This is a genomic window from Gemmatimonadetes bacterium SCN 70-22 (assembly GCA_001724275.1).
Classification (GTDB): Bacteria; Gemmatimonadota; Gemmatimonadetes; order Gemmatimonadales; family Gemmatimonadaceae; genus SCN-70-22.
In genome coordinates, this window is record MEDZ01000003.1 from 33,230 (window position 1) to 263,915 (window position 230,686).

Consider the following 230,686-nt stretch of genomic DNA (forward strand, 5'->3'; position numbering starts at 1 on the left):
CCCCTCCCCCCCCTCCGGCCCCCCCCCATAAAACGCCTCCCCCACGCCCCCCGCAATCGCCGCCTGCGTATCCGCATCCCCGCCTAACGACACCGCCAGCCGCACCGCCTCTTCCCACGACGTCGACTCCAGGAACGCGATCAGCGCCTCCGGAACCGACCCCTGGCACGACACGTCGAACCGGTACGACGGGCGGATCTCGGCCACCGTGCGATCGAGGTCGTACCCGAAGCGCCCGCTGATCTCCTCGCGGATCCCCGCCTTCGGCACCCCCGTGCGCGCCAGGTACACCGCCAGCGCCACCGCTTGCGCCCCGCGAATCCCCTCCGGGTGATCGTGCGTGACCATCGCGCTCCTCGCCGCCTCGGCCAGCACCGCGTCGACCGAGTCGAACGCCCACCCCACCGGCGCCACCCGCATCGCCGAACCGTTCCCCCAGCTGTTGTACGGCGCCGGGTTGGGCGACCAGAGCCACTGGATGAACGACCCGCCGTACCCCGCATCGGGGTGTCGCCGACCGAACTCGCGGTACGCATCCTCGTAGGGCACCCCGGTGAGTATCGCGTGCGCGGTCGCGCAGGTGAGCACCGTGTCGTCGGTGTAGCGGCTGTGCGGGTGCCGCATCCGTATGCGCGTCGACTTCTTGGGGTGGTGCTCATACACCGACCCGATGATGTCACCGGCGATCACGCCGATCATGTGGCGCTCCCGGTAAGCCTCACGTTATGCCTGCTCGCACGTACGCCCATCGGGGCTGGCAGTGGCACCTCCGTGCAAGTCTCAACAGCCATAGTGCTTCAGCATCGTCTTCGCGTCCAGAACCTCATCCGTCCAACACAGCGGCTTCCGCCCCTGCCGCCGAAAGGCGATGACGGCGCCAGGACTCCCGGTCTCGGCGAGGTTCTTAGCGACACGGCGGCGGAACGATGCCTCGGCCGCCGCTTCGGTCATGCATCCGACAGTCCATAGCCGGCCATGATACAGGAAGGAGCAAACGAGCTCCGCAACGACGTACGGGCGCTGCTTCGAGGCCTTTCTCCGGCTCCGCATGATCTGACTGGGGTGTGGATTGAAGTCCCTGAGGTGGTAGTGCTTCTCCGTCTGGCGATCGTAACTGGGTGCGTGGTCCTCCCTCGACTTCCTCACAATCGCGCCCTCCCGCTTCGTGGCAGCCCCGCTGCCCCCAGTTCCTGAAGCGCCGCCACGATCGCCGTTGCCGACCCCCCCATACTCCAACTCGCACCCCACTGTATCGGCCACGAATAGCCGCTGCCGTCCAGCGCACGCCGTACGGCGCCGTGCCCAACCAGAAAGCCGCCCGTGCGCCGCGTCACCACTTGTGCGCAGCCGATGCAGATGCCGGACATGTGCCCGATCGACAGCATCCCCCCGAAGCTCACCATCAATGCCATGGCGCCGCACGTGGGGCACGACGAGCGCGCGTCTTCCCACCAGTTCCAGACCAGCAGCAGCGCACCAAGCCGCGTCGGCGCTGGTCTAGCCGGCACCAGGATGCTGGAGAAGTGTTCCGCAAGCGGCCCGCGGTAGCGCGCCATCTCTCGCAGGATGCGCGCACGACTTGGCTGGCGCCGATCGACCGCCTGCCAGGGATGCAGGACGGACGGCGTGAGGTTCGGGAATTCGTCGGTGAGGTCGCTCATGGCCCGTTTCGATGAGGTGAGACCGCCTCATTCGCACATGGCTCCGGATGATGCATCCGGCCGGCTGGGCCACCGTCACAGGCGACGGATTGGCGAACGGGTCATCGAGCCGGGGCTCTCGCCGTTCTCTTCATGCTGGCCACCGAGGCGGAGGCGGCCGAGAACCATTCTAGCGTCGAATGGCGTCTTCGCGCAAGGCGCCGGGGGGTGGGTATCCAACTTTGCCCAGCAGGGAGTACTGTCGGAGGGTATCGCCATCTTCCCTCGCATGGTGGACGGAACGTTCACTGGGCGCATATCGTGTTGTCCTCAGTGCCGGATAGAGTCAGTATGATCGCTTCAAAGCATTAGGTAACCCGCGAGGTCACCAGATGAACCACCTCGTTTCTCGCGCGTCACGAGTATCCACCGTGGCGCGCCCGGTCCTCGATGCGCCCCCGGTGCTCATCACGGAGTTCCGTGTCGAGCTGGATCTCGCGAGTCCCAGTCACCTTCCGGCCGATGCGCTGCCCTCGACGTACACGAGCAAGCCGCTCGTGCTCATCGAAGGCGCGAGCCTCTTCGGCGAACTCGCCATCGTGAGGCTGCTGCAGAAGGATGGATGGGGCGGCGTTTGGGTCGACACGTTCCACAGCAGCGCGCAACACCAGCTGTTCTGGGACGACATGCCGCATCGAGCAGCACCGTTCGGTCTGCAACAGGTGCCTCTGGCACGCGGCATCTACGACCGGATCGTTGCGGCGCGCGGCGGCAGACGGGGCGGGTTCTTCGACGTCCTCGCCTGGCGAGGCGACGAACTCGCCTTCATCGAATACAAGGGGCCGGGCGACAGGCCGAACAGGAACGAGCCCGCGTGGCTTGCGGCCGCTTTGTCATGCGGCGTCGCGCCGGCCCAGCTGTTCTGTGTCTCGGCCACGTTCGCGGGAACCGCGCTGCCGCAAGCTCGCGACAGGCGCAACCGCGTGCCGAAGGCTTCGCCCTCGCGAGGGTCCGCGGATACTGCCGGTACGATCGGAGTCGTACCGACTTTCCCCTCATCCAGGACACCGACGATGAGCCAGAAAAAGGAACCCGTCCACCGTCGCAAGATCAGTAGCGCACTGCAGGCGACCCACGGCTGGTCGGTTCGTACGAACGTCGACGGCTACGTGGAAGTCACGCCGCCACGAGGGGCGCGCGATGATGCCTTCGCCGCACAGGTACGGGCGGCCGTCACGGCGCTCGGATACGAACCGCAGGTCTCGTGGTTCCGGCGATCCGATGGCACGCACTGCGTCCGCGTCCGGACGCCCGAGACCATCGCGCAGATCGACCGGGGACGTCATCGCGTGTGAACCACGGGATTGGGTGTTCCATCACGTGGCATCGAGCGTTTCCACTCCATCAGGCGACCGACTTCCGCTCTGCCCTCTCTCTTGCGACAACCAGATGCCCCACCTCCTGATCGGCTTCGACTCCGCCTGGACACCCACCAACGAAGGCGCCATCGTCGCCGCCCTCCGGCACGACGACGGCACCTTTCCGCACGCCGCCGCCGATTCCGGGCTTCCGTCACCATCAACCGTCTGCAAACAACCGCACGTACGGCTCATACCTGAACCGCCTGTTTCGCGCGAAGCCCGTCACCTCAGTGAGTATCCCGAGCTGCTCGAACCTGGCAATGAGCGTGTTGGCCGCCGCGAACGAGGTGCCGTTCAACGACGCGACGTCGGCCACGGCAACGATCGGCTTGTTGTACAGCATCTCCAGTACACGGTGCCCATTGCCCGCGGCGCGACCCAGGTACTCGGTAATGGCCGTCCGGTGTGCTTCGCGCATGAGCAGGATCTGCCGCGCCGTCGCCGTCGCCTCGGCGCTGACCTCCGCCAAGCCGCGCAGGAAGAATTGCAGCCAGCCCTCCCAATCCCCTGCGTCGCGCACTCGCTGCAGGCGATCGTAGTATTCGCCGCGATAGCGTCGAAACCAGTGCGAAAGGTAGAGCACCGGCTTGTGCAGGATGCCACCCTCCGTCAGGAGGAAGGTGATCAGCAGTCGTCCCACGCGTCCGTTGCCATCGAGAAACGGGTGAATCGTCTCGAACTGCGCATGAGCGAGCCCGATCTTCACCAGCGCCGGCAGCCCGTCGTCTCGATGGAGGAAGGTCTCGAGGGCTCCCATGGCGCCGGGGACCATGTCCGGCGGCGGCGGGACGAACGTGGCGTCGGCCAGCATCGCTCCCATCGGTCCGATCCAATTCTGGGAGCTACGCAGCTCGCCTGACGTCAGGTGCCCGCCTCGCACCCCCTGCATCAGTTGCGCGTGAATTTCGCGGATCAGCCGCACCGACACCGGAAGCTCCGAGAGTCGCTTCAGTCCTCTGTTCATCGCTGTCACGTAGTTCACGACCTCGTCGACATCGCGGGGCCGCTCCCCCGCCCCCACCAGGTTCGCCTCCGCCGCCAGCAGGTCCTGGAGTGAACTCTGTGTCCCTTCGATCTGGCTCGAAAGCACTGCCTCCTTCCGAACGTACATGAAGACGAACAGGTCGGGATTGGGCAGGGTGAGCACGGAGCCATCCAGCCGTCCAAGCGCTCGATCCGCGTCCGACAGGAGTGTCCGCAGATCCCCGGTCAGATCGACCGGCGGAACCGGCGGAAGTGGAGCCGGAACGAAGGCCCGGTAGCCCGCCGGCTGCCGGACGTACACCCCTGCCCGGCTCGATCGCCCGCTCGTCTGGTTCTCCATGTGAAAGGCAGCCCTCAGTACAAGGTCAAGCGGCGCCTGTGTTATTGCCACACGATAATATAAACGCGAGACTCCCCCGTGTCGAACCCTGCCTTGAACAAGACACCAACGGCGGCGACCGACACCTCATCGGCGCCCCGTCACCCCGCAGCCAATCCTTCCGGCCGAGCGGACGCCCGTCTATCGTCTCACCAACGCTGCGTACGCCGCCGCCGTCGAGCCCATGCCTCCCCCTCCCCGCCCCCCTCGCCCCCCAGGCGTCCAATCCATCCTCGACGAGATCGCCCAGCGCCCCGGCGGCTTCGCCTCCCTCGACGCCCTCAACCACCACCTCGCCCGTCGCATGCAGGAGTACAACGCGACGCCGCAGCCCGAGCTGGGCGGGCTCTCCCCAATCCAGGTGCAGCAGCTCCTCACCGGCGACTGGGCCACCACCGGCGCGCTGCGCGTGGCCGACGACGCGTCACTCGAGGAGCTGCACCACGTCCCCTTCCTCGCCGACGCCCGCGCGCTGATGCGCTACGTCGCCCAGCACGCGCCGGTCAAGCTCACCAGCCTCGGCAACCTCTCGCGCGCCGCAGTGGCGGCGCTGGTGCCGCAGTTGCGCATGGTCGCCGACGAGGATGATGAAGCGGACGAAGAGGGGAACGCGCCGCTCCCCCCCTTCCCCATCCGCAACGAGGGCGACGCCCTCTGGCTCGGCATCCTGCGGCACGTCCTCCTCTTCGCCAAGCTGCTCGCCAGGCGCAAGGGACTCGTCCTCACCAAGCGCGGACAGCAGCTGCTCGACGACGGCCAGGCCGGGGCGCTGTACGCCCTCCTCTTCCGGACCTTCTTCCGGCAGTTCGACCTGCGCTTCCTGTGCAACGACGACCGGCACCCGCGGCTGCAGCAGACTCTCGCCTGGTCGTTCTACCAGCTGGGCCGCGCCGGGAACGAGTGGGCCTCCGCCGAGTCGCTGGCGGCGCGCGCCTGGCTCGACAGCGCACGCGACCCGATGGACGCGCGCGACCGCGAGTTCGGCGACATGCGCCACTGGGCCTTCCAGCGGCGCGTGTTGCAGCCGCTGGTGATGTTCGGGTTGCTCGAACGGCGACGCGAACCCGGGACCAAGCGGTGGGAGTATCGCTGGGAGTTCCGTCCGGCGGCACGGTTCGAGCGCGTGCTGCGGTTCGAGTTCCAGGGCGGCGGGAGGGGCGACCTGTTCCTGATGCGGTAGCGGCGACGAGTGGCGGGCATGATTCACCGCATGAACTCGTCGAAGAGCGGCACCGTGAAGATCGTATCCCAGGTGGCGAGTGTAGCGGAAACTGATAATCTCGCTGATCTCGCTATGATTCCGTCTCTTTTCGCCCTCCCCTCGAAGTCGGTCATCAGCGGCACCACGTCGCCAACACCAGGCGGCATGTAGCGATGATCACCTCGTCCTGGTCCTTGAGCACCGTTTCGCCTACACGACAAGCCCGACGTGTATAGGAATCCCGATTTCCTGTACACGTCACCCCCGACGCCTATAGCAGACGGGCATTTGCTCAGGCGACCCCCCGCCCCCTCGGCGCATGCAGCGCCTCCGCCACCACCTGCGGATTCCGCGCCGCCACCTTGAGCAGCGCCAGCGCCGGACCGTCCGGCGTGCGCCGCCCCTGCTCCCAGTTGCGCAGCGTCGCGACGCTCACGCCGATCCTGGGCAGGCGTCAGGTCGCCTTGCTCGCTCTTCTTGGCTCTCGATGGTGCGCAAGGGGAGTGTACGCCAATGGCGTAGTAGGGTCACCTCGAGCGGCCCACCATCATCCGTCTGTTGCTCGTCGTACCACGCGTCTGCGAATGGCGTGAACGCTGCGATGCGACCCCCGCGCCCAACGCGCGTCAGGCTTTCCACCCCCCACCTTCCGCCACTTCGCCGCTGCCCCGTCACGTCCGCGCATCGACATTCGATGCTGGACATGCCCACATGACCACCACTTCCCCCACCCCCGCCGAGCAGCCGCTCCTCCAGCGCCTCTCGACCCTCGACCGCTTCCTCCCCCTCTGGATCTTCGCCGCCATGGGGCTCGGCCTCCTCCTCGGCCGCCTCTACCCCGGCCTCGGCGCCGCCCTCGACCGCGTCCAGCTGGCCGGCGTCTCGGTCCCCATCGCCGTCGGACTCCTGTGGATGATGTACCCCGTCCTCGCCAAGGTCCGCTACGAAGCCATCGGCGAGCACGCCCGCGACACGCGCCTCCTCGGCACCTCGCTGGTGCTCAACTGGGTCGTCGGCCCGCTCGTCATGCTGGCCCTGGCGTGGATCTTCCTCCCCGACCTCCCCGCGTATCGCAACGGCCTCGTCCTCATCGGCCTCGCCCGCTGCATCGCCATGGTCCTCATCTGGAACGCCCTGGCCTGCGGCTCCGGCGAACTCGCCGCCGTCCTCGTCGCCCTCAACTCGGTCTTCCAGATCCTCACCTACTCGGTCCTCGGCTGGCTCTTCCTCACCGTCGTCCCGGGGTGGTTCGGCGCCGAGTCTGCGGTGCTCGACGTGACCATGGGCCAGATCGCCAAAAGCGTCGGGATCTTCCTCGGGATCCCGCTCGTCGCCGGCTACCTCACCCGCAAGCTCCTCGTCGCCCGCAAGGGGGCGGCATGGTATGACGGCGTCTTCATCCGCCGGATCGGCCCCACCGCGCTCCTCGGGCTCCTCTACACCATCGTCCTGATGTTCGCCATGCAGGGGCACCGCATCCTCGAGCTCCCCCTCGACGTGCTGCGCATCGCGCTCCCCCTCCTGGTCTACTTCGTCGTGATGTTCGGCTTCGCCTTCTGGCTCTCGCGCCGCCTCGGCTTCGACTACCAGAGCACCGCCTCGCTCTCCTTCACCGCCGCCGGCAACAACTTCGAGCTGGCCATCGCCGTCGCCGTCGCCACCTTCGGCATCGGCTCGGGCGAAGCGCTCGCCGCCGTCGTCGGCCCCCTCATCGAGGTCCCGGCCCTCATCGGGCTCGTCTACCTCTCGCTCTGGGCGGGGCGGCGATGGTTCGGCTTCGACCCCGCCGCCGCCGCGCCCCGCCGTTCGCCCCCCGACCTGCGCGCCGGGAGAGCCGTCTCGTGAGAGCGCGCGCCGCCAGGCGCCCTGCAACGGATCCCGCTCCGGTCACAGGACGCTCGTTCAGGATCGGACGCCTCGAGGCATGCCCGAACGACCCAATGCCGCGGGCGGCACCGCTGTAGTTTGGACCAAGGCTGCGGTGTCGGTCCATTTTGCCTCGTCCAGTGGACCGCCACAGCCGCGCCCCACCTGTGCCCCACGCGCCGCCCATCAACGCTCCGACCATGACCCAGCCCTCCACCATCATCTGGACCCAAATCGACGAGGCGCCCGCCCTGGCGACCTTCTCGCTCCTCCCCATCGTCCAGGCCTTCACCGCCGGCTCCGGCGTCACGGTCGAGACCCGCGACATTTCGCTCGCCGGGCGCATCCTCGCCAACTTCCCCGACTTCCTCACCCCCGAGCAGCGCATCCCCGACCACCTCGCCGCCCTGGGCGAGCTGGCCACCAGGCCCGACGCCAACATCATCAAGCTCCCCAACATCTCGGCGTCGATCCCGCAGCTCAAGGAAGCCATCGCCGAGCTGCAGGCGCACGGCTACGCGGTCCCCGACTATCCCGAGTCGCCGGCCACCGACGCCGAGAAGGCCATCGCCGCGCGCTACGCCAAGGTCCTCGGCTCCGCCGTGAACCCCGTCCTCCGCGAGGGGAACTCCGACCGCCGCGCCCCGCTCTCGGTCAAGGCGTTCGCCAAGAAGAACCCGCACAAGCTCGGCCCCTGGTCCAGGGACTCCAGGTCGCACGTCGCCCACATGACCGACGGCGACTTCTACGGGAGCGAGACCTCCGTCACCCTCCCCGCGGCCACCAGCGCCCGCATCGAGTTCGTGGCAGCTGACGGCGCCGTGAACGTCCTCAGGAAGGGGATCGCGCTCGAGGCGGGCGAGATCTTCGACACCGCCGTGATGCGCGCCTCGGCGCTCCGCGACTTCTACGCCCGCCAGATCGCCGACGCCAAGGCCAGCGGCCTCCTCCTCTCGCTGCACCTCAAGGCGACGATGATGAAGGTCTCGGACCCCGTCATGTTCGGGCACGCGGTGACGGTCTTCTTCCAGGACGTCTTCGCGAAGCACGCCGGGACCTTCAAGGCGTTGGGCGTGAACCCGCGCAACGGGCTGGGCGACGTGTACGCGAAGATCGCCACCCTCCCCGAGGCGCAGCGCAAGGAGATCGAAGGCGACATCGCCGCCACCTATGCCACCCGCCCGGCGCTGGCGATGGTCGACTCCGACAAGGGGATCACCAACCTCCACGTCCCCAACGACGTCATCATCGACGCCTCCATGCCCGTCGTGATCCGCGACAGCGGCAGGATGTGGGGCCCCGACGGCAAGCTGCACGACACCAAGGCCCTCGTCCCCGACCGCTCCTACGCCGAGCTCTATCAGGCCGTCTTCGACGACTGCCGCGAGCACGGCGCCTACGACCCGCGCACCATGGGCGACGTCCCCAACGTGGGGCTCATGGCGCAGAAGGCCGAGGAGTACGGCTCGCACGACAAGACCTTCATCGCCACTGGGAACGGCGTGATCCGCGTGGTCGACGAGAACTCCGGCGCCACGTTGTTGCAGCAGGCGGTGGAGGAAGGCGACATCTTCCGCGGCTGCCAGACCAAGGACCTCCCCATCCGCGACTGGGTCAAGCTCGCCGTCCGCCGCGCCCGCGCCACCGGCGCCCCGGCCGTCTTCTGGCTCGACCGCAACCGCGCCCACGACCGTGAAGTGATCGCCAAGGTCGAGCGCTACCTGAAGGATCACGACACCACGGGGCTCGACATCCGCATCCTCTCCCCCGTGGAGGCGATGAAGTTCTCCCTCCAGCGCATCCGCGAGGGGAAGGACACCATCTCGGTGACCGGGAACGTCCTCCGCGACTACCTCACCGACCTCTTCCCCATCCTCGAGATCGGGACCTCGGCCAAGATGCTGTCGATCGTCCCGCTCCTCGCCGGCGGCGGCCTCTTCGAAACCGGCGCCGGCGGCTCGGCCCCCAAGCACGTGCAGCAGTTCCAGGAGGAGGGCTACCTGCGCTGGGACTCGCTGGGCGAGTTCTCCGCGTTAGGCGCCTCGCTGGAGCACGTGGCCCTCACCACGGGGAACGCGAAGGCCGGCGTCCTCGCCGACACCCTCGACCAGGCAATCGGGAAGTTCCTCGACACCAACAAGTCGCCGGCGCGCAAGGTGGGCCAGATCGACAACCGCGGCTCGCACTTCTACCTCGCCCTGTACTGGGCCCAGGCCCTCGCGGCTCAGGACAAGGACGCCGAGCTCACGGCACGCTTCACCCCGGTGGCCAAGGCACTCGCCGACAACGAGGCCACCATCAACGCCGAGCTGATCGCCGCGCAGGGGAAGCCCGTCGACATGGGAGGCTATTACCAGCCCGACGTCGCGAAGACGAGCGCCGCCATGCGCCCGAGCTCGACCTTCAACGCCATCATCGACGGATTGCGGAAGTAGTATCCGTCGAGGAAACACCAATGGTCAACGGCCGGGCACCATGCTCCCAGCCGTTGACCATTCGCTTTATCCCGTTGCGCAGGTGCAAGCTGTGGAAGTTGAGCAGCAGCCCCACGCGCCGATGGGAGAGCCGGAGGTACGTCAGCAGCTGCGCCTCGTGCACCGGGTGGAGCTGCGTGACCCCCTTCACCTCCACGATGATCTCGTCGTCCACGAGCAGGTCGAGCCGATACGCCACCTCCAGCTCGATCCCGTCATAGACCAGCGGCACCGGCACCTGCACCCGCACCGCGAGCCCCCGCTTCCGCAGCTCGTGCGCCAAACACGTCTCATACGTCGACTCGAGCAGCCCCGGCCCGAGAACGGAGTGCACCCGCATCGCCGCCTCGATGATGGGCCCCGTCCTCTCCCAAAACTTTCTCTCCATCCCCTCCGTGCCTCCGTGCCCCCCCGTGATAAATCCCCGCGTACAGCCGCCCGCCCCGCAACGAGTCTACCCCACGACCGTCACCCAAACGTCACGTGGCCAGCACCAGCGCGCGGATATTCAACACGGAGGAGACACGGAGGCACGGAGGGACACGGAGGAACTACAGATCCGTCCGCAGCTTCCAGAGCTCCGGAAACAGCACCACATCCAGCATCTTCCGCAGGTACCCCACCCCGCTCGTCCCCCCCGTCCCCCGCTTGAAGCCGATGATCCGCTCCACCGTCGTCACGTGCCGGAAGCGCCATAGGCGGAATGCATCCTCCAGGTCCGTCAGCTCCTCCCCCAGCTGGTACAGGTCCCAGTAGCGTGACGGGTCGCGGTACACCGCCAGCCACGCCTGCTCCACCTCGTCGCTCGCCGGGTACGCCTGCGTCCAGTCGCGCTCCAGGTGGCTGGCCGGCACCGGCAGCCCCCGGCGCGCCAGCAGCCGCAACGCCTCGTCGTACAGCGAGGGCGCCCGCCACGCCGCCTCCACGTGGGCCAGGAGGTCAAGACGGTGGGCATGCGGCTTGAGCATGGCGGCGTTCTTGTTCCCCAGCATGAACTCGATGCACCGGTACTGCCAGCTCTGGAAGCCGCTGCTGTTCGAGAGATAGGGGCGGATCGCCGAGTACTCCGGCGGCGTCATCGTCGCCAGCACGTCCCACGCGTGCACCAGCTGCTCCATGATCTTGCTCACCCGCGCCAGCATCTTGAACGCGCTCCCCAGCTCGTCGCGCGTGATGCAGCTGACGGCCGCCGACAGCTCGTGCAGCATCAGCTTCATCCACAGCTCGCTCGTCTGGTGCTGGATGATGAACAGCATCTCGTTGTGGTCGGGCGACAACGGATGCTGGGCGGTGAGCACGGTGTCGAGCTTGAGGTAGTCCCCGTAGCTCATGTCCCGGCTGAAGTCGAGCTTGGCCCCCTCGTCGGCGACGATCTGCTCGCCGGTGGCGGGATGGGTCGTCCCGGGCGTGCCGCTCTCGGGCTCCTGGCCTGCGCGATGGTGCAATCCGGTCATGTGACTGCTCCCCTCTGGTGGAAGCGCGCCTCCTGCCATTCACCGGTGGCCAGCACCTGGCGCAGGTGCTCCACCGCGTCCCACACATCGACGAAGCGGGTGTACAGCGGGGTGAAGCCGAAGCGCAGGATGTCCGGCGCGCGGAAGTCGCCGATCACCCCGCGCGCGATGAGCGCCTGCATGACGGCATAGGCCCCCTCGGCGCGGGCGAACGACACCTGGCTCCCGCGCCGCGAGTCCTCGCGCGGTGTCACCAGCGCCAGCCCGTGCCCCGCGCAGCGCGACTCCACCAGCGCCATGAAGTGATCCGTCAGCTGCAGCGACTTGGCCCGTAGCGCCACCATCCCCCCCAGCGGCTCGGCGGCCAGCACCGTCTCCACCCCGCACGCCAGCGCCGTCAGGCTCAGCACCGGTGGCGTCCCGCAGGCAAAGCGCCCGACGCCAGCGGCGGGGCGATACTCCGGCGTGAACTCGAACGGCGCCGCGTGCCCGAACCACCCCGACAGCGGCTGCCACACCCCCTCACGCGCCATCCGTTGCAGCTGGCGCGGATGCGCCCACAGGAACGCCGGCGCCCCGGGCCCGCCGTTGAGGTACTTGTAGCCGCACCCTACCGCGAAGTCAGCGTCGGCGCCGGCCAGGTCGACCGGCACCGCCCCCGCCGAGTGGGCCAGGTCCCAGATGGCGAGCGCCCCGCACCCGTGCGCCGCCGCGGTCAGCGCCGGCATGTCGTGCATCCGCCCCGTGCGGTAGTTCACGTGCGTCAGCATCAGGATCGCCAGCCGGTCGTCGAGCCACGCCGCGATCTCGTCCGGCTCCACCAGCTGCAACGTGAAGCCGTGCTGCGCCGCCAGGCTTTGGGCGATGTACAGGTCGGTCGGGAAGTTGCTCCGCTCCGACACGATGGTCCGCCGCCGCGCGTCGCCAGCGGACGTCACCAGCGCCATCGCGCTCGCCAGCACCTTGTACAGGTTCACCGACGTCGAGTCCCCCACCAGCACCTCCCCCGCGCTCGCGCCGATGAGCCGCGCAATCTTGGCCGCGATCCGCTCGGGCAGCGTCACCCACCCCGCCGTGTTCCAGCTCCGGATCAGCCCCGTCCCCCACTCGTCGGCGATCGCCCCCTGCACCCGCCCCGCCGTGGCGACCGGAAGCGCGCCCAGCGAGTTGCCGTCCAGGTAGATGACCCCGTCCGGGAGCGTGAAGAGCGCCCGGAGCGGCGCCAGCGGGTCGCGCGCGTCGAGCGCGAGGGCGTCGGAGCGGTCGAGCATGAAGGGGTGGCGGCCCCGCAGGGGCGATGGGCGGTCAGGGGAACGCGGCCCCTAACATAGCCGTCGGCCGCAGGGGGCGCGATGTCATTGGCCGTTGCGCCACGGCACCTCGCCGGCACCCTGACCTGCGCCGCCCGCGCCGTGCACCTGGGGCGCACGAGGAGGGCGTCCTGCAGGTGGTTGAGGTAGGCGTGGAGCGTGTCCTTCCCGAAGGGACAGATATCTAGGATTTGTCCCTCCACGAATTACGAGACGAACGGGGCGCATGCCGAATCGTCGAACAGGATGGGAAGCGTCCCTTGCACCTCGGATCGCCTCTCCAAGGAGCCCGCAGTACCAGCGGCCCAGGACACCGGCACGAGCGTGGTTTGCGCAGGAAGAGGCGCGAGTGCCAAGCTGACTCGGGGCGGTCGAGGGCGAGGCGGTCACCGTTGCGGCGCTGGCCCACCCCGGGGCCTGCGTCCGGGCAGACGCGCGCCCGCGCCCGTCACAGCCAGCTCCCGAAGCGCCGGATGTACCACCCCTTCGTCAGCTGCACGAGCCCCGCATAGGCCAGCAGGATGAGTGCCAGCCACGCGAAGTAGATCGGAGGGAGCGCCTGCAATCCAAGCCTGGTCCCGAACGGCGTGTACGGGATCAGCACCCCCGTGGCGATGATCGCGCTCGTGAGCGCCAGCACCGGCCACGCGGCACGGCTCTGGACGAACGGGACCTTGGCGGTGCGGATCATGTGGACGATGAGCGTCTGCGTAGCGAGCGACTCCACGAACCATCCCGTCTGGAAGAGTGACTGGTGCGCGCTGGCGTTCGCCCCGAAGACGAACCACATCAGCGCGAAGGTGAGCAGGTCGAAGACGGAGCTCGTGGGGCCGATGTACGCCATGAACCGCCCGATGTCGTCGGCGCGCCATTTCCGGGGGATCGTCAGGTACTCCGGATCCATCGCGTCCCACGGGATCGACGTCTGCGACAGGTCGTAGAGCAGGTTCACCGTCAGCAGCTGGATCGGGAGCATCGGCAGGAACGGGAGGAAGGCGCTCGCCACCAGCACGCTGAGGACGTTCCCGAAGTTCGAACTCGCCGTCATCTTGATGTACTTGATGGTGTTGCCGAAGGTCTTGCGACCCTCGAGCACCCCCTCCTCGAGCACCATCAGGCTCTTCTCGAGCAGGATGATGTCGGCCGACTCCTTGGCGATGTCGACCGCCGAGTCGACGGAGATCCCCACGTCGGCCTCGCGCAGGGCGCCGGCGTCGTTGATCCCGTCGCCCATGAAGCCCACGGTGTGCCCGAGCGCGCGCAGCGCCCGGACGATACGCACCTTGTCGTCAGGCGTGAGCTTGGCGAAGACGATCCCGCGGTCGGCCACCGTGCCTAACGCCTGCTCGTCGAGCCCGGCCAGGTCGGGGCCGAGAACGATGGCGCCGGCATCGAGCCCCACGTCGTGGCAGGTCTTCCGCGTCACCACGTCGTTGTCGCCGGTCAGGATCTTCACCGCGACGCCGTGCTGCGCCAGCGCCCGCAGCGCCGGCGCCGCCGAGTCCTTCGGCGGGTCGAGGAAGCCCATGAAGCCGGCCAGCACCAGCTCGCACTCGTCGCGCACCGCGTAGGGGCCGTGCGTCGGCTCGAAGTCGCGATAGGCGACCGCCACCACGCGGAAGCCGTCGGCGTTCAGCTCCGTCACCAGCTCCCGCGCATCCTCCAGGCGCTCCGCGTCGAGAGCGACGACCTTCTCCTCGTCGTGCACCTGCTGGCACAACGAGAGCACTTCCTCGACCGCCCCCTTGCAGATCAGCTGGTGGTGCCGGCGCTCGTGGTCGACCACCACCGACATGCGCCGGCGCGCGAAGTCGAAGGGGATCTCGTCGATCTTCCCGTATGCCTTGTCGATCGCCAGCTCGCGATGCAGGTCGCCGTGCTCCAGGATCGCGACGTCGAGGAGGTTCTTGAGCCCCGTCTGGTAGAACGAGTTGAGGTAGGCGAGCGCCAGTACCCAGTCGTCCTCCTCGCCGACCACGTTGAGGTGACGCTCGAGGACGATCTTGTCCTGCGTGAGCGTCCCCGTCTTGTCGGTGCAGAGGACGTCCATCGCCCCGAAGTTCTGGATGGAGTGCAGGCGCTTCACGATCGTCTTGTGCCGCGCCATCGCGACGGCGCCCTTGGCGAGGTTGGTCGTGACGATCATCGGAAGCATCTCGGGGGTGAGCCCGACCGCGATGGCGAGGCCGAAGAGGAGCGACTCGAGCCAGTTCCCCTTCGTGATCACGTTCAGGAGGAATACGATCGGGACCATCACCAGGATGAACCGGATGAAGAGCCAGCTCACCTTGTTGACGCCCACGTCGAATGCCGTCGGGGCGCGCTCCCCTTCCAGCCCCTTCGCCAGGCGGCCCACCATCGTCGCGCTCCCCGTGGCGAGGACGACGGCGGTGGCTGTGCCGCTGACGACGCTCGATCCCATGTAGCAGATCGTCGGGAGATCGGTGGCGGCCATCGCACTCGCCGATGGCTCCGCGCGATCGGCCTTCTCCACCGGCACCGCCTCACCGGTCAGCGCGGCCTGGCTGACGAAGACATCCTTGGCCACGAGCAGGCGGACGTCGGCGGGGATCATGTCGCCGGCCGACAGGTACACGATGTCGCCCGGCACCAGCTCGTGCATGGCGATCTCGCGCCGGCGCACCGCCGGCGCGTTCCCCGCGATGTATTCGTCGCCCGCGCGCTCGACGGTGGCATTCGTGCACACCAACGCGCGCAGCGCCTCGGCCGCCGAGTGCGACCGGTACTCCTGCACGAAGCGGAGGATGGTGCTCAGCGTAACCATCAGGGCGATGACGACGACCGCCCGCATGTCCCCGGTGATCCCCGAGACGACGGCCAGCGTCGTCACCAGCAGGTTGAACGGACTGACGAAGGCGCGGCGGAGTTGGACGTACCACGGAGGCGTCTTCTCGTGGGCGACCTCGTTGGCGCCGAACCGGGCACGGCGCGACTCCGCTTCTTCGTCAGTGATCCCCGACCGCGTGGTCTGCAGCTCGGCGAGCACCGCCTCGGCGTCGAGGCAGGCAAGGCGAGCGAGGGGCGAGTGGGCGACGTCGACGTTTGCCATCACGTGGCAATCTCGTCGCGCGACCTTGCCCCTCGATGAAGCGGGTAGGGGCAGGGCGCGGTCTGCCGTGCCCCTCCCGCGTCTGCCGCCCGCGCCGGCGCTGGCCGCTCGCATCGAATCCCGCCTCGTGCTTCGGACACCGCACTCGAGCGCCCCGAGTCTGCAGGAGACTCGGAGCGGCTTGGAGGTGTTTCCACACGGTAGGTGGCTACCCCTTGATCGGCACGCGACGACTACCGCGCTTCGCCGAAGGCGACTCAGGGTGATGGAGACGGCACGCGGACCACCAATCCGCATTCCCTGGATACCGCCCTCGGTTTGCCCCTCGACGAACGAAAAGCGCCACTGGCGTCAAGCCTGTGGCGCTTCTTGTAAGTTGTTATGAACGAAAGACTTATGCCAGCAAATGGCTAGGGACGGAATCGAACCGCCGACACGCGGATTTTCAGTCCGCTGCTCTACCAACTGAGCTACCTAGCCGCACCGCCCGGAGCCCCTTCCAAGGCCCCGAGCTAGCCTCCCAATCTACTCCCCACCGCCGGCAACAGGAACCCCTGCCCCCACCTGACCCAGCTCCCGCTCCTTCCACAACGACCAGACCGCCGGGATCACCACCAGCGTCAGCACCGTGCTCGAGATCATCCCCCCCACCATCGGCGCGGCGATCCGCTTCATCACGCTCGCCCCCGCCCCATCTCCCCACAGGATCGGAACCAGCCCCGCCATGATCGCCGTGACCGTCATCATCTTGGGACGCACACGCTCCACGGCCCCCTCCACCACCACGTCCCACAGCTCCTGGCGCGTCACCACCGCACCGCGCGCGCGCCGGGCAGCCCAGGCGTGGTCCAGGTAGATCAGCATCACCACCCCCGTCTCCGCCGCCACCCCGGCCAGCGCGATGAAGCCGATGGCCACCGCCACCGACCAGTTGTAGCCCAGCGCCCACACGAACCAGATACCGCCCACCACGGCGAACGGGAGCGAGCACATCACGATCAGCGTCTCCCCCACGCTGCGGAAGTTGAAGTACAGCAGGAGGAAGATGATGGCCAGCGTGGCCGGGATCACGACCTGCATCGTGCCCCGCGCGCGCTCCATGTACTCGTACTGCCCGCTCCACACGATGCTGTACCCGGGGGGGAGCGTCACCATGTCGCGCACCATCTGCTGCGCCTCGTGCACGTAGCTCCCGATGTCACGCCCCACCACGTCCACGTACACCCACGCGGTCGGCATCGCCCCTTCCGTGCGCACCACCATCGGCCCCGCCACCTGCTTGATCGTGGCCAGCTGCCCCAACGGCACCTGCGCCGCCGGAGCGGTCATTGCGCCTGGCGGGCTCGCCATCCCCGCTCCCGGCAACGCCCGCCCTCCCGCGCTCGCCGTCATCACCCCGCCCCCCTCCACCCCTCCCCCCGCACCGATCCCCTGGTTCACCGGGACCAGCACCGACGCCAGGCGCTCGGGCGTGTCCCGCAACTCCTGCGGATAGCGCACCCGCACACCATAGCGCTCGCGCCCCTCCACGGTCTGTGTGATCGTCATCCCCCCGATGGCCGTCGCGATGACGGTCTGGATGTCCGCCACGTTGACCCCGTGCCGCGCCGCCGCCTCCCGGTCGATGTCGATGTCGAGGTAGTAGCCCGACACGGCCCGCTCGGCGAACGCACTCCGCGTCCCCGGTATCATCTGCACCCCCTGCTCCACCTCCTTCCCCAACCGCTCCAGCGTTGCCAGGTCGGGGCCGAAGATCTTGACCCCCACCGGCGTGCGAATCCCGGTGGCCAGCATGTCGTTGCGCCCCTTGATGGGCATCGTCCACGCATTCGTCACCCCCGGCAGGCGCACCGCCGAGTCCATCGCCGCAATCAGGCGATCGGACGTCATCCCCGCCCGCCACTCCCGCTCGGGCCTGAGCGTGATCGTCGTCTCGAACATGTCGAGCCCCGCCGGATCGGTCGCCGTGTTCGCCCGCCCCGCCTTCCCCCACACGTGCGCGACCTCGGGGAACGACTTCAGGATCGCATCCTGCTGCCGCAACAGCTCGCGCGCCCGCGCGATCGGGAGCCCCGGGAGCGTCGTCGGCATGAAGAGGATCGTCTCTTCATCCAGCGGCGGCATGAACTCGCTTCCCATCCGCGTCCACGGAATCCACGTGACGATCACGGCGAGCACCCCGGCCAGGATGACGGGGCCGCGGTGTCGCAGCACCACGTCGATCACGGGACGATACAGCCGGATCAGGAGGCGATTGAGCGGGTTGGCACGCTCGCGATAGATCCGCCCGCGAATCAAGAGCCCCATGGCCACGGGGACGAGCGTCACCGACAACAGCGAAGCCGCCGCCATGGCGAACGTCTTGGTGAAGGCGAGCGGCTTGAACAGGCGCCCTTCCTGCCCCTCCAGCGTGAACACCGGGAGGAACGACACGGTGATGATGAGGAGCGAGAAGAAGAGCGCCGGCCCCACCTCCTGCGCGCTCTCCACCACGATGCGCCAGCGCTCGGCGGTGGTGAGGTGGCGCGTCGAGAAGAAGCGGCCGCCCGCCCCGTCGGCGTCCGGCCGCGCCGCATGCTCGAGATGCTTGTGCATGTTCTCGATCATCACGATGGCGGCGTCGATCATGGCGCCGATGGCGATGGCGATCCCGCCCAGCGACATGATGTCCGCCCCCACCCCCACCATGCGCATCGCGAGGAAGGCGATCAGGATCCCGATCGGGAGCGTCAGGATCGCCACCAGCGCCGACTGCGCGTGCAGCAGGAAGATGACGCACACCAGCGCCACGATGAGCGACTCCTCGAGCAGCTTCCACGTCAGGGTGTCGATGGCGTGCTCGATGAGCGCGCTCCGGTCGTAGACCGGTCGCACGACGACGCCGGGCGGCAGCCCCGACTGCACCTCCGCCAGCTTGGCCTTCACCCGCTCGATCGTCGTCAGGGCGTTCTCGCCGAATCGCATCACGACGATGCCGCCCACGGCGTCGCCTCGCCCATCCAGCTCCGCGATCCCGCGACGAATCGCGGGGCCCACCGACACGCGCCCCAGCTCCGCCACGCGAATCGGCGTCCCCGACGCCGTCGCCCCGACCACCACGTTCTCGATGTCGGCGAGCGACTTGAGGTAGCCGAGCCCGCGCACCATGTACTCGCGCTCGGACAGCTCCATCGTCATCGCCCCCACGTCGCTGTTGGCCGCCTGCAGCGCGCTCATCACGCGCGTGACGGGAATGCCGTAGGCCAGGAGCTTGGTCGGGTCGATGTCCACCTGATACTGCTTCTCGAAGCCGCCGATGCTCGCTACTTCGGCCACGCCGGGGACGGCCGTGAGGGCATAGCGGAGGTACCAATCCTGCACGCCGCGCAGCTGCGCCAGGTTCAGGCGGCCGCTGGTGTCCTCCAGGGCATACTGGTACACCCAGCCAAGCCCCGTGGCGTCGGGGCCTAACGACGGCGTGACGCTGGGCGGGAGCTTCCCCTGGATCCCGTTGAGGTACTCCAGCACGCGGCTGCGCGCCCAGTACAGGTCGGTGCCGTCCTCGAAGATGATGTAGACGAAGGAGACGCCGAAGAACGAATAGCCGCGAACCGTCTGCGCCCCGGGAACCTTGAGCATCTCCGCGGCGATGGGATACGTGACCTGGTCCTCGACGATCCGCGGTGCCTGCTCGTTGTAGTCCGCCTGCACGATCACCTGCACGTCGCTCAGGTCGGGGAGCGCCTCCAGCGGCGTGCGACGCAGCGCCTGCACTCCGGCGATGGCCAGGCCGACGGTGAAGATCGTGACGATGAGGACGTTCGCGGTCGACCAGCTGATGATGCGCTTGAGCATGGGTCCCTCCCTACTGCCGGTGCCCGGAGTGATCCATCGCCGGCATCTCGTGGCCCGCATGCGACGTATCGGCGCCCTTCGCCCTTGGCGGCGCCCCGCCCCCCGGCGTCCCCCGCGACGGCGTCTCCCGCATGGGAAGCGGCACGGGCGGCGTCTGCAGCTCCATCCCCGGCATGTTCCCCATGCCGCCCAACGCCTTGCCCAGGTTCGACTCGGCGTCCACCAGGAACGTCGCCGAGGCCACCACCGTGTCGCCGGCCGCGATCCCGCGCAGGATCTCGATGCGCTCGTCGTTGGCGCTCCCGATCGCCACCTCGCGCGGGACCAGCATCCCCGACGCCTCGCGCACGAAGACCACGTGGCGCTCGCCGGTCGAGAGCACGGCATCCCGCGGCACCGTCAGCACCTGGGGGCGCGTCGCCCCCACGATGCGAACCGTCGCGTACATCCCGGGCTTGAGCCGGGCGTCCGCGTTCGCCAGCACCACGCGCACGCGCGCCGTGCGCGTTTCCGGGCTGATGGTCGGATACACGAAGGTGATCCGCCCCATGCGATGCTCCCCGGGAAGGGCGGGGAAGTCGGCGTGCACCGTCAACCCGACGCGAACGTCTGCCAGGTCCTGTTCGAACACCTCCCCCTCCACCCACACCTCGCGAAGGTCGGCCACGCGATACAGGGCATCGCCGGCCATGACCTTCTGCCCCGCCACCACGTTCTTCTCGATCACGTAGCCGCTGGTCGGCGCGTACAGGGTGATCGACTTGCGCACCTGGCCGGACCGCTCGATCTCCCGAATCTCCGCGTCCGGCACGTCCCAGTACGCGAGGCGCCGCCGCGCCGACTCGAGCAGCTCGTCGGCATTGTTGCGCGCCCCCGCCGCGGCATCCGACAGCTTGCCCTGCAGCGACTTCGCCAGCAGCAACTCCTCCTGCGCCTGAACCAGCATCGGAGAGTACAGCGCGAACAACGGCTCCCCTGCGGCAATCGGTTGCCCGGTGGCATTCACCAGGAGGCGCTCGACCCACCCGTCGACCTTGAGGCTGATGGCACTCAGCCGCGTCTCGTCGTACGTCACCTGCCCCACGGTGCGGATGTCGTGCCCGAACGGGCCCACGTCCGCGACGGCGTAGGTCACGCCGATTCGCCGTTCCTGCTCCGGCGTGAGCATGACGGGCTGTGCCGCTCCCCCCGACGCCGCCATGGCACCGTGATCGTGTCCCCCCGCCGCCGGTGTCGGGGCGCTGGTCCCGCGGGTCGCGAAGTAGACGCCCGCGAGCGTCGCCAGCACGATCCCTCCGTAGATCGCCCCCCTGGCCACGGGGCGCGGGCCACTCGAACGCGCCCCCGCCGCATGCAAGGCGCGATTGGTCTCGCCGGTCATCGTGCACCTCCTGGTGCGGGCGCATCGCCGGGGCGACGCACGTTCGGGTTCGGCCCCGTGTCGTCGGGGGCGACGGTGTCGGGATCGAGGAGCTCGCGGGCGCTGAGCATCTCCAGCTCGGCCCACGCCTTCCCCTGCTCGGACTCGAGCGTGACCAGCTCCTGGCGGTAACGGTTCACGCTCATGCGGCTGTCGAGGAGCGTCATGAAGTCCACGCTCCCCACGCGATAGGCAGCGAGCGCCGAGGCCACGGCCGCTTCCGCTTGCGGGAGGATCTCGGTGCGATAGAGCGCGGCGAGACGCCGCGCGCGCTGCAGCGCGGCATGTGCCTCGCCCATGCGCCCCCGCGTCTCCGCGCGCATCGCGGCAAGATCCGCCGCCGCCATCTGGCGCATGGCGGCCGCCTCGCTGCGCATCTCCAGTTGGCGCGAGCGCGCGAAGACCGGGATGGAGGCGCCGATCATGAGGCTCGCCATGTGCTCGCGCCCGCCCCCGCCCATCCCGTCCAGCGCTGAGGCGCGCTGCGTGCCGTACTGGATCCCCACTTGCAGGTCGGGGATGAGCTCGCGCCGGGCCAGCGTCTCGCTCGCCTCGGCCGCGCGCACCTCCTCGACCCCTGCGCGCACCATGGGGCGCTGCCGGGTGGCGATCGAGTCCAGCCAGTCACGCGAGGGGACGGCCTCGGGAAATCGCGGCAGCTCCACACGACCCACCGGCGTCGCGGCGTCACGGTCCAGGAGCGCGTTGAGCCTGGCGGCCATGCTCACGCGCATGGCCAGCATGCGCAGCGTGTCCTCCGCCATTCGCGCAATCTCCACGTGGGCCCGCAGGACATCCGCCTGGCGTCCCTCCCCCACGCGATACATCGCCTCGGCCGTGCTGGCGACATCCTGCAGCAACCGCAGCGTCTCGCGCGCGACGTCCAGGCTCCGGTCGGTGGCCGCCAGGTCGTAGTACGCCATGGCGACCTGGCTCCGGACGTCCCACGCGGCGTCCTCCGACCTCGCGCTGGCGGCCGATGCCTGCGCCGCCGCCGCGCGCCCTGCAAGGGAGAGTTTGCCTCCCGTGGGGATCATCTGCATCAGCTGCAGCTGCGTCATCCCCACCAGGGGCATCGGCGCCAGCCCGGGCAGGGTGCGGTTCATGAAGCCGAGCTGCAGCTCCGGGTCCGGTGGCCGGCGCGCCCCGGCCACGCGCGACGCCGCCGCGCGTGCCAGCGCCTGGGCCGCCGCCACACGCGGGTTCGCCAGGCCGGCGGCGCGATAATAGTCGCCGAGTCGCTCCCCAGTCGGCGTTTGCGCCTACGCGGGGAGCGCGCGAATGGTGGCGACCAGGCAGGCCGCCCAAACATGTCGGTACATGAAATCCTGTCCTCTCGAGATCGTGCAGGGCGGAATGCCGGCACGCGGAACGAATGGCGCGCGCGCCCACGACTCAGCGTGGGCAACGGGCAGACGTTTGCGAGGAGGTCAGGCTCGCGGTGGGGGGAGCTCCGGGGCGCGAATGCTCGTCGGTGGCCGCACGAGGTGCGGCGCGACTATTCCCGGATCGCCCTGGTCGGGAAGCGACACCCACGCCGAGGAGGGGAGCGCGGCGAGTGGGGCGCAGGCAAGCATCGAGGTGCACGACCGCGCCGCGTCCCGGTCGGGACAGTCGTCGCGGTGGCGATCCTGCGGCGCGCCGTGCGCGGCCATGTGCGTCGTCTCCGACATCGGCGCAGCGCCTGCGGCCGCGACGTCCGCCATTCCCATGCACACGACCTCGCTCGCCTGCACCGACTGCAACAGCAGCAGGGCAGCGAACACGCACGCGGCGAGTCGGCGAAGGATCGGCATGGGTTTCATCGGGCGACGCCTGTAACGTAGCAGGTGCGGCGCGGCGGCTCCAGCCGTCACATGACGATGCGTGCGCGGATCGCGAAACGGATGCGGATCGTGGCCAGGCGCTGCAGGAATTTCCCTGACGCACCCACCCTCGTACACTGCCCAGACCGGCGTCGCGACACCATTCTCCAGCGGATGACGATCCTCACCTTCACCCTCCTCCTGGCCCTCGGCTCCGTTGCCGCCGGCATGCTCGGCGCGCTCACCGGCCTCGGCGGAGGCGTCGTCATCGTCCCCCTCCTCACCCTCGCCTTCGGCGTCGACCTCCGCTACGCCATCGGCGCCTCCCTCGTCGCCGTTATCGCGACCTCGTCCGCTTCGGCCGCCGCCTACGTCCGCGATGGCTACGCCAACGTCCGCGTCGGCATGCTCCTCGAGGTCGCCACTACCGTTGGCGCCCTCCTCGGCGCCTTCGTCGCCGGGTGGATCTCCCCCTCCACCATCGCCGTCATCTTCGGCGTCGTCCTCCTCTTCTCCGCCCTCCACTCCACGCACGCCGCGCCCGAGATCCAGGAGGACTGCCCGCCGACGTCGCTGGGCGCTCGCCTCCGCCTCAACTCCACCTACCCCACGGAGCAAGGCGAGCGCCCCTACTGCGTCCAGAACGTCCCTCTCGGCTTCTCCCTCATGCTCGGTGCTGGCGTCCTATCGGGGCTCCTCGGCATCGGCTCCGGCGCCTTCAAGGTCCTCGCCATGGACCGCGCCATGCGCCTCCCGTTCAAGGTCTCCACCACCACCAGCAACTTCATGATCGGGGTCACCGCCGCGGCCAGCGCCGGTGTCTACCTGCAGCGCGGCTACCTCGACCCCGGCATCACCATGCCCGTCATGCTCGGCGTCCTGGTCGGCGCCACCCTCGGTGCCCGCCTCCTCGTGCGCGTCCAGGCCCGCATCCTTCGCAAGGTCTTCAGCCTCGTCATCGTCGCCCTCGCCCTGCAGATGCTCTACAAGGGGATAACCGGAGGCCTCTGAGTGACGACTCCCCCCACACGCCTCAGCGACGAGCGCATCGACCAGTTCATCGGGCGCGTCCTGCAAGCCGGCGTCGTCATCGCCGGCGCGATCGTCGCCGTCGCCGCGCTCTTCTACCTCGCGCGCTACGGCGCCGCCACCCCCGCCTTCGGCACCTTCCGCGGCGAGCCCGCCAACCTGCGCACCGTGGCTGGCATCGTGCGGGGCGCCGCATCGTTGCACCCGCGCGCCTGGATCCAGTTCGGGCTCCTCATCCTCCTCCTCACCCCCATCGCCCGCGTCGTACTTCTCCTCGGCGCCTTCGCCATCCAGCGCGACAGGCTCTACGTGGCCATCGCCTCCGTGGTCGTGCTCCTCCTCATCCTGAGTCTCGCAGGACTCACGCCCTGACTCGGCGTGGCGAGCCAGCCGCACCGGGTGGTTTCGGGACCTGATCTCGGGGGTGAACCCGGCGACGATCCTGCAGCCCATCCCCCTGCAGGCGATCCCCCTGAAGCCGATCCCGTAACCGATCGCTCCCGAGCTCCGGTGCGCAATCTCGACGCGGACCCGCGCCGCCGTCGTTAGGCTCCTGACCCCTCCGCCTCGGGCGCGTCCAGCACCTCCCGAACCTTCTGCGCGAGAGTCGCCGGCACGTACGGCTTCTGCAGGAAGTTGCGCCCCACTTCCAGCACCCCCTGGTGCACGATGGCGTTGCGCGTGTACCCCGAGGCGAACAGCACGCGCGTCCGCGGGCGCTCCTCTGCCAGCCTGGCCGCCAGCTCCTTCCCTCCCATCCGCGGCATCACGACGTCGGTCACCACCACGTGGATCTCCCCCCCGTACCCCCGCGCCACCTCCAGCGCCTGCACACCATCTCCCGCTTCCAGCACGGTGAAGCCGTGCGCACGCAACGCACGCGCGGCAATCGCCCGCACCGACGCATCATCCTCCACCAGCAGCACGGTCTCGTCCCCGCGCACCTGTCCCATCGTCGCTGCCGGTGCCGCCTCGCCGGGGACGCCATGTGCCCGCGGCAGGTACACCTTGAACGTGGCCCCCTGGCCCGGCTCCGAGTACGCCCAGATGTGCCCGCCCGCCTGCCGCACGATCCCGTAGCACGTCGCCAGCCCGAGCCCCGTCCCCATCCCGCTCGGCTTCGTCGTGAAGAACGGCTCGAAGATCATCGGCAACAGCGCCGGGTCGATCCCCGATCCGTTGTCGCTCACCGCCAGCATCACGTAGTCCCCGGGCGCCACGTCGGCATGCGTCGCGGCGTACCCTTCATCCAACGTCACCTTCGCCGTCTCGATCGTCACCGTCCCGCCCCCGGGAAGCGCATCGCGTGCATTCACGGCGAGGTTCACCAGCACCTGCTCCATCTGGGCCGGGTCCACCTTCACGGGCCAGAGCTCCGGCTCCAGCTCGGTCACGAGCTCCACGTGCTCCCCGATCAGCCGGCGCAGCATGCGGTCGGTCTGCGTCGTCAGCGCATTCAGGTCCACCACGCGCGGCTCGATCACCTGCCGCCGCGCAAAGGCCAGCAGCTGGCGGGTCAGTTCCGCCGCCCGCGCCCCGGCCCGCGTCACCGCCGTCAGGTCTTCATCGGCGTGCAACGGGTCCTGGCGCGCGAACGCCGCATGGCTCAGGATCACCGTCAGGAGGTTGTTGAAGTCGTGCGCCACCCCGCCCGCCAGCCGCCCGATGCTCTCCATGCGCTGCGATTGCAGCAGCTGCGCCTCCAGCGTGTGGCGCGTCGTCTCGTCGGTTGCCACTCCCGCGATCCGCACCACCTCCCCCGCCGCGTTGCGCACGGGAAAGCTCCGGTCCGAGATCCAGCGCATCGCGCCATCGGGGCGCACCACGCGGTATTCGGCGCGGAAGGTCGTCCGGTCGCGCTCGAAGGCCTCCACCACCCGCGAGCGGTCGTCGGGATGGATCGCGTCCAGCCAGATGCGGGGGTTGCGGCGCAGCTCATCGGGCGATCGCCCCCAGATCGTCTCGAAGCCTCGGCTCACGAAGTCCACCTGGCTCGATTCGGGGCGCGCGATGTAGAACACGGCGTCGACGTTCTCGGACAGCTCGCGGAACAGATCCTCGCTCTCGTGCAACGCCATCAGCATCCGGCGACGCTCGGTCACGTCGGTCATCAGCGACACGCGTCCCACCGGCCGCTCGCCGTCGAACAAGACCTGCGACACGATCTCGCCCCACACCAGCGTCCCGTCAGCGCGCGTCGCCCGCACGTCGAACATGAATGTCCCCCCCGACGCCCGCCCCTCCTCCACCCGCCGGAACAGCGCCTCCTGATCGTCCACATGCACCACCCGCGTCCATCCATCGCCCTGCAACTCCTCCGCCGAGCGTCCCAGCATTCGCTGCGCCGCCGGGTTGGAGTACACGACGTTCCCGTCGACGTCGGTCAGGAAGATGCCTAACGGCGCCGCCTCGCTCATCCCGCGAAAGCGCAACTCGCTCGCCCGCAGCGCCCGCTCGGCTGCCACCTGCTCCGTCCGCTCCTCCACGAAGAACGCCACCCCCCGCTCTCCCCGCACCTCGATCGGCAGCCAGCTCGCGATCCAGTGCCGCTCCACCCCGGGCTGCGCCCGCGTCTCCCCGCTCACCGGGATGCGATGGATCCCCTCGCTCGACGTCAGCGCCCGGCGCAGGATCGGATCGGCCGTCGGCGCCAGCTCCGGAATGACCTCGCGCATGGTCCGCCCGATATGCTCGGCCGCCGCCACCCCGTTCATCTCCGCGAGCGCACGGTTGATCCGCACGTAGCGCAGCGACGAGTCGAAGACCGCCATCCCGATCGGTGAGGCCTCGAACAGCGCATCCAGGTACGTCTCACCGGCCGGCGAACTCATTGCCCCCCAAATGTCATGGTTTCGCGATCGCCCAAACTCCACCGTGTTTGGGCGCGTACTGGCACTTCCCCCACCCTCCCCCGTTATATCACCATATCATATCGGCGTCCACATGCCGCCGAGCGCCCTCATGCGAACCATGCCTGTGCGACACATCCCGGTTTCGTCCCTCCTCGCCGCGATGGCCCTCGCCGTCCCCCTCGCGGCCCAGGCGCCGTCCTCGCGCCTTCGCGTCCCGGTCACGGTGGACACCCTCCCCAACGGGCTGACCCTCATCGTCCACGAGGACCATTCGGTCCCGACGGTGGCCACCAACGTCTGGTTCCACGTGGGCTCTGGTGACGAAAAGCCGGGCCGCACCGGTTTCGCCCACCTGTTCGAGCACCTGATGTTCATGGGGTCACAGCACGCCCCATACCCCCAGTTCGACCGCCTCCTCGAGTCGGCGGGCGCCAGCAACAACGGCACCACCAACAACGACCGGACCTCGTACTACGAGTGGGGCCCCTCCAACGCCACCCCGCTCATGCTCTGGCTCGAGGCCGATCGCATGGGATGGCTCCTCCCAACGATGGACAGCGCCAAGGTCGACGCCCAGCGCGAGGTCGTGAAGAACGAGCGCCGCCAGGGCGTCGATAACCAGCCCTACGGCATCGCCGAGGACCTCCTCGCCCCCGCCCTCTACCCTGCCGGGCACCCCTACTCCTGGCCGGTCATCGGCTCCATGGCCGACCTCTCGGCCGCGTCGCTGGACGACGTCAAGGACTTCTTCCGCCGCTACTACGCCCCGAACAACGCCGTCATCGTAGTGGCCGGTGCCGTCCGAGCCGACTCGGTCCGCCGCGCCGTCCGCCAGGCCTTCGCCGACATCCCGCGCGGCCCCGCCATCACCCGTCCCGCCCCCCGCGCCTTCGCCCCGCGCGACACGGCCATGGTCGCGGAAGACCAGGTGCAACTGCCGCGCCTCTACCTGGCGTGGCACGCCGTCCCGCAATACCACGCCGACGACGCCGCGCTCAACGTCACCCGTTACCTCCTCACCGGCGCCCGCAACAGCCGCCTCACCAGCGCCCTCGTGTACGACCAGGAGCTGGCCAAGGACGTCTACGCGTCCAACGATTCCAAGAAGCTCGACGGCGACTTCGGCATCATCGCCACCGCCCGCCCGGGCATCGCGCTCGATGCCATCAGGAATGCCATCGACCGGGAGCTCCGGCGCCTCGCGGCCGACGGACCCACCCCCCGCGAGCTGGAGCAGGCGCGCAACGCCATCGAGTCGGGCTTCCTCAATCGCCTGGAATTCGTGAACGCCAAGGCCGAGCAGCTCAACGAGTACTATTACTTCACCGGAACCCCCGACTACTTCCAGCGCGACCTCGACCGTCATCGCGCGGTCACGACCGACGATATCAAGCGCGTCGTGTCGCACTACCTCGTCGCCCCGCGCGTCATGCTCAGCATCGTTCCCAAGGGACGGAAGGAACTCGCCGCTACCCGGGAGGGCGTGCAATGAGCCGCCTCGTCCTCACCCCAGCGGCCGGAGTCGTCGCGGCCCTCCTCGGCATCGCCGTTGCCGCTCGCCCGGCCATCGGCCAGGACTTCGTGCGGGAGCGCCCGCCCACGCTGGGCGCCCCGGCCCCGCTCACCGTCCCGGCGGTCCACGCCAGCCGCCTCGCCAACGGCATCGGCGTCACGGTCGTCGAGCAGCGCGAGCTCCCGCTGGTGCAGGTCATCGCCTCGTTCGACGGCGGCTCGCGCCTCGACGGTGCCACCCCTGGCATCGCCGCCTTCACCGCCAACCTCCTCGACGAGGGTGCCGGCGCGCGCGACGCGGCCACCCTCCAGTCCGAGCTCGCCTACCTGGGGGCCTCGCTCCAGACCGGCGCCGACTGGGACCGTCTCTTCGTCTCGCTCAAGGTTCCGGTACGCTCGTTAGGTCCCGCGCTCGACCTGCTCGCCGACGTCATCCGCCGCCCCACCTTCAGCGCCGCCGAGGTGCGGCGCCAGCGCGACCTCCGGCTCGCCGCCCTCCTCCAGCAGCGCGACCAGCCCAACGCCCTCGCCGACCTCGCCTTCAACGCGATCGTCTTCCCCGCCGGCCACCCCTACCACCACAGTGCCGGCGGCGACTCCGCCTCGGTCGCGGCCTTCGACAGCGCCGCCGCGCGCGCCTTCTACCGCCGCGCCATCGCGCCGGCCAATGCCCGCTTCGTCGTCGTGGGCGACATCGCCGAGGCCGAGCTGCGTGCGCAGCTGCAACCACGCTTCGGCGACTGGCGCGCGGAGGCGCCGGTGGCGACTGCGCCCCCCGTCACCGTTGCCCCCCTCCACCAGGCCAGGACCCGCGTCTTCCTCGTCGACAAGCCCGCCGCCGCGCAGTCGGTCATCCATATCGGCTGGCCCGGCGTCGACCGCCTCTCGCCCGACTACGCGCCGCTCATGGTCATGAACACCCTCCTCGGCGGCTCCTTCACGTCGCGGCTCAACATGAACCTGCGCGAGGACAAGGGCTACACCTACGGCGCCAGCTCGCGCTTCACCTTCCGCCGCGCCCCGGGACCCTTCGTCGCCTCGGCGGCCGTGCGGACCAACGTCACGGATTCCTCGCTGGTCGAGTTCTTCCGGGAGCTGCGCGGCGTCCGCGATCACCTCGTCCCCAACGACGAACTGCAGCGCGCCAAGGCCTACGTCGAGCTCGCACTCCCCGGCTCCCTCGAGAGCACGACGCAGGTGGCCAGCACCGTGTCCCAGCTCGCCCTCTTCGGCCTCCCCCTCTCGGCCCTCGCCGACTACGCCCGCAAGGTGCGCGCGGTCTCGGCCGCCGATGTCCAGCGCGTGGCCCGCCGCTACCTCACGCCTGATCAGGCCACCGTGGTCGTGGTCGGCGACATCACCAGGGTCCGTCCCTCGGTCGAGGCCCTGGCCCTCGGCGAGATCACGGTGCTGGACGTGAAGGACGTCGCGAGATAGCCGCGGCCTTGCCCAGCGGGAACGCCGGGGCGCGACCGCGGCTGGGGCGTGCGCCCGGCGCTACGGCGCCGGCCGCGTCCCGTGGTCCGCGGTGATGATCGACTTCAGCCCGCCCCGCACGTTGAAGTCTCCCACCACCCGCATCCACCGCGGCGACGCCGCGACCACGAGATCGTCGAGGATCCGGTTCACCACCCGCTCGTAGAAGATCCCGTCGTTGCGGAAACTCCAGAGGTAGAGCTTCAGGCTCTTCAGCTCCAGGCAGACCTGGTCCGGGACGTAGCTGATGTTGATCGTCGCGAAGTCCGGCGCTCCGCCCTTGAGGAGCGCGAGTTCCGCCGCATCCGTCTCGATCCCACCGATCGGACAGAGCGACGTGAACTCGGGCGTCGTCATGAAGATCTCGTAGTTCCGTCCCGGATAGGGGTTCGGAAACGTCTCGAGCAATTCAGGCTGCGGCATGAGGCGAAAGCTGGCACCCCGCCGATCTCCGGGGTAGGGCCGGGGTACTACGACGAGTGCATGCCGACACGCCCTGGCGCACACGACGGACGTGACCGGATGTGCGTTCTCTCATCGGTGGTGTATCGACGAGCGTAGGCGTGCGATGTCGTGCCGCCGGCGTCCCCCCGGTTCGTGACCCCGCGCGAATTGCACCCGTCAAGAACTATGGACAGGTCCGGAACCCGACCGTACCTTGGTTTTCAGGTTGGCGCGCTTCGCGCCGGCCGCTGCCGACGCGAGAACGGCGCGACGGCACTCGCCCCCCGGTACAACCGGGGGGCTCTTCTTTTCCATGCCATGAAGGTCTCGTGCGCGCGCGCCGGTCTCGGTGCCCGCTACGCCCCGTCGCGCAACTCCCGCGACATCTCCTCGAGCAACCGCTTCTCGTCGCTCGTCAGGCTCTCCATCCCCTGCTGCGAGATCTTGTCCAGCACCAGGTCGATGTCGCTCATTCGCGTCCCTCCCTTCGGGCTCACCGGGGGGACCTGCGACGCAGGGCGCCGCGAAACGACCGCGTTGCTGCGCGCGATGATCGCGTCGATCTCGTTCCCCTTCTCGCGGGCTCGCGGCATGGAGCGCGGAATGGCACGCGGCGTCTCGTCGGGCAGGTCGGGAAGCTGCGAGACGCGCTGCTTGAAGCGATCCAGCCCCGCACTCCCCGACGCGGTGCGGAGGTACAACCACCCCGCAGCCAGCCCCCCCAGGTGTGCGAGGTAGGCGACCCCGCCGTGGCTCTCGGCCATCCCGCCCATCAGGTTCACCACCACCATCAGCGCCACCATCCACTTCACCTTCAGCGGCAGGACGCCGAACAGGAACACCTCGTCGTCGGGCCACCGCGTCGCGTACGCCAGCGTCACCCCGAGCACGGCGGCCGACGCGCCGATCAGGAGCGACTCGCGCGCGAACAGGAGGTGGAAGAACCACCCCCCCAGCCCGCACAGGAGGTAATAGCGCGTGAACTCCCCCGCGCTCCACGCATGCTCCACGCGCGGCCCGAAGAGGTACAGCGTGTACATGTTCAGGGCCAGGTGCCAGAACCCCCCGTGCACGAACATGTACGTCACGATCGTCCACCACGAGCGCGACACCCCGTCGGCCTGGAAGCCGAGCGCCGGCAGCATGTTGTGCGCGCCAACGACCGTCAACTGCAGGAAGTAGATCGCGACGTTGATCGCGATCAACCACTGCACCGCCCTCGTTAGGCGGGGATACTCGATCTCGTCGGTGTACGGGACGTCCATCGGCTCCGGCGCGGCGAACGGGTGACTCTCCTGCTATATCTATCGCGGAGCCCGGGCAACTGTTCCGCCCGCGTGCTCCCACCGGCGTCTCCGCCGGCCTTCCTTCAGCGAATCGTCGCCGGACCGCTCAGCCTGTACGCCACCCGAACGTCCGGGTGCAGCCCCATGGCGTGCTCGACCAGCACGCTCCAACGCCGGTCCATCATCCCCCGCTCGGTCGCCGGGCCAGGATGCATCACGATGCGCGCCGCAGGGCTCGCCGCGTGCGTCTTCTCGACGATCCGCAAATAATCGGCGTCACTCGCCTCGTCGGTCCCGGCAATGGCCACCGCATGTGCGCTCCCCACACGCGCCGCGGCCCGAATGGTCTCCATGGCCCGCTCCAGCACGGCGTCCGTCAGCGACGCCTCGAGCGACACCTGCACCATCTGTACATACGGATGAAGCCCGGCAATCGCTTCAGGGCGCTGCCCATCGGTGTCCACCATCACCGGCGTCTTCAGCGCCATCACCTCCAGCGCCCCCTCCAGGAACGGTCCGTTCCCCAGGGCATCCCGCCCCGAGATGCACACCGAGTGCACTGGCGACCGGCTCAGTCCCCGTGCCACCTCGCGTGCCAGCACCTCCGCGGTGTACATCGTCGCCGTCTCCGCCGGACCGGCAAAGCGGATGAACAGCTGGCGCCGCCCGGCCCATACCCCTTGGCGCTGGATCGCGATCGGTACCCCCGCGAGCGCGGCGGCCTGAACTCCCCTGGTCCCCATTTACCTCGAATCCCTGGTCGAGTATGCCAACTGCACGATGCGGTCGCACAGCTCGGGAAACGACATCCCGGCCGCCGCCGCCGCCTGCGGAATTAGGCTCGTTTCCGTCATCCCCGGCAAGGTGTTCGCCTCCAGGCAGTAGAAATCGCCCGCGGGCGTCATCCGGAAGTCGATCCGCGCGCACCCCCGCAGCTTGAGCGCCGCGTAGGCGCGCTGCGCCAGGCGCTGCACCTCGGCCGTCTGCTCCGCCGTCAACTCCGCGGGAAAGATCTCCACCGCCATCCCGGGCGTGTACTTGCACTCGTAGTCGTACAGCTCCTTCACCGGGATGATCTCCCCCACCGGCAGCGCGTCCCCCCCGAGAATGCCGACCGTCAACTCCCGCCCCGGAACGAACGCCTCGATCATCACTTCGTCGTCGTGCCGGAACGCTTCGGCAATCGCCTCCTGCAGCAGCTCCGGCGTTCGCACCAGCGTGAGCCCCACCGTCGACCCCTGCTTGCTCGGCTTGACGACCACCGGGAACCCCAGCTCGCGCCCCACCTCATCCGCCGTCGCCGGCGCCATCAGCCACCCAGCAGTCGGGACCCCGGCACGCTCGAACAGGTGCTTCGAGAGATCCTTGTCCATCGCCAGCGCGCTCGCCAGGTGCCCGCTCCCGGTATAGGGAATCCCGGTCAGGTCCAGCAGCGCCTGGATCGTCCCATCCTCCCCGGTCCCCCCATGAAGCGCCAGGACGATCACTTCGGAGTCGCCGAGATGGTCGAGCGTCTTCGGGAGCGCACGATTCATCCGCGCCAGCGCCTGCACGTCGGGCGGGACGGTCTTCACCACCCTCCCTCCTTCCAGCAGCGCCCGCTCGTCCCCCGCCGTCAGCACCCCCCGGGCCGTATCCACCGCGACCACGTCGTATCCGCGCGTGCGCAGCGCCTGCGCGACGCGCAGCCCGGACGCCAGCGACACGTCACGCTCGGACGAAGTCCCCCCCATGAGCACCGTGATTCTCATCGCCCCGACTCCCGTCTCCCGTCTCCCGTCTCCCGTCGCATGCCCCTCATCTCGCCATCAGGAACTGCAGCAGGTCTCCCCGGGTCACGATCGCTTGCACCTGGCCGTGAGACTGCACGAGGACGGCCGGATTGGCCTTCGAGAGGAGCTTGGCCACGTTGTCGGCCGGCGTGTTCACGTCGATGATCGGGAACGGCGCGTCCATCACGTCACCCACGGAGGCATCGAGCAGTTTGGGGTTCTCCAGCGCCTTCGCGGTGAGCGTGTGCTCGGTGACCGACCCCACGCACACGGCGCCGTCCATCACCGGGAGCTGCGACACATCGTGCAGCGTCATCAGCCGCAACGCCTGGCGCACCGGGGCCCCCGGCGCGGTGCTCACCATCACCGGCACCCCGCCCGGCTTCACGTTGATCACCTGGGCGATCGTCGCCTTGTCCGCCTCCAGCAGTTGGTTCTCGCGCATCCACTCGTCGCTGTACAGCTTCGAGAGGTAGCGCTCGCCCGTGTCGCACAGGAACGTCACCACCAGGGCCTCGGGGTCGTTGATCCGGCGCGCCACGTTCAGCGCCACGTGCGCGATCAACCCGGCCGATCCCCCCACGAAGAGCCCCTCCTCGCGCGTGAGCCGGCGCGCCATCGCGAACGCGTCCTTGTCGCCCACCGTCTGGAACTCGTCGATGACCCCCATGTCGAGCGTCCCGGGAACCTTGTCCTGCCCGATCCCCTCCACCTTGTACGGCGCCCCGTCGACCTTGCTGGCCCCGTGGCTCCGCCAGTACTCGGCCAGGATCGACCCCTGTGGGTCGCCGGCAATCACCTGGATCTTCGGGTTCTTCGACTTCAGGTAGCGCCCCACGCCCGTGAGCGTCCCCCCCGTCCCCGCGGCGGCCACGAAGTGCGTGATCCGCCCCTCCGTCTGCTCCCACAGCTCCGGCCCCGTCGTCGCCTCGTGCGCCGCCGGGTTCGCGTCGTTGTAGAACTGGTTGGCCAGTACCGCGTTAGGCGTCTCGGCGGCGATCCGCCGGGCCATCATCACGTAGTTGTCCGGGTGGTCCGCCGGCACCGCGGTCGGCGTGATGATCACCTCGGCTCCGAACGCCTTGAGGAGCCGCACCTTCTCCTGCGACATCTTGTCGGGCATCGTGAAGATGCAGCGGTACCCCTTGAGCGCCGCCGCGATGGCCAGGCCGATCCCCGTGTTCCCGCTCGTCCCCTCCACGATCACCCCGCCCGGCTTGAGCCGCCCGTCGCGCTCCGCCTCCTCGATGATCGGGAGGCCGATGCGATCCTTCACCGATCCGCCGGGATTGAAGAACTCCGCCTTCCCGTAGACCGGCGTGCGGATCCCCCGCGTGACGCGCGTCAGCCGGATGAGCGGCGTCCACCCGACCGTCTCCAGCACCGACTCGAACGGCTGCCGGTTGCGGGGAACGCGGGAGGTGAGCTGGGCAAGGGTCTCGGTCATGTCGCTGGCGCTGAAAAGGTCGTGAGGGGTGCCTAACGCTTCGGAACGATGGCCGGCGCGTCGCCGGGCATGGGAGCCCCGCCCGGCACGCGGAACTTGACCGGGAAGAGGATCGCGAACGGGATCGCCTTCCCATCCTTCATCGCCGGCCGGAAGACGAGCTCCCTCGCCCCGGCCAGGGCCGACGAGTCGAACGCCGCCAATGCCGCGTGCTCCTCGATGCGCGTCGATTCCGGGACGGGGCGCCCGAATTCGTCCAGGTACAGGCGCAGCGTCACGTTGTCCTGGATCCCCTGGAGATACGGGCCAGGCGGATACCGGAACGGCAGCGAGTCGCCGGCGAACACGGGAAGCGAGTCCGGCGTGACCGCCCCCGCTCGCTCCCTCCCCGCTCCCCCCTGGCACCCCGCCACCACCGCGGCCGAAGACCCCAGCGCCACGACCCGCATCCACGCCATGCGGACGGACCCGTTCACGAAGGACATGCCGCGCAATCTACCCGCCCCCGCTACCCCTCGCGCGCCAGGCGCGCCAGTTCGTCCAGCACGCGCAGCGCCTCGAGCGGCGTCATCTGGTTCGCGTCGAGCGCCTTGAGGCGAGTCACGGCAGCATGCGGCTCAGGCGCGAACAGGGACAGCTGTGGCGCCCCCGGCGTCGCGCGCCCCCCGCGTGTCGCCACTCCCGTCTCCCGTCTCCCGTCTCCCGTCTCGCGCATCAGCCCTTCCGCGAGTTGCTCTCCTTCCAGGAGCGCCAACACCTCCCTCGCTCGCCCAATCACTGCCTCCGGCAGCCCCGCCAGGCGCCCCACCTCGATCCCGTACGACCGGTCCGCCCCTCCGGGCTGTAGCCGGTGCAGGAACAGCACCTGCTCCCCCACCTCGCGCACCGCGACGTTAAAGTTGCGTACCGCATCTAATTCGTCGCTCAGCTGGGTCAGCTCGTGGTAGTGCGTCGCGAACACCGTCTTCGCCCCCGTCCGGTCGTGCAGGTGCTCGCTCACCGCCCACGCGATCGACACGCCGTCGTACGTCGACGTCCCGCGCCCGATCTCGTCCAGCAGGACCAGGCTGCGTCGGGTCGCCGTGTGCAGGATGGCGCTCGTCTCCGCCATCTCCACCATGAACGTCGATTGGCCCCGCACCAGGTTGTCGCTCGCCCCGACGCGCGTGAAGATCCGGTCCACGATCCCGATGCGCGCCCGGCTGGCGGGCACGAACGACCCCACCTGCGCAATCAACACGATCAGCCCGATCTGCCGCAGGATCGTCGACTTCCCCGCCATGTTGGGGCCGGTCAGGATGATCATCCGCGCCCCCTCCGTCAGCTGCACATCGTTGGGGATGAACTTGTCGCGCGGCATCATCCGCTCCACCACCGGGTGCCGCCCGCCGACGATCTCCAGGTCGAACTCCTCGGTGATCTCCGGGCGCACGTAGCGCTCCGTCGCCGCCACCTCGGCCAGCGTCCCCAGCACGTCCAGCTGCGCCACCAGCGCGGCCGTGTCTTGCAGCCGGCGGATCGCCCCCCCGACGCGCGCGCGCAATCCCTCGAACAGCTCGCGCTCCCGCGCCTCGATCCGCTCCGTCGCCGTCAGCACCTTCTCCTCGTACTCCTTCAGCGCCGGCGTCACGTATCGCTCGGCGCCGGTGAGCGTCTGCCGCCGCTGGTAGTCGTCGGGAATCAGGTGCCGGTTGGCATTCGTGATCTCGATGTAATAGCCGAACACCCGGTTGTAGCCGACCTTCAGCGAGGCGATCCCCGTCCGCGCCCGCTCCGCCGCCTGGATGTTGGCGATCGCATCGCGCCCCCCGTCCCGCAGCGCCCGCAGCTCGTCCAGCGGCGCATCGACCCCGGCCCGGATCGCATCCTCCTCCCCGATCGCCGTCGGCGGGCGCTCCACCAGCGTCGCGGTGATCGCCTCGGCCAGGTCGGCACACGCATCCCACCGCGCCGCAATGACGCCTAACGCACCGTAGTCGCCCAGGTGTGCGGTCGCCGCGGCAACCCGGGGCAGCTGTGCCAGCGAGCTCCCCAGCGCCCCCAGCTCGCGCGGCGTCGCCCGCGCCGCCGCCACCTTGCTCGCCAGGCGCTCCACGTCGCGCACGCCGTCCAGCGCGTCCCGCAGCGCGCCGCGCGCCACCCCGTCGTGCACCAGCGCTCCCACCGCGTCCAGGCGCGACTCGATCGCCCCCCGGTCCAGCAACGGCGCCAGCAGCCACTGCCGCAACAGCCGCGCCCCCATCGGCGTCTGCGTCCGGTCGAACACCCCCAGCAGCGTCCCCGCCCGCTCCGCCGAGGCCCGCCCGTTGGGATGGTCGCTCTCCCCGCGCAGCGACTCCACCAGCTCCAGGTTGCGGCGGGTCATCTCGTCCAGCGGCATCACGCCGCCGGCCCGCTCGAGCGTGGGGCGCGTGAGGTGCGGAATCCCCGCCGGCTGCAATTCGCGCACGTAGCGCAGCAGCGCCCCGCCTGCCCCCACCGCTGCCCCCGCATCGGTCCCCACCCCCAGCCCCTCCAGCGAGTGCACCCCGAAGTGCCGCGCCAGCTCGTCGCGCGCCACCGCCGGATCGAACTCCCACCCGTCGCGCTCGGTCACCAGCGCGCCGTCCGCGTGCAGCTCCGCCGCCGCCCCCACCAGCGAGGTCCCTCTCGCCACCAGCACCTCGCTCGGCGCGAACCGCGCCAGCGCCGCCCCCGCATCCGCGGCCGGGGCCAGCACCAGGTGGAACGCCCCGGTCGACACGTCCGCCGCCGCGATCCCGAACGTCTCACCCTCCCGGTGCACGGCACACAGGAAGTTGTTCCGCGTCACGTCCAGCAGGTCGTCGGCGAATGCCGCGCCCGGCGTGATCGTCTCCACGACCTCGCGCCGCACGATCCCCTTCGCCAGCTTCGGGTCCTCGACCTGCTCGCAGATCGCCACCCGGAACCCCTGCTGCACCAGGCGGCGCAGGTAGTCGTTCACCGCCTTCACCGGGACCCCCGCCAGCGGCACGTCCGACGCCCCGCCGTTGTTGCGGCTCGTCAGCGTCAACCCCAGCACCCGCGACGCCACCTCGGCGTCCTCGAAGAACATCTCGTAGAAGTCGCCCATCCGGAACAGCAGGATCGCCTCCTGGTGGCGCGCCTTGATGTCCCGGTACTGCTGCATGAGCGGCGTCCCGTCGCGGCTCATTTCTTCTCCGCCTCCACGACGATCCCGTTCACGCGCGACGCCTTCATCCGTCCCTGCGCCGCCACCGCCGCTTCGCGCGTCGCGTATCGCCCCACCCGCACCCGGAACGGCGCCTTCTCCCCCCACACGCGCACGTCGTAGCCGCGCTGCTTGAGCACCGCCGCCAGCGCTTCGGCATCTCGCTGCTTGGGAAACGCCGCCACCTGCACGCTGTACTCCGTGGCCGGCCGTGCGGCACCCGGCGCCACGCCATCGCGTGGAGCGGCACGTCCCGCGTCGCGCCCCTCCACCCCTCCCGCCCCGGGCGCCGACGGCCGCTGCACGTCACGCCCGCCACGCCCGGGCATCGCCACCGCGGTCGATTCCTCCTTCGCGCGCGCCGCCGCCCCAGCCAGCGCGCTCGGCGTGCACCGTTGCAGGTAGTACTCGATCTGGTTCAGCTGCTCCACGTCTTCCGCCGAAACCCGGCTGCGCGCCTCCGCCAGCGAGGCGCACCCCCGGCCAAGGTCACCGTCCTCGACGGCCAGTCGCCCGGCCCAGAATGCCGCCTTTCCCGCCACCCCCCCGGTGGGATGCTCGCGCACCAGGCGCTCGAAATTGCGCCGCGCCCCGATCCGGTCCCCGCGCGCCAGCTTGAGCTGCGCCACCATCATCGTCGCGTCCTCGGCCCGCGCCGATAGCGGGTACTCCACGCTCACGCGCAGGTAGTCGCGCTCCGCCTCCGCGGCGCTGCTGGAGGCATAGGCGCGCGCGAACAGCGCCTCGGCGTATTCGGACGTCCCTTCCGTCGCCGCGGCCAGCAGCGAATCCGCCAGCTGCCGCGCGCCCGACCGGTTCCCCGCGTTCACCAGGCGCTGCACGCGCGCCAGCGTCGAGTCGCCCCCCTGGGCGACGACCGGTTGCGCCGCGCCCGCCATGAGCGCGACACCCACGAGGACGGCAACGGCAAGCAAGCGGAATCGAGGCATCATGGTCGCATTGATCGTTAGGCGGCGTGGTGCCGCGCGGGGACGCACAGGGTGCAGACCAGCGAGGCCAGCATCTGTTCGTCCGAGGAGAGGCGCGTGTCCTTCGCCGCACGGTCCGCCGCCAGCAGCGCCGCGAGCGCCTGGTCGATGCTCGCCGAATCCCAGCGCGAGACGTTGCGCGCCCAGCACTTCGTCGCCTCTCCCCACGGACGCATCGGATATGCCCCCGTCTCCTTCAACAGCCCGAAGAACTCGGCCTCCAGCCGCTGCGCCGGCAGCCCTCGGTCGCGCGCCAGGCGGCCCCACCCGATCGCCATCGTCTGCGCCGTCAGCGCCATGATGATCGGCACCAGGCCGGATTTCGGCAGCAGCAACACGTGCTCCACCAGCGACAGCGCGGCATCCACGTCACGCTCGGCCACCCGGTCCAGGAAATCGCCCAGCGATTCCCCCTGCCGCACACCCACCACCTCGCGGACGGCGACCTCGTCGATCGCCCCGCCCTGCGTGTAGCTGGCCAGCTTGTCCAGCTCGGACGCCAGTTGCGCCGTGTCGGGGCCGACGTGCTCCACGAGGAGCTCGGCCGCGCGCTCGCTCGACGTCACGCCGTGCACCTCGCGGGCTTGCTCCAGCACCCACTCCACTACCTCGCGATCGCGCATCGCCGGGAACGCGAGCGCCACCCCCGCGCGCTCCAGCTCCTTGTCCGCCTTCGCTCCCGCCGTCGCGATCAGCACCAGGACGGTGGTACTCGATGGCCGCGTCAGGTATCGGTCGAGCCCCGCGCGCACGTCCTTCTTGAGCGCACCGACATCGCGCACCACCACGACCCGCCGCTCCGCCATCATCGGTGGCGTGTTCACCGCCGACTCGAGCTGCTCCGCCGAGACGTCGGCCCCCCGCAGCAGGTCGAAGTTGAAGTCGCGCGTCGCGGGATCCACGGCTCCGGCCATCAGCTGCCGCACCGTCCCTTCCTTCCGGTATTCATCGTCCCCGTGGAAGTAGTAGGCGGGCGCGAAGGTCTGGTTGTGGATGGCCTTCCGCAGGTCGCGGAGCGCTTGGGCACTCATGGTGGCCCAATATAGCGCGCCCTCCCCCTCCCTCCCGTTGCCGCCGGCCACGAACCCGGCACGCACGTGTACTCAGCGCGTCGGCGACTCGGGCTGGTAGTTCACCGCGCGCACGGGCGCCGATTCCGCCGCGTCGGCGTAGCGCAGCTGCGCCTCCTCCATCATCAGGAGCGCCGGCCACACCGCCATTCCGGTCGACACGGACGCGACGAACGCCGGAGGCGCCACGGGGAGCGGACCCCGCACCTCCTGCTCGGCCGTGACCGGACGGATGACGACGCCTGGGAGCCGGGCGATCTGCCCCGTGTCCGGACGCTCCATCAGCGCCACGGCCATGAGTCCGATCGCCACCAGTCCGAGCGACATGGAAACGAATCCGCTCATGCCGGGACCGCGGAAGAGAGGGGCCGGGGCCGCGAGCCGCTGGCGCTCCGTCTCGAGGCGCCGCGCGAGCCGCCGCGAAAACTCTTCCGATGGCTGGATGCTGGGCAGGTTGTTCCGAACCAGGAGCAGGCTTCGCCGCACATCCGAATCGAGTCGCGCGCACGCCCGACACTCGCTGCGATGGTGCTCCATCGCCACGACGTCCACCCCCGGAAGGGTGTCGTCCACGAAAGCGAGATGTTTGCGGCGGAACGTCCTGCAGTCCATGACGCGCGGAACCTCGAGGGCTGGAGGCGAAGGAGGGTACCCATCCCTCCCGATCGGGTTCCCATTTTGCACACGGTGGACACCGAATGCCAGAGCCCGCTCCTGGGAGGAGGACGAGAAACCCCCCACGGAGTTTCCGTGGGGGGTCGCTTCCCCGCTGTTCGGCCCGCCGTGGGACGGCTCCGTCCCACTCCCCTGGCTAGAGCAGCCCAGGCGCGATGATGGCCGCGAACGCGTTGCGTGCCCGGTTGAGCCGCGACTTGACCGTCCCGAGGTTGCACTCGGTGATCTCGGCGATCTCCTCGTACGACTTCCCCTCGAGCTCCCGGAGAATGAATACCTGCCGATGATGCTCGGGAAGCTGCTCCACAGACTGTTCGACCAGGTCTCGGAGGTGCCGCTTGCGATACAAGTCGTCCGGACGCGATCCGGGATCCTCGAACTGCAGCGGCCGGTCCTCGTCCTGCCAGTTCTTCCTGATGGCCTGGAACAGCACCAGCGGGTTCCGCGACCGGTTCCGTAGCTCATTCTTTGCCAGGTTGGAGGCGATCGTGTAGATCCAGGTCGAGAACTTCTTCGACCGATCGAAGCGATGGAGGTGACGGTACACGCGGATGAAGACCTCCTGCACCAGGTCCTCGGCTCGTTCGCGGTCACCGATCGTGCGATAGATGAAGTTCAGGAGGCGTGTCTGGTAGCGGTCCACCAGTTCCGGAAATGCCCGCTCCTCGCCCGCCAGGAACGCGCTGACCACCTCGCCGTCGTCCACCTGCCGAAGCCGCTCCCGGACGGAAGCGCCGGCAGGGAGGTGCGCCGATTGAAGTGCCGCGTCAGCCATGGTGGGTGTCCTCGCTGGTCTCGCTGGGTGGATCGTACTACGCCGAAGGTGGCAGCCCCACGCCCGTGTTCCACTGTCCTGCAGGGCAGACCCCGTGCCGCACCATCCCGCCAGGCCGGCATTGGAATAACTACCACAGAATCAACTACTTACCGTGTCCCATGTCACCTTGCCCCTCGGCACGGCATCCCGATCCGTCCACTCCGGGTGACAGGGGACTGTTCCCCAATTCTGGACAGTTTCCGTCTCCCCTCACCCCTACCTCCTCTCAGCGCCCCAGTCGGTAGCCCGCCGCGAACAGGATGGCCACGAGCGTCTTGCCGTCCACGATCTCTCCCCGCTCGATCATGGCCAGCACCTCGGACAGCGGGAAGTTCACCACCTCGATGAACTCGTCGGCCTCCCGCTGGCTCTCACCCATCGAGAGCCCGGTCGCCATGAACAGGTGGATCCGCTCGTCCGTGAACCCTGGGGTCGTATAGATCGTCGTCAGCGGTTCGACACGCTCAGCGGTGCAACCGGTTTCCTCCTTGAGTTCCCGAATCGCGCACTCGAGCGGCGACTCCCCCGCATCCAGGCGCCCCGCCGGGATCTCGTACAGGTAGCGCTCGGCCGCGTATCGGTACTGCCGCACCAGAAGGAGCTGCGGATCGTCCCCGCCCGGGTCGCTGGCGAACGGGATGACTGCCGACGCCCCCGAGTGCCGGATCATTTCCAGCTCCCCTTCCGTGCCATCGGGGAAGCGCACTCGGTCTATCTCGAGGTTCAGCACGCGACCCGAATACACGCGGGCGGACGCCAGCCGCGGTGACGAACTGTCCATAGTTGGTAAGAAACTGGTACTAATTAGCGACCGGCCATCATTCGGAGGTGGGGCGCCCCAGGGCATCGTATTCCCGCACTGCCCCCACTCCCAAGGCGGCCAACGAATCCCGTACTCCCTTCGCGTCGCCCACCGCGACGACCTGCAGTCGCGCCGGTTCCAGGTGCGCTTGCGCGACGCGAAGCACGTCATCGGCCGAGACCGCGGCGATCCGCTCGCGATACGTGTCGTAGTAGTCGTCCGGCAGCCCGAAGCCTTCGCGCATGGCCAGGGCATCGGCAATCGCCGCCGTCGTCTCGAACCGGATCGGGAAGACCCCCGTGAGATAGTCCACCGCCAGCGACAATTCGCTCGCGCTGACGCGCTCGGCGCGTATCCGGTCGATCTCGTCGAGGATCTCGCGCACCGCAGCCGCCGTGACGTCACTCCGCACTGCGGTCGACGCCTCGAACGCGCTCGCGCGCCGGCGCCAGTCGAAGGAGGTGAACGCCCCGTAGGTGTACGCGTTCCGCTCGCGCAGGTTGAGGTTGATGCGCGAGTTGAACAGCCCTCCCAGGATCGCGTTCATGACCGACAGCGCGTGGAAGTCCGGGTGCGTTCGCGGCACCGACAGGTGCCCGATGCGCAGCTCCGACTGCGGCGCGTCGGCCTTGGCCACCAGGTGCACGCCACGCTCCGCATGGGCCGCCCCCACCACGATCTCCGGTGCCGTCCCTCCCTCCACCTGCCACCCCCCGAACGCCTGCTCCGCCAGCTGCACGACCAGCCCGGGGTCCACGTCTCCCGTCACGATGAGCCGGCTCCGCCGGGGCACGATGAACCTCGCGTGGTGGGCCGCCAGTGACGCGCGCGTGAGCCCACCCACCGTTGCCTCGTCTCCTCCCTCCGCGCATGCGTACCGGCTTTCGGGGGCGAACGTGAAGCGCGCGAACATGTCGTCCGCCAGGCCGCGCGGCTCCGTTCGCTGCTGCAGCAGCTCGGCCAGTCGCTCCTGCCGCAGGCGCTCCACCTCGCTCTCGGGAAATGCCGGCTCCGATGCCACCTCGGCCAGCAGCTGCAATGCGTCCCCGAGCCGGGGCGACAGCACCGTGGTACTGCACTCCGCATACGTCCAGGTCACCCCGGTCGCCAGTTCCCCTCCCAGGCGCTCGAACGCATCGGTGAGCGCGACGGCGTCCCGCCGCTTCGTTCCCTCCGCGAGCGCATCCGCCGTCAATGCCGCCGCCCCCGCGCCCCCCACGTCGTCGCACTCCCCCCCGGCGTCGGCCATGAAGAGGGCCGTGGCCACCGGTAGCCGTTCGAGGCGCGCCACGTGCACGGTCAACCCGTTGCCCAGCACGTGCCGCTCGGTATCGGGAAAGCGGTACGGGCGCCGAGCCCCGGCAACCGGTCGCGTTGCTCCTGCCATGCTCACTCCTCCCCCTGCACGGTCGCTGCGACGACGGCGTCGCCCCCCACTGCACCCATCCCACCATCCTGCGGCACGTACAGCAAGGAGGCGCGATTCTCCCGCACCAGTCGCTCTCGCACGAACCGGTTCACGTCATCCACCGTCACCCGCCTGTATCGCTCCATCTGCGTGTTGATGAGCGTGGCGTCGCCGAAATACGTAGTGAATTGAGACAATTTATCGGCCCGTGACTGGGCTGACTGAAGGGATGTCACCAGGTCCGTGCTGATCAAGGCGATGGCCCGCTGCACCTCGTCTTCCCCTACTCCGCCCTCGCACATCGCATCCAGGCACTCGCCGACTGCACGCTCCAGCGCCTCGCCCGAAGCCTCCGGCCGGGCCGTCGCATCGACGATGAGCAGGTCGCTCCCCTTGGCCAGGTCGAAGGTGAACGCCACCGCCTCCGTCGCCAGCTGTCGCTCGCGGACCAGCCGCCGGTACAGGCGGCTCCCACGGCTCATTCCGAGGACAGCGCCGGCCACCGAGCCCGCATAGTACTCGTCGCTGCCGAACACCGGCGCCCGCATCGCCAGGAAGAGGCGCGGAATCATCACGTCGTCCGGCACCACCTCTCGCCGCCACTCGCCGAACGTCGGGGGGAGGGTCATCTCCGGGAGCGGGGGGCGTCCGCTCCCCCGCGGAATGTCGCCAAAGTGCTCCTCGACCAATCGGCGCGCCTCCTCCACCGTCACATCCCCGACGATCGACAGCACCGCGTTGTCGGGAGTGTAGAACGTCCGGAAGAAGTCGGCCACGTCTTCCAGCGTCGCCGCGCTCAGGTGCTCCATCGACCCGATGAGCGAGTGATGGAATGGGTGCTCGGCGGGAAATGCCAGCGCCGGCAGCTTCTCCCACCACGTCCCGTAGGGCTGGTTGTCCACCGACCAGCGGCGCTCGTTCTTCACCACGTCGCGCTGCGTGTCCAGCTTCTCCTGCGTCATCGCCGGCAGCAGCCGCGCCATCCGGTCGGCCTCGAGCCACAGCGCCAGCGAGAGCTGGTTCGAGGGCACGGTCTCGTAGTAGTTGGTGCGCTCCAGCCACGTCGACCCGTTCAACGTCCCGCCGGCTCGCTGGATGAGCTCGAAGTGCTCGTTCGCCGCGACATGCTGCGACCCCTGAAAGAGCATGTGCTCGAACAGGTGCGCGAATCCCGTGCGGTCCGCACGCTCATTCGCGCTCCCCACGTGATACCAGAGGTTCACGGCCACCACCGGAGTGGTGTGATCCTCCGATATCGTCACCCGTAGCCCGTTGTCCAGCGCGAACGATTCGATCGGCAGTTGCATCTGCACTCTCATCTCCAACTGGTCAGTGGTCAGCGCGGCGATCCCCGCCCGCCTATGGGAATCGTCAGTCCGTAGAGCGCCACGGGGTTGAATCGATCCACCTCCCCGGTCGAGAGATCCTCGTTCGGCGTCAGCACCTGGTTGAGCATCACGTAGGCGCGCAGGCGCGAGAACACGGGGCCGAGGTCGCGCAGGACCTTCTCCCCGACGTGCACCTGGAGCGCCGCCTCCCCCACGAAATCACGACCATATAGCGCTCGGTTCCTGGCGCCCCCCCCTCCGTAGGCGTACGTGAGGTAGAGCGGGAACTGAAGGTCCACCCACCCCCCAGTGCGCTCCCTCGCGATTCCGGGAAAGACATTCCCGATGAACAGCACGGGCGTGTTCGCGTTGCGCGGACTTGCCCCCGACGTCCCGTACGGCGTCACGCTTGCCCCGACGATCAGGGTCCACCACTTCGACGACGTCGGGACGATCGTGGCGAAGCGCAGGTTGAATCCGCTCGTGGACGGATACCCGTTCGGCGCCGAGAGGAAATCCGCGCTCATCATCCCCGGCTGCAGCAGGAGCTCCGGGGTCCTGTCCTGGGCTGCCGCAGGCGCCGACGTGAGCACGACCCCGGCGAGCACCGACGCGAGCCCCGACGCGAACCCCGAGGCGAGCATCGTCCGGATCCGCATCGATCGCAGGCTGTCGTGGAAGAACGTCACCCTACAATACCGAAGCGGGAGCGAGGACCAGCAGGGCCGTGAGCGGCACCTTCACCGACTCGGACAGGATGTACGTGATCGACTCCACGCGGTTCGCCGAGATGGGGCTCGTCTTGGTGGGCGACGGTACCGCCCGGAGATCGTACCGCCACGACAGGATCTGCAACCGCAGCATGTGAAAGGGGTCGCTCACCAGGATCACCTCACCGAGGTGCCGGGCCGACACCAGACGTGCAACCCCGCCAAGCGATTCCGCGGTGCTCCGCCCTTCGTTCTCCAACAGGAGCGCGCTGTCGGGAACCCCTCGCCGAAGCATGTAGACCCGTCCGACGGCCGCCTCGCTCGTCGTGTCGCCGGTCCCCATGCCGCCCGTCAGGATCAGGTGCGGCGCCATTCCCCTCTGCCACAGCTCCAGGGCATGGTCGAGTCGAGCCTTCAGGACGGGAGATGGCCGTCCCATGTACTGGGCGGCACCGAGCACGACGATCGCGTCCGCAGGCCTGGCTCCGTCGTGCGTCCCCCACAAGAGCACGCCGCTGAGCGAGACGAGCCACGCCACCGTCAGCAGGCGGAAACCGCCAAGCGCAAGCCGCCGCGCCGACCAGGTAGAGGGAGCCATCATGCGAACAATAAGGCCCCACCAACTTGCGTGCCTAGCCCTCTTCGGCCGCGCTCATCGCCCGCCCTCTCCCCCCCTCTCCCGCCACGTCCCCCGCGCCCTCACACCTCGCCCCCCTTAACGTGCCAAGCTCAGGAGCGAGAGCCAGAACACGTCGAACGCCACGCGTGCATTCCGATTGGGCTGGCGTGCCGCCCATAACACCAGTCCGTCGCGAAAGGCCAATTCGCACGACGCCAGCATGGCGGGAGGGAGTCTTGGGGAGAGGTCGAGGAGCTGGAACACGCGCGCAACCGTCTTCTCCCCCGCAGCCTGCCGATGCAGAGCCGACTCCTCGAGCGCCTGCCGAGCCGCGTCACCCCGTTCCTGCGTGAACTCGATGAGCACGCGCAGCTCTCCGTTCTCGATCTCCCCGCCCAGCCAGCGCCAGTAGTCCTCCATGACGGTCGCCGCCGTGCTCTGCGACAAGGCCTCCCCCTCCCGTCGAAGCACGCGGTCCGTCAGCCAGCGAATGGTCGCGGCCAGCAGCGCTTCCTTGCCGTGGTAGTGATACAACACGAGGGCCTTGGACACCGACGCTTCGGCCGCGATCGACTGAAGCGAGACCGCTCCCCCTCCCTCGTGCTGCGCGCACCGAAGGGTGGCGGCGAGTAGTCGCTCTCGAGCCTCGGTCGCGCGCGCATCACTGCGTCGAGCGCGCGAATTCGAGGGGCCGGAGCGACTGGAAGCGCTATGGGACATGGTTCGTCGCCTATCAAACGACGGCCCGCTCACCCGGCCCCGGGATCCGCACCTGGAACCCGTCTCCGATCAGCGTGTCCGCCAAGGCCTGCTGGGCCTGCGCTTCGCCGTGCACGAGAAACACGCGTTCCGGTCCGGGCCCGGGGCCTCGCACATGATGGAGCCACCCGCGAAGGTCACGCCGGTCGCCGTGCGCACTGTACCCGTTGATTACCTCTACCCGGGCGCGCAGCGGCAACTCGTCGCCAAACACCTTGATGATCGGAGACTTTTCCAGGATGCGCCGCCCCAGCGTGTGCTCCGCCATGAAGCCAACGATCAGGATGGTGTTGCGCGGATCGCTCGCCCCATTCGCGAGATGGTGCAGGATGCGCCCGGACTCGGCCATCCCCGATGCGGCGATGATGACCATCGGGCCTCGCATCGTGTTCAACCGCTTCGACTCTTCCGTGTCGCGGGTGTACCGTACCAGGTCGAACCGGAACAGGTGCGCCACCCCGTTCACCAGGTGTTCCGTGGTATCGAACGAATCCGGGTGCATCTCGAAGACCGACGTGGCGTCGGTCGCCAGCGGCGAGTCGATGAAGATCGGAATGCTCGGAATCTGCTTCTTGCGCGCTAGCGCATGGAGGTCGTAGACCAGTTCCTGGGTGCGCCCCACCGCGAACGCCGGGATCAGGAGCTTTCCTCCGCGCTCCGCCGTGGCGCGCACGATCTCCGCCAGCCGGGCCTGTGCATCCTCGAAGGGCGGATGATCCCGGTTGCCATAGGTGGACTCCATGATCACCACGTCTGCGCCCACCGGCGGGTCCGGGTCGCGAATGATCGGCAGCCCGGAGCGCCCGATGTCTCCCGAGAAGACCAGGCGCCGCGGCTTCCCCTCGTCTTCGTACTCGAGGATGACCGAGGCGGACCCCAGGATGTGCCCGGCCTCCACGAACGTGACGTGGAACCCCGGCAGGACCTCGACGCGCTTCTTGAACGGAACCGAGACCATGTTCTCCACCGTCCGGGCAGCATCCCGCATGGTGTAGAGCGGTTCCGCGTGCTCCTTGTTGCGACGCTGTAGGTAGTCGGCATCCTTCTCCTGGATGTGCGCCGCGTCCGCGAGCATGATCGCACAGAGGTCCCGCGTGGCCGGGGTCGACCAGATCGTGTTGGCGTACCCCTCCTTCGCCAGGAGGGGGAGGCGGCCGGAGTGGTCGATGTGCGCGTGCGACAGGATCACCGCGTCGAGCTCGTCAACCCGGAGTGGGAGGTGGCGGTTCTTGGCGTTGGTCTCTGATCGCCGCCCCTGGAAAAGGCCAAAGTCCAGCGCCAGCGTCCTGCCGGCATGGCGCAGGATGTGGCAAGACCCGGTCACCTCGCGCGCTGCGCCCGCGAACTCGATCTCCACCAGACCGTCCTCGTTCTCAGGTTTGCCGACACCTCGGCCGACGCGTCGCGCGCGAATGCCGGGTATTCTGCCGAGGCCGCGAAATTAGTAGCTTGGCGCGCATGCACACCACCCCTTCCGAGCCTTCGCTGACAGTCGTCAGGCATCCATTGGTGCAGCACAAGCTCACGCTGCTGCGCGATCGACGCACGCCCAAGAAGATCTTCAAGGAGCTGGTCGACGAGATCGCCATGCTGATGGCCTACGAGGTCACCACAGCGCTTCCGCTCGAGGAGATCGTGGTGCAGACACCGCTGGAGCAGGCGACCGGATGGCAGGTCAGCGGCAAGAAGCTCACCCTGGTCCCCATTCTCCGGGCCGGGCTCGGGATGGTCGAGGGAATCTTGCGCCTCGTCCCCTCCGCACGCGTGGGCCACATTGGGTTGTATCGGGATCACGACACGCTCGAACCGGTGGACTACTATTTCAAGGTCCCCGGCGACGCCGCCGAGCGTGACTTCTTCCTCCTCGATCCGATGCTCGCGACTGGTGGGAGTGCCGTCTCCGCCATCGATTCGCTCAAGCGCACGGGGGCCGTTCGCATCCGCTTTCTCTGCTTGGTGGCCGCCCCAGAGGGGGTCTCGCGCGTGCATCGGGCCCACCCCGACGTCCCCATCTATTGCGCGGCGCTCGATCGGGAGCTCAACACCCACGGCTACATCCTCCCGGGACTGGGTGACGCGGGCGATCGCCTGTTCGGCACGCGCTGATCAGCACCACACGGCAACCTCGCGCCCGCACGCTACCGCGTTGCTCGGTTACACAATCTGGCCTCGCGACTGGATAAATCGTCTCTTGTTCGCAATCACGTGCATCACTACATTGCGCCCGATTCCGGGATCCTCCGCGCCGATCACCCGCGACTTGGTCGTTGATGCTCATCAATTTGCTGCCGGACTTCTTCGCAGTCCTGAACAGCACCGATCGAGTCGCCGCTTACCAGCAGTATTTCGAGTCGCACCGCGCGAGGCTCTCTGCCTACTGGCACAACTACGTCTTCGATCCCGACAGCGAGCACTTTCTTGACGTCGTGCGGATGGCGGTCCACGCGGATCGATCCGACCTGCGCGCCATGCTCGAGCGCACCGACGTCGTCTCGCTGGCGCGCGAAACCGAGGCCCGCTGCGCGGACCTGTTAGGCACCGACGTCGACCTCGACGTCGTCCTGATGGTCGGAGTGGGCGGCGCGAACGCGGGCGAGCTGGTCGTTGCAGGTCGCGGCATGGCCTTCGTGTGCCTCGAGCACTTCACCGGCATCGCCAATCCCGATACCCAGGGTCTTGGCCTCGATCCCGAGCTCATTCCCCTGTGGCTCGCGCACGAGATCGCCCATGCGGTACGCTACACCTCGCCGACCAGCCGCAGCGAGATGCGCCAGGTCATCGACGAGGCGGACGGCTACTACTCCTACTGGGAGACCGGGCGCCGTGCCTCGGTGCGTGAGCTCCTCGTCAACGAGGGGCTGGCCATCAACGCCTCGCGCCTGGTCAGCCCAGGGCACGCGGCGTGGGAATATTACGGCTACGGCCGGCGACAGTACGCGCGCATCCGGGAGCTGGAGTCCCACATCTCGCGTGCCGTCGCCCAGGAACTCGACCATCACGCACTCGGCCTCCGCCTGCGCTACCTCATGGGCGGCACCAGCGATGACGCCCGCACGATCGATCGTGTCGTGATCCCCGAGCGTTCCGGCTACTACATCGGCGCCCGAATGGTGGAGGCAGCCATCGAGCAGCGTGGCATCGCGTGGGCAATTCGCGCAAGCGCCGCCGAGCTCCTCGACATCGCACGCGCTACCGCAGCGTCGGCATAGTCCGTCACTTCCCCACGCAGAACGATCGGAACACGCGGTCGAGCACGTCCTCGACGTCCACGCTCCCGATCAGTTCGTCCAGGGCGTGCGTGGCGCCACGCACGTGCACCGCGGCTACCGGGGCCGGGACCTTCCCCCCTTCCCACGCGGACAGGAACCCCTCGAGCTCCTCCAGCGCCTTCGCCAGCGCATCCCGGTGACGCCCGCGGGTCACGATCGGAAGGTCCACGCTCAGGCTCCCCACCGATCGCTCCAGTTCTCCCACGATCGTGCGTACCAGCACATCGAGCCCTTTGCGTGTCATCGCACTCACCGCCACGTAGGGGTCGCTCCGCGTCTCCCCCTCCCCCTCCGTCTCCCCCTCGTCACCCCCCGCAGCACGATCCCCGCCACGGTCTCCCTTCGTCAGTACCGCGATTCGCACCCCTTGCCCGAGGTGCTCCACCCGTCCCATCGCCTCCTCGAGCTCTCCCGGCGACTCCGCGCAGACCAGCAGGACGTGAGCGGCGCCAATGTGACGCTCGCTCACCTCGATCCCCAATCGCTCCACCACGTCCGTCGTCTCTCGCAATCCCGCCGTGTCGATGAGCCGCAGCGGCCATCCCTCCGCCTCGACACGCGCCTCGATGGCATCGCGCGTCGTTCCGGGGACTTCGGTCACGATGGCTCTCGTCTCACCAAGGAGCGCGTTGAACAGCGACGATTTCCCTGCATTCGGCGGCCCCGCGATCACCACCACAGCACCCTCGCGCGCCACCTCGCCCAGGGGGACCGTGGCCAGGAGGCTGCGTAGCGATACCTGCACCTCACGTGCTGCCCGTATCACCTCTGCGCGCGCAATGGGACCGTCATCCTCCTCGGGAAAGTCGATGTCGTAGGCGAGCAATGCCTCGACGTGCAGTACACGATCTCGCAGCTTCGACAATGCCTGCGACAACCCCCCGTCGAGCTGGCGAAGCGCGGCCCGGCGATGCGCATTGGTCCGGGCATCGACCAGGTCTGCCACCGCCTCGGCCTGCACCAGGTCCATCTTCCCATTCAGGACCGCCCGCTGGGTGAACTCGCCAGGCTCGGCTCCGCGTGCCCCCAGGAATCCCAGCACCTCGAGGATCGCGCTCGACACCGCGACGCCACCGTGGCAGGCAATCTCCACCATCGGCTCGCCACTGTACGACTGCGGCGCATCGAAGCGCGTGACGAGCGCGCGATCGATCACGCTCGCATCCCGTGGATCGATGATCGTGCACAGCGAGACCCGACGAGCCTCCTGTGGCCACGGATTCACGACCTGCCGCGCCAACGCATGCGCAGCACCCCCGCTCAGGCGCACGATCGCGATCGCGCCACGCCCGGCGGGGGTGCTGACGGCCGCGATGGTGTCATCGCGAAGCAGCATCGTCGTCTCGCACGGTATCGAGACCCGACACCGGTTGCCTACGTCTTCTTTCCTCCACCGCTCTTGCCTCGCTCATTGGCGATCAGCCATTGCTGTGGAATCGCCGCCACGTTCTGGATGGCGTAGTACAGGTTGAGTCCCGAGGCGAAGTTGGCGAACAGGAACGTCATCATCACCGGGAAGATGTACAGCATCATCTTCGCCTGCGGATTGGGCGGTGCGTTCCGCATCCCCACCCACGAGAGAACGAACATCGAGATCCCCATCAGGAGCGGTACGATGTAGTAGGGATCCTTGATCGAGATATCCGCCAGCCAGAGGAAGGGGACGCCACGGAACTCGATCGTGTTCTGGAATACGAAGAACAGCGCGAACAGAACCGGCATCGGGAGCAGGAGCGGGAGGCACCCGGCAAAGGTGCTGAAGGGGCTCATGTCGTGCTCCTTGTACACCCGCATCATCTCCGCCTGCATCTTCTGCGGATCCGCCTTGTACCGCTTCTGGATGTCGTTCAGCTCCGGCTGGATGCGCTGCATCTTCATGGAGCTGCGCATCGCCCCGTGGTTCAGCGGCCACAGGATGAGGCGCACCGCGACGCCGAAGATCACCAGCAGCCACCCGTAATCCAGCTTCAGCGTCGCCTTCATCCACAACAGGATGCGCATGACGAGCGTCGCGAACGGCTGCACGACCCCCTGGAGCCACCCACCGTAGGGGTTCGAATTCACGAACTCGCGCCCCATCGACTCCAGCCGCGTGTACTGCTGGGGCCCGGTGAACAGGTCGAAACGGAACGTTCCGTTGTTCAATCGCGCAACTATCGTCCCGGTCGCGGTGGTCGCCGTGCGCGTCACGCGCGCCCCGCCCACCGCAACTCCCTCCGCGAAGCTGTCGTCACCCTCCGGCGCGAGGACGCCGACGATGAAGTACTTGGATTTCGCCGCCGCCCAGGTGAGGGGCCCCGGGACGAGCTGTCGCTCTCCCGGATCCAGGCTCTTGAATGGAATCCCCTCGGCATTCCGCGTCCGCGGCTTCATCGCGAACGCGAAGTGATTCTGGTCGTCAGCAGAATCCACCTCGAACGACCGGAACGTGCTCGGCAGATCGATCAACACGAAGCGGGCCGGATTTCCCGCCGCATCGTTCCCCACGACGCCCTCCACCCGCGACACGAACGAGTCCGCAACGATCGTGTACTTGAGCTCGATCGATCGTCCTCCCGCCATTCCCCGATACGCGAGGACTGTCGCGCCATTGGCCGCACTCGACCGCTCGACCTCGAACGCCACCTTGTCGAGCGACAGCGTATCACCCGCTCCCAGCACCCGATAGGAAATCAGTGGCCGCTTTCCAGAGCTGATGCTGACCGACTGATGCACCTTGTCGAGCGCCCTGAATCCCGGAAGGTTCACTTCCAAGGGCGCGGCACCAACGCTGGAAAACACGTACTTGGCCGAGTCGCTGGACACGATCGTGGTCTCTGCGCGCGCTACCCGTGACGTGTCGGCGCCACTCGTCCCGCCAGTCACGGATGGTGCCGCCACCGCTGCCTGAGCACTGTCAGTCGCCCGTGCGGGTGCTCCTGCTGCAGTGGGAGCTGCGCCCGATGCCCCCTTCGCCTTTGCTCCACTGGCCGGGACATCGCGCGGAACGGCCGTCGGGAACAGCTTCGGCGTGATGATGATGACGATGGCGACCAGCGCCAACGCAAGGATCGTTCGTTTGTCCATCGCAGCGAACGGGGTCAGGGCACAGGGTCAAAGCCGCCAGGGTGCAGCGGATGGCAACGAGCAATCCGGCGGGCGGCTAGGTATGAACCACGAACGGCGCCATGGCGTTGCAGCGCCTCGATCGCGTACTGCGAGCAACTCGGGTAGAAGCGACAGACCGCCGGCAAGAGCGGACCAAGGAACATCTGATATGCGCGCACCAGTAGCACGAGGACGTGTCGCATGCGATTTCCTAGGCTCCCGAACCTTCCGCGCGATCGAGCCGCCGGCAGACTCGTTCCACCTCCTGCCGTAGCCCCTCGAACGACAACCCGTAGGCTGCACGCTGCGCCCACACCACCATGTCCAACGGAGGTCGTCCAGGGAGCACCAGTTCGCGTACGAGCTCCCGAAGGCGTCGTTTCAAGCGATTTCGTTCCACTGCGGTTCGACCATACCGTGGCACCACGATCCCGACTCGCATGCGTGCGCGAGGGGAAGTGCTCGTCCGAACCAGTAGGGCGTTCGTTCGGTGAGCCTTCCCCTCTCCTCGAATGCGCTCGAGATCCGCACGCCGCGTGATACGCGCGGCCGGCGGGAACCGATGTCGTTGGCTACGCGGCGGCGTACTTGGACGGCAGCTTGACGGTCAACTGCTTGCGCCCCTTCTTGCGGCGACGGCTCAGGACCTCGCGCCCCCAGCGCGTCTCCATGCGCGCACGAAATCCATGCGTGCGAACGCGGCGCTTGTTGCGCGGACGGTACGTCGGCTTACCCATGACTATTGCTCCGAAAGCCTGCTGAAATTTCTGCTGAAAATCTGTCCGGAAGAAGGCGAAGAATAGAGCCTTACGTATTGCATGTCAACGGGTTAGGTGTTGCTCGCATTCGCGAGGAATTGACTTTTCCACACCCCGTACCTACGTTCGGCCCCCCGCCTTTTTCCACATCGAAATGGACCTGACGGCCCCCGACGCCTGGCAACGCCTCATCGAGCTCGTTCGCCGAGACGTGTCGGAACAAACGTTCCGAACATGGCTCGAACCGGCTGTGCCAATTGAGTTTACCGGCGATCGACTCGTGGTACGCGTCGCAGACCAGTTCGCCGCGGACTGGAATGACTCCAAGTTCTCAACCCTCCTTCGCGCCCTCGCCCCCGTCGCGCTCGGTCATCCTTGCGACGTCGTGTTCCGCCCGGATGAAGAGCGGCAGCAGCGCCCACAAATCGACCTCTTCTCCGAAGCTCGCCCGGCGCAGGGACGAAGCGCTTCGTCCGCTACCGTAGCACCCCCCAAACCAATCCTCAGCGCCCGTTACACCTTCGACCAGTTCGTCATCGGCAAGTCCAACGAGGTGGCGGCCGCTGCTGCTTATGCAGTCTCTCAAGCGCCCGGCAAGGTCTACAACCCGCTTTTCATCTATGGCACCACGGGCGTCGGCAAGACACATCTGATGCAAGCCATCGCCCACGAGCTGCTCGAAAGGACACCAACGCTCCGCGTCTCCAACCTCGGCGCCGAGCAGTTTACCAACGAGTACGTAAACGCCATCCAGACCCGGACGACCAACGACTTCCGCCGACGCTTCCGTGAGACTGATCTCCTCCTGATCGACGACGTTCACTTCCTCAAGGGCAAGGAAGCAACCCAGGAAGAGTTCTTCCACACTTTCAATACCCTCTACGAGAACGGCCGCCAGATCATCATGACCTCGGACAGGCCCCCGTCCGAGATACCCGGCATCGAAGCACGTCTCGTTACCCGCTTTCAATGGGGAATGGTCGCCGACATCGAGCTCCCCGACCTGGAGCTTCGCATAGCGATTCTTCGCAAGAAGGCAGAGGTCGACCAGCTCCAGCGCACGATCCCTGATGAAGTGATTCGATTTCTCGCCGAGCACATTCGCTCCAGCGTTCGTGAGCTCGAAGGCGCTGTGATTCGTCTCTTGGCTTATTCCTCCCTCAAACGGAAGGACATCACGATCGCTCTCGCCCAGGAAGCGCTCCGTGACAAGCTTCGGCGCGATGAAAACGGAACCCTTTCCGAACTCCCCGCCATTACTCCCGAGCGCATTCAGGAAATCGTTGCCTCCGAGTGGGGCGTTACCAGCGAAGGCCTACGGTCCAAGACCCGTACCAAGACGCTCACGATTCCGCGGCAAGCTGCCATGTACCTGTGCCGCGAACTCCTTGGCCTCCAGCTAGTCGAAATCGGTCACCGATTCGGCAACCGCGATCACTCCACGGTTATCCACAGTCTGGAGCGTGCTGACGATCTTCTAACGTCCGATTCCACATTCCAGGACCGCCTTCTTCGCGCCAAACGACGACTTACCTCGTGAATCCCCAAGCCTCCACACCTTTCCACCTCAAAACACCCTCACCCAAAGCACACCATCGTGCGCAATATCAAGTACTTCCACCGACAATCCACATTTCCACGCCTGTACTGATACTGCTGTATTCTTTTACTTTCTAGATATACTACAGACCATCTCCGGTCCCACTTCAACCCACCTATGCGCCTCACAATCAGCCGCGAGAAGCTCCAGGAAGCTCTGACTGCCGTTGCCGCGGCAGTACCGGCAAAGACTACGCTTCCTGTACTTGGGAATCTTCTACTCGAGACCACTGATCGTGGACTGCGGCTTTCTGGGACCGATCTGGATATTGGTGTCAGTACCGAGGTGCTAGCCGACGTGGAATCCCCTGGCGCCATCACGGTTCCGGCGAAGAAGCTCGTAGAAATCGTGCGAGAGTTGCCACCTGCTCCTGTGAAGCTAGGAGCCGCCGGCGAGCAGCGGGTTACACTCGAGTGTGGTCGCGCGCGATTCAAGCTTCTAGGATTGCCACGAGATGAGTTCCCGGCATTTCCTACAGTGGACTTTTCCAAGTCCTGGCGTGTGAAGTCGGGTGACGTACAAGGATTGATAGGTCACACGGTGTTCGCTGTGTCCACAGAGGAAAGCCGTCCGATTCTCAATGGTGTCTTGTGGGAGATTCGGGATGAGCAGATGCGAATGGTGGCCACGAATGGCCATCGCTTGGCGAAGATGGAAGTTCCGTATACAGGAGGACATGGCGGGGATTTCATCATTCCCCCGAAAGCGCTCGAGCAGGTTCGGCGTCTTTTTCCGTCAGATGAGGAGCTCGAGGTTGCACGGGGTGAGAACCATGTGGCATTCCGTTCTCCCTTCACCGCGGTTTTCACGCGTCTGATAGAAGGTCCGTATCCTAACTACGACCAGGTCATTCCTCGGGACAACAACAGGGTTGCCATCATCGACAAGGTGGCTTTGCAGAGTGCCCTGAAGCGAATGGCTGTGGTTGCATCGGACCAGACTCACCGTGTGAAGCTGTCGTTCAACGCGGCATTGCTGAAATTCTCGGTTGCAACACCCGACTTGGGAGAAGGGCAGGACGAACTGCCGATCCGCTACGACGGAGATCCGATCGATATCGGATTCAATGGGATGTATCTGCTCGAAATACTGCGATACATGCCCACGGAGGAGATTCGGTTCACTTTCCGCGAGCCAGAGCGAGCGGCGACTATCGAACCCGAAAACTGGCAACAGCCCGGGAAGTACCTGTGCCTGGTGATGCCCCTGCGTCTCGTAGACTAGGACGTATTCAGGGGTTCGACTGTCGGCGCGTCATGCGGATGTAGCTTTGCTGGCGGAAAAGTTGCGCGCGCTGGTCACTCTGAGCTTCGATCCTCCCCATCAAGTCGAGCTGAAGCTCCAGGGGGAGAGAACTCGTCGACGTCGTATCGATGGACACCGTGGCGTTTCCGCGAAAATCGGTGTGGACACGCATCGGCAGCGTGATTGAGGAATCGGAATCTGCAACACCGCTGATGATGAGGTGACCAACACTGCTGGCACTTGGTGTGATGGCAGTACGGTACGCAGTCAGAACTCCGGCCGTGCAGGTGCGATACTCCAAGGAGTCTGCGGTGGGGCTAGTCGGGAGACCCAAACGTGGACTCGCTGCAAGTTGCCGTAGGTAGATGGCGGCGAGTAAGTCGGAGAGAAGTGTTGGCAGGGCGGTACACGAAGTCTGAAGCGCTCCTGCCAATCGGGTCTCCCCTCGAGAGCTCCAAGTCAGGGTTGCTGCTGCGGTGGCTGGCAACGTGTCGCGAGCAAGCAGTTCTGGCGGAAGCGAACGACCCTGCGGGAGCATGTATCCGGAATCAGACGTCAGCTCGAGGAGGATGACCTGGTCCTGAGGACGTGGTCTGAATCGAGCTCGAACGATCTCGCGAACGGTAAAGGAGTCCGTGACTCCTGACGCCGGCGTATCCTGAGTGGTGACGACAGTGGCGCTGAGGATGTACTCCGTGCTGTCGGGGAGCAGCGATTCACTGCGCTTTTCGGGGAGCGAAATCGGAGCAGGAGGGAGGAGTTCGGGGGGAGCCTTGGTAGGGCGTGGATGTGTGGTGGGAGATGGTGTGCACGCAGTCGCCGTTGTGGCGAAAACGAGGGCCAGAACGGAATTCGATATCCGATGGGATCGGAGCGCTCCGGTTCTCGAGTGGTCGGGACGGTTGAGAGAGGGGTGCGTCAGATACATGCTGGCCTGTAAGCCGGGTTCTGTCGGATCCTGGGATCCGGATGATCATTCCTCTCGGCGTGATGTCACCAGCACGCTCTAGCAGCCAACCCGCGGCGTCTTGGTCGAGAAGGACTGTCTCTCGCCGCCTATTTGGCCTTGCTCCAGCTGGGGTTTACCGTGCCGCCAACGTTACCGCTGGCGCGGTGGGCTCTTACCCCACCTTTTCACCCTTACCGGTTTCGAAAAACCGGCGGTTTGTTTTCTGTGGCACTATCCGTCACAGCCGCGAGGCCGTGCCCAGGAGTTACCTGGCAGCTTGTCCAAGGAGCCCGGACTTTCCTCGGCGAGTAGTACCCTTGACGGCACTCCCGACGCGATCATCCGACCAGCATGTACCTGACTCCCGAAATATAGTGCCTCTGTGTTCGTGACGAATTGCGTGAAATCACGATTTCATGGGGGCCGGGAGAGATGTCCGGGGTGACATCAGGGTGACGGAGCTTCGTAGTATGCGCTCCGATCCCAACGAGGTAGCAGATCGATGAATTCCCGAGACTGCCGAACGCTCGCGATGGTGGCGCAAGCCACTGGTGGTAAGGTGCGTCAAGCTGTGAATGGAGCTGGTGTCACGCACGTGGCCACAGTGCTCACGCCGGATGAACGACTGCGGGTGGATGCGGCTGGACTCGGGCTGATCCAGGCATATCACCGAGAATCGGTCGAGGACGTCTGGCGGGACCTACGGAATCGGCACGTGGCAGCCCTCATCGTCTCGACGGCAATGTGCCGTGGGGTGAGCGTGACCAACATGGCGCGCATGGTACGCGAGTTTCCGCGCGTCCCCACGGTCGCACTCCTCTCGGGCCTCGATCAGAGCACGGTGCGAACGGTGCTATCACTGGGCCACTGCGGGGTACGGACGTTGATCGATGTCCGCGAACCAACGGGGTGGCGTGAGCTCCGGAACGTGCTCCTGAACGAACGAGCGTCAACAGTGCCGCGGATGGCGGAATCGGGCTTGGCACTCGATCTGGAGCAGACGCCTCCGGGCACTCGGCGATTCTTCGAACTGCTCTTTACAGTTGGTCGGGAGACGCCGACCATCCGGGAGTTCGCGGCGAGGATGGGGGTGATTCCGGGGACGCTGATGAGCCGGTTCTTTCGCGCACGCCTACCTGCGCCCAAGCGTCTTCTCGCACATGCCCGGCTTACTTGCGCTGCGCACCTGTTCGAGAACCCTGGAGTGACCATTGCCAGCGTAGCCAATCAACTGGACTACTCGTCACCGCAGAGCTTCAGCCGGCATGTCCGCGCCATGCTGCATCTTTCGGCGACGGACTTTCGCGCGCGGTACGACGGTGCGGGAATGCTGGAATACTTTCGGGAAGAGTTGGTCCTGCCGCATCTGGTGCGGTGGCGCACGTTCGACCCCTTCGGGCAGCCACGCGTGTGGCTGCATGGGGGGGGCGAGCGATAGGATACCCAGCCCGAGCGGAGCGCTGACTTCCGCGCTCGGTTATGGCTGGGGCAGTAGGGGCAGGATCTCACCCGCCGTCGCCAGCGAGATGACCGAGAGTCCTGCCGCTTCTATGGCTTCCCTCCCCCCTTCCTCGCGGTCAACGAGCGCGAGGACGCCGAGTATGTTGGCACCCTGGCCACGGAGGACCTCGACGGCCTTCAGAGCGGACCCCCCGGTCGTGATGACGTCTTCGATGACTACGACACGGTCGGCGGGGCGGAAGGGACCCTCGATTTGCCGCCCTGCGCCGTGCCCCTTGGGCTCCTTCCGGACGGTGAACGCCCTGACCGGGCTGGATGTTTGTGCGCTTGCGTAGGCGATGGCGTAGGAAATAGGGTCCGCGCCGAGCGTAAGGCCACCGACGGCGTCAACCGATCCGAAAGCATCGCGGATGGAAGCAAGACCCAGGGGACCGACGAGCGCGAGCCCTTCTGGGCTCATGGTGGTGAGCCGGGCGTCGATGTATAGCGACGATGTGCGGCCAGAAGAGAGGACAAAGTGCCCTCTGCGCGCGCTACGGTCGGCGAGTAGGGTTACCAGCTTGTGTCGGGTGTCCATGTAGCGCTAGCGCCGGAAGAGCCCTCGAACCTTGGACAGGAGGCCCGCATCCTCGGTTGGCGCCGTGACCACGAGAAGGGCATCGTGGAGTTCCTTGGCGAAGGTGAGGATGTCGGGATATCGGTCTGTGGGCTGCCGGGAGAGCCCCCTCATGACGATGGCTTCCACCTGCGCGCCGAAATCGAGATTCGGGCGAGCCTTGTTTATGGGGATGGGTGGCTGGGACAGAAGCTGGGTGAACATCTCCCGGGGGCTCTTCGCCAGATACGGATGGGCCCCGGTGAGGAGGAAGTAGGCAATGGTCGCGAGCGAGTACTGGTCCGCGGCGGGGGTCACGAGCTCGCCCGAAAGTGCCTCGGGGGCCACGTACATGAGGGTGCCGACGAAGTACCCTGCCCGGGTAAGGCGCTCGTCCTGTCGGGTGTCCGTTGCGGCTGCGATCCCGAAATCCAGGAGCTTGGTGGCGCCGGAAACGGGATCGTACATGGCGTTGTCGGGTTTCAGATCCCGGTGGACAATGCCGGAGTCATGAGCCGCCTTGACGGCCTCGCCGATGCTCAGGATGATCCGAGCAACCTCCGCACGCGGAAGCGGGGCGTGCTCCTTGGCATATCGCTCGAGGAGCTCTCCCGGCGCCCACTCGATGACGAGGTAGTGAAGGCCATCCGCCACCCCTGTCTCGATGGTGCGAATGACGTTGGGGTGAATGACTCGCTTCCCGAACTCGGCTTCGCGGTTGAATCGAGCGACCGCGGTCTTCTCCAGTCGCAACTTGTCACGGAGCACCTTGAAGGCTACTTGGCCGTTGGTGGGATGCTCTGCGCGGTAGACAACCGAAGTGCCGCCCTCGCCTACGAGGGTCTTGAGCGTGTAGCCGGCGATGGTTCGCCCGACAAGATTCTCTTTGGACACGGCGCCGAACCTAATGGCCGCCGAGAGGGGCAGCAAGCAATATCTGGGATTTGGCCAGGGACGTATCTTCCACTCCTCACCCGCGGGTTGATCCATCCCGCAGCAGGTCCCGGCACCATGCACCGACGTCGTATGCACCAAGTCACGATATCGCTCGTAGCCCTTCTCACGTTGTCGGCGTGCGCCTCGGGCGGTGGGACGCGCACGGCTCCACAGGGCCCGGGAGCCACCCCCCCCGGAGCCGCGGTGAGCACCCGGCGAATCCCGGTTCAACCGGATGTCGTCGCGCTCTATCGCCGGCTCGGATTGCTTGCCGAGGGGGGAGAGACCCCGTTCGTGGGGTCATTGAGCTTCCTGGCTGGTGCCACTCCTGATTCCAGCGTCGTGGTCCTGACTGTCTCGCTGGCGAACCGCGCCCTGAAGTTTGCGCGGGAGGGTGACCAGTATCGCGCCTCCTACAATGTTGGGCTGGAAGTCAAACGTGGGGCGGATGTCGTCCGCGACGTGAACTCGAAGGAGTCGGTGCGCGTGCTGGCGTTCCGCGAGACGCAACGCAGCGACGAAAGCGTACTCTTCCGGCAGATCGTAACGCTGGCACCTGGCATGTACGATATCCGCCTCGTCGTGCGCGACGATTCGGCCAGCCGAGGGAGCGCGATCGAGGCGACGGTAGGCGTGCCGCGATTTGTGGATGGTTCGGTGTCGTCGCCGGTGCCGATCTATGAGGCAGCCCCGAGGGAGTCGCTCGATTCGTTACCTCGATTCGTGGCGACGCCACGCGCCACGGTGGTATTTGGCCGGGATACGATCCTCCCGGTCTATGTGGAAGGCTATGGCAGCGCCGGGGCTTTTCCACTGCGAATGTCGGTGCGGGCGGAGGGGGCAACTGGGACCCTCTGGAGTGATTCGATTTCACTGCCGCGGCGCGGGAATCTGTTTGCCGGGGTGTTCAATGTGCCTATCGCTCGGCTCGGCGTTGGCGTCATGACGATCGGAATCTCGCACCTGGGGAGCGCGGATACGCTGCGAGCGCCACTGTTCGTGGCGTTCGGCGAAGACCTTCCGGTGGCCACGTTCAACGAGATGTTGGACTACCTCCGATACTTCGTCTCCATGAGTCGCCTGAATGCGATGCGGAATGCTGCTCCGGACGCCCGCGCGGCCTTGTGGGCGGCGTTCCTGCGCGAAACCGACCCGGTGCCGCAAACCCCCCAAAATGAGGGATTGCGTGATTATTTCGCGCGAATCGCGCAGGCGAATGCACGGTTCCGTGAGGAAGGGGCAGCCGGTTGGCTGACGGACCGTGGACGGGCGTTTGTGGCCCTTGGTCCGCCCGACCAGATCATCGAGCCGAACCTGGCCGACCTGAACCAGCGTGGGAGGTCGCAGGTCTGGGAGTACCGGCAGCACCGCCTGCAGATCGTGTTCATCGACCAGACGGGATTTGGTCGATGGCGGATGACGATGAGTTCGGAGACGGAATTCGAATCCGTGGTGCGGCGGGTCCTTCCGCAGTGAGCCGGAGACGAGTGATGGAAGGAAGTGAGCTTGCAGACCGCCTGTCGCGTTCGACAGGCGGTCTTGTCGTCCCGGGTTCTCTCATGCCGAGAGGATTGTCACTAGAGTTGTCCATCAACCCCGGCCAGTCGGCGATGCTACCGCTGCTACCGGGACTCGATTCGCCCCCTCACTGAGCAGCTGCTGTGCCTCCAGTCTCTTCAGCCTCACCTCCGTCCTCGCCGACGTTGTTCCTGGTCGACGGCTACGCGTTGATCTACCGGGCGTTCTTCGCGCTGCTCTCACGCCCCCTGACTACCGCGCGCGGTGAGAACACATCGGCTGCGTGGGGAGTGGTGAACTTCCTGCAGCGGCTCATGACCAAGCATCGCCCCGACTATATCGGGTGGGTGCATGATTCCGGGCTGTCCTTTCGGCATGAGAAGTACCCCGCGTACAAGGCGACGCGGGAGAAGCTCACCGAGGAACTGCAGGCAGACTTCGACACGGGCGTCGAGCGGATCACCCAGCTTCTGGCGGCGTTCCGGGTTCCGATACTCGCGGTAGATGGGTTCGAGGCCGATGATGTGATTGGGACCCTGGCTGCGCAGGGGGTGGAGCGGGGGCTGAACGTCGTCATCGTCTCGGGCGACAAGGATTTCCAGCAGTTGGTGCGTCCGGGTGTCTGGCTCCTCAACCCTGGACGAGGAGGGCCGGCGTCCGTGGACGAGCAGTGGGTTGGCATGGAGAACGCGGGCGAGCGGCTTGGCGTCGCGCCGGCGTTCGTGACCGACTTCCTGGCCCTGGTCGGGGATTCGTCCGATAACGTTCCCGGGGTGCCCGGGATCGGAGAGAAGACCGCCAAGGAGCTGGTCGACGAGTACGGCAATCTGGAGTCGATCCTCGATCACGCCTCCGAGGTGAGGAAGAAGCGGCCGCGGGAGGCACTCTTGGCGCACCCGGAGCAGGCGCGGCTGTCGAAGGATTTAGTAACTATTCGAGACAATGTTCCGATCGCGCTCGAACTCGAATCACTGGAGCGGCAGCAGCCGGATGCCACGCAGCTGCGGCAGTTGTACACGGAGCTCGAATTCACTTCGCTGATCCGGGACCTGGAAAGTCAGGAGCCGATCGAGCGCGAGCCGCGGCAGGATACGCGGTATACCGTGGTCGACACGCCGGCTGGGGTGGAAGCGTTGGTGAAGCGCATTCGGGAGGTGGGGCGATTCGCGTTCGATACGGAAACGGTCGCGGAGCCGGGAAGCCCGTCCAAGATCGACCCGCTGCGCGCATCCCTGGTCTCCATCTCGGTGGCGCTCGATGCCGGGGAGGCATACTACCTCCCGCTGGCTCACCGATCATGGGAGTCGGCGCAGGGGAGTCTGTCGCTGGGTGGTGGAGCGGGAGTGCACGGCGGGAGTGGTGGGGCGAATCGCGGTCCGGGGGGCGACAGCATTGCCGCGCGGGCACTCGCCGCGGGGGCCACCCCGGTGCGGAATCTCCCGCCCCTGTCGAGCGATGCGATGCAGCCGCTGCGTGACGTTCTGGCGGATCCAGCGATTGCGAAGATCGGCCAGAACATGAAGTTCGACATCCTCGTCCTGAGGAACGCAGGGATCGCGGTGGGTGGAGCGGAGTTCGATACGATGCTTGCCAGCTACGTGCTGGACCCGGGGCGGCGCTCGCATTCGCTCGACGTGCTCGCTTTCGAGTTCCTCGAGCATGCAATGACGTCGTACGAAGCCCTCTGCGGGAGGGGGAAGCAGGAGTTGCCGTTCGATGTCGTGCCGATAGGGCCGGCGCGAGATTACTCCTGCGAGGATGCGGACATGACGTGGCGCCTGCGCACGGTGTTCGAGCCGCAGGTCGAGGGCGCGGGAATGTCGGCGCTGTTCCGCGACATCGAGATGCCGCTCGTCGACGTTCTGGTGGAAATGGAGTGGCAGGGCGTGTCGATCGACGTGGAATGGTTTCGGTCGCTGAAGGCGCGGTTCCAGCGCGAGCGTGAACGGGTGGAGGAAGAGATCTACGCCGCGGCCGGGGAGCGGTTCAACATCAACTCGAATCCGCAGCTGCGGACCGTCTTGTTCGAGCGGTTGCAACTGCCGGTCAAGAAGCGAACCGCAACGGGTGCGTCGACCGACGCCAGCGTGCTGCAGGAGCTCGCCGACGAGGGACACGTCCTGCCCACGCTGCTCATGGAGTACCGCGAGCTCGCCAAGCTCGAGTCGACGTACCTGGATACACTCCCCGCGTTGATCCATCCTCGCGATGGGCGGCTGCACACGTCGTACAACCAGACGGTGGCCGCGACGGGGCGGCTGTCGTCGAGCGATCCCAACCTCCAGAACATCCCCATTCGCCGCGAGCTTGGCCGCGATATCAGGCGGGGATTCGTGCCGCAACGGGGATGGAAGTTCGTTGGCGCGGACTACTCGCAGGTCGAACTGCGTCTCCTGGCCCACCTGTCGCACGACGAGGCCTTCGTTCGCGCATTCAAGGCCGGAGGCGACATCCACAAGGAGACCGCTGCGATCATCTTCGGCGTTGACGTCGAGGCGGTCACGCCGGAGATGCGGGCGCGCGCCAAGACGATCAACTTCGCGACAATCTATGGACAGGGGGCACATGCCCTGTCGCGGCAGCTGAAGATCTCCAACGGCGAGGCGCGGGACTTCATCGCCACGTACTTCGAGCGGTTCCGCGGGGTGCGTGCCTACCTGGATTCGATGGTGGAAATCGCCAGGACCAGGGGATATGTGGAGACGATCTTTCATCGCCGGCGCTACATCCCGGAGCTGAAAGACCGGAACTTCAACATTCGCGCCTTTGGCGAGCGGGTGGCGACCAACGCCCCGATCCAGGGGTCCGCGGCGGACCTGATCAAGATCGCGATGATTCGGATACACCGGGCCCTGACCCGGGAGGGAATGGCGAGCCGGATGCTGCTGCAGGTACACGACGAGCTGGTGTTCGAAGCGCCCCCAGACGAGGTGGATTCGCTGTCGAGATTGGTAAAGTCGGAGATGGAATCGGCCGCCGACCTGGACGTTCCGCTCCTCGTCGAGCTGGGGGTCGGGGACAACTGGCTGGATACCAAGTGAGTGTGACGGTCATCGCTCCCTCGCCTTGCATCCTGCGCCAGGTCAGGCGAATCGAGGGGCGATCAGGGGTGTGCGTGACCTCACACGGTGATGCTAAGTCTATGTGATACATACCCTTGGTCTGGATCGGGCACGGCGGCCCCGGCATTGCCTTGTCGGGGGAGAGCCGAACCCCCCTCCGGGGCTGTTCCTGATGGAGTGCACGCGAGCTGAGGTGCGCAGATGCGCATGCGACGAAGCGGATTCACCTTGATCGAACTCCTGATCGTAGTCGTGATCATTGGTGTTCTGGCAGCCATTGCCATTCCAAAGTTCCAGAACACCAAGGGCAAGGCCAACCTGGCGGCGTTGAAGTCCGATCTTCGCAACCTGGCCACGGCGCAGGAGGCGTACTTCTACCAGAACTCGACGTATACCTCGAACCTGGCAGCGCTCAACCTGCAGCCCTCGCCCGGGGTGACGTTCACCTTCGGGACGGCCAACGCCGCGGGTTGGTCCGCGAGCGTGACACACCCGCAGGCCTTCCCGATCACCTGCGCCCTGTTCATGGGTGGTGCTCCCGCCTTGGCGCCAGCCGTGGTGGAAGGACTCATCAACTGCCAGTAGGGAGTGCGTTATTGTTCGGGGCTGGCATGACCGAGCCCATCGTCGAATACCTCCTCTACATCGAGTTCGAGCGCCGTCGCGAGGGGATGATCCACGCGATGGACGGTGGCTTGTGGCTGCATCGGCACGTGTGGAAGGGGCGAGCCATGGCCCATCTGGTCTCGACCGATCGGGATCGACTGCTGGCCTATGGGCGCGCAGTGGGACTTCCTGAAGAGCGGCTCCAGTACAAGCCCCTGAAGGATCCGCGCACGACCGAACGCCGTGAGGCGTGGCACTGGGATCTCGTGGGTGTGTTCCTCCCGCCGAGACGATCAGGAGGGGAGGGGTGAGGGTGCCCGCCCGCTCCTTGTTCGGGAGCGCGATCACGCCCTTCGTCAGCCCCCCCTCGCCCCCCTCGCCCCCCTCGGTCCTCCTCAGCCGCTGAGCGGGCTGGCGTCGGGCCGAACGAGGTTACGCTCTGCGTCTCGTGCCATTCTGCGCCCCTCGGCAACGTCGACGCGCGAGAGAATTGCCGCTCCCACGATGAAGAAGCCGATGACGCCGAGGACCGCGAGTCGGCTCTTTCCGGTGGCGGCGATCGTGATCGAGAAGAGAAGCGGACCGAAGACCGACGAGAACTTCTCGAAGACGGAGAAAAAGCCGAAATACTCCCCCGACTTGTGTGCGGGAATGAGTGTGGCAAAGAGCGACCGGGAGAGCGCCTGGGTACCGCCCTGTACCATGCCGACGAGGAAGGCCAGGAAGAAGAAATCGCGCGATGACTGCATGAAGTAGCCGACGATGCTGATCCCGGTGTACGCGGCAAGGCCCAGGAAGATCGCCGTCTTGGTACCGATACGGCCCGCCAGCATTCCGAACAGGAAGGCGAACGGGATGCCGACGAACTGGACGATGAGTATGGCAATCGTGAGGTGGCCGGCGGGGATCCGCAGCTCGGTGGCGTAGCCGGTGGCCATACGGATGATGGTCTGGATGCCATCGTTGTAGATGAGGAACGCCAGCAGCATCAGGAAGGCTTGCTTGTAGGAGCGCAGTTCGCGCACCGTTTCGCCCATGCGGCGGAACGGTGTGATGAGGAGGCTGCGTCCTAGCGTTTCATCGGGCTCGAGCGTCCTGGCGGGCTCGCGGACGTGACGGAAGAGCGGGATCGAGAAGAGGAGCCACCACACGGAAACCGACAGGAACGCCAGTCGCACCGGGAGTGTCTTCTGCGCCGGCGTGAGGTTCTCGCCATGAGGGAGACCGAAGGCCTGCGGCGCCAGGATCCAGGCGGCGTTGAGGGCGAGGAGAACGCCCCCCCCGACATAGCCTAACGCGTAGCCTGCGCTGGAGACCCGGTCCATCTCGTCCGTGCGGCACAGATGGGGGAGGAGCGCCTCGTAGAAGACGACGCTCGCGGTGGCCCCGATGGTCGCGAGGACGTAGAGCCAGGAGGCCAGGACCCACTCCCCGGTGTCGATGAAGAACATGGCTGCACAGGCTGCGGCGCCAAGTAGCATGAAGACGGCCAGCATGCGCTTCTTGGCGGCGGCCACGTCGGAAATGGCGCCGAGGACGGGCGAGATCACGGCGACGATGACCGAGGCAATGACGTTGGCGTTGGCCCAGGCCTGGAGTCGCTGGTTCTCCGGGAGCGTCGCGGCGGCGACGCTGACGAAGAAGATCTGGAAGACCGCGACCTGTATGGTGGTCTGGAACGATGACACGGCCCAGTCATACATCGCCCAGGCGCGCAGGTCGGGGCGGTTCAGGCCCAGTCGGCCGAGCAGGGTGAGCCTCGCGTCCGGTGGGAAGGTGGCGGCGTTGGGGGTCATCGGGGCGAGGCTTCCGGGTGGGGATGCCTGGGGCGAGGGTCAGTTGACGCCGCGGAGGACGCGCGCAGATTTCGCCGCATGAGCGGTCGAGTGGCGCGCCAGGTGGCGATCGGGATGTTGCTGGTGGTTGGCGTCGCCTGCGAGCGGGCGCCGCTGCCGGCGGGCAAGGATACCGCCACGGGTTCGCCCCCGCCACCGGCAACAACGGAGAGCGCCGAGGTGGGCATGGAAGCGGCGTGGGATTCGTCGGCGGGGCCGGTCTTCCTCACCATCGGTCCCAATGCGGGCGTGGCCGCCGTGGTGTTCCCGGCCCTCCCGCCCGATGCCGAGGTGGACGGATCGAAGCTGGATCCCGGATTTCTCAAAGGTTCATCGTTCGAGCTATTTGCCGATGGACGAGTGGTGAGCGAGGCGACGGTCCGTGCCATCGTTCCCGTGGAGGCGCCGGAGGAGTGCACGGGCTGGCCGCTGGTGCAGCTGGCGGGAATGGGCGCGGACAGCGCCGGACGGAACTGGGCGGTGGGGTTCGTGAAGGGACGTGTCGCACCGGTCGCCTACGACTCGATCGTCGCCCTGGCATCCGCCGACTCGTCCAGGCTCGCGATGGACGTCGCGCGGATCGCCTCGAGCGTACCCGGCGACACAGTCGCCGAGATGGTCGGCCTCCCCTATCAAGTACGGCGTGCCTATCGATTCACCGCCGCGCCGGGGGTCGATGCGCTCGTGGCCGAGGTGCTCCGCATGCTCAACCAGGAGGCGAATCCCAAACAGGAGCACCTGTTCATCATCGCCGAACGCGACAGCGCGAGTCGCGGACGATACGAGATTGCCTACTCCGAGCGTGCAGCTGGCGGCGAGGAGGTGCTCGAGTCGAGCGAGGTGCTCACGATCGCGCGGACGGTGCCACGGGGCGGGGTCGTCATGCTCCTTGCCCGGTACCTGGGGGATGGCGTCGTGTATTCGCTCTTCGAGCGGTCCGGAGTACGCCGCTGGCGTCTCCGCTGGAACAGCCCCTACGTGGGCTGCTGAGGGTCAGGCGGGCGAGGCCACGCGCCCTCGCTCGGCGGCAGGGAGGCGCAGGGTAAGCGCCACCACCTCGGGAGGCGCACCGAATCGCAACGGGACCTGCGCCCCGACCCCCCTCGTGACGAAGAGGGGCGCATGGGGATTGGCCACCCAGCCGGACGGCTGCCCGGGGGGACAGAGGCTGGAGCGTGTGACGGGCGCACCGATCCACGGCAGAACCACCTGCCCTCCGTGCGTGTGCCCGGCGAGCACGAAGCGTACGGCGGGAAACTGGCAATGCTGCGTCGCGTCGGGATGGTGCGACAGTACGATGGTTGGTGTGTCTTCGGCGAGAAGGGCGGCCACCTTTGCGGCGTCGATCTCGCCCTCCTCGAAGTCATCCACCCCCACGACTCGCAGTGACCCGCTGGTCGAGGGGAGCTCGAGCGCCTCTCCACGAAGGACCCGGATGCCGAGCCTCTGGAGCCACTCGATGGTCTCGCCCCCGCTGGCGTAGTAGTCGTGGTTGCCGATCACGGCAACGACGCCGTCGCGCGCGCGAAGCTGCTGCAGGACCGGTCCCAGTTGCTCGAAGGTCCGACGGTACCAGCGCCGCGACAGGGCGGGTGCGAACCACTCGGAGGTTCCATAGTCGCCGAGGAGAGCGACGAGATGAGGCGCGTGCGAGTTCGCGAGTGCCACGGCGCGGCGCGCGCGCGAGATCGGCTGCTGTGGTCCGTGATGAAAGTCCCCGAGGACGGCGATCCGGTACTTATCGAAGGCGACGGGAAGGCCCGGGACTTCGACGTCGAGAACCGTCAGCTGCACATCCGACGGCGCCACGACGACGGCGTGCCAGATGAAGGCCGCGAGTGCCGCTGTCGCGGCAAGGGCGAGGAGCGCCAACACGACGTCAGGGAGGGCCCAGTTCACGCTGGCCGAGCGCGGCCGGGGGACGTACGCCAGACGTGCCGCTCGCCAGCACGACGAGCGTCAGGACGTAGGGAAAGGCCAGGAACAACTGGTAGGGGAGCTGGGTGCCCGTGGACTGGAGGAGGAACTGGAGCGCACTGGCGCCTCCGAACAACAGGGCGGCGAGGGCAACACCGAGCGGGTGCCAGCGTCCGAGCGCCACGATCGCGATCGCGATGAAGCCACGCCCGGCCGACATTCCCTCGGTGAAGGTCCCGACCTGTGCGAGGACGAGCGTGGCTCCCGCCAGGCCGCCAAGCGCTCCCGCTGCCAGGACCGCGCCCCCCTGCACCCGTGTCGCGTTGATGCCCGCCGCCTGTGCCGCCTCTGGGTTCTCCCCCACCGCACGCAGCCCGAGCCCGGCGTGAGTCCTGTAGAGGAACCACCAGGTGGCCAGGGTGAGGAGGTAAAGGGCGTAGGTGATCGGTGGCTGCCGGAACAAGGCTGGACCGAGTACGGGGATGTCGCTGAGCAAGGGCACGGGCAGTGGCCCCATGGTCGCGGCATGAAGGGCGGCGCCCGTGGTGCCGAATGTCGCGCGGTACAGCGCGGCGGTGAGCCCCAGGGCACCAAGCGTGACCGCGGTGCCCGTGATGATCTGATCGGCGCGCAGCCACACGACGAACAGTGCGAAGACGAGTGCGGCACCCACACCGGCGCCCATCCCGGACAGCATCCCTCCCACCACGCCGCCGCCCTGGGCGCCGACCACCGCCCCGAGGCAACCGCAGATGATGACGCCTTCGAGACCGACGTTGATGACTCCCGAGCGTTCGGCGATCGACTCGCCCAGTGCTGCGAGCGCCAACGGTGTGGCGGTGCGGATGGTGGCCTCGAGGAATGGCGTGACGATGTCCGTCATGCGCCCGCCTCACCGGCCGCGCGTCGCTTGCGCGAGAGCACGGCGCCGGCAGCCACAATCGCCAGAATGATGAGCGCCTCGACGACGCTCACTATCACGAGGGGGACGCCGGCGTCACGCTGCATCTCGGCGGCACCCGCCTCGAGCGCTCCAAGAAAGACGCCGCTGGCGAGGACGAGCCCCGGATGCAGCCCTGCCAGAAGGGCGACCGCGATGGCCGTGTAGCCGAAGCCCGGCGAAAGGTTCTCGTAGAGCGCATACGTCACCCCGCTGAGCTCGATCCCTCCGGCCAGCCCAGCCAGCGCTCCACTCAGCAGGAAGACACGCGTGCTCACGGACGGGACATCGACGAGTCCCGCGCTCGTGGCGGCTGCGGGACTTGCGCCGACGACACGCAGGCGGAAGCCGGCGGCGCGCTGGCGGATGACGTACCACGCGGCCAGCGACGCGACGACTGCGATGGCGAATCCCACGTGAAGGCGCGTGCCGGGGATCAGAACGGGGAGCTGCGCCTCGGGCGGGATCGCCGGTGACTGCGGGTAGATGCGGGAGGGCTCCTGAAGCGGACCGCGCACAAGGTAGCCGACGGCGTAGAGGGCGACGAAGTTCATCATGATCGTGCTGATTACCTCGAGCACCCCGAATCGCCGTCGCAGCCAGGCGGGTATTGCGGCCCAGACCGCCCCCCCGACTGCAGCGGCCGGGAGCCCAACGAGCGGCGTGAAGATGCCTAACGTCGTTCCCCACGCCAGCGCCACGGCTGCGCCTGCCGTGGCGCCCGCGAGGAGCTGCCCCTCTGCTCCGATGTTGAGGATTCCCCCCCGAAAGGCGATCGCCACGGCAAGTCCGGTGAGGACGAGCGGGGTGGCGCGCACGAGGGTGGCCGAGAAGACGGCGTACGAACTACCGGCGGCGCCCCGCACGAGGGCGCCGAAGGCGGGAGCGACAGGGAAGCCGCTGGCTGCCAGGATCGCAGCCACAATGCCCACGACGATCAGCGCCATGAGCGAGGCGAGCAGGATGGGGCTGACGAGGGAATGGAGTCGATGTCGCTCCCGTGGATCCATGAGCCTCACCGGGGCGCTGCCGCGTCGGTCGACACGTCGGCCGGATGCGGACGTGTGACAGCGCCGAGCATTGCGCGCCCCACGCTCTCGCGGGTGGGCGATTCGATGTCGTACACACGTCCGCCATGCACCACCACGATGCGATCGGCGATGGCCAGGACTTCATCGAGGTCGCTGGAGTAGAAAACGACAGCAGTCCCTCGATCTCGTGCAGACCGAAGTCGCGCTTGCACGGCCGTCGTGGCGCGAATGTCGAGGCCCCGCGTTGGATTCTCGGCGACCAGCATGGAGGGCTGGGTGCTGAGCTCCCGCCCGAGGATGAGCTTCTGCTGGTTTCCTCCCGAGAGCTCCCGTGCGCGTGCCTGCGGTCCCGGAGCGCGAACGTCGAACTCGATGAGCAGTTCCTCGGTGGCCGCGCGGAGGTCATTCCACGGCATGCGCCCCCGACGCCGGCCAAGATCCAGGAGGGCGACGTTCTCGACCAATGTCATGCCGAGGACGAGGGCGTCGCGGTGCCGGTCCTCGGGGATGAAGGCGACCAACTCGGGCAGCGCGACAGCGCCCTCGGTCGGCGCGCGGCGTCCTGCCAGGAGCCGGAGCAGCTCGTGCTGGCCGGAACCTTCCACGGCGGCAACGCCGACGATCTCGCCGCTGTGCACGTCGAGCGTGACATCGTCCAGGTGGCGACGACCCTGCGGGCCATGGATCGCGACATGGCGGAGCGAGGCGATGACCGCGCGCGGCGTCATCGCCCCTGACGGACGAGCTTCGCGCAGGGGACGAGGCTCCCCTTCAGTGTATCCGACGCCGGCTCCCCACGCGGATGCAACAACGCCCGGAACGGCCGCGGGGTCGGCTCCGATGAGCGCGGCGACGAGCCCAGACTCCTGGACGCTGCTGGTCGGTCCCGAAAGGATCGTCGCGCCCCGGCGAAGAACCGTGATGTCGTCGGCGACGGCCAGTGCCTCGCGCAACTTGTGGGTGATGAGGACGACGGAGTTGCCCTCGTCACGAAAACGGCCGACCCAGCGGAATAGCTCGTCCGCTTCCTGGGGTGGGAGGACGGCGGTTGGCTCGTCGAGGATCAGGATCCGGGCGTTGCGCGACAGGGCCTTGACGATCTCGAGGCGCTGTTGCGCCCCCACGGGAAGTGACGCCGCGCGCGCCTCGGGATCGAGGACGAGTCCGGTTGTCGCTCCCACCGTCCTCACCCTGGCGGCCGCGGCGGCCGCATCGTAGCGGCCGCGCATGCCTAACGCGACGTTCTCCGCCACGGTCATGCTGGGCACGAGGGCGAAGTGCTGGTGCACCATGCCGATGCCGCGGGAGATGGCGTCGGCGCTGGAGTGGAAGGAAACTTCCTCCCCCAGCACGTGCATACGCCCCGAGTCGGGACGGCACGCGCCGAACGCCACGCGCATCAGGGTGGTCTTGCCGGCGCCATTCTCGCCGAGCAGCGCGTGGACCGTTCCGCGGCGGAGGGTGAACGAGGCGTCGCTGAGCGCCTCGATCGAACCGAAACGCTTCGAGATCCCCGTGAGCTCGAGCGCGGCGGTCACGACCCCGTGGGGAGGTGCAGGAACTCGGCGGGGAGGGAATAGTGCTGGCCCACGGTCTCGGCCAGGGCGCGAACGCCGAGTGTCTCGGTGGCGTAGTGGCCGGCGTAGATGATGACGAGCCCTGCCTCGGGGGCGTCGACCGTCGTGTGGTGAGGCCCCTCGCCGACGATCAGCGTATCGATGTCACGCGCCTGGGCGTCCCGGATCTCCTTGGCGCCCGCACCAGCACCCGTTACCACCGCCCAACGGCGAGTGCGACGCCCCTGCTCCATCCAGCTGGCGCGTGCATGCCCTCCGAGCGACGCCGCAAATCGATCGGCTCGCGTAACGAGATCGGCGGTCGGGAGGTCCGACGTCCCGGCGACACCGATGGCGACACCCTCATACGTGCCGAAGCGCTCGGTGGGGTCGAGCGCCAAGGCCCGCGCGAACTGGGCATTGTTGCCGAGGGTCATGTGTGCGTCGAGGGGGAGGTGCGAGGCGTAGACCGCGATATCGTGGTGCATCAGGCGATGGAGTCGCTCGTAGGCGGCGCCGGTGATGTGTCGTGCGCCTCCCCAGAACATGCCGTGATGCACGATGAGCAGGTTCGCTCCGGCGGCGATCGTGGCGTCGATGGTCCGTGCCGAGAAGTCCACCGCCGCCGCGACGCGCCTGACGGGACCGCGGTGATCCAGCTGCAATCCGTTGAGTGCGCCCGGGTAATCGGGAAAGGCTCGAGATTCGAGGCGCTCGTCCAGGAAAGCAGCGATGTCAGCGGCGCGAGGCATCGTCAGGGCGTGGGCGGTAGGGGGCGTCCGGGGGGGATGACGATCGCTCCGGTGGCGATGGCCGTGCGGACGGAATCGAGGGCGCGCCGTGCCGCGGGCGGAATCCTCGACTCGAGTGTGGGGTTCAGCTCGAGGCGCACGGCGTCGGCGCTGGAACCCATCGCAACCACTCGAGGCGTGAAGGTGCCGGCTGCGATCTCGCGTGCGACGGTCAGGAACGCGTGCGGAACGTCGACGACCACGCTTCCGATCGTGACCTCGGGGGCGACCGCGTTCTGGTTGGCGTTGGAACCGAAGATCAGGGCCTTTCCCGATTCGCGCGCGGCCTGGAAGACGCCGAGCCCTGCGGCATCGGCATTCTGGAAGATGACGTCGGCACCACGTGCAATCTGGGCGAGGGCCTGCTCCTTCCCCGTGCTCGCGTCTTCCCACGAGCCGACGTACGAGACGAGGACCCGAACGGACGGGTTGATCGACTTGGCGCCCCTGGTGAAGGCGTCGAACGAATCCCTGACGGGTGGAAGTTCGGTTCCGCCGATGGCGCCGATGATGTTCGTGTGAGTCATGGCACCGGCGAGGACGCCCGCCAGGTACGATGGCTCCTCGAAGGCAAAGCGGATACCCGCGAGGTTGGGGCCGCTGCTGTTTCCGGAGGTGGTGATGAAGATCGACTTGGGGAACTCGGGAGCCACGCGGGCAGCCGCATCCTGGAACTCGAAGCCGTGGCCGAAGATGATGCGGTAGCCCTGCGCGCCGTACTGCCGAAAGTTCTCCTCGAACTCGGCTGGAGTACGGGTCTGGATGTGGCTCACGGAGGCGCCGAGGGAATCGCGAATGCGGAGAAGTCCCGCATAGGCAGCGGCGTTCCACGACTGGTCTGAAACCGGCCCCGGAGTGAGGAGAGCGACCTTGAGGCTCGCTTCGGTGTTTCCTGGGGACGGGTGTTCCTTCTCTGGCGTCGCCCGGTTGCAGGCGCTGGCGATCAAGGAGAGAAGGACAATGTGGACAGCTGTGGAGAAGCGGGAGAATGACACGACGATATGCTCAGTAAGTGATTCGGAAATAATGAGTTACGTCGATGTCGACAAGTGTGGAGCGTTCTGCACACTTGCTCCCTGCGCTGGAGGTTGGCCGCGCTCGAAGGTCACCCGTCTTGGAGCGAACCGGAGCCCTGCTCGGTGATTCCTGCGGCAGCAATGCGTGCAACCTGCGGTTGGTCGCCCATCCTCACGGTACCGTTGATGGTACCTCCCTCGAAGACAACGATGCTCTTTGTATGGATGTCGCCTTCGACGGTCGAAGTTCCCTGAATCTCGACTCGCTCGCTGGCCACGACCGTGCCGACGACGGTGCCGCCGAGGACGGCATCCACCGCGTAGATGTCGCCGTGGACGGAGCCCGACTTGCCCAGCAGGAGCTGGCGAGCGCCGCGGACCGAGCCTTCGATGGATCCCTCGACCTTGATGACGCCGCTGCTCTCGACGTCGCCGACGATGCGCATCCCGCTGCCGATGACCGACATGGAGGGTTCGGCGTTGGGGGGATCGAGGCGGGTGACCGGACGATCGGAGGCGGGCTTGTTGAAGATGGCCATGACTGGTTCGCGGAGAAGGACGTTAGGCGTCGTCGAGCGGGCGTCCGAGGATGAGTTCGAGGAGGCGCTGCAGGTCGTCGGCGGAATAGAAGCGAACGCTGATCTCGCCGTTGGAGTCGCCCTCGAGGTGGATGCGAACGTCAGTTTGCAGGTGCCGGCGAAGAAGCTCGGTGAGGCGGCGCACCTCGGCCGAATGTTGGTCCCGCCCACGCTCCGTCGTGGGGCGAGTTCCCTTCTGGGGTCCTTCGGTGGGGCGGGCCGCCTGTGCGATTCGCTCGGCTTCGCGAACCGAGAGCCCGCGCTCGACGACCTGACGGGCGGTTTCGATCATGAGACGCTCGTTGGGCATGGCGAGGAGGGCGCGCGCGTGGCCTAACGAGATCTGCCCGTCGCGGAGGAGGCGCTTGATGCCGTCGGGGAGCTGGAGGACGCGCAGGAGGTTGGCGACGGTCGACCGGTCCTTGCCAACGGCATCCGCGACCTGTTGCTGCGTGAGGGAGAACTCCTCGATCAGTCGCTGGAAGCCCAGCGCTTCGTCGAGCGGATTGAGGTCAGCGCGTTGGAGGTTCTCGATGAGCGCGAGGGTGAGCATCTCGCGGTCGTCGAGGGCCTTGACGATGGCGGGGATCTCGGTCCAGCCCAGGCGGGAGGCCGCCCGGAAGCGTCGTTCGCCGGCGACGAGTTCGTAGGCTCCATCGGGGCGCGATCGCACGGTCACCGGTTGCAGGAGGCCACTGGCGCGGATGGAATTCTCGAGGTCGACGAGTTCTTCCGGCTTGAAGTCGCGCCGGGGCTGGAAGGGGTTGGGGCGTATCTGGGCGATGGGGACGGATCGGAGCGGTGAGGCACTACCGGCGCCGGTGTCGGGTGGTGAGGCGGGTGCGGTGTGGCTTCCGGCTCCTGCGATGAGGGCTTCGAGACCGCGTCCGAGGCGGCGAGGTTTGTCAGTCACGGGGCCGTTCGTGGTCATGTGGAAAAGCTGGCGTCGACGGGTTGCAAACGTCTGTTCACGCGCTAGCGTCCTCGGCCGCTGCCGGAGCGGAAACGGGCGTTCCCAATCGTCTGATAAGTTCCTTCGCCGCATTGAGATATGCAGTCGATCCGACCGACCCTACGTCGTAGACGATGATGGGCTTGCCGAAACTCGGTGCTTCGGCCAGACGAACGTTTCGAGGAATGACTGCTTCAAAGACCTGCGGGCCGAAATACTCTCGTGCGTCGGCAGCCACCTGGCGGGATAGGTTGAGGCGCGCGTCGTACATCGTGAGCAGGACGCCGTCGATCGCGAGGCGATCGTTCAACTGCCGTTGCACCAACTGAATGGTATTCAAGAGCTGGCTGAGCCCTTCCAGGGCGAAGTACTCGCACTGGAGCGGGATGAGAACTCCGTCGGCTGTCACGAGCATGTTGACCGTGATCAGGCCGAGCGACGGGGGACAGTCGATCAGGATGAAGTCGTACTGGTCCCTGACCTGATCGAGCGCTCGGCGCATCGCGTGCTCCCGATCTTCGACATCGACGAGTTCCACTTCGGCCGCGGCAAGGTCGGCCGTTGCAGGGACCAGATCCAGCTTTCTGAACTGCACCTCGCGAAGTATGGCGTCGCTTGTCGGCGCGAGGTCGAGAAGGGCGTCGTATGTCGTTCTGTGAAGGTTGGCGCGCTCAATTCCAAGCCCACTGGTCGCGTTCCCTTGAGGGTCGGCGTCGACCAGGAGCGTTCGCTGCTCGGCTGCGGCGAGAGCGGCCGCCAGATTCACAGCAGTTGTGGTCTTGCCTACGCCACCCTTCTGGTTGGCTACAGCGATGATTCTGGCCACGGCGTGGGAGTTCGGGATGCGTCTCAGGGTGTCTGGCGGATGGGGGGCGGAATATCGCCTTCCAGGCGACCCGTTGCCAGCGTTGTTTCACGTGAAACGAAGATCCGCTCGGCCGACGGTCGGCCACTGCCCGACTGTGAGCTCGAACTCCGCTATCCTGGGCGCCGAACGCGACTGTTTCACGTGAAACAGCGAGGGGGACCGAGAGCGTTGCACGGCACCGGCGTATGGGCCGACCGTCCCCTCCCCTCCCCTCCCCACGAGACAAGCACTCCCCGGTCCGGACGCAGGCGGTCGGGGATCTGACACTGCGGGTGCGGGCGCGGCAAGCGTGCCTGTGCCCGGATTGGTGCACGACCGAAGGCAGGGGTCCGCACGAGCCAATCATAAGAAGCGCCGATGCATCGATGGCATCGGCGCTCCCGCAAAGAAGAAGATCCTCGGACCGGGTACTCCCGGGTCCTCCCGGGCACTCCGCGCGACCGACTACTCCCTCTGGAGAAACGCCCAACGGGCAGTGACCGAGACGGTGATCTTCTGCTCTCCCAGGCTGATCGGTGTCTCGGGAGCGCCCTCCATCGCGCGCGCGGCGAAGGCGACGTCGTACATCGGACGTGGGGTGCCGGCATCACTCGCGGCGATCTCCAGTGGCAAGCCGATGGCTCCCCCGGCAGCGCTTGCCATTACCTCAGCGTCGGCACGCGCCTTCGTGACAGCGCTTCGCAGCGCGATTCGGCGCACCTCCTCGAACTTCGTGCTGTAGTAACGGAGACCGCCAATGCTGTTGGCGCCCCCGCCGAGAGCGGCGTCGATAATCCCACCCAGCTGGTCGATCCTGTGCACGTCGACCACGATGCTGTTCCGGGCGATATAGCCGATCAACTTGCGCTGGCCACCATCGAAGCGCTCCTCGGGGCCGACGGAGTACCCCGACGTCGTGACCTGCTCGGCGCGGACTCCCTTCGCACGAACCGCCGCGATCACGGCTGATTGCCGCCGCGCATTCTCGACACCCGCTTCCGCAGCCGTGGAAGCGCGCGTCTCTACAGCGAAAGAAATCGATGCGCGGTCCGGAATGATCGTCGCTTCGCCGACGGCGGTGGTGACGATCTGGGGCACGGTCCCGGAGGGCACTGCCTGACCGTACAGTGACACGGGCACCGCGAGCGGGGTCAGCGCAAAGAGAAGCGCGCGACCGAGGCGGTCAAGACCGGGAAAAGCCAACTCAACCCGAGGCATATTAAGTCTCCTAGTGATACTATATATCTTTGCCAACGATGTTCGGGTCATCCACACGACCTTCCCCATCGGCACGGCACGAGGCCACGCGACACGATCCTACACGGCGTGGCGGAGCCGATGGTGCAGCATCATGCACCATCCAAGACGTCAGCGCGAGTTTGTACCCCGGGCAATGGCAGTGATCCGGCGAGCCGAGCACCGGCAGCAACCGAGCCCCTGGTCGTTCCCACCCGCTGCGTGATCCTGATGGCCGCGAGCCATGAGATTGGGCGCCACGCGAGGAGGGACGCCGAGATCTGGAAGGATGCGGTGACGCTACTCGCTCGCTGCGGCGCTGCTTGGAGGCGACCAGCGCCAGGCCTTGGCCAGCGAGTCCGGTCGCAGGCGCTCGAGCACCAGCGGCGCTCCGATCTCGCTGGACTCGGCGCGGAGCAGGTACAAGGGGCGTCCGGGATACTGGCGAAGCAGGAGTGTGTCACGCGCATGCAAGTCGCGGGCAAAGATGTTGCTGCCCGGCGCCTGGGCCAGAACCGAGGTGCCGATCGTGAACCCGGCGCGATCCTCTGCAATGCGGTCGGCGCAGTCCCCGACGTATCGTGCGCCAGGAAGGGAGCGCAGGGTACGGTCTGGGGAGATGACATCCTTCTCGAGGCGTGCCGAGTCGCCAGTGAGGCGCTGCAGCTGTCGGTACGCCGCGGAATCACGGACTCCAGCCGTCTCGAGCTCGGCAATGGCGCGATCGAGCGTGCAGGCGTCGACCGTGCGGTAGAGGGACTCCGTCTCGCTCCGGGGAACGCCGAGTCCCCACATGCGCGCGATGAGCTGTGAGCCCCACGCTTCACGGACGAGGACGATTGCGCCGCGCACGCCGGAACGCTCCGCGAATTCGCCGAGGTCGACCCGCATCGAACGGAAGCCGTTCCGGTAGACGGCGGCGCGATGCGGAATCGTCATGGTCGCGCCCAGCACGAGCGCACTGACCACCGCGAAGCCGACGAACTTGTGCAGTTCGCCGCGGGAGGGGAATCGCTCGCGCACCGCTGCCGGGAAGCGAGCACTGAACAAGGCGAGGGCCGGTGCCAGCACCAGGAAGAAGCGAGGCCCGAGGAAGACGCCATCGCCCCAATACGCGAAGTACAGCGCCACGATGAGCGACGCAGTCCAGAGCAGGTATCGATCGAAACGCTCGACACGGCGCGTGAGTGCGAGCGCCGCGGCTGGCGCCAGCAGCGATGGTGCCGGGAGTTCGAACAGGTTCGACTGCAGGCGCAAGAAGTAGAGGTTGATCAACTCCACGCCACGTGCCGGCGTGTGGGGCTCGCCCCACGGCGACTTGTGGAAGCCCAAGGCATGGCTCTTCCCCCACAGCACTTCGTAGGGGAAGATCAGGGGACTTCCCGTGGTCTGGGCGTTGTACCACAGGACGCCTGCAATCGGGAGCGCGATGGCGACACCCGCGGCGACGAGTTCTGGCAGGCGCGACGGACGCCGAATGGTACGCCATAGCATCCACAGTCCCGCCGGTAGCGCAAAGGCGATGGCGTCGAGCGGGCGAATCGCCGCGGCAATGCCGAGCGCTCCCCCACATAGGGCCCCCCACCCCGGATGCGCGTCCTCGTCCGCCGTCTGACGGGTGAGTGCGTACATGGCGACGAGCAACGAGGTCAGGAGCGGCACGTGGTTCATGTGCGAACCGGACAGGAACGCCACGAACGGCGAGAACGCAAAGAGGAGCGTCGCAGCGAGGGCGATGGCGGGACGAGATTCGATGCGCCGGACGAGTCCCCAGAAGACGACCGCCGAAACGGCACCGAAGACCGGGCCGACAATCCACGGCGCGCCGGTCATCACTGCCGGGAGCATGAGCAGCGATCCGCCCGGCGGAAAGTGCGTGTAGTACTTTCCCCCGAAGTCGATGACGTGGAGGGCGCTGAAGAACTCCGGATGCAGGGGCGGGTCGAGCCACAGGCGCCCCTGGGCGAAGATCCGGGCCTGAAAGAGCTGCCCGATCTCGTCGATGAGGAGTGGGCGACCGGAGAGCACCAGGAGCGCGATGGCCACGTACGCGGCGAGCGCGGTGGCAAGGAGGACCATGCCCGTGCGCCGCGGGTGTGCGTGTCCCCACCGCACCAGGGGGTCGAGAGCGCCCGTGCGCCAGAGCGGGATGCGCCTGGAAAGGATGGTGAGGACGATCGCGCAGCCGACGGTGATCGCGGCGCCGTTCAGCCATTCGCTCAGGTACTGGTCGTACCCCTCGAATTCGTGCCCGCCCGTGATCCAGTTGGCCAACGGGACGAATCCGAAGACCAGGATCACGAGCGCAGCGGATCGCATCGCCGCAATTGTCAGTTTGGAAGCCGGCACTCGATCCGGCGGTGTCTCGTCAGGCATGGGCGTCGGGTTCGCCCCGGGAAGGGCGCAGCCTCAAGACGCCTCGCCCGTACTCCCGGCAACCCGCCGATGCCGCTCGACCTCGAGGACGAGGTTCTGCAAGTCGCTTGGGGACACGCCCGGGATGCGAGCGGCCTGGGCCAGTGAACGCGGCCTCCGCTCGGCGAACTTCTGCCGCGCCTCGAACGCGATGGACTGCATGGACTCGTAAGGCAGGTCGACATCCAGCGTGAAGCTCCCCATCCGGCGCAGCTTGTCGGCCTGCACGCGTTCGCGCTCGAAGTATCCTGCGTACTTGATCTGGAGCTCGGTCGTGACGACGGCGTCGAACGCGAGCCCGCTGCCAACCCCCGCCAGCTCGAAGAGCTCGTGCAACTGCACATCCTGACGGCGCGCGAGCTCGGTGATCTTGACCGAGTGTGGGATGGGAGCACTGCCGACCTGCGCCAGGCGTTCGTTGACCTGCTCCGGGCGAATACTCGTTTCCGCCGCGAGACGCGATGCGGCGTCCTCGTGCGCCAGCCGTTCGGCGATGACCTCGTCCTCGCGGGCGGTAAACAGGCCGAGCGCCTGGCCGAGGGGGGCGAGGCGGCGGAGGGCGTTGTCCTGGCGAACCGTGAGACGGAATTCGGAGCGCGACGTGAAAAGGCGGTATGGTTCGTCCACGCCGCGATGGACGAGGTCATCGACGAGCACACCGATGTACGAGGTCTCCCTTCCAGGGCAGAACGGCGGGCGCCCGCAGGCGGCGAGCGCGGCGTTGATCCCCGCGACGACCCCCTGCCCTGCGGCCTCCTCGTAGCCGGTGGTGCCATTGATCTGGCCAGCGAAGTAGAGCCCGGGAATGGCGCGCACTTGAAGCGAGGCGTCGAGCTGGGTCGGTGGGAAGTAGTCGTACTCGATCGCGTAGCCAGCCCGCGTCATCCGAACCTGCTCCAGACCGGGGATGGTCCGAAGGATGTCGAGCTGCACGGGAGCAGGGAGCGACGTGGACATTCCGTTCACGTACAGCTCCGAGGTGTCGTGACCCTCCGGCTCGAGGAAGATCTGGTGCCGCTCTGCGGCCGGGAACTTCACGACCTTGTCCTCGACCGAGGGGCAGTAGCGCGGGCCGCGCGACGCGATCGCGCCTCCGTACATTGCGGAGCTGCGAATGTTGTCCTGGATCAGGCGCTTTCCTTTCTCCCCGAGAAAGGTGATCCAGCAATCGAGCTGTTCTGGGTGCCGAGTGACGCTATTCTGTCGTCTTGCTGTTTCCCAGAAGTGTGACCAAGAGTAGTCGAATGCCTCGACTTCGCTCCCCTGCCGCTCGAGGGCCGCGAGGTTCACGCTTCGTCCGTCAACCCGAGGCGGCGTCCCGGTCTTGAAGCGCGCGACCTCGAGCCCTGCGCGTTCGAGCTGCTCGGCGAGATGCAGGGCCGGCGCCTCGCCCGCGCGCCCGCCCGCGATGCGGGTCTCGGTGCCGATGTGAATCCGTCCGCGGAGGAAGGTTCCGGCGGTGATGACAACCGCCTTGGCGCCAAAACGACGTCCCTCCAGGGTTTCGACGCCGAACACCGTGCGTCCCGTGTCGTCCATGAGGAGACGGGCGACCGTTCCCTGGATGGTATGCAGTCGCGCGTGTTGTTCGAGCAGTGATCGCACCGCGCGCCGGTAGAGGCCGCGGTCGCACTGGGCGCGAGGGGCCCAGACTGCGGCTCCCTTGCCGCGATTGAGCATACGGAACTGGAGCATGGCCAGATCGGTGGCCCGCGCCATAATTCCCCCCAGCGCGTCGACCTCGCGCACGACCGTCCCCTTGGCCACGCCGCCAATGGCCGGATTGCACGACATCTGTCCGATCGTCTCGAGTGCGCTCGTGACGAGGGCGACGGACGCGCCGGCGCGAGCTGCCGCGACCGCCGCCTCGGTACCGGCGTGTCCGGCGCCGACGACGATGACATCGAAATCGTGCTCGTTGCTCGACATGGGAGGGGGAAACTAACGGAACCCGGCCTTACTCGTACCGGAGGGTCGCATTAGAGTGCCAGACGGCCCTGCTCGGACCGAGCCGATAGGAACCAGGGTCTTCACCCGGGCGGTTGATCCGCTCGACCGACTCCTTCTTTCCCATGCCCATCTTCCTCCCCGCCGGTCGTCCGACCCTCCTGATCCGCAAGCCGGCGTTCGAGCGGAGCGGGATCACGCGTCACGCCCTGGACGAGCGACTCGGGCTGACGGCGGACGAGTTTCGCGTCGAGAATGAGCTGGTGTGTCTCGGGCCGATCGCGGAGGAGGACGCGATGCAGGCGGTGATCGCGGAGCTCGAGGGGGCGGGGCTGACGTACTTCGAGGACTTCTTCGAGCTGTCGGGAAACTGGCCGGAGTGGCTCGCGATCCACGTGATGGGCTTGCGCGGCAGCGCCTAACGCCTACCCGAGAGATGCCCCGACGACGTCGGCTCGGAGACGTCGCCACGCCTGAGCAATCCGTGCCATCCGCAGGAGAGGCACCAGCTCTTGCGCAAGTGCGGAACGACGCGGTCGAAGACGACCCACTCCATCCAGAGCGTCGGGTGATCGCAGTTCGGGCAGCGATCGCCGCATGGGAGGGTGAGAAAGAATCCCACGGTCGCGACGATGAAGAGGAAGACGAAGATCCCCACGAAGATCGCCACGAAGGCTTGCGCGTCGGACACGTGACTATGCGGTAGACGACGGGAGAACGTGGTGCCGCTGCGCGGGGCCACCGTCTGATCCTAACTCCGTGCGCGGGTACGCTCCATGGCGTTCGTCGGGGAGTGGCCCGCTGGCGGCGAGCTGAGCCGTGCCGAAATCGATGATCCGGCGCTCGACATAGTAGGAGGCGTGGGCCGGGCTGCGTCCCTCCACGAAGCCGACGTGACCTCCGCGCGGCGGGAATTCCACGTGGAGGGCGGCGTTTCCCTCCGCGATGCGACGGACGTCATCGAGAACCTCGGGGGGGTGAAAGGGATCGTCGCGGGCACTGAGCAGCAGGGTGGGGACCCTGATGCGATGCAGGTAGCGGATGGACGACGACCGGAAGTAGTAGTCCGCCGCGTCGATGAAGCCGTGCACGACGGAGGTGAAGGCGTCATCGAAGGACCACAGCGTGTCGGCAGCGGCGACGCGCACGGGGTCGGCGATGCCGGGGTGTTGCGCGATCTTGTCGAGGGCCTTGGCCCTGAGCGTTCGCAGGAAGTTGCGGGCGTAGAGCCGTGTGAAACCGCGATCGATGTGGGCGGAGGAACGCGCGAGGTCGTAGGGCGCGGACACGGCGATGGCGGCGGCGACCCGCCCCTGCAGCGCCTCGCCATGCTCTCCAAGCCACTTGAGGAGGACGTTGCCGCCTAACGAGATGCCGGCGAGCACGAGGGGGGCACCGGGGCGCTCTTCGGCCAGCCGACGGACCACGAAATCGAGATCGGTGGTCTCGCCCGAGTGATACGACCGTGGCGTTCGATTGAGCTCGCCGTTGCAGGTACGGAAGAGGAGTAGATTGGCCTGCCACCCGCCCTCCCTGGCGGCGCGGAGGGTGCCCGTCGCGTAATGAGAGCGAATCGATCCCTCCAGACCGTGCAGGAGGAGGAAGATTGGCGACCTGTCAGGCGCTGGGGCACGAATGACATCCAGCACGTCGCCGTCGGGCGTGTCCCACCGCTCGACGCGTGCGTCGATGGCCCGGGGGCGGCGGAAGAACTTCCCCCACACGGTGGTGAGATGCGGCCCGGGGAGCCACCACGCCGGGAGAAACGGCCGGGGAGGGCGGGACGCGGGCGCTGGGTCGGGAAACGCGGTGTCCGGCGGCATGGGACGAACGGACGGAAAGCGTGCGGGCGAGGCGGAAGCCACGCAAGGCGGGGGGCGCGCGGGGCCCGCGGTGGATCACGGTTACCAAGCCTCCACGCCGTGTCGGGAGTTCCCGCGATGCCGCATCTGGCTGGAGGAGCGCCCCATGGCCCTGTTAGACTCCACCTCATGATGGAAGTGCAGATCTTCGGCACGAGGAAGAGCGCGGACACTCGCAAGGCCCTGCGGTTCTTTGCCGAGCGGCGCGTCAAGACACACTTCGTGGACCTGAACGAGCGAGCGGCAGCGCTCGGCGAGTTGAGGCGTTTCGCCCAGAAGTTCGGGGTGGAGGCGCTGATCGATCGTGACTCGAAGCGCTTCCAGGAACTGGGGCTTGGGGTGGCGCGCTACTCGGACGACCGCTGGCTGGAGAAGCTGGCCGACGAGCCGATGATGCTTCGCGTCCCGCTGACCCGCTACCAGCACAAGCTGACCATCGGCCTGGCCGAATCGACGTGGAAGGAGTGGGTGGCCTGAGATGACCCAGTTCTCCTTCAACGGAATCGGGGTGTCGTTCGGCGCCACCACGATCCTTCGCGACGTCACCTTCACTGTCGCCGCTGGCGAGAAGTGGGGGGTGATCGGGCGGAACGGATCGGGGAAGACGACGCTCTTCCGCCTGCTCACCAGCGAGCAGAGCCCTACCACGGGGACGATTGCCAGGACGCCGGGGCTGCGCTTCGCGTTGCTCGACCAGCACCGGGAGTTCGCCGGTGCCACGACAGTCTGGGGGGCGGTAGCCGATGCGTTCCGCGACCTCATCGACCTGGAGGGAGACCTGGCGCGGCAGGCCGACGCGCTGGCCCATGCAGGCGACAACGTCACCGGGCAACAGCTCGACCGCTATGCCCGCGATCTCGAGCGGTTCGAGCACGCGGGGGGCTACACGTATGCCTCGCGAGTGGACGCGGTGTTGTCGGGACTGGGGTTCGACCCCGACGCGGCGCGGCACGAGGCGGTCTCGCACCTCAGCGGTGGAGAGCGCGGACGCGTGGCGCTCGCCCGCCAATTGGTGATCCCCGCCGACGTGATGCTCCTGGACGAGCCGACCAACCACCTCGACCTCGAGACGACGCGTTGGCTGGAGGAGTACCTGCGCAACACAAATGAAACGGTGCTCGTGATCTCGCACGACCGCGCGTTCCTGGATCGCGTCGTCGACCATGTGCTGCACCTCGAAGACCTCACCGCGTCGTCGTATGCAGGCGGTTACGCGCACTTCGTGCGCCAGCGTGCAGAACGGCGCCTGTCGCAACAGCGCGCCTTCGACAGGCAGGCCAAGGCCATCGCGAAGGAAGAGGACTACATCCGCCGAAACATCGCGGGGACCAACTCCAGGCAGGCCAAGGGGCGGCGCAGGCGGCTGGAGTGGCTCCCGCGCCTGAGTCCCCCTCCGGACGACGAGACGGCGATGGCGGTGCGCTTCCCGGCGGGGGAGCGCGGCGGTGACCAGGTGGCCGTGTTCGAGCACGTGACGGTGACGATCGGCGACCGCGTGCTGCTGCGCGATTTCTCCGAGTGGATCCGCCGGGGAGACGTGGTCGGCCTCATCGGGCCCAACGGATCCGGCAAGTCGACCTTGCTGAAGGCGCTCTTCGGTGAACGTCAGCTCGCTTCGGGCGAAATCCGCCTGGGGGGCGGGATCGCGGCAACGATGTACCGGCAGGATTTCGCGAACGTTCCGCGGGACAAGTCGCTCTACGACATCATCGCCGATCTGCGCCCGAGCTGGGAGCGGGGGGCGGTCCAGGGGCATCTGGGAATGGTGCAGTTCTCCGGCGACGAAGTCATGCGATCGGCCTCGTCGCTCTCCGGCGGCGAGCTGGCTCGCGTGGCGCTGGCGATGATGATGCTCCAGGGGGCGAATCTTCTCGTCTTCGACGAACCGACGAACCACCTGGACGTGGAGTCGATCGAGCAACTCGAGGACGCGATCGAGGGCTTCCCCGGGACGGTGGTGCTGGTGAGTCACGATCGTGAACTCCTGCGGAAACTGGTGACGCGCGTGTGGGAGCTGCGCGACGGCAGGATCCGCATCTTCGACGGCGACTACGTGGAATTCGAGGAGCTGCGCGAGCGCGAGGAGACGGCGCGGGCGGCGCGCCAGGCGTCGGTGGCGGCGGAGCGAAAGGCCCAGGAGAAGGCCGACGCCAGGAAGCGCGCGGCGAGCGAGTCGAAGGGCCGGGGCAACGCGCGCGACATCCGCCGGAGCGCCGAGCGGGCCGAGACGCGTGTCACGGACCTCGAGCGACAAGTCGCCGAACTCGATGCCGCCCTCGCCGACCCGGCGCTATACAACGACGCGAACGGCCACGCGCACGCGGCAGCATTGTCGCGGGAACTGGCCGAGGCCCACGCCGCGTTGGCCGAGGCGTTGGCCACGTGGGAGGACGCGCTGGCTGCAGCAGAGGCGCTCGACGCCGCTACCTAACCCCGAGACGCAGGGCTATTCCCATCAATCCCGAACTGTGGGCGTGGGGCGGATTTCTCGCCTTCGTGCTGTTGGTCCTCGCCATCGACCTGGGCGTCCTGAACAGAAAGGCCCACGTCGTAGGCATCCGCGAAGCCCTGCGCTTCACGGTGGTGCTCGCGTTCCTGGCCGTGTGCTTCAACGGCGTGATCTATGCGCTGTACGAGAATCACTGGTTGGGGCTGGGGATGCACGTCGATCGGCTGGACGGGATGGTGAACGACGGCCGCCTCGCGGCGGTCAAGTTCTTCACCGGCTACGTGATCGAGCTGTCGCTCAGCGCCGACAACGTGTTCGTGATCGCGATGATCTTCCAGTACATGCGGGTCCCGCCGCAGTACCAGCATCGCGTCCTCTTCTGGGGAATCCTCGGTGCGCTCCTGATGCGTGGGGCGATGATTCTCCTCGGCGCGTCCCTCATCTCCAGGTATCACTGGATCCTGTACGTGTTCGGGCTCTTCCTCGTGTACACGGCCATCAAGATGCTGATGGCGCGCGAGGATCACGAAGGGGAGGCGCCGGGGGAGGGCTTTGCCCTGCGACAACTGCGCCGCGCCTTCCCGATCACGCCGACGTATCACGAGGAGCACTTCGCCATCAAGCAAGACGGGAAGTGGATCCTGACCCCGCTGGCGGTGGCACTGGTGCTGGTGGAGACGACGGACCTGATCTTCGCGGTGGATTCGATTCCGGCGATCTTCGCGATCACCACCGACCCGTTCCTCGTGTTCACGAGCAACGTCTTCGCGATCCTCGGCTTGCGTTCTCTCTATTTCGCGCTGGCTGGCGCGATCGACAAGTTCCGCTACCTCAAGGTGTCGTTGGCGGCGATCCTCGGGCTGGTTGGGGTGAAGATGCTGGTCGCCGACCTGCTCAAGGAGTATCTGGGCCCCAGCTTCAATTTCTGGCTCCTCGGAATGGTCGCGATGATCCTGGCGGCCGGGATCGTGGCATCGTGGCTTCGGGCGCGCGATGGCGAGGCGCGCGAGGAGATGCCCTCGGATTGAGGAGCTGGGTGACTGCCGGGGAGCGCCGGGGAGCGCCGGGGAGCGTCAGCCGCGCGGGAGCATCATTCGGCGCGCCAACGCCTTGAACCGATCCTCGCCGCGTAGCGGGTCGAAGATCGGATTCACGTTGAGATAGACGACCCAACCCCGGCGCTCTGCGTGTGCGCGCTCGAGCCAGTCGAGGGCCGCTCCTCGGTCGCCGCAGGCCAGATGGGCTGTGGCGATGGCCGTCGACGAGATGTACTCGCGCTTCGCGCGCTCCTCGAGCGACGCGCGAATCGCGGCGGCTTCCATGTGTTCTCCGGCGCGGTCGAGGGCATAGGCGAGGGCTCCCGCCGTCAGGCTCCCCGCCTCCGGCATGGCCGCGGCGTCACGCAGCGTCGCAACGGCCTCGGCCGCACGTCCTTCCACGGCCAGCGACAGCCCGAGAATGCGGTATGACTCCTCGGAGGTGGGGTTCATCTCGATGGCGCGCTCGAGGTGGTACCGCGCGCGTTCGTAGCGCCGGGAGTAGTAGTACAGCCATCCCACGGTACGCCGGATCGAGACCGACGCCGGATCGAGTTCCTGCGCCGTGTGTCCTTCGACCAACCCTTCATCGAGCCGGCCGCACGCCGTGAGATAGAACGCGTACCACTGGTGCGCCGTCGGATACCGCGGGTCGAGCTCGAGGGCGCGACGGAACTCCTCGCCGGCTGCCTGGAATTCCCAGAAGTAGATGAAGAGCGACCACGCCAGCGACGTGTGCGCCTCCGCCAGTCGGTCATCCAGCCGCAACGCCTCGCGCGCATATTGCACGGCGCGCTCCAGTCCCACGCTGGAGGGGACACTGCGATAGTCGACGTGCAATGCGTAGGCGTCCGCAAGGCCGGTGTAGGCCAGCGCGTAGCGGGGATCCTCGGCGATAGCGCGCTCGAAGTGCTCGATGGCCTCTCTGGTGGCGGCATCAGTGCGCTGGTTCATCGACCACCGTCCCCGCAGGTAATGCCCGTAGGCGGCGACACTGTCCGTCCCGCGCTTGGGTGCGGGATCGCCGAGCTCGGCGAGCCAGGTTGCGCGCAGGGTGGTCACGATCGTCCGCGCGAGCTCGTCCTGCACGGCAAAGACATCCCTGACGTCACGGTCGTAGCGTTGCGACCAGAGGAGGCGTCCGTCGTCCGTCGCCGTGAGCTGTGCGGTGACGCGTAGGCGGTCGCCGTGGCGTCGCACACTTCCCTCGAGCACGACCGAGACACCCAGAAGGGCACCAATCGCGCGCACGTCGAGCGAGCGACCCTTGAGGGCAGAGACCGACGTCCGAGAGGCGACGCGCAGCGAGCCGATCTTGGTGAGGGCGTCGACCAATTCGTCGGTGATGCCATCGCTCAGGTATTCGTTGTCGGGGTCCGGGCTGGCGTTGACGAAGGGGAGAACGGCGATACTCTGGGCGGCTCGGCGCGCCAGGGCGCGCCGGAACCCGCTGGGGGCGTCGACCGCGATCTCGTTCGACATGGCGAGCACGAACTCTCCGGGCGAGGCGAACCGGTGCGACGGTTCCTTGGCCAGCGCTCGCGTCACCGCTGCTTCGAGCGCGCGGGGCGCGTCCGGCCTGGACGGGCGGAGGAGAGGCGGATCTTCGGTTACGTGGCGCATCATGACTGACTGCGGCGATCCCCCCACGAAGGGGGGGTGGCCAACGAGCATCTCGTAGACCACGGCGGCAAGGCTGTAAACGTCGCTGGCGGCGCCGATATCGCGATCTCCCGCCGCCTGCTCGGGGCTCATGTATGCCGGCGTTCCGAGCACGAGCCCCGGCGAGGTCACCTCTCCCGATACGCGGGCGTCGCGCGCCGTTGTCTCCACCAGCGCGCAGGCGCGCGCCACACCGAAGTCGGTGAGCAGTGCCATGCCAACGGCGAAGAGGATGTTTTCCGGCTTGACGTCGCGATGCACGAACCCTGCGTGATGGGCATGGTCGAGCGCTGCTCCGACTTCGTGCGCGATGCGAAGGGCCTCCTCGAGGGCGAGGGGGCCCCGCTTGAGCAGTCGCTCACGCAGCGATCCGCCGCGCAGGTACGGCGTGACGTAATACAGGAGTCCGTCGGCCTCGCCGGAGTCGATCAGGGGGACGACGTGTGGGTGGGCGAGCCGGGCGACGATCCCGATCTCGCGCAGGAAGCGCTCGGGGCCAAGCGAAGCCGCAAGGTCGGGACGGAGCACCTTGATGGCGACGGCGCGCCGATGCTTCCGCTCCTCGGCGAGATAGACCTTGGCCATCCCGCCGCGGCCGAGCTCGCGCTCGACCACATAACGAGCCGCCAGGGCATGCGACGATCTCACGGCCTCGTCGAGCATCGTTCATCCCTTGTTCAAGACGAGGCGCCGCACGGTGCGCCCCGGATCGTGTCGACCTTCCAGGCGGATCTCGGCTATGGCTGCACCCGAGCGTCGCCGACCAGGAAGTCGACGGCGACGCTGGACATGAGGCGCACGCCGATGGGCAGGGCGGCCTCGTCTGCGAAGAACAACGGTGAGTGATTGGACGCGACGGTGCGCGGATCGCGATCGCTCGGGGTGACGCCGAGGCCGAAGAAGAATCCCGGGACCTTCTCGAGGTAGCGGGAGAAATCCTCGCCCGCGGTGCCGGGCTGGGACTCGTAGAGCTGGTCCGCTCCCACCACGCGCTGCAGCGACGGCGCCATCCGGCGGGCGAGGGCGGCGGAGTTCATCGTCACGGGGTACCCCAGCTCGATGTGGACCTCCGCCGTGGCCCCTGCGCTCTGGGCAATGGACTCCGCGGTACGCGTCAGGCGCTGGTGGATGTCGGTGCGCATGGCCGCGTCGAGCGTGCGAATGGTGCCGATCATCCACGCGCTGTCAGGAATGATGTTCTCGCGCAACCCGGCATGGAAGGCACCGACCGTCAGGACGGCCGGCGCGGTGACGAGGTTGGACTGGCGACTAATGATCGTCTGCAACCCGAGGACGATCTGTGATCCGACGACGATGGGGTCGATCCCCGCCGAGGGGTAGGCGCCATGCGTCTGCCGGCCGCGCACGACGATGCGGAATTGGTCGGCGGCGGCCGCGATCGCGCCGGGACGCCAGCCGACGCTCCCCAGGCGCCCCGGACCGACGTGCAGACCGAAGATGGCATCGACCTTCGGGTTCTCGAGCACGCCGGCCTCGATCATCGGGCCCGCGCCGCCCACCGGCGGTGCCTCCTCTGCCGGCTGGAAGATGAACTTGACGGTTCCCGGAAGCTGCGCCCTCATCCCCGCGAGGACCTCAGCGGTCCCCATCAGGATGGCCACGTGGTTGTCGTGCCCGCAGGCGTGCATGACACCCGTCTCCTGACCGTTGTAGACGGCGCGCACCGTGCTCTTGAAGGGGAGGTCGACCAGCTCGGTCACCGGGAGGGCGTCCATGTCGGCTCGTAGGGCGACGACCGGGCCGGGCTTGCCGCCGCGCAGGATGCCGAGCACTCCGTTCCCCCCGACTCCCGTCTGCACCTCGATCCCCAGCGCCCGCAGGTGATCGGCGACGAGCCGTGCGGTTCGCACCTCCTGGAACGACAGCTCGGGGTGCTGATGGATGTCGCGCCTCCATGCGACGACCTTCTCCTCGATGTCGAGGGCCTTGCGGTCTATGACGGAGTGGAGGCGGGCGAGCTCGGTCGACTGCGCGACGCTCGCGACGGGCGATGCCAGGAGCATCGCGAACACAGCGATGGGAAGGAGGCGGAGCAGGGACGGCACCATGTGGGCAGTGCTGGCAGGTAGGGACGAGGGGTGCATTCGTGAGGGCGCTCCCTCAAGTTAGAGCAGTCATTCCCCGGGGCGCGAGCGCCGGCGCCGGCTCGTCCACCGGTCCAGCCCGGTACCGTCACCTGTCCAGGATGCACGTATTGGCCCTCTTCCTCGCCTCCCAGTTCGCCGCGGTGCAGGATCCGCGCGCTGGCGCCGGCGACTCGATCTACGCCTCCGCATCGGTGCGCGCGCTGGTGAGCGAGGCGGCGCGACTGAATCGTCGCGTGCCCGAGACGCTCGCGGGCTATCGGGCCTCGGCGGAGAGCGAGATGGCGATCATCGCCCGGCGGAGCGAGGGGCATGAAGGGGTCGTCTCGATCGAGCAGACCCGGAACGAGGTGCGCTGGGCCCGTCCAGGCGCGTACGAGCAGCACGTCGTCGGGTATCGCGCCGAGTCCATGGGCCTGCAGTTCTCATCGCTTTCCTACTTTCGGCAGGCGTGGACGGTGCCCGTGCTGTACGGGAACCGACTCACGCTCCTGTTCGGGCGCGACACGACGCGCCAGGGCCGTGGAGGAAGTCGCAGGCCGCAACGCCTGGTCGCGGTGCACCCACTCGCGGACGACCGTGACCGGATCTATCGCTTTTCCGGGGGAGACACCCTGGTGCGGCTGCGCGTGGATGGTCGAGAGATCCCGATCGTGCGCATCGTGGCCGAGCCCAGGGGAGAGGTACCCGAGGGAGTGATCGCATTCCAGGGAGAGCTCGACCTGGACGCTTCGCGGCACGTGCTGGTGCGCATGCGCGGCCAATTCGTCCGTCATCGCCCGCCGCCCTCACTGGCGGGTCGTCTCGCCGCGTTGGGCCGGGTCGAGGTGGTGGCCTACCTGGAGCTGGAGAATGGGGAGGTCGCGGGGCGGTACTGGCTCCCGACGTACCAGCGCTTCGAGGCGCAGCTGGGAGTCACGGCGGCGACGGCGTCGCGCTCGGTATTCCGCATCATCACGCGATTCCGCGACCATCGCGTGGTGGAGTCATCGCTGGCCGAGGCGGCTGACACGCTGGTCGCGCAACCGTTCGCCCTGACCTACGCGACCCCGGATAGCCTGGCCCGGGACGCTGGCTGGCGCACGGCGATCGGCGACGCGACCGGGAGCGTCCACAGCGACGACTTCAACGACATTGGCCCAGACGCATGGCGCCCGACCGGACGCCCGCTCCTGGTCTGGCGGGTGCAACGCGTCATGGACGCCGTGCACTTCAACCGTGTCGAGGGGCTGTACACCGGGTATGGCGCGGAGTGGCGACTCCGCGACGCCGTTCCCGGGCTCGTCGTGCGCGGAAACGCGGGATGGGCCTGGCGAGAGTCAACGCTTCGGGGGCGCGTGGGAGGAGACTGGGTGCGCGGTGCCAACACCTACATCGTGAGAGCAGGGCGCACGCTCGACATCACGAACGACTTCCGGCAGGTGTTCGACAGCGGGAGCATCGTGGGGCCGCTGTTCACCTCGGACAACTACGATTATGTCGACCGCCGGCTGGCGGCGCTTGGCTACTGGCGGCAGCTGGGGAAGGGGCGCACCGCGATCCTGCGGCTGGAGACGGGGCCGGCCAGCGATCGCATGGTGCGGCGGAGGGTGTCTCACGGCCTGTTCACGGGCGATTCGGCCTTTCGCGAGAACCGCGGCGTGCGCGAAGGGAACTACTGGCGGTCCTGGGGATCGCTGGAGTGGCACCCTGACGTGAGCGCAGAGTTCGTGCGAAGCGGCATCGGTGGACGCGTGAGTGCCGAGGTGGCGCGGGGCTCGCTGCGCTATGCGCGCCTGGAGGGGCGACTGACTGCGCGGAAGAGCGCGGGACGGTGGACGGTCGCGGCGCGCAGCGACGTCGGCACGGTCCTGGGCTCCTCGCCGCCGCCGCAGCAGCTCTTCGAGCTCGGCCGGTCCCAGCATCTCCCCGGCTATCGCTACAAGGAGTTTGCGGGAACCGAGGCGGCGCAGGCACGTGCCCTGCTCATGTACCGACTGGGCGTGATGCAGTCGCCGATTCGCGTGCGGCGCTGGTACTTTCCGCCCATTGCCCCAGCACTGGCGGCAGGGGTTCAGAGCGGATGGACGCAGGTACGAGGGGCGGGCGGATGGGCGGCGATGCGCGAGCTCGGGTGGAGTGGGGAGGGACCGGCGCCGTCGAGTGCCGGGGACACCGGCGGCTCGCCTACCACGCGATCGCCGTCGCGCACGACGGGAGGGGTGCGAACTTCGGTGACCCTGGGCATGCGTTTCTTCGGAGGCGCCGTGGGAGCGGGCTTTGCACGGGCGGTCGACCGAGGATCGAAGTGGGGACTCCTCTTCGACTTCTCGCAAGGGTTCTGACGCGCGAACCCATCAGTGCACGATCGGTGACCGAAGGGTGCGTCATGGGCGGCGACTCGGCCACGGCTCACATCCCGCTGGCGATGCGTTCCAACTCCTCCCAGCGAGCCATGGCCGCTGCGAGCGCGTCGTCGACTGCGGCAAGCCGGGCCTTCGCAGTCGCGACGCCGGCACCGTCGCGCAGCACGGTGGGATCGGCGAGGCGCCCATAGAGGGCCGTTCTTTCCTGCTCCAGGGCGTCGATGTGTTCGGGGAGCGTGTCCAGTTCCTTCTGTTCCTTGAAGGAGAGCTTCCGCGGCTTGTCGCGGCGCCGTGCTGCGGGCGGCGAGGGAGAGTTGGCCGCCGGCTTGGGGGCAGGAGGAGGGTTTGCCGGTGCCGGGCGCTGGCGGACCCAGTCGGAATAGCCGCCCGCGAACTCCCCCACCACTCCCCTCCCCTGCATGACCAGCGTGCTGGTGACGACGTGGTCGAGGAAGGCACGATCGTGACTCACGACGAGGAGCGTCCCGCTGAAGTCGAGGAGGAGCTCCTCCAGGAGGTCGAGCGTCTCGATGTCGAGGTCGTTCGTGGGTTCGTCGAGCGCCAGGACATTGAAGGGGCGCGTGAAGAGGCGCGCGAGCAGGAGACGATTGCGCTCACCGCCCGAAAGGGCGCGCACCGGCGTCCGCGCGCGTTCGGGCGTGAAGAGAAAGTCCTGCAGGTAGCCATGCACGTGTCGTGGCCCGGCGGCAAGCCGCACGAAGTCGGCGCCATCGGCGATGCTGTCGAAGACGGTTCGGTCGGGATCGAGCGCCTCGCGCAGCTGGTCGAAGTAGGCGACCTGCAAGCCCGATCCGTGTCGTACCGTGCCGCTGCCGGGGGTGAGCTCACCCAGGAGCAAACGCAGGAGCGTGGTCTTGCCGGAGCCATTGGGGCCGACGAGCCCGACGCGATCGCCCCGCATGATGGTGGCGGAGAAATCGCGCACGATGGTGCGTTCGCCGTGGGCAAAACAGACGTCACGCGCCTCGACCACGAGGCGTCCTGATCGCTCGGCCTCCTGTGCGGCGAGCTTGGCGGTTCCCGTGCGATCGCGGCGCTCACCGCGCTCGCGCCGCATCGACTCGAGGGCGCGCACGCGACCCTCATTCCGGGTTCGCCGCGCCTGGATGCTGGTGCGAATCCATCGCTCCTCGATGGCGAGCCTGCGGTCGAACTCGTCCCACGCCTTCTGCTCCACCTCGAGCGCTGCGTCCTTGCGCGCGAGATACGTGTCGTAGTCGCTACCCCAGTCGTACAGGCGCCCGCGGTCCAGTTCGAGGATGCGTGTGGCGAGTCGCCGGAGGAAGGCGCGGTCGTGGGTCACGAAGAGGAGGGTGATGCCGCGCTCGATCAGGTAGCCTTCCATCCACTCGATCGCCTCGATGTCGAGGTGATTCGTCGGCTCGTCCAGCAGGAGGAGGTCGGGCTGCCTGACGAGGGCGCGCGCCAGCAGCGCCTGTCGCTTGCGCCCGCCGCTCGCGTCGGCAAACCGGGCGTCGGGATCGAGGGCGAGATGCTGGAGCACCGTCGCGACCCGGGTGTGCAGCTGCCAGGCGTCGGCGACGTCGAGGGCATGATGCAGCCGATCGAGCGCCTTCAGGTTGGCTGGCGAAGGATCGACGCCGACGCGCAGCGACGCCTCGTGATATCGGGAGAGCAACCTTCCATCGTCGCCCAGCCCCTCGGCGACGATCTCGAACATGGAGCCGTCGAGCATGTCGGGAACGTCCTGCTCCAGGCGCGCGATACTCACCCCGCCCTGTCGCACGATGTCTCCCGCGTCGGGGAGGACCGTTCCGTCGAGGAGCTTCATCAGCGTGCTCTTCCCCGCCCCGTTTCGACCAAGCAGGCAGACGCGCTCGCCGCGCTCGATGGAGAAGGACGCCCCGTCGAGTATGGGCGGCCCACCGAATGCGATGGTGACGGACTGGAAGGAGACGAGGGACACGGGAGAGGGGCAGAAGACGAGAAGACGAGCAGACGAGAAGTGGGGCGTGTCGTCGGCTCGAGTTGCGAAGATACAGCCGGACGGGCGGTTGCCGGCGTGCGAGGGGACCGATTGCTTTCGGGTGCGGTGAACGCCCGACGTACGTGCCACCTCCTGAAGCCCCACTTCCGATGCCCGACACGCCGCCGGCTCACGTTCCCCACGGGGGCCATGTGCCCCACGGGGCCCACATCGCCAACCGAGTGCGACTCACCGACCCGTTCTACGCCGTCGCCATCTTCCGCGAGGCGATGGAGCTGGCGCGAGATGGGCGGACCATCTTCATGTCGGTCGGGGAACCGGACTTCCCCACCCCGGAACGGGTGGTGGAGTCCGCGGTGGCGGCGCTGCGGCGCGGTGAGACGCATTACACGGTTCCCATGGGGATTCCCGAACTGCGCCGTGCGATCGCGGCGCAGTACCGCGAACGCTACGGCATCGAGGTCCCGTCCGAGCGAATCATGGTCACCGTGGGGGCGTCCGGAGCGCTGACGCTCACGTTCGGCGTCCTCGCCGAGCCGGGCGACGAGTTCATCATGGCCGATCCCGGGTACCCGTCGAACCGGGCACTGATGACCTTCTGCGGCGCGACTCCCCGCCTCGTCCCCGTGGGCGCGGCCGAGCGATTCCAACTGACGGCGGAGCTCGTGGACCGACACTGGTCCCCGAAGACGCGCGGGGTGCTGGTCGCCTCGCCGGCAAACCCGACGGGGACGACGATTCCCGATGGAGAGTTGCGTGCCATCCACGAGGTGGTGCGCGCCCGGGGCGGGACGCTCATCGTCGACGAGATCTACCACGGGCTGACCTACGACACGCACCCGCAGACCGGGGCGGCGCTGGGCGACGATGTCTTCATCGTCAACTCCTTCTCGAAGTTCCACTGCATGACCGGGTGGCGCCTGGGGTGGATGGTCGTGCCCGAGCCGTACCTGGATGCCGTGGAGCGCCTGTCGCAGCACCTGTTCATCGCGCCACCGGCACCATCGCAGTGGGCGGCGGTCGCGGCGCTGGAGCCGGAGAGCATCGCGATCTACGACCGGCAGCGCGCGGAGCTGCATCGTCGGCGCGATTTCGTCGTGCCGGCGCTGGCCGCGCGCGGGCTGGAGGTGGCGTGCACGCCGGACGGTGCCTTCTACGTGTACGTGAACTGCAGCGCGTATACGAACGATTCCTGGCAGTTCGTCCGCGACCTCCTGCATGCCACCGGGGTGGCGGTGACGCCGGGTCGAGACTTCGGACGACACCGCGCCAACGAGTTCCTCCGGCTGTCGTACACGGCGCCCATCGGGGAGTTGGAGGAGGCGCTGGGGCGCATCGCCGCGTTCCTGGACGGCAGGAGGCGGGAAGGGAGTACTCGTTAGGTGCGCCTCCCCGCGCTCAGAACTCTCCGACGAAGCCGACCTCCGGGTCGAGGTGCAAGCCGTGTCGCGCCTCGACCGCCTGCTGCACGTGGGCGATGAGCGCGCGCACGTCCGCTGCCGTGGCGCCGCCCAGGTTGACCATGATGTTGGCGTGGATGTGCGAGACCTGTGCCCCGCCGATGCGGAACCCCTTGAGGCCGCACTGGTCGATGAGTCGCCCTGCGCCCACGCCCTCGATCTTCTTGAAGATCGAGCCGGCGCTGGGGTGAATGTCGAGCCAGGGGTGTCGCGCGCCGCGCCAGCTCAGGTTCTCCTGCAGGATACGGTGCATCACGAAAGGATCGCCGGGCGTCAGGCGGAAGGTCACGGCGAGCGCGACGTCGCGCGTGTGATGGAGGCGCGATGTGTCGTATCCGAAGGCCATGGCCCCCTGGTCGACCGTCGAACGTTCCCCCTTCTCGGTGAGGAGCTCCACCGACTCGACCACCTCGGCGATGAACATCGTCCGCTCTCGTCCGGGGGCCGGCGAGAGGAAGTGCAGGTTCTGCCAGACCGCTCCTCCCACGGTGCTCGGAATGCCGATGTAGTGCTCGAGCCCGGAGAGTCCCCGACCGATGGCGATGAAGATCAGGTCCCGGATCGTCGCCCCGCTCTCGGCGCGCAGCCCGGTTTCGCCGACGGGGGAGTGCGCCGCCGCGCGGTTGCGGATCACGACACCCCGAAAGCCCTTGTCGCCGACGAGGATGTTGGCGCCCAGTCCGAGGATGAAGTATGGCGTGGCCGTGGCGCGCGCGAGCAGCACCGCCTCTGCCAGATCGTCGGCCGACGTGGCATCGTACATCACGTCGGCCGGACCGCCGATCTTGAATGTGGTGTATGGAGCGAGCACCTCGTCGCGCCTCAGGTGCTCGCAGTCGAGGGTTCGGCGTGCCGCATCGACGAACGCGGCGACGGTGGCAGGCGTTTTCGTCATGGTAGCGCGAAAGAAAGCCGCTCGGGGAATCGCCCGCCAGCGGACAGGATGCCTTCAGTCGACAGGGAATGAGCGCAACGCGATCCGCAAACCGTCCCCGCAAGCCTGCTCGCCCCCCGGCCTTCACCCCTTCGGTCGTCCTCGCGTGTATGGCGGTGGCGATGGTGGCAACCGTGGCGACGGGCGCTCAGGCGCAGCGGGTGAACCTGGAGAAGTTCGTTCACCAAAAGGTGCTCGCCAACGGGATGGAGGTCATCGTGGCCGAGAACCATGGCGTGCCGCTGGCCACGGTGGAAATCAACGTGCGGAACGGCTCGTTCACGCAGCCCCCGGGATACGAGGGGTTGGCGCACATGTACGAGCACATGTTCTTCAAGGCCAACGCGCAGCTACCGCGCCCGGACCAGTTCATCGAGCGGGCCTCCGAGCTGGGGGCCGTGTTCAACGGGACGACGCAGGAGGAGCGCGTCAACTACTACATGACGCTCCCCAAGGATTCGCTGGAGGGCGGGATGCGCCTCGTGGCTGCGGCGTTGCGCGAGCCACTCTTCCTTCGCGAGGAGCTGGAGCGCGAGCGTCAGGTGGTCTTGGGGGAATACGACCGGAACGAGGCCTCCCCCTTCTTCGCGCTCACCGAGACCATGGGCAAGCGGCTGTATCCGGGGCAGTGGAGCCGCAAGAACATCATCGGCGAGCGCACGGTGTTGCAGACCGTCGGACCCGACAAGATGCGCGAGATCCAGCTGAAGTACTACGTGCCGAACAACGCGGCCCTCATCGTGGCCGGCGACGTGGATCCCGCGCAGGTGTTTCAGCTGGCGGAGTCGGTGTTCGGTGACTGGCAGCGCGGCGAGGATCCCTTCGCGAAGAATCCGGTGCCGCCGATTCCCGACCTCGCCCGGAGCGAGGCGGTGATCGTGGAACAGCCGGTGAATGCGGTGACGGTGATGATCGAGTGGCAGGGGCCGAGCGTACGACAGGATCCGGCGGCGACGTACGCGGCCGATGTGTTCTCGGACGCGCTCAACCAGCCGGTTTCCACCCTGCAGCAGCGCCTGGTCGACACGGGGCTGTTCCAGTCGGTGGGCGTCAACTACTACACGCTGAACCAGAAGGGCCCGATCTCGATCCTGGGACAGACGACGCCGGAGCGGGTGAAGGAAGCGATTGCGGCGCTCGATCGCGAGATCGGCCGTTTCGCGGATCCCGGCTACATCACGCCGGAGCAGCTCGTGAACGTGAAGGCCCAGCGGGCGGTGAGCACGGCGTACGGGGAGGACCGCGCCAGCGGCTTCGCCCACACGCTGGGGTTCTGGTGGAGCGTGTCGGGGCTGGACTACTACATGGGATACATCGACGGCATGGCGAAGCAGACGCTGCGCGACCTGCAGGGGTACGCGCGCAAGTACATCGTGGGGAAGCCGCGCGTCATCGGAGTCCTCATCGATCCGGAGTCGCGTAGGCGCATCGGACTGACGGAGGAAGACCTGAAGCCGAGGGCGGTGCAGTGAGGGCCGAAGCGGTGCGAGGGTGGCCGAGCATTGGACCGCGCGTTCGACCGGGCGCCGTCAGCGCCAAGGCTGCCGCCAGCTGGTCTTGGTGTCGCCGCGTTCCGTGGATCGTGATGACCCTTTCGCTGGCGCTCGCCGGACCTCGTCACACGGCGCGCGCACAGGCGTCGCCGACGAGCGCGACGATGGAATCGGCGGCCGACACCGGCACGGTGACGTACGTGAGCGGTGGGATCCGGGTCATCCACCGGCGTGCACCTGGCGACATCGCCGTCGCGAACCTGTACCTGCTGGGTGGCGTGCGGCAGGTGACGGTGGGCAATGCGGGGATCGAGCCATTCCTGCTCGAAGCGAGCGAACGGGGGACGAGGGCCTACTCCAGGGACCGGCTGCGGCGTGCCATGGCTCGACTGGGCACGGGGATCGTGGTGGACGCCGACCCGGACTGGACGGTGTTCGGGATTCGGGCGACACGCGCCACCTTCGACAGCACGTGGGCGATCTTCGCCTCGCGGCTCATGCAGCCGACCCTCGATTCGGCGGAAGTGGAGTTGGTGCGCCAGCAGTTCCTGCTGGGGGTGAGCCAGCGACAGGACTCGCCCGACGCGCTGCTGGAGTACCTGGCCGACTCCGTGGCGTTCGCCGGGCATCCGTACGCCATCTCTCCCACCGGAACGGAGGCGTCACTCTCCCGCATCACGCTGAGGGGGCTGCGGCGGTACCACGCCGAGCAGATGGTGAAATCGCGAATGCTCCTGGTGGTGGTGGGGGACCTGTCGCGGGCGAAGCTGGAGCGGCTGATTGGCCAGACGCTGGGCCGGCTGCCCGATGGGCACTACACCTGGACGCTCCCCGACACGCTGCCGCGCACCAGGGCGACGTCGTTCACCGTGGAGCGCTCGCTTCCGACGAACTACATCCTGGGACGCTACGCGGGGCCGCGAGCGGGGACGAAGGACTACCACGCCCTGCGTATCGCGGCGGCGGTGCTGGCGGGGCAGCTGTTCGCCGAGATCCGCTCGAGGCGGAACCTGACGTATGCGGTCGATGCCCCCTTTCTGGAGCGGGCCGTTGCGTCTGGCGGGCTGTACGTCACGACGGTACAGCCCGAGCTCACGGTCGACCTGATGCGACAGCAGCTGGCGGCACTCCGCACGGGGACCATCAACGAGGAGGGGCTGGGGCGGCTGGTGCAACAGTTCCTGACGCAGTTCTACCTCGACAACGAGACCAACGCCAACCAGGCCGACTTCCTGGCGCGATCCTATCTCTTCGAGGGCGACATCCGGGCGGTGGCCCGGTTCGAGCAGGAACTTCGCTCGGTGACGCCACAGGACATCCAGCGGGCCGCGCAGCAATACATTCGCGACGTGCGGTGGGTGTACGTGGGCGACGGGCGTCGCGCGCCGACGCGGTCGTTCGAGCGCTTCTAGGGATCGAGGGACGGACAACGGCGCCGGGCGAACGTAAGTCGCCGGGCGCCGTTGTCGCTTGCCTCGAAGGGTGAGAGGGCGGAGGAGGTCAACCGGGACGGCGGCGTCCCGGCCCCCTCGGCACCGACTCAGTTCCCCGGCTTCACGATCTCGACCTCGAGCGAAATCTTGACGTCCGGCGCCACCACGAGCCCACCGGTCTCGAGCGCGGCATTCCAGGCCAGCCCGTAGTCGAAGCGATTCAGCTTCCCCGTGGCGCTGAAGCCCGCGCGATCCATCCCCCAGGGATCACGGAGCATCCCGTGCGACTCGGCGGCGAGGGTGATCTCCTTCGTCGTGCCCCGGATGGTGAGGAGTCCCACGATCGTGAACGCGTTGTCCTTCCCGGGGGTGATGCTGGTGCTCTTGAAGGTGAGCGCCGGGAAGCTCGCCGCATCGAAGAAGTCCGGCGACTTGAGGTGCGTGTCGCGCTGCTCGTTCCTCGTATCGATGCTCTCGATGGGGATCTCGACATCGATGGACGCCGTCGACAGGTCCGTTCCGTCGAACTGGACCGTTCCCTTGACGTCGGAGAAGCGACCCTTGACCGTCGCGACCATCATGTGGCGAACGGCGAACTCCACGTGCGAGTGTGCGGCGTCGATGGACCAGGTAGCGAGGCCGGGTTGCGGGGCGATGGCAGTCATTGCTGTAACTCCTTTAAGATCATCTACTTGAGTTGGTACGGCTCGTGCCTTCGGCGCGGTTCTCCCGGACGCCGTGAGCCGGGCAGGCAAGCACTTACTTCTGGTAAGAGAGTTTACAGCACACGTCAATTATTGTCAAGTCGCTTATTTCATGTAAGTTCATAGCATGATCGAATCGCACACGCGTCCGCTGTGCCCTCGCTTTCATCGCGCCGTGGAGTTGATCGGCCGGCGCTGGACGGGAGCGATCCTCCGGGTGCTACAGGGAGGGGGCGCGCGCTTCGGCAGTATCGCGGCGGCGATCCCCGAGATGAGCGATCGGATGCTCGCCGAGCGGCTCCGTGAACTCGAACACGAGGGGATCGTCACCCGGAACGTGACGGCAGGGGGATCGCCACACGTGGAGTACGCGCTCACGGAGAAGGGGCGCGCGCTGGACGAGACGTTCTGCGCCATCGCCCGCTGGGCGGAGGCCTGGGGCGACGACCCGCGTGGAGGTGGTTAGCGCCAACGCGCCGTCACTCCGATAGAGAGTGACGGCGCGCTCGAGTCGACGAAGCCGGCGGAGCCTTACTTCTTCTTTTCTGCCTTTCCCTTGACGGGCGGCGACGCGGGCCCGACTCCATCCGGATCGAAGTGCTTCTTGCCCTCGTCGGAGAGGAGACGCTTGAACGACCACCCGGTGAGGCCGAGTACGAAGGCCCAGCTCACCGCCCAGAAGATCACCCACGGTTTCATGATCAGCCCTCCGCGCGGTTGGTGGCGAGTTCCACGAAGCCCTTCCTGTCGTCGTACCTGTTACGCTTCCACGCCATTCGCACCAGGACCGCGGCGATGACGACGAAGAGGAGCAGGATAGACCGCGAGGCCGCGACATAGGGCCACGAGGCCGCGGCGACGGGCGACGAGCCTCCCGCCGAACGTTCGTTGAAGAGGATCGGGAGCGCCTCGGTCGTGCCCCACCACCCCAGCAGGACGAAGAGGTACAGGGGGGTGACGTAGGTCATGATGAACTTGAAGATGATGGGGATCTGGATGTCCGCTCCCTGATGGATCGACTTCCATGCCTCGTTTGGCTTGAAGATCCACATGAAGACAATCGTCTCGACGACGGCGACGAGGACCAGGCCGAAGGTTCCCGCCCAGTAGTCCCACTCGTCCAGGAAGCCGTGCTGCAGCCAGTGCACGTGCATCATCCCGAAGACGAGGCAGAACCCACCGAGAGCCCAGGCGACCGTCTCGCGCTTGGCCCCGAACTCTTCGCGGAAGAAGGCGACGATCGGGGTAAGCATCGAAACCGACGAGGTGATTCCCGCGAAGAAGAGGAGCCCGAACCACATGAAGCCGAGAAGCGGGCCGATGGGGAGCGTCTTGTCGATCTGCTGGAAGACCACCGGCATGGTGGCGAAGCCGAGGTCGAACGAGCCACCGTTGGCGATCGCCATGGCGCCACTGACCCCGAAGAACGTCACTGCCGCCGGAATGGCGATCGAGCCGCCGAGCACGACCTCCGCGGTCTCGTTGGTGGCCGACGTCGCAAGACCGTTGAGCGCGATATCGTCCTTGGTGCTGAGGTACGAGGCGTATGCCTGCAGCGACCCCATGCCGACGGAGAGGGTGAAGAAGATCTGTCCGGCGGCGGCAAGCCACACCCCCGCTTCCCCAAGTTTGCTGAAGTCCGGCGTGTAGAGGAAGGCGAGACCGTCGCTGATGGGGTTGGTCCCGATGCCGGCCTGTTCAGGCATGAAGAGGACGACTCCGGCGAGGATCATCGCAAAGAGGAACAGGATCGGCATCCCGATCTTGGCGAGCTTCTCGATCCCTCCGGAGATCCCCTTGGAGAGGACCCAGATGTTGAGCGCGAGCGTTCCCGCATAGAACAGGTAGGGAGTCCACGTGCTGTGATAGACGGTGGCCCCTTCTGCGTGAATCGCCTGGAACGAGCGCAGGTAGCCGATCATCCCTTCCTGCGTGGTGAGCCCCCAGTAGTCCTTCGTGAGCGAGAAGATGGCGAAGGCCGCGGTCCAGCTCTCGAGGTAGGTGTAGTAGATCATCACGGCGAGCGGGATGACCATCCCGACGACGCCGACGTACTTCGCGGCGGGGTGCTTCCAGATGGCGGCGAGCATCCCGGGAAAGTGCCCCTTCCGGTAGCGTCCGCCGTTGCGTCCGATGCCCCACTCGATCCACATCAACGGAATGCCGATGACGAGGAGCGCGATGAAGTACGGGACCATGAACGATCCGCCGCCATTGGCGGCAGCCTGGCGCGGGAAGCGCAGGAAGTTGCCGAGTCCGACCGCATTCCCCGCCATGGCGAGGATCAGGCCGATACGACTACCCCACGCTTCGTTCGACGACGACGCGTTGGACGACAAGGGTTTACTGGGATGAGGGAGAAGGTCAGCCCCTCGCGCTACGACGCGAGGCGGGCCCGCAGGCGCCTGGCCAAGGACTCCGGGGCCGCGGGCGGCGAGGAAGATACAGCCGGAGCGGCGTTCGTCGATCCACCCCCCCAGGCCTTGGCATTGGCACAAGGGGGCTCGCCGAAGGTCGATCCGGGGCCTACCCTGGCTTCTCCCCGGAGCCTCCCGGGTGGGGTGACGACGGATCGATGCGACTGGCGTTCGCGACTACCGGGACCATCTTCCCCGGCATGACGCCACTTGCCCTCCCGACACCGCTCGTCACCACCGCCTGGCTTGCCGAACACCTCGGAAGTCCGGGGCTGAAGGTCGTGGATGCCACGACGCACCTCGTGACCGCCAATCGTGATGCCCACGGCGAGTACCTGGCGGGGCACATCCCGGGTGCGGTATTCGCGGACATCGACTGGCTGAGTGACGAGACGTCGTCGCTCCCCCATACGTTTCCGACGCCGGAGCAGTTCGCCGCGCGCATGAGCACGCTCGGGATCGAGAACGACGACGCGGTGGTCGTCTACGACAGCTCGGGGCAGAACTTCAGCGCGCCACGCCTGTGGTTCATGCTGCGTGCCTTTGGGCATGAACGGGTGGCGGTGCTGGATGGTGGGCTGCGCCGATGGGCGCTGGACGGTCGCGCGATCGAGACGGGGCCGGTGGCCCAGACGCCGTCGCACTTCGTTCCCCACCTCGACGCGTCACGACTCCGCGATCGCGCGGCGGTTGAGGCAAACCTGCGCGCGAGGCGCGAGCAGGTGGTGGACGCTCGATCGCCGGGGCGCTTCGCGGCGACCGAACCGGAGCCACGGCCGGGGATTCGTGGCGGCCACATCCCGGGGAGCCGCAACGTGCACTACGCACGCCTCGTGCAGCCGGACGGGACGCTGCGTCCGGCGGCCGAGCTTCGGGCGATCATGGAGGAAGCGGGCGTCGCCGTCGACCGTCCGGTCGTCGCCAGCTGCGGATCAGGGGTGACGGCGTGTGCGGTGGTCCTGGCGCTCGAGGTACTCGGAGCGCGGGAGACGGCGGTGTACGACGGGAGCTGGACGGAGTGGGGCGGGCGGAGCGACACGCCGGTCGAGACGGGGGAGGCGCAGTAGGGCGGGGCGTGCGAGGGTAGAGCGACGAGGGCGGGGCGAGCGGGACGACGCCCCGTCGCTGCCGCTATCGCGCCCGCTCGTCCAGGACGCGCGCGACGTCGTCCACGGCCACGTCGATGGCGGCAAGCGCGACCAAGGCATGGTAGATGACGTCGCCGGCTTCCTCTGCCGCGCGGGCGCGATCCTCGTCGGCACACGCGACGGCCAACTCGGTCGCCTCCTCGCCAAGTTTCTTCAACCTCAGGTTGCGATCGATGAGGAGGCGTTGCGTGTAAGTCGGCTTGCCCCCCTCCGGCAGTGGCAAGGCCGCTTTCCGCGCGGCCACGGTCGCGGCGAGTCGCACCAGGACTCCCGATGCCGCGCTGCCAGCTGCGGTTGACCTGGCGTGCCCGGAGGGTGAGGCAGCTCGAGGACGCGAGTCGTCCTGCAAGCCTCGATGCTCGAGGGCGCTTCCCTGGTCGAAGCAGCTGATCGCCCCGGTGTGGCAGGCCGGCCCAGCGGGTGCCACGAAGGCCAGGACGGCATCTCCGTCGCAATCGACGCGCAAGGCGACCACGCGCTGCACATTGCCGCTGGTTGCCCCCTTGTGCCACAGCCCCCGAGAACGCGAGTGGTAGTGCATCTCTCCGGTGTCCAAGGTGCGGGCAAGGGCCTCACGGTCGGCGCGGGCGACCATCAGGACCTGTAGCGTCGTCGCGTCCTGGGCGACGACGGTCACGAAGCCACCGCCCTTGGCGAAGTCCAGCGCGTCGAGATCAAGCATGGTCGCGATCCTCCGGGATCCCCAAGGCCTCGCGGAAGGGCGCGGCGAGTACGGCATTGCTCGCCACGCCGTCCCCGCCATCCACCTTGCCCCCCCCACGCCAGTCGGTGTACACCCCTCCGGCCTCCCGAACGATGGGGATCAGCGCCGCCGCATCCCACGGGCTCAGCCGATCGTCGACCATCAGCTCCGCCCGCCCGGTGGCCACCTGCACGTAGCCGTAACAGTCTCCCCAGGTGCGCGAGACGGCCACGCGCCCGCCTAACGCGGCCCACTTGGCCCCCCGCTGCGGGTTGTATGGAAAGCGCGCATCGGTCACCAGGATCGTGGCGGCGTCGAGCGACGACACGGTCGACACGTGGCAACGGCTCGCATTGAACCAGCACCCTTCCCCGGCCGCAGCCGCGACGAGTTCGCCCACCGCCGGACAGTAGATGGCCCCCGCCAGCACCTCGTCGCCTTGGGCCACGCCGATCATCGTTCCCCACAGGGGAACACCACGCACGAACGTCTTGGTGCCGTCAATCGGGTCGATGAACCAGCGGCGCTGCCGATCGTCGCCGGAGGCGCCGAACTCCTCGCCGAGCACGGCGTCGTCGGGAAAGCGTTCGGCGATCCAACGACGCGCCACCTCCTCTGCGGTGCGGTCGGCAATGGTGACGGGGCTGCCATCGCCCTTGGTGTCGACAGCGAGCCCGCTCTTGAAATAGCGCAGCGCGACGTCGCCGGCGACGCGGGCAACATCGGCGACCGCCTCGAGGAGAAGCGACGGTGTGGTCATGAGGCGCTCCTCCGGGGTGCCCGATCCTCGACGAGGCTCGACGCCGGGACCAGGCGGACGGGGAGGCCGCTGTCTTGCATGGCCCGCTTGAGCGCGGCCACGGTCGTGATCTCATCGTGCAGGATGCCCGCGACCAGCGCCGCGTCCGCCCCGCCGGGGCCGAGCGCTTCGCACACATGCGCCGCGCTCCCGGCGCCGCCCGATGCGATCACCGGAACATTGACGGCGTCGCTGATCGCACGCGTGAGGGGGATGTCGTAGCCCGCTCGCACGCCGTCGCGGTCGATGCTGGTGAGCAGGATCTCCCCTGCACCGCGCCGTTCGCATTCCTGCGCCCACGCGACGGCCTCGAGCTCCGTCGGGACCTTCCCTCCCTTCACGAAGACCCGGTAGGTGCCGTCGATGAGGGCGGCGTCGATGCTGGCCACGACACATTGCGCCCCGAAACGATGCGCGGCCTCGGAGAGGACCTCGGGGCGCTCCACGGCCGCCGTGTTGAGGCTGACCTTGTCGGCTCCGGCCCTTAGTGCACGCGCGACATCGTCTGCCGAACGGATGCCGCCGCCGATGGTGAGGGGGATGAACAGGCGTTCTGCGGTCCGTCTCGCGAGGTCGAGGAAGGTGGCACGCTCCTCGGCGCTGGCGGAGATGTCGAGGTAGACGATCTCGTCCGCTCCCTCGCGTTCATACCGCTCGGCGAGCGCGACCGGATCTCCCACGTCGCGCAGCGACTCGAAGTTCACGCCCTTCACCACGCGCCCCCCCTTCACGTCGAGGCAGACGATCAAGCGCCGCGTGAGCATTACTGGCCCCCCCGCTTGAGGGAGACGCTGCCCTTGGTGGAGAAGACCGCACCGCTGTCGACCAGGGCGTCACGCAGGGCCAGGCCGAGCGCCTTGAATGCGGCTTCGACGATGTGGTGCCGATCGGTGCCGCGCAGCACCCGCAGGTGCAACGTGGTGCCGGCGTGCTCGGCGAACGAGCGCATGAAGTGATCGTAGAGCGAGCTGGGGAGCGGCCCCTCGTAGTAGAAGCGCCCGCCGATGTCGAGGGCGCACTCCACCACCGCCTCGTCCATGGGGACGACGCGGTGCCCGTAGCGCGCCGCGGTCGCGGGGATCTCACCCTTGAACGCCGCCCCGAGCGCGATGGCCACGTCCTCGATGAGGTGGTGGCGCAGGTCGCCGCGCGCGTGCAGCTCCAGTGCCACCCCGGCGTACCGGGCCCACGTGAGGAGCATGTGGTCGAGGAAGGGGAGCGAGGTGTCGACGGCGATGTCACCGCCGCCACGCGTGACGGTCACGCGAATGGACGTCTCGCGGGTTTCGCGCTCGATGGTACTCATGCGGCAAACTCCTCGACGATGGCACGCGGGTCGATCGCGCCGGTATACAGGGCCATTCCGATGACCGCGCCAGCGACTCCCCGATCCTGCAAGGCGTAGAGGTCGCCGGTGCTCGACACGCCGCCAGCCGCGAAGACGGGGAAGGCGGCGGCTTCCACCACGTCCTCCATCAGCGGGAGGTCGGTGCCTTGCAGCTGTCCTTCCCGGTGCACCGCCGTCACCAGGAGGGCGGCGAGGGGGAGGCCACTCATCTCCTCGACCATGTCGAGGACGTTGCGCGGGAGGGTGCGCTGCCAGCCGCGCGTGGTCACGCGTCGATCCCGCACGTCGGCCGCGACGATGACCTGGCCCGGATTGTCGTGTGCCAGCTCGGCGAGCCAGTCCAGGTCCTCGAGCGCCCGCGTCCCGACGATGGCGCAGCGCGCGCCGTCGTCGAGGATGTCGCGAACGGCATCGGTCGTCCGGAGCCCGCCCCCCACCTGCACCTCCGCCAGCTGCTCGCGGAGCATCTCGCGTATGAGCGGAAGGTTGCTCCCCTTCTCGAGGGCTGCATCGAGGTCGACGACGTGCAGGCGCGCGAAGCCGAGGCGGGCCCACTCACGCGCCACGGCCAACGGGTCATCGAGCCGGACGCGTTCCTCGGCGTACTCCCCTCCCACCAGCTGCACGCACGCCCCCTCACGCAGGTCTACCGCGGGGATAGCGATCATCGAAGCGCCTCCGCCAGGAACGCGTGAATGAAGGCCACGCCGGCGCCCGACGACTTCTCCGGGTGAAACTGGACACCGACGGTGCGACCGCGCCGCACGGACGCGGGGAAGCGATCGCCTTCGTGCGTACTCCATGCCGTGACGAGCGTGGGGTCGTCGGGACGGCAGACGTACGAGTTGGCGTAGTACACGTGCCGCAGCCCCGACGTGGTGAACAAGGGATCGGCGGCGTCGTCGACCGAGTTCCAACCGATCTGCGGGAGCCGATGGGCGGCAAGGCGCGACACGCGCCCGGGGATGATCCCGAGCCCCTCCCCCGGCCCCTCTTCACTTCCGTCGAACAGGAGCTGCATGCCGAGACAGATGCCGAGGCAGGGAAGGCCGTCCTCGAGCGCGCGTCGCATCGCGTCGCGTCCAGGTTGCAGGCGCTCCGCAGCGGGCGTGAATGCGCCAACGCCCGGGAGCAGGAGGACGTCGGTCCTTGCGGCGCGCACGGGGTCGGGCTCGATCACCGGCGTAGTGCCGGCGCTGGCCACCGCCTTGGCCAGCGAGTGGAGGTTGCCAGCGCCGTAGTCGAAGATCGTGATCCGCGGTTCACGCATCGCCCGCTCCCCTTGCCGTGACGACGCGTGCTTCGTCGGGAACGATCTCGGCCAGCGCCGCCAGCACGCGTTCCATCGACGGCCAGTCGGCGATGCTGATGCGCAGGGCGTCGCCAATGCCGGGAAGTCCGGTGAAGTGGCGCACCAGGATGCCGCGTTCACGCAGGCCGAGCATGGCCGCGCGCGCGTCGCGCACGGGAAGCAGGACGAAGTTTGCCGCGCTGGGAAGCGGCCGGAAGCCCGTCGCCTGCAACGCCGCGGTGAAGCGATCACGCGATGCGATGATGCGGGCGACGCTTGCGCGCGTCCAGCCCAGGTCCTCGGTCACGGCGGCCAGCGCCGCGAGCTCACCCAACGCGGTGACGGTGAACGGACCGCGTGCCTTCTCCAGCTCGGCGATGAGGGGGCGGGCGCCCACCGCGTAGCCGACACGCATCCCCGCCAGCCCGAACGCCTTGGAGAAGGTCCGGAAGACGAGCGATCGGCCGTGCGCCGGCGCCTCGCGCGCGAGGTTGGATCCCGCGAATTCGGCGTACGCCTCGTCCACGAAGACGACCCCCGCGCACCGTTCGAGGAGGTGCTGCAGCGTGGCGTGCGCCACCGGCAGGCCCGTGGGGTTGTTGGGCGTGCAGAGGTACGTGATGGGTGCCTGCGCGGCAACGAGCCGCTCTCCGTCGGCGTCGAGCGTCGCGGCAACGGGGACGGGGACCGGGACGAGCGAGTTGGAGACGGCGAAGACGCGCGCCATGACGAAGGTGGGGTCCATGTACGCCACGCGCGCCCCGGGCTCGCCGAGCGCGCGGAAGGCGCAGCTCATGACCTCGTCGGACCCGCATCCCACCATCACCTCGTCCGGCGCGACGCCGATGTAGGCGGCAATCGCCTCTCGCAGCAGGTGCGAGTAGGTGGATGGGTAACGCGCCAGCCGGTTGTCGACGCCGCCCGCGATGGCTCGCAATGCGGCTGGCGGGACGCCGAAGGGCGAGGTGTTGTCGGCCAGCTCGAGCTCGCAGGGCGTGGGATCCACGTCGTAGGCGCGCAGCTCGCGATATGCCGGGCGCGGCGACCAGGGGCGTGCGCTCATGTCGGTTCACCCTTCGCGATCCACCCGCGCGCCGCCCGTGCGTGACCATCGAGCCCCTCGGCGTCGGCGAAGACCCCGACGTCGCGGGCCAGCCGCGCAGAGGCGTCCGGCGTGACACGCTGATACGTCGTGAAGCGAACGAAATCCAGGGTCGAGAGCCCCGAGTAGGAGCGGGCCAGTCCGTTGGTGGGGAGCGTGTGATTGGCGCCGGTCATGTAGTCGCCAAACGAGACCGACGCCGACTCGCCGACGAAGATGGTCCCGGCGTTCCGCAGCTGGCCGAGGAGCCGGTCCGCGTCGGCCGGGTCGACCGCCAGCAGGAGATGCTCAGGGGCGTACGCATTGGCGAAGATCACCGCGTCGTCGAGCGATCCCACCGAGACGACGCCACCGTTCGCTTCCAGTGCCTGCCGGATGATGTTTGCCCGTGCATAGCCGCCCACCATGGTGTCCAGCGCGGTCTCGAGCTGGGCAGCGATGTCGTCGCCGACGGCCACGGCCACCACGCACGCCTGGGGGTCGTGCTCGGCCTGGGCGAGCATCTCGCGAGCCACCTGCCCGGTGTCGGCGTTCCCGTCGAGAATCACCAGAAGCTCGCTGGGGCCGGCCGGAGAATCGATGGCGCACGACCGGCCGACCTGCACCTTGGCCTCGGCGACCCAGGCGTTGCCCGGACCCACGATGCGATCGACACGGGGTACGCTTTGCGTGCCATAGGCCATGGCTCCGACCGCCCCAGCGCCGCCGATCGCGAACACCTTGTCGACGCCGGCGATGGCGCAGGCGGCCAGGACCACCATGGACGGGATTCCGTTGCTCCCCGGCGGCGAGCAGACGATGACGTCTCGGACCCCCGCCACCTTGGCCGGGATCGCGCCCATGAGGACGGAGCTCGGATACGCGGCGCGGCCGCCGGGGGCGTACACCCCCACCCGGCCCAACGGGTCGGGGCGGCGCCCGATGACGATGCCGGCCTCCGTCTCGACCTCCGTCAGGACCGGCAGGAAGGCCCTGTGGGCCGCTTCGATGTTGCGGGCGGCGCGCTCCATTGCGGTGCGCACCGCGGGGTCGATCGCCTCCAGCGCCTTCGTCCACTCGTTCTTCGGGACTTCGAGGCGCTTGAGCGTGACCCCGTCATACTCCCGGGCGAGCGACCGGAGGACGCTGTCTCCCTCGCGACGGACGGCGTCGAGGATGGCGGCCACCGTGTCGCGCAACACGTCGTCCTCGGCCGTCGACCGGTCGAGGAGGGCGCGCCGAGCATCGGGATCCAAGGACGACACCGCGCCCTGAAAACGCAGCTTGAGCGTGCTCACGGCATCAGCCTCTCGATTCGAGTGACGAGGATTCCTTCCGCTCCGAGCGACTTGAGCGAGGCGATCGTGCGGTAGATGGATGTGGCGGGGACGACGGCGTGGACCGCGACGTGGCTTCCGCCGTTCAAGATGTCGATCACCGTTGGGCCGTTGAGCCCCGGGATGATCTCCTTCACCCGCGCAAGCGACTGGCGCGGCACGTTCGCCATCAGGTATCGCTGCCCCCGGGCTCGCAGCACCGACTCGAGCGCCGATGTGAGCTCCCGGAGTGCCTGCCCTTTCCCTGCGTCGCGCTCAGCCGCCTCCGGGGCCGTGACGAGACGGGCCGTGGAGGTCATGACGGTCTGGACCTCACGCAGTCCGTTCATCTTGAGCGTCGAGCCGGTGGAAGTGAGGTCGACGACAACGTCGGCGATGCCGAGGTGTGGCGCAATCTCGGCCGCACCGCTGACGGGAACCACTTCCACGTCAATGGAGTGCGATTCGAAAAAGGCCCGCGTGATGCGCGGAAAGACCGTCGCGACGCGGGTGCCACGCGTCAGGTCGGAGATGAGCTTGACGCGGGACTCCTCCCGAACCGCCACCACCAGCCTGCATTTCCCGAAGCCGAGGTCGAGGCGCGAGTCGAGGGGGCGCTCGGATTCGCTGACGAGGTCCCACCCGGTGACGCCGGCATCGGCGGCGCCGTCGGCCACGAACTCGGGGATGTCCTGGGCCCGGACGAAGATGGCCTCGAACTCGCCGCCGAGCGATGCGGTCAGGGCCCGATCGCCCTGGGCGCGCACTTCGAGTCCTGCATCGTTGAAGAGCTCTCGCGCTTCGTCGGAGAGCCGCCCCTTGTTGGGCAGTGCGATCTTCAGCATGGAACGAAAGAAGGGCGAAAAAGAAAAAGGCCCGTCCGGTGGACGGGCCTCGGCACTCAGGCGTACGCTGCTGGCGCTATGGCTGCCAACTACCGCACGCGAAAGACGCCCAGGCCCGTGAGGGCATGGCCGTGGTGCGCGTGATGGTGGTGGCCTGACAGGAGGTGGAGCATGGGCGGAACGTAGCCGCGGCAGCGCGGGGCGTCAACTCGAGGCCCTCTACACCAGGACTTCTGGGGACCATAGCTTGCGGCCAGCCACGGCGCGGCGATCGACGCGGGCGCCGTGGACCCGCTCGAGGTACGCCCGCGGCCTTCGGCCGTCGTGGAATCCACGTAGCCAGCGACTTTCGATCATGCGATATCGGACCCTGACCTCGCTCTACGTTCTCCTGATCCTCGTTGCCTGCAGCGGCGGCGAGAAGGCGCCGGCCGACACCGCGGTCGCCTCGGCGGCTCCGGACGCTCCCCCTCCGGCACTCTCGACGCCTGCCACCTCGCCGGCTCAGGTTCCACTCCAGCCGGGGACGGCGGCCGCCATCACCGGGGCGATCATCGAGGTGAGGATGATTGGAGATGCGAAGGGGTATCGTTTTGAGCCGCAACACATTACGGCGAAGTCAGGTGATGGCGTCAAGTTCGTCGTGGTATCGGGCGGACCTCATGAGATCGCCTTCGATCTCGCATCGGTGCCGGCGGAGAGTCGGGATCGGTTGCAGTGGAACATGCCGAATGCGACAAACGGACGTTCCCCGCTGCTGGTCGCCGAGAACGAGACGTGGACCGTTTCGCTCGGGGGACTGAAGCCAGGTCGGTATCCCTTTGTCTCCACGCCGCGACTCCCCCAAGGGATGAAGGGAGAGATCGAGGTCCGGTAGGCGGGACTATATGCGCCACTCCGGAACGTACTCTCGCGCGGCGCTCGCGACGCGTCGGTTCCGGTTCATTCCGCGTTCGGCCTGGCTGGGCGCACGTGCGCGGAATGCCCTGTCACGGCCTTGGCGTCTTATCGGCGTGGGTCTGGTGATCTTCGTCGTGGTCCTGACCGGATACCTCCTCCTGCCAGCGGGCGTACGTGGCGTCATGACCATGGTGCGCGCGCCGCGTGTGGAGTGGCGGGACACGACGATCCTCATTCAGTCGGAACGGGTGCGGAGGGCGAGTCTGGACGCGGCCGAGGCGTCATTGGCGCGATTGCGTTCGATTGATGCTTCGTTGTTGGCGCCACATACGCCCGTCGCGCTCAGTGCCGAGGAGGCACTTCGGCGCGACTCGCTTCGGGCCGTGGCCTCGTCGCTGAGCGAACTGCTTCGCCGTGCGGACAACGCGCCGCTCCCCGAGTCGTTCCGGGGGGTGGCGAGCCTTTCCGTCCTTCGTGACGATGCGCGAATCCGGGCGCTCGCCGACACACTCGCCGATGTCGAGCGAGAGCGCGATGCTCTGGGGGCGGGTGCGACGGTCGATCCCGTCTTCGTGGCACTCACGACCCAACTCAATGAAATCGGCCGCCGAATCACGGCCATCGGCGACGAGCGCCTGGCTCAGCTGCGTCAAGCCATACAATCGCTCGAGTCGCCTCACGAACGCGGCGCGGCGGACGCGGGGCTGCGCGCACTCCCCGATTCGGAGCCCCTGCTGGACGCGCGTCGCGAGGCACAGCAGAGGTACGACGAGGCGCGGCGTGCACTCCAGGCGGCGCGAGCCGAGAATGCAGCTGCCGATTCGATGGCGGCCCGGGCACGTGCCCGGAGCCAGCTTGCGCCGCTTCCGATCCTGGTGCTTGGCGCCGCGACCATCGCCGCCTTCCTCGCCTTCGGGCTCGCCATGTTCGACGAGATGCGCAGCCCCCGTGTGGCCGATGTCGTCGAAGCGGAACGACTCACCGGACTTCGCGTGCTCGCCGTGGCTCGCCTGCGGGAGGTGCCGCCCGAGCGCAGCCGTCGAGCTGCCGACCAGCAGGTGCCGGCGCTGCTGGATCCGACCTACGACGGGTATCGCGTCCTGGCGTGGCACCTCACGTCGCAGTGGCCGCGTGATGGCATTGTGACCGTGACGGGCGACGAATCGATCGTGGTGGCGACGGTGGCGGCGAACCTGGCGGCCATCCTGGCCAACGATGCCCGCACCACCCTCCTGATCGATGCGGACCTGGCGGCCGAGCCCGTGCGCACCGTGCTCGCGCTGCCGCAAACGCCCGGACTGGCTGCGGTGGTGGAGAACCGCCGCAAGTGGTCCGAGGCGCTCGTGGGGGTGATCGTGGGACGGGGGCGCTCCATCGACGTCCTTCCCGGGGGCGGGCGTCAGTCGGCACTGGGACCGGCCGAGTCGCAGGTGCTGGTCGACGAGGTACGGCGAGCGGCGCGGCGACACGACGCGACCATCGTCGTCACCTCGCTGGCGGGAGTCAAACGATTCCGTGCAGGAGATGACGTCGTGGTCTGTGCCACGCAATCGAAGACCCGCCTATTCACGCTGGAGCGCACCGTGGCCACGCTGGTCGACGAGGGGGCGCGCGTACGGGGCGTCGTCTTGTGGGAGGGGCCGCTGCCCGCCTCCGTGTCCGACAACGTCGGCGCCGACGCCGCGTAGAGAATCCGGCAGCCGGTCTCCTCGCCTCGTCCGGCGCAGACGGATACCTTTCCAGTCTGGCGCTCTCGCTTTCCCGGTCGTTTTCCGCATGTCTGCTCCCGGCTACTCGGACCGCATCAACCACGCGCTGGCCTTCGCGGCCAAGCATCACGACCAGCAGGTGCGGAAGGGGACGCGTCTCCCCTATCTCACCCATCCTGCCAGCGTGGCCATCATCCTCACCCGTTACGGGCAGGATGACGACACGATCATCGCCGGGATCCTGCACGACGTGATCGAGGACACGGTGAGCGAGGCCTACTCGCGGGAGATGCTCGTCCAGCGCATCCGGGACAAGTTCGGCGAGAGCGTGCTGGAGTCGGTGCTGCAGGTGACGCACCGGAATGTCGACGACGAGGGGGTAGAGCTGTCACCGGTCGACCGCAAAGCCGACTACCTCGAGCGTCTCGCGTCGGCGTCGGAGCGCGCCCGCTGGGTCTGCGCGGCGGACAAGCTGCACAACGCGGCCTCGCTCGCGGCGGATCTCGGGCGCACGGTCGACCCCGGCGCCGTGTGGGGGCGGTTCAAGCTCGGCAAGGAGGGGACCGTGCGCTGGTACCGAGATGTGTACAACCGCCTGGAAGCGCTCGGCTTCAAGGCCGCCATCATGCCGGAACTGGGCGCCACGGTCGACGAACTGGAGTCGCTCGCGCGCGCCTCCTGAGGGAGCGCCCGGTCGCGCTCAGCGGTCGATATGCACGGTCGATGCTCCGTCGCCTGCGCTGGGGGCGTAGCGCGTGGCGACGTAGTCCTCGAGGATCACGAGGAACTCCTGGACGATGCGATCGCCCTTGAGCGTCGTCATGAGCTTGCCGTCCACGTACACGGGCGCCTTCGGCTCCTCGAACGTCCCCGGGAGGGAGATCCCGATGTTGGCGTGCTTCGACTCGCCCGGGCCGTTCACCACGCATCCCATCACGGCCACCTTGAGCTCCTCCACGCCGGGACGCGTCGAGCGCCACACTGGCATCTGCTCGCGCAGGTAGCCCTGGATGTCCTCGGCCATGTGCTGGAAGAAGGTCGAGGTCGTGCGCCCGCACCCCGGGCAGGCCGTCACCTGCGGGGTGAACGATCGCAGGCCGAGCGACTGCAGGATCTGCTGCGCTACCTGCACCTCTTCCGTGCGGTCGCCGTTGGGGCGGGGCGTGAGCGAGACGCGAATGGTGTCGCCGATTCCCTCGGCGAGGAGAATCGACAGCCCGGCCGTGCTGGCGATGATTCCCTTGCTCCCGAGCCCCGCCTCCGTCAGCCCCAGGTGCAAGGGGTAATCGCAACGCGATGCAAGGCGGCGGTAGGTTTCCACCAGGTCCTGCACTTGCGAGACCTTGGCGGAGAGGATGATCCGATCGTGCGCGAGTCCGGTATCCTCGGCGAGCGCCGCCGAGCGGAGCGCGCTCTCGAGCATGGCGTCGATGTAGACGTCGCGGGCGTCGCGGGGGGCGGTGGCGCGGGCGTTGGCGTCCATCATGTCCGTCAGGAGGTCCTGGTCGAGCGACCCCCAGTTCACGCCGATACGCACCGGCTTGCCGTGGTCGACCGCCACCTGCACGATGGCCCGGAAGTTCTCGTCGCGCCGCTTGCTCCCCACGTTTCCGGGGTTGATCCGGTACTTGGCGAGCACCCGGGCACAGGCGGGATGCCTGGTGAGGAGGAGATGGCCGTTGTAGTGGAAGTCGCCGACGATCGGGACGTCGACGCCCAGGTCCGCGAGCCGGCTTGCCAGCTCGGGGATGGCCTGCGCCGCCTCGTCGTTGTTGACCGTCACCCGCACGACCTGCGAGCCGGCGCGCGCCAGGGCGGCGACCTGCTCGGCGGTGGCGGCGGCATCGGCGGTATCCGTATTGGTCATCGACTGCACGACGACCGGATGTGGGGAACCGACCTTGACCCCGCCCACCGAGGCGACCACCGTCTTTCTACGAGCTGCAAACGTCACTCTGTCAGATCCGTCAGGGGACGCATAAAGTTATCGCTATCCGGCCACCGTCTCCCATCCCCCGCATCGAGCGAGCCAGAATGCCCGATTCCGAGATTCCCGACCGCGGTTACAACACACGGGACGTCGCCGAAGTGACGGCGCCGAAGCGGAAAAGCTTCGCGAGGCGCCATTGGGGGAAGTTGACGATCGCCGCCCTCGTCGGCATCCCGACGCTCGTGCAAGTGGCCCGGTCGTACCTTGCGCTGGCGTACACGTACTCGACGGGTGATCGAGTCGGTTACGTGCAGAAGCTCTCTCGGAAGGGGTGGGTATGCAAAACCTGGGAGGGGGAGCTCCAGATCTCCAACATCCCGGGGAGCGCCCCGGTTCTCTTCAATTTCACCGCCAGGACCGATTCCATCGCGCGGGCGATCCAGGCCGCCGAAGGGAAGCAAGTGGCGCTGACATTCGAGCAGCACCCCGGGATCCCCCTGTCGTGCTTCGGGGAGACGGAGTACTTCGTGACGGCGGTCCGGGTGATCTATCCTCAGCCAGGGTATCCCGGCCTCCCGGCCCCCGCTGCCCATGAGTCGACGCCGGCTCCGCCGGCGACCTCCGCGCCCGGGGTTCCCCCAGCCGTCCCCAAGCGGTAGCCCAGTCCGTCCGGTCGGCGAATCCTGCCCCCCTCTCCACCCAAAGGGGTGGGTGACGGGGGTGGTAACCGACGCCCGCGCATATCCGGCATTGTTCAGGTAGCCCGTCAGTCCTATATTCGTCGCGCTCGAACGCGCCCTGTGGTTCGGGGCGCGTTGCCGTTCCGGTGCGGATGGACGGCGCTCGTCGAGCGGAATGTCCGCTGGATGGCTTTTGCCTGGGTCGGCGTGATGCGCGCTTCCCGGCAAGCATACCTCAGGAGTGCAGCATGCGTACGACCGGAAAGGTGAAGTGGTTCAACGACGCGAAGGGGTTCGGCTTCATCACCCCTGACAACGGCTCCAAGGACTGTTTCGTGCACTACAGCGCGATCCAGGGCTCGGGCTTCAAGTCGCTCGCCGAAGGCGATGCGGTGGAGTTCGAGATCACGCAGGGCGAGAAGGGCCCGGCGGCCGAAGGAGTCGTGAAGATCGGCTAAGCGGCGAAACCACCCAGCCTAACGGCAGGGCGAAGGCCGACAGGGCGTCCCGTAAGGGGCGCCCTGTGTCGTTGGTGGCAGGCCTGCTGGCGCCACGGCACTCGCTCGGTGATCAGCGCCTCGCGTTCCCTCCGTCCGTCGCCCGGTCCGTCGCGGCACCCACTTCCACGACCCGCAGCAGGTGCGGCTCTCCACCCTTGGGTTGCACCTGAATCGCCACGCCGGCGAAGGGAGTGCGCCCGGCCGGAATCGTCGCCTGCCACGCGTTCGCCCTGGCATTCCAGCGCGCCCCCATGCCCCGCTCGGCCGGCTGGTCGGTCACGCCCACGTACCCATACGCGGGGTTGAAGACCACGTCCTCGTAGTCAAGAGAGACCGGCGTCGATGCAGGCCCGCTGTGGTCCACCACGGCCTTCCACTTGCCCGCTGCCGGGTTGCGGATGACGAGCGTTTCCTCGCCCTGGGTGTCACCGTCGGCGCGCGAGGCCACGCACTCCTTCCCCGTACAGTCGAACAGGTACAGGTCCAGGTCCTCGCCGACCGGCGACGCTGCCCCCTTCCCCGCCACCCGCGCACGTACCGTGAGCAGCGTCGTCCCCGCCGGGACATCGATGTCGAAGACGCGCTGCTCACGCGCGGCCAAGTCGGCCCGTGCGCGTCGCGACGCCCCCATCGGAATCCCGATTGCTCCCCCGTGGAAGGCGCCGAGCGCGTTGCCGAGCGAGATCTCGGTTCCGTGGTCGCCGTTTCCGGCGATCGCGGCGCCGCTCAGGTCGGCGCCTAACGCCGTGATCGTGACCGTCGCCTCAGTGGGCGGCACCGCCGAGTCCCCCTTGGCCTGCTGCCAGTCGAAGGTTCGCGTATCCTCAACGTCCTGCAGTCGCACCTCCCACGTTCCCGGCACGGGGTCGGAGATCCAGTACACCTGGTTGGCGGCGGGCGGCGGGGCGCCGAATCCGCCGATGCCCGTGACACCACGCGTGTCGGGGCGCATGATGGCCACCGTCGGGCGGCGCTTGGGCGCGCTCACCTCCACCTTCAGTGCCGAGACCCCCGAGGGAACCCGGTAGTACAGGTGCGTCATCCCCGGGCGCGGGATCGACACGCGGTTCACCACCTTGAAGCTGTCGGCGGGCATCGTCTGTGCTGCCACGATGGTCGCCGCGGTGCGGAACTCGACACCGGGGGCGCCGGCGTAATCGAGCGTCAGGATCGCCGAGTGGACCCCGGCCGTGGCCGGCGCCACGCGCACCGGGAGTTCTATCGGGCGATTGAGTGGCAGGGTGACGGTCGTCGTCGCGGCGGCGAAGGTTCCCGCGTCGTTCCCCAGCCACCCTAACGTGAACGGGAGGGCGCCGCGCGGTCCCGACGTGCGGATGAGCGTGAAGATACGGGTCCCGGTGTCGCCTGGGGCCCATCCCTCGCGCTCGAACAGGCCCACGCCGGCGTTTGGCTCGGCCAGCAGGTGGCTCGTCGCATGCCGCACCGGTGCCTTCGACGCGATGGCGATGGTCGTCCTCGATGAATCCATCGCCTTCAGCGCCTCCCACGCTCCGGCGATGTTCACCACGCCGTTCCCCTGCTTGTACGACGGCAGGTGCGCAACCCAGCGTCCGCTGGTCATGAGCGCCTGCCGCAGGCGATAGGCATCGTATGTCACCCCTGCCTGCTTGGCGGCGCTGATGAGGAGCGCCACCGCCCCAGCCGTGGTGGGTGTCGCAGTCGACGTTCCTCCGGCGATGTTGTACCCCGGCGGGAGCTGCATCAGCCCCGGGATTGCCGTCCCCTCCAGGAAGCCTCGCCCGGTGCTGACGTAGTTGGACGGGGCGATGATGTCGGGCTTGGCCGCCCCGTTCCCCATGGGGCCATAACCGCCGGTGATGAGCAGGTTGTCGTCGTGCTCCACCCGTACCCCGTGGTTGGCCAGGAAGTTGGCCTTGCTCTCGTGCCCCCCCACCGAGATCGCCCCCGGCGCCAGCGCGTAGTCGTCGACGGCTGCCAGTACCGCGTAGTTGTGCGTGGGGATCACGATCGGCTTCCTGTACTTCGCGATGAGCCGCCCGTAGATGACGGTGGGGACGAGCCGTCCGTCGAACAGCAGGTAGTTGCGCGCGATCAGCGAGCTCTGTTCCAGGAAGATGACGTCCACCGCCGGGTGCTTGGCGGCGATGATCACCGCCTCGGTCTGGCCATACGCCGAGCCCCCTTCAGCGACATTCACGAGCTTGGCCCCCGGTGCCATCCCGTCGAACCGCCCGGCCGTTCCGCGACTGGCCACCGCCGCTCCCACCACCAGCGAGGCGTGGCTCTGCACGCCGAAATTCAGGGCGACGAGCCGGCGTGCCTTGTCGATCTGGATCGCGTAGCTCACGCTCTCGCGCACCGGCGTCGACGGGTTGTCCTGACCCAGCACGCCGAACTCGTGACGTGCGGCGAAGTCGACATACGCCTTCTCGTCGCCGAAGTCGCGGTCCTGGTCGGTGTCGAGCCAGACCTCGCCCCTCGCCTCATTCCACAGCACGGCGAACAGCCGGCTCGACCCCTTGGGGTTGCCGTCGCGGTTGAGGTCCTTGTCGATGCCCGCGCGATTGAGCGAGTCGAACACCGCTTCGTCGAGGATGGCGATGCGATACGTGCCCGACGCGGGCGCCGTGTAGGTGGAGCCCCGATACGAGAAGGTGCCATCGGTGCCGGCGGTGACCTCGTCCTTCATCCGCAACCACTGCCCGTCGTCTTCCTCGTCGATGTCCACGGCGGTCATGTAGCCCACGATCTTCTGCGTCGGCTGGCCATCGGCGGTCAGCGCCACCTGCAACTCCGGGAGGAGCGCGTCAAGGCTCTGATCGATGATGGCGATCCCCGTCCCCCGGCCGTCGAAGGTGGGATTGGCGCGCCGCCACTCCACCCCGCCCATGTCGGTGATGGGGTCGTAGCGGTCGATGAGCGGCGTTTCCGGGAGCGCTGGGGGCCAGGGCCTTCTCGTCGTGTCGGCGACCCCCACCACGTCCCGGCTGAAGGGCGACGAGAATGCGGACGTGAACGGGAGTGCCCCGGACGTTGCGGCTGACGAGAGGCGCCCCGCGGCGTCGGGCGCCTCGCCCCCCGTCGTCGGATCGCCTCCCGCCAGCCCCAGCGCGCGGCTGAGCCGCGAGATGGAGACATCGGCGCTGTGGACCAGCACGTGCCCCACCAGCCGGTCCACGCTGTCCACGGGGAGCCGCACTCGCAAGTAATCCACGTCGTCGTCGCGATAGCCGATCGTCCCGCCCAACCTGCTCACCAGCGCCGCCACCTTCGCGTTCTGTCCCGGCATCGACGCGACGACGAGGGTGACGGTCGTGTCGCCGCGCGCGCGTGCGGCCGCGAGCTCACCCCGGGCGTCCTTGAACAGGAAGGGGCGCCGCGGAGGATCGCCGCGCAATGCGTCACCCCGCGGCTGCGCCGCGACAGGGAGGGAGACGAGGATAGCCTGCGCAAGGGCGGCCACGACGAAGGTGCGAACGACTGAACGTGCGAGCATGGGTCATCCGGAGCTGAGGGACAATTCCGATCATGTACCGTGATCCTGCCACCGCCGGGAGCCGTGCAACCACGTGTCCGCGTGCGGCTGGCGTGCAGCCAGCCACGGCACTTGCTCTCGTCGGCGAGGTGCGCGTGCTACCCCTTCACCATGTTGATGAAGGTCGTGATGATCACCGCGTTGCTGAAGTCGATGAAGAACGCCCCCACCATCGGGAGGACGAGAAACGCGCGGGGCGCGTCGCCGAAGCGTTCCACGAGCGACTTCATGTTGGCCACCGCCGTTGGCGTGGCCCCCATCCCGAAGCCGCAGTGTCCGCTGGCCATCACCGCCGCATCGTAGTCGCGTCCCATGAGGCGGAACGTGATCCACCTGGCAAACGCGGCCATCACGACCACCTGCGCGGCGAGGATCACCAGCATCGGAACGGCGAGGTCGAAGAGCTCCCACAGCCGCAGCGTCATCAGCGCCATGGTGAGGAACAGTGCCAGGGCGATCGTTCCAAGGTCGTCGATCGTCCTGGCGGAGATGCGCACCAGGCGGGACGTCTCGAACACGTTGCGCGCGACCGCCGCGACCAGCATTGCGCCGATGTACGCCGGCAGCGTGACGTACTGCGCCGCCCACTGTGACACCACGCCTCCGAGCGCCATGCACCCCAGGATGACCGCGATCATCTGCAACAGGCTGTAGGCGGTGGGCGCCTCGCCGGCCGGCTCGGTGTCGATCTCGGCGTCGAGCGCTGCCGCCTCGACGGCGGAAACCGCGACGTCACCGGTCGGTGCCGGCGCCGAGCGGAGGCCGTGCCGGTGCATCAGGCGTGTCCCGACGGGACCGCCCAGGAGGCCGCCCGCGACGAGGCCGAACGTTGCAGCTGCCATCGCCAGCGCCATGGCGCCGGAGAGCTGGTACTGCTCCTCCAGCAGCTTGCCGAAGGCCGCTCCCGTGCCATGCCCGCCCGTCATCGTGATGGAGCCGGCGATGAGCCCGAAGCGCAGATCGACGCCGAGCAGCTGCGCGATCCCGATTCCGACGCCGTTCTGTACGATGGCCAGGAGCGATGCCAGCAGCCAGAAGACGAGGACCTGCGGACCGCCGCGCCGCAGCAAGGCCACCGACGCACCCAGCCCGATGGTGGTGAAGAAGGCGATCATGAAGGGCGTCTGCAGCGCCGCGTCGAACTCGATCGTGAGCAGCCCCGACTGGCGCAGCGCCAGCGCCAGGAGCGCGAAGGCGAATCCACCGATGACCGGCGCCGGGATGTTGAAGCGGTCGAGGAGGGTCACGCGACGGCGGATGCCGTACCCGACGAAGAGGACGACGGCGGCGAGTGCCACGGTCTGGATCGGATCGAGCTGCAATGTGGGCACGCGCGACGGGAGATCGGGGACGACAGCTGCCGGAAGTCTGGCGGGCGGAAGTCCGCGCAATATGGGCGCATGCACGCACAACCGGCGAGGCCCCAACGGCCGATGGGGACGATCTGCGCCGAGGGTGCGAGGGCGACGCGCGTCGGAGCGGCATTCGAGGCCTCTCCGACGCTGCCGTCCGCCGACGGGAATGTCGCGTCCCCGCTGCGTCCCGACGACGCGCTCGGTCGGGCGCGCCGTGACGTGCGCCGTGACGCACGCCGCCGCTAGGCGGATGCAAGCCGGGCCGATGCCCGTGCGTGCTCGAACGAGTCAAGCACGCACGAGCGGCCTGCGTTCGGACGCTACTTGGCTGCCGGGAGGATCACCGCGTCGACGACATGCACGATCCCGTTGGAACCGCGCACCGACGCCACGATCTTGGCGCCATCGACGGTGATCTCGTTGCCCGACTTCTTGATCGTCACCGATCCGCCGTCGGCCATGCTGAGGGTCATCCCTTGGTGAGATCCGCGGCCTCGAACACCGAGGTCGTCACGTGGTGCTGCAGGATGCCGCGCAGCTTGTCGACGTTGGCAGGCTTGAGCAGGTCTTCCACCGTCCCCTTGGGGAGCTTGTCGAAGGCCGCGTTGGTGGGGGCGAAGACGGTGAATGGTCCTGCATTTGCCAGCGCGTTCACGAGGTCGGCCGCCTTGAGGGCGGTGACGAGGGTGGTGTGATCGGCGGAGCCGACGGCGATCTTCACCACGTCCTTCTGTGATTCGTCATCCTGGACGGCCGCTTGACCGCCAACAGGGGCAGCGTCCGGCGTGGCAGCGGCGGGCGTTCCTCCTTCCTCCTTCGCGGGGGAACAGGCGAGGGTGAGGGCCGTCGTCAGGAGGAGCGTGAGGAAGGGGCGCGTTGTCATGAGGGTTCTGTCCTGTGGGCGGGAATGCCGCGCAAGCCATGCAGTATTGCGCGCAATGGCGATGATGTACCGGCCGCATCGCTGCGTCCGTAGGGGACTCCACGTAGCGGATGTCGGCGCGGAGGCGCGGCCATGGCCGGGAGATCCCCTGCGTGAAAGCGAACCGGCCACCCGCGTAAATGGGTGGCCGGTATGGCAGCTTTTCTGGAGTTAGGGTGGTCGTGGCGCACCCTATCGATGGTGTGGCTCTCCCTGCGATGACGAGGTGTCGAGCGCTGCGCGTGCCCGTTCGATCTGTGTCCTGACCGCGCCCGGGCCGGTTCCTCCTTCGACGTCGCGCCGCACAAGGGACCGCTCGGGAGACAACGCATCGTACACGTCGTCGCCGAACGCGGCATGTGCGCGAGCGTATGCGGCACGCGGGAGCGCGTGCAGCTCGAGCCCGGTGGCCTCGCACTCGCGCACGAGCGCGCCGACCGCCTTGTGCGCTTCGCGAAACGCGACCCCCTTCTCCACCAGGTAGTCGGCCAGGTCGGTCGCCATCATGGCGCTCGAGACCGCGGCACGCATGCGTTCCCGGTCGAAGGTGAGTTCCTCCACCGCGCCGGCGACGGCCGGCAGGACAAGGAGCAGGGTGTCCACGGCGCCGAACATCGCGCGCTTGTCGTCCTGCAGGTCCTTGTTGTATCCGCTGGGGAGTCCCTTCAGCGTGCCCAACAGGGAGACGAGGTCACCCATCAGGCGTCCTGCCGAGCCTCGCGCGATCTCGAGGGCGTCGGGGTTGCGCTTCTGGGGCATCATGCTCGAGCCCGTGGAGTAGCCGTCGCCGAACCTCACGAAGGCGAACTCGCTCGACCCGAACAGGATGAGGTCTTCCGCCAGCTTCGAGAGATGTGTTGCCATCATCGAGCAGGCAAAGACGACCTCGACCACGAAGTCGCGGTCGGCGACGGCGTCGATCGAATTGGGCGAGACCGCTTCGAACCCCAGCGCGTCCTTGAGGAAGGTGCGGGAAATGGGGAAGGCGCAGCCCGCCACCGCCCCCGACCCCAGTGGGAGCGAGGCCGCACTGCGCGCGGCCACCGCCAGCCGCAGCCGGTCGCGCTCGAGGGGCCAGAAGTGCGAGAGCACCCAGTGCGCCGCCGAGACCGGGATGGCGCGCTGCATGTGCGTGTAGGCCGGGAGTATGGCTTCCTGCAACCCCTCCGCGTGCGCGAGCAGGACCGCCTGCACCTCGCGGACGGCGCCGTCGAGGCGCTGGCAGGCGTCCATCGCCCACATCCGGGAGGCGGTCGCCACCTGGTCGTTGCGCGAGCGTCCGGTGTGCAACTTGGATGCGACCGCACCCGCCTCCTCGTGGAGGAGGCGGTCGATCATGGTATGGATATCCTCGTCAGAGTCGATCGGCACCTCGCCCGCCGCGAGTCGCCCGGCGACCCTGTCGAGGCCTGCGCCGATGTCCGTGCTCTCCTCACTCGTCAGGATGCCGGCGCGGCTCAGTGCGGTGGCCCACGCCTTCGAGAGCCTGACGTCGAAGGGCCACAGCCGGAAGTCGATCCCGATGGAGCGGTTGACGGCGTCCATGATGGCCGCCGACCGGGCGTTGAAGCGGCCGCCCCACAGACGGTGACCCCCGGCAGGCGTTGCGCCTGCCGGGGGAGTGGTCGACGGTCGAGGGGTACCGGCAGGGTCGCTCACGCGTACGCGAGCGTCGTGTCCTTCGCCCCCTCGCCTTCCTGCTTGTGGTGCTGCTTGAGCTCCAGGTCCTTGAGCGCGCGCACGCGCATGGGGAGGCCGTAAAGGCGGATGAAGCCAGCTGCATCCGACTGCTGGTACACGCCGTCGTCCTCGCCAAACGTGACGAAGCGCTCGTCGTAGAGCGCCTGCTCCGAGGCGCGCCCCGCGACGACGATGTTCCCCTTGTAGAGGCGAAGCGTCACGGTGCCCGTTACGCGCGCCTGCACCACGTTGACGAAGGCGTCGTACGCCTCCCGTTCGGTGGTCCACCAACGCCCCTCGTAGACGAGATCGGCGTAACGCGGCGAGATGACGTCCTTGGCGGCGATGGTGCGCCGGTCCAGAACCAGCATCTCGAGCTCGCTCAGCGCGGTGTACAGCAGGGTCCCGCCCGGCGTCTCGTACACGCCGCGCGACTTCATCCCGATGAGGCGATCCTCGACGATGTCGGCGCGTCCGATCCCGTGCCGCCCGCCGATCCTGTTGAGCGCCATGATGAGCTCGACCGGGCCGAGCTTCTCGCCATTCACCGCGACCGGCGTCCCGCGCTCGAAGCCGATCGTCACGAGCTCGGCCTCGTTGGGGGCGTCCTCGGGATCGGTGGTGAGCATGAACATGTCCTTCAGCGGCGCCTGATTCGGGTCTTCGAGGACACCGCCTTCGTGCGAGATGTGCCAGAGATTGCGATCGCGTGAGTAGATCTTCTTGGTGGTCGCGGCCACCGGGATGTTGCGTTCGGCCGCGTAGGCGAGCGCGTCCTCGCGCGAGCGGATCGTCCACGACGGCTCGCGCCACGGGGCGATGACCTTGAGGTCGGGGGCGAAGGTCATGTACGTCAGCTCGAAGCGCACCTGATCGTTCCCCTTGCCGGTGCAGCCATGCGCGAGCGCGGTCGCGCCGACCTTGCGGGCGACATCGACCTGGCGCTTGGCGATGATCGGGCGGGCCATCGAGGTACCGAGGAGGTACTTGCGATTGTAGATCGCGCCGGCGCGAAGCGTCGGATAGATGAAGTCCTCCACGAACTCCTTGCGGAGGTCCTCCACATAGCACTCGGCGGCACCCGAGGCGATGGCCTTCTCGACGACCCCCTTGAGTTCGTCCTCCCCCTGACCGACGTCGGCCGCAACGCAGACCACGCGCGCGTCATAGTGCTCGCGCAGCCAGGGGACGATGATCGAAGTATCAAGCCCGCCGGAGTAGGCGAGGGCGATGGTCTGCATGGGTATGCTCCGAAATAGAGATAAACTTTCACCTATCCTGCATAATCTACCAACCTGCCGCTGCCCGTCAATCGGGGGACGGCGACGAAGGCGCGACCGTCGGCCGCCGCCCCCCCCCCCCCCCCCCCCCCCCCCCCCCCCCCCCCCCCCCCCCCCACGCCGACTGCGAGAGCTTCTCGATCCGCTTGTGGAGTCGCTCTCGCGCCTCCCGGGAGCGGCAGATGATGAGCACGGTATTCTCGCCGCCGATCGTCCCGACCACTTCGGCCCACCCTGCCGAATCGATCGCTTCGGCCACCGGCTGCGCGCCACCGTAGATCGTCTTCAGGACCAGCAGTTCGCCGACACCGTCCACCGAGTCGTAGAACTGGGGGAGGACGTCCTCGACCAGGGTTCGCTCGTCCTCGCCCGCCAGCGATTCCGGTGAGGCATAGCGCGGCCCCTCGTTGGTGGGGATCCGGACGAGGCGCAGCTCGCGCAGGTCGCGCGACAGCGTCGACTGCGTGACATCCCAGCCGCGGTCCTTGAGGAGCTGCCGGAGCTCCTCCTGGCTTCCGACGGGCTGTGCCGCAACGAGCTCACGGATGGCCGCGTGACGATCGCGTTTGTTCACGGGAGTCGAGAGATGAGGGACGTGATGGTGCCAGAGATTAGCGCGTCCCCCCCGAGCCAACCACCCCTGTGGCGACCGTCCGCTGCCGACCGCCTCGGCGAGACTCGCCTTTCGAGCGAGTCAGTCGGCTCCAACTCCGGTTTCGTTTGCCGGCCGGGAGGCAATTGACAGAAGGCCGCTGACTGAATATGCATTCATCGTGCATAGAATTCCTGTCGGAGTCTTCGGGGCGAGCGGATATGCGGGGCGAGAGCTCTGCGCGCTCATCAACGCCCACCCCCAGCTCGAGCTGGTCTACGCGACCGCCAACGCCCACCGTGGCGAACGCGCGCGCCTGGGCGCACGCGACGTCACCTTCATTGCAACCGACGACGCGCCGATCGCGAAGGCCGAGGTGGTCTTCAGCGCCCTTCCGCATGGTGCCTCGGCTACGTGGGTCGAGCGCGCTCGTCGCGAGGGTGTGCGGGCCATCGACCTCTCGAGCGACCTGCGGCCGGGACACACGACGCAGCCGGTGCCGTATGGGTTGACCGAGGTCAATCGCGAGCAGCTGCGTGGCGCGGAATTGATCGCCAACCCGGGGTGCTATCCCACGGCGGCGCTGCTGGCGCTCGTGCCCCTCCTGTCACGCGGGCTGGTGAAGCCGGGCTCCGCGATCGTGGTGGACGCTGCCAGCGGGGTGACCGGCGCGGGCAACTCCCCGAAGCCGGAGCTCCTCTTCGGCGAGGTGACCGAGAACTATCGCGCCTATGGGGTGGGGAACGAGCACCGGCACCTTCCGGAGATGCGCTCGCTGCTGAACAGCTTCGAGGCGGACGCCGATCTCCTGTTCACGCCGCACCTCCTCCCGGTGGCGCGCGGGATTCTCTCCACCATCACGGTGCAGCTGACCGAAGAGCTGGGGCAGCCGCTCGCCATCTGGCATGAGCACTTCGCCGGGGAGCGCTTCATCGAGATCACCGAGCAGCTCCCGGCGCTCCGCGACGTGGCCCATCGCAACACCGTGCGGATCACCGTGCGGGAGGCGCACGGGCTGCGGACGCCGACGCTCATCGTCCTGTCGGCGATCGACAACCTGGTGAAGGGAGCGGCGGGACAGGCGCTCCAGAACGCCAACGTCTCGCTCGGGCTGCCGGAGGAGCTGGGGTTGCCGCTGTGACGACGCGCGTGATCAAGATCGGCGGGCGTGCCCAGGGCGACCCGGGCCTCGCCCCCGCCATCGCGTCGGCCGTGGCGCGCGGGGACCGTGTGTGCGTCGTCCACGGTGGCGGCGACGAGGTCTCGCAGCTGCAACGCCAGCTGGGGGCGGAGCCGGCGTTCCACAATGGCCGCCGCGTCACGACCGAGGGCGACCTGCTGGTCGTGCGGATGGTCCTGTCGGCCACGGTGAACAAGCGCCTGGTCGGCGCGCTCGCCGCCGCCGGGCTTGCCGCCGCGGGCATCTCGGGCGAGGACGGCGGACTCCTGACGTGCCGCCTCTTCGCCGATGGTGCGCTCGGGGCGGTGGGCGAGCCGGAGATCGTGAATCCCGCGCTCGTGCACGCACTCTTCGCCGGCGGGTTCGTCCCCGTCATCTCGCCGGTCGGACGCTTTGCGGACGGCAGCGGCTGCAACGTGAACGGTGACGACGCGGCCGCTGCCATCGCCGCGGCGTTGGGCGCCGACGAACTCGTCCTGGTGGCCGATGTCCCGGGTGTCCTCGACGCAGGGGGCGCGGTCATTCCGCAGCTGGACAGCGACGGGATGGCCGACCTGGTCGCCAGCGGCGGGGCAAAGGGGGGGATGATCGCCAAGCTCGAGTCCGCCCGTCGCGCCCTGGACGGCGGCGTGGGGCGAGTGCGCGTCGGCAACCTGGCAGCGATTCCCGATGCGAGCGCCGGCACCACCCTCGTCGCGCACGCCGAGCGACGATCGCGATAGGCTGCGGGACGAGCCTCGCCCGCCCGTCGCGAACCGGCGCCCGCAACCTTCGCCACCCCGTTCCACCCGTCGCTCCCTCCCCGTTCGCCTGCCCTCTGCCCTCCCTCCTCTCGTCTCCGAGGTTTCCGATGCCTGCTTCCGTCGCCTCGCATCCCGCGACCGATGCCCTGCTCCCCGTGTACAAGCGCGCACCGATGGAGCTGGTGCGTGGCGAGGGCGTGGAACTCATCGACAGCGAAGGCAAGCGCTATCTCGACTTCACCAGCGGGATCGCGGTGAACGCGCTGGGCTACGGCGACGCGCAGCTTCAGGAGGTCATCAGGCGGGCTGCCGAGGGGCTGATTCACGTGTCGAACCTGTTCCGAACCGCGCCAGGCGAGCAGCTGGCGGACAAGCTGGTCGCAACCTCGTTCGCCGACCGCGTCTTCTTCGCCAATTCTGGCGCGGAAGCGAACGAGGGGGCCTTCAAGTTCGCGCGCCGCTGGGCACGCAACGTCGGTGGGCCAGCCAAGCACGAGATCTTCTCGCTGCGCGGAGCGTTTCACGGGCGTCTCTTCGGCACGGTTGCCGCCACCGATCGCCCCCAGTACCGCATGCCGTTCCGCCCGCTGGCGGGAGGCATCTCGATCCTCGAGCGCGACCTGGACGACCTCGACATCTCGCTCAACTCCGAGACGACGGCTGCCCTCATCCTCGAGCCGATCCAGGGCGAAGGGGGGGTGCGAGTGTTCGAGGCGGACTTCGTGCGCGCCGTGCGCCAGCTGACGCAGGAGCGTCGCATTGCGCTCATCTTCGACGAGATCCAGTGCGGACTGGGGCGCACCGGGCACCTGTATGCCCACGAACGGTTGGGGGTCACGCCGGACATCATGACGCTGGCCAAGCCGATTGCCGGCGGACTCCCCATGGGGGCGATCCTCGCGACCGACGAGATCGCCTCGGCCCTGCAGCCGGGCGAGCATGGGACGACGTTCGGCGGTGGGCCGTTCGTCGCCACCGTGGCCCTGCACGTCTTCGAGCGACTGTCGGATCCGCAGCTCCTGGCGCACGTGCGCGAGGTAGGGGCGTGGTTCGGGGACCAGCTGCACGGGATTGCCGCGCGCACGGCGCGCGCGCGCGCCGTGCGCGGCGCGGGCCTCATGTGGGGGATCGACGTCGTGGAGCCGGCGGCCGAAATCATCGCACGCGCGCGGGAGGCGGGGCTCCTCCTCGTCTCAGCTGGCGAGCACACCGTGCGCCTGCTCCCGCCACTGGTCGCGACACGCGAGGAGCTCGCGCGCGGGTTGACCATTCTCGAAGGGGTGATGGCCGCGGGGTAGGCAACTGCGGCCCCCGCATCGCCCCCTGCGTTCAGAACGCGATGCCGATGGTGATGGGGATCGTGCGCATGTCGTTGAAGCGCGCCTTCCCTTCACCGATCGAGAGGTTCTGCAGGCGTCCCTCGACGAAGCCGGTCAGCGAGCGGAGGCGGACGCGGACTCCTGCACCGCCATTGTAGGTCAGCGCCGTGTCGCTCACGTCGTTGGCCGACTCGGTTGCTCCGGTGCTCAGCCGGCTGGCGCCGACTCCGCCGATGAGATAGAAACCGCCGACCAGCGGGAGCTCGATGTTTCCGATGAGGCCGAGCGCCGATGACACGCCGCTCCCGCCACTTCCGTCACCCGGGATGGTGCGCGCGAGCAGCGGCACGGGGGTGCGTTCGTCGAGTGACGGGGCCACGGCGAGCGGCACGACCTCGGCAACGCGGTTCTTGAGCGAGAAGCGCTGGTAGCTGACCTCGGGGCGCAAGCGGATTCCCTGCCCTGCGAACCTGACGATCAGGGAGACGTCTCCGTGGATGCCGAGCTTGTGGTAATCCCCGAAGGCGCCGGTCGGGAGCGCCGTACCTGCGGACACCACGACGGACACCGGGCGTGACGGTTCGGCATGCCACTGGGCCCGCAATGGAACGGTCACCATGCTGCTGGCGGCGAGCATCATCAGGGCGATCGACGAGGTGTGTGTCATGCGGGACTCCGTGAAGCCGGGGCGGCGCGAGCACGACGCGGCGGGTGGCAGGGCCGGTGTGCGACCTCATGCAAATGTACGGATCCTTGACGGCCCTCCACCACGCCCCGGCGCTAGATTCCGAGATCGTCCACCCCGGGGTCACAGTTTCCCATGACGTGTCGGTTCCTGATCGCCATCGCTCCGCTCCTGCTCGTGTCATCGCGGGGAGCGGCCCAATCGCGCCCGGCCCTGCCCGCCAAGCCGCGCCTCGTGGTGCACGTGGCGGTCGACCAGCTGCGGCCGGACTATCTCGATGCGTACGCCGGGCAGTTCACGGGGGGCTTCGCTCGCCTGCTGCGTGGCGGGGCCTACTTCCCCAACGGGTTCCAGGACCACGGCATCACCGAGACGGCCCCGGGGCACTCGACGATGATGGCGGGGCGATTCCCCCGTGGCACGGGGATCGTCGCGAACGACGCCGGCGTCCTCGACATCCAGTCCCCCCTGGTGGGGGCCCCCGGCGATCCCGCGTCCCCCTTCCGCTTTCGCGGGACGGTGCTCGGTGACTGGCTGCGCTTCGCGGACCCTCGTTCGCGCCTCCTGTCGGTGTCGCGCAAGGATCGCAGCGCCATCCTCCCGTTAGGCCGCGCGAAGGGGGAGGCGTACTGGTACGCGCCCAAGGCGGGGATCTTCACCACGAGCCGCTGGTACGCCGACACCCTTCCGACGTGGCTCCAGCGGTTCAATGCGCGGCGCCTGCCGCAGTCCCATGCCGGGAAGACGTGGGAGCTGCTCCTGCCGGCGTCGTCGTATCCGGAGCCGGATAGCGTGGCCGTCGAGGCGACGGGGGCTGCGTACACCTTTCCGCACCGGCTTCCCTCCGACACGGCGGCAGCGGTCGAGGGGCTGAAGGACTTCCCCGTGATGGACGAGATCACGCTGCAGCTGGCGCTGCAAGCGGTACAGGCGCGCGAACTGGGCGCCGATCGTACGCGCACGGATTTCCTCTCGGTCTCGCTGTCCACCACCGACGCCATCGGCCACAAGTACGGCCCGGACTCGCGCGAGCTGCACGACCAACTGGTGCGGCTCGATCGATACCTCGGAGGGTTCCTCGACTCGCTCTACGCGCTGCGCGACTCGTCGTCGATCGTCATCTCCCTCACGTCAGACCACGGCGTCGCGCCGTACCCCGACAGTGGCTTCGTGACGCGCTATCGCAGCGTCCCTGGCGGGCGGGTCGATCCACGCCCACTCGTCTCGACGCTCCGCCAGGCGCTGGCCAGGGCCGGCGTGGACAGCAGCGGCTATCTATGGGACGATGGCGTCCTCTACCTCGATTCGATCCCGTTCGCGCGGGCGCGCGTGAATCGCGACTCGGTGGCCCGGGTGTTCGCCCGGCGCATGGCGCGGGTCGAGGGCGTGATGCGAGCCGACCTGTACGCCGACCTCGTGAAGCGCGGCCCCGGGGCCGACGTGATCACGCGTCGCTGGCTGCACATGTTTCCCCCCGACCTCCCGGTGGCGGTCGTGGTCACGCTCAGGCCGTACTGGTACCTGGCGGGAAAGCGGGATGCGAGCCATGGCACACCGCACGACTACGACGCGCGCGTCCCGGTTCTCTTCTACGGAGCGGGCATCAGGCCGGGGCGCTACGCGGATACGGTGCGTGTGGTGGACATCGCGCCGACGTTGGCCCGGCTGGCCGGCGTGCGGCCGATGGAGCGCCTCGACGGCAAGGTCCTGACCCGGGTGCTACGCTAGCGATGCACCGTCGTCCCATCGTGAAGGCGGCGTTCGACCAGGCGCGCTTCGGGGCGACACGCATCCTCAACGTGCGCGACCCGCTCCTGAGCGGCGCGGAAGCGGTGCGCCGTGCCGATGGGTGGATTCGCGCCAAGCAGGTGGAGCGCGCCGAGGAAGTCCTGGTGATCACCGGGCGCGGCGCCGGGAGCCCGGGGCAGGAGCCGGTCGTCCGCGAAGCGGTGCGGAAGCTCCTGGGCCGCTTGCGACGGCAAGGCGTCGTTGCGGAGTTCCGCGAGCATACGCCCGGGTCGTTCGCGGTGCGGCTCGCCTCGCTGCGCGCGATGTTCGAGGCGCCCCCGCGCACGCGCGATGGGGGCGCATCCCGACCCTCCCGCCGTGCCGCCCGGACACCTGCCACGCTCCCCGGCCTGGAGCCCGAGACCCTGGCGCTGCTCCGCCGCCTCGCGATCCATTCCCTCGACTCGTTGGGAATTGCGGCGCCGGACGAGGCATTCATCGGGAACGAGATGGCGCGAAAGTTCTCGCTCCTGGCACGCGCCGCGGGCGGCCAGCCGTCCGAGGACATGCTGCGCACCGCGTTGCATCACGCCCTGCTGGAGTACGAGGACGGCGACGCCTGATGGCGCGTCCGTCTCTCCTCCCCCCGACCTCCCACCACTTCGAGGACGCCGTGACTTTGCTGCGTTTGTCGTTAGGTCTCTCCCTCCTCGCCGCCCCGATCGGCGCGCAGGACATCACCGGATTCACGCGCGCCCAGGCTGACCGCCAGCGGCAACTGGAGCGCGCGGCGACGTCGGTCCCCTCGCCCGAGCGGGCGCAGGCGCACTCACGCGCCCTCTCGGCGGAACCCCACGTGGCCGGGACACCGGCGCAGGCGCGCACGCGCGACTACGTCATCGACCAGATGAAGGCGATGGGATTGGAGACGGAGGTGCGACAGTACGAGATCTGGATGCCGCACCCGACGAGCGTTCGCGTGTGGCGGGTGGATGGTGGCGGGCGCGAGCTCGACCTGCGAGAGGGCAAGGTGGCAGGCGACCTCACGCTCGGCTCGACGGGGGAAGTCCCCCCCATCAACGGTTACGCCGGGAGCGGCGACGTGAGCGGCGAGGTCGTCTTCGTCAACTACGGTCTCATCGAGGACTACGAGCAGCTGAAGGCGTTGGGGGTCTCGGTTCGGGGGAAGATCGCGGTGGCACGCTACGGGCGCAGCTTTCGGGGGATCAAGGCTCGCGAGGCGGAGCGCAACGGCGCCATCGCCCTCATCCTCTACTCCGACCCGCAGGACGACGGGTACGTGCGTGGCGACGTGTATCCCGAGGGGGCGATGCGCCCGCCGCAGGGGATCCAGCGGGGGGGCGTCGCCAACGGGAACGGCGACCCGACCACGCCGGGATGGGCGAGCGTCGCCGGGGCGCGCCGCCTCCCGGTGGCAGAGCTGAACGTGCCGAGAATCCCTGTCGTCCCGATCGGGTACGGGAACGCCGCGGAGCTGTTGCGCGACCTGCGTGGGACGGCGATCCCTGCGGGCTGGCAGGGAGGGCTCCCGTTCCGCTATCACGTGGGACCTGGTCCGGTGCGGGCGCGCGTGGCCATCGCGACCGACACGGCAACGCGAGCCTACAAGACGATCTGGAACACCTATGGGACGGTGCGTGGAAGTGAGCTTCCCGACGAACTGGTGATCATCGGAGCGCATCGCGATTCGTGGGGGCCCGGCGCCGCAGACAACGTGAGCGGCACCGTGAGCGTCCTCGAGGCGGCCCGGGCGGTGATGGAGCAGGTACGGCGCGGCGAGCGCCCGCGGCGCACCCTCGTCTTCGCGACGTGGGATGCGGAGGAGTGGGGACTGATCGGCTCCACCGAGTACGTGGAGGACGACTCGCTGCGCCTCATGCGCGGGGCAGTGGCATACCTCAACCAGGATGTCGCGGCGCAAGGAAGTGCGTTCGGGGGAGGGGGGTCGCCCTCTCTCCGCGCCGTCCTGCGCGACGTGGTGCGCCAGGTCGACGACCCAAAAGGGGGAAGCATCTATGCCAACTGGCGTGCCTCGGCGCGGCTCGCGAGCGATACGCTGGAGCCCCCGATGGGTGATCCGGGGGGTGGGTCCGATTTCGCGGGCTTCTACAACCACCTGGGGATCCCGCATTCCGACTGGGGGTTTGGCGGGGCGGGAGGCGTGTATCACTCGATGTTCGACTCGTTCGCGTGGATGTCGCGCTTCGGCGACCCCGGATTCTCGTATCACGCGGCGGCGGCGCGCGTAGGTGCCGCGATGCTCCTGCGCCTGGCGAACGCCGAGATCCTCCCATACGACTACGTCGAGTACGCACGGACGATGCGGCGGTACCTGCCGCCCCTGACACAGGCGGTTGCAGCTGCTGGCGGCGGCGTGGACCTGGCGCCCCTCGCGAGCGCGATCGCGGACATGGAGGCAGCGGCGAGCGCGTTCGGGGCGGCCCGGGACGCCGCCCTGGCCGGCGCTCCCCTCCCCGGTGCCTTCCGGGTGGCCAACGAGGCGCTGCTCGGGGTCGAGCGGGCGCTCACGCGCCCGGAGGGGCTCCGCTCACGCCCGTGGTTCCGCAACCTCATCTACGCTGCCGACGAGGACAACGGGTACTCGACGGTCGTCTTTCCGTCGGTGAACGAGGCGCTGCGCCGCCGCGACCTCGCGCTGGCGCGCGCCGAGCTTGCCGACCTGGCGGGGCGGTTTGTCGCCGCCAGCCGCAAGCTGGATGAGGCGCGCGCAGCCCTCGGCGCTGCAGGGCAGCGTTAGGGTAGAGGCGCCCCCACGGGGGCGCCTCGCCGTCCGCGGATCGGCCGGCGCGGGGTGGTGGTGATCACCATGGGGCGGTCGGCGCGCGGCGAAAGATGACGGCGAGGGCAACGAGGAGCGCCAGCGCCAGCACCGCCGTGGTCAGGACCACGAGGAACCGCCCCGGCTCACGCGGCTCGCGCAGCTCGCTCGGCGCGCCGGGCGGAACGGCATTGCGGGAGACCACGCGCCCGGGGAGTTGGGCCTGCCGTCGAATGCGGGCGAGCACGTCGGCGTTCACTGCGACGTCGGCCGCGGTCGGCGCCGTACGCTCCCGAGCGATGACATCCCACTCCTCCGCGACGTCCCCCGGCGACGCAACGGCTTCTGCGAGGGTGGCGGGTTCAGGAGGAGCGACGCTCGGTGCCTCCAATGTCACGAGGGGTTCGCCCACCCCCTCCGCCGCCCGCTCGAGCCCGGATCCCGGTTCGAGCCCGGATCCCGGCTCGAGCGCTGACGCCGGCCCGAGCTCCGATTCTGGCCCGAGCTCGATCGACTGCTCGCCGGGCATTTCCTCGCCGCACGGCTCCTCGAACGCGGGCGGGGACACGGCTTGCGACTCGGCGGGAGTGTGGCGACGGGCGACGTACGCGCGCGGCAGGACCTTCCCGCCACCGGCGCTCGCGCGTGGGTGCGCGGCAGACCGCGAGACTCGGAACGCCGATGGTGGCTGGCGCCGAAGCGGGGGGAGGATGGTGCGCACTTCCTCACGGGCCGCCCCAGGCGACGGGGGAGCGCCCCCAGGCGGGACGGGTGCCACGGGAATTGCGCCTGACGGTTCGCGCCCCGGCTTCACGGTGCGCGGCGTCGGCGGGGCGGCCGTCGTCGGGCGAGGCGCTGCGGGCGCCGGTGCCGCGGACGAACGGGCCGGGATCGTGCGCGATCCCTCGCCCGCCCGCTCGCCGATCGTCGGAACGCCCCCTCGCGATTCGCCTCGGCGCGGTTCACCTGCCATCCATGGCTCATGCCCCCCGTGAGCCGGGTGGAGGCGGGCGAGTGCCTCGCCCCCTCCACCCCGTGCCGCAGTTGAGGAACCGGCCACGCGTGCGGAGGCCCAGTATCCCACGGCCCGCGCTGGGGCAGGGATCGCGGCCACGGCGTTTGCCGGTGTCACAGCGAAGAGGCGCTCCCTGACGCGCGACCGGGCGCTGTCGATCGGCACGGCGCCGGGGAAGCGCACGCGTCCCGAGGGTCCGCGCGATCCCTCTCCCGCTCCTTGGCGGGCCTGCGAAGCGATTCCGGGGCGCGAGGTGTCCGCGAGCTGCCCCGCCTGCCGCTGGGTGCCGCCCGGTTGCAAGCGGTCGTCTCGCACATCCCCGGCGCCCGGCGCCGACGGCGCTGCACTCACAGACCGCTCACGTCCGCGCTCGGGCGCCGAGATCGGCTCCTGGACGACGACGACCAGGTCATGCTCGACGACTGGCGTGGGCGAACGGGGTGGCTCGTGCCGCAGGATCTCCTCTCGTCCGGCCGGACCACGGTGTGCGCGATCGCCAAACCCGCCGCAGCAGGCGCACCCGAGGCGGGGCGAAAGGTCGATCAGGACGTTTTCGTTCCCGAGGAGATACTCCGCGACCTCACTGGGGAATGCCTCTTCCGTGATCGTCACCAGTCGGCATTCAGGGGCGCGCGACTCGAGCGCGCGAGGGGCCGGGCAGCCGCCGGGAAGGGAGAAGTGTCGGCGGCGATCGGGAGGGACGATCGAGTCGGAGATGGCGGGTTGGCGATCGAGCGCGATCCCGCGATCGGCCAGGAGCCGGAGGAAGTCGTGGGGAGCAACCCGCACGTCGATGGACGGGTCGCGCGCGTCGGGGCAGCCGCCGATCACGGTGATGCGCAGCGACAGCGCCGGCTGCAACGCGCGCAGGTACCGGGCGGTGGCGACCGCCGGTGCCACCAGCGACAGGAGGAACGGGGCGAGCTCGCTGCCGGAGGCCAGGAGGCGCGAGCGCAATGTCGGACACGCACAGAACACCGCAGGGGCCCCCCCGCGCGCGCTCACCGCCCGCAGCGCCTCCTCCGCCACCACCTCCTCGCCCCAGCTGACGGGCACGACGAGGTCGTACCCGCACGTCAGGATCGCGTGGGCCAGCTGCAAGGGTCGGGCGGGGAGCGCCGCCAGGACGGCGTCGTTGCCGACTATGGCGACCTCGTAGGGCCGCACGGGCGTGTCGGCCGGGGGGCGGGGCGACATCGGGGCGGGAGGGACGTGCAGACGAGCTCAGCGATTTACCAAGGAACGTGAAAATGCCGCGCGTGTCCAGATAATTCGCCCGGTATATTCTGCCCATGTTACCCCTTTCCATGCCAGCCAATCCGCTCCCCGATCTCGTGGCGGCCGAGTACCTGCGGTACGGTCGCCAAATCTCCCTCCCCTCGTTCGGCGAAGAGGGGCAGCGCCGGCTGCGGGGCAGCCATGTCCTCCTGGTGGGCGCCGGTGGCCTTGGATCGCCAGCGGCCACGTACCTCGCCGCTGCCGGGGTGGGCGCCCTCACGATCATCGACTTCGACCGCGTAGAACCCTCGAACCTTCACCGACAACCACTGTTTGGTGAATCGGCGATCGGTCGTTCCAAGGTCGAAGCGGCCCGCGCTCGGCTGGCGGACCTGAACCCGCACGTACAGCTCGAGATCGTGGACGCCAAGTTGTCCTCGCACAATGCGTTGGACCTTGTATCGCGTTGCGACGTCGTGGTGGACGGGAGCGACAACTTCCCAACGCGATATCTCGTCAACGACGCGTGCGTCCTTGCCGGGCGCCCCAACGTCTACGCCTCGGTCCTGCGCTTCGACGGTCAGCTGTCGGTGTTGGGTGCGCCCGACGGTCCCTGCTATCGCTGCCTCTTTCCCGAGCCGCCACCTCCGGGGACGGTTCCAAGCTGCGCCGAGGCTGGGGTGCTCGGGGTGCTCCCCGGGCTGCTGGGAACGATGCAGGCCCTGGAAGCCATCAAGCTGCTGAGTGGCGTGGGGAGCGTTGCCGTCGGACGGCTCATCCTGGTCGATGCCCTGCGCCTGGAGTTCCGCTCCATCACGGTGCGGCGTGAGCCGTCGTGTCCGGCCTGCGGAACTCGCACGCTCGGCGCGCTCGTGGACTACGAGGATTTCTGCGGGATCTCGGCGGCGGGAGCGAGCGAGGGGGCTGACGCGGATGGTCGGGTCATGCCACCTCCCGGCGACGGGGGATGGGCGGGCGCGCGAGAATTGCACCCGGCGGAACTCGCCAGGCGCGTGGCGGAAGGGATCCGCTTCACGCTGGTCGACGTGCGTGAGCCGTGGGAGTGGAAGATCGGGCACATCGCTGGCGCGCGGCACATCCCGCTCGGGAGCGTCACGGGGGCGGTGACGACGCTCGACCGGGGGGAGGAGATCGTGGTCTACTGCCACCACGGCGTGCGATCGCTGGCGGCCGCGGGCTTCCTTGCCGAGCAGGGATTCCGACGACTCTGGAACCTGTCGGGCGGCATCGACCGATACGCGGTCGAAGTGGACCCGTCGATGCCGCGCTACTGAGCGCGTGACGAGGACCCTGGCAGCCGTCGTGGCCGGCGGGATCGCCGCCGTCACGCTCGCGGGCGTGCGCCGGCGGCATGCGCGCACGCGCGCCGAAGGTGCGTGGCGCCTTGCACATCCGGTTGCGGCTGACGGCATCGTGCCCGGGGCCGGGGCGATCGCGCTCGACGGCGGTGCACGTGCTGTCCTCCTGCTTCACGGCTTCGGCGACACACCACAGACGCTCCGCCGCCAGGCGCTCGCCCTTCATGCGACCGGGTGGACCGTGCGGGCGCCGCTCCTCCCCGGACACGGGCGGACTCTCGAAGCGTTTCGCGCATCGGATGCCGCGGCGTGGACCGGCGCCGCCCGAGCTGCGTACGAGTCCCTGTGCCGCGTGCATGAGCAGGTGGCGGTGGTGGGGCTCTCGATGGGTGGGGCGATCGCGGTGCAGCTCAGTGCCGGGCAGCGCCCCCCCTCGGCGCTGGTCCTCCTCGCCCCCTACCTCGAAGTGGGGGGCAGGGGACGGCTGTGGACGTCGCTCTGGCCGCTCTGGTCGCTCTGGCGGGCCTGGATTCCGAGCGATCCGGCCTCCTCGATCCGCGATCCACTCGCGCGAGGGGAGTCGCTGGGCTACGGGCATGCGTCACCGCGGCTGCTGCGCGAGCTCCGTCGCGTGGTGGACTGGGCGCGAGCGGCCTCCGGCCGGGTGCGCGCTCCCACGCTCGCGGTGTTCTCACAGCACGACTACCGCATTACCCCCGATGCCGCCCTGCGGGGCTTTGCCCGACTGGGCAGCCGAGAGAAGGAGCTGCGCTGGGTGCAGAACAGCGGTCACGTGATCACCGTCGACCTGGATGCGGATGAGGTGACGCGATGGGTGGTCGACTGGCTCGCGCGGCACACCCCAGAATCGCCTCCGGCCTGACGGCCGCGTGCGACGTGGCGCGCGTGGGCCGCGGCACGCGTCGATCGACGCGGAAATCATCGGCCCCGCGCTTCCAACTGAGCCGTCAATAAATCCGACAGTGTTCATTGTCGTGACGCATGCTCCAGATCGCTCGTCCCATTGGTAACCGGCATGTCCTGCGCGGATCGTCCGGCGCACCATTCCGAACCGGTCTTCGACGGTCAGACGTACCGTCCTAGCGAGTTGTGAACCAATGGCTTACGAGGTATAGCGCATGTCGACCGTCGTTCTGCTCCGCTCACTTCGCCTTGCCGCGTCCCTAGTCCTGGCTGCACCCGTGGTCGCCCATGGCCAAGGCGGATTACTGTCCAATACCGCGACAGTCGCCATCAACGCCACCAAGCAGGCTTCACTGAGCGTAGCCATCAACTCCGGTGGCGCGCAGACCATGACGACGCTGACGGACAATACCGTGAACAACTTCGCGACTCCCGTCAGCATCACGACCACGTGGGACATCAACCCCTCGGCCGCGGCGGTCGTCCTGGTCGGCTACTTCAGCAACCCGTCGCAGGCGCTGGCCAACGGGACCGACTACATCGCCTCGTCGCTCGTGAAGGGGAGGATCGGGACGGGCGGGGCGTTCAGCCCCTTCGCCGGCGGCGTGGTGACCGGTGGTGCGAGCACGGCGGGCGTTGCCGGAGGGACGCTGACGCTCTTCTCGCAATCGATCAATGGCACGAACAAGTCGTCGAGTCGCACCGATGACCTCTACCTGCAGATCGACCTCACGGGCCAGACCGTTTCCGTCGGAACCTACGCGGGGACACTGAACCTGCGCGCCATCACCCAGTAGGGCGCCCGCAGACCGCAGGCACGGAGGATCGAGATGCGCTGTCGAGTGATCGCCCGGGTGATCGTCGTGATGGCGACCCTTGCCGCCCCGTTCGTCGCGCCGGCCGCGCAGACCATTCGCCCGGCGGTCGTGGAGTATCCTGTGCAGGGGCGCGGGAAGTTCGAACTCGTGAACGAATCGCTCTTTCCGCTCACGGTCGTGCTCGAACCGCGCGGATTTCGCGTCGACGAGAACGGCACCCTGGGCGACGTCCCGTTCGACTCGTCGAACGTCGATGTCAAGCTCTCGGCGATGTCGTTCCGCATTCCGCCGTTAGGTACCTATACCGTCTACTACGAGGCCCGGGCGCGCCGACTCCCGGCCTGGTTCATGGTCCTGTCGTCGATGACGGGGGCGCGGACTCACACGGGAATCAACGTTCGCGTGGAGTTGCCGCACGTGGTGTACCTGCTGCAGCGCGAACCGCTCCAGAAGGAGGAGGTCGCCGTGCGCGCCTTCGACTTCGACAGCGTGGGGCATCGGGCGGTCCTCGAGCTGGAGAACACCGGCGACGCGCTCGGACGAGTGGTCGCCTCGGAGGTGAGCGCCACCGGCAAGCATGGGCAGCCCTTCGGTGGTTTCCCCCTCTTCCCCCAGAGTCGTCGTCGCGTGGAGGTGCCGTGGGATGGCGTCGAGGCGCCGGACCGGGTGCTGCTGCGGTTCGCGAACTTCTCGGTCGAGGAGCGCCGGGGCACCGCGCGACCCTAGGCGTGTGCGCTCACACTGGCGCGTGGGACCGCTGGGGATGAACGCGTGCGGCCGCGCAGGGCCCGGACGGGCGGAACGAGCAGCGTGGGGCGCGCTTGGCGCGCTGTTCCCGACCCTGCTCCTTGCGGTGTCCCCGGCGCGCGCCCAGGTGGAGAGCATCGCGACCGTGACGCCCGTGCTCTCGCCCGTGGGACTGTGGCGCACGGCGGCGGCCAGTGCGGGGTCCGTCGCCGGAGCCAATACGCTGACACTACGCATCAACAGCGGGGCGATCCAGGACATTCCGTTCCTGACCGACAACCGCCTCAATTCCTTCCCATCCCCCGTGAGTGTCACGACGGAGTGGACGCTTGGCGCGGTCGCCTCGACCGTGGACCTGGTCGGATACTTCCCGAGCGCTTCGGCGGCGCTGAGCGGTCCGGCGTACGACATCGCGTCGAGCCGGGTGAGCGGGCGCATGATCACCGGCACCGCGATCACCTTCACGCCCTTCGACGGACGTGCGGTGGGGGGAGTCGGGACCCCCGGCGCCACGTTGCACCTGTTCCGGCAGCCGATCCTCGCCCAAGTGAACGGCATGGGAACGCGGACGGACGACCTCGAATTGCAGCTGGACCTGCGGGGGGTGCCGAAGCTTCCGTCCGGCACGTATCGCGGGACGCTCACGCTCCGGGCCGTGGCCTACTGAGATGTCCCTCTCGCGCAACGCCGCCGAGCACCGGGACCGGGACGGCATCGGCATGCTCGGCCGAGGGGTACTCGCCGCGCTCGCCGTCCTTGCGGGACACTTCGCGGGGCCAGCCGTGGCGCACGCCCAGGTGTTCCAGGTGCAGGGTGGTGGCTCGTCGCTCTTCGAAGGATACGGCGGTGTCGTGAACATCTGGGGCAACGGGTACGACGCATCGATCGGCGTGGGTTACCTCGACGGGTTGCGGCTGGGGTGGTCGGCGCGGCGCCTCCTCGGCGGGCGTGATACGCTTCGCCTCGGCAACGACGCCCTCCCCTTCAGGCTTCCCACGGACGTCTTCGGCAGCGGGACCGCGATCCTGGCACAGGGTGCCTCGCTCCAGCGGCGTCGCGGACGCACGACACTGCTGGCCTTCGGGGGCGCGAGCGCGAATGCCGTCGCTGCGCCCTACTTTTCCTCCAACACGCCAGCCCGGGGGATGGCATACCTGTGGCTGCAGCGCGACGTGAGTCGCAGGCTGACGGTGGGGGCGCACGCCGTCGCGACGGACCGGCAGACACTCCTCGCCAGTGCGCGCTGGACCCCGTCGTCGGGGATCACCACGAGCGTGACCGCTGGCATGGGGAGCAACGCGCCGTACGCGGCTGCAGCCCTCGACGCACGGACCACCCGGCTCGACGTGCAAGCCGCGGCCGTGCACCTGGGGAATGGCTTCCGTCGCGCCTCGGCACCGATGCCGCTGCAGAGCGAGACGGAGCGCGAGAATGTCCACCTGACGTGGCGTGCGACTCCCACGCTCTCGCTCTCGGTGGCGCGCCAGCACTTCTGGCAGGATTCCGCATTTCGGGGCCTTCCGCAGCGCGCGACGCTGGATCAGGCGTCGGCCAGCGCCTCGCTGCTCGGGGCCACCGTGTCGTCGGGGTGGTTCCTGTCCGGCGCTGGCGGCGTTCGCAACCTGAGCTCGTCCCTCGGCGTCCGGCGCGATGTCGGGACGCGGCTCCAAGGAGAGTTCTACCTGCTGCGAGTGTGGGCGCCGCAGCCGTCGCGGGTCACGACGCCGGTCTTCCTCCTTCGTGAGAGTGTGACGCCGCGCCTGTCGCTGCTGCAGGTGATCAGCTACGAGCAGGGGCGGGCGTCCGTCAATTTCGGCGGAACGGTGTCGACGGGAATGAGCTCGCTCTCGCTCGACTACCAGGTGGCGCACTCGCCCTACCTCACGGCCAACCCGTTCGTCCAGAGCATCGGGCTGAACGCCCGGCTCCAGGTCGGCGGTTATGCACTGACGTTAGGCAGTTTCGTGACGCCGGACGGAAGGGTCCACTACTCGGCGCAGGGGAGCACGTTCTTCTATCGCGGTGCGCCCGGCGGAGGCGCGCTCCCGGCGGTCTCGGTGCGCGCACACGTTGCCGGCTACATGATCAAGGGGCGCGTGGTGACCGAGGATGGCGCGCCGGTCGACGGCGCCGCGCTGGAGATCGGTGGCGAGCTGGTGTTCACGGACTCCCGCGGCAACTTCTTCCATCGGCGCCCGACGCGGCAACCGCTGGCGATACGTGTCGCGCTCGAAGAATTCCTGTCGCCGGGGAAATACGAGGTGACCAGTGCGCCGGGTGAAGGAACCCCCGAGCATGACGATCGCGCGAAGGCGCTCACGATCGTCGTCAGGCGAGTGGTGGAGGGGGTGCCCCGGCGATAGGTCGGTTGGCCCGGGCACCGCGCTTCCTTACATTCCCCGGGACACCGTCGCGGCATCCTTCAGCACCGGGTGTGGCGGCCAATGTGCCGGGCCGTCCCCGGATCGTCACACGCGGTGCGTTCTCCTCCCTTGGTTCCCATGCCAGACATCACGTGTTCGCGCTGCGGCCAGAATCGCGCCGGCTTCGAGCGTCCCCCGTTTCCTGGCGCCATCGGGGCGCGCATCGTCGCCGAGGTGTGCCAGCAGTGTTGGGGTGACTGGCTGAAGCAGCAGACGATGCTGATCAACCACTATGGGCTGAACGTGATGGATCCGCAGGCCCGCAGCTTCCTGACGAAGAACATGCAGGCGTTCCTGTTCAAGACGGGGGCGGGCGAGGACGTCGACACGTCGAAGAAGGGCACCATCACGTGGTGAGCGGCGCGCCCCGGCGGCTCGGGCGCTGGGTGGCTGGCGCGTTGCTGCTGGCGGGCTGCCGCGGCTCGTCCGTCCCGGTATCGACCCCGGCGCCCGTTCCGGGGGATGCGCGCCTGCAATCGCCCGCGCGCCGGGTCACCGCACCGGGGCCAGACGGACCGCAGTCCTCCGCCGAGCGTCCCGGGCTGGCGGCCTGGTCACCGGCGCAGCACCCGGCGCGCGAGCGTTCGGACCTCGCGTGGGCCGACTCGCTGCTCCTCACGCTCTCGCTCCGGGACAAGGTCGCCCAGCTCGTGTGGCCGTGGATCCTCGGGGATTTCGCTCCCGAGCAGAGTGCCGATTGGGGGCGCATCTCGCGCCTGGTGACCGAACAGCGTGTCGGGGGGTTCATCGTGTCGGTCGGAACGCCGACGGATGTGGCGGTCAAGCTCAACGCGCTGCAGCGCCTGAGCGTCCTCCCGCTCCTGGTGAGCGCCGACCTCGAAACCGGGGCCGGATTCCGGTTCCGCGGGGTGTACTACACCCCGAACGCCATCGACCTGGGCGGGGCGACGCACTTCCCCCTGCAGATGGCGCTCGGCGCCATCGGCGACACGGCGCTGGCGTACGAGATGGGGCGCATCACCGCCGAGGAGTCACGTGCGTTAGGCATCCAGGTGGCGTTCGGCCCCGTGCTCGACGTCAACAACAATCCGGCCAACCCGGTGATCGGGGCGCGGTCGTTCAGCGAGGACCCGGTCCTGGCCGGGCGGCTCGGGGCGTCGATGGTGCGCGGCATCCAGGAGCATGGGATGCTGGCCACGGGCAAGCACTTTCCCGGCCACGGGGATACCGAGACCAACTCCCACCTGGCGCTCGCGGCCGTGACCGCCTCGCGTGCACGCCTCGATTCCGTCGAGCTCGTCCCATTCCGGGCGGCCATCGACGCCGGCGTCGGCGCGATCATGACGTTCCACGGCTTCCTGCCGGCACTCGACTCGGCCGAGGTTCCGGCGACGCTGTCGCCGAAGGTGATGACCACGTTGCTCCGCGAGGACATGCGGTTCGACGGCCTGGTGGTCTCGGACGCCATGGACATGGCCGGGGTGGTGGACCGGTTCGGCGCCGCCGAGGCGGCCAAGCGGGCGATTGCAGCTGGCAACGACGTGTTGCTGATGCCGGCGGACGTGGCGGGCGCGATCGACGCGGTGGTGGCGGGGGTGCAGGAGGGACGCTATGACGAAGCGCGCATCGATCGCTCGGCGCGTCGCGTCCTGGCGCTCAAGCACCAGTTCGACCTCCATCGCGCGCGAGTGGTGGACGTGGAGCAGGTTCGCCGCACCGTGGGGAGCGGGCCCAATGTCGAGGTGGCCAACACCATCGCCGAGCGTGCCTTCGTCCTGGCCCGCGACTCGCTGTCGCTCGTCCCGGTGGTGCGGGAAGGGCGTCGTCCACGCGTGCTGTCGGTGACGTATGCACGGCGCGCCGACCTGGGCGCCGGGACAACCTTCAACGCCGAGCTTCGAGGGCACGTCGCGTCGGTCCGCACGGCGTTCGTCAACGCCGACGAGGGCGAGCCGAGCTACGTGGCACTGCTCCGCGAGGCGCGCAGCGCCGACGTCGTCGTGATCGGAGCGTACGTGAACATCACCTCCGAGACGGCGACCGCCAACGCGCCGCGTGCCTTCGTGGAGTTCGTCACCGCGTTGCAGGCGCAAGGCGCGAAGGTCGTCCTGGTGTCGTTCGGGACACCATACCTGCTGACGCAGGTGCCGTCGGTGGGAACGTACGCCGTGGCCTGGGGCGGCACGCCCGCATCGCAGCGGGCGGCGGCGCGCGCGCTCGCGGGCGTGCATCCGATTACGGGGCGGCTGCCGATCTCGATTCCGCCGCTGCTCGAGATGGGTGCTGGGGAGCGACGGGGGACCCCGTGACTCGAAGCGCGTTGCGCGCCGACGCGTGAAGGACGGGAGCGTCGCGAACGGAATCGCGAGACGAGGCAGGTGGTGACGCGGCGCCGGTGTTGGCAACGCACGTTGACGTCGGGGGGAGCGCGTCCTACAATGAGCACGGTGATGGGCGAGACGTGATGGCCCCTTGACATTAGTTTTGCGGTGCTACTTATTCGCGCAGTGATGCGCGACCGGGCCCCTTCTCCATCGCCGCCGCCTGCGCGCTCGCCTGCCCGGCGCTCCTCGCACACCGTCGACGTCGTCCTCTTCACGCCGCGCGGCAAGCAGCTGGCGGCGCTGTGTGTTCGTGTGTCGGACCTGCAGGCGCGCGAGCGGTGGCAGCTCCCGAACGACTGGGTCGGCAGCGACGAGACACTCGACGCCGCGGCGCGCCGCATTGTGCTTGCCGCCGCGGGCGTCGAGCCGAGCTGGATCGAGCAGGTCGGGGCGTTCGCCGACCACCTTCGGCATCCGGCCGAGGCAGACCTCTCCGTGGCATTCGTGGGGGTGATCCCGACGAGCGCGCAGGAGCGGACGAGCGAAGCCGGGGCGTGGTTCAGCGCCATCGACCCGCCGGTGATGCCGCCGCGTCACCGCGCGATGCTCGAGGCGGCACTGGAGGCGTTACGGACGCGGATGGACTACGCGCCGATCGCCTTCCGCCTCCTTTCCCCGATGTTCACCCTGAGCGAACTGCAGCAGATGTACGAGCTGCTGCTCGGGCGTCGGCTGCACAAGGCGTCGTTCCGGCGCGCATTGCAGGCGGCGTCCCTGGTGGAGCCGACCGACGAATGGCGGAGCGAGGGGCGCGGAAGGCCGGCGCAGTACTATCGCTTCGCGCCGCGGAAGCGGCGCACGGGACGTCGCCCGGTTCGCTTCGACCTGCTGTAGGTCGGTGCGGGGCAGCGAGCACCTGCGTTCGCGGCAGCCTGCGGCAGCTTGCGAGGGCCTTTCGGGCGGTGGCCGGGCGCCGACGCGCATACAACTCCCTTACGCCTTGGTTACGGGAACCTTTCTTGACCGTCTCGCGTATTAGTTGCTAAGTGTCAATTACACACTGTGCGCGGGAGGCCGGCCGTGCTCGCCTACCTCGAAGCCCTCTGTAGCGCGCTCAAGGCGCGTGATGTGCTCGCCATTGGCGAGCTGTTGCGCCATCCGTTGGCGTCCGCGCTCCCTCTCCAGGTCGTGGACGAGGCGCGGCGCATCGCTGCGGCGCACGATGTGGATTCCCTGGCGCCGCTCCATGCCCTGCGCCTCTACCACCAGACGGCCCACTTGCTGGGTGCCTGCACCGATCCCGCCATGCGCCGCCGCACGACCGGGGCACCGCGTGTGGTGAGCGAGGCGCCCCCGCAAATGGAGCTCGACCTCCCGCTCCGCGCGGCAGTCGCGTAGCTGGTGGGAGCGCAGCCACCGATCGACGCGGGGACACACATCCGAGGGCGACCGTAGTGCGGGGGAGGTCGCCAAACGTGTCCGGGCCCCAGCCGTGTCGATGGCGGGGGCCCGGTTTGGCGTGCAGGGCGGAGTGGTAGCGTACCGCGTAGCGCTAGAACTTCGCCTTTCCGTCTCCTCGTAGGCCGAGCAGCCCCTTGGCGACGGCGACGTTGTCCTGTGCGATGCGAAGGAGTTCGCCGAAGATGCCCTGCAGGCTGCGCCCTTCGGCGCGCGCAATGACTGGGGGCTCGTGGCCGTCGCGGCGCGCGGGGTCGGTGCGACGCTCCACCCTGACCTGCGCCCTATGGGTTTCGGTGTCGTGCCGGCTCTCCTCTTCGACGTGCACGAATCCCCCCCCGGGGAGTTCACGCTCGTACAGGATCTTGAGATCCTTGGTCGACATGGTGGCGCTCCTTCGTCGCAAGGCAGACCCTTCCAGCCGCCTCCCAGCCAGGGGTGATCCCGCCCTCCCTGTAACGGGGACGATGTCAGCATAGCGGACGTCACGATGGCGACGCGGTGACACCGGCCACATGCGGTTTCGCAAGGGCGCGCGCCGGCGCTCGCAGGCGCGCGCCAGCGCTGCCGAAGACGTGAGGGCTCCGAAGCGTCGCTACGCCTCGGAGCCCTCTCACCCGTGGTTCCGGTGCGTCAGACCTTCATGACATCGGCGGCCTGCGGCCCCTTCTGTCCCTGAACGATCTCGAATTCGACCTTGTCTCCCTCCGCAAGGGACTTGAAGCCAGGCTGGTTGATCGCGCTGAAGTGAACGAACACGTCAGGACCACCCTCGCGCGAAATGAAGCCGAAGCCCTTCGCGTCGTTGAACCACTTCACGGTGCCTTGGATGCGTGCCATGGATCCTTTCCTCTTCCCCTGCGGGGTAAAACTGTGGCGCTAGTGCTGACCGGCCGAATGAGCGCCCTTACGCTCGCACGCCGATCGGGATGCGGGAGTCGGCGCCGTGCCGAACCCTCCGCGAAAAAAAAAGAAGCTCGCGCGCTCGTGACGACCGAGCGCCAACCCCAATCCCGACTAAGCCGCTCCCGCAATATAGCGGGCAATTCGACCGCAGGCGGTACACGTCAGCGTCACGTGAGACCGCGGCGGAGGTGGGAAGTGATCGGGCGACCGTTCGATCGAGCCGCTGCACGAGGGGCAGCTGAGGGGCTCGCCGGTGCGGTCGCTCGCAATGAGATGCAGTGCCTGCGCCGGATTGTAGGTCGCCGGACGGGGCTTTCTCATGAGACCTCCTGTGCTGGAACGATGTGCGCGCGGAACCGGGAAGACCGCGGCCACCCGGAAGGTAACCGCCACGGGTCGCAAATCCAAAATTGACAGCAATTTGCGACGCTGCGAAGGCGTCGATTCCAAGTGGGAATCCGTGAGTCATCCTGACTGACCGCCGCACCCTGCGCCCCAGCGTTCCCCGCGCCTCCACGCCCCTCGGCAGTGGTGCGGTCCCCTGTAGAACGCGCGCAGAAGCGCGAGTGTTGTACGCTCCCGAGGAACGAGCGGTTCCCTCTAAACAGCAACGATAGACCGCTACTGTTGACCTCGCCTCATTCGGGCATCGTGGTCAGTCCCATGAGTGAGGGCGCCGCCAAATCCTCCGGCCAACGCGCCAGGGGCGGCGCTCGCTGACCTCGCCGTCCCCGAAGTGCTCGTCCTCGCCCAGCGCTTCGCCCATGTCGTTCGCCTTGGCCGACGTCTCGTCTGCCCAGTGCAGCAGCTCGGCCTCCACGGTCATCGGTTGCACGGGGCTCCCGAACTCCAGCGCCCCATGATGTGACAGGATGAGGTGCAGGAGCTCGAGTCGCTGTGACCGGGACAGCTCCTCCGGTGAGACCGTGGCCAGCCGCTCCTGGAGCATGAGTGCACCGAGGACGACGTGTCCCACCAGCGAACCCGCCGGCGTGTGCGTGAAGCCCGTGGGGGTGACGTCGTAGGCGCGAAGCTTTCCGATGTCGTGGAGCAACGCGCCGGCCACGACGAGGTCAGCGTTCGCCTTCATCACGCGAGCCGCGTTGCGGGCGATGGTGGCAACCTCGGTGACGTGCAGGAGCAGTCCTCCGATGGCGGCGTGGTGGCCACCGACCGAGGCGGGAGCCCGCTCGAACTCGAGGCGGAACGCCTCATCGCCGTAGAAGAGATCCACTGCCCGGCGAAGCGCGGACGACTTCATCTCGGCACGGGCGCGATCGATCCAGTCCCACAACGGCTCGGTCGCGACGGGGATGCGCGGGAGGAACAGCTCGGGGCGCACCGAGGCGTCGGGGAGGACGCGGAGCGGGGCCGTGAGGCGGAGCTGTCGCTTGCCGTGAAACGCCGCGACGTCGCCGATCACCTGCACGACCTTTCCCTTGTCGGCACCGAGGGCCCAGTCCAGCTGGCTGGACCAGATCGGCGCGGTGGGGAGGCGTCCGGTAGCGTTGCCTAACGTGAGCACGACGAACGGATCGCCGCTGGCCTGGCGCTTCTCCTCGCGCTCGACGACCAGGAATTCGTGCTGCACGCGATCGCCCACCTGGGCGCGGGCGATGTCGAAGGTGCCGGAGGCCATGCCGTGTGCGCGCGGAGCGGGGTCAGCCGAGGAAGACGATGTCGCCGTCCGCGTCCAGCCCCATCTCGGTCTCCAGCCCGCACACTCCACAAATGCGACGCACGATCCACACGGCCTGCAGTTCCCGCTGGTGCGCCTCGCTCGCCGGCTTGACGGAGACCTTCTTGAAGGTGTACTCGAGGCAATGCCCGCAGGCCTGCGCGCGGGCAATGACTTCGGCGCGTTCCCGTGAGATGACCGGATCCAAGACGGACCTACGAATTGGATGAGTCGATCGGCCCCGATCCCAGCGCCCGGGGGGCGGTAGCGGATGGGGTGCCCGGCTTGCGCGCCGATTCACCCGACTCTCCACCCTGGCCGCGCAGCATCTCGCGCAAGCCGCCCAGCGCGCCGAGCACTCCGCTGGCCTCGGCCGGGAGGAAGATGGTTGCGCCCTTGCCCTGCGCGATGTGGGGGAGCGCCTCGAGGTACTTCTGCCCCAGGAGATAAGTCGAGGCATCTCCCTCGGGGAGCGACCCGGCGATCAGACGAATTGCCTCGGCTTCGGCGTTGGCCATGGCCAAGCGGGCCTCGGCCTGCCCCTGCGCGCGCAGGATCGCGGCATCCTTCTCGCCCTGTGCACGCAGCACCTGCGACTCGCGCACCCCCTCGGCTTCGAGGATGGCGGCGCGCTTGGTTGCCTCGGCGTTGGTGACGGCGGCGCGGCGCTCGCGCTCGGCGCGCATCTGCAGCTCCATGGACTGCTGGATGTCGCGCGGTGGTTCGATGGACTGCAGCTCGACCCGGGTCACGTCAACGCCCCAGCCGATCGATGCATCCTCGATGACCTCGCGCATGCGCTTGTTGATGACGTCGCGCGAGGTGAGGGTGGCATCGAGCTCCATTTCGCCGACGATGTTGCGCAGCGTGGTGCGCGTGAGCGTCTCGAGGGCGTAGGGAAGGTTCTGGACGGAGTACGTCGCCTTCTGCGGGTCGGCGACCCGGTAGTACACGACGGCGTCGATGTCGATCGTGACGTTGTCCTTGGTGATGACGGGCTGGGACGGGAAGTTGAGGACCTGCTCGCGCAGGTCGATCCGGGTCGTGGAGCCCGACGTGATCTTCTTGATCCCCCCGACGTCGCTCTCGAGGTAGCGGACGTCGAGCTCCTTGGGGCGTTCGACCAGGGGAATGAGGATGTTGAACCCCGAGCGGGCGACGCGATGGAAGCGCCCGAGTCGCTCGATGACCATCACTTCGGCCTGGCCAATGATCTTGACCGACGACTTGAGAAGGAGGAGGACAACCGCGACGGCGACGATCAGGGGGATGAATTCCATGGCGCGCTCCCGAAGGGTGGTGTGCGTCCGTGGATGTTATGGAGGGGCAGGAGGAGAGTCGAGGGCCCGATGGTCGTCCTGCCTCCCACGCACCCCCTCACGGCGCAGACAAGATGATCGGCCTGGTCAACGAGGAGAGTGGGGGCGACACGTGCGGCGGGTGCGCCAGCCCGGGGGCGACTACCACTTCCAGTCGGCGATGTAGAGGTTCGTGTCCGTCGGCTTAGTCGACGTGCGATTCGAGGCCCAGATGAGCTTCTTGCCGTCGGGCGAGAACATCGGGAAGCCGTCGAAGACTGGCGTGAAGGTGATCTGCTCGACCTGATCGCGCCCGGCCCTGGTGGCCGATGCATCGACGAGGTACAGGTCGAAGTTCCCGCTGCGCGGCGCGACGTGATTCGAGGAGAAGATGATCTTCTTGCCGTCGGGCGTCCACGACGGGCCGAAGTTGGCCCCGCCCAGCGCGGTCACCTGCCGCTGGTCGCTTCCATCGGCGTTCATGACGTACAGCTCGACGCGGCTGGGACGGATCATCTTGCGGTCGAGCAGGGCGCGATAGTCGGCCAGTTGCGCCGAATCGGCCGGGTGGTGCGCGCGATACGCAATCTTGGTCCCGTCGGGCGACCACCAGGGTCCGCCGTCGTAGCCGGGGGTATGCGTCAGGCGCTTCACGTCGGTCCCGTCGACGTTCATCGTGTAGATCTCGAGGTCGCCATCCTTCAGCGACGTGAAGACAATCTTCTTCCCATTCGGGGAGAGGACGGCCTCCGCCGTGTACACGTCGTAGTGGGTAAGCCGCTGGAGGTCGGTGCCGTCGCGATTGACGGTGTAGATGTCGTACGGGTCGAGCGGCCACACGTACCCGGCCGATGGATCGGGCCTGGGGGGACAGGTCGAGTCGTGGGCGTGCGACGAGCCGAAGAAGAGGCGCTTGCCGTCGGGGAGGAACCAGCCGCAGGTCGTCTTCCCGAGGCCGTTCGAGATGCGCTTGAGCCCCGTGCCGTCGGTGCGCATCACGTACTGCTGGTCGCAGGTGCGCCCTTCGCGCGTGGACTGGAAGGTGATCCACTGTCCGTCGCGCGAGAAATACGCCTCGGCGTTCTCGCCGCCGAAGGTGATCTGCCGGACGTTGGTGAGGTGGCGTTCGTTGGGCGTGTCGGCGATGGTCACCGCGCGCGAGGGCTCCGGCGATTCGCTACCCGGGGCGGCGCCACCAGGCGTGCCGGCACCCGGGGCGCAAGCGATCGCCGCCACGAGGGTCGTGGCGGCGAGGAAATTCGGAAGAGTGCTCATGCCTGATGAATCTACTTCTGCGAGTATCGCGGAGCGAGGGCGAAGAGGTCCTTCTGGTTCTGGCCCCTCTTCAGGATCTCGATCGCTTTTTGCAGCTGGATGTCGTCGTCGAGGGAGCGGCGGCGCGCGGTGGAATCGCCGAAGGCCAGGCGCGCCACGCGCTGTTCGAGCATGCGATCGATCTGGGTGTGGGCACGATCGTACAGCGCGCGATCGAGGGTGACGCCCTTCTTCGACAGCCGGTTGTAGAGCTCGTCACGCCATTCTGGGGCGACGACGAAGTTCGGGTTTCCCTTCACCTTGTCCTTGAGCTCCATCGCGTAGTCGTAGGTGGTGACATAGATGTCCTGCGACTTGGAGGCGCTGGCGCGGAGGAAGGCCTGTTCCGCCGCCGTGAAGGTGTCGGGCTTCACGATCACGTCCGGCGTGATGGCGCCGCCGCCGTACACGACGCGACCCGCATCGGACCTGTAGACCGGGCGCGCCTTGCGAGCCGAGTCGCTCTCGAGCGAATCCGGATGCACCTCGACGAACTGGCCGTCGGGCAACAGCGTGCGCTCCTTCTGGATGGTGCGCCCGCTCGGCGTGTACCACTTGCCCGTGGTGATCTTGAGGGCGTAGCCGCCGTCGAGGTTGAACAGCGTCTGCACGAGCCCCTTCCCGAACGACGTGGTGCCGAGGATGAGGGCGCGATCGTGGTCCTGCAACGCCCCGGCGACGATCTCGGACGCCGAGGCGGTGAACTGGTCGGTGAGGATGACGATCGGGATGTCCGGGGCGATCGGCTTCTCGCGGGCGGTGTAGGTCTGGTTCTCCTGGTTCCGGCCGCGCACCGAGGCGAGCTCCGTTCCCTGGGGGAGGAAGAGGTTCGAGATCGCGAGCGACTGGTCGAGGAAGCCTCCGCCATTCCCCCGCAGGTCGAGAATCAGCCCCTTGGCGCCCTCCTGGGTGGTGAGGAGTCGCACCGCAGCGGCCACTTCCTGCGTGGAGCTCTCGTTGAAGCCCTGCAGCGGGATGTAGCCGACCTTGTCGAACGTGATGGCGTATGGGACCGCCGGAACGCGGATGACGGCGCGCGTGAACGTCGACTTGATGGGTTCGACGACGCCCGGACGCGCGAACGACACCGACACCTTGGACCCCGGGACGCCACGCAGCGAATCGGCGACGCGCGCCGAAGACCAACCGCGCGTGGCGAGCGTGTCGATGGCGATGATCATGTCGCCTTCCCGCGCCCCCGCTCCTTCGGCCGGGGTGTGAGGAAAGACCTTGGATACCACGACTCCCTTGCCGGGCTGCTCCTCGATCTGCATTCCCAAGCCGCCGTAGCGACCGGCCGTGGTGGTATTGAACTGCGTGAGCTGCCTGGGCGAGAAGAGCTCCGAATAGGGGTCCTGGAGCTGGGCCACGAGGCCACGGGCCGCCTTCTCGTACAGCATGGCCGCGTCGACCGAGTCCACATAGCGGCTTTCCACCAGGTCGAGGACCTGGCCGAAGAGGCGGCCGCCGTCGAGCGTCGCGCGCTCCTGCACAACGAACGCCCCGGCGATGAGCGGGAGGGCAACGATGGCGGCGATGGCAGACTTTTTCATCAGAAGACGAGGAGACGAGAAGACGAGAAGACGAGGACAGGTGTGTCCCCTATCTACCTTCATACCTACACCCGAAGTTCCGGGCTCCCTGTACTCGGACGGGGTTGAAGCTATACGCGTGACCCGTTCGGGATGCTTGCCGATGGCGACCGATGGCGACCGGTGGCGACCAGGGACTCAGGAGGGACGGGTGGCGAGGACGTAGTCCACGAACCACTGCTTGCGGATCTGGTGCACCTTGGCGTCGCGCACGATGCCGGCCGTGAGGAGCATCTCATGAGCCGGCTGGAGGACCCGCTGGAGGTGTGACGGATAGCGCTGTACCAGGGGCACCTGCTCGGCGAGCGCCTCCAGCTCGATGCGCCAGGTCACGGTGTCGTCCGCCCTGGCCACCTCGAGCAGGCGATACAAGCGGCGAGCGACCGGGGACGAGAGCCCCTGGTACAGTGAGGGTGACAGGGTCGTGGTGTGCGATCCCGTGATGTTGGCGCGGAGGAGCGGGGAGAGCACCACGCGAGCATCGCCCGGTTCCGACGCGGTGAAGGTTGGGAAGAGGGCGAGTTGCTCGCGATCGGCCGTGCGGCGCCGGTCGATGGAAACGGCCGAAAGGACGGAGAAGCGACCGTCGAGCGGGGCGAGCGTCGTCATGCTCCAGTAGGCGCCGGTCGACTCCAGCGAGGTGCGTTCCAGGCGCGTCAGCGCCGCCCGCAGCTGCTCATACGTGCGGCCGTCCGCTCGCCGGCCGATGGAACGGAGGAAGGCGTGCAGGGTGAACGAAACGGCCCCGTCGGCCGGCATCCCCGCGTCCAGATAGCGTCGACAGATCTCGACGTACACGTCCTGATCGAACGTTCCCGGGAGGCGGTCGCCAGCGCCTGGGAGCACCCGCCAGCGACCACCGCCCGGTGGGGTGTAGAGAATGGTGGTTTCTTCAGCCGAATCGGAGAGGCGGAAGAGGGGGAGCGCTTCGAGCGACCGGTCGAGGAAGATGGCGCGACCGGGGGGGCGTCGCGGGTGCGACGGTCGCGGCTGGCGGTCGAAGGCGCGGTCCCCGGGCACGGTGTGGAGGCGAATCGTGGCGGTCAGCCCAGCTTGATCAGCTGTCCCGAGACGGGGCCGCTCGCGGGAGAGCAGAGGAAGGCGATCCACTCGGCGACGGTTTCCCGTTCGACGTATGCGATGTCGCTTCCCATGGCGGCGAGATTCGTGGCGGTGCGGACGTTGGTGGGGGCGAGGGCGTTCGCGCGGACCCCGTGGGCGCGCTCCTCGGCGGCGACGGCACGCATCAGGGCGACCACGCCCGCCTTGGCGGCGCCGTACGCGGCGATTCCCTTGACCGACCCCCCCCGCGTCACGGCGGCCGAGGCGAAGTAGACGATGCTTCCGTGTGCCGCCCTGAGGGCGGGGATGAAGGCGCGGGTGGTCGCGTAGGCCGTGGCGAGGTTGATGGACTGGAGGCGAGCCCACTCGTGCGGATCGCTTTCGGCGACGGGAGTTGCCCCGCCGAATCCGCCGGCGATCGGGACGAGTGCCGCGACGCCGGCCGGGTGAAGGCGGGCGAGTTCGTCGGTGATGACTCGCAGGGCCTGATGGTCGGTGAGGTCGCAGGGGAATGCGGTGGCGCTGATGCCATCGGCGCGCAGCTCGCTGGCGCGCGCTTCCAGCTCGGCGGCGTTCCGGTCGAGGAGTGCGAGGGCGGCCCCGCGCTCGCCGAGGGCGCGCGCAACGACCTCGCCGACCTGTCCGCGGTGCGCCACGCCAGTGAGGACGGCGAGCTGGCCGTCGAATCGTGCGGGGGAGGCGAGGATCACCGCGTCTCCACCCTGCCTAACGCGGTGCGAAGGGCCTCGCGGAGGGCCATGACCACCTCGTCGCGGGCGAGGGAGGAATCGTCACGCAGGTGCAACTCGATGCCGTCGGCGACGGGGACCCGGCGCCAGCTGACGACGGGGTCGGCGTCGTGGCGTGCCGCCTGGGGGACGCCCGCCATGAGGACTGTTGCCAGGGACTGGGCGACGTGTCGTTCGAGGGCATCGCCGGTGACCTCGCGCATGGACGTGCGGATGGCCTCGAGCGACATGCCCTCACGCTGGCGCATCTTGATGGCCAGCAGCTGCAAGAAGTGGCGATAGTTGTACGTTGCCGAGGTGCCGAGTCCCTCGGGCCGGTCCATCAGCTTGTTGGCGACGTAGAAGCGCACGGCGCGGGCCGACGGCGTGGCGCGCGCGGAGGCGTTGGTGGGCCGGACCCCCGCGGAATCGACCAGGGAGGCGACGTGCGCGGCGAGGCCGCGCGCATTCCACGGGGCTTGACGCGCGTGAGCGCGCAGTAACGCGACAGGAGACTCCGCCATTCGGGAAGATTATCGCGCGCTGGGGGATGGGCGCCAGCACTGACGCGACAGTTGCCTGCCATCACGAACGGCCCGCGCAGCGTCTGCGCGGGCCGTTCGTGACGTGGTCACCCACGAATGCCGAGGCGGCGACTCAGCGCTTCTTGGTTCCCTTGCTGCCCCCCTTCCTGGGTGCCGGCTTCCGGGGAAGGGGCTTCCTGGCCGCTCCCTTCCTGGCGACGACCTTCTTCGCACCTCCCTTGCTGGCCGGTGCTTTCTTTGCGCCCTTGGGCGGGGCCTTCCTGACCGCCTTCTTCACGGCCTTCTTGGCGGCCTTTCCGGCGGGCTTCCTGGCGCTCTTCGCGGGAGCCGCCTTCTTGGCCGTCGCCTTCTTCCCCGCTGGCTTGGCCGCCTTCTTCGCAGCCTTGGCTGGCGCTTTCGCCGGCGCCTTCGTTGGGACCTTCGCCGTCACCTTTGGCGGCGCCTTTGGCGATGCCTTGGCCGGTGCCTTGGCCGGTGCCTTGGCCGGTGCCTTGGCCGGTGCCTTGGCCGGTGCCTTGGCTGGGGCCTTGGCTGGGGCCTTGGCTGGGGCCTTGGCCGTGGGAGCGCCAACCTTCGGAGGTGCCACGACCTTCACCGGCTCGGGAGCAGGTGGCGGGGGTGGGGCAACGACCGCTGGCGGAGGTGCCGGGGGCTTCGGCTTCGGCGGACGGCCGCGGCGCGCGGGGGCGCCGAAGACGATCTCCTCCTCCTCCTCGAGGTCGACCTCTTCCTCGACCTCCTCCTCGGAGGTCACCTCGCCCTCCTCCTCTTCCTCGAGCGCGGCCTCCTCAGGCTCATCCCAGAGGCTCTCGTCATGCTTGGACGAGCCTCCCCAGCCGTCATCATCCTCGTCTTCGTCATCGTATGACGATGAGCCGCCGTACCCGACGTCATCATCGTCGTCGTCGGAGAACTTCAGCGTCTCGTCCCACGCCTCGCCACGCGGCATGAATGCCTCCTGCATGTAGTGATCGACGGTCCAGTGTGTGAGATCGGGGCCAGGCCTGCGCGAGTCGATACGCCGGCCCAACGCCGTCGCGGCGCGACCACCGAATGATCGCCCGTTTCGGGAACTTCCTTTTACAATCGCACGCCTGCGCCGTCAAGCGGGAACTGCTGCCGACCTGTCGGCAAAGCGAGACGGTCGCCCTCAGTCGGCCGTGAGGCCGAGGACGTGACGTTCCGCGACCACCCGCTGCAACGCCGCATACACCCGCGGATCGAGCAATCCGCCGGCGTGGGCCTCGAGATAGTCGATGGTGTCCTCGACGGCCATGGCCGGACGGTAGGCACGCCGCGAGGTGAGGGCGATGAAGGCGTCGGCGCAGCACAGGATACGCCCACCTAACGAAATCCGTTCCCCCATGAGGCCCTGGGGATACCCGGAGCCGTCCCAGTGCTCGTGATGGTCGCGCACCATCTCCAGGATGTCGTGCAGCTGCGTGAGCGGGGCCAGGATCTCCAGTCCGAGCTGCACATGTTCCTTGACGTGCTCGAACTCCTCGGGACTCAAGGCGCCCGGCTTGTTCAGTACCGAGTCGCGCAGGGCGATCTTGCCGACGTCGTGGAGGCGGGCCGCGATCGCGATCCGCTCGACCTCGGCGGGGGGGAGCTCCAGCACCTCGGCGATCGCCCGGGCGACGGCCGCCACCCGGAGGGTGGTGCCGGCCAGAAATGGATCCTTGGACTCGTGGAGGGCGATGAGGTGCGCGATCGAATCGATGGCCGCCGCGCGCAGCGCCGCGCGCTCCCGCTCCACCTCCGAGGTACGCCGCGCGACCTCGGCATCGATGAGACGCTGCACGTTGCGCTGTTCGATCGCGAGGTCCCGCCGATTGGCGACCCGCTCGATGGCATCCAGCAGGTCCTGCAGGTCGACGGGCTTGGTGAGGTACTCCATCGCGCCTGCCGACATGGACTCGCTCGCGGTGGGGGCGTCGTTCACCGCGCTGAGCATCATGATCGCCATGTCGGGATGCAGCTCGCGGACCCGTGGCACGAGCTCGAGCCCCGACATCCCCGGCATCCGGATGTCGCAGAGCATGAGGGAGTAGCTCGCCGAGCCGAGGTGCTCGAGGGCGGTCATTCCCGATTCGGCTGTCTCGACGTCGAAGCCGCGCGAACGCAAGAACTTCGAGAGGGCGAGGCGGATCGTCTCCTCATCGTCGACGATCAGGATTCGCCTGGCTTCCGGCCCCCCGATGACGAGGTTGCTCAGGGCGCCACCGCGTGAGAGATCACTCATGAAGACTGGGCGGGGGCTGACGAGGCCACCGACTCGGGGAGAAAGATGCGAAACGTGGTGCCGACGCCGACCTGGCTCTCGACGCCGATGCTCCCGCCATGGGATTGGACGATACCATACGACACGCTCAGGCCGAGCCCAGTTCCCTGTCCGGCCGGCTTGGTGGTGAAGAACGGCTCAAAGATGCGCTGTCTCGTGTCTTCCGCCATGCCCGCACCGGTGTCGCTCACGGTGAGCACCACTCCCTGATCCACCGATTCGGTCCGGACCGTCAGTCGCTTGATCGCCGAACCCTCCATCGCGAACTCGGCATTGACCAGCAGGTTGAGGAGAACTTGCTGGAGGCGCTGGCCGTCACCACGCACCCGGGGAATTCCCCGATCCAACTCGAGTCGCACATCGACCCCCGCGCTTCGCAGGGAGTAATGGCGGAGTCGCAGCGTGAGCTCGATGATCTCGTTCAGGTCGATCGGGGCGCGCGATGGTCCCGCCTTTCGCGAGAATATCAGGAGGTCGCGGATGACCGCCACGGCGCGGTCGGCCTCGCGCTTGATGAGACGAACCGACTCGCGCTGTTCGTCGTGGAGCAGCTCCTCGAGGAGAATCTGCGCGAAGGCGGAGATCCCAGCGAGGGGGTTGTTGAGTTCATGGGCGACACCGGCCACCAGCTCGCCGATCGCGGCGAGCTTCTCGCTCTGCCGCAGCTGCTCCTCCAGCCGTCTCTCGTCCGTGAGGTTCCGGATGTTCATGACCTGACCCACCGGGGCGCCGTCGTCGTCGCGGATGTAGCTGAGCATGACCGACGCCGGGAACTCGGTGCCGTCGCGGCGGCGATGCACGTGTTCCGCGAGCCAGACGCTTGCGGCGATCGCCGCACCATTCGCCAGCCGACGCGCCGGGACGGCCGAGGCGACGAGAGCGTCGAAGGTGATGGCGGTGAGCTCGTCGGCCGCGTAACCGTATTCACGCACCGCCGCCGCGTTGGCGTACCAGATGCGCCGGTCGAGTCCGAGAATGAAGACTGGCTGGTCCATCGTGGCGAGGGCGGTCGCCAGCATGCGCTCACGCTCGCGCCGTTTGCGTTCCTCCTCGCCCAAGAGAAGGACGTCGGCGGCCAGGGCGACGTGCGCGGCGAGGCGGACGAGTGACTCTGCCTCTCCTCTCCGCTCGCGGGTGCCCGCCACCGGCACGCTCCAGAGGACACCGAGCGTCTGGTGCTTGGCGATGAGCGGGACGACACGCGCGCCGTGAGGGACGACGTCATGTTCGGCGATGGCGGCCAGGGCATCCCGGCCGGCGGTGAGGATGTCCACCGTCGAGCCGATCAGGTGCGCGGCGCTCTGGTCCACGGGAATGCTGCGGTTCAGCAGCCCCTGAAGCGCTCCGGTCGCGCTCAGGTACGTGAGCGTCTCCCCGCCATCTCCCACGACGCCGAGCGCCTTGCCGGCCGAGGGGACGACGCTCTCGACCGCCGCGAGAATCTCGCGTCCCATCTCGGCGGGCGAGCCCGAGCCGAGCGCGGCGCGCGCGATGGTCGCGGCGGCTTCGGCGATGGTGCGCGCCCGTCGCTCCGCCGCAAAAAGGCGCGCGTTGTCGATGGCCGCGCCGGCCTGGCGCGCGATGATGGCGAGGACCGCGGCGTCCTGCTCGTCGAAGACGCCGGGCTCGTCTCCCTGGACGACGATGACGCCAAGGATCTCTTGCCCGTGCAGGATCGGGACGGCGATCTCCGCACGGACCGGGAGACGTCCCCCCTTGCCCGCGACGAAGTCGGACCAGGCGCGCGCGGGCGCGTCGCTGATGTGCGTTCCCCCGTCCCGAAGCGCCCGAGAGGCGGCACAGCTTCCCACCGCGACGATGGGAAGCGCGCTGGCGCTCGTGCTCACGCCGTCGACGACGATGAGCTGCGGGAGGAAGTCGGTCTGGTCCGGATTGAGGAGCAGGAGGGCGAAGACGGACGCGTGCGGGACCGACGACAGCGCCGCGCGATGCACCTCGCCGTACACATCACCGAGTTCGGTACGGGAGATGGCTTGTTGCACCTGGGCGACCGAGGCGAGCCGTGCGGCGCGTCGTTCGAGATCGCCGAGCAGCCCGGCGTTGCGCAGTGCGATGGCAACGTGGGTCGCGAAGTCACGCAGGAGCTCGTGCTCGGCCTCGCTCGGGTGTCGAGGGGCGTACCACCGCATGACGAGGAGTCCACGCACCGTTTCGTCGATCACCAGGGGGAGAAAGGCGATGGATGAAACGCCGGCCTGGCGCAGCCCCTGCAGCGGTTCCGAGAGCTCATCCTCCCCGAGCACGCGAAGGTCGGGGAGGATCACATGCTGGGCGTTCTCCACCGCCCATCCCGGGCGACCGATCCAGAGCGACGGGGCGACGGTGGCCACCTGCTCGGAACCGAGTCCGCGCGAATGCTGCACGGCTGACGTGCGCCGCACGACGTCGATGGCATACACCGTGAAGCCGTCCGCGCCCAGTAGCTGGGTCGCGATGCGCTCGATGCCGTCGAAGACCTCTTCTGACGAGACAGCGGAGGCGAGGATGCGGCCGGTGGCGGCGAGGATCTCGGCGTGGCGGGTGGTGCGGGCGGCCGCGCGATAGAGCCGCGCGTTCTCCACCGCCACCGCGGCATGCGAGGCCAGCGCCTCGAGGAGTTCTTCCTCGTGCGCGTTGAAATCGCGAACGGCGTTGCCGTAGACCAACACGGCGCCAAGCACGCGATCGCCCACCAGGAGGGGAGCGGCTACGGCGTTGGGCGCGACGTCGTGGTACAGGTCGGGGGACGTCTCCCAGCGGGGGAACTGGCGAAGGTCGGAGGTGCGGACCGGGCGTCGCCGACGGAGCGCCTCGCCGCTGAACACTCCCTCCATCGGGAGGATCCCCATGAATCGTCCGACCGCATGTCCCGCGGCGCCAACGATCCGGAGGGCGTCGCCCTCCAGCATGGTGACGGTGGCCCCGGCACCCTGCAGCAGGTCGGCGGCGTGCTCGGCGATGAGGGTGAAGACCCGCTCGACCTCGAGCGACTGATTGAGGTGGCGGACGATGTCGGCGAGGGCGCGTGCCTCGCGTGCGCTCTGCCGCTCGCGCTCGAGCAGCCGGGCATTTCGCACCGACTGCGATCCCAGTTCGGCGAGATACTGCAGCAGGGCGGCGTCCTCATCGGAGAAGACACCATCCCCGGCGTTGACGGCGAGGAGGACGCCGAAGGCGCTGCCGCCAGCGACGAGTGGGGCGGAAACAACCTGGCGGATACCCAGCTCTCGCAGGTACGGGAGGTTGGCGCCGCGCTCCGTGGTGAGCTGGTTGAGCACGAGGGTGCTCCCCTCCTGCAGCGTCCGGAGCGCAAGGGAGTCGCCCAGGGGGAAGCGTTTCGTGCGCAGTGGTCGGAGGATTCCCGCAGCGGCATCGACGCGGAACTCGTCGTCGTCGAGCGAGGACAGTAGCGCGCCCTCGGCGCCGAGAATGGCGACGACGCTCTCCGTGAGGATCGAAGCCGCCTCGTCGCTGTTGGCGGCGACCGCCGCCAACCGGCGGGCCACGGCCAGCAGCTCAACGGCTGAGCTCGGCGGGATTTCGGCGCGAATCCTGGCGGAGGACGTCACGAGGCGGGGACACCGTTGGTGGGGAGCGCGATGGGCGGCGGCGACTCCGCCGCCCCCCCACGGAAAAACGAAGGACGAGCGCCCCCGTTACAATCCCCGGCGAATGCCGCGGTGGGCGCTCCGGGGGGGCAAGTGCTACTTCGTGAGCGACTTCGCCTCCTCGATGGCGGCGTCGATGTCGCCCTTGTGACGCTGATACTCCTCGATGCTCTTGGCCTGCTCGGTCTTCTCGACCGCCAGGAGCTTTCGGTAGAATCGGAGCCGGGCGGCTTCGTCGTTCTTGAGCTGCGCGACGCGCGCGGCCAGGATGAGGCCCAGCAGGTGGTCGGGGTTGCTCTCGAGGATCGCGGCCGACTGCTTCTCGGCTTCCGCGAGGTTCCCGGCCATTTCGGACATGCGCCCGAAGTCGTACTTGAGGTCGTTGTCGAGGGGGCCGAGGAGCTCGTAGGCCTGCGCGGCCATTGTGGCGAAGAACGAGGCGCTGTCGCTCTTGCCTTCGGAGGCGAGGCGCATGACGCGATCGTAGAGCCGGTCGGCGCGCTCGCGCGGGGACATCGAGGAAATGTCCGGGGCCCGCATGGCGCCGGCGCCGGCGAATGGAGCGCTTCCGTCCAGGGGGATGTTTGCCCCCATCGCGGCCGGTGCCGAGCTGTCGCGCTGCTGGACCGCCACGGCGATCACCAGGGCGAGGACGGCCACCACGCCGATGGCCCATGGGAGAATGCTTCGTGGCGGGGCCTGGACGGGGGCGGCAGGGGGAGCAGCCCCAATCGCGCGAGCGCCTTGTGGGGCTCCGGCGCCGACCGGGGATCCACAGGCGTGGCAGAAGCGTGCGCCAGGCGTCAGCGGTGTCTGGCAGGCAGCGCAGGAGACACCCATGAGTGCCGCACCGCACTCGGCGCAGAACTTCCCATGGGAGAGCGTGCCGCACGAAGGGCACGTCGTGCCGGCGTTGGGGGCTTTCGACATGCGCCCAAGATAGGGGTGTGATCCGGCCGGAGGGGAGAGCGCCTCGCGATCGGCCCCGGTTTCCGGGCGGGCGTCCGCATCCGTTGAGGGAGTGTGAGGGAGCCCATAACGTTCGGTTCCGCCGTCATCGCCTTTCCCGGAACCGTGACATGCCGAATCCCCTGGCCGGCGCCAACGCGCAGGACATCCTGAAGCTCGCGGCGTCGCACGACGTGCGATTCCTCCGGCTGCAATTCACCGACATCCTCGGCGTCAACAAGAACGTCGAGATCCCGCGGTCGCAGTTCGAGAAGGCGTTGGCGGGCGACATCCTGTTCGACGGTAGCTCGATCGAAGGCTTCATCCGGATCGAGGAGTCGGACATGCTGCTCGTCCCCGATTTCGCGACCTTCGTCGTCTTCCCGTGGGGCGACGCCGACTCGAAAGTGGCACGCCTCATCTGCGACATCCACCGTCCCGACGGGACGCCGTTCGCCGGAGATCCGCGTCACGTGCTCAAGCGGCAGATTGCGCGCGCCGCCGAGATGGGCTTCACGATGAACGCGGGGATGGAAGCGGAGTTCTTCATGTTCAAGCCGGGGCAGGAGGGGGCGCCGGCCACCGTGACGCACGATGTGGGGAGCTATTTCGACATGGCGCCCGCCGACCTGGGCGAGGATGCACGCCGGGCGATCGTGTCGACGCTGGAGCAGATGGGATTCGAGGTGGAGACGGCGCACCACGAGGTGGCACACGGACAGCACGAGATCGATTTCCGCTATGCCGATGCCCTCACCACGGCAGACAACATTGCCACGTTTCGCTTCGTGGTGAAGGTGGTGGCGCAGCGCTTCGGGCTCACGGCGTCGTTCATGCCGAAACCGATCTTCGGGCAGAACGGGAGCGGGATGCACACGCACCAGTCGCTGTTCTCCGGCGGGAAGAACGCCTTCCTCGACGCCGATGCCCGGTGGCAGCTGAGCGATGTGGCGTTGCACTACATCGGCGGATTGCTGAAGCATGCGCGCGGCTTCGCAGCCATCACGAATCCGCTGGTGAACTCCTACAAGCGCCTGGTGCCGGGCTACGAGGCGCCGGTGAACGTGGCGTGGTCGATGCGCAATCGCTCACCGCTCGTCCGCGTCCCCGAGCGGCGGGGGATGGGTACGCGCGTGGAGGTGCGGATGCCCGATCCCTCGGCCAATCCCTACCTGGCGCTCGCCGTCATGCTGGCAGCGGGGCTGGATGGCATCGCGAGCAAGGCGGATTACCGGGAGCCCGTGGACACGAACATCTTCGAGATGTCGTTTCGCGAGAAGCGGCGCCTGCGCATCGACGACCTCCCGCACGACCTGAACGAGGCCTGCGACGAGCTGGAGAAGGACGACGTGATCATGGAGGCGTTGGGCGAGCACGTCGCCAAGCACTTCCTGCATGCGAAGCGCGAGGAGTGGCGCGAGTACATCACGCAGGTGCACGAGTGGGAGCTGCAGCGGTACCTGCTCAAGTACTAGAAGACGAGAAGACGAGAAGACGAGAAGACGAGAGGTGACGGGAGGGCGTGGGAGGGGCCTGTACCTGCTCGCTACGGGAAACCGATTCAGGACGGGTGGGATTCAACAGGTGGACGTCATCGCACGATTGGTCGGCGGCTTCCGGCTGGCGCAGGGCGCCGGCGCGCCGGCGACCATTCGTGTGATGGTCCGTGGATCGGGGCAGGGCGTCGGTCGGTACCTCTCACCAAACGGAGTGCGCCATGGCCAGCTCGTTCTTCACGCGCAATGAAGGGACCATCGATCGTGGGCTGCGGGTGGTCCTCGGACTCGTCCTCCTCGGCATCGCCGTCACCGGGCGCGGCGCGTGGGGGTACATCGGGGTCCTGCCACTCGTGACCGGGTTGATGGGGACGTGTCCCGTCTACTCGATCTTCGGGATCAGCACCTGCCCGACGAAGCAGTAGCACGCCACCGGGGGCTCCTTGGCTGGGGCTGTGCGCGTGGTGCGAGGGGGCGCGCCGCCTAACGCGGGTACGGGTAACCGCGGGCGAGCAGCGATTGCAGGGTGCGGTCATGACCGTACAGGTCGTCGAAGAAGCGCATGGTGCCGTTGCGCTCGGCGATGGCGGTCACGTACAGGACGTACACCGGGATGCGTTCGGTGATGGGGACCGTGAGCGGGGTCGAGCGCGACATCGCCTTCTCCATCGCCTCCGGCGTCCACTCAGGGCGATCGCGCAGGATCCACTTCGCCAGCTCCACGGGGCGCGAGAGGCGGATGCAGCCGTGACTGAGGTCGCGGCGCTGGCGCTCGAAGACGCTCTGCACCGGCGTGTCGTGCATGTACACGCTGTGGGGATTCGGGAAGACGAACTTCACCCGTCCCAGGGCGTTGTCGGCGCCGGGGAGCTGGCGCACGCGCACGCCGTTGCCGATCGCGTCGATGTTGGCTGCCGTGACGGGGACCTGGAGCCCGTTGCGCAGCAACACGTAATGGTTGCGTTGCAGGTACGACGGCGAGCGGAGGGCCGGCGGCCGGATTTCCTTGCGTGCGATGCTGGTCGGCACCTCCCAATACGGCGAGAAATCGAGGTGCTTCAGTTCCCGGGTGAAGATCGGCGTCTTGTGGTCATACGCCTTTCCCACCACCACGTCCATGCTGAAGACGACGACGGAGTCGGAGGTCAGCCGGTCGAAGGCATGGAGCCGGAACTCGGGGACGTTGACGATGATCACGCGTCCCGGGAACGTGTGCGGAAACCACCGCCAGCGCTCGAGGGCAAGCTCGAGCTTCGTGATGCGCCCGTTCATGCGCCGCCGCGACGCGGCGGTGATGCTGTCGCGCGCCATTTCGCGATGGCGAGCCAACTGCCCCTTGAGTAGCCGGTAATGGAGGAATGGGGGCTCGGCTTCGTCGAACACGCCGATGGGATCGCTGGAGCCCGCGATGATGCGCAGCGCGGCCGCGAGGTTGTAGTCGTCGCGCGGGATCCGGATGCTTTCATGGACGTCGCTCGGCTTCACGCGCCCCCACTGCAGGGCGGCGAGCATCCGGGCGGTGGCGACGCTCAGCATCGCCTCGAAACGTCCGGCCATCGCGGGGGTCGCCGTCGAATCGCGGAGACGCCGGGCGAGCGAGTCGAGGTGCGCCGCGTCGTAGTCACTGCTGCGGAGCCCGACGCCTTCGGCGAGCTGGAGATAGCGGATGATGGAGAGGGCGTTCGGGGTCGCACGCCCCTCGTGGAGCCAGAGTGGGAGCTGGGCGCTGTCGTAGACGAGGCGCAGGTCGCGCACGACGTCGGAGATGACGGGCCATCGCGCCCCCTGCAATCGCCCGCTGGTGATGGCGTTGCGAACCGGCGCCAGCACGTCATCTCGTGTGACCCGTGGCGTGGCGACGGGTGCCTGCGAGGCGAGTTCGCGCGGAGTCGCCGCCGCGACGAGGAGGAGCGCGGCGAGGGAACGCAGGGCGCGCCGGATGGCGGGACTACGCATCATACCCGAACCCTAGCTTCCGCGACCGAGGGTGGCAAAGGTGAACGCCGCCTCCAGATTAATGCCGATGACCGACCACGTGGACCACGACGCGCTCCCGGGTGCGATACGCCGCGCGCACGAGCGGCTGCGCCCGTACGTCCGGGAGACGTACTTCGACGGTAGCCTGCCCCTGAGCGAGCGGTTGGGCGGCGACGTGCGCCTCAAGGGCGAACACCTGCAGCATACCGGGTCGTTCAAGGCACGCGGGGCGCTGCACAAGATCCTCTGCCTAACGCATGACGCCCGCGAGCGCGGCGTGGTCGCCGCGTCGTCCGGCAACCATGGGGCGGGGCTGGCGTGGGCCTGCCGGATGACCGGCGTCCGGGCGGTGATCTACGTCCCCGACCATGCGTCGCCCACCAAGGTGGCGATGATCGCGCGCCATGGAGCCGAGGTTCGCCACTTTGGCGTCGACGGGCTCGACACCGAGGAGCACGCGCGCGCGGTTGCCGCGCGAGAGGGGTGCACGTACGTCTCGCCATACAACGACATCGAGGTGCTGTGTGGGCAGGGGACGGTTGGCGTGGAGATGGCTGGACAGAGCGGGATGCTGGACGCGGTCGTCGTGGCCGTTGGCGGGGGCGGGCTGATTGGGGGGGTCGCCGCGTATCTCAAGCATGTCATGCCCGGCGTGCGGGTCATCGGTGCGCTTCCGGCCAACTCGCCGGTAATGGCGGAATCGGTGGCGGCCGGACACATCGTGACGCGTGAGTCGTTCCCCACGCTCTCCGACGGTACCGCGGGGGGAATCGAGCCGGGGGCGATCACCTTCCCCCTGTGTCAGGCGCTGGTGGACGAATGGACGCTGGTGGAGGAAGGCGAGATCGCCGCGGCCATTCGCCGCTTCATCGAGGAGCACCACCAGTTGATCGAGGGGGCCGCGGGGGTGGCGCTCGCGGCTCTGGAGCGTCGCGCCGCCGCTGGCGGCTCGCGCGGGTTGGCGGGCGAGCGCGTGGGGGTGGTCCTGTGCGGGGCCAACATCAGCAATGCGCGATTGCGCGAGGTGCTGGCCGGGGAGGGGTAGCGCACGATCGTCCCCGGCGGGGAGGAACGCACAACGGCCGGCATCTCGCGATGCCGGCCGCTGGCGTCTGCGGCGTCCGGGCACGTCACGCCAGGCGCCGTCGTGCGGCACCTGGCGTGACATCGTTACGGGGTGAACGACCCCGTCCGCGCCGCCGTGAGGACCACCGCACCATCCGAGTAGGGGTTGGTGAAGCCACCGGTTCCGAGCGTCCAGCCGGAGGCCGAGGCATTCCAGGTGATCTCCGAACCGGAGACGGGCGCCCAGCTGTTCTGCCACCCCGAGACCCCGGAGAAGTCGGGGAAGGAGAAGTCGACCGCATTGGCACCGAGATAGGCCGCGCTGTACACCACGCTCACCGCATGCCCGGTCTGTCCGTAGCCGATCGCCCAGAACTGGTTGTACTCGGCCTGGCGGGCCAGCTGGACGCGGGAGCGCAGGTACGGGGCCGAGGCCAGCGTGGTGAAGGTCGGGGTGTTGAGGGCGGCGCCGAGTGTGACCGACTTGTCGACGGCGTCCTTGAACACGCTGGTGACGATGCGGGACGAGGTGACTGTCCCGCCGCCTCCCGCGTTGCTGGATGCGGCGACGAGCACGTGCAGGTCCGACGCGACCTGCTGCGCCGACGGGACACCGTAGTAGGTACCGGTGGTTCCCGATGCGAGCGTCGTTCCGAGCACGGCGAAGCCCTGGTTGGCCGTGAAGTACGTCGAGCTGGCGAAGAGCTGGTCGCCGGCGGCACTTCCGTTGATCGTGACCGTGCGGCTGACGGGATCGAACGCCTCGGCGGCGCCGAAGTCGAGGACCGGGAGGGTGGAGCCGTTGGCCGGGTTGAGGTTGCGGCGGATGATCAGCTTGTTGGTCGCATAGCCGGCCATCGGGTTGGCGAAGTCGATCGCCTGGCGAGCGGCGACGAGATCCACCGTTCCTGCTTCCACGCCGCTGAGCGTGAACGTCGTGGCGGGAGACATCACCTGCGCGAAGGCCGAGCCGAGCGAGACCTGCGCCTGGGCGCCAGTCCCGAGGTTGGCCACCGATCCGTTCACCGTTTTCGTGGTCGCGGTGGGGCAGATGGCCGTCCCCTGCGACTGCAACTCGGCCAGCGATCCGAAGTAGAAGTTGATCTCGTATTCGTTCGAGATGCCCTTCGTGACGTAGGCGATGCCGCCGGCGCTCGTGATGTTGAAGGAGTACGCGTTGTTGGTGCCGACCACCTGCTGCCAGACGCCGCTACCGTTCTGCGCCGCGACCCAGAGCGGGATCTCGCTGGCGTCGCAGAAGCCGAAGGTCCACGTCACGTTGCCGCTGCCGACCGGGGCCTGCGCCACGTTGAGCGTGAACTGCGTGGTGGCGTTGGCGATCCCCGTGCCCGAGCCGGTGACGGTGATGCCGTATGATCCGGGGACAGTGGCCGCGCCGACCGCCAGCTGCACGGTGACGGCGTTGCCTGCCGTGGGCGAGGTCGTGATGGTCGGCGTGACCCCGGCCGGGAGGCCGGCGAGTTGGATGGTGACGTTACCCGCGAAGTTGGTGCGGGTGATGTTGACCGTGAACTGGGTCGACGCGCCCTGGTTGACGGTGGCGCTGGTGGCCGAGAGGGCGAGGGCGATGGAGCCGGCCGGGGCCGCCGTGACCGTGAGCGTGAGGGTGGCGGTCTGGGTGGCGCCACCCGATGTGGCGGTGATGGTGAGTGGGTAGTTCCCCGCCGCGACGGCGCCGCCGACGCCGATCGTGAGCGGCGTGGCGGTGTCGGGGTTGTTCAGGGTGCTCTGGCCCAGCGCTGTCGTCACGCCGTTCGGTGCGCCGGTGACGGCGAGGGCGACGGCACCGGTGAAGTCGGTGCGCGTGACCGTGACGGTGGCCTGCCCATTGGCGCCAGCCTGCACCGTGAGCGCTGCCGGCGCGACCGCGACGGTGAAGGAGCCCGTGGGCGCCGCCGTGATAGTGAGCGCGTAGGTGGCCGTGGCGTTGGCGACGCCGGTGCCCGAGGCGGTGACGGTGAGCGTGGAGGTCCCGACCGCGGCATTCGCTGCGGCGTTCACCGTGATCGTCCCGGCATCGCCGTTGGTCGCGACCGTCGTGGTGACGCCGGTCGGCTGACCGGTGACCGCGAGGGTGACCGCACCGGTGAAGTTGGTGCGCGTGACGGTGGTCGCGATGGCGGTGCTGTTCCCCTGGACGACCGAGCCGGCGGCCGGGGCGAGCGCCAGGGCGATCTTCGGCGCCGCGGTGACCGTCATCGCGACGTTGGCCGTCTGGTCAGCCAGGCCGGTGGCCTTGCCGCGGATCGTGAAGTTGTAGGATCCAGCCGCAACGCCGGCGGCAGCGGTGATGGTCAGCGTGGTCGAGTTCGTGCCGCTGGTGATTGCAGCCGGCGTAAAGCTCGCGGTGACGCCGGCGGGGAGGTTCTCGGTGGAGAGCTCCACCGTCCCGGCGAAGCTCCCGGTTCGCGTGATGTTGGCGGTGACCGTGGCGGTCCCGCCCTGGGTCACGCTCAACGTGTTCTGCGAGAGGGCGAGGGTGAAGCCGCCGACGGACGGTGGGTTGGTGGTGCCGCCGTCGTCGCTGCCGCCGCAGGCGGCAAGGGACATGGCGGTCGCCGCCAGGACCAGGCGGAAAACATGCATCGGGCGCAAGAGTGCCTCCGGTGTGACGAGATGCGAGGATGATCGGGAATAGCAGCTGCAATGAGTCGCGCCGCACACTGCAAGGCATGGGCCAAATGACCCATCATTTGACCAACGATTGGACGCTCCCGAGCGCTGCGCAAGCAAACCAGACCGTGGCAGATTAGAAGCACAAGGGCCCGGTGATTCACCGGGCCCCGTCGTGGAGGTGCCTAGGGCGATGTCCTGCCGGGTGACCCTTACACCGGGAAGAGCATCTCGCGGTACTTCGGCAGCGGCCAGTACTCGTCGCCGATCAGGAGCTCGAGCGCGTCGCTGGCGGCGCGAACCTCCGCCATGCGATCGGCCCCCTCCGAGGTGAGGAGGACGGCACAGTGCGCGAGGTCGTCGTGCATGGCCTCGGCCTTCTCGATCACCTTGTCCATGGCATCACGACGCGCCTTCAGCTGCTTCGCCAACGCTCCCACCTCGTTGGCGCGCTCGACCTGCGGCACCTCCTTGATGCCGGCCGACCGGGCGACCGCGGCGCTGCTGGCGAGCGTTCCCTGGTAGGCGTAGGCGGACGGGAGGATCATCGTGTCGATCATCTCCTCGAGCGTGTGCATCTCGATCAGGATGTCCTTCACGTAGCGCTCCATGCGCACGTGGTAGCGCGACTCGAGCTCCTCCCTGGTCAGGATGCCGAGCGCGGCAAAGAGCTCCCGGGTGCGCCTCACGTTCAGCTGCGCGAGCGCTTCCGGAGTCCGGCGAAGGTTGAGCAGGCCGCGCCGGGCGGCTTCCTGGACCCAGGCATCGGAGTAGTTGTTCCCTTCGAAGCGCACGTTCCTGGTTTCGCGAAACGCCTTCCGGATGACCTTCATCACGGCGTCGCTGGTCGACTTGGTCGTCTTCTTCTCCGCCTTGATCTCCTCGATCATGTCGGCGATCGCCTCGGCGACCGCGGCATTGAGGAGGGTGACCGGGAAGGCGACCGACTGCGAGCTCCCCACGGCGCGGAACTCGAACTTGTTTCCGGTGAAGGCGAAGGGCGACGTGCGATTGCGGTCCGTGTTGTCCTTCTCGATGTCGGGGAGCTTGTTGACCCCCAGCGAGATGAGCTGCTGCTCGGCGCTCTTGTTGCTCACCTTGCCGCTGGCGATCTCCTCGATGACGCGGGTGAGCCCCTCGCCCATGAAGACGGAGATGATGGCCGGCGGCGCCTCGTTCGCTCCCAGGCGATGTTCGTTCCCCGCGGTCGCGATCCCGGCGCGCAGGAGCCCGGCGTGCTTGTGCACCCCCTTGAGCACGGCGGCGAGGAAGGCGAGAAAGCGGATATTCTGGTGTGGCGTGCGGCCCGGCTTGAGAAGGTTGATGCCGTTCAGCTCGTTGTCCGCGGTGACGGCCATGGCCCAGTTGCAGTGCTTTCCCGAGCCGTTGACGCCCGCGAAGGGCTTCTCGTGAACGATGGCCTGCAGCCCGTGGCGCAGCGCGACGCGCCGAAGGACCGACATGACCAGCTGGTTATGGTCGACGGCGACGTCGATATCCTCGAAGTAGGGCGCCATCTCGAACTGGCACGGTGCCACCTCGTTGTGCCGGGTCACGATGGGGACGCCGAGCTTGTACAGCTCGTGCTCCACCTCGGCGATGCACGCCTGGATGCGTTCCGGGATGCCGCCGAAGTAGTGATCCTCGAGCTGCTGTCCACGCGGCGGTGGAGCGCCGATCAGGGTGCGGTTGGCCATCACCAGGTCGGGGCGCAGCGCGAAATGCGTGCGATCGATCAGGAAGTATTCCTGTTCGGCGCCCAGGGTAGTGTACACGCGCTGCACTCCCCTGTCGCCCAGGAGCGCGAGAAGCTCGATGGCCTTGCTGGAGAGCACGTCGGAGGAGCGGAGGAGCGGGGTCATCTCGTCCAGCGCTTCGCCGTTGTAGCCGATGAAGACCGAAGGGATGCACAGCGTGCGCACGTTGCCCGACTCGATGATGAAGACGGGCGATGCCGGGTTCCACGCGGTGTAGCCGCGCGCTTCCCACGTGGCGCGCAGTCCGCCGGAGGGGAACGACGAGGCATCGGGCTCGGACTGGATCAGCTGCGCTGCCGTGAACTGCTCGAGAACCTGCTTGTTCTCGTCGAATGTGATGAAGGCGTCGTGCTTCTCCGCGGTGAGCCCGGTCTGGGGCTGGAACCAGTGCGTGAAGTGCGTCGCACCGCGTGACACCGCCCAATCCCGGATGGCCTGGGCAACGGTCGGGGCGATATCGAGGTCGAGCTTCTTGCCCAGCCGGATGGATTCGCTGAGCCGGGCGTAGACGTCCTTCGGGAGCTTCGAGCGCATCTGCTGCACGCCGAAGGTGTTCATCCCGAAGAACTCGGAGACGCTGGCCTTGTCGCCGTTCGGCGAGGGCGCAGCCTTCGCCACACGGGTCGCGATCGCGGCCATGGCGGACTTGCGGGCGCTGTTTGTCGAGCTGGACATGGAGGCGGAGAGGGTCAGGGCGGGGCAGTGCGTCGACGGGGGTGGGGGGCGTTGGTCGAGCGGCCAACGAGGAGCAGGATGTGCGATTCGAAGACTGTACCGCAGAAAATGCGAATTCCGCACCGAAAGCGGAACAGTACGGCAGAAATAAAGCACAAAAATGGATTTCCGCGCAATTAGTTGTGCCAAATCTGCACGAAATGCGTGACGATGCGGCAAGATCGTTCCATTGCCTGCCCCGTACGGGTCCGCCGGCGAGGCCGAGTCGATCGCGGGCGCCAGGGGCTCCGGCAGTCGGACAGACGGGGGGTTGCCGACCGCCCCGCAGGGTGTTGGCCGAGGGTGGCGGGAACCCGGGGGAGCGCGCAACCGCTTTCGGACGAACGACTTGACGCATCGGGCGCGCGGGTGTGTCCCCGCCTCCGCGCTCCCCTTAGCTTGATCGCATGTCGTCGCGGGTCGCGTGGCGCGCTGCCCTCAAGGGGTGGGTTCGCCGCTTCATCATCGCATTCGCCCTCCTGCTGACCACGGTCGCCGCGGCCAAGGTCGCCGTCGTCGCGCGCGACTTCGTGGATGAAGGGGGAGACCTGGCCGGCGTCGGGCCGAGCGGGCTCCCCCCCATCCCCGACATGCCGAAGGTCGCGACCGTGACGCTCGCCGACTCGCTCCTTGGCCAGAGCGGGGCCCTGCGGTTCCGGGCGCTGACCGCCGCGGAAGCCCTGGCGATTCCCGGCTTCGTCGATGCGTACGGCGAGCGCGCGCTCCACACGCCCGCCGTTCACCTGGTGGGGCGGCCCCAGGACTCGTCCACCTTCGCCCTCATCGTGCAGCGTCCCTTCGGTGCCAAGCGCGGCGACATGCTGAATGGCTACCGGCTCGGACGATGGCCGGCGGAGCGGTGGATCATGAGTCGCAACTACTTCAATCCAGACGGCTTCGTGGAGGTGACGCCGCAGAACCAGCGGTTGCAGCTGTCGAAACACTTCACGCTGGGCGACTTCGTGACCCACGACCAGCGGGACACGTGGCCCAAGTACGTCGTGCTCGAGGAGAAGCTGATCGACAAGCTGGAGCTCGTCCTCGCGGACCTGAATGCCCGCGGCATTCCGACGCGCAACGTACGCGTGCTCTCCGGCTTCCGCGCGCCGTACTACAACGACCGTGGGGTGGGGGAGGGGATGGCGCGGGCGAGTCGTCACCAGTATGGCGACGCGGCCGACATCATCATCGATGACGACGGCAACGGGCGGATGGACGACCTCAACCGCGACGGCGTCGTGGACCTGCGCGACATCGGGCCGATCACCGCGGCCATCGCGCGCGTGGAACAGGCGCATCCGTCGCTGGCGGGCGGGCTCGGCACGTACCAGGCCGTGGGGCCAAGCGGTCCGTTCGCGCACGTCGACGTGCGCGGGACGAGTGCGCGTTGGGAGAGCGGGTGGTGGAAGGGGCGCAAGCGCTGATCTCGCATGCGCGTCGCCCTCTTCGTCCCCTGCTACGTCGACCAGTTCGCCCCTTCCGCGGCGATCGCGGCCCTCCGCGTGCTCGAGCGACTCGGTCTCGCCGTGGACGTCCCCTTCGGGGCGGCGTGTTGCGGCCAGCCGGTGGCCAATGCCGGCTTCGCCCCCGACGGCCAGGCGGCGCTGGCGCGCTTCAGCGAAACCTTCCGCTCCTGCGACCACGTGGTCGTACTCTCGGGGAGCTGTGCCGCTCACGTCCGGGCGCACGCGGCCGGCGCACATGCGGAAGGTGAGGGCGTCGCCCGCCGCACCTGGGAGTTCTGCGCGTTCCTGCACGACGTGGTGGGCGTTGCGCACGTGCGATCGCTGGCCGCGACGCTCCCTGCGCGGGTGGCGTTGCACATCGGCTGTCATGCGCGGCGCGCCCTCGGGGTGGCGACGCCGAGCGAGCTGCAGCTGCCGGCGGTCGACAAGGCACGCGCCCTGCTGGAGACGGTCGACGGGCTGTCGTTCGCACCGCAGGCGCGCCCCGACGAATGCTGCGGCTTCGGCGGGAGCTTCAGCGTGACGGAGGGAGCGGTGTCGTCGCGGATGGGACAGGACCGGCTGGCCGACATGCGGGCCGGCGGCGCGACCGCACTCGTCACGACCGATCTCTCGTGCGCGTTGCACCTGCGCGGCCTGGACCGTGCCGCCGCCGGCACGATGCCGATGTGGCACGTGGCGGAGGTGCTCGCGGGGATGGCGGCGACCGGGGCGGGTGCGAAGTCGGGAGGGGCCACGTGAGCCCCGCAACGGGGGGGCGCACCCTTCCCGTGCTCGACGCGCATGGCGCGATCGACCATGCCGCCGCCGCCGAGCGCTTCGTGGCGGACGCGGCCCGTACCACGTGGCACGACGCGTCGCTCTGGATGGTGCGGGAGAAGCGCGATCGCGCGGCCGCTTCGGTTGCGGAGTGGGAGGCGCTGCGCGACCTGGCCTCGGCCATCAAGGCGCACACGCTCTCGCGGCTGGACGAGTACCTGGTGCTGTTCGAGCGACGCGCGACGGCGCGCGGGATCCGGGTGCACTGGGCGCGTGACGCGGAGGAACACAACGCGATCGTCCATGGCATCCTGGCGGCGCGCGGTGCCCGGCACCTCGTGAAGAGCAAGTCGATGTTGACCGAGGAGTGCGGGCTGAACGGCTACCTCGTGGCACGCGGGGTCGAGGTGACCGACACGGACCTGGGGGAGCGGATCGTGCAGCTGCGCGGCGAGCCACCCAGCCACATCGTGATGCCCGCCATCCACCTGAAGAAGGAGGAGATCGGGGCGACGTTCCACGAGCAGCTGGGGACGCCAGCCGGGGAATCCGACCCGGATGCGCTCACCGTGGCGGCACGCGTGCACCTGCGTGAGCGCTTCCTCTTTGCCGACGCCGCGCTCACGGGGGTGAACTTCGCGATCGCCGAGACGGGTGGCATCGTGGTCTGCACCAATGAAGGAAACGCCGACCTCGGGACCGCCCTGGCGCCGGTGCACATCGCCTCGATGGGGATCGAGAAGCTGGTGCCTCGGGCCGCCGACCTCGGGATCTTCCTTCGGCTGCTCGCCAGGAGCGCGACGGGACAGGCGAGCACCGTGTACACCTCGCACATGCACGCACCCCGCGACGGGCAGGAGCTGCATGTCGTCCTGGTCGACAACGGGCGCAGCGCGCAACTCGGGCGCGCCGAGTTCTGGGGGTCGCTCAAGTGCATCCGCTGCGCCGCGTGCATCAACACGTGCCCGGTGTACCGCCGCTCGGGTGGATACAGCTACGGGTCGACCGTTCCCGGGCCGATCGGGGCGGTGCTCACCCCGGGGGCCGACCTGCGCCAGTACGCGGCGCTCCCGTTCGCCAGCACGTTGTGCGGGTCGTGCACGGCGGTGTGCCCGGTGAAGGTCGACCTCGACGCGCAGTTGTATGCGTGGCGGCAGGTGGTGGCCCGGGCCGGGCTCCTCTCCCCCGCCAGGGGATGGTTCATGCGGCAGCTGGGGGCGATGCTGGCCCGTCCGCGAGCGTTGCAACTGGCGGGGAGGATCTCGCGCGCGCTGTTGCGCGTCGTGCCGCGCCACGTCACCCGTCACCTGACGGGCGCCTGGGGGCGAACGCGTGTCCTGCCCGAGGCGCCCCGCGAAAGCTTCCGCGAGTGGTATCGGGCGAACCGGAGGGGGGAGGGATGAGTGCGCGTGATGACATCCTCCGCGCCGTGCGCGACGCGCGCCTCGAGACCTTCGGCACGTCCGCGTTCCCGCTCCCCGACGTGCGCCAGCCGTTCCCGCGGGGCGACGAGTCGAACGATGTCCTGCTGGCGCGGTTCGTCGCCGCCGCCGAGGGAGCGGCCGCGCGCGTCGTCCGGGGACGGCGTGGGGAGCTGGCGGCGATCGTCGCGGCCGCCGGCGCCGGTGCGAGCGAGACCGGCGAATCGCAAGGAGTGTCGCCCTTCGCCCGGGATCATCGCCAGCCGCAACATCGGGCGGGGAGCTGCCTGTCGATGGTGGCCGGGGTGGCCGGCAACGTCGAGCTCCCCGACGACCCCCATGCCCTGGCCCGCCTGGACGTCCTCGTGTGCGAGGGGACGGTCGGCGTCGCGGAGAACGGGGGGATCTGGCTTTCCGCGTCGCAGCTGGGTGAGCGCGCGGCGCTCGTCCTGGCGCGACATGTCGTCGTCGTGCTGCCGCGTTCGACGATCGTCGCCGACCAGCATGCGGCCTACGCCGCGATCGACGTCGACGCCGACGCGTTCGGCGTCTTCCTGGCGGGGCCATCCAAGACGGCCGACATCGAGCAGTCGCTGGTCATCGGGGCGCACGGGGCCACGGCGGTGACGGTCGTGCTGCTGGACGAGTAGGGGCGCGCCGTGGCGCCGGGAGCGCCTAGAGCAGCCCCCCGAGCCGCTCGAGGTCGACGTTGCCGCCGCAGATGACGGGGACGATCGTTGCCCCTGGCGGGACGGCCAGGCGCCCGGCAAGGAGTGGCACCACGGCCGCGGCGCCGGCAGGCTCCGGCAGCAGCTTGCAGCGCTCCATCAGGACGCGCATCCCTTCCACGATCTCGCGGTCGGACACCAGGATCCAGTCGTCGACGAAGGCCTGGCAGTGCGCGAGGTTGCGCGTGCCGGCGAAGGGGGCGGCGAGGCCGTCGGCGATCGTGTCGAGCGAGGCGAGGCGCTGCGGTGAGCCGGCGGCGATCGATCGTGTCATCGCGGCCGCCCCCTCGGGCTCGACGCCGATGACCCGCACCGAAGGGCGTCGCTGCTTGATCGCGGCGGCGACGCCGGAAATGAGTCCCCCCCCGCCGCAGGCGACGATGACGACGTCGGCCTCCGGCACCTGTTCCATGATCTCCATGCCGACCGTTCCCTGGCCGGCGATGACGCGCGGGTCATCGAAGGGGTGGACGAGGGTGAGGCCACGCACGCGCTGCAGCTCGAGGGCAGTGGCCAAGAGATCCCCGTCGGTCTGGATCACCTCGCCGCCGTACCCCCGCGTGGCCGCAACCTTCGAGGGGACCGCCGTCGACGGCATGACGATGGTGGCACTGATCCCGAAGCGGGATGCTCCCCATGCCAGCGCCTGCGCGTGGTTCCCCGCCGAGAGCGAGATCACTCCCCGTGCGCGCTCCTCAGCCGAGAGCTGGCGGAGGGTGTTCACGACCCCTCGCGCCTTGAACGATCCCGTCTTCTGGAAGAGCTCCAGCTTGAGGACGACCCATGCGCCGGCGCGACTCCCCAGGTAGCTCGACCCCATCACGGGGGTGTGGTGCACGTGCGGCGCGATGGCCGTGCGTGCCTCGCGAATGGCGTCGAGCGAGACCAGAGAGGGTGATCCGGCGGGAGCGGTCATCCCCCCAATCTACGGCCTGAAAAACTCGTCCGCGACGATGGTCTGCGCTCCCGTCCCGCGGACGGCAACGACCTCACCCCCCACGGCGGCGACGGAGCGGAAGGCGAGCGCCGTGCTCCCTGCGACCGTTGCCTCGTCGATGGCGTAGATGGCGCGAAGGTCGTCGTTGGTGAGGTGGGCGTACTGCACCAGTCCCTTGGGGATCAGGGAGAGCTCGGGACCGCTGCCGGTCAGGGGGACGCGCACGAGGGCACGATCGAAATCGCCGCCCGGAAGGACGCCGGTGCGCCGGATCACGAGGGCCCAGGTGCCGGAGCGCGAGATGGCCTGCACCGTCCCGTTGATTCCGTCCGCAAGGCGGATGCGCGCACCGGTCGCCAGCTCGATCCGCCAGACCTCGCACACCTTGTCGAACAAGGGAGCCCCTCCCTCGGCCACAGGGCGCGAGTAGAAGACGAAGCGTCCGTCGCTGCTGAAGCGAATGGAACCTCCCAACTGCGAGTAGTTGAGCCCCGTGGTGAGGCGCTGAACCTGGTTGGTGGTGAGGTCGGTGACGAAGATGTCGACGCCGAGGGCGTGCCCGAGGGTGCTCATGGCGTAGGCGAGCTTCGATTCGTCCGGCGACCAATCGGGGGCACTCAGGATGATCTGGGTATTGGGCGAGGCGACGCGCGGGGCGCTGCCATCGGCGTTCGCCACCACGACTTCGGACTGGTCGTACGCGAGTGTTGCGACCATCGCCAACTTGTTGCCGGTCGGGCTCCAGGAGAGCGGCCCCAATGCGAGCAGGTTGGCGTCGGCCAGCGACGGAAGCAGGGGAGAATTGCCGGGAATGGGGTCGGAGGCGCCATTGAATACGACCTTGGTCCGCTGCTCGGTCCCCGTGTCGAGGAAGAGCGCGGCGCGCGTCCCGATGTACTCGACGCTCGCGACAGCGGACTTGCCCGTGGACGAGGGCCCCGGGTTGGTGACCTCGTCACTGGCACAGGCGGAGAGAGCGAGGAGAATCGAGGCCTGCGCGAGGACGGCGGAGCAGCGCGCGGCAGCGCGGCGGGGGAGGGGGACGCGTGGAGCGTGTCTCGTATGATGCATCGTCATGGCGACGGTCATGGCGTGAAGGAATCCATTCGCACGAAAGTGCGGGAACGCCGGAAGCGCATGGGTCACCGTACCCGCATGCGTAGCGCGGACAGTGCACAGGACACGCGGCGGCACCGGAGACCTGACGTGCCGCCGGGTCCGACGCGCTTCACCTTGAGGACCGAGGGTTGCCCCCCTAGCTTCCCCGGTCATGGCGCCGTAGCCAAGTGGTAAGGCAGCGGTCTGCAAAACCGCTATTCGCCGGTTCGATTCCGGCCGGCGCCTCTCGTGGTCCTTTCGCGCGCTCCATGGCTGACTGCCGTGGGGCGCGCGTCTCGTAGGTGCGGTGTCACGGCGTCGTGGTACCGCACGGCCCGCTTCGGCCAGCTGGACGAAGGCGCTAGCTTCCCGACGCATGCACGCGCTCTCCCTTCGCGCCGGACCAGACGCCCTCCGCATCATCCGGGAGCGCGGGCTGCGGCCGGATGACGTCGACATCATGCCGGGCGCTTCCGGGGGAGCCAAGTGGCTGGCGCTGGCCGGGCTAGACCGCTTCCTCTTCGGCACCTTCCTGGCAGCGTCCCGCAGGCGCCCGCTTCACCTGATCGGCTCGTCGATCGGGAGCTGGCGCATGGCATGCCTGGGGCAGCGCGACCCGGTGGCGGCGCTGGCGCGCGGGCATCACGCCTACATCTACGAGCAGCGTTACAGCCGGCATCCTTCGACGAAAGAAGTCTCGGAGGTCCTGTCGCGCGCGCTGGACCTGATACTGGGCGCCACCGGCGTGGAGGAGATCCTCAGCCATCCGTGGGCGCGACTCCACGTCATCACCGCCGAGGGGCGCGGACTGGCCGCGAGCGAGCGGCGGTCGCTCCTGATGGGCGGGATCGCGCTGGCGGCGGCGGGGAACCTCGTCAGCCGCAAGTCGCTGGCGCTGCACATGCGGCGCTTCATCTTCCACAGCGCCGGCGACGCGTCACCATTTCGGGCCATCTCCGACCTCCCCACGACGCACGTGGCGCTCACGCCCGAGAACCTGCGAGCGGCGCTCCTGGCGTCAGGATCGATCCCGCTGCTGATGGAAGGGGTGACGATCCCGGGGACGCCGGCGGGGGTGCACTGGGACGGCGGGGTGCTCGACTATCACCTCGACCTCGACTTCGGTCCCGGCGATGGGCTCGTGCTGTACCCGCACTTCTACAGCCACATCGTCCCGGGGTGGTTCGACAAGTCGTTGCGCTGGCGCCGTGCCCGCGGCGACAACTTTCGCCGGGCGCTGCTGATCGCCCCGTCGGATGCCTTCGTCGCGAGCCTGCCTAACCAGAAGATCCCGGACCGCCGGGACTTCTACGTGATGGATGAGGCCACGCGGCAGCGCACCTGGCAGCGGGTGCTCGACGAGAGCGAGCGGCTGGGCGACGAGCTCGCGGAAATGCTGGCGCTCGGGAAGCTCGGCGAGCGGGTGCGGCCGTGGTGATGCTGCCGCGGGGCCAGTGGCCGGCCCCGTCCCACCCACCGTCGGGTGCGTGGAACAGGGCCCGGCGACCGACGATCGCGGCCTAACGAGACACGCGTGCTCCCGTCAGCATCCCCAGCGCTCCCAGGGTGGTCTGGGCGGCGTTGAGGCCCAGGCGGAAATCCTTGTCGCTGTACGTGGAGAAGAGGTCGGTGGGCTGGTGCCAGTGCGGGTTCCACCCGTTGCCCGTGTGGGCCCCGCGCTCGTTCTCACGCAACGAGATGGACGGAACGATGTCCTGGAACGGCGCCGAGTCGGTGTTGGTCATGTGGGGACCGACCGTGGCCGGATAGTCGGTGGCGTACTTCTCGTTCGCCGCGTGGAAGAACCAGGCGAGCCTGGCCGACTGCTCCGACATCTTCGAGTTGGACTGGAACTCGACGTTCACGTCGGCCTCCGGGCGCTGCTCCGGATCGAGCGTCCCGTCGGCGCGGGGCATGCCGTGGTCCCACATCATCATGTCGTGCTGGATCATCCCGAGCCACCGGGGCTCCGGGTACCTCCCCGATCCTGCCGGTACTTCCTTGCCCTGGAGGGCCTGGCGCTGCGCGACGTATGCGCGGGCACCGTTGAGCCCCGTCTCCTCGTTGTTCCAGAGGATGAATCGGATCGATCGATCGGTCGTGACGCCCGGCATCGAGAAGACGCGGGCGAGCTCCATGACCAGCGCCGTTCCCGACCCGTCGTCGTTGGCGGCCTCACCCCAGCCGATGCCATCCATGTGCGCGCCCACGATGTACATCTCGTCGGGGTGCGCGGTGCCGATCTTGGTGCAGTAGACGTTCTGCCGCTTTCCCGGCGTACTCGGCTCGGCGTTGAGGGCGCGAAGGCGCGCGTCGGGCTGCGCGAGCGAATCGTTGTTCACCCCGGTGCGGGCCCGGATGCCCCGGGGGCGCGATCCGCCGGCTCCCGGACGGGGAGTGGCTGCGCCGGGGCGCGCGCCAGCCGCTTGCGCCGGTCGCGGCGCCGGTGGCGCCGGGGTGAAGTCGTAGTCGAGGCGTTCGGTGTTCGTGCAGCCGTAGCTCTTCAGCTGGGCCTCGATCCAGTCGAGAGCGGCGCGATTGCGCGCCGTCCCTTGCCGTCGGTCACCGAACTGCGTCAGCCCCTTGATGGTCGCCTTATAGCGCTCGAGGTCGAGCTGCGACACGAGGTACGCGACCGGATCGGCGGTGTCGGCCGGCTGGGGCGGCTGCGCAGCGACGGGGCCCGTCGAGGTCAACGTCAGGAGGAGGGCTGCGACGAGCGTGGCAGGAGCGCGCATGGGGGGTGTGGCTGTGGTCACGAGGGAGCGGGAGGCGGTGGGCGAAGCGCCGGTCAGCCGTTGGGGAGTCCTATGAGGTACGTGACGGGGATCGGACCGTTGAGCGCGATCTCGCCCGCGTCCCCGCGGAATCGATGGCTGTGTGGGACGGATGTTGCCAGCGCCCGCAGTTCGTGCGCGTCGTAGGTGCGCAGGGGCGACACGACGCCGTCCCACCGGACCATGAGCGGCACCAGCGGAACGACGTAGGTGAAGAAGAGGTTGAATGGGCGGACCGGCGGAATCATGAGCAGCACCATGATCGGGGTCAGGAGCATGAAGAGGAGGCACGGAAGCGAGCGCCTCGAGCCCACCACGGCGGGTGCCGAGGAGGCGATCCTGATCGGTCATGGTGGACATCAAATCAGCGGTAAGTCGTTGCGTGTAAACGTCTTACGATTGGGAAGCGAGAAGATTGAGGGTCGCGTGCCGCGCGACGCGGCGTGGAACGGGGGCCCCTTGCGGGAGAACGCGACGGGACAGGGGTCAATTGGAGGGGAGGATCGACTACCTTTAGGCATGTCCAAAGCCAAAGCCATTACGCCGACGTCCTTCTCGTTCGTCGACAACGAGCGGACCTACACCTGCACGCGAGAGGGCCTGCGCGGCGTTCAGGACGACCCGTGGTGGTGGTTCAGCGTCTCGAGCGACGATCGTCATCGCTATGCGCCATTCCGGGCCGAGGTCGGTGACACGGAAGCCAGCGTCCGGCCTCGGGTGGTGGCGTACTACGAGGACCTGCTGGCGCGTCGGGCGGCACCTCCCGAGCCGCGGTGGCGCGGACGAGGGAACCAGGGGAGCGGCCCCAAGCCCGCAGCCGCTCCGGCGAAGCCGGAATAGGCGGCCGGGCGCGACGCGCCGACTCAGCCGGCCAGGGGGGCGACTCCGAGGGCGCCCACCCCGCGTGTGTCTCCGGTGACGAGTCGCCGATGGAAATCGACCTGCCCGAGATGGTACGCAAGGTGAGTCGCCAGATGCAACAACCCGCGGCTCACCGGGAGCGTGGAGTTCGCCACCGTCATCGTGCCGGCCATGCGCTCGTGGGGAAGGGCCTCGAGCGCCTTTCCGACCTCGGCGGCGGTGATGTCCACGAGCGCCGCGAGCTCGGCGCGTGACGCGCCGCGGGTGCTGAACTCGGCGTCGCGATCGCGCACGTATCCCGAGCCGCCGAGCCCTGCCCCGACATTGCTGCGCAGGTTTCCGCAGAGGTGAAGCACGAGCGTCCCCCCGCTGTTCGGGGCGCCGGGGGGGAGCGCCCACACCGACTGGTCATCGGGATAGGCGAGGACCTCGGCGCGGAGCGCAGTCAGCTCCCGAGCCAGGACCAACACGAAGTCGTGAGCCGTCATGGAATACGCTCCGCGGTCGCCTCGACCTCGGCGACCCTGACGATGAGGCGCGCCGGCCGGCCCGGCTCGCTGATGAACTCGGCGGTGCCGGCCGTGTGCTGGAAGTCGAAGCTGGTCGCGTCTCGCGGGATGAGCTCGATCTGGACGCCTCGCCCGAACGGGTCGAGGAAGAGGTGTGCGCCGCGTCGGGTGACGACCGCCACGGTTTCTGCGCCGCGGCGATAGGTCCCGACGAAGCGCTGCAGCGCCGTGGGAGAGAGGGAGATCCTTGGCCGACTCGCGCGGGGGCCGCGCTCGTCGGATGGCGGGTCGGGGAGCGGCCGCACCCAGAAATTGCGATAGCGGACCGGGTGATCGTGATCCTGGAGCACGAACGGCAGCGCGTCGGGGTGCCTCGCGTACGGATCGGCGACCAGCCAGTTGGTGCGCCCCCACAACTCGGCGTTGTCCTGCACGAGGACCCCGTTGTGGAAGACGGTCATGCGCGCGGGTGACACCAGCGCGCCGTTGGCGCCGAAGCGCGGGCGGCGGAAGACGACGTCGTACGATTGCCACTCGCCCGGCGGGCGCGACGCGTTGACGAGGGGTGGGTGCTGCCCGTACAGCGCCGCGGCCTGCCCGTCGGCGTAGGTCTGGTTCCGGTACGAGTCCAGCACCTGCACTTCGTAGTTGTCCATGAAGTAGATGCCGCTGTTGCCGCGTCCCTGCCCTGTCCCCACGGCCGGCGACGGTGTGGACCATTCGACGTGCAGCTGCACGTCGCCGAACGCCCGCCTGGAGACGATGGCGCCGGCTCCGGGGACGGTCTGCATGTAGCCGTCCCCGACGACCCACCGGGCGGGCGAACCGTCGCGTGCCGTCCACTCGTCGAGGGACCGCCCGTCGAACAGCACGACGGCGTCGCTCGGTGCGAGGCCCGGCTGCGCCCCGGGGGTGACGACGGGAGGCTTGGGTCGGTCGGGGTCGTGGACCTTCCAGCGATGCCCCGTATCCTGCGCCGCCGAGACGCTGGCGGAGAGCACCGTCAGGAGCAAGAGGGGCGGGGCATGGCGGAGGAGGGGCGGGAACATGCAGCCGCGCGCTCAGTCGGTGAGGATGAAGGTGACCTTCATGGTGACGCGGTAGGTCGTGATCTTCCCGTTTTCGCAGTCCACCTTCATCTCCTTGACCCATGCGCCCCGGATGTTGCGCAATGTCTGGTTGGCGCGCTTGATGCCGGCGGCCATGGCGTCGTCGAAGGACTTCTCCGACGAGGCGATGATCTCGGTGACCTTGGCGACGGACATGACATCCTCCCGCGTGACAGGTTGGCGAGTTCCTCGGTGGGGCGGCCAGGGCGATCGGCCGCTGCGCCACGTTTTCCAAGCAACCGCAGCGTGCAGGATGACGCAAGGCATCGCGGCCGCCGCCCCGGAGGGGGCAGCGGCCGCGATGTCCCTCTGTGGAGCGCCCGAGGGGCAGCCCCGCCGATGCGGGATTACTGCGCCGCCTGCTTGGCCACGAGTCCGTCGAGGGCGATGCGGTACTCCTTGGCCGCCGCATCGTACTTGATGGAGTAGGCGTTCGGGTACATCCCCGTCGAGGTCACCTTGGCCGGCACGGCAAGCGGGAAGGTGATGCCCTCGGACTTGCCCTTGGCCGTGTCGATGAACGCCTTGGTGATCATCGGCTCGAGGAAGATGAAGCGCCCGTCGTAGGAGCCCCAGAGGAAGGTGCTGGTGAAGGTCTTGTTGTTCGGCGGCGGCTGCAGCTCGGGGGCCGAGGTGTCGAGCCAGTGCATGCCCATGAAGGGGACCGCAGCGGCTGCTGGCGGGATGTTGGCGAGGGTCGACATCGCCATGTAGCCGCTCGGGACATACTCGGCTGCCGGGAAGACCCCCGTCTTGGCAGCGAAGTCCGGATTCGTGGGGAGCAGGGCGTTGCGCTGCGCCGGAGTGATCTGGTAGAAGTGGAAGTCGAAGTGCGGGTGCGTGTAGACGTGCTCGGGTTCGTGTCCGGCGGGGTTCCAGTCGAGCATGACGTGGTTGAAGCCGGTGTAGGCGGCCTCCGCGGGGAGCGTGAGGGTGAGCATCGCCGCCGCGGGCAACCCCGGGATGGTGGCCTGCGGGAGAGTGGCCATCGCCGTCTCGGAGATCGCCACACCTAACGATGCCGGCTTGCCGGCGTTGTCGAGGATGACGTAGCTGCGCGCCGTCCCCTGGCCCAGCGCCTGGGCGTCTCCATAGACGAGGCGCTGGTTCGGGCCGGTGGATTCGTTCTCGGAGCAGGCGGTGGTCCCGGTCGTCATCCCCACGAGCGTGGCGATCATGGCCGCACGGGCCAGGGGCCGCATGGCGGGGATGCGTGACTCGAGGAGCAACGAGGAAAGGAGCTGGAGCATTGGACTATACCTCACGAGGGGGGCTGGATCGGTCACTCACTTGGCGCACGCAGGGATGATGATGCGGACGGGGATGACGCGAATGGGTGGAATTACCCCCCGGCAGGACGGGATTGCAGGCCGGCGCGACGTCCCGGTCGCGCCCCCTCGCCGGCGGGACGGCGGCGAGCTTACTTCAACCGCTGACCCGCACCCGTGTCCCCTCTCCGATGAACAAGCGCGATTTCCTGCGTACGCTCGGTGGCGCCTCGCTCGGCGTCTTCTTCGCTCCCGGACAACTGGCGCGATATGCGCGCCTCCCCGTCGACGCGCTCGCCCGGGACGAGGACTTCTGGGTCGGCATCCGCACGCGCTACCGCCTAACGCCTGACTACATCAACCTCGAGAACGGCTACTACTCGATGCAGGCGCAGGAGGTGCTCGAGCGCTTCATCGGGCACGTGCGCGACGTGAACCTGGAGGCGTCACACTACATGCGGACGCGCCAGTACCCGAACAAGGAGGCGGTGCGCACGCGCCTCGCCGCGCTGGCCGGCTGCGCCCCGGAGGAGCTCATCATCACCCGCAACACCACCGAGTCGCTCGACACGGTGATCGGCGGGTTCGACTGGAAGGAGGGAGACGAGGCGGTGATGGCGGCGCAGGACTACGGCGCCATGCTCGACATGTTCAAGCTGCAGGCGCGACGGTACGGGATGGTGAACCGCGTGGTGTCGCTTCCGATCGACCCGTCGAGCGACGACGAGATCGTGCAGCTGTACGCCAATGCGATCACGCCACGCACTCGGCTCCTGATGGTGTGCCACATGGTGAACATCACCGGACAGATCCTTCCCGTGCGGAAGATCGCGGACATGGCGCACGCGAGGGGGGTCCAGGTCATGGTCGACGGCGCGCATGCGCTGGCCCAGCTCGACTTCCGCATCCCCGACCTCGACGTGGATTACTACGGGGCATCGCTGCACAAGTGGCTGGGGACACCGCTGGGGGCGGGAATCCTCTACGTGCGCCGTGACCGCGTTTCCTCGCTGTGGCCGCTGTTCGGCGATTCGAGCTTCAAGGACGACGACATCCGGAAGCTGAACCACACCGGGACGCATCCCGTGCACACCGATCTCGCGATCGGCGACGCGATCGACTTCCACGAGGCCATCGGCACGCCTCGCAAGGAGGCACGACTGCGATACCTGCAGAACTACTGGGTCTCGAAAGTACGCGGGATGCCGAACGTCATCCTAAACACACCGAGCGACCCGTTGCGCTCGTGCGCGATCGCCAACGTGGGCGTGGACGGGATGAAACCCGGTGACCTGGCGCGCACGCTGATGGAGAGACATCGCATCTGGACGGTGGCCATCGACGGTGCGGGCGTGCATGGTGTGCGGGTCACGCCTCACGTCTACACGACCGCAGCTGAGCTGGATGTCTTCGTGACGGCACTGCGCGAGATCGCGGCCCCCGGGTAGGGCCAGCCTCCCGGTGTGCCGGCAGGGCGAGTGCTGTTGGCAAGGGGGCGCCGTGCGGGAGTGAGTGCGCCGCCGGCCGCTACAGCGCCCGCACCCGCTTCCAGTCCAGCCAGACCAGTACCGTGAAGAGCGTGATGGTCACCGCCGAGATGGCGCACCAGGGGCAGAACGTCTTCATGATGATGAACTCGGCGTACTTGAGCCGGAGCGTGAAGAGGAAGGCGGGATAGACGAGTGCCGCCAGCGCGATGGTGGGCCACCGGGCGGCGCTCCAGCGCTCCTGCGTCCCGAGAAGGCTGGTGACGAGGATGAGGGTGTAGCCCACGGCGCCGATGAAGGCGACATCCAGGCCGAGGAACCACCCCCACGAGGAGAGCTGCACCTGCTCGCAGCCGTGTCCCGCGCCGCAGCTCAGGGCGCCCATGAATCCCCGCTTCCAGAGGTGCAGGTAGGTCGCGACGCCGGCGTTCGCCAGTGCGAGGACGGCTATCACCTGCCGAAGAATGGGGGACGGCGCGTCGGAGGTATCGGGCGCGTCGATGTCGCTCATGCGGGTGTCAATCTCGGTCGGGGCGTTCGCGGAGTGGTGCGGCGGGCCACCGGGGCGCGGCCATGAGACATCGAAGCCGAGCACCGCGGCGGGGCGCCGCGGAAGATGGTGCGTGCTGGCCGCACGCACCATCCCGTCCCCCCGCGAAGCCGCAGCGCCAACCCGGCGGCGCGACTACGGGCTGGACGTCGTCGAAGCCTTCGTCTCCCGGGCCGACGCTTCGAGCGTCTGGAGCACGTCCTTCCACTGGAATTTCCCCTTGCCGAGAATCCAGTGATCCATCCACGCCTTCTCGGCGACGGACTTGAGGAGCTGGTTGCGGGGGTCGGGGATGCCGTGCGTACTCCCGGGATACACGAAGAGTTCCGTCGGGACGCCGGCCTTGCGCAGTCCCATGTACAGCTCCTCGCTCTGGGGGCGCGGCACGCGCGGGTCGCCGTCGACGACGTGGATCATGGTCGGCGTCTTCGCATTCTTGATGTAGCGAATGGGTGACTGCTTCCAGTATGCCTCGAAGTCGTCGTACGGCGGCTTGCCGCCCAGGTAGTTGGCCCGCACGTCCTGCATGTCGCTCTGGGCATACATCGAGATCCAGTTCGCCGTCCCGGCTCCCGAGGATGCCGCCTTGAAGCGCGTGGTATGGGTGATGATCCAGTTGGTCCAGTGGCCGCCAGCACTCCAACCCAGGACGCCCATCCGGTCACCGTCCACGAGGCCGTCGGCGATGAGCTTGTCGACGCCGGTCAGGATGTCCTCGTAGCCCTTGCGGAAGTAGTCGTTCACGATCCCCCACTTGTGCGCCTCACCGTAGTTGGTGGAGCCGCGGTAGTTGGGCTTGAGGATCATGTAGCCGTCACCCGCATACGCTTGCGCGCCGTACCCGCCGTTGAAGGTGAGGATGTCGGCGGCCTGCGGACCGCCATGAATGGCGACGATGAGCGGATACCGCTTGCCGGGGACGTAACCCACCGGCTTCACCAGGATGCCGCAGGCCGTCTTGCGGTCGACCGACTTCCAGCAGATCTCCTCCTCCTCGCCGAGGAGGATGTTCCCCACCTGTGGGTTGGCGTTGGTGACCTGCCGCCAGGCGCTGCGGTTGGCCACGTCTTCGGCGCGATCGACGACGAAGTGGACGGCAGGCGTCTTGGGGTCGCTGTACTGGAGCAGGATCCTTCCGCTGTCGTCGTCCTTCTGGGCGAACAGCGCGGCCCTGACGTCCGTCAGCTGCCGCACGGTGTTGGTGGTGACGTCGAGGGCGAGGAGCTGGCTGGTGGCCCTGACCCCATCGTTGAAATAGATCGTCCGCGAGTCGTCGGACCACCAGCCGATGGTCACGTCGCCGTCGTAGCCGGCGCCGAGCTTGGTGAAGGGGGTCCCCGCCGCTGAAATGGCGCGGGTGTAGACCTTGTTGGCGCGGAAGTACTTGAAGTCGTCGGAGGCCGAGAAGGCGATCGTCTTTCCGTCAGGCGCAAACGAGAGGCCGGACTCGGCGATGTTCGTGTTGTCGGTCAGGCGCTCGAGGGCGCCGCTGGAGAGGTCGAGCAGGTAGAGGTCGCTGTGGTTCCCTCCCTCGATCGTGGTGCGGGCGTAGCGGTCGTTGGGGAAGGCGCGGATCCCGGCCCACCTGCCGTCGTCCGACAGCGTGACCCCCTCCACCGAGAACTGGTCGCCTTGCGTGAGCCGCCGTTCGGCACCCGTGGCGACGTCGACGGTCCACAGGTGATTGAGCGGGATGTCCTGGTTGCGGATCCGGACATCGAACTTCCTTTCCATGCGCTCCTTGTTCGCCTGGTCGACCGAGTCGGCGGCGATGAAGTACAGTCGCTGCCCATCGTTCGAGAAGCGCCACCAGCCGACGGGTGTCGCGTGTCGCGTGAGCGGGCGCGCCTGTGCGGTGTCGATGCCGGCGAGCGGGAGCGCCATCACCTGCTGCTCGCCGTTCTTGCCGGCGGAGAAGGCGAGCCACTTGCCGTCCTTCGAGAAGGCAAACGCGCCGACGCCGTCCTTGATGTCGGTGACCCTGCGCGCCTCGCCGCCGTCGGGGCGCATCAGGTACAGTTGCTGCGTCGCCGCGCCCCCCGCGGCGTCGCGATTGCTGGCGAAGACGAAGAACGAGCCATCGGGCGCCCAGCGCGGCGACGTCTCGTTCTTGTCCTTCGTGAAGGTGAGCTGCCGGGTGCTGGCCAGCCCGTCGCGAGTGGAAACGACGTAGAGATCGGTGAAGCGCTTCGCCTCCTTCCAGTCGGGGACCGACAGGGCATAGAGGAGGCGGGTCCCGTCAGGGCTGAGCACCGGCGCGACGGCCTGCCGCAGCAACTGCTGGTCCATGAACGTCCAGGGACGTGGCGCCTGCTGGGCACCACTCGTCGACGCGAGCACGGCAAGCGAGAGGATCGTGCAGCGAGAGCTGAGCATCTGGGGACACTCCGGGCGGGGGGCTTGTCAGGTTCCTCGAATCTTACGACGAAGCGAGGGGGGGCGCTGAAGGGAGCAGGCGAGATGGACCATCGCTCGCGCGGGGCACCCCGGCCCATGCGCCCGGGAAGACGGCAACGCGGGGGCGGACGCATGTCCGCCCCCGCGCTTGGGCGATGACGTCCAGGGGATTCGGCACCCAGCCCGACCGTCGCGTGCCGCTGGCCCCGGTGCGCAGCCGATGCGACCCTACTGGGCCGGAATCCGGAGCCCGAGGTGCTCACCCTTCCGGAGGTCGATGCGCGTGCTCTCCAGGTCCTCTCCCCGCGCCGGGTGTGCGAAGATCTCGATCGCCTGGTGGTCGTTCACGAGCCACTTGGGGAGGTTGAGCGTGTTGATCTCCCCAGCCGCGACCGTGCCGAGACGCACGTCGAACTCCCCCTGCTCTGCATAGATCGTCACCTCCACCGACCGGTGGTTCTCGACGGTCAGCGTGGTGGCGCTCAGCTCATCGGGGGTGAGCACCGCGGTCATCCTCGCCGCCGCCGGCTGCATCGACCACGGGTAGCCGGACGCCGGGACGAGTACACCGAGCTGCACGTCGCGATGCACGATCAGCTCCTGTGACTCCAGATCCTCTCCCCCTTCGGGCTGTACGAAGATGCGTATCGCCTCTCCATCACTCGCGACCCATGGGGGGAGTCGCAAGGTCGTCGTTTGCATGGGTCCGACGACGCCGATGCGAAGATCGAACGGACCTCCCTCGACGAAGACGGTGACCGGGACCTTCCTGTCGTTTTGCACCTGGACCGTCGACTGCCGTGACGACGCGGTGCCCGTGTTGCCTTGCGCGAGCACCGACGACGCAAAGGCAGCCAGTACTCCCACCGTCGCCAGTGTGGCGACGATGCCGGAATTCATGCGTGCGCGCATGATGCCCCTCCCTGTTCCTGGGTTCGGACCGCTCGCTGCAGCATTCCTGGCGAGGGGGCCGCGCGATGATCGGGCGTTCCACTACGGAACGTGCTGCTTGTATGCCCAGGATAGACAAAGGCGCCTTGCAGGGTGATTACAGCGGACAGCGGGGGTGCCGATCCGGCCGGCCCCCCCGCTGTCGCCATCACCGCTCTCGGTCGGCGCTATGCCTTGCGATCGATGCAGCCGGTGTAGAGCTGGTTGTTGCGCTCGGCTTGGGGAACCGGGAGGTTGAGATCCGGTCCGTACTGCGCGTTCTTGCGCGGATTGAGTCCGCCTTCGCCCGGGAATACCTGGGCGGCCGTGAAGCCGTAGAGGCGGATCATGCGGCGCAGGTCACCCAGGCGCTGTCCGCGCCCGAACGTCCAGAAGGCGCGCTCCCGGAAGAGAAGCTGCTGGCGCGCCGTCGTGGAGCCCGGGTCGGTGAGGGGCGGCATCCCCGAGATCGTCAGTGCGCCGATGTTGCTTGGCCCGGCGCGCAGGGCGTTGAGCGTCGTGAGCCAGGCCGCGTTTCCGGCCGCCAGCTGCGACTCGGCCAGGATCAACTGCGCATCCACGTAGTTGGCGACGGGGACGGGCGAGTTGAAGGCCGGGAAGACACCCTGCTGGTCGTAGGGCGTCACGCCGTCGAACCCGAAGGGGACGCCCGTGCGCTTGGAGACCGGAACGCGCGGGTCCTTGGCCGAGACGAACGGCATCGCGTTGACGATGCGCCCGCCCTGGGAATCGGCGGAGTCCTGCACCGTGTAGCGACGCGCGGAGATCGAGAGTCCCCAGATGAGGTTGTCCTCGATGCCCTGCGAGCCTGGCCAGGTGAGGTTGAAGGTGAAGGTCGCCGGCACCTTGTCCACGGCCGCCCCGGCCTCGGGTAGCTTGCCTAACGCAAGCAGCGCGCGCCCCCGTCCCACCTGTGCCGCGTAGCGTACGCGAGTGCTGATGGAATCGGCCCCCGTTCCCACCGCGACGAGGGCGGAGTCGAACGAGGCGAGCGCGATGTTGAAGGCCGTGGGGCCGTCGATCGCTGCGGCGATGTCGGGCGTCCCGGTGGACAGGTTGGCGTACGGCTGTCCGTTGCAGAAGTCGAGTGCGGACTGCAGCTCGGCGTAACCCTTGACGAAGAACATCTCGCCAATCCTGGCCCTGGCATTCGGGCTGTACGTCTGCAGGGCCTTGGCGGCCGCGTAGGCCTGGATGCGCGTGCGATGGATCTGGCGATAGGCCACGGTCACGAGCGAGTTCTGCTCGGTCACGTTGCGCTGGTCGGTCTCGTCGCGCTGCGTGAAGGTGTCGGCCGACTTCCACTCGTCGACGAGAAGGCCGCCGTAGAACCACGAGCTCTCGTCGAGGGCGGTCATGTACTTGAAGACCTTGATGGCGCCCACGCGCATTCCCTCGGCGCCGTCGGCCGAGTTGAGGTTGTCCGGGGCGATGATGTCGGGATCGGTGACGCCGAGCAGCCGGTCGCGGGAGCACGCGGTGAGCGCGGCCACCGCGGCCGCCAGGGCGACCGCCCGATATGTCGCGATGTATCGGTTCATGAGAGTAGTCACCTCGCGCGGGTCAGAACGCGACGTTGAGTCGAAGGATGAAGTAGGTCGGGACGGGCATGGCCTGGAAGTCGCTCGGGAGCGACGACGTGGAGCCCACGTCGGAGTTGCTCTCGGGGTCGAGGCCGCTGTAGTCGGTCCAGAGCTTGAGGTTGCGGGCGGCGAAATTGAGGCTTACGTCCTTGGCCCCCCAGGCGCGCGACGTGAGCGACCGCGGAATCAGCCAGTTGGCCGATAGCTCGCGGAAGCGGACGAAGTCGGCCTTCTCCATGAAGCCCGCCTGGGTACGCGAGGCGTGCTCACGCACCGCGACCGCGCGAGCCTGCTGCCAGAGTGGCGCCGTCCGGTCGTACGCGCCGTAGCAGTTGTTGCGGCTTCCGCAGCGGATGCGTTCGGTCCCGTTCAGCAGGTAATGCCCGCCCTTGTAGTCGAAGAGCGCCGTGACGCGGAGCTGCTTCTTGAACAGCTCGATGCTGTTGGTGAGGACGGCTTCGTAGCGAGGCATCGAATAGCCGACGAAGGTGTTGGAGTCGTCGACCGTGATCTCGGAGAGGGTGAGGATGCCGTCGCCGTTGGCGTCGTTGTAGCCCGTGATCTTCCGTTGCCAATAGCCGAAGAGCGGGTAGCCGGGTTGGTTGCGAGTGGTGGTCCCGACTTGCGGTGCCAGCGGGCGCCCCTGCGCGTCCCTGCCGAGCGTCAGCAGTTCGTTGTCGTTGGTGGAACCGTTGATGGAGGCGTTCCAGGTGATGCGGCGGTTGTCGACGACCAGCGCATTGAGGAGCACCTCGAGCCCGCTGTTGCGTACCGAGCCGAGGTTGGCGCGCTGGCTGGAGTTGCCGGTACCCAGTGAGGGCGGGACGACGGCGCCGACCAGGGCGTCCTTGGTGAGCTTGCGGTAGTAGGTCACCTCGAGCGAGGCGCGGTCGTTGAAGAGGCGTGAATCGAAGCCTCCCTCGAACTCGGTCGCGCGCTCGGGCTTGAGAACGTCGTTTCCGAGCGAGGTGAACGTGACACCGGGCTGGTCCAGGGCTGCGACGTTCGACGTGGTCGGCGAGTAGTAGCGCAGGGCGTCGTTCGGTCCTGGCTGCACCCCGGAGGCGCCATAGGCCGAGCGCAGGCGGAACTGGCTGAGCCACGAAGACCTGGGGAACCAGGGTTCATCCGAGATCACGTAGGACGCGCTGAACTTCGGGTAGTAGACGCGCTGGAAATCGGTGCCGAAGGCGCTGTTCTGGTCGGAGCGCACGGCGGCGGTGAGGAAGAGACGGTCGCGAAGGGCGACCTGCTCTTCGAGGAAGACGCCGAAGGTCTTGTTGCGGTCGAACGAGGCGTCGGCCGACTTGGTGGCGCCGCCGTCGATGGTCGTGGCGCCCGGCGTGAGGTTCGACGAGCCGGCGCCGTTGCGGTCGAAGGTGTTGTTCACCCACTGCGTCCCGACCGACGTGCGCGAGGTAACGGCGGTGAAGGGGGTGAAGGTGGCGGTGGCGATGCCGTTCAGCGTGATGGTGCGGAAGTTGGTGCGGTCGTCCTGGACGAAGCCCTGGCGCACGGTGCCGACGTCGGCGCACGTCCCGCGGCGGCAGAGCTCCTGGTCGATGCGCCCGATGAAGTCGACGCCGGCGTCGGCGCGGACCGACAGCCAGCTCATGGGACGATAGTTGACGTTCGTCGAACCCATGTACCGATTGATGTACTGCGTGACCTCCATCTGGAACGACTCGGCCGGGGTGTTGGCCCGATAGCCGTGCAGGTCGAAGCCGAGCGTGCTGATGCGCCCCAGCTCGTAGCCCGGGCCGCCGAAGGCGTTGGAGAGAAGGCCGTAGGCGTTGTTGTCGTTCTGCGGGAGCCGGTTGGCGAGCGTGATGTAGCCCGAGGAGAACTGCGCGTCGAGCTTGGGACTGAGCGCGGCGTCGAGGTTGGCGCGGAAGGTCCCGCGCTTGAGCGCGTTCGGGGTGGCCCACTGGTCGAGGATCTTGATGTTCAGCGTGTCGAGACGCTGGCGGTCGAAGTCGGGGATCTTGAGGATCCCCTCCTCGTTCTCGTACTGCCCGCTGACGAAGTAGCGCAGCTGCTGCACGCCGCCCGACACCTGCAACCCGGCGACCTGACGGCTCCCGGTCCCCAGGGGGGTGGTGCGGTCGTTGTCGAAGAGATTGAACTTGCTGAGCGAATCGGCGAGGCAGAGGCCGCTCGAGACTTGCGTGAGCGACGTGTTCCGGCAGTTGCGTGTGGAGCCGGTGGGGGCGTGCCCCCAGAGGGTGTACGCCGTGGGCCAGGTATTGCGGTCCTGGATGAGTCCGGTCTCGCCGAAGACGTTGTAGCGCGTCGTCCCGGCGCGACCGCGCTTGGTGGTGATCACGATGACGCCGTTCGACGCGTCGGTGCCGTAGAGCGTCGCAGCTGACGGCCCTTTCACGATTTCGATGCTCTCGATCTCGGAGGGATTGATGTCCTGGGCGCGGCTCTGGGCGGCGCCGCCCGTGAAGATGTTACCCGAGATGGAGCCGTTGTCGGAGCGCATGCGCACGCCGTCGATCACGTAGATCGGGTCGTTCACGAGCGAGATCGAGTTGACGCCGCGGATGCGGATGCGGGCGCCGACACCGGTCGCATTGCCGGGCATGACCTGCACGCCGGGCGATTGCGCCACGAGGAGCGAGGCCACGTCGGTGACGGGCGCCGTGGCCGTGCGCTGGGTGACGTCGACGGAGGTGACGGAGTTGCCGAGCTCGACGCGCCGCTGCTCGCCCGTGGCCGTGGTGACCACCTCGGCGAGCTTGATGACCGCCTGCGCCATGTCGAAATCGACCGTGACGTCTTGCCCGGCGGCAAGCGTCACCGACTTCTTCTGTTCGGTGTAGCCGACACGAAGCACACGCAGGTCGTACGTCCCCGCGGGGACGTTGCGCAACGTGTAGCGCCCGTCCGCACCGGTGGACGCGAAGAGCGCCGTGCCGACGACGATGACGCGCGACTCCGGGAGCGCTTCGCCGGTACCCTGCGCCACCACGCGACCGGTGATCGTGCCGCCCTGGGCGACGGCGACGCTGCTCACCAGCGTGAGGAGTGCGGAGGCGGCGAGGAGAGCGCGCAATGACGCTCGAGCCTGACCGAGGACACCCATGGTGGATCTCCGAAGAAATGTGGATGACAGGCGACGACCGACTGGCCGCCCTGTCGGTTCCGCGCGCGTGGCGCCGAGGCGCCGCGCCGCGGCGTGCCGCCGCGTGCGGAAGAGGGCGGGCCAACATACGGCGGACGGCTGGTCGCGGGAAGCACTCGTCGTGCCGGGACCTCATCAATCGGAACACGAGTGCACCATGGGGTAGGAATGAGAGCATGCGGGCGCGGTCGGCGGGTCGTGGCTTCCCCCTTCTGCCCGACGGGCGCGTGCGCGCCGCGCGGGGTCGAACGTGAGTTCGGCCCCGCGCGTTCTTTCTCACGGTGCTGTAGCTTCGCCCGTGCGCCCACCCCACTCCCGCTCCCACTCCCGCTCCCGATCGCATGCTTCGCCAGAATTGCCGGGCCATCTCGCTGGTTTTCCTCGCCCTCCTGTCACCGCCGGCCACGATCGACGCCCAGGCGCCGGGGCGCGCCGACCTGCTCATCCGTGGCGGAACGGTGATCGATGGGACCGGGAGCGCGGCTCGCGTCGCTGACGTCGCCATCACGGGCGATCGCATCACCTTCGTGGGCGATGCGCGCCGGCAGGGAGTGCAGGGAGGGCGCGAGATGGATGCGCGCGGGCTCATCGTCGCCCCCGGCTTCATCGACCCGCACACGCACACCTACGGAGACCTGCAGAGCGACCGGGCCGAGCGTCGGATGAACGCCCCCTACCTCATGCAGGGGGTGACGACCGTGGTCGCGGGAAGCGACGGGGGAGGCCCGGTGGACGTGGCCGACCACTTCGCGCGGTGGGAGCAGCGCGGGATCGGCACCAATGCCGCGCTGTTCGTCGGCTTCGGGACGGTGCGCGGCAAGGTACTGGGGATGTCATCGGCGGCGCCCAACGTGGACCAGCTCTCGCTCATGAAGGCGATGGTCGGGAAGGGGGTCGACGAGGGGGCGCTGGGGCTGAGCACGGGGCTGTACTACGCACCACAGAGCTACGCAACGACCGAGGAGGTCATCGCCGTCGCCCGCGAGGCCGCGTCGCGCGGCGGCCTGTACGATTCCCACATGCGCGACGAGAGCTCGTACACGATCGGCCTGCTGGGGTCGATCCGCGAGATCCTCCGCATCGGCAAGGAGGCTGGCCTACCGGTCCACATCGCCCACATCAAGGCGTTAGGCATAGATGTCTGGGGGCAGAGCGACAGCGTGATCGCCCTGGTGAACCGCGCCCGCCGGGACGGGCAGCGGGTGACGGCGGACCAGTACCCGTACACCGCCAGCGGGACGGCGGTCGGGGCATCGCTGCTCCCCCGCTGGGCGGAGGCGGGGGGGCGCGACTCGCTGCGCGCGCGGATCACGAATCCGGAGTACCGCGATCGCCTGGTGGCGGAGATGCAGAACAACCTGCGCCGCCGTGGCGGGGCCAAGTCGCTCCTGATCACGGGGGGGCGCGACCGGTCGCTGGTGGGGAAGACGCTCGACGACATCGCCAGGGCGCGCAATGCGGACCCGATCCTCACCGCGCTGGAGATCATCATGAACGGCGATGCCGGCGTCGCGTCGTTCAACATGAACGAGGACGACATCGTCCGCTTCATGCGCGAGCCGTGGGTGTTCACGGGTTCGGATGGCTCCGACGGACATCCGCGCAAGTACGGGACCTATCCGCACAAGCTGCGGGAGTATGTCCTGGCACGGAAGGTCCTCACCATGGAGCAGATGGTGCAGCGGTCGAGTCGCGAGGTGGCGCTGGCGCTCGGGATGGGAGAGCGCGGGACCCTGGCGCCGGGGTACATGGCCGACGTGATCGTCTTCGACACGGCGAAGGTCGCCGACCGCGCCACGTACGAGCACCCCGAGTTGCTGGCCGAGGGGATGCAGTACGTGATCGTCAACGGGAAGCTGGCGGTCAGCGAGGGGAAGCTGACCGGGGCGCTGGCGGGACGCCCGGTGCGGAGGGCGAAGCCGTAACTTCCGGGGCATGACGCCTCGTTTCCGCGCGGCTCCCTTGCCTCGGTCGTCCCGTCGCACGCGCGTCGTGCGGGGGCGGCTCCTGACGGTACTGGCCCTCGTCACCGCGCTGGCTGTGGGGGCACGGAGCGCCCGGGCGCAGGTTCCGATCCTCTACGCGCTCTCCGCGCAGCAGAATCCTCCGGGGATCCACTGGCGGCGCATCGACACGCCGCACTTCACCGTTGTCTTTCCGCAGGTGCTCGACCGCGAGGCGCAACGGGCGGCCACGCTGCTGGAGCGGGCGTACGAGCCGCTGACTCGGTCGCTCGCCAGCCGGCCCGAGCGGATCCCCGTCGTGCTCAACAGCAGCTCGATGATGTCCAATGGCTTCGTGGCGTGGGGGCCGCGCCGTTCGCAGTGGTATGCGATGCCCAACACCACGGTGGACATGATGGGGCCGGTGGAGTGGTATTCGCTCCTTGCGGTGCACGAAGGGCGCCACATCGTGCAGGAACGCGCGGTCCGTACCGGGATCATCGGCATTCTCTCGCGACTCTTCGGCGACAACACGACGGCGTTCTTCGGCGGGGCGTTGTACTTCCCGGCGTGGTTCTGGGAAGGGGATGCGGTGGGGATGGAGACCGCGCTCACCGCCGACGGCCGCGGGCGGCAGCCCAGCTTCGGGCAACGCATCCGCGCGCTCACGCTCGATGGGCGTCGCTATCCGTACTACCCGGCGTGGCAGGGATCCTACCGCACGTACTACCCCGATTGGTACGAGCTCGGCTACGCCCTCACGACGCACGTCCGCCGCACCTACGGCGATTCGGCCTGGCGACGCGTCATCGAGCGGGCGGCACGGAACCCCATCGCTCCGCAGGCGCTGGGCAGGGCGCTGGAGCGCGAGACGGGGCGGACGCTGGTGGAGCTGCATGGCGACGCGGCCAGGACGCTCGATTCACTGTGGCGCATGCAGCAGGCCACGATCGTCGAAACGCCGGCGCGCGTCCAGAATCATTCCGCGGCCGACTACCGCGAGTTCACGCTGCCGCAGTACGCCGCCGACGGGAGCATCATCGCCCTGTACCAGGACCTCGCCACCACCAAGCGGCTGGTACGTATCCGCAACGGGTCGGTCGAGGTGCTGCACGCCACCATCGGTCTCTATGGCGAGCTGCAATTCCAGGTGCGGGGCAAGACCGTCGTCTGGAGCGAGTACGAGGTGTCGCCGCGCTGGGGAGAAGAGAGCTACCTGGTGGTCAAGACGCTCGACCTGGAGTCGCGCACCGTGCGGCGCCTTACCGACCGGTCGCGCTACTTCGCCCCCGCGTTGTCTCCCGACGGCGCGCGCATCGCGGCCGTGCACTTCTCGCCCTCGCGCGAGGCGCGGATCGCCGTGCTGGACGCCGTGACCGGCGCCGAGCTCCGCCGCTTGCCTAACGAAGCGGGGCACTTCCTGGTGACCCCGGCGTGGGCCCCCGATGGGCGGGCGCTGTATGTCGTCGCGGTCGACGCGTCGAGGGGCAACGCGCTGGTGCGCCTGCGGCTCGACGGGTCGCCGGCCGATACGCTCATCCCCTTCACCCACGCGACCATCTCTCGGCCGGTGGCGACGGCGACCCACGTCTACTTCGGGAGCACGCGATCCGGGGTGGACAACATTCATGCGCTCGACCTCGCGACGGGAGCCATTCTGCAGGTCACCTCGCGACGGTTGGGGGCCATGTGGCCGAGCGTCTCGCCCGGGGGCGACTCGCTCACCTTCAGCGACTACTCGGTTCACGGCTACGACGTGGCGACGATGGCGCTCGACTCCTCGCGTTTCACTCCCGTGACGCTTGGCGCCGCCCCGACTCCACCGTTCGCCGCAGCACTGCAGGGGCAGGAGCGCGACGGCAACCTCCTCGACGCCCTCCCCGCAGGGGGATGGGCGTCGCGCCCCTTCACCGGCTGGTCGCGCCTGTTCGACTTCCACTCGCTCTCCCTTGCCCCCACGAGCGATGGGGTGAACACGGGGCTCGCCTTCGAGTCGCGCAACCTCTTGAACACGCTGGGCGTGATCATCGGCCCGACGTTCAACACGAACGAGGGCACGCTCGCCCTCGAGGGAGGGGTGAGCTACGCGGGGCTCCCCGTCATCGCCGACGTTTCCGGGCGGCTCGGGACGCGCGCCTCCACCTTCAGCGATACGCTCGGGGCGCAGCAGGTGTACACCTGGCGCGAGCGGTCCGCGGTCGCGAGGTTCCGCCTTCCCCTCACCCGCCTGCGCGGGCAGGTGCGCCAGTCGCTGGTGGCGAGCGCCGCCCTGGGACGCACGCACATCGGGGAGCAGCCGGTCGCCTTCCGATTCGAGAACGGGAATGGGGACTTCGGGACGGCCCGCTACACCCTTACCGCGTCGACCGTGCGCGCCGCGCCCCACCGGGCGCTGTATCCCGTCGGCGCGGTGCTCAACGCGGTGTACTCCCACACGCCGTTCGGCGGCGACTACAGTTCGCACCAGGTATCGCTCAGCGGGGCCGCGTACCTCCCCGGCCTTCGTCCCGAGCATGCCCTGGTGATCGACGCCGGTCGCGAGGACGAACGGCCGGGCAACTATCGCTTCTCGTCGTGGCTGCGATTCCCGCGCGGGTACGAGACGCGATATCACGAGGCGCTCGTGCGGGGAGGGGCGACGTATCACCTGCCGCTCTTCTACCCGGATGCCGCGTTAGGCAACTGGCTCTACCTGCGGCGCGTGCAGGGCAACCTCTTCGGTGATGCCGGGGTGGGTGCGGCGCGTGATGGCACGCAGCGCGTGCGCTATCGCTCCGTCGGGAGCGAGGTCACGGTCGACGTCTCGCCGTTCGGATTGCGTGCCACCGTGCGCCTCGGGGTGCGCGTGACGCGCACGCTGACGAATGGCGGGCGCACCGTGGCGGAGCCGGTCGTGATCGTACAGTGACCGAGAAGACGAGAAGACGAAGCGCGAGCGCGCTAGGGGGCGCGCGCCAGGCCGAACTGCCAGATGGTGCGGGAGTGGAATGAGCGGCCCGGGCGCAGGATCGTCTCCGGGAACTCCGGGTGATTGGGCGAGTCCGGGAAGTGCTGCGTCTCGAGGCAGAGGCCGGCGTGACGCCCGAAGCGACGCCCGTCGCGCCCCACGAGCGATCCGTCCAGGAAGTTGCCGGTGTACAGCTGCAAGCCCGGCTCGGTGGTGTGCACGTCGAGCGTGCGGCCGGTGAGCGGGTCGTGGAGGCGGGCCGCGTGCGCCAGGACGCCAGGACGCGCCGGACGATCCAACACGTAGTTGTGGTCGTACCCGCGCGCGATGGCCAGTTGCGGGTGGGCGTCGGCGATGCGCGCACCGACCGGTGTGGGCGACCGGAAATCGAAGGGCGTTCCAGCCACCGGCGCCAGTTCGCCGGTGGGAATGAGGGTCGCGTCGACCGGCGTATAGCGGTCGGCGACGACGAGCAGCTCGTGCCCGAGCACGTCGCTGTGCCGAGCCCCCGCAAGGTTGAAGTAGGAATGCTGGGTGGGGTTGAATGGCGTGGCGCCGGACGACGTGGCGTAGTAGTCGATGACGACGCGATCGTCGTCATCCAGGAGGTAGCGCACGGCGAAGTGCACGTCGCCGGGGTAACCTTCCTCGCCGTCCGGGCTGGTCCGCGACAGGCGTACGCCTCGTCCTTCGCCCGTCGTGACCGCTCGCGCATCGTAGACGCGCTTGTCGAATCCGCGCACTCCGCCATGCAGGTGATTGGGCGGGTCATTGACGGCCAGCGTGCCGGTGGCACCCTCGACGATGAATTGCCCCCGTGCGATGCGGTTGGCGTACCGCCCCACCACGCAGCCGAGGTACGGCGACCGCTCGAGGTAGCCTTCCACATCCGCGAGCCCGAGGACGACGTCGTCGCGCACGCCGTCGCGGCCCGCCACCCGCAGCGACGTGATCGTGGCCCCCAATGTGATGACGGTGAGAGCGGTCCCGCGCGCATTGACGATGTCGTAGGCGAAGACCACATCGCCGCCGGGCACGTGCCCCCACGGGTGGCGACGGACACCGGGAGAGCGGAGGTCGCGGGGAGCGAGCGTCGGAGGCACGTTCGTGCGTGGAGCGGACAAGGTGGAGCAGGGAGGGGGGCGACGGCCTCTCCCAAGCTACCAGCACCTCCGTCGGGAAGCAGGAGGAGTCCCCTCGATCGCGTCACACGGAGCGGTGCAATTTCGTCGCTCCGCACCCATGTTTCCCCCGAACATGGGTCTTCACGCTCTCGTCTTCTCCAGGTATCCGTGTCCCTCGTCCGCCCGCCGTCCCACTACGACCGCACGTATTTCGACAAGTGGTATCGCCATCCCAGGCACCGGGTGAAGTCGCCGCTCGACATCGAACGACAGCTGCGCTTCGTCGTGGCGGCGACCGAGTACCTGTTCGAGCGCCCGGTGCGAAAGGTGCTCGACGTGGGAGCGGGGGAGGGACACTGGTCGTTGGCGCTCCGAAAGGTCCGGCCCGGCGCGCGCTACTACGGCGTCGACGCCAGTGAGTACGCCGTCGAACGCTTTGGCCGGAAGCGCAACATCCGCCTCGGGAGCTTCGGCACAGTGGGCACGCTCGGGCTCCCCGACGACTTCGACCTGGTGCTCTGCTGCGGGGTGCTCAACTACGTCGCCCCGCGGGAGCTGGCGGCGGGGCTGAAGGCACTCGGGGCACTGTGCGTCGGTGCTGCGTACTTCGAGGTGTTCACGAGCGCCGACGATGCCACGGGGGACTTCACCAGGGCGCAGGCGCGCGCCCCCGGCTGGTGGCGCGCGCTCTTCAGGCGCAACGGGTGGAGCGCGCTCGGGATGCACCTGTACCTTCCCACGCCCATCGCGGGGGTCGCGGCGGCGCTCGAGCGAGCGCGCTGACCGGGCCTCGCGGGGCATCGCCTAACGACTTGCCTAACGCCTTGCCTAACGCCTCGCCTTCTCGAGGGCCGGCACCAGTTCATTGCGCACCCAGGCGTTGCCCGGTTCCAGCGCGAGGGCCCGGACGTATGCCGCCCTGGCCTGGTCCACCTTGCCTTGCCTGGCATAGAGGAGGCCGAGCCAGGCGTACGTCTCGGCGTGCCCCCACCAGGGTGCTGGTGGTGACGGGACGTCGCCGGCGAAGAGGGAGAGGGCGTGTTGCAGCTCTTGCTCGGCCCGGCCAAGCCCTCCCCCGAACAGCCGTGGCTTGAACATCGCGGAGACCCCGCGCAGCATCCACACCCGCGGGTTGTTGGGACCCATCGTCGTGGCCTCGTCGAGGAGCCGGGACGCCCGCGGGCCCAGCCGGAACGTCGCCGTCGCGCCGGACAGGCCGATGAGTTGGCCCAGGGCGGCCGACCGCAGGGCCCGAGTTTCGGGCCAGGGGAGCGCCGCATCGGAGCGCTCGAGGTCGCGCCCCGCCTCCTCGAACGACCGCTTCGCGAGCGCGCGGTCGCCACCGCTGGCGACCAGGATGGATGCCTTGCGGTACAGGACGAAGCCGCGGTAGTGCAGCGCCACCGGATCGTCAGGCGCCGTTGCCAGCTCTCGATCAAGAAAGGCAATCGCACCATCGTAGTCGGCCGGGCGGTTGCTCTGCAGCGCGCGGTCGATCAGGGTGCGCATCGAGTCAGCCACCACGGCGGGGAGCGACGCCGGCGGCTGCGACCAGGCCGCTCCCGTCCAGATGGCGAGGCTGGCGGCCAGGGCGACAAGGCGCATGAGGGGGTGTAGCCACCGAGCGCGTGCGGCGTGCATCGCGCCGGCTATGCCCTCGCCAGACTCTTTCGCATCCAGCGCACCGCACGCGTGCGCCGGCTATCCCAGACGTCATCGCGATACTCGGCGATGCGTGACTCCGCGTGCTCCAGCACGCGGGTGACCTCCTCGCGCGTGAAGCGGTGGAACGGCATGAACGCGAACGGGTGCTGCCTGACGAGGTCGCGGAACGCCGCGATCGCGGGATACTCGGCGCTCAGCTTGGGGACGAGTCGGAGCGCGGAGCGCAGGATGTCACGCACCGACGCGTCCGCGCCGAAGGCATACGCAAGGTAGCGCTGCTCGAGCAGCTCCCAGAACGGTTCCGTCTCCGCGCGAGCGTCGACGGCCTCGTATTCGAGCGCGGTGCACATCAAGCCCCAGAGGACGTGGTCCTCTCGCCCCGCCATGTTGCGCGTGGGTGACTCCGGGGCCTTCTCCCAGTGGCGCAGGTAGGCGCCGTTCATGACGTAGGCGCTCGGGAAGCCGCTGCGCCACATGCGCAGGTTGAATTCCGTCCACTCGCCCCAGAACTCGCGTCGCGGGTTGAAGCCGCCGATGTCGAGGAAGAGCCGGCGATATCCGGCCACGAGCATTCCCTGGACCGGCATGAAGCGCAGGCCGTGCATCTCGATGCTTGGCGTGCTGCGCCGGGGCTTGAAGCGACGGTCGGTGTCTTCCGCGAGGGACTGCACGCCGAGGATCCCGACCGGGCGGGTGCGCATCTGCTCCTCGAGTACCCCGAGGAGGTCGCCGTGAACGGTGAGGTCGTCGTCGATGAAGGCGATGAGCGGGGTCTTGCAGTGGTTGAGCTGTTGTGCACGTCCCCCGACGATGGTGGGGCGCTGCGTGTTGAAGTGCACGTTGACGGTCAGGCCACGACGCGTGCGCCGGAGGCGGCGCTCCACTTCGTGGGGGCGCTCACGTGTATCCCAGTTGTACACGACGTCGACGACCGTGCCGCGGGGGAGCTTCGCGTCGGCCAGCGACTCGAGCAGCTGGGCGAGGTAGGGCTCGCGCTTGGGGATGGTGAGGACGCTCAGCGTCCAGCGGGGGCGTGGAGCGCGAAGGGGCATCAGACCTCCTGCGGTTCGGCCAGCTGGCGGATGACCTCTCGCCAGCCGGCGACCCCGGGGATGGGCACGCACTCCGCACGAGGGAGCACGCGCAGGGCAGGGTGCCACGTGCCGTCGTCGTGACCGATCACGAACCGACGTTCAGCGGCAAGGAGGAGGGGGACGTCGTTGTCGCCGTCTCCTGCGGCGGCGACGCGCCCGATGGGGCGTCCCAGCCGTCGCAGGCAATCTAACACCGTGCGGACGCCACGTCCCTTGTCGGCTCCGCCCGTGACGCAGAGCCACGTCCCTCCCGAGGCCACCGCCCGCCCGCCCCGGCGCAGGGTGTTGGCCAGCCGGTCCAGCGAATCCGCCGCCTGGCCCGGCGCCGGACGCAACGCGAGCGAGTAGCGTCGGCCGACGCCGGGCTCGGCGACATGCTGGTCGACGAAGGCGGTGCCTAACGATTCGGCCGCCGCCCGCGCCTCGGCGCGCAGCTCCTGCGCCGGCGCGCCCACGGCCACCACGCACCATTCGCGGTCATCGATCAGCTCGTGCGCGCCGAGGTCACCCGTGGCCTCGTCCCACGGCAGGGCGATCACCGCGCCGTTCTCCGCCACCACCGGGCCATCGAGCCCGAGGTCGCGCTGGTTGCGCGACAACTCGAGGATGGTGCGACTCGAGGCGAGGATCACCGTGACGCGATCGCGGACCTGCGCCAGCTCCGTGGGGCGCATCGCGTAGCGCCCCTCCCGGTCGAGCAGCGTCCCGTCGACATCCGAGAACAGGAGGGTGGGAGGCATCACCGCTCCGCGAGGCTGACGGCGCCGGCGCGTAGCCGCGCCGCGTGGCACACCTCACGATACCACCGGGCCGAGTCCTTCAGGGTACGCCGCTGCGTGGCGTAGTCCACGTGCACGATGCCGAAGCGCGGACGATAGCCCGACGCCCACTCGAAGTTGTCGTACAGGCTCCAGGCGTGGTAGCTCATCACATTGGCGCCCGCCTTCATGGCGTCGGCGACCGCCGCGATGTGTGCGGCGTGATAAGCGCGGCGCGCATCGTCGTGGACGACGCCGTCGTCACCCGGAGACTCATCGAAGGCGCATCCGCTCTCGCAGACCTCGATGGGAATGGGGCCGTACAAGCCGGTGATCGAGAGCAGGACGTCGTGGAGGGCCCGCGGCCAGATCTCCCACCCCATCGCGGTGCGCTTCCCCTCGCTGCGCCCGAAGGCGTTCTCGATGCGCACGGCGGTGGGGTCGGGGCGCGAGAAGTCGGCGTGGCCACCGGTGGTGCGCTGGTCGGAGAGGATATCGAAGAGGAAATACGGCAGGTCGGGCCGGCTGTCCCCGCCCCCGCTCACGACGAGTCGATAGTACGTGTTGACCCCGATGAAATCGAGCGGGACGCGCATCCGCTCCGTGTCGCCGGGGAGCATGGCGAGCGCCTTGAGTGGGATGCTGTCGAGGAAGGGCTGCGGGTAGCGCCCCGTCATCAGCGGTCCAGCCGAGAGATGGTTGAAGACCGCGTCCGCGTAGGCCGTGGCGGCGCGGTCGGCGGGTGCGTCCGTCGCCGGCTCGCACGGTGCCATCGCGAACACCGAGCCGACCTTGGCATCCGGGCGCACCGCCTTGGCGGCGCGGAAACCGTCTGCGTGCGCCATCGTCACCACGTGGACGGCCTTCAGGTAGTCGGGAAGGCTCTGCCGCCCCGGGGCATAGCGCCCGAGCAGGTATCCCCGGGTGGTGAAGATGGAGGGTTCGTTGAACAGCGACCACTGCGCGACGCGGTCGCCAAGGGCCTGCATCACCAATGCGGTGTAGTCGGCAAAGTGCGCGGCGGTGTCGCGGGCGGCCCACCCTCCCTTGTCCTCGAGCGCCTGCGGGAGGTCCCAGTGGTACAGGGTGGGGAATGGCCGGATCCCTGCCTCGAGGAGCCCGTCGACCAGTCGCTCGTAGAAGGCGAGCCCGGCGCGATTGACGGGGCCGCTCCCGGTCGGCTGGATGCGCGGCCAGGCGATGGAGAACCGGTAGCTCCCCACGCCGAGGTCGCGGATGAGTGCCAGGTCTTCCCGGTAGCGGTGATAATGATCGCAGGCGACCGAGGCGTCCTCGCCGCGCTCGATGGCGCCGGGACGCTCGGCAAAGGTCTCCCAGATCGAGCGCCCGCGCCCATCGGCATCGAGCGCGCCCTCGATCTGGTAGGCCGACGTCGAGACACCCCAAAGGAACCCGGGCGGAAAGTGCGCGGCGATCTCGCGCGCGTCGCTAGCCGTCACACGTGCAACCTACGGACCGGCCGCGCGCGACGAAACCCCCGCGCGGTCGTCCTAGTCGGCCCTCACCGCCGGCGGCAGGGGGAGCTTGAAGAGTTGCCGGGCATTCTCGTACATCATGGCGTGATACGCCTCGGGACTGAGCCCGAGTTGCTGCACGAAGTTCACGTAGGAGGGCATCGAACAGATCGGCCAGTCCGTGCCAAAGAGGAAGAAGCGCGGATCACCGGCGTACAGGATGACGTCCCTGATCTCCTCGGCCATGTAGTCCTCGAATGCCTCCGTGAACTCGCCGAGGACGAGCCCCGAGATGTCGGCGTACACGTTCGCGTTCTTGTAGACGACCTCCATGCAGTCCGTCAGCCACGGGTTGCCGAGGTGGCAGATGACGAACTTCACGTTGGGATGGTCGACCGCGACCTCGTCGATCTCGAGTGGGTGGGAGTACTTGAGCTTGCCCTTGGGGTTGTAGGTGTCGCCCGAGTGGATCATCACCGGGACGTCGAACTCCTCGGCAAGGTCGTAGACGACCCGCAGGCGCTTGTCGTGCGGAAAGAACGGTTCGTAGCCCGGGTACAGCTTGAGCCCCTTGACCAGGCCCTGCTGGAGGAAGTCGGCGAGTTCGCGCAGGTCACGCTGCCGGTAGTTGGAGTAGCTGATTCCTGCCACGACGCCGAGGTTCGGCACCTTCGCGATGGCCTCGACGACGGCGGCCGTGCTCGGGCGATGCGGCGTCACGAGGTAGCTCGTGAGGACGAGCGCGTAGTCGATCGCGGCCTCGGCCATCGATTCCTGCAGCCGGGCCAGGCTGTCGGAGAGAGAGACCGAGAGCTGCTCGTGGTAGTTGTTGAGGTGGACGTGGCAGTCAACGATCATGCTGATTCCCGGGGGTGGGCGCCCGTCGTCCGATCGAACGACGCCCTTCGAGTGAGCGGAGCATGGCCCGGAATTCGGGGCGCTCGAGCGGACGGGCGACCCGATAGACGCGTCGCCAGACCGTGTAGAGGATGCGCCGAATCTCGGTCTGTGGCAGTCGCGATCGACGCTTCCCCAGCGCTTCGTAGTAGAGGATGAACGGTGACGGCTCGTCGTCCTCATGAAGCCCGGGCTGGAAGTACGCGAAATCCAGGAGGAGGACCTCCGGGCGCGCCGCGAGTCGGCGGAGCCAGGGATTGTCCTCGCTCACCTCCCCGATCACCCCGGCGAGGGGGCGCTGCGCCAGTCGCTCGGCATCGCGAGCGAAGCATCGGCGGAGGCGGCTGCGCATTCGCGATCCCAGCCCTTGCGCCCGCAGCCCGGGGGCGATGGCGAGATAGCCGATGACGCCCAGGTTCACGTTGCCGAGGTACGTCCCGGACGAGAGGCCGATCACGCGGCCGCCGCGCTCGGCGACCAACAGGTGCCAGGCGAAGTCCAGTGGAAGGCCGCGCGATTTCTCCTGCAGGCTGCCGATCCACTCGCGCTTCGGAACGCGCTCGTCGCGATGAAATGCGCGCGTCAAGAGCGCGTACGCGTCGCGCAGGGCCGGATCTGCCGGATCCACGATCTCGCGGATCGTCGTGCGGGACGTGCGCCGTTGCAGGGGCATGGGCGAGGAGGAGGGGGAGCCTCGGGGTTCAGGCGTGAGACATGGCGAGGGGGGGACGGGTATCGCGACGGCGTGACGCTGCCGACGCCGCATCGTCCATTCCCGCATGTTGCACCTGGATTGTCAATGGGTGCGCTCGCGTGGACGCGGGACACGAATCGTTAGGTACCCCGCGCGGTCGCCTGCGCCCTCACACCGCGTCCGACAGCGACGTGAAGTTGAAGTCGCGCACCTTGAGCGCCGGCACGACGACGGCGCCCCCGGCCTCGGTCCCCGCGAGGCGCTCCGGCTTCCCGAGCATCTCGAGGTTGTTCAGCATGAACAGGGGCGAGTCGTTGAAGCGGAAGTTCTTGAGCGCCCTCGTCACCCGCCCGTTCTCGACCAGGAACGTCCCGTCCCGGGTGAGGCCCGTGTAGAGGATGGTGCGCGGGTCGACCTCCCGCAGGTACCAGAGACGGGTGACCAGGATGCCGCGCTGGGTCGACCTGATCATCTCGTCGACCGAGGCGCTGCCGCCGCTCATCAGGAACGAGGTGGGGGCGCCGGTGGGCGGGACCCCCTTCTTCCGTGCCCAGAAGCGCGAGTAGTAGAGCGTCTTCAGCACGCCGTCCCTCACGAACTCCTGGCGCCCCAACGGGAGCCCGTCACCGTCGAAGGGTTGCGCGCGGACCATGGGGTCGGACGGGTCGGCGTAGATGCTCACCCGCCCGTCGAGGATCTTCTCCCCGATCTTCGTCCCGCCTCCCTGCTTCACGAACGGCGAGCGGCCCTCGTCGGTGGCGCGCGCGTCGAGATAGAAGCCGATGAGCTGGCACAGGTCGCCGACGGCTTGCGGCTCCATGATGACGGTGTAGCGCCCCGGCTCGATCGCCACCGGGGTGCGCGACGCGCGCGCCTTCTCGATGGCGCGCCTGCTCACGCCCTCGTAGTCGACGAGGCGCGCATCGTTGTGCTCGGCCCCGGCCCACCCCGACCCGGTGCCGTCGTTGGTGCGCACGGTGAGCGTGTAGTTGCTGCTGGTCCCGCGATGGTAGGCGAAGAGCCCCGAACTGCTGCCGAACGCGGTGAAGACGGTGCGGTTCTCCAGGTAGCCGGCGGCCGTCAGGTCCCCGGCGCCACGGCACGGTTCCAGCGCCGTGAGCGCGATCTTCGCCCGCTCCTCCGCGGTCATGTTGGCCACCGAGGGGAAATAGGCCTCGACCGGCTGGTACTGCTGCGGCGGGAGGAGCGGCATGGACTCGGGGTCGTCAGGCGCAAGCCGGGCCAGTCGTTCCGACTTCTCGACCATCGCCCTGAGGGCCTCGTCGGTCACCTCGTTGGTCGTGACGACGGCGTGCTTGGCGCCGAAGTAGCTCTGCACCCCGACCTGGAAGTCGCTCACGCCCCCGGCGGTCGACATCTGGTTGTCGGCAAAGCGGACGTTGGTCGTGTTGCCCCCGAAGACCTGCACCTCCACGGCGTCGGCCTTCGAGAACTTCCGGATGCGCTCGATAAGCGCCTGCGCCTCGGCGCGATCCATGATCGCATCGTTCGGGAGCACGGTCCCGTCGTGGTGGTACAGGCGAGCGGGTGCCGTCACCACTTCGCTGAAGTCGCTGCGTCGCATGATCGGTCTCGTGAGGTGGCGAGTGGGAAGGGGTCAGGCCTTTCGCCCGGTGTTGATGACGTTGACGTTGCGGAAGCGCGCCGGGACGGAGCCGTGGCTCACCGCGTTGACCTGTCCCGGCTGCCCCTTGCCGTCGAAGAACGATCCCCACACCTCGTAGGACTGCTTGCCGCCGATCATGTCCATCGAGTTCCAGAAGTCGGGCGTCCGCATCTGGTACGCGACGTCCTTCAGCATTCCCGTGATCTTGCCGCCGCGGATCTCGTAGAAGAGCTGGCCGCCGAACTGCGCGTTGTACCGTTGCTGGTCGATGGAGAACGACCCGTCGCCCACGATGGCGATGCCCCGGTCGGTCGCCGCGACGAGGTCCTCGAACGATTGCTCCTTCTCGCCCGGGAGGAGCGAGACGTTCGGCATCCGCTGGAACTGCACCGAGCTCCAGTTGTCGGCGTACGAGCAGCCATGCGAGCGCGTGGCGCGTCCCTGCGACTTGTACCACCAGTCCAGCCACGAGGCCTGCTCGCGCGTCGTCTGGTAGTCGTTGACCTTCCCGTCCTTGATGATGAGGAACTCGTCGGGGGCCACTCCCTCGTCGTCGTAGCCCACGGTCGCGAGCGCGCCGGGTTGCGAGCGGTCGCCCTGGATGTTCATGAACTCCGGGCCGTACCGGAACTTCCCCAGGAAGTCGGCCGGCGGGGCGACGAACGACGTCCCCGCGTAATTGGCCTCGTAGCCCATCGCGCGATCGAGCTCCGTGGGGTGCGCGATCGACTCGTGGATCGTGAGCCACAGGTGCGAGGGGTGCAGGACCAGGTCGTAGCGCCCCACCTCCACCGGCTTGGCCTTGAGCTTCTGGCTTGCTTCCTCCCCCCAGCGCTCGGCGTTCGTCACCAGCTGCTTCTCGAGGACCCATTCCCAGCCACGCCCCACGGGCTGGATGGTGTTGCCACGGTTCTGGAAGTCGGTGAAGTCGGGGCTCACCGCGGTGAACTGCTGCTGGATGGCCGTCTGCACGAGCGTCTGCGCGATGACCGAGCCATCGGTATTGGCGTAGTTGCGTTCCTGTTTCCGGAAGAAGAGGGCACTGAAGACGTACTTCACGTTGGCCGCCTTCATCCCCGCGGCGTTGCTGCGAATCAGCAGGTCCGCCTTCTCCTCCACCGGGATCGACCACGGATCAACCTGCCAGGCGTTCTTCCAGGCGGCGTTCGTGACCGCCGGCGCCGGCGCCAGCTCGACCATCCGGTCCCGGGCGATGCGATTGGCCTTGGCGATGGCCGCTGCCTCGCGTGCCGCGGCCGCCACGCCCGCCTTGGTGAGGTCGCGCGACGCGGCAAAGCCCCACGTCCCGTCCACGAGTGCGCGTACGCCGATCCCGATGGAGTCCGTGTCGACGACATTGATGATCTGCTGCTCGCGCGTGACGACGAAGTTCTGCATGTACCGCCCGATGCGCGCATCGGCATAGCCGGCGCCGGCCAGCTTGGCCGCATCCAGCGCCTCCATGAGCAGTTCTCGCACCGAGGGGTCCATCTCGGGCGCCGTGGCCGCGTGGCGCACGCGGGGAATGGCGGCGTCGGCGGTTCGCAGGGCGCCCGAGAGTGCAAGCACTCCGGCCGCCGCGCCGCCGGTCTTCAGGAAGTCACGTCGTGAGGTCATGTGCGAGGGACGGTGAAGGTACCGCCAGCGCCTGGTCCTTCCGCGGCCAGGGGGAGCATCGGATAGTACGGGGTCGCTCGGGTGGAGGTGCCACGCCCGTGTGACGAAGCGAGCCTACGGCAGGGCCGCGCGATGAGCAAGGATTCGGAGGGGATGGAGATGACGCGGGAATGGTGATCCCTGCTAAGTTTCAAGGTTCCCCACCCCCCACGCCGCTTGCCGATCTCCCGCAAAGTCGCCTCGCTCTTCACCCCCGCCCTGCGTGCCGCCGGGGAGGGCTATGTGCGCGAGGGGCGGGTGACGCTGGTGCATCGCGACCCCTCCTACCTGACCGCCGCGGTCGAGGGGACGCAGACGTACAAGGTCGAGTTGCGCGCCTTTCCCGGCGATCGCCTCGACCTGCGTTGCAGCTGCCCGTATGCCCAGGAGTACGGGAACTGCAAGCACCTGTGGGCGGTCCTGGTGGTGGCCGACCGAGCGGGGGCCCTCCCGCATACCCCGGATGAGTCCTATCACGCCGAGGCGCGTGCGGCGCGGGAGGCGGAGCGCGAGGCCGAGCGAAAGCGCCGGGAAGAACGTGAGGCCGCCGAACGAGAGGCGAGGGAACGCGAGGCGGCCGCACGGGCGCTGGAGGCCGTCGAGCACGCGCCACTTCCTCCTCCCGTCGCGCGACCGGCGGAGGTGCGCAGCGACCCTCGCCCCTGGGTGCAGCGCCTGCGAGCCCTGGCCCCGGCCATGGCGCCGTCACCCGAGCCGCAGCGACGGGAGAGCGCCGGATTCCCGGAGGGGCGCCGGATCATCTACGTGGTCGACGTGCCCCACACGCACGAGCGCCCCGATGGCGTGTGGGTCGAGCTGGCCATGCAGACGACCCAGAAGGACGGCGCGTGGGGCCCACCACGGCAGTTTCGGCTGACGAGGGGGCAGTGGTTCGCCGCCCCGGACCCGGTCGACCGCGACATCGCCCAGCTCCTGCTGGGGGCCCAACCCGAGTTCGGCGCGCCCCCGCAGTCGAGCAGCACCAGGCGCTACCTCCTGGCGACGGCGGCGCTCGACACGACGTTGCGCCGGATGTGCGAGTCGGGGCGCTGCTTCGTGCGGACCGGACGGCGACATGGCGAACTGGAGCCCCTGGGGTGGGATGGGGGCCCTCCGTGGGAGTTGCGCCTGGCGGTTACCTCGGCGGGAGACACGGCGCCGTACCGGCTGGAGGGGCGCCTCGAGCGCGAGGGGGACGTCATGTCGCTGGACGAGCCGCTCCTGATGATGCGCGGGGGGCTCCTCCTGGCCCGCGGCCGGGCGGGACGCTTCATCGACCACGGGGCCTTCGACCTGGTCCCGGCGCTCAGGGGCGACCTGGCGGCCGAGATTCCGCGCAGTGAAGGGATGGACCTCCTGGCAGAGCTGCACGCGCTGCCGCACCTCCCCCCGCTCGAGGTACCGCCGGAGTTGCAGCTGGACACGGTCGAGGCGGTGCCGCTCCCGCGCCTCTCCCTCCGCCTGGTGCCGCAAACGGCGTGGACGCCGGCCAAGTACGAAGCGACGCTGACCCTCGACTACGGCGGGACGATCATCGCGGCCGAGATGGAGTCGGCGGCGGTCTTCCAGGAGGGGGAACGCCGCATCGTCAGGCGCAACCGGGGCGCCGAGGAACGGCTCGCGCATCGGCTCGAGAAGCTGGGTTTCCGCTGGGAGTTCGACTACGCCACCTCGCGCCACGTCCGCCGCATCGCCGAGGGGAAGGGAGAAGATGCGGCCCTCGTCCTGACCGACGAGGGGTGGTGGGTGGAGTTCGAGGGGCGGGCACTGCGCATGCCGGGCGACCTGTCGGTGGAGGTGCGCAGCGGGATCGACTGGTTCGACCTCGACGCCACGCTCGACTTCGGCGGGGTGAAGGCCGACCTCCCCACGTTGCTCGCCGCGCTGCGCCGCGGGCAGCGGACCGTGAAGCTGAGCGACGACTCGCTCGGGCTGCTCTCCAGCGAGTGGCTGGAGCGGACCGGGCTCCTCGCCGCCACCGGGACGATGGTGGATGGCCACCTGCGGTTCTCCGCGCGGCAGCTGGGGATCCTCGACGTCCTCCTCAGCGCCCTCCCGCCGGCCGATACGGACGCCGTCTTCGAGCGTGCGCGGTCGCAACTGCTGCACTTCGAGGGGATCAAGCCGGCCCGTGCGCCGCGGAGCTTTCGCGGGACGCTGCGCCCGTACCAGGAGGAGGGGCTCGGCTGGCTGCATTTCCTGCGGCAGTTCGGCTTTGGCGGGTGCCTGGCCGATGACATGGGGCTGGGGAAGACGGTGCAGGTGCTGGCGCTCCTCGAGTCGCGTCGCGTGGAAAAGGCAGGGACCTCGCTCGTGGTCGTCCCGCGCTCGCTGGTCTTCAACTGGGAGCAGGAGGCTGCGCGCTTCACGCCGAAGCTGAAGGTGCTGGTGCATGGCGGGCCCGAGCGGCAGCGGGGAGCCGAGCACCTGGAGGACTACGACCTTGTCCTGACGACGTACGGGACGCTGCGCCGTGACGTGGCCGAGTGGCGCGACTTCGAGTTCGACTACGCGGTCCTCGACGAGGCGCAAGCGATCAAGAATGCGCGCACCGAGAGCGCGAAGGCCGCGCGGCTGCTGCGCGCGCGCCACCGGCTGGCGATGACCGGGACGCCGATCGAGAACCGGCTGGCCGAGCTGTGGAGCCTGCTCGAATTCCTGAACCCCGGGCTGCTGGGGCGCATGTCGGTGTTCGGGGCGCTGGTGCAGCGGCTGGATGCGCCCGGGCACGGCGAGGAGCGGGAGGAGTCGCGCGCGCTGCTGTCGCGGGCCGTGCGCCCATACATCCTGCGCCGCACCAAGGCCCAGGTGGCCCCCGAGCTGCCGGAACGGCTGGAGCAGACGCTGGTGGTGGAGCTGACGGCGGAGGAGCGCGCGCTGTACGACGAGCTGCGCGACCACTACCGCCGGTCGCTGCTGGGGCGGATGGCGGACGACGAGGGGATCGGGAAGCATCGCATGCACGTGCTGGAGGCGCTGTTGCGGCTGCGCCAGGCGGCGTGCCATCCCGGGCTGGTCGATCCCGCCAGGCGCAACATCTCGAGCAGCAAGATCGACATGCTCCTGACGCGCGTGGGCGAGGCGATCGCCGAGGATCACAAGGTGCTCGTCTTCTCGCAGTTCACCTCGCTCCTGTCGATCGTGAAGGCGCAGATGGATGCCAGCGGGATGACGTACGAGTACCTCGATGGCGACACCAAGGACCGGCAGCGCGTGGTGGAGCGCTTCCAGTCGGACCCGGCGTGCAAGGTCTTCCTGGTCTCGCTCAAGGCCGGCGGGCTCGGGCTCAACCTGACGGCGGCCGAGTACGTGTACCTGCTGGACCCGTGGTGGAACCCGGCCGTGGAGGCGCAAGCGATCGACCGTGCCCACCGCATCGGGCAGACGCGCCGCGTCTTCGCCCAGCGGCTGATTGCCCGCGACACCGTGGAGGAGAAGGTGCTGGCGCTGCAGGAGAGCAAGCGTGACCTGGCCGACGCGATCATCCGGGCCGACAACTCGGTGGTGGCGAACCTGGGGAAGGAGGAGCTGGAGTTGCTGTTGAGCTGAGGGGCCTGGCCTCCCGGCCGGCTATCCAAACGCCAGCTGCAAGCCTCCTTCCGGATCGTCGTGCACCCGCGGGCGAATCCCGAACGCCTCCTCCACCAGGCTGGCGGTGAGCACGTTCCGCGGCGCCCCGTCGGCCAGGACGCGTCCCTGCTTCATCAGCACCAGGTGGTCGGCGAAGCGCGCGGCGAGGTTGAGGTCGTGGACCACGCCCAGCACGACCATGTCGCCCGGCGCCATGAGCTCGCGCACCTTGCGCATGAACTCGTACTGGTAGCGGATGTCGAGGAAGGTGAGTGGTTCGTCGAGGATGAGGTAGCGCTGTGCGCCGGCGACCGGATACCAGACCTGCGCCAGGACGCGCGCGAAGTGCACGCGCTGCCGCTCGCCGCCGCTGAGCGTGAGATAGTTGCGGTCGGCCCACTCCCACACGTCGAAGAAGCGCATCGCCTCCTCGCAGGCGCGCTCGTCGCGGGGCTCGGGGCGCCCCGAGAAGTGGGGGTAGCGTCCCATCATGACGACCTCCCACGCGCGCAGCGGAAAGGCGAGTTCCACGCTCTGCGAGAGGACGGCCCGCCGCTGTGCCAGCTGCAACGCCGACCACTCGGACATGCTCCGCCCGGCATACCGCACGTCGCCGTGCAACGTCCCCGTGGTGCCGCGCCCGCCCAGCCGCCCGCCCAGCCGCCCGCCCAGCTGCCCGCACAGCGCGCGGATCAGCGTGCTCTTCCCCGCGCCGTTGGCGCCGAGGATGAGCGACAGCCGCCCCACCGGGAAGGCGACCGAGACGCCATCGAGCAGGCGGGCGCCGTCGATCTCGAAGGTGAGGTTGCGCCCGGCGAGCGTCGCGCGCGCGGCGGCATCGTCCGTTCGAGTCCCGGCCGCCATGTCCGTGCGAGGCATCAGAAGTAGTAGCGCCGGGCGCGCAGCAGGAAGACGAAGACGGGGACGCCGACGACGGACGTGACGATCCCGATGGGGAGCTCGGCGGGGGCCAGGAGGAGCCGCGCCACCAGGTCGGCGGCGCCGAGGATCACTCCGCCCAGCAGCATCCCCCCCAGCATGAGGAAGCGCGTGTCGGCGCCGCGCATCAGGCGCAACAGGTGGGGAACGATGAGCCCCACGAAGGCGATGACCCCCGTGAAGGCGGTGGCGACGGCGACCATGACGACGTTGAGCACGAGCACGATCGCCTTGAGGCGCGCCACGTCGACCCCCAGGTAGCGTGCCTCGTCCTCGCCGATCATCAGGGCGTTGAGCTGGCGGGCGTAGCGCAGCCCGACGGCGAGGGCGCCGATGGTGGTGAGCGAGACGATGGCCACGGCGCTCCAGCTGGCGCCGGACAGGGTGCCGAGGTTCCAGAAGGTGATGGAGCGGGCCTGCGGGTCGCGGGCGATGTACGACAGGAAGCCGACCCCGCTGAGGAAGAGGGCGTTGACGGCGATTCCCGTCAGGAGCAACGCCACGACCGAGCTGCGCGCGCTGTCGGCGGAGCGCGACAGGGCGAAGACCAGCCAGGTGGCGAGCATTCCGCCGGCGCAGGCCGCCAGCGGCAAGGTCCACGGGCCGGCGTGCACCCGGAAGGCGGCACCGAGCACGAAGTAGAGTGCCGCGCCGAACGCGGCCCCGCTCGACGTCCCCACCAACCCCGGCTCGACGATCGGGTTGCGGAACAGCCCCTGCATCAGGACCCCGCCGACCGCCAGCGCCCCGCCCACCACCGCCGTCAGCAGCGCGCGCGGCAGGCGGATCTCGAGGAAGATGCGCTCGTTGAGGGTGCGCGACGCCGGGTCGCGCACCCCCCGGCCCAGCGCCGCCCCGATCTCGGCGAGCGAGATCGGGACCGCCCCCCAGCGGATGGAGGCCAGGGTGACGAGGACGAGGGCGACGGCGAGGAGCGGGAGGACCCCGGCGTAATGCCGGTCGAGGCGCGTCACTCTGCCCCGGACATCGCGGGGGTGGCCGGCGCCGAGGCCGGCGCCGAGGCCGGCGCACCCGTCAGCGTCCCCGGCTGGCGGATGAGGGCGCGCAGCGCCAGCACGTTGCGCCCGGTGCGCGGGCCGATGTAGACCATGTCGTTCTCCTCGACGCGGAAGATGCGCCCCTCGCGCGCCGCCTTCGTGGCCCCGACACCGGGGAGCGCCAGGATGTCGTCGCGCCCCGCCAGCCGGTCGTAGCCGAAGTCGGTGAGCAGGATGACGTCGGGGTTGGACTTGGCGATGACCTCGGGCGACGTGAGCGGGAGCATGCCGCGCGCCGAGTCGTCGATGGCCATGCGCCCCCCGGCCCAGCGCACCATCCTGGCCGCCGTGCTGCGTCCCGTCATCACGAGGTAGGCGTTGTTCTGGCGCCCGTAGTGGATCACCGCCACGCTCGGCGTGTCCGCCTGTTGCGCGGCGGCGGCGAGGGCCCTGCCCATGTCGGCGTCGAGCTGGGCGCAGAGCGAGTCGGCCGCCTTCTCCTTGTGGAAGAAGGCCCCCATGTCGCGGAAGAGGACCTTGGCCCCCTCGATGTCGTCCGAGGGCATGTCGAAGTCCTTCATGGGGATGTCGAGCGCCTCGAGCTGCCGCACCACATGCTCGGGGGCCACGTTGGTCGGCCCGCCGCGCAGGATCATCGTCGGCCTGGCCGCCAGCATCCCCTCGAGCGACAAGGCGCGATGATATCCCACCGTGGGGAGCTGCTTCGCCTCCGGCGGATACACCGACGAGATGTCGACCGCGACCAGGTCCTCCTGGGCGCCTAACGCGTAGATGATCTCGGTGTACTGCTTGGAGACCGAGACGAGGCGCTGGGCGTGGTCACCCCTGGCGTCGGCGTTGCCGAATCGCCCGCACGCGGCGGCGCCGGCGAGCAGCGCCAGCGCGGCAAGCGCGGCGCGCGCGCGCCGCCGCCCGCCGTGCCGGGGCCGGTGCGCCGCCGCTGCGCCGGGGCGAGGGCGCGTCGCGCCGGCGCTCACGGGCGCACCTTGAGGCGCAGCCCGCCGAAGTAGCGCGCCTTGTATGGGCCGGGGAGGTAGATGGCCGGCGGTGCGCCGCTGAACGATGCGTTGAGGAAGACCATCGTGTAGTACAGCTCGTTCGTCAGGTTCTGCGCGCCCACGTAGGCGTCGATCGCCAGGCGGGGAGTGAGCGCGCGCGTCACCCCGAGCTTGCCGTTGAGCAGCGAGTAGGCCGGCGCCTCGTGCACGTTGTCGTAGGTGATCGGCATCCGGCTGCGGTGCTCGAGCGTGGCGTTGAGGTAGACCCCGCCGGCGAACGCCGCATCGACGCCGTAGCCGGCCACCGTCCGTGGTACGCCCACCACGTCCTTGCCGCTGTAGTCCACCGTGCGCGCGTTGTCGTTGTTGTCGCTCCTGAAGTTCCGGTAGGTGAAGTCGGACAGCGACAGCGACAGGAAGGGGCGCAGCACGCGCACCGCCCCCTGGGCGCGGTCCACCGCCGACCAGGCGGCAGTGGCCTCGAGCCCCTTGTTCGACTGGTCGCCGGCGTTGACCGTGTACGAGTAGAGCTGCGTCCCGGCGTTGTCGAAGACCCCCTGCGGGGTGAGCTTGTCCCGCACGCGCAGGTCGAAGAGCGCCACCTGCCAGGCCAGCCGCCGCGCGAGGAGGTTCCCCTTGGCGCCGATCTCGTACTGCGTGCCACGCTCCGGCTCGAGGCCGGTGTTGGCCTTGCCGGTGAAGGGGATCACCGCGTCGCTCGATGTCGCGGGCGTGTATCCGGTGCTGATGCTCGCATACAGCGAGAGGTCGTTGCCGAAGCCCTTCCGGATCGCGAGGCGCGGGGTGACGACGGGGTCGTAGGTCTTGCGCCCCGTCAGGTCGCGATGCGTGGGGTTTCCCGTGTTGGTGAGGCGGTCGACGAGGGCGTACTCGATGAAGTTGGCGCTGGCGCCGGCCGTGACCGCCACGTCGTGGGCGAACGCCGCCTCCCACTGCGTGAACAGCGAGTATTGCATGGCGTGCGTCTCGAGGTCGGTGCTGGCCGGCCCCTGCACCTTGTTGTTGAGCGGATAGTTCTTCGTGAAGAGGTTCGTCTTCTCGAACTCGAGCCCGCTCGTTCCCGTCAGGCGCACCGCCGATGCGTCGACGTAGGTGTTGAGCACGGCCCGGGCGCCGAACGTCTGCCACGACTTCGGGGTCACGCCGACGGCGAAGATGTCCTCGCGCGTGGTGCCGCTGTAGAAGGCGGTGACCACGGGGAGGAGGTGGTCGTTCACGCGATAGCTGTGCGTGACGCCGGCGCGCACGCTCTCCATGTCGACGTGGCCGTCGTTCTGGAGGTAGCGCAGCTCCCCCGCGTTCCGCTTGCCGAAGAACTGGGCGCTGTCGAGCTGCCCCGCGCGCTCGTCGAACGAGTGCGACCAGGCGAGGTAGGTGCTGATGGTACGGCGCTCCGATGGACGGAAGTCACCGACGAAGGACGCGTAGTCCCGCTGGCTGGCGCTGTGGACGCGGTAGCTGTCGTAATCCTGCTTGCCGTAGTTGAGCAGGAGCGACGAGGTGCTGCTGGCACTGGCGAAGCGCGTGTCGGAGCGCAGCAGGCCGTCGGCCCCCGACATCACCTCCTGGCTCAGGGTCGTCCCCGGCTGGTCCGGGCGGAGGGTGTAGAGGTTCACGACGCCGCCGATCCCCGCGCCGTAGAGCGATGACGCCGGGCCGCGCACCACGTCCACCTTGCCCAGCGTCGCGAAGTCGACGTCGTCGAGCATCGTCACCCCCTCGGCGTCGGTGAGGGGGATTCCGTTGAGGTACGCCTTGTAGCCCGAGCCGTCGAAGTTGGTCCGGTTGCCGTAGCCACGGATGGTGATCCGCTGCCCGCCGGACATCGTGCGGCGCTCCATGCGCACGCCCGGGACGAGGTTGAGCGCATCGTCCAGGAAGATGCCGGTTCCGCGCGTCAGCTCGCCGCGCGCGAGCGTGGTGACGGATTGCGGCTGCTGCAGGCTGGGCGCGTCGCGCGTCGCGATGACGCTGACCGCGTTGAGGTTCTGGGTGCCGGCGGTGAGCCCCACCTGGAGGTAGTCGGTGCAGGAGGTCAGCTCGAGCCGATAGGTCTCGTACCCCAGGCGACGAAAGGTGAGGGAGGTGGCCCCGCTGCAGGGGATGGTGAAGCGTCCGTCGGCCGCGGAGGTCGTCGCGCCGTCGCGCCGATTGTCGATCGAGACCGTCACATCGCCCAGCGGCGCGCGCGTGTACGTGTCGAACACCGTGCCCGAGATCGTTCCCGTCGTGGCCTGCGCCTGCAGGACGGCGTGCTCGAGGCCGTCTGATCGCTCGGCGGCCCGACCCGGGGGAATGACGGGTCCGACGATCGTGAGAGCTGTTGCGATGCAGAGGGTTAAGGCGGTCGTTGAAAACAAACGTTCCACGGTGGAGGCGAGGCGCAGCATCATGGCTGGGAGGACGGTGGGTGCGGGTGGCGTGTCGCGATCATGAATTTTCCATGACTTGTGCACTCCAATTCACGTGCTGCCAAGCCCCGGCGCTGCGGCTTCCCCAACAAAAAAACCGCTAACGCCGGCGGCTTGCGGCTGGTCGACGGCAACGGCAAACGGGGCATCCGGGGCATCCGGGGCATCCGCGCCCCGGGCATCGGGGGTGGCCCCCAGGGCACCGTCCCGTCCCCTCGCCGGCAGGAGCGACAGTCGCCACATTGCCCCCATCGCGGTCCGACGACCGCGTAGGCATCGCCCGGATGCCGCCCGTCCCGCCTTCGGGGAGCCCCGCATGCGCACCGCACCGATCACCCTCATGGTCAACGGGAGCCGCCGCACCTTCGACGGCGACCCCACCATGCCGCTCCTCTGGTACCTGCGCGACGAGTTGCAGTTGACGGGGGCCAAGTACGGGTGCGGCATCGCCGCGTGCGGCGCGTGCACGGTCCACGTCGATGGCCAGCCGGTGCGCGCCTGCACCCGCCGGATGGAATCGCTCGCCGGGGCGAACGTGACCACGATCGAGGGATTGCACCCGACGGGGGAGCACCCCCTGCAGGTGGCATGGCGCGAGGTCGACGTCCCGCAGTGCGGGTTCTGCCAGCCGGGCCAGATCATGCAGGCCGCCGGCCTGCTCCGGACCAACCCGAAGCCGTCCGACCAGGACATCGACACGGCGATGAACAACATCATCTGCCGGTGCGGGACCTACCCGCGCATCCGGGCCGCGATCAAGGCGGCGGCGGAGCGGCAGTCATGAGCCCGCGCGACATCCTCCCCTGGGTGCCGGAAAGCCACCCGCCGCTGACCGTCCCGGCCATGGAGGGCGGCGCGGCGGCAGGCCACGCCCCACGCAGCGAAGCCGACGGCGCGGTGACGGTGGACGCCCGGCGCCGAGCGCTCCTCAAGCTGCTCGGGATGGGGGGGCTCGTCGTCGCTGCCGGGCCACTCGGCGCGCGGCGGCTCGAGGCGGCCGATGCCTACCTCACGGCGCACGGCGAGGCCGACCCGTGGGAGGCGCATGCGTTCGTGCACATCGCCGACGACGGGATCGTCACCATCACCTGCCACCGGTCGGAGATGGGACAGGGGATTCGCACGACGATGCCGATGATCATCGCCGACGAGATGGAGGCCGACTGGTCGAAGTGCCGGGTCGTGCAGGCGGACGGTGATGAGAAGAAGTACGGCTCGCAGAACACCGACGGCTCCACGAGCATCCGGGATTTCCTGTTCAAGTACCGCGAGGCGGGGGCCACGGTGCGCGCCCTGCTGGAGGACGCGGCGGCGAAGGAGTGGGGGGTGAGCCCGCAGAGCGTGAGGGCACGCAACGGCGTCGTGGTGCACGAGGCGACGGGGCGCTCGAAGCCGTTCGGGGCCCTGGTCGCCACGGCGCGCGCGCTGGCGCTGCCGTCCGGGGCGCGCATCCGCGTCAAGGCGCCGGCCGAGCGCCGGTGGCAGGGGGGGAAGATGCCGTCGATCGACCTCGTCCCGGTCACGACCGGCAGGGCGACGTACGGTGCGGACGTGATCCTCCCGGGAATGCGGACGGCGGTGATTGCCCGCCCGCCGGTGTGGGGGGGGAAGGTGGCGAGCGTGGACGACCGGGCCGCGCTCGCGGTGCCGGGGGTGGAGCGCGTGGTGCGGATTCCCGAGGCGCCGATGCCGGGGGCGTATCTCCCGTTAGGCGGGGTGGCGGTGGTGGCGCGCAACACGTGGGCCGCCATCAAGGGGCGCGACGCCCTGAAGGTCACCTGGGACGATGGGCCGAATGCCGGCTACGACAGCGCAGCCTACAAGGCGACGCTCCTGGGGTCGGTGCGCGCGCCCGGCACGCCGGGGCGCACCAACGGCGCGGTCGGGCCGGCGCTCGCCTCCGCCAGCCGCAAGGTGAGCGCGGAGTATTACGTCCCGCACCTGTCGCATGCGCAGATGGAGCCGGTGGCGGCGGTGGCCAGGGTGGAGGGCGGGAAGGTGGAGGCGTGGGCGCCGACGCAGTCTCCCCAGGATGCCCGCAACACGATCGCCCAGTTCCTGCAGGTCGACGCCGCCAACGTCACCGTGCACGTGACGCTGCTGGGCGGGGCATTCGGCCGGAAGTCGAAGCCCGACTTCGTCTGCGAGGCGGCGTACCTGGCGCGCGCGGTGGGGGCGCCGGTGCGCGTGCAGTGGACGCGCGAAGACGACCTGCGGAATTCGTACCTGCATTCGGTGGCCGCGCACCACCTGGAGGCGGGACTCGACGCGAACGGGAAGGTGACCGCGTGGCTGCATCGCTCGGCCTATCCGTCGATCAGCGCGACGTTCGCCCCCAATGTCGCGGGGCCGGGCCCCGACGAGCTGACCAACGGCGCCAGCGACATCCCGTTCGACATCCCCAACGTGAGCGTGGAGGTGTGTCCCGCGGCGGCGCATACGCGCATCGGGTGGTATCGGAGCGTCAACGCCATCCACCACGGCTTCGCCATCGGTTCCTTCGTGGACGAGCTGGCGCACGCGGCGGGGAAGGATCCCGTGGAGTTCCTCGTGGCCCTCCTGGGGGAGGACCGGCGCGTCGACCTCTCGCAGCACGGGCTGGTGGCACCGGCCAGCAACTACGGCGCCAGCTGGACCGACCACCCGCTGGACAGCGGACGCGCGCGTCGCGTGCTGCAGCTGGCGGCCGAGAAGGCGGGGTGGGGGTCGCCCCTGCCGCGCGGGCGCGGGCGCGGCGTGGCCGTGCACCGGAGCTTCCTGAGCTACATCGCGATGGTGGTGGAGGTCGAAGTGCTCCCCGATGGCACGGTCCTCGTCCCGCGTGCCACGGTCGGCGTCGACGCCGGCTTCGTCGCCAACCCCGATCGCGCCCGGGCGCAGATGGAGGGGGCGCTGGTGATGGCGATGAGCAACACGCTCTACAGCGAGATCTCGTTCCGCGAGGGGCGGGTGGTGCAGGGGAACTACCGCGACTACCAGGTCACGCGGATGCGCGCCGCGCCGCGCGTGGTCGACGTGCACATCGTGCCGGGCGAGGGACTCCCGGGCGGGATCGGCGAACCGGGGGTCCCGCCGGCGGGGGCGGCGATTGCCAACGCGATCTTCGCCGCCAGCGGGGTGCGCGTGCGTGAGTTGCCGGTGGGGAGGCAGCTGGCGGGGTGGCAGTCGAGGGCCTCCGCCAGCGAGTTCTAGTTTCGAAGGCGACTGACGGGTGCGGAGGGGCGGCGCTCAGTGGGGGGCCTCACCGGCACCCCCACGCTGCACGGGCGGGCTCGACGACGTGACCGCGTCTCTGCATCACCCGAAACCGGGCATCAGGGCCATGTATCGGTCGCGCAGCAACGCCTGGTGGTGGCGTTCGTGCCCCGCGATCAGGTACGCCAGGGCCCGTCCGGTGATCGATCCACTCCCCACGTTCAGGCGGAAGGCAAACGCCTCCACTGGCGCGCCGTTCACCAGTGCGACGGTCGCCTGACGAACTGCCGTGAGCTCGTCGACCACCGAGGCGAGGGCTCGCTCCTCGAAGTGCCCCGCCGGTACGTAGGCCACGTGGTCGAAGCCGGGGAGCGTCACCGTGTCGGCGCGCAGCGCACGCAGCAGCCGGTACGAGAGCACGCGCTCGCAGTCGCTCAGGTGTCCCATGACTTCACGGACCGTCCACTTGTCGGGTGCGTAGCGCAGCCCCGCGTGTTCCTCGCCGAATGTGGCGGCCAGGGCCCGCGTGACGTCGCCCTGGTCGCGCAGCATGCGTGCAAAGTCGTCGACATCGGGAACGAGGGCGATCTCAGCCGCGAACACCGAGGGGTGCTCGTCAGGGTCGGGTCGCCCGAGGCGAGGCCCCGCCTGCGAGAGGCCCGGGGGGAGCGCACCCGGATCGAGGCACGCGACCGGGCGTAGGGGGTCGTGTCGCGAGAGGTACGACTCGAGCCGATGGCGCAATGCGTCGACGGGGCCGGTGTCGTCGAGGGCGAGGATGGCGCAGGCGCGTCGCAGCTCGCCCTCGGTGGTGTCGGGATGCTCGATGTATCGAACGGCGTCTGCAAGGTGGGGCATGGCCGATTCCTCCTGCTTGGGCGACGTGCGCGCGTTCGTGAGTTGCCTCAGGACCCGCGGATCACCTGCCTCTCCTGCGTCGCGTCCTGACCGGGGTCACGCTGCACCGTCAGGCGCTTCGCGCCCAGCGCGCGGCGTCGTACACACGCACGTACCGCGCGGCCGCGTGCGTCCACGAGTTGTCCTCGCGCATCCCTCGCTCGCGCAGCAACGCCCAGCCGCCTGGGTCGCGATACGCCGCCAGTGCGCGCGCGATGGCGTCGGCGAAGTAGCGCGACTCGTACGGGTGGAAGCGGAATCCGTTCCCCTCGTACCCCTCCTGCACGGTGTCGTTGAGCCCACCGGTGGCGCGCACGATGGGGACGCTCCCGTAGCGCAGGGCAATCATCTGCCCCAGCCCGCAGGGCTCGAACCGCGACGGCATGAGGAAGGCGTCGCTCCCCGCATAGATGCGCTGGGCGAGCGCGGCATCGAAGCCGATGCGGACCCCGACGCGCTCGCGATGCGCCTCGGCCAGCTGGCGGAAGAACCCCTCCCAGCGCGCCTCGCCCGAGCCGAGGAGGACGAACTGCGCGTCGGTCTCGCGCAGCAACCACGGCAGCACCGAGGCCACCAGGTCGAGTCCCTTCTGCCCGACGAGGCGCGAGACGACGGCCAGCAGCGGGCGGTCGGGGCGCTCGGGGAGGAGAAGCTCGCGCTGCAGCGCCGCCTTGCACGCCGCCTTGCCCGCGGGATCGTCGGCGCTGTAGTTGGCGGTGATGTGGCGATCGGTGGCCGGGTCGTAGGTGTCGGCATCGATGCCGTTGAGGATCCCGACGACGCGGTCGCTCCTGGCGCGGAGCACGCCGTCGAGCCCCTCGCCGTACTCCGCGGTCATGATCTCCGCGGCGTAGGAGGGGCTGACGGTGGTCACGACATCGCTGTGCGCGATGCCCCGGGCCATGAAGTTGAAGGTCCCCGCGACGCGCGGCCCCATGCCGTTCTCCACCAGGCCGCGCTCCGAGAGCCCCGCCAGGGACAACGTTTCCGGTGGCGACGCCCCCTGATAGGCGAGGTTGTGGATGGTGAAGACGCTGGCGATGTGGCCGAACGTGTACGCGTAGTACGTCTTCAGGTAGTTGGGGACGAGCGCCGCGTGCCAGTCGTTGCCGTGCACCACGTCGGGCTGCCACCCCTCGACCTCGCGCAGGTGCTGCATGAGGTCCATCACGCCGCGCGAGAAGAGGACGAAGCGCCGGTGGTCGTCGCCCTCGCCGTAGATGGATGCACGCTCGAAGGCGGAGGGGATGTCGAGCAGGTAGGTCGGTGTGGCGGCGTGCCCCACGCGCCACACGCGCTGCTCTTCCGCCCACTCGCCGACCGGGAGGAACGAGGCGGCGATGGGGCCCTGCATGGGGATCCCCCGTTCGCGCAGCACGCCGTAGCGCGGCATCACGACGCGCACGTCGTGCCCAGCGGCCCGGAGCGCCGCGGGGAGGGCTCCGGCCACGTCGGCCAGGCCGCCCGTCTTGACGAGCGGGGCAACCTCCGCGGCCACGAAGAGAACGTTCATGCCACAACCTTACGCCGACGAGTGCAGAGGTGCAAAGTGAGGGGGAGCGGTGCGGTGGGCAGGAACGGGTGCGCCGCCCGCCCCGACGTCATGCGCATGTGAGGTGGATGTGAAGAGTGAGCCCATGAACGCGTCGCACCGCCCTGCGACGATTGCCCGCAACGCCATGGCCTACGTCCTGGCCGGGGGGCGAGGGTCGCGGCTGCACGAACTCACCGATCGCCGGGCGAAGCCGGCGGTCTTCTTCGGGGGGAAGTCGCGCATCATCGACTTCGCGCTGTCCAACGCGCTCAACTCGGGGATCCGGCGCATCGGGGTGGCGACGCAGTACAAGGCCCACAGCCTCATCCGTCACCTGCAACGCGGGTGGAACTTCTTTCGCCCCGAGCGCAACGAGAGCTTCGACATCCTCCCGGCCAGCCAGCGCGTGAGCGAGACGTCGTGGTATTCGGGGACGGCGGACGCGGTGTACCAGAACCTCGACATCATCGAGGCCTACCATCCCGATTACATGGTGGTACTGGCGGGCGACCACGTGTACAAGATGGACTACGAGCTGATGCTGGAGCAGCACGTGGACCAGGGGGCCGACGTCACCGTGGGGGTGCTCGAGGTGGCGCGGCGCGACGCTTCCGGCTTCGGCGTCATGCACGTGGACGCGAGCGACCGCATCATCGCCTTCTTCGAGAAGCCGGCCGATCCCCCGGGCATCCCCGGCCACCCCGACATGGCGCTGGCGAGCATGGGGATCTACGTCTTCAAGACGACCTTCCTCTTCGAGTTGCTGCGCCGAGATGCGGCCGACGCCCACTCCAGCCACGACTTCGGCAAGGACATCATCCCGTACGTCGTCTCGAGCGGGAAGGCGGTGGCGCACCGCTTCAGCACGTCATGCGTGAAGGGCGACCGCGAGGCCGAAGCGTACTGGCGCGATGCCGGGACGATCGACGCCTACTGGGAGGCGAACATCGACCTCACTACAGTGGTCCCGGCACTCGACCTGTACGACCAGGAATGGCCCATCTGGACGTACAGCGAGCTGACGCCGCCGGCGAAGTTCGTGCACGACGAGCGTGACCGGCGTGGCGAGGCGATCAACTCGCTGGTGTCGGGCGGGTGCATCGTCTCGGGGGCGCACCTGGAGCGCAGCCTCCTCTTCACCGGGGTCCAGGTACACTCGTACTCGCGGCTCGAGGGGGCGGTGGTGCAGCCGTACGTCGACATCGGGCGCGGGGCGCGGTTGCGCAACGTGGTGGTCGATCGCGGGGTGCGCATTCCACCCGGGCTGGTGGTGGGCGAGGACCCCACGCTGGATGCCCAGCGCTTCCGCCGCTCGGAGCGGGGGACGGTGCTGATCACGCAGCCGATGATCGACCGGCTGTAGGATCGGCCGGCTGTAGGATCGGCCGGCTGTAGGACCGGCCGCGATGCGCGCGGCTCAGGGAGACGTCACACCCCGGCCGGCGCGTCTCCCACCTCGATTCTGAAACGGCACCGCGGGCGCTTGCCGTGTTCGCAGCACTGGCGTGCGCACTCGCCAGAGACGTCGGAGACGAGCGTCTCGACCGCGCGGCAGACCTCCGGGTGCTCGGATACGGCGAGCGACAGCGGGCAGCCGAAACCGCGAATGACGAGCGCCGTCCCCTCCTCGACGACTTCGACGTCGCCGCCGAGCGCGACGAGCACACGCGCGGCGGCATCGATGCGCTCGCGCCGATCGCCCGCGGCGCGCCCCCCAACCGATCGGGCGAGGTCGTGTCCGACGACGCGGAGCAGGCGCTCGGCCTCGTCAGCCGGGAGCTCGCGGATGATCGCGTCGACCACCGCCATGAGGACGGGGGGATAGGCGCTCGAGATCTCCAACTCCGCCGCCGGGTGGAGGGCGTAGAGCACCGCCGGCTTGCCGGCCCCTGCTCCGCGGCGGACACCTTCCTGCTTCACCAGCCCGTCGCGTTCGAGCGACGCCAGGTGCGAACGCACCGAATTGTCCGTCGTCCCGACCAATCCGGCGAGCTCGTCTACGGTCATCGACCCCCGCCGAAGGTGAGACAGGATCTGTCCGCGGGTCCCGGTGGGGATGCGAGGTCCCTGCAATGGCGCGGTCACGGGTGTCCTCCTCCGATCATGGGGGCTGAGAGCCTAGGGGCCGAGATCCTGGCGCTGGGATCACGGGGTTGAGCGCTGGGGCTGAGATCTCGGGCTCAGGACAATGGAATAGTCCGTGGGCCCCGATGTGTCAAATATATCATATTACTCATTGACAAATAGCCATTATCTACGGAATT

The 230,686-nt window shown here is 68.4% G+C and carries 184 protein-coding genes, 2 tRNA genes, 1 other RNA gene and 3 pseudogenes (1 of these 190 only partly in view); 68 read left to right on the forward strand and 122 right to left on the reverse strand.

Annotated elements, in window-relative coordinates; genetic code table 11:
- Together ABS52_01620 and ABS52_01625 are read right to left on the reverse strand one after the other, a co-directional pair.
- A pseudogene (locus ABS52_01620) lies at positions 1 to 699 on the reverse strand (hypothetical protein) (it extends 39 nt beyond the left edge of the window).
- 81 nt (positions 700 to 780) lie between these two features.
- Positions 781 to 1,248 carry a hypothetical protein gene (locus ABS52_01625; GenBank protein ODT04879.1) on the reverse strand — a complete coding sequence of 156 codons (468 nt, stop codon included), beginning with the start codon at positions 1,246 to 1,248 and terminating at the stop codon, positions 781 to 783.
- A 102-nt stretch (positions 1,249 to 1,350) separates the two neighbouring features.
- On the opposite strand from ABS52_01625, the gene ABS52_01630 reads away from it, so the two are divergent.
- Together ABS52_01630 and ABS52_01635 are read left to right on the forward strand one after the other, a co-directional pair.
- Positions 1,351 to 1,548, forward strand: coding sequence for a hypothetical protein (locus tag ABS52_01630; GenBank protein ODT04880.1), 198 nt, complete (start codon positions 1,351 to 1,353; stop codon positions 1,546 to 1,548).
- Positions 1,549 to 2,071: 523 nt separating this feature from the next.
- Entirely contained in the window at positions 2,072 to 2,995 is a 924-nt protein-coding gene (locus ABS52_01635) for a hypothetical protein (protein ODT04881.1), read from the forward strand.
- 223 nt (positions 2,996 to 3,218) lie between these two features.
- Here ABS52_01635 and ABS52_01640 read toward each other — a convergent pair whose 3' ends face one another.
- Complete coding sequence (locus ABS52_01640; GenBank protein ODT04882.1) at positions 3,219 to 4,385, reverse strand: cell filamentation protein Fic; 1,167 nt, start codon at positions 4,383 to 4,385, stop codon at positions 3,219 to 3,221.
- Positions 4,386 to 4,608: 223 nt separating this feature from the next.
- On the opposite strand from ABS52_01640, the gene ABS52_01645 reads away from it, so the two are divergent.
- The 3 genes from ABS52_01645 (at position 4,609) to ABS52_01655 (ending at position 9,926) form a co-directional block, all read left to right on the forward strand.
- The gene (locus ABS52_01645) at positions 4,609 to 5,604 is read left to right on the forward strand and encodes a hypothetical protein (GenBank protein ODT04883.1); all 996 of its coding nucleotides are present in this window, start codon (positions 4,609 to 4,611) and stop codon (positions 5,602 to 5,604) included.
- 732 nt (positions 5,605 to 6,336) lie between these two features.
- Complete coding sequence (locus ABS52_01650) at positions 6,337 to 7,470, forward strand: arsenical-resistance protein (GenBank protein ODT04884.1); 1,134 nt, start codon at positions 6,337 to 6,339, stop codon at positions 7,468 to 7,470.
- 221 nt (positions 7,471 to 7,691) lie between these two features.
- Complete coding sequence (locus ABS52_01655) at positions 7,692 to 9,926, forward strand: isocitrate dehydrogenase (NADP(+)) (protein ID ODT04885.1); 2,235 nt, start codon at positions 7,692 to 7,694, stop codon at positions 9,924 to 9,926.
- On the opposite strand, the gene ABS52_01660 is transcribed toward ABS52_01655, so the two are convergent.
- The 9 genes from ABS52_01660 to ABS52_01700 all read right to left on the reverse strand — a co-directional run bounded on the left by ABS52_01660 (position 9,904) and on the right by ABS52_01700 (position 22,849).
- Positions 9,904 to 10,353: a GxxExxY protein gene (locus ABS52_01660; protein ID ODT04886.1), complete on the reverse strand. Its 450-nt coding sequence runs from the start codon at positions 10,351 to 10,353 to the stop codon at positions 9,904 to 9,906. The two genes, ABS52_01655 and ABS52_01660, sit on opposite strands and share 23 nt — an antisense overlap.
- 163 nt (positions 10,354 to 10,516) lie before the next feature.
- Positions 10,517 to 11,419 carry a tryptophan 2,3-dioxygenase gene (locus ABS52_01665; GenBank protein ODT04887.1) on the reverse strand — a complete coding sequence of 301 codons (903 nt, stop codon included), beginning with the start codon at positions 11,417 to 11,419 and terminating at the stop codon, positions 10,517 to 10,519.
- Positions 11,416 to 12,690 carry a kynureninase gene (locus ABS52_01670; protein ID ODT04888.1) on the reverse strand — a complete coding sequence of 425 codons (1,275 nt, stop codon included), beginning with the start codon at positions 12,688 to 12,690 and terminating at the stop codon, positions 11,416 to 11,418. The genes ABS52_01665 and ABS52_01670 overlap by 4 nt, the downstream gene beginning before the upstream one ends.
- Positions 12,691 to 13,177: 487 nt before the next feature.
- A complete protein-coding gene (locus tag ABS52_01675) occupies positions 13,178 to 15,799 on the reverse strand; it encodes a magnesium-translocating P-type ATPase (GenBank protein ODT04889.1) in 2,622 nt (873 codons plus the stop codon).
- 407 nt (positions 15,800 to 16,206) lie between these two features.
- A tRNA-Phe gene (locus ABS52_01680) sits at positions 16,207 to 16,279 on the reverse strand.
- A gap of 45 nt (positions 16,280 to 16,324) precedes the next feature.
- Positions 16,325 to 19,633: a cation transporter gene (locus ABS52_01685; protein ODT04890.1), complete on the reverse strand. Its 3,309-nt coding sequence runs from the start codon at positions 19,631 to 19,633 to the stop codon at positions 16,325 to 16,327.
- Between the two features lie 10 nt (positions 19,634 to 19,643).
- Positions 19,644 to 21,014 carry a hypothetical protein gene (locus ABS52_01690; GenBank protein ID ODT04891.1) on the reverse strand — a complete coding sequence of 457 codons (1,371 nt, stop codon included), beginning with the start codon at positions 21,012 to 21,014 and terminating at the stop codon, positions 19,644 to 19,646.
- Positions 21,011 to 22,249 carry a hypothetical protein gene (locus tag ABS52_01695; GenBank protein ID ODT04892.1) on the reverse strand — a complete coding sequence of 413 codons (1,239 nt, stop codon included), beginning with the start codon at positions 22,247 to 22,249 and terminating at the stop codon, positions 21,011 to 21,013. Before ABS52_01695 ends, ABS52_01690 begins: the two co-directional genes overlap by 4 nt.
- A 234-nt stretch (positions 22,250 to 22,483) precedes the next feature.
- The gene (locus ABS52_01700) at positions 22,484 to 22,849 is read right to left on the reverse strand and encodes a hypothetical protein (protein ID ODT04893.1); all 366 of its coding nucleotides are present in this window, start codon (positions 22,847 to 22,849) and stop codon (positions 22,484 to 22,486) included.
- Between the two features lie 183 nt (positions 22,850 to 23,032).
- Between ABS52_01700 and ABS52_01705 the strand changes: the two genes are divergently transcribed.
- Both ABS52_01705 and ABS52_01710 read left to right on the forward strand, forming a co-directional pair.
- Positions 23,033 to 23,869: a permease gene (locus tag ABS52_01705; protein ODT04894.1), complete on the forward strand. Its 837-nt coding sequence runs from the start codon at positions 23,033 to 23,035 to the stop codon at positions 23,867 to 23,869.
- Positions 23,870 to 23,905: 36 nt separating this feature from the next.
- Positions 23,906 to 24,259, forward strand: a complete 354-nt coding sequence (locus ABS52_01710; protein ODT05111.1) for a hypothetical protein — start codon at positions 23,906 to 23,908, stop codon at positions 24,257 to 24,259.
- 173 nt (positions 24,260 to 24,432) lie between these two features.
- Here the strand turns inward: ABS52_01710 and ABS52_01715 are convergent, their stop codons facing one another.
- Positions 24,433 to 26,718: a hypothetical protein gene (locus tag ABS52_01715; protein ODT04895.1), complete on the reverse strand. Its 2,286-nt coding sequence runs from the start codon at positions 26,716 to 26,718 to the stop codon at positions 24,433 to 24,435.
- 139 nt (positions 26,719 to 26,857) lie between these two features.
- Here ABS52_01715 and ABS52_01720 point away from each other — a divergent pair, with 139 nt between their 5' ends.
- Both ABS52_01720 and ABS52_01725 read left to right on the forward strand, forming a co-directional pair.
- A complete protein-coding gene (locus tag ABS52_01720; protein ID ODT05112.1) occupies positions 26,858 to 28,231 on the forward strand; it encodes a hypothetical protein in 1,374 nt (457 codons plus the stop codon).
- On the forward strand, positions 28,228 to 29,688 hold the full coding sequence (locus tag ABS52_01725) for a hypothetical protein (GenBank protein ODT04896.1): 1,461 nt from the start codon (positions 28,228 to 28,230) through the stop codon (positions 29,686 to 29,688). The genes ABS52_01720 and ABS52_01725 overlap by 4 nt, the downstream gene beginning before the upstream one ends.
- A gap of 60 nt (positions 29,689 to 29,748) precedes the next feature.
- On the opposite strand, the gene ABS52_01730 is transcribed toward ABS52_01725, so the two are convergent.
- The 18 genes from ABS52_01730 to ABS52_01815 form a co-directional block, all read right to left on the reverse strand.
- The gene (locus tag ABS52_01730) at positions 29,749 to 30,150 is read right to left on the reverse strand and encodes an NADPH-dependent 7-cyano-7-deazaguanine reductase QueF (GenBank protein ODT04897.1); all 402 of its coding nucleotides are present in this window, start codon (positions 30,148 to 30,150) and stop codon (positions 29,749 to 29,751) included.
- Positions 30,151 to 30,527: 377 nt separating this feature from the next.
- Positions 30,528 to 31,436 carry a hypothetical protein gene (locus ABS52_01735; GenBank protein ODT04898.1) on the reverse strand — a complete coding sequence of 303 codons (909 nt, stop codon included), beginning with the start codon at positions 31,434 to 31,436 and terminating at the stop codon, positions 30,528 to 30,530.
- Positions 31,437 to 31,540: 104 nt separating this feature from the next.
- The gene (locus ABS52_01740; protein ID ODT04899.1) at positions 31,541 to 32,200 is read right to left on the reverse strand and encodes a hypothetical protein; all 660 of its coding nucleotides are present in this window, start codon (positions 32,198 to 32,200) and stop codon (positions 31,541 to 31,543) included.
- Positions 32,201 to 33,208 (reverse strand): D-alanine--D-alanine ligase, encoded by a 1,008-nt coding sequence (locus tag ABS52_01745; protein ODT04900.1) that lies wholly within the window; start codon positions 33,206 to 33,208, stop codon positions 32,201 to 32,203.
- 46 nt (positions 33,209 to 33,254) lie between these two features.
- A complete protein-coding gene (locus ABS52_01750) occupies positions 33,255 to 34,676 on the reverse strand; it encodes a cystathionine beta-synthase (protein ODT04901.1) in 1,422 nt (473 codons plus the stop codon).
- Positions 34,677 to 34,708: 32 nt separating this feature from the next.
- Complete coding sequence (locus tag ABS52_01755; protein ID ODT04902.1) at positions 34,709 to 35,134, reverse strand: hypothetical protein; 426 nt, start codon at positions 35,132 to 35,134, stop codon at positions 34,709 to 34,711.
- A gap of 50 nt (positions 35,135 to 35,184) precedes the next feature.
- Complete coding sequence (locus ABS52_01760) at positions 35,185 to 37,851, reverse strand: DNA mismatch repair protein MutS (GenBank protein ID ODT04903.1); 2,667 nt, start codon at positions 37,849 to 37,851, stop codon at positions 35,185 to 35,187.
- On the reverse strand, positions 37,848 to 38,867 hold the full coding sequence (locus tag ABS52_01765; GenBank protein ODT04904.1) for a hypothetical protein: 1,020 nt from the start codon (positions 38,865 to 38,867) through the stop codon (positions 37,848 to 37,850). Before ABS52_01765 ends, ABS52_01760 begins: the two co-directional genes overlap by 4 nt.
- Positions 38,837 to 39,955 (reverse strand): DNA polymerase III subunit delta, encoded by a 1,119-nt coding sequence (locus tag ABS52_01770; GenBank protein ODT04905.1) that lies wholly within the window; start codon positions 39,953 to 39,955, stop codon positions 38,837 to 38,839. The genes ABS52_01765 and ABS52_01770 overlap by 31 nt, the downstream gene beginning before the upstream one ends.
- A gap of 6 nt (positions 39,956 to 39,961) precedes the next feature.
- The gene (locus ABS52_01775; GenBank protein ID ODT04906.1) at positions 39,962 to 40,501 is read right to left on the reverse strand and encodes a hypothetical protein; all 540 of its coding nucleotides are present in this window, start codon (positions 40,499 to 40,501) and stop codon (positions 39,962 to 39,964) included.
- Positions 40,502 to 40,739: 238 nt separating this feature from the next.
- Positions 40,740 to 41,378, reverse strand: a complete 639-nt coding sequence (locus tag ABS52_01780) for a hypothetical protein (GenBank protein ODT04907.1) — start codon at positions 41,376 to 41,378, stop codon at positions 40,740 to 40,742.
- A 268-nt stretch (positions 41,379 to 41,646) separates the two neighbouring features.
- Positions 41,647 to 42,201 (reverse strand): ADP-ribose pyrophosphatase, encoded by a 555-nt coding sequence (locus tag ABS52_01785; GenBank protein ID ODT04908.1) that lies wholly within the window; start codon positions 42,199 to 42,201, stop codon positions 41,647 to 41,649.
- A 37-nt stretch (positions 42,202 to 42,238) separates the two neighbouring features.
- A complete protein-coding gene (locus ABS52_01790; GenBank protein ODT04909.1) occupies positions 42,239 to 43,540 on the reverse strand; it encodes a hypothetical protein in 1,302 nt (433 codons plus the stop codon).
- Positions 43,541 to 43,611: 71 nt separating this feature from the next.
- Positions 43,612 to 44,949 (reverse strand): hypothetical protein, encoded by a 1,338-nt coding sequence (locus tag ABS52_01795; protein ID ODT04910.1) that lies wholly within the window; start codon positions 44,947 to 44,949, stop codon positions 43,612 to 43,614.
- A gap of 17 nt (positions 44,950 to 44,966) precedes the next feature.
- The gene (locus ABS52_01800; protein ID ODT04911.1) at positions 44,967 to 45,647 is read right to left on the reverse strand and encodes a hypothetical protein; all 681 of its coding nucleotides are present in this window, start codon (positions 45,645 to 45,647) and stop codon (positions 44,967 to 44,969) included.
- 1 nt (position 45,648) lies between these two features.
- Complete coding sequence (locus tag ABS52_01805; protein ODT05113.1) at positions 45,649 to 46,266, reverse strand: hypothetical protein; 618 nt, start codon at positions 46,264 to 46,266, stop codon at positions 45,649 to 45,651.
- A 117-nt stretch (positions 46,267 to 46,383) separates the two neighbouring features.
- A complete protein-coding gene (locus tag ABS52_01810; GenBank protein ODT04912.1) occupies positions 46,384 to 46,839 on the reverse strand; it encodes a hypothetical protein in 456 nt (151 codons plus the stop codon).
- Between the two features lie 181 nt (positions 46,840 to 47,020).
- A complete protein-coding gene (locus tag ABS52_01815; GenBank protein ID ODT04913.1) occupies positions 47,021 to 48,403 on the reverse strand; it encodes a hypothetical protein in 1,383 nt (460 codons plus the stop codon).
- 101 nt (positions 48,404 to 48,504) lie between these two features.
- Between ABS52_01815 and ABS52_01820 the strand changes: the two genes are divergently transcribed.
- Positions 48,505 to 49,152 carry a uracil phosphoribosyltransferase gene (locus tag ABS52_01820; GenBank protein ODT04914.1) on the forward strand — a complete coding sequence of 216 codons (648 nt, stop codon included), beginning with the start codon at positions 48,505 to 48,507 and terminating at the stop codon, positions 49,150 to 49,152.
- Positions 49,153 to 49,316: 164 nt separating this feature from the next.
- On the forward strand, positions 49,317 to 50,255 hold the full coding sequence (locus ABS52_01825; GenBank protein ODT04915.1) for a hypothetical protein: 939 nt from the start codon (positions 49,317 to 49,319) through the stop codon (positions 50,253 to 50,255).
- Positions 50,256 to 50,259: 4 nt separating this feature from the next.
- On the opposite strand, the gene ABS52_01830 is transcribed toward ABS52_01825, so the two are convergent.
- The 3 genes from ABS52_01830 to ABS52_01840 all read right to left on the reverse strand — a co-directional run bounded on the left by ABS52_01830 (position 50,260) and on the right by ABS52_01840 (position 54,139).
- Positions 50,260 to 51,651 carry a tRNA uridine-5-carboxymethylaminomethyl(34) synthesis GTPase MnmE gene (locus ABS52_01830; GenBank protein ODT04916.1) on the reverse strand — a complete coding sequence of 464 codons (1,392 nt, stop codon included), beginning with the start codon at positions 51,649 to 51,651 and terminating at the stop codon, positions 50,260 to 50,262.
- Between the two features lie 38 nt (positions 51,652 to 51,689).
- Complete coding sequence (locus ABS52_01835) at positions 51,690 to 53,063, reverse strand: hypothetical protein (GenBank protein ODT04917.1); 1,374 nt, start codon at positions 53,061 to 53,063, stop codon at positions 51,690 to 51,692.
- Between the two features lie 911 nt (positions 53,064 to 53,974).
- The gene (locus tag ABS52_01840) at positions 53,975 to 54,139 is read right to left on the reverse strand and encodes a 50S ribosomal protein L34 (GenBank protein ODT04918.1); all 165 of its coding nucleotides are present in this window, start codon (positions 54,137 to 54,139) and stop codon (positions 53,975 to 53,977) included.
- Between the two features lie 175 nt (positions 54,140 to 54,314).
- Between ABS52_01840 and ABS52_01845 the strand changes: the two genes are divergently transcribed.
- Together ABS52_01845 and ABS52_01850 are read left to right on the forward strand one after the other, a co-directional pair.
- Positions 54,315 to 55,700, forward strand: a complete 1,386-nt coding sequence (locus ABS52_01845; GenBank protein ID ODT04919.1) for a hypothetical protein — start codon at positions 54,315 to 54,317, stop codon at positions 55,698 to 55,700.
- Between the two features lie 975 nt (positions 55,701 to 56,675).
- Positions 56,676 to 56,984 carry a hypothetical protein gene (locus tag ABS52_01850; GenBank protein ID ODT04920.1) on the forward strand — a complete coding sequence of 103 codons (309 nt, stop codon included), beginning with the start codon at positions 56,676 to 56,678 and terminating at the stop codon, positions 56,982 to 56,984.
- 7 nt (positions 56,985 to 56,991) lie between these two features.
- Here the strand turns inward: ABS52_01850 and ABS52_01855 are convergent, their stop codons facing one another.
- Together ABS52_01855 and rnpB are read right to left on the reverse strand one after the other, a co-directional pair.
- A complete protein-coding gene (locus tag ABS52_01855; GenBank protein ODT04921.1) occupies positions 56,992 to 57,177 on the reverse strand; it encodes a hypothetical protein in 186 nt (61 codons plus the stop codon).
- Positions 57,178 to 57,926: 749 nt separating this feature from the next.
- Positions 57,927 to 58,308: RNase P RNA component class A (rnpB, locus tag ABS52_01860), an RNA gene on the reverse strand.
- Between the two features lie 388 nt (positions 58,309 to 58,696).
- Here rnpB and ABS52_01865 point away from each other — a divergent pair.
- Complete coding sequence (locus tag ABS52_01865; GenBank protein ODT04922.1) at positions 58,697 to 59,392, forward strand: hypothetical protein; 696 nt, start codon at positions 58,697 to 58,699, stop codon at positions 59,390 to 59,392.
- Between the two features lie 39 nt (positions 59,393 to 59,431).
- On the opposite strand, the gene ABS52_01870 is transcribed toward ABS52_01865, so the two are convergent.
- Entirely contained in the window at positions 59,432 to 59,992 is a 561-nt protein-coding gene (locus ABS52_01870; GenBank protein ID ODT04923.1) for an orotate phosphoribosyltransferase, read from the reverse strand.
- Between the two features lie 6 nt (positions 59,993 to 59,998).
- Positions 59,999 to 60,778 (reverse strand): hypothetical protein, encoded by a 780-nt coding sequence (locus tag ABS52_01875; GenBank protein ID ODT04924.1) that lies wholly within the window; start codon positions 60,776 to 60,778, stop codon positions 59,999 to 60,001.
- Between the two features lie 510 nt (positions 60,779 to 61,288).
- Here ABS52_01875 and ABS52_01880 point away from each other — a divergent pair.
- The 4 genes from ABS52_01880 (at position 61,289) to ABS52_01895 (ending at position 66,443) form a co-directional block, all read left to right on the forward strand.
- Positions 61,289 to 62,422 (forward strand): hypothetical protein, encoded by a 1,134-nt coding sequence (locus ABS52_01880; protein ODT04925.1) that lies wholly within the window; start codon positions 61,289 to 61,291, stop codon positions 62,420 to 62,422.
- 185 nt (positions 62,423 to 62,607) lie between these two features.
- Positions 62,608 to 65,505, forward strand: coding sequence for a DNA polymerase I (locus tag ABS52_01885; protein ID ODT04926.1), 2,898 nt, complete (start codon positions 62,608 to 62,610; stop codon positions 65,503 to 65,505).
- 222 nt (positions 65,506 to 65,727) lie between these two features.
- Entirely contained in the window at positions 65,728 to 66,111 is a 384-nt protein-coding gene (locus ABS52_01890; protein ODT04927.1) for a hypothetical protein, read from the forward strand.
- A 26-nt stretch (positions 66,112 to 66,137) separates the two neighbouring features.
- The gene (locus ABS52_01895) at positions 66,138 to 66,443 is read left to right on the forward strand and encodes a hypothetical protein (GenBank protein ODT04928.1); all 306 of its coding nucleotides are present in this window, start codon (positions 66,138 to 66,140) and stop codon (positions 66,441 to 66,443) included.
- A gap of 84 nt (positions 66,444 to 66,527) precedes the next feature.
- Here the strand turns inward: ABS52_01895 and ABS52_01900 are convergent, their stop codons facing one another.
- Positions 66,528 to 67,928 (reverse strand): MFS transporter, encoded by a 1,401-nt coding sequence (locus ABS52_01900; GenBank protein ODT04929.1) that lies wholly within the window; start codon positions 67,926 to 67,928, stop codon positions 66,528 to 66,530.
- Between the two features lie 90 nt (positions 67,929 to 68,018).
- Between ABS52_01900 and ABS52_01905 the strand changes: the two genes are divergently transcribed.
- Positions 68,019 to 68,957 (forward strand): hypothetical protein, encoded by a 939-nt coding sequence (locus ABS52_01905; GenBank protein ODT04930.1) that lies wholly within the window; start codon positions 68,019 to 68,021, stop codon positions 68,955 to 68,957.
- 3 nt (positions 68,958 to 68,960) lie between these two features.
- Here the strand turns inward: ABS52_01905 and ABS52_01910 are convergent, their stop codons facing one another.
- The 12 genes from ABS52_01910 to ABS52_01965 form a co-directional block, all read right to left on the reverse strand.
- Positions 68,961 to 69,866, reverse strand: a complete 906-nt coding sequence (locus ABS52_01910; protein ODT04931.1) for a hypothetical protein — start codon at positions 69,864 to 69,866, stop codon at positions 68,961 to 68,963.
- The gene (locus ABS52_01915) at positions 69,847 to 70,767 is read right to left on the reverse strand and encodes a hypothetical protein (protein ODT04932.1); all 921 of its coding nucleotides are present in this window, start codon (positions 70,765 to 70,767) and stop codon (positions 69,847 to 69,849) included. The genes ABS52_01910 and ABS52_01915 overlap by 20 nt, the downstream gene beginning before the upstream one ends.
- Positions 70,764 to 71,834, reverse strand: a complete 1,071-nt coding sequence (locus ABS52_01920) for a hypothetical protein (protein ID ODT04933.1) — start codon at positions 71,832 to 71,834, stop codon at positions 70,764 to 70,766. Before ABS52_01920 ends, ABS52_01915 begins: the two co-directional genes overlap by 4 nt.
- Before the next feature lie 5 nt (positions 71,835 to 71,839).
- Positions 71,840 to 73,393, reverse strand: a complete 1,554-nt coding sequence (locus ABS52_01925) for a hypothetical protein (protein ID ODT04934.1) — start codon at positions 73,391 to 73,393, stop codon at positions 71,840 to 71,842.
- Positions 73,390 to 74,163, reverse strand: a complete 774-nt coding sequence (locus ABS52_01930; protein ID ODT04935.1) for a Nif3-like dinuclear metal center hexameric protein — start codon at positions 74,161 to 74,163, stop codon at positions 73,390 to 73,392. The genes ABS52_01925 and ABS52_01930 overlap by 4 nt, the downstream gene beginning before the upstream one ends.
- Positions 74,164 to 74,165: 2 nt before the next feature.
- On the reverse strand, positions 74,166 to 74,975 hold the full coding sequence (locus ABS52_01935; GenBank protein ODT04936.1) for a hypothetical protein: 810 nt from the start codon (positions 74,973 to 74,975) through the stop codon (positions 74,166 to 74,168).
- 332 nt (positions 74,976 to 75,307) lie between these two features.
- Positions 75,308 to 75,757 carry a hypothetical protein gene (locus tag ABS52_01940; protein ID ODT04937.1) on the reverse strand — a complete coding sequence of 150 codons (450 nt, stop codon included), beginning with the start codon at positions 75,755 to 75,757 and terminating at the stop codon, positions 75,308 to 75,310.
- 22 nt (positions 75,758 to 75,779) lie between these two features.
- On the reverse strand, positions 75,780 to 76,727 hold the full coding sequence (locus tag ABS52_01945) for a hypothetical protein (protein ODT04938.1): 948 nt from the start codon (positions 76,725 to 76,727) through the stop codon (positions 75,780 to 75,782).
- 37 nt (positions 76,728 to 76,764) lie between these two features.
- Positions 76,765 to 77,574, reverse strand: a complete 810-nt coding sequence (locus tag ABS52_01950; GenBank protein ID ODT04939.1) for a chromosome partitioning protein ParA — start codon at positions 77,572 to 77,574, stop codon at positions 76,765 to 76,767.
- A 486-nt stretch (positions 77,575 to 78,060) separates the two neighbouring features.
- A complete protein-coding gene (locus ABS52_01955; protein ID ODT04940.1) occupies positions 78,061 to 78,813 on the reverse strand; it encodes a hypothetical protein in 753 nt (250 codons plus the stop codon).
- 318 nt (positions 78,814 to 79,131) lie between these two features.
- Positions 79,132 to 81,150, reverse strand: a complete 2,019-nt coding sequence (locus tag ABS52_01960) for a hypothetical protein (protein ID ODT04941.1) — start codon at positions 81,148 to 81,150, stop codon at positions 79,132 to 79,134.
- A gap of 90 nt (positions 81,151 to 81,240) precedes the next feature.
- Positions 81,241 to 83,175 (reverse strand): tRNA uridine-5-carboxymethylaminomethyl(34) synthesis enzyme MnmG, encoded by a 1,935-nt coding sequence (locus tag ABS52_01965; GenBank protein ID ODT04942.1) that lies wholly within the window; start codon positions 83,173 to 83,175, stop codon positions 81,241 to 81,243.
- Positions 83,176 to 83,288: 113 nt separating this feature from the next.
- On the opposite strand from ABS52_01965, the gene ABS52_01970 reads away from it, so the two are divergent.
- Entirely contained in the window at positions 83,289 to 83,615 is a 327-nt protein-coding gene (locus ABS52_01970; protein ID ODT04943.1) for a hypothetical protein, read from the forward strand.
- On the opposite strand, the gene ABS52_01975 is transcribed toward ABS52_01970, so the two are convergent.
- Both ABS52_01975 and ABS52_01980 read right to left on the reverse strand, forming a co-directional pair.
- Complete coding sequence (locus ABS52_01975) at positions 83,612 to 83,884, reverse strand: hypothetical protein (GenBank protein ODT04944.1); 273 nt, start codon at positions 83,882 to 83,884, stop codon at positions 83,612 to 83,614. The genes ABS52_01970 and ABS52_01975 overlap by 4 nt on opposite strands.
- Positions 83,885 to 83,888: 4 nt before the next feature.
- Entirely contained in the window at positions 83,889 to 84,917 is a 1,029-nt protein-coding gene (locus tag ABS52_01980) for a hypothetical protein (protein ODT04945.1), read from the reverse strand.
- Positions 84,918 to 85,184: 267 nt separating this feature from the next.
- On the opposite strand from ABS52_01980, the gene ABS52_01985 reads away from it, so the two are divergent.
- The 3 genes from ABS52_01985 to ABS52_01995 are packed head-to-tail and all read left to right on the forward strand — an operon-like array spanning position 85,185 to position 88,532.
- Entirely contained in the window at positions 85,185 to 85,532 is a 348-nt protein-coding gene (locus ABS52_01985) for an arsenate reductase (protein ODT04946.1), read from the forward strand.
- A 1-nt stretch (position 85,533) separates the two neighbouring features.
- Complete coding sequence (locus tag ABS52_01990) at positions 85,534 to 87,486, forward strand: hypothetical protein (GenBank protein ID ODT04947.1); 1,953 nt, start codon at positions 85,534 to 85,536, stop codon at positions 87,484 to 87,486.
- 23 nt (positions 87,487 to 87,509) lie between these two features.
- Positions 87,510 to 88,532, forward strand: coding sequence for a hypothetical protein (locus ABS52_01995; GenBank protein ID ODT05114.1), 1,023 nt, complete (start codon positions 87,510 to 87,512; stop codon positions 88,530 to 88,532).
- Positions 88,533 to 88,577: 45 nt separating this feature from the next.
- On the opposite strand, the gene ABS52_02000 is transcribed toward ABS52_01995, so the two are convergent.
- The gene (locus ABS52_02000; protein ODT04948.1) at positions 88,578 to 90,866 is read right to left on the reverse strand and encodes a hypothetical protein; all 2,289 of its coding nucleotides are present in this window, start codon (positions 90,864 to 90,866) and stop codon (positions 88,578 to 88,580) included.
- Between the two features lie 74 nt (positions 90,867 to 90,940).
- A complete protein-coding gene (locus tag ABS52_02005) occupies positions 90,941 to 92,272 on the reverse strand; it encodes an N-acyl-L-amino acid amidohydrolase (protein ODT04949.1) in 1,332 nt (443 codons plus the stop codon).
- A gap of 146 nt (positions 92,273 to 92,418) precedes the next feature.
- On the opposite strand from ABS52_02005, the gene ABS52_02010 reads away from it, so the two are divergent.
- The gene (locus tag ABS52_02010; protein ODT04950.1) at positions 92,419 to 94,632 is read left to right on the forward strand and encodes a hypothetical protein; all 2,214 of its coding nucleotides are present in this window, start codon (positions 92,419 to 92,421) and stop codon (positions 94,630 to 94,632) included.
- Between the two features lie 67 nt (positions 94,633 to 94,699).
- On the opposite strand, the gene ABS52_02015 is transcribed toward ABS52_02010, so the two are convergent.
- A complete protein-coding gene (locus ABS52_02015; protein ODT04951.1) occupies positions 94,700 to 96,601 on the reverse strand; it encodes an ABC transporter ATP-binding protein in 1,902 nt (633 codons plus the stop codon).
- Between the two features lie 170 nt (positions 96,602 to 96,771).
- Here ABS52_02015 and ABS52_02020 point away from each other — a divergent pair, with 170 nt between their 5' ends.
- The gene (locus ABS52_02020) at positions 96,772 to 98,004 is read left to right on the forward strand and encodes a hypothetical protein (GenBank protein ID ODT04952.1); all 1,233 of its coding nucleotides are present in this window, start codon (positions 96,772 to 96,774) and stop codon (positions 98,002 to 98,004) included.
- A 16-nt stretch (positions 98,005 to 98,020) separates the two neighbouring features.
- Here the strand turns inward: ABS52_02020 and ABS52_02025 are convergent, their stop codons facing one another.
- Complete coding sequence (locus tag ABS52_02025) at positions 98,021 to 98,977, reverse strand: UDP-N-acetylenolpyruvoylglucosamine reductase (protein ODT04953.1); 957 nt, start codon at positions 98,975 to 98,977, stop codon at positions 98,021 to 98,023.
- A 149-nt stretch (positions 98,978 to 99,126) separates the two neighbouring features.
- Between ABS52_02025 and ABS52_02030 the strand changes: the two genes are divergently transcribed.
- Positions 99,127 to 100,488 carry a hypothetical protein gene (locus ABS52_02030; GenBank protein ODT04954.1) on the forward strand — a complete coding sequence of 454 codons (1,362 nt, stop codon included), beginning with the start codon at positions 99,127 to 99,129 and terminating at the stop codon, positions 100,486 to 100,488.
- 113 nt (positions 100,489 to 100,601) lie between these two features.
- Positions 100,602 to 101,921 (forward strand): hypothetical protein, encoded by a 1,320-nt coding sequence (locus ABS52_02035; protein ODT04955.1) that lies wholly within the window; start codon positions 100,602 to 100,604, stop codon positions 101,919 to 101,921.
- A 128-nt stretch (positions 101,922 to 102,049) separates the two neighbouring features.
- Here the strand turns inward: ABS52_02035 and ABS52_02040 are convergent, their stop codons facing one another.
- Complete coding sequence (locus tag ABS52_02040; protein ID ODT04956.1) at positions 102,050 to 102,607, reverse strand: hypothetical protein; 558 nt, start codon at positions 102,605 to 102,607, stop codon at positions 102,050 to 102,052.
- 166 nt (positions 102,608 to 102,773) lie between these two features.
- Here ABS52_02040 and ABS52_02045 point away from each other — a divergent pair, with 166 nt between their 5' ends.
- Positions 102,774 to 103,112, forward strand: a complete 339-nt coding sequence (locus tag ABS52_02045) for a MarR family transcriptional regulator (protein ID ODT04957.1) — start codon at positions 102,774 to 102,776, stop codon at positions 103,110 to 103,112.
- Positions 103,113 to 103,347: 235 nt separating this feature from the next.
- Here ABS52_02045 and ABS52_02050 read toward each other — a convergent pair whose 3' ends face one another.
- Positions 103,348 to 104,922, reverse strand: coding sequence for a hypothetical protein (locus ABS52_02050; protein ID ODT04958.1), 1,575 nt, complete (start codon positions 104,920 to 104,922; stop codon positions 103,348 to 103,350).
- 341 nt (positions 104,923 to 105,263) lie between these two features.
- Between ABS52_02050 and sseA the strand changes: the two genes are divergently transcribed.
- Positions 105,264 to 106,130, forward strand: a complete 867-nt coding sequence (gene sseA, locus ABS52_02055) for a 3-mercaptopyruvate sulfurtransferase (GenBank protein ODT05115.1) — start codon at positions 105,264 to 105,266, stop codon at positions 106,128 to 106,130.
- Between the two features lie 64 nt (positions 106,131 to 106,194).
- Here the strand turns inward: sseA and ABS52_02060 are convergent, their stop codons facing one another.
- The 9 genes from ABS52_02060 to ABS52_02100 are packed head-to-tail and all read right to left on the reverse strand — an operon-like array spanning position 106,195 to position 113,594.
- Complete coding sequence (locus tag ABS52_02060) at positions 106,195 to 106,893, reverse strand: phosphoribosyl-ATP diphosphatase (protein ODT04959.1); 699 nt, start codon at positions 106,891 to 106,893, stop codon at positions 106,195 to 106,197.
- Entirely contained in the window at positions 106,886 to 107,674 is a 789-nt protein-coding gene (locus tag ABS52_02065) for a histidinol-phosphatase (protein ID ODT04960.1), read from the reverse strand. Before ABS52_02065 ends, ABS52_02060 begins: the two co-directional genes overlap by 8 nt.
- Positions 107,671 to 108,477 (reverse strand): imidazole glycerol phosphate synthase subunit HisF, encoded by an 807-nt coding sequence (locus ABS52_02070; protein ODT04961.1) that lies wholly within the window; start codon positions 108,475 to 108,477, stop codon positions 107,671 to 107,673. Before ABS52_02070 ends, ABS52_02065 begins: the two co-directional genes overlap by 4 nt.
- Positions 108,477 to 109,019, reverse strand: coding sequence for an imidazoleglycerol-phosphate dehydratase (locus ABS52_02075; protein ODT04962.1), 543 nt, complete (start codon positions 109,017 to 109,019; stop codon positions 108,477 to 108,479). The genes ABS52_02070 and ABS52_02075 overlap by 1 nt, the downstream gene beginning before the upstream one ends.
- Entirely contained in the window at positions 109,016 to 109,729 is a 714-nt protein-coding gene (locus ABS52_02080) for a 1-(5-phosphoribosyl)-5-((5-phosphoribosylamino)methylideneamino)imidazole-4-carboxamide isomerase (protein ODT04963.1), read from the reverse strand. The genes ABS52_02075 and ABS52_02080 overlap by 4 nt, the downstream gene beginning before the upstream one ends.
- A complete protein-coding gene (locus ABS52_02085; GenBank protein ODT04964.1) occupies positions 109,726 to 110,331 on the reverse strand; it encodes an imidazole glycerol phosphate synthase, glutamine amidotransferase subunit in 606 nt (201 codons plus the stop codon). The genes ABS52_02080 and ABS52_02085 overlap by 4 nt, the downstream gene beginning before the upstream one ends.
- Positions 110,324 to 111,415 (reverse strand): hypothetical protein, encoded by a 1,092-nt coding sequence (locus ABS52_02090; GenBank protein ID ODT04965.1) that lies wholly within the window; start codon positions 111,413 to 111,415, stop codon positions 110,324 to 110,326. The genes ABS52_02085 and ABS52_02090 overlap by 8 nt, the downstream gene beginning before the upstream one ends.
- Positions 111,412 to 112,731, reverse strand: a complete 1,320-nt coding sequence (locus ABS52_02095) for a histidinol dehydrogenase (protein ODT04966.1) — start codon at positions 112,729 to 112,731, stop codon at positions 111,412 to 111,414. The genes ABS52_02090 and ABS52_02095 overlap by 4 nt, the downstream gene beginning before the upstream one ends.
- The gene (locus ABS52_02100; protein ODT04967.1) at positions 112,728 to 113,594 is read right to left on the reverse strand and encodes an ATP phosphoribosyltransferase; all 867 of its coding nucleotides are present in this window, start codon (positions 113,592 to 113,594) and stop codon (positions 112,728 to 112,730) included. Before ABS52_02100 ends, ABS52_02095 begins: the two co-directional genes overlap by 4 nt.
- Positions 113,595 to 113,949: 355 nt before the next feature.
- Here ABS52_02100 and ABS52_02105 point away from each other — a divergent pair, with 355 nt between their 5' ends.
- From ABS52_02105 to ABS52_02115, 3 genes are all read left to right on the forward strand, one after another.
- Positions 113,950 to 114,471, forward strand: coding sequence for a hypothetical protein (locus ABS52_02105; GenBank protein ID ODT04968.1), 522 nt, complete (start codon positions 113,950 to 113,952; stop codon positions 114,469 to 114,471).
- A 145-nt stretch (positions 114,472 to 114,616) separates the two neighbouring features.
- Positions 114,617 to 116,182 (forward strand): hypothetical protein, encoded by a 1,566-nt coding sequence (locus tag ABS52_02110; GenBank protein ODT04969.1) that lies wholly within the window; start codon positions 114,617 to 114,619, stop codon positions 116,180 to 116,182.
- A gap of 88 nt (positions 116,183 to 116,270) precedes the next feature.
- Positions 116,271 to 116,885 carry a hypothetical protein gene (locus ABS52_02115; GenBank protein ID ODT04970.1) on the forward strand — a complete coding sequence of 205 codons (615 nt, stop codon included), beginning with the start codon at positions 116,271 to 116,273 and terminating at the stop codon, positions 116,883 to 116,885.
- Between the two features lie 18 nt (positions 116,886 to 116,903).
- Here the strand turns inward: ABS52_02115 and ABS52_02120 are convergent, their stop codons facing one another.
- A complete protein-coding gene (locus ABS52_02120; GenBank protein ODT04971.1) occupies positions 116,904 to 118,157 on the reverse strand; it encodes a 4-hydroxy-3-methylbut-2-en-1-yl diphosphate synthase in 1,254 nt (417 codons plus the stop codon).
- An 80-nt stretch (positions 118,158 to 118,237) separates the two neighbouring features.
- Between ABS52_02120 and ABS52_02125 the strand changes: the two genes are divergently transcribed.
- Entirely contained in the window at positions 118,238 to 118,792 is a 555-nt protein-coding gene (locus tag ABS52_02125) for a hypothetical protein (protein ID ODT04972.1), read from the forward strand.
- A 269-nt stretch (positions 118,793 to 119,061) separates the two neighbouring features.
- Positions 119,062 to 119,271, forward strand: a complete 210-nt coding sequence (locus tag ABS52_02130) for a cold-shock protein (protein ODT04973.1) — start codon at positions 119,062 to 119,064, stop codon at positions 119,269 to 119,271.
- A 112-nt stretch (positions 119,272 to 119,383) separates the two neighbouring features.
- Here ABS52_02130 and ABS52_02135 read toward each other — a convergent pair whose 3' ends face one another.
- The 6 genes and pseudogenes from ABS52_02135 to ABS52_02160 form a co-directional block, all read right to left on the reverse strand.
- Positions 119,384 to 122,791, reverse strand: coding sequence for a hypothetical protein (locus tag ABS52_02135; protein ODT04974.1), 3,408 nt, complete (start codon positions 122,789 to 122,791; stop codon positions 119,384 to 119,386).
- 137 nt (positions 122,792 to 122,928) lie between these two features.
- Positions 122,929 to 124,161, reverse strand: a complete 1,233-nt coding sequence (locus ABS52_02140; protein ID ODT04975.1) for a sodium/glutamate symporter — start codon at positions 124,159 to 124,161, stop codon at positions 122,929 to 122,931.
- 344 nt (positions 124,162 to 124,505) lie between these two features.
- Positions 124,506 to 125,068, reverse strand: a pseudogene (locus ABS52_02145) (fasciclin).
- Positions 125,069 to 125,299: 231 nt separating this feature from the next.
- On the reverse strand, positions 125,300 to 126,652 hold the full coding sequence (locus ABS52_02150) for an argininosuccinate lyase (protein ODT04976.1): 1,353 nt from the start codon (positions 126,650 to 126,652) through the stop codon (positions 125,300 to 125,302).
- A gap of 110 nt (positions 126,653 to 126,762) precedes the next feature.
- Positions 126,763 to 128,028, reverse strand: a complete 1,266-nt coding sequence (locus ABS52_02155) for an argininosuccinate synthase (GenBank protein ODT04977.1) — start codon at positions 128,026 to 128,028, stop codon at positions 126,763 to 126,765.
- Between the two features lie 67 nt (positions 128,029 to 128,095).
- Positions 128,096 to 128,641 carry an arginine repressor gene (locus tag ABS52_02160; protein ID ODT04978.1) on the reverse strand — a complete coding sequence of 182 codons (546 nt, stop codon included), beginning with the start codon at positions 128,639 to 128,641 and terminating at the stop codon, positions 128,096 to 128,098.
- A gap of 208 nt (positions 128,642 to 128,849) precedes the next feature.
- On the opposite strand from ABS52_02160, the gene ABS52_02165 reads away from it, so the two are divergent.
- The 3 genes from ABS52_02165 (at position 128,850) to ABS52_02175 (ending at position 131,880) form a co-directional block, all read left to right on the forward strand.
- Positions 128,850 to 129,800, forward strand: a complete 951-nt coding sequence (locus ABS52_02165) for an N-acetyl-gamma-glutamyl-phosphate reductase (protein ODT05116.1) — start codon at positions 128,850 to 128,852, stop codon at positions 129,798 to 129,800.
- The gene (locus tag ABS52_02170) at positions 129,797 to 130,561 is read left to right on the forward strand and encodes an acetylglutamate kinase (GenBank protein ID ODT04979.1); all 765 of its coding nucleotides are present in this window, start codon (positions 129,797 to 129,799) and stop codon (positions 130,559 to 130,561) included. The genes ABS52_02165 and ABS52_02170 overlap by 4 nt, the downstream gene beginning before the upstream one ends.
- 128 nt (positions 130,562 to 130,689) lie before the next feature.
- Positions 130,690 to 131,880 carry a hypothetical protein gene (locus ABS52_02175; protein ODT04980.1) on the forward strand — a complete coding sequence of 397 codons (1,191 nt, stop codon included), beginning with the start codon at positions 130,690 to 130,692 and terminating at the stop codon, positions 131,878 to 131,880.
- A 31-nt stretch (positions 131,881 to 131,911) separates the two neighbouring features.
- Here the strand turns inward: ABS52_02175 and ABS52_02180 are convergent, their stop codons facing one another.
- Entirely contained in the window at positions 131,912 to 132,568 is a 657-nt protein-coding gene (locus ABS52_02180) for a hypothetical protein (GenBank protein ID ODT04981.1), read from the reverse strand.
- A gap of 153 nt (positions 132,569 to 132,721) precedes the next feature.
- Between ABS52_02180 and ABS52_02185 the strand changes: the two genes are divergently transcribed.
- From ABS52_02185 to ABS52_02195, 3 genes are all read left to right on the forward strand, one after another.
- Entirely contained in the window at positions 132,722 to 134,314 is a 1,593-nt protein-coding gene (locus ABS52_02185; protein ID ODT04982.1) for a hypothetical protein, read from the forward strand.
- Between the two features lie 2 nt (positions 134,315 to 134,316).
- A complete protein-coding gene (locus ABS52_02190; protein ID ODT04983.1) occupies positions 134,317 to 134,937 on the forward strand; it encodes a hypothetical protein in 621 nt (206 codons plus the stop codon).
- A gap of 65 nt (positions 134,938 to 135,002) precedes the next feature.
- Positions 135,003 to 137,093: a hypothetical protein gene (locus ABS52_02195; protein ID ODT04984.1), complete on the forward strand. Its 2,091-nt coding sequence runs from the start codon at positions 135,003 to 135,005 to the stop codon at positions 137,091 to 137,093.
- A 64-nt stretch (positions 137,094 to 137,157) separates the two neighbouring features.
- On the opposite strand, the gene ABS52_02200 is transcribed toward ABS52_02195, so the two are convergent.
- The gene (locus ABS52_02200) at positions 137,158 to 139,326 is read right to left on the reverse strand and encodes a hypothetical protein (GenBank protein ODT04985.1); all 2,169 of its coding nucleotides are present in this window, start codon (positions 139,324 to 139,326) and stop codon (positions 137,158 to 137,160) included.
- 95 nt (positions 139,327 to 139,421) lie between these two features.
- Here ABS52_02200 and ABS52_02205 point away from each other — a divergent pair, with 95 nt between their 5' ends.
- The 10 genes from ABS52_02205 to ABS52_02250 all read left to right on the forward strand — a co-directional run bounded on the left by ABS52_02205 (position 139,422) and on the right by ABS52_02250 (position 149,261).
- Positions 139,422 to 140,642 (forward strand): molybdenum cofactor biosynthesis protein MoeB, encoded by a 1,221-nt coding sequence (locus tag ABS52_02205; protein ID ODT04986.1) that lies wholly within the window; start codon positions 139,422 to 139,424, stop codon positions 140,640 to 140,642.
- Positions 140,643 to 140,646: 4 nt separating this feature from the next.
- Positions 140,647 to 141,549: a hypothetical protein gene (locus tag ABS52_02210; protein ID ODT04987.1), complete on the forward strand. Its 903-nt coding sequence runs from the start codon at positions 140,647 to 140,649 to the stop codon at positions 141,547 to 141,549.
- A gap of 319 nt (positions 141,550 to 141,868) precedes the next feature.
- The gene (locus tag ABS52_02215; GenBank protein ODT04988.1) at positions 141,869 to 142,387 is read left to right on the forward strand and encodes a hypothetical protein; all 519 of its coding nucleotides are present in this window, start codon (positions 141,869 to 141,871) and stop codon (positions 142,385 to 142,387) included.
- 45 nt (positions 142,388 to 142,432) lie between these two features.
- Positions 142,433 to 143,134, forward strand: coding sequence for a hypothetical protein (locus ABS52_02220; protein ID ODT04989.1), 702 nt, complete (start codon positions 142,433 to 142,435; stop codon positions 143,132 to 143,134).
- Positions 143,135 to 143,261: 127 nt separating this feature from the next.
- Positions 143,262 to 143,822 (forward strand): hypothetical protein, encoded by a 561-nt coding sequence (locus tag ABS52_02225; protein ID ODT04990.1) that lies wholly within the window; start codon positions 143,262 to 143,264, stop codon positions 143,820 to 143,822.
- 1 nt (position 143,823) lies between these two features.
- Complete coding sequence (locus tag ABS52_02230) at positions 143,824 to 145,518, forward strand: hypothetical protein (protein ODT04991.1); 1,695 nt, start codon at positions 143,824 to 143,826, stop codon at positions 145,516 to 145,518.
- A 138-nt stretch (positions 145,519 to 145,656) separates the two neighbouring features.
- On the forward strand, positions 145,657 to 145,935 hold the full coding sequence (locus ABS52_02235) for an oxidative damage protection protein (protein ID ODT04992.1): 279 nt from the start codon (positions 145,657 to 145,659) through the stop codon (positions 145,933 to 145,935).
- Positions 145,929 to 147,848, forward strand: a complete 1,920-nt coding sequence (locus tag ABS52_02240) for a hypothetical protein (protein ID ODT04993.1) — start codon at positions 145,929 to 145,931, stop codon at positions 147,846 to 147,848. The genes ABS52_02235 and ABS52_02240 overlap by 7 nt, the downstream gene beginning before the upstream one ends.
- Before the next feature lie 201 nt (positions 147,849 to 148,049).
- Positions 148,050 to 148,757: a hypothetical protein gene (locus ABS52_02245; GenBank protein ODT04994.1), complete on the forward strand. Its 708-nt coding sequence runs from the start codon at positions 148,050 to 148,052 to the stop codon at positions 148,755 to 148,757.
- Between the two features lie 186 nt (positions 148,758 to 148,943).
- Positions 148,944 to 149,261: a hypothetical protein gene (locus ABS52_02250; protein ODT04995.1), complete on the forward strand. Its 318-nt coding sequence runs from the start codon at positions 148,944 to 148,946 to the stop codon at positions 149,259 to 149,261.
- 154 nt (positions 149,262 to 149,415) lie between these two features.
- Here ABS52_02250 and ABS52_02255 read toward each other — a convergent pair whose 3' ends face one another.
- The 14 genes from ABS52_02255 to ABS52_02320 all read right to left on the reverse strand — a co-directional run bounded on the left by ABS52_02255 (position 149,416) and on the right by ABS52_02320 (position 164,999).
- Positions 149,416 to 149,706: a hypothetical protein gene (locus tag ABS52_02255; GenBank protein ID ODT04996.1), complete on the reverse strand. Its 291-nt coding sequence runs from the start codon at positions 149,704 to 149,706 to the stop codon at positions 149,416 to 149,418.
- A 248-nt stretch (positions 149,707 to 149,954) separates the two neighbouring features.
- Entirely contained in the window at positions 149,955 to 150,161 is a 207-nt protein-coding gene (locus ABS52_02260) for a cold-shock protein (protein ID ODT04997.1), read from the reverse strand.
- Between the two features lie 721 nt (positions 150,162 to 150,882).
- Positions 150,883 to 151,866 carry a hypothetical protein gene (locus ABS52_02265; GenBank protein ODT04998.1) on the reverse strand — a complete coding sequence of 328 codons (984 nt, stop codon included), beginning with the start codon at positions 151,864 to 151,866 and terminating at the stop codon, positions 150,883 to 150,885.
- A gap of 22 nt (positions 151,867 to 151,888) precedes the next feature.
- Positions 151,889 to 152,113, reverse strand: a complete 225-nt coding sequence (locus ABS52_02270) for a hypothetical protein (protein ID ODT04999.1) — start codon at positions 152,111 to 152,113, stop codon at positions 151,889 to 151,891.
- A 7-nt stretch (positions 152,114 to 152,120) separates the two neighbouring features.
- Positions 152,121 to 153,185: a hypothetical protein gene (locus ABS52_02275; protein ODT05000.1), complete on the reverse strand. Its 1,065-nt coding sequence runs from the start codon at positions 153,183 to 153,185 to the stop codon at positions 152,121 to 152,123.
- A 180-nt stretch (positions 153,186 to 153,365) separates the two neighbouring features.
- A complete protein-coding gene (locus ABS52_02280; GenBank protein ID ODT05001.1) occupies positions 153,366 to 154,478 on the reverse strand; it encodes a hypothetical protein in 1,113 nt (370 codons plus the stop codon).
- Positions 154,479 to 154,489: 11 nt separating this feature from the next.
- Positions 154,490 to 156,070 carry a hypothetical protein gene (locus tag ABS52_02285; GenBank protein ODT05002.1) on the reverse strand — a complete coding sequence of 527 codons (1,581 nt, stop codon included), beginning with the start codon at positions 156,068 to 156,070 and terminating at the stop codon, positions 154,490 to 154,492.
- A gap of 177 nt (positions 156,071 to 156,247) precedes the next feature.
- On the reverse strand, positions 156,248 to 157,129 hold the full coding sequence (locus tag ABS52_02290; protein ODT05003.1) for a hypothetical protein: 882 nt from the start codon (positions 157,127 to 157,129) through the stop codon (positions 156,248 to 156,250).
- Between the two features lie 23 nt (positions 157,130 to 157,152).
- Entirely contained in the window at positions 157,153 to 157,881 is a 729-nt protein-coding gene (locus tag ABS52_02295; protein ID ODT05004.1) for a hypothetical protein, read from the reverse strand.
- Positions 157,878 to 158,423 (reverse strand): hypothetical protein, encoded by a 546-nt coding sequence (locus ABS52_02300; GenBank protein ODT05005.1) that lies wholly within the window; start codon positions 158,421 to 158,423, stop codon positions 157,878 to 157,880. Before ABS52_02300 ends, ABS52_02295 begins: the two co-directional genes overlap by 4 nt.
- Positions 158,424 to 158,556: 133 nt before the next feature.
- A complete protein-coding gene (locus ABS52_02305) occupies positions 158,557 to 159,408 on the reverse strand; it encodes a hypothetical protein (GenBank protein ODT05006.1) in 852 nt (283 codons plus the stop codon).
- Positions 159,409 to 159,594: 186 nt separating this feature from the next.
- Positions 159,595 to 160,689 (reverse strand): hypothetical protein, encoded by a 1,095-nt coding sequence (locus ABS52_02310; GenBank protein ODT05007.1) that lies wholly within the window; start codon positions 160,687 to 160,689, stop codon positions 159,595 to 159,597.
- Positions 160,686 to 164,297: a hypothetical protein gene (locus ABS52_02315; GenBank protein ODT05008.1), complete on the reverse strand. Its 3,612-nt coding sequence runs from the start codon at positions 164,295 to 164,297 to the stop codon at positions 160,686 to 160,688. The genes ABS52_02310 and ABS52_02315 overlap by 4 nt, the downstream gene beginning before the upstream one ends.
- 135 nt (positions 164,298 to 164,432) lie before the next feature.
- Entirely contained in the window at positions 164,433 to 164,999 is a 567-nt protein-coding gene (locus ABS52_02320) for a hypothetical protein (GenBank protein ODT05009.1), read from the reverse strand.
- A 416-nt stretch (positions 165,000 to 165,415) separates the two neighbouring features.
- Here ABS52_02320 and ABS52_02325 point away from each other — a divergent pair, with 416 nt between their 5' ends.
- Positions 165,416 to 166,759, forward strand: a complete 1,344-nt coding sequence (locus ABS52_02325) for a type I glutamate--ammonia ligase (protein ODT05010.1) — start codon at positions 165,416 to 165,418, stop codon at positions 166,757 to 166,759.
- Positions 166,760 to 167,001: 242 nt separating this feature from the next.
- Positions 167,002 to 167,205 carry a hypothetical protein gene (locus ABS52_02330; protein ID ODT05011.1) on the forward strand — a complete coding sequence of 68 codons (204 nt, stop codon included), beginning with the start codon at positions 167,002 to 167,004 and terminating at the stop codon, positions 167,203 to 167,205.
- A 58-nt stretch (positions 167,206 to 167,263) separates the two neighbouring features.
- Here the strand turns inward: ABS52_02330 and ABS52_02335 are convergent, their stop codons facing one another.
- Positions 167,264 to 168,739 carry a hypothetical protein gene (locus ABS52_02335; GenBank protein ODT05012.1) on the reverse strand — a complete coding sequence of 492 codons (1,476 nt, stop codon included), beginning with the start codon at positions 168,737 to 168,739 and terminating at the stop codon, positions 167,264 to 167,266.
- Between the two features lie 64 nt (positions 168,740 to 168,803).
- On the opposite strand from ABS52_02335, the gene ABS52_02340 reads away from it, so the two are divergent.
- Positions 168,804 to 169,802: a hypothetical protein gene (locus tag ABS52_02340; protein ID ODT05013.1), complete on the forward strand. Its 999-nt coding sequence runs from the start codon at positions 168,804 to 168,806 to the stop codon at positions 169,800 to 169,802.
- 125 nt (positions 169,803 to 169,927) lie between these two features.
- On the opposite strand, the gene ABS52_02345 is transcribed toward ABS52_02340, so the two are convergent.
- Positions 169,928 to 172,429, reverse strand: coding sequence for a hypothetical protein (locus tag ABS52_02345; protein ID ODT05014.1), 2,502 nt, complete (start codon positions 172,427 to 172,429; stop codon positions 169,928 to 169,930).
- A gap of 239 nt (positions 172,430 to 172,668) precedes the next feature.
- Positions 172,669 to 174,852, reverse strand: a complete 2,184-nt coding sequence (locus tag ABS52_02350; GenBank protein ODT05015.1) for a glutamine synthetase — start codon at positions 174,850 to 174,852, stop codon at positions 172,669 to 172,671.
- A 482-nt stretch (positions 174,853 to 175,334) separates the two neighbouring features.
- On the opposite strand from ABS52_02350, the gene ABS52_02355 reads away from it, so the two are divergent.
- From ABS52_02355 to ABS52_02370, 4 genes are read left to right on the forward strand one after another with little or no spacing between them, the layout of a single operon-like run.
- Positions 175,335 to 176,351, forward strand: a complete 1,017-nt coding sequence (locus tag ABS52_02355) for a hypothetical protein (protein ODT05016.1) — start codon at positions 175,335 to 175,337, stop codon at positions 176,349 to 176,351.
- A gap of 6 nt (positions 176,352 to 176,357) precedes the next feature.
- Positions 176,358 to 177,134: a hypothetical protein gene (locus ABS52_02360; GenBank protein ODT05017.1), complete on the forward strand. Its 777-nt coding sequence runs from the start codon at positions 176,358 to 176,360 to the stop codon at positions 177,132 to 177,134.
- A gap of 50 nt (positions 177,135 to 177,184) precedes the next feature.
- Positions 177,185 to 178,555, forward strand: a complete 1,371-nt coding sequence (locus tag ABS52_02365) for a 4Fe-4S ferredoxin (protein ID ODT05117.1) — start codon at positions 177,185 to 177,187, stop codon at positions 178,553 to 178,555.
- Entirely contained in the window at positions 178,552 to 179,223 is a 672-nt protein-coding gene (locus ABS52_02370) for a hypothetical protein (GenBank protein ODT05018.1), read from the forward strand. The genes ABS52_02365 and ABS52_02370 overlap by 4 nt, the downstream gene beginning before the upstream one ends.
- 25 nt (positions 179,224 to 179,248) lie before the next feature.
- Here ABS52_02370 and ABS52_02375 read toward each other — a convergent pair whose 3' ends face one another.
- The gene (locus tag ABS52_02375) at positions 179,249 to 180,190 is read right to left on the reverse strand and encodes a hypothetical protein (GenBank protein ODT05118.1); all 942 of its coding nucleotides are present in this window, start codon (positions 180,188 to 180,190) and stop codon (positions 179,249 to 179,251) included.
- A 36-nt stretch (positions 180,191 to 180,226) separates the two neighbouring features.
- Positions 180,227 to 181,327 (reverse strand): hypothetical protein, encoded by a 1,101-nt coding sequence (locus ABS52_02380; GenBank protein ODT05019.1) that lies wholly within the window; start codon positions 181,325 to 181,327, stop codon positions 180,227 to 180,229.
- Between the two features lie 183 nt (positions 181,328 to 181,510).
- Between ABS52_02380 and ABS52_02385 the strand changes: the two genes are divergently transcribed.
- Positions 181,511 to 181,582: transfer RNA gene (locus tag ABS52_02385), tRNA-Cys, on the forward strand.
- A gap of 130 nt (positions 181,583 to 181,712) precedes the next feature.
- Positions 181,713 to 182,774, forward strand: a complete 1,062-nt coding sequence (locus ABS52_02390; GenBank protein ODT05020.1) for an alpha/beta hydrolase — start codon at positions 181,713 to 181,715, stop codon at positions 182,772 to 182,774.
- An 82-nt stretch (positions 182,775 to 182,856) separates the two neighbouring features.
- On the opposite strand, the gene ABS52_02395 is transcribed toward ABS52_02390, so the two are convergent.
- Entirely contained in the window at positions 182,857 to 184,074 is a 1,218-nt protein-coding gene (locus ABS52_02395; protein ID ODT05021.1) for a peptidase M28, read from the reverse strand.
- A 53-nt stretch (positions 184,075 to 184,127) separates the two neighbouring features.
- Positions 184,128 to 184,430, reverse strand: coding sequence for a hypothetical protein (locus ABS52_02400; GenBank protein ID ODT05022.1), 303 nt, complete (start codon positions 184,428 to 184,430; stop codon positions 184,128 to 184,130).
- Between the two features lie 202 nt (positions 184,431 to 184,632).
- On the opposite strand from ABS52_02400, the gene ABS52_02405 reads away from it, so the two are divergent.
- Positions 184,633 to 184,953: a hypothetical protein gene (locus ABS52_02405; GenBank protein ODT05023.1), complete on the forward strand. Its 321-nt coding sequence runs from the start codon at positions 184,633 to 184,635 to the stop codon at positions 184,951 to 184,953.
- A gap of 23 nt (positions 184,954 to 184,976) precedes the next feature.
- On the opposite strand, the gene ABS52_02410 is transcribed toward ABS52_02405, so the two are convergent.
- The 4 genes from ABS52_02410 to ABS52_02425 all read right to left on the reverse strand — a co-directional run bounded on the left by ABS52_02410 (position 184,977) and on the right by ABS52_02425 (position 187,842).
- On the reverse strand, positions 184,977 to 185,462 hold the full coding sequence (locus ABS52_02410; protein ID ODT05024.1) for a hypothetical protein: 486 nt from the start codon (positions 185,460 to 185,462) through the stop codon (positions 184,977 to 184,979).
- On the reverse strand, positions 185,459 to 186,532 hold the full coding sequence (locus ABS52_02415) for a hypothetical protein (protein ID ODT05025.1): 1,074 nt from the start codon (positions 186,530 to 186,532) through the stop codon (positions 185,459 to 185,461). The genes ABS52_02410 and ABS52_02415 overlap by 4 nt, the downstream gene beginning before the upstream one ends.
- Positions 186,533 to 186,544: 12 nt before the next feature.
- Positions 186,545 to 186,748: a hypothetical protein gene (locus ABS52_02420; protein ID ODT05026.1), complete on the reverse strand. Its 204-nt coding sequence runs from the start codon at positions 186,746 to 186,748 to the stop codon at positions 186,545 to 186,547.
- A gap of 191 nt (positions 186,749 to 186,939) precedes the next feature.
- On the reverse strand, positions 186,940 to 187,842 hold the full coding sequence (locus tag ABS52_02425) for a hypothetical protein (GenBank protein ID ODT05027.1): 903 nt from the start codon (positions 187,840 to 187,842) through the stop codon (positions 186,940 to 186,942).
- A 209-nt stretch (positions 187,843 to 188,051) separates the two neighbouring features.
- Here ABS52_02425 and ABS52_02430 point away from each other — a divergent pair, with 209 nt between their 5' ends.
- On the forward strand, positions 188,052 to 189,308 hold the full coding sequence (locus ABS52_02430) for a penicillin epimerase (GenBank protein ID ODT05028.1): 1,257 nt from the start codon (positions 188,052 to 188,054) through the stop codon (positions 189,306 to 189,308).
- Positions 189,309 to 189,387: 79 nt separating this feature from the next.
- Here the strand turns inward: ABS52_02430 and ABS52_02435 are convergent, their stop codons facing one another.
- From ABS52_02435 to ABS52_02455, 5 genes are all read right to left on the reverse strand, one after another.
- On the reverse strand, positions 189,388 to 189,990 hold the full coding sequence (locus ABS52_02435; GenBank protein ODT05029.1) for a hypothetical protein: 603 nt from the start codon (positions 189,988 to 189,990) through the stop codon (positions 189,388 to 189,390).
- 42 nt (positions 189,991 to 190,032) lie between these two features.
- Complete coding sequence (locus ABS52_02440) at positions 190,033 to 192,273, reverse strand: hypothetical protein (GenBank protein ID ODT05030.1); 2,241 nt, start codon at positions 192,271 to 192,273, stop codon at positions 190,033 to 190,035.
- A gap of 249 nt (positions 192,274 to 192,522) precedes the next feature.
- Positions 192,523 to 193,194, reverse strand: a complete 672-nt coding sequence (locus tag ABS52_02445) for a hypothetical protein (protein ID ODT05031.1) — start codon at positions 193,192 to 193,194, stop codon at positions 192,523 to 192,525.
- 218 nt (positions 193,195 to 193,412) lie between these two features.
- A complete protein-coding gene (locus ABS52_02450; protein ID ODT05032.1) occupies positions 193,413 to 194,786 on the reverse strand; it encodes a hypothetical protein in 1,374 nt (457 codons plus the stop codon).
- Positions 194,787 to 194,808: 22 nt separating this feature from the next.
- The gene (locus tag ABS52_02455; GenBank protein ODT05033.1) at positions 194,809 to 197,889 is read right to left on the reverse strand and encodes a hypothetical protein; all 3,081 of its coding nucleotides are present in this window, start codon (positions 197,887 to 197,889) and stop codon (positions 194,809 to 194,811) included.
- Between the two features lie 410 nt (positions 197,890 to 198,299).
- Between ABS52_02455 and ABS52_02460 the strand changes: the two genes are divergently transcribed.
- Positions 198,300 to 199,883, forward strand: coding sequence for an amidohydrolase (locus tag ABS52_02460; protein ODT05034.1), 1,584 nt, complete (start codon positions 198,300 to 198,302; stop codon positions 199,881 to 199,883).
- Between the two features lie 67 nt (positions 199,884 to 199,950).
- Positions 199,951 to 202,809: a hypothetical protein gene (locus tag ABS52_02465; GenBank protein ID ODT05035.1), complete on the forward strand. Its 2,859-nt coding sequence runs from the start codon at positions 199,951 to 199,953 to the stop codon at positions 202,807 to 202,809.
- A 32-nt stretch (positions 202,810 to 202,841) separates the two neighbouring features.
- Here ABS52_02465 and ABS52_02470 read toward each other — a convergent pair whose 3' ends face one another.
- Entirely contained in the window at positions 202,842 to 203,951 is a 1,110-nt protein-coding gene (locus ABS52_02470; protein ID ODT05036.1) for a hypothetical protein, read from the reverse strand.
- A 189-nt stretch (positions 203,952 to 204,140) separates the two neighbouring features.
- Between ABS52_02470 and ABS52_02475 the strand changes: the two genes are divergently transcribed.
- Positions 204,141 to 204,755, forward strand: coding sequence for a hypothetical protein (locus ABS52_02475; protein ODT05037.1), 615 nt, complete (start codon positions 204,141 to 204,143; stop codon positions 204,753 to 204,755).
- Positions 204,756 to 204,800: 45 nt separating this feature from the next.
- Here the strand turns inward: ABS52_02475 and ABS52_02480 are convergent, their stop codons facing one another.
- The 8 genes from ABS52_02480 to ABS52_02515 all read right to left on the reverse strand — a co-directional run bounded on the left by ABS52_02480 (position 204,801) and on the right by ABS52_02515 (position 213,799).
- Positions 204,801 to 205,577, reverse strand: coding sequence for a hypothetical protein (locus ABS52_02480; protein ID ODT05038.1), 777 nt, complete (start codon positions 205,575 to 205,577; stop codon positions 204,801 to 204,803).
- Positions 205,578 to 205,621: 44 nt separating this feature from the next.
- Positions 205,622 to 206,689 (reverse strand): hypothetical protein, encoded by a 1,068-nt coding sequence (locus ABS52_02485; protein ODT05039.1) that lies wholly within the window; start codon positions 206,687 to 206,689, stop codon positions 205,622 to 205,624.
- Positions 206,689 to 207,471, reverse strand: a complete 783-nt coding sequence (locus ABS52_02490; protein ID ODT05040.1) for a hypothetical protein — start codon at positions 207,469 to 207,471, stop codon at positions 206,689 to 206,691. Before ABS52_02490 ends, ABS52_02485 begins: the two co-directional genes overlap by 1 nt.
- The gene (locus tag ABS52_02495) at positions 207,471 to 208,925 is read right to left on the reverse strand and encodes a hypothetical protein (GenBank protein ID ODT05119.1); all 1,455 of its coding nucleotides are present in this window, start codon (positions 208,923 to 208,925) and stop codon (positions 207,471 to 207,473) included. Before ABS52_02495 ends, ABS52_02490 begins: the two co-directional genes overlap by 1 nt.
- A gap of 75 nt (positions 208,926 to 209,000) precedes the next feature.
- Positions 209,001 to 209,822 carry an amidohydrolase gene (locus ABS52_02500; GenBank protein ODT05041.1) on the reverse strand — a complete coding sequence of 274 codons (822 nt, stop codon included), beginning with the start codon at positions 209,820 to 209,822 and terminating at the stop codon, positions 209,001 to 209,003.
- Positions 209,812 to 210,534, reverse strand: coding sequence for a hypothetical protein (locus tag ABS52_02505; GenBank protein ID ODT05042.1), 723 nt, complete (start codon positions 210,532 to 210,534; stop codon positions 209,812 to 209,814). Before ABS52_02505 ends, ABS52_02500 begins: the two co-directional genes overlap by 11 nt.
- A 190-nt stretch (positions 210,535 to 210,724) precedes the next feature.
- The gene (locus ABS52_02510; protein ODT05120.1) at positions 210,725 to 212,053 is read right to left on the reverse strand and encodes a peptidase C69; all 1,329 of its coding nucleotides are present in this window, start codon (positions 212,051 to 212,053) and stop codon (positions 210,725 to 210,727) included.
- Positions 212,054 to 212,173: 120 nt separating this feature from the next.
- Positions 212,174 to 213,799, reverse strand: a complete 1,626-nt coding sequence (locus ABS52_02515; GenBank protein ID ODT05043.1) for a hypothetical protein — start codon at positions 213,797 to 213,799, stop codon at positions 212,174 to 212,176.
- Between the two features lie 216 nt (positions 213,800 to 214,015).
- Here ABS52_02515 and ABS52_02520 point away from each other — a divergent pair, with 216 nt between their 5' ends.
- Positions 214,016 to 217,387 carry a hypothetical protein gene (locus tag ABS52_02520; protein ODT05044.1) on the forward strand — a complete coding sequence of 1,124 codons (3,372 nt, stop codon included), beginning with the start codon at positions 214,016 to 214,018 and terminating at the stop codon, positions 217,385 to 217,387.
- A gap of 21 nt (positions 217,388 to 217,408) precedes the next feature.
- Here the strand turns inward: ABS52_02520 and ABS52_02525 are convergent, their stop codons facing one another.
- The 3 genes and pseudogenes from ABS52_02525 to ABS52_02535 form a co-directional block, all read right to left on the reverse strand.
- Positions 217,409 to 218,272 carry a hypothetical protein gene (locus tag ABS52_02525; GenBank protein ODT05121.1) on the reverse strand — a complete coding sequence of 288 codons (864 nt, stop codon included), beginning with the start codon at positions 218,270 to 218,272 and terminating at the stop codon, positions 217,409 to 217,411.
- A gap of 14 nt (positions 218,273 to 218,286) precedes the next feature.
- Positions 218,287 to 219,458: pseudogene (locus tag ABS52_02530) on the reverse strand (ABC transporter permease).
- Positions 219,459 to 220,339: 881 nt separating this feature from the next.
- Complete coding sequence (locus ABS52_02535; GenBank protein ID ODT05045.1) at positions 220,340 to 222,778, reverse strand: hypothetical protein; 2,439 nt, start codon at positions 222,776 to 222,778, stop codon at positions 220,340 to 220,342.
- Between the two features lie 334 nt (positions 222,779 to 223,112).
- Between ABS52_02535 and ABS52_02540 the strand changes: the two genes are divergently transcribed.
- Positions 223,113 to 223,580, forward strand: a complete 468-nt coding sequence (locus ABS52_02540; protein ODT05046.1) for a hypothetical protein — start codon at positions 223,113 to 223,115, stop codon at positions 223,578 to 223,580.
- 59 nt (positions 223,581 to 223,639) lie between these two features.
- The gene (locus tag ABS52_02545; GenBank protein ODT05122.1) at positions 223,640 to 225,988 is read left to right on the forward strand and encodes a hypothetical protein; all 2,349 of its coding nucleotides are present in this window, start codon (positions 223,640 to 223,642) and stop codon (positions 225,986 to 225,988) included.
- Positions 225,989 to 226,093: 105 nt separating this feature from the next.
- Here ABS52_02545 and ABS52_02550 read toward each other — a convergent pair whose 3' ends face one another.
- Together ABS52_02550 and ABS52_02555 are read right to left on the reverse strand one after the other, a co-directional pair.
- Positions 226,094 to 226,594, reverse strand: coding sequence for a hypothetical protein (locus ABS52_02550; protein ID ODT05123.1), 501 nt, complete (start codon positions 226,592 to 226,594; stop codon positions 226,094 to 226,096).
- Positions 226,595 to 226,958: 364 nt separating this feature from the next.
- A complete protein-coding gene (locus tag ABS52_02555; protein ODT05047.1) occupies positions 226,959 to 228,401 on the reverse strand; it encodes a hypothetical protein in 1,443 nt (480 codons plus the stop codon).
- Between the two features lie 124 nt (positions 228,402 to 228,525).
- Here ABS52_02555 and ABS52_02560 point away from each other — a divergent pair, with 124 nt between their 5' ends.
- On the forward strand, positions 228,526 to 229,785 hold the full coding sequence (locus tag ABS52_02560; protein ID ODT05048.1) for a glucose-1-phosphate adenylyltransferase: 1,260 nt from the start codon (positions 228,526 to 228,528) through the stop codon (positions 229,783 to 229,785).
- A 65-nt stretch (positions 229,786 to 229,850) separates the two neighbouring features.
- Here ABS52_02560 and ABS52_02565 read toward each other — a convergent pair whose 3' ends face one another.
- Entirely contained in the window at positions 229,851 to 230,429 is a 579-nt protein-coding gene (locus tag ABS52_02565; protein ODT05049.1) for a hypothetical protein, read from the reverse strand.
- Positions 230,430 to 230,686 lie beyond the last annotated feature (257 nt).

Coding starts and splice junctions, on each gene's coding strand:
- ABS52_02045 (ODT04957.1), top strand. CDS start 102,774: ATGATCGAATCGCACACGCGTCCGCTGTGCCCTCGCTTTCATCGCGCC.
- ABS52_01855 (ODT04921.1), bottom strand. CDS start 57,177: ATGCGTGTCCACACCGATTTTCGCGGAAACGCCACGGTGTCCATCGAT.
- ABS52_02275 (ODT05000.1), bottom strand. CDS start 153,185: ATGGAATTCATCCCCCTGATCGTCGCCGTCGCGGTTGTCCTCCTCCTT.
- ABS52_01940 (ODT04937.1), bottom strand. CDS start 75,757: ATGGCCATCTTCAACAAGCCCGCCTCCGATCGTCCGGTCACCCGCCTC.
- ABS52_02380 (ODT05019.1), bottom strand. CDS start 181,327: ATGACCGTCGCCATGACGATGCATCATACGAGACACGCTCCACGCGTC.
- ABS52_02205 (ODT04986.1), top strand. CDS start 139,422: ATGTTACCCCTTTCCATGCCAGCCAATCCGCTCCCCGATCTCGTGGCG.
- ABS52_02105 (ODT04968.1), top strand. CDS start 113,950: ATGCGATATCGGACCCTGACCTCGCTCTACGTTCTCCTGATCCTCGTT.
- ABS52_02040 (ODT04956.1), bottom strand. CDS start 102,607: ATGACTGCCATCGCCCCGCAACCCGGCCTCGCTACCTGGTCCATCGAC.
- ABS52_01740 (ODT04899.1), bottom strand. CDS start 32,200: ATGGGGACCAGGGGAGTTCAGGCCGCCGCGCTCGCGGGGGTACCGATC.
- ABS52_02235 (ODT04992.1), top strand. CDS start 145,657: ATGCCAGACATCACGTGTTCGCGCTGCGGCCAGAATCGCGCCGGCTTC.
- ABS52_02445 (ODT05031.1), bottom strand. CDS start 193,194: ATGAATTCCGGCATCGTCGCCACACTGGCGACGGTGGGAGTACTGGCT.
- ABS52_02425 (ODT05027.1), bottom strand. CDS start 187,842: ATGCTCCAGCTCCTTTCCTCGTTGCTCCTCGAGTCACGCATCCCCGCC.
- ABS52_01730 (ODT04897.1), bottom strand. CDS start 30,150: ATGCCGCAGCCTGAATTGCTCGAGACGTTTCCGAACCCCTATCCGGGA.
- ABS52_02345 (ODT05014.1), bottom strand. CDS start 172,429: ATGCATGTTTTCCGCCTGGTCCTGGCGGCGACCGCCATGTCCCTTGCC.
- ABS52_02415 (ODT05025.1), bottom strand. CDS start 186,532: ATGTTCCCGCCCCTCCTCCGCCATGCCCCGCCCCTCTTGCTCCTGACG.
- ABS52_01900 (ODT04929.1), bottom strand. CDS start 67,928: ATGACCCCCAACGCCGCCACCTTCCCACCGGACGCGAGGCTCACCCTG.
- ABS52_02340 (ODT05013.1), top strand. CDS start 168,804: ATGACCGACCACGTGGACCACGACGCGCTCCCGGGTGCGATACGCCGC.
- ABS52_01630 (ODT04880.1), top strand. CDS start 1,351: ATGCAGATGCCGGACATGTGCCCGATCGACAGCATCCCCCCGAAGCTC.
- ABS52_01920 (ODT04933.1), bottom strand. CDS start 71,834: ATGGATCCACGGGAGCGACATCGACTCCATTCCCTCGTCAGCCCCATC.
- ABS52_01735 (ODT04898.1), bottom strand. CDS start 31,436: ATGGACGTCCCGTACACCGACGAGATCGAGTATCCCCGCCTAACGAGG.
- ABS52_02355 (ODT05016.1), top strand. CDS start 175,335: ATGTCGTCGCGGGTCGCGTGGCGCGCTGCCCTCAAGGGGTGGGTTCGC.
- ABS52_01960 (ODT04941.1), bottom strand. CDS start 81,150: ATGCGATCCGCTGCGCTCGTGATCCTGGTCTTCGGATTCGTCCCGTTG.
- ABS52_02305 (ODT05006.1), bottom strand. CDS start 159,408: ATGCAGGAGGCATTCATGCCGCGTGGCGAGGCGTGGGACGAGACGCTG.
- ABS52_02260 (ODT04997.1), bottom strand. CDS start 150,161: ATGGCACGCATCCAAGGCACCGTGAAGTGGTTCAACGACGCGAAGGGC.
- ABS52_01825 (ODT04915.1), top strand. CDS start 49,317: ATGCTCATCAATTTGCTGCCGGACTTCTTCGCAGTCCTGAACAGCACC.
- ABS52_01660 (ODT04886.1), bottom strand. CDS start 10,353: ATGGAGAGAAAGTTTTGGGAGAGGACGGGGCCCATCATCGAGGCGGCG.
- ABS52_02265 (ODT04998.1), bottom strand. CDS start 151,866: ATGGCCTCCGGCACCTTCGACATCGCCCGCGCCCAGGTGGGCGATCGC.
- ABS52_02050 (ODT04958.1), bottom strand. CDS start 104,922: ATGGCGGGGAATGCGGTCGGACTCGGCAACTTCCTGCGCTTCCCGCGC.
- ABS52_02180 (ODT04981.1), bottom strand. CDS start 132,568: ATGACACACACCTCGTCGATCGCCCTGATGATGCTCGCCGCCAGCAGC.
- ABS52_02405 (ODT05023.1), top strand. CDS start 184,633: ATGTCCAAAGCCAAAGCCATTACGCCGACGTCCTTCTCGTTCGTCGAC.
- ABS52_01990 (ODT04947.1), top strand. CDS start 85,534: ATGACCCAGTTCTCCTTCAACGGAATCGGGGTGTCGTTCGGCGCCACC.
- ABS52_02150 (ODT04976.1), bottom strand. CDS start 126,652: ATGGACGCCGTCAACCGCTCCATCGGGATCGACTTCCGGCTGTGGCCC.
- ABS52_01895 (ODT04928.1), top strand. CDS start 66,138: ATGACCGAGCCCATCGTCGAATACCTCCTCTACATCGAGTTCGAGCGC.
- ABS52_01930 (ODT04935.1), bottom strand. CDS start 74,163: ATGCCTCGCGCCGCTGACATCGCTGCTTTCCTGGACGAGCGCCTCGAA.
- ABS52_02090 (ODT04965.1), bottom strand. CDS start 111,415: ATGAGCGCACGCCCCTGGTCGCCGCGCCCGGCATATCGCGAGCTGCGC.
- ABS52_01650 (ODT04884.1), top strand. CDS start 6,337: ATGACCACCACTTCCCCCACCCCCGCCGAGCAGCCGCTCCTCCAGCGC.
- ABS52_02360 (ODT05017.1), top strand. CDS start 176,358: ATGCGCGTCGCCCTCTTCGTCCCCTGCTACGTCGACCAGTTCGCCCCT.
- ABS52_01665 (ODT04887.1), bottom strand. CDS start 11,419: ATGACCGGATTGCACCATCGCGCAGGCCAGGAGCCCGAGAGCGGCACG.
- ABS52_01700 (ODT04893.1), bottom strand. CDS start 22,849: ATGCCGATCCTTCGCCGACTCGCCGCGTGCGTGTTCGCTGCCCTGCTG.
- ABS52_02125 (ODT04972.1), top strand. CDS start 118,238: ATGCCCGATTCCGAGATTCCCGACCGCGGTTACAACACACGGGACGTC.
- sseA (ODT05115.1), top strand. CDS start 105,264: ATGACGCCACTTGCCCTCCCGACACCGCTCGTCACCACCGCCTGGCTT.
- ABS52_02175 (ODT04980.1), top strand. CDS start 130,690: ATGCCTGCTTCCGTCGCCTCGCATCCCGCGACCGATGCCCTGCTCCCC.
- ABS52_02395 (ODT05021.1), bottom strand. CDS start 184,074: ATGCGCGCTCCTGCCACGCTCGTCGCAGCCCTCCTCCTGACGTTGACC.
- ABS52_01840 (ODT04918.1), bottom strand. CDS start 54,139: ATGGGTAAGCCGACGTACCGTCCGCGCAACAAGCGCCGCGTTCGCACG.
- ABS52_02505 (ODT05042.1), bottom strand. CDS start 210,534: ATGCCCCTGCAACGGCGCACGTCCCGCACGACGATCCGCGAGATCGTG.
- ABS52_02535 (ODT05045.1), bottom strand. CDS start 222,778: ATGATGCTGCGCCTCGCCTCCACCGTGGAACGTTTGTTTTCAACGACC.
- ABS52_02390 (ODT05020.1), top strand. CDS start 181,713: ATGCACGCGCTCTCCCTTCGCGCCGGACCAGACGCCCTCCGCATCATC.
- ABS52_01785 (ODT04908.1), bottom strand. CDS start 42,201: ATGGACAGTTCGTCACCGCGGCTGGCGTCCGCCCGCGTGTATTCGGGT.
- ABS52_02485 (ODT05039.1), bottom strand. CDS start 206,689: ATGCCCCTTCGCGCTCCACGCCCCCGCTGGACGCTGAGCGTCCTCACC.
- ABS52_02230 (ODT04991.1), top strand. CDS start 143,824: ATGTCCCTCTCGCGCAACGCCGCCGAGCACCGGGACCGGGACGGCATC.
- ABS52_02500 (ODT05041.1), bottom strand. CDS start 209,822: ATGATCGTTGACTGCCACGTCCACCTCAACAACTACCACGAGCAGCTC.
- ABS52_01670 (ODT04888.1), bottom strand. CDS start 12,690: ATGCTCGACCGCTCCGACGCCCTCGCGCTCGACGCGCGCGACCCGCTG.
- ABS52_02420 (ODT05026.1), bottom strand. CDS start 186,748: ATGTCCGTCGCCAAGGTCACCGAGATCATCGCCTCGTCGGAGAAGTCC.
- ABS52_02335 (ODT05012.1), bottom strand. CDS start 168,739: ATGATGCGTAGTCCCGCCATCCGGCGCGCCCTGCGTTCCCTCGCCGCG.
- ABS52_02560 (ODT05048.1), top strand. CDS start 228,526: ATGAACGCGTCGCACCGCCCTGCGACGATTGCCCGCAACGCCATGGCC.
- ABS52_02565 (ODT05049.1), bottom strand. CDS start 230,429: ATGACCGTAGACGAGCTCGCCGGATTGGTCGGGACGACGGACAATTCG.
- ABS52_02030 (ODT04954.1), top strand. CDS start 99,127: ATGGCGGTGGCGATGGTGGCAACCGTGGCGACGGGCGCTCAGGCGCAG.
- ABS52_02100 (ODT04967.1), bottom strand. CDS start 113,594: ATGCTGAAGATCGCACTGCCCAACAAGGGGCGGCTCTCCGACGAAGCG.
- ABS52_02035 (ODT04955.1), top strand. CDS start 100,602: ATGACCCTTTCGCTGGCGCTCGCCGGACCTCGTCACACGGCGCGCGCA.
- ABS52_02460 (ODT05034.1), top strand. CDS start 198,300: ATGCTTCGCCAGAATTGCCGGGCCATCTCGCTGGTTTTCCTCGCCCTC.
- ABS52_01945 (ODT04938.1), bottom strand. CDS start 76,727: ATGACCACGAACGGCCCCGTGACTGACAAACCTCGCCGCCTCGGACGC.
- ABS52_01645 (ODT04883.1), top strand. CDS start 4,609: ATGCCTCCCCCTCCCCGCCCCCCTCGCCCCCCAGGCGTCCAATCCATC.
- ABS52_01865 (ODT04922.1), top strand. CDS start 58,697: ATGTGCCGTGGGGTGAGCGTGACCAACATGGCGCGCATGGTACGCGAG.
- ABS52_02185 (ODT04982.1), top strand. CDS start 132,722: ATGACGTGTCGGTTCCTGATCGCCATCGCTCCGCTCCTGCTCGTGTCA.
- ABS52_02430 (ODT05028.1), top strand. CDS start 188,052: ATGAACAAGCGCGATTTCCTGCGTACGCTCGGTGGCGCCTCGCTCGGC.
- ABS52_01690 (ODT04891.1), bottom strand. CDS start 21,014: ATGACCGGCGAGACCAATCGCGCCTTGCATGCGGCGGGGGCGCGTTCG.
- ABS52_01890 (ODT04927.1), top strand. CDS start 65,728: ATGCGCATGCGACGAAGCGGATTCACCTTGATCGAACTCCTGATCGTA.
- ABS52_02000 (ODT04948.1), bottom strand. CDS start 90,866: ATGCTCGACGAGGCCGTGAGATCGTCGCATGCCCTGGCGGCTCGTTAT.
- ABS52_01795 (ODT04910.1), bottom strand. CDS start 44,949: ATGAGAGTGCAGATGCAACTGCCGATCGAATCGTTCGCGCTGGACAAC.
- ABS52_01760 (ODT04903.1), bottom strand. CDS start 37,851: ATGAGCCGCGACGGGACGCCGCTCATGCAGCAGTACCGGGACATCAAG.
- ABS52_02065 (ODT04960.1), bottom strand. CDS start 107,674: ATGACCACACCGTCGCTTCTCCTCGAGGCGGTCGCCGATGTTGCCCGC.
- ABS52_02075 (ODT04962.1), bottom strand. CDS start 109,019: ATGAGTACCATCGAGCGCGAAACCCGCGAGACGTCCATTCGCGTGACC.
- ABS52_02515 (ODT05043.1), bottom strand. CDS start 213,799: ATGACCTCACGACGTGACTTCCTGAAGACCGGCGGCGCGGCGGCCGGA.
- ABS52_02070 (ODT04961.1), bottom strand. CDS start 108,477: ATGCTCACGCGGCGCTTGATCGTCTGCCTCGACGTGAAGGGGGGGCGC.
- ABS52_02130 (ODT04973.1), top strand. CDS start 119,062: ATGCGTACGACCGGAAAGGTGAAGTGGTTCAACGACGCGAAGGGGTTC.
- ABS52_02440 (ODT05030.1), bottom strand. CDS start 192,273: ATGCTCAGCTCTCGCTGCACGATCCTCTCGCTTGCCGTGCTCGCGTCG.
- ABS52_01955 (ODT04940.1), bottom strand. CDS start 78,813: ATGCCTCGGGTTGAGTTGGCTTTTCCCGGTCTTGACCGCCTCGGTCGC.
- ABS52_02480 (ODT05038.1), bottom strand. CDS start 205,577: ATGCGCCTTGTCGCCCTGGCCGCCAGCCTCGCCATCTGGACGGGAGCG.
- ABS52_02080 (ODT04963.1), bottom strand. CDS start 109,729: ATGATCGCTATCCCCGCGGTAGACCTGCGTGAGGGGGCGTGCGTGCAG.
- ABS52_02510 (ODT05120.1), bottom strand. CDS start 212,053: ATGGATCGCGCCGAGGCGCAGGCGCTTATCGAGCGCATCCGGAAGTTC.
- ABS52_01755 (ODT04902.1), bottom strand. CDS start 35,134: ATGGCGTGGATGCGGGTCGTGGCGCTGGGGTCTTCGGCCGCGGTGGTG.
- ABS52_01965 (ODT04942.1), bottom strand. CDS start 83,175: ATGTCGAGCAACGAGCACGATTTCGATGTCATCGTCGTCGGCGCCGGA.
- ABS52_02005 (ODT04949.1), bottom strand. CDS start 92,272: ATGGTGCCGTCCCTGCTCCGCCTCCTTCCCATCGCTGTGTTCGCGATG.
- ABS52_02435 (ODT05029.1), bottom strand. CDS start 189,990: ATGGTGCGTGCGGCCAGCACGCACCATCTTCCGCGGCGCCCCGCCGCG.
- ABS52_02310 (ODT05007.1), bottom strand. CDS start 160,689: ATGAGTGATCTCTCACGCGGTGGCGCCCTGAGCAACCTCGTCATCGGG.
- ABS52_02245 (ODT04994.1), top strand. CDS start 148,050: ATGCGCGACCGGGCCCCTTCTCCATCGCCGCCGCCTGCGCGCTCGCCT.
- ABS52_02525 (ODT05121.1), bottom strand. CDS start 218,272: ATGGCGGCCGGGACTCGAACGGACGATGCCGCCGCGCGCGCGACGCTC.
- ABS52_01820 (ODT04914.1), top strand. CDS start 48,505: ATGCACACCACCCCTTCCGAGCCTTCGCTGACAGTCGTCAGGCATCCA.
- ABS52_01720 (ODT05112.1), top strand. CDS start 26,858: ATGCCTGTGCGACACATCCCGGTTTCGTCCCTCCTCGCCGCGATGGCC.
- ABS52_02350 (ODT05015.1), bottom strand. CDS start 174,852: ATGGCCGCGATCGCGACCCGTGTGGCGAAGGCTGCGCCCTCGCCGAAC.
- ABS52_01845 (ODT04919.1), top strand. CDS start 54,315: ATGGACCTGACGGCCCCCGACGCCTGGCAACGCCTCATCGAGCTCGTT.
- ABS52_01685 (ODT04890.1), bottom strand. CDS start 19,633: ATGCTCAAGCGCATCATCAGCTGGTCGACCGCGAACGTCCTCATCGTC.
- ABS52_02555 (ODT05047.1), bottom strand. CDS start 228,401: ATGAACGTTCTCTTCGTGGCCGCGGAGGTTGCCCCGCTCGTCAAGACG.
- ABS52_01830 (ODT04916.1), bottom strand. CDS start 51,651: ATGCTGCTTCGCGATGACACCATCGCGGCCGTCAGCACCCCCGCCGGG.
- ABS52_02115 (ODT04970.1), top strand. CDS start 116,271: ATGTCTGCTCCCGGCTACTCGGACCGCATCAACCACGCGCTGGCCTTC.
- ABS52_02325 (ODT05010.1), top strand. CDS start 165,416: ATGCCGAATCCCCTGGCCGGCGCCAACGCGCAGGACATCCTGAAGCTC.
- ABS52_01870 (ODT04923.1), bottom strand. CDS start 59,992: ATGGACACCCGACACAAGCTGGTAACCCTACTCGCCGACCGTAGCGCG.
- ABS52_01985 (ODT04946.1), top strand. CDS start 85,185: ATGATGGAAGTGCAGATCTTCGGCACGAGGAAGAGCGCGGACACTCGC.
- ABS52_02060 (ODT04959.1), bottom strand. CDS start 106,893: ATGCTTGATCTCGACGCGCTGGACTTCGCCAAGGGCGGTGGCTTCGTG.
- ABS52_01725 (ODT04896.1), top strand. CDS start 28,228: ATGAGCCGCCTCGTCCTCACCCCAGCGGCCGGAGTCGTCGCGGCCCTC.
- ABS52_02155 (ODT04977.1), bottom strand. CDS start 128,028: ATGCAGACCATCGCCCTCGCCTACTCCGGCGGGCTTGATACTTCGATC.
- ABS52_01915 (ODT04932.1), bottom strand. CDS start 70,767: ATGACGGACATCGTCACGCCATTCCTCGAGGCCACCATCCGCACCGCC.
- ABS52_02255 (ODT04996.1), bottom strand. CDS start 149,706: ATGTCGACCAAGGATCTCAAGATCCTGTACGAGCGTGAACTCCCCGGG.
- ABS52_01750 (ODT04901.1), bottom strand. CDS start 34,676: ATGACCGAGACCCTTGCCCAGCTCACCTCCCGCGTTCCCCGCAACCGG.
- ABS52_02490 (ODT05040.1), bottom strand. CDS start 207,471: ATGCCTCCCACCCTCCTGTTCTCGGATGTCGACGGGACGCTGCTCGAC.
- ABS52_01780 (ODT04907.1), bottom strand. CDS start 41,378: ATGGCTGACGCGGCACTTCAATCGGCGCACCTCCCTGCCGGCGCTTCC.
- ABS52_02135 (ODT04974.1), bottom strand. CDS start 122,791: ATGCTCGCACGTTCAGTCGTTCGCACCTTCGTCGTGGCCGCCCTTGCG.
- ABS52_02370 (ODT05018.1), top strand. CDS start 178,552: ATGAGTGCGCGTGATGACATCCTCCGCGCCGTGCGCGACGCGCGCCTC.
- ABS52_01640 (ODT04882.1), bottom strand. CDS start 4,385: ATGGAGAACCAGACGAGCGGGCGATCGAGCCGGGCAGGGGTGTACGTC.
- ABS52_02025 (ODT04953.1), bottom strand. CDS start 98,977: ATGACGAAAACGCCTGCCACCGTCGCCGCGTTCGTCGATGCGGCACGC.
- ABS52_02085 (ODT04964.1), bottom strand. CDS start 110,331: ATGCGTGAACCGCGGATCACGATCTTCGACTACGGCGCTGGCAACCTC.
- ABS52_02285 (ODT05002.1), bottom strand. CDS start 156,070: ATGAAAAAGTCTGCCATCGCCGCCATCGTTGCCCTCCCGCTCATCGCC.
- ABS52_02280 (ODT05001.1), bottom strand. CDS start 154,478: ATGAGCACTCTTCCGAATTTCCTCGCCGCCACGACCCTCGTGGCGGCG.
- ABS52_02540 (ODT05046.1), top strand. CDS start 223,113: ATGCGCACCGCACCGATCACCCTCATGGTCAACGGGAGCCGCCGCACC.
- ABS52_01655 (ODT04885.1), top strand. CDS start 7,692: ATGACCCAGCCCTCCACCATCATCTGGACCCAAATCGACGAGGCGCCC.
- ABS52_02450 (ODT05032.1), bottom strand. CDS start 194,786: ATGAACCGATACATCGCGACATATCGGGCGGTCGCCCTGGCGGCCGCG.
- ABS52_02190 (ODT04983.1), top strand. CDS start 134,317: ATGCACCGTCGTCCCATCGTGAAGGCGGCGTTCGACCAGGCGCGCTTC.
- ABS52_01675 (ODT04889.1), bottom strand. CDS start 15,799: ATGGCAAACGTCGACGTCGCCCACTCGCCCCTCGCTCGCCTTGCCTGC.
- ABS52_01745 (ODT04900.1), bottom strand. CDS start 33,208: ATGAGAATCACGGTGCTCATGGGGGGGACTTCGTCCGAGCGTGACGTG.
- ABS52_01805 (ODT05113.1), bottom strand. CDS start 46,266: ATGGCTCCCTCTACCTGGTCGGCGCGGCGGCTTGCGCTTGGCGGTTTC.
- ABS52_02020 (ODT04952.1), top strand. CDS start 96,772: ATGCCCGACACGCCGCCGGCTCACGTTCCCCACGGGGGCCATGTGCCC.
- ABS52_02200 (ODT04985.1), bottom strand. CDS start 139,326: ATGTCGCCCCGCCCCCCGGCCGACACGCCCGTGCGGCCCTACGAGGTC.
- ABS52_01715 (ODT04895.1), bottom strand. CDS start 26,718: ATGAGTTCGCCGGCCGGTGAGACGTACCTGGATGCGCTGTTCGAGGCC.
- ABS52_01705 (ODT04894.1), top strand. CDS start 23,033: ATGACGATCCTCACCTTCACCCTCCTCCTGGCCCTCGGCTCCGTTGCC.
- ABS52_02410 (ODT05024.1), bottom strand. CDS start 185,462: ATGACGGCTCACGACTTCGTGTTGGTCCTGGCTCGGGAGCTGACTGCG.
- ABS52_02545 (ODT05122.1), top strand. CDS start 223,640: ATGGAGGGCGGCGCGGCGGCAGGCCACGCCCCACGCAGCGAAGCCGAC.
- ABS52_02300 (ODT05005.1), bottom strand. CDS start 158,423: ATGGCGGAGTCTCCTGTCGCGTTACTGCGCGCTCACGCGCGTCAAGCC.
- ABS52_02330 (ODT05011.1), top strand. CDS start 167,002: ATGGCCAGCTCGTTCTTCACGCGCAATGAAGGGACCATCGATCGTGGG.
- ABS52_01850 (ODT04920.1), top strand. CDS start 56,676: ATGGCTGTGGTTGCATCGGACCAGACTCACCGTGTGAAGCTGTCGTTC.